Consider the following 226,890-nt stretch of genomic DNA (forward strand, 5'->3'; position numbering starts at 1 on the left):
GGGCAGTACGCCGGTGGCTGGCAGGGCGGCGAGAAGGTGACCGGCTTCCTCGACGAGGAGGGCATGAACCCCGAGTCCACGACCGAGACCTACGCGGCCATCAAGCTGGAGATCGACACGCGACGCTGGGCGGGCGTGCCGTTCTACCTGCGCACCGGCAAGCGCCTCGGCCGTCGCGTGACCGAGATCGCCGTCGTGTTCAACCGGGCACCGCAGCACCTCTTCGGCCGGGGCAACGCCTCCGAGCTCGGACAGAACGCGCTCGTCATCCGCGTGCAGCCCGATGAGGGTGTCACGATCCGGTTCGGCTCGAAGGTCCCCGGCACAGGCTCGAACGTGCGCGACGTCACGATGGACTTCGGCTACGGCCACGCCTTCACGGAGGCGAGCCCGGAGGCGTACGAGCGGCTCATCCTGGACGTGCTGCTCGGAGACCCGCCGCTCTTCCCGCGGCACGAGGAGGTCGAGCTCTCCTGGAAGATCCTCGACCCGGTGGAGAAGTACTGGGCGGCCCAGGGCGGCCCGGTGGAGCAGTACGCTCCGGGATCGTGGGGCCCGGCGTCCGCCGACGACCTGCTGGCCCGCGACGGACGAGTCTGGAGACGCCCGTGATCATCGACCTTCCCGACACGACCGTCAGCCAGGTCGCGAAGCAGCTCGTCAAGGTGCGCGAGGAGGGCGGCGCGGTCGCCCTCGGACGCGTGCTGACGCTCGTCATCTCCGCGCGCAACGGAGTCGCGGAGGCCGCGATCGACGCGGCCAACGACGCCTCGCGTGAGCACCCGATGCGCGTGATCGTGCTCACGACCGGAGACGGCGAGTCCCGCCTGGACGCACAGATCCGTGTGGGCGGAGACGCCGGAGCCAGCGAGGTCGTGGTGCTGCACGCCTACGGCGACGCCGCCAGCAACGAGGAGAGCCTGATCACCGGGCTCCTGCTCCCCGACGCACCCGTCGTGGCGTGGTGGCCGGAGGAGGCTCCGGCGTCGCCGTCGTCCTCCCCGCTCGGCCGCATCGCGCAGCGCCGGATCACCGACGCCGCGACCTCGCCCGATGTGCGCGACCGGCTCGCGCTGCTCGGCCGCACGCACGCGCCCGGCGACACCGACCTCGCGTGGACGCGGCTCACGCACTGGCGCGAGCAGCTGGCCGCCGTGCTGGATCAGCCGCCGTACGAGACCATCACCGCCGTCGAGGTGCGCGGGGCCGCCGCCTCCCCCTCCACGGCTCTGCTCGCCGCGTGGCTGCAGATGGCGCTGGACGTGCCGGTGCGGTGGTCGTACGAGAGCCCGGAGGAGTGGCAGGAGGGCATCAAGTCCGTGCGTCTGACGCGTGAGTCCGGTGACATCCTGCTGGAGCGTCCCTCGCCCGGCATCGCCGTGCTCACGCAGCCGGACCAGCCCAACCACGACCTCCACCTGCCGCGGCGCACGCTGCGCGAGTGCCTCGCCGAGGAGCTGCGCAGATTGGATCCAGATCTCCTGTACGGTCGAGTCATCACGGATGGCTGGGAGAAGCTCGGTCCGCCCGAGACGGGAGAGTGACACCGATGTCGGAATCGTCCGCAGAGAAGCGGGTCGTGGTCGAGGCCACCCCGACAGCCCTCGCCCTCCGGGTCGCCGATCGTTTCCTCACCCGCGTCAAGGCGCGCACCAGGAACGGTCGCGTCGCCCACATCGCCCTCACCGGCGGTTCCATGGGCGGGGCCGTGCTCCGTGCGGTCGCCGACAACCCGCGCGCGGCGGACATCGACTGGTCGCTCGTGCACTTCTGGTGGGGCGATGAGCGCTTCGTTCCCCGCGACGACTCGGACCGCAACGCGCTCCAGTCCCGCAACGCCCTGCTCGACCACATCCCGGTGCCCGAGGAGAACATCCACGAGGCCGCGGCGTCCGACAGCGGTCTGAACCTCGACGAGGCCGCTGCCGCGTACGCGGCGGAACTCGCCCGGTTCGGCACGGACGACCACCCCTGGCCGTCCTTCGCGGTGTGCTTCCTGGGTGTCGGTCCCGACGGCCACATCGCCTCGCTGTTCCCGGATCGCGAGGAAGTGACGGTCACGGACGCCGCCGCGCTGCCGGTGCGCGATTCCCCCAAACCCCCGCCGGAGCGGATCACGCTCACGCGTCCGGTCCTGAACTCGTCCAAGCGGGTCTGGCTCGTGCTGACGGGAGCGGACAAGGCCTCCGCGCTGGGCCTCGCACTGGCGGGCGCGAGCTACACGAGCGTGCCGGCGGCCGGTGCCAAGGGGCGCAAGCGCACGGTGTACTTCGTCGACGAGGCCGCAGCGTCCGAGGTGTCGCCCGACCTCATCGATCAGACCTACTGAGCCGGTCCTCCGGCCGCGGTCGCGCGCCCGCTCGTCCTCGGGGACGGGCGGGCGTCTGCGTGCGTCGCGTCGAACCGAGGACGAGGCTACGGGGCGTCGGGGCGCGTGCGCGCCTCGGGGTCGTCGCCAGAGCGCGGCGCTTCAGCGGCGGACGTCTCCTCGACGGCAGACGCCGCGTCGCGCATCGGTGACGGCGGTGCGGCGGCTGCGGCATCGTCCGCGTGCGTCGGAGCCGAGCTGCCCCGGGTGATGCCGAGCTCCTGGCTGTCGCTGAGCACCTGCGGGTGGTAGCGCGCGAGGCCCACGACACCCCACACGGCGATGCCCCCGGCGATCGCGAAGATGATGAGCACCCACCACGGCGCGGCGGCCGCCTCGCCCAGCACGACCATGCCGATGAGCACCGCCACGAGCGGGTCGACGACCGTGAGTCCGGCGATCACGAGGTCGGGGGGTCCCGAGCTGTAGGCGGTCTGCACGAAGTACGCGCCCACGGCCGCGGCCGACACCAGGGCAAGCACGCAGACGGCGGTGATCCATTCGAACTGGCCCGCCTCGATGCGCTTGATGACGACCTTCGCGAGCGTCGCCACGAAGCCGTACAGGATGCCGGCTCCGATCACGTAGAACAGCGCGCGCATGCGGTGACGCAGGATCAGCCAGCACGCACCGAGCACGATGATGACGACGAGCAGGAGGGCGAGGATCACGAACAGTTCGCGGTCGGTGACGTCCTGCTCCGTCGCGAAGATCGCCGCGAAGAACACGAACAGGAAGATGCCGCCGACGCACGCCACGATCGCCGTGAGCGACTGCCTGGTCGGGGAATGCCCGGAGATCCGCGCGTTGAGGAGCGTCGTGATGACCAGGGCGATCGCGCCGAGCGGCTGCACGACGATCAGTGGCGCCTGCACGAGGGCTGCGAGCTGGCAGACGATCGCGAGGCCGAGCATCAGCGTGCCGATGATCCAGGACGGGCGCGTGAGCAGACCCTTGATTTGGGCGAACGTGAGCCCGGAGGTGCCGGTGGAGCCGCTCAGCCGCTCGACCTTCTCCACCCCGCGGTGCTGGTACTGCGCGCCGAGCGACATGAAGACGGCACCGGCCAGGGCGAGAGGGATGCCGAGAAGGATCCCCGGGTTCTGGAAGGCACCGACGAGCTGGTCGCCGACGTCTTCGGCCATCCCCATCCACACCCCTGCGCTCACACTACGACCCTACCCGGAGAGTCTCGCGGACTAGGGTTGTGACGTGGCCGTACTTCCGATTCGCATCATGGGCGATCCCGTCCTCCACTCCCCCGCATCCCCCGTCGAGCAGATCACCGAGGAGGTGCGCACGCTCGTCTCCGACATGTTCGAGACGATGGACGCCGCTCCCGGCGTCGGGCTGGCCGCCCCGCAGGTCGGGGTGCCGTTGCGTATCTACACGTACAACTACGTCGACGACGAGGACCGCCCCTGGCGAGGCGTGCTGATCAATCCCGTGCTATGGATGACGCCCCCCGAGCCGGGCGCACCCGACCCCGATCTCGAGGCGGAGGGATGCCTGTCGTTCCCCGGCGAGCGGTTCCCGCTCCGCCGGTCCGATCGCGTGCGCGTGACGGCGATCGACCTCGACGGCGCGCCGGTGACACTCGAAGTGGATGGGTGGCGTGCTCGCATCATGCAGCACGAGTTCGACCACCTCGACGGAGTGCTCTACATCGATCGACTGTCGGACGCCGACTGGAAGACCACGCAGAAGATCGCCCGCAAGCGCGGATGGGGTCGCCCCGGTGTGAGCTGGCTGCCCGGGGTGGACGACCTCGAGGGCTGAACGCTTTCAGCCCACGCACAGCATCCGTCGAGTTGCGTCACAGACTTCGGGCACTATAGCGTGTTCGCGGCGGGGATATATCAGCATGCCCCGCACCACGCTTTGGAGGGGAAACATGATGAAGATGCGCACTCGTCGCGCGCTCGTGCTCGCAGGATCGATCGCGGCGGCCTCGCTCGCCCTGAGCGGCTGCAGCGCGATCAACAGCATCCTGGGCAGCGGCTCCGGTGACGCGAACCGCGACGAGGAGACCGGCCAGGTGACGGAGAGCGCCAACATCGACGTCTTCTCCGTGAAGCTCGGCGACTGCATGCTCGAGACCGGCTCGGGGATGCTCACCGACGCGAACGTCGTGCCGTGCACCGAGCCGCACGACGAAGAGGTCTTTCACGAGATCACGATGGACGACGGCGACTACTCGGAAGACGCCATCGGCGCCGCGTCCGAGGGGTGCATCGGCGACGCGTTCACCTCGTTCGTCGGTATCGGCTACCAGGAGTCGGCCCTCGACGTGACCACGCTCACGCCGAGCCAGGACTCGTGGGAGCAGGCGAACGACCGCGTGATCCAGTGCCTGATCGTCGACCCGGCCGGGCAGGTCGAGGGCTCCCTGGCCGGCGCCGCGCGCTGACGGTCAGTCCACCACCGCATCGGCGGCCGGGAGCGATCCGCTCCCGGCCGCCTTCTGCGTCGAGCCGCCTCCGGCGCGGTGACGGAGCATGCCGACAACACTGACGAGCACCGCGATCGCGAGCGAGATCGTGATCTGCCAGAGGGTGTCCGGCTGGAGGAACATCGCCAGGCACAGAGCGACGATCACCGCCACGACGACGTAGCTGAGCACCGGAAAGCCCCACATGCGCAGGGGCACCTGCACACCTCGGCGCATCGCCGCCCGCCGCAGCCGGATCTGCGACACGGCGATCACGAGCCAGACGACGAGGGCGATCGCCCCCGACGAGTTCAGCAGGAACAGGAAGACCGTGTCGGGATACAGGTAGTTCAGCCCGACCGTGATGAACCCCACGACCGTCGCGGCCAGCACGGCGTACCGGGGCGAGCCGTTCCGCGCCGTGCGGCCGAGCAGCGCGGGGGCGTCGCCCCGCCGAGCCAGCGAGTAGAGCATGCGGCTCGCCGTGTAGAGGCCCGAGTTCAGGCACGAGAGCACCGCCACCAGCACCACGACGTCCATGATCACCGCCGCCACCGGGATGCCGATCGCGTCGAGAACCGCGACGAACGGGCTCTTCGCGATCGAGGCGTCGTTCCAGGGCAGCAACAGCACGATCAGGGAGATCGACCCGACGTAGAAGACGATGATCCGCCACACCACGGAATTGACCGCCTTGCGGACGGCCACGGTGGGGTTGGTCGATTCCCCGGCGGCGATCGTCGCGATCTCCGAGCCGAAGTACGAGAACACCACGACGAGGATGCTCGAGAACGCGGCGAGCACGCCGTTCGGGAAGAACCCGCCGTGGGCCACGAGATTGTCGAGCCCCGGTGGGGGGAACCCGGGGAACGCGCCGAGCGCCGCCAGCACCCCGATCACGAGGAACGCGGCGATCGCGACGACCTTGACCCCGGCGAACCAGAACTCGAACTCGCCGTACGACGCGACGGACGCCAGGTTCGTGAGGGTGAGCACCACCATGAGCGCCAGAGCGAATCCCCACTGCGGGACTCCGGGCATCCACCGGTGGAGGATCAACGCGCCGGCGGTCGCCTCGACGCCGAGGACCACGATCCAGAACCACGCGTAGAGCCAGCCGATGCTGAAGCCCGCCCATCGACCGATCGCGCGGTCCGCGTACGTGGAGAAGGAGCCGCTGTCGGGGTTCATCACCGACATCTCCCCCAGCATGCGCATCACCAGCACGACGATCACCCCGGCGGTCGCATAGGCGATGATCGCGGCGGGTCCTGCGGCGTGGATCACCGCCCCCGAACCCACGAACAGCCCGGCGCCGATGACGCCCGCGATCGCGATCATGGACATGTGGCGCGACTTGAGCCCTGAGCGCAGTTCGCGGGGGTCGGATGTCGTCATCGATCTCTCCTTCGACCGCGAACGAGGTCAGCGGTGCGACGAGAGTAACATTTTACTGTGAACAGACCGATACTCTGCAGAGTGGTCTCGTCCGCAAGGACACGCGTCTCGGGAGACGAGAAGAGCCCCCTCCGCGGAGGGGGCTCTTCTCGTTGGCTCCCCGGCTTGGACTCGAACCAAGAACCTGCCGGTTAACAGCCGGCTGCTCTGCCAATTGAGCTACCGAGGAATGTGCTCCGCTGTGCGGGCAACTCGACAAGCTTAGCAAACTCCGAAGGCCGTTCGTGACACCGACGGCCCTTCGGCGGACGCCGGGCGTGTCGCCATCAGCCGCGGGAATCGGTCTCCGCGTTGGGCACCCAGAGCAGGTCCTTCCCCACCCCTCTCGCCACCACGTGGCCGCCGCGCAGCATGAGCGTCTCGGCGTTGAGCTCGCGGATGAAATCGGCGTCGTTCGTCACCAGCAGCGCCGCCATGCCCTCCTCGGTGCGTCGCCGCGTGATCGCGTCGAACACCACCGGGCGCACCTCGAGGTCGAGGTTGGCCAGCACCTCGTCCGCGATCAGGACCCGGGGCTCGAGCACGAACGACCGGGCGATCGCGACGCGCTGCCGCATGCCCGCGCTCAACTCGTACGGGAACTTCGACGCCGTCCCCAGGGGCAGGTGCAGCTCGTCCAACAGCGTCGCGACACGGATCGACAGCGCCTTGGTGTTGACGCGGCGCTCGCGGATCAGGATCGGCTCGGCGATGACCTCGTTCACCGTGAGCCGCGGCGGCAGATCCGCGCCCGCACCCTGCGGCACGAATCCCGTGCGGTACGTGAGGATGCGGTGCTTGCGACCGGGACGGCGGATGTCGATGCCGCAGACCTGGGCGCTGCCGCCCACCACGCGCACGGAGGGGTCGGTGGACCCGGCGAGAGCGGCGACGAGCGTCGACTTCCCCGACCCCGTGGGTCCGGCGACGCAGATGAGCCCGCCGGGCGCCAGGGTGAACGTGACCCCGTCCACCGCGCGGTTCGGTGTGCCGTGACCGATGCGGTCGATCACCAGATCGGAGCACTCGATCGCGGACGTGGAGACGGGCCTGCGGGACATGTCTTCCATCCTGCCCGCTGCACCGCGCCCCGCCCCGTTACGACTCGGCCGAGAAGCGCTGACGCTCCACATCGATGTCACGGAGACGGACCCGCAGAGCCCGCCCGCCGTCGGAGTCCGCCGGGACGCGCTGCACCGCACCCAGGAGCTCCTGCTTCTCCCGCTCGAGCTGCCGCACCACCAGCCGCCGCGCGAGATCCGTCGCGGAGGCGACCGCCCCCGCCTCGTCGCGCGCCGGGAACGGCGTCATCAGCAGCTCGCCGCCGAGCGACCGGTACGGCTCCCGCACCGCATTGACCGCATCGGTCACCCACCCCGGCCTGCTGCGGTCGGGGGCCGCCGCGATCGCCTCGCGCACCGCGTCGAGCCCCGGCGTGCGGAACGGCTGCGACAGGGCACGGTCGAGCAGCACCGCGTCGATCTGGTGCCCGTACTGCAGCGCACCCATGAGGGCGTCGCGCTCCACGGCCACATCGGCGGTGCGGGGCAGGCTCGCCAGCGTGACCGCGGCCACCGCGGGAGCACCCGAGGTGGCGTCGGGGGTCGAGGTCTCGCGCCTCGGCGCACCGGTCGCCGCGCCCCGAGCCGCCCGCTCGACCTCGCCGTGCACCTCGGTCGGGTCCATGCCCAGACGGCGTGCCAGTACACGCTCGTACCCCGGGCGCAGCAGGCGATCCCGGATCTCCGCCACGATCGGCGCCGCGGCCCGGAGCGCGCCCACGCGGCCCTCCACGGTCGAGAGGTCGAAGCCGGCGAGCTTGCGGTCGATCGCGAACTCGAACATCGGCTGCTTGGCGTCCATGAGCCCGCGCACGGCCGCATCGCCGCGCTGCAGGCGGAGGTCGCACGGGTCGAGCCCGTCCGGAGCCACGGCCACGAAGGTCTGCGCGTTGAAGCGGTCGTCCTCCGTGAACGCCCGCAGCGCGGCCTTCTGACCCGCCTCGTCGCCGTCGAACGTGAACACGACCTCGCCGGAGGCGTTGTCGTCGCCCATGACACGGCGCAGGACCTTGATGTGCTCGGTGCCGAATGCGGTTCCACACGTCGCGATCGCGGTCGTGAGACCGGCGAGGTGGCACGCCATCACGTCGGTGTAGCCCTCGACGACAACGACGCGCCGGGGGTCGCCGCGGGCGATGTCGCGCTTGGCGAGGTCGAGCCCGTACAGCACCTGCGCCTTCTTGTAGATCGGGGTCTCGGGGGTGTTCAGGTACTTGGGGCCCTGGTCGTCGTCGAAGAGCTTGCGCGCGCCGAACCCGATCGTCTGTCCCGACACGTCGCGGATCGGCCACACCAGTCGCCCGCGGAACCGGTCGTACACACCGCGCTGCCCGGTCGACACGAGTCCCGCGGCGCTGAGCTCGTCGCGCGTGAAGCCCTGCGCCGACAGCGCTTTGAGCATCCCGTCCCACCCGCGCGGCGCGAAGCCCACCCCGAAGTGCGCGGCCGCTCCGGCGTCGAAGCCCCGCTCGCCGAGGAACCGACGCGCGGCTTCGGCGTCGGGGGTCAGCAGCTGGGCGCGGAAGAACTCCGCCGCCGCGGTGTTCGCCGCGTACAGGCGGCTGCGGCCGCTGGTCTCCGGGGCCGCTCCCCCGTCTTCGTAGTGCAGCGTGTAGCCGATGCGGCCCGCGAGCCGCTCGACCGCCTCCGTGAAGCTCACGTGGTCCATCGCCCGGAGGAACGAGTACACGTCGCCCGACTCCCCGCAGCCGAAGCAGTGGTAGTAGCCGACCTGCTGGCGGACGTGGAAGCTCGGGCTCTTCTCGTCGTGGAACGGGCACAGCCCCTTGAGGGATCCGACCCCCGCCGACTTCAGCGCCACGCGCTCGCCCACGATGTCGGCGATGTTCGTGCGGGCCTTCACCTCGTCGACGTCGGCCTGCCGGATCCGCGGCATCAGTGCGCCCCTTCGGCGACGGGACGCCGCGTGACGGGGGTGCGCGTGCCGGGTCGCGCGTGACGCGGGGTCCAGATGCCGACCTCCGCCGGGTCGATCTCCCCGACGAGCCGGTTGTGCCAGTCCACCGCGCTCTGGTCGGTCAGGCTCGCGATCTGATCCACCACGACCCTCGCCCGCTCCGCGTCGCTCTCGGCGGCGACGAAGTCGGCGGCGAACGCGGGCTCCAGCACGTCGGCACCGGCCGACCACAGCGCATCGGTCGACCACAGCGCGTCGGCGAGGCGCTTGAGCACCCGCCGCTGCTCCTTGTACACGCCCTTTCGTGCGTCGATCGTCACGATGGCCTGACCCATGATGCCCTTGAGCACGGCGATCTCGACCTCGATCACGCGCGGCACGATGACGTGCGCGTTGTAGCGGACCAGCGGTGCCGTGCCGTAGGCCTCGCGCGTCGCGGACACGGCCGCACGGGCGAAGCGCCCGATCAGGTCGCTGGTGAGGTTCTTCAGCCGTGCGAGCGACTGCCGCGAGCGGTCGAACGACGCGAGCCACATCGGCTGCGATGCCAGACGGTAGAGGGCGTCGGCGAGCTCGTCGCGCGTGAAGTCATAGCCCACCCACTGCTGGATGCGGCTGAGCAGTGCCTCATGGGCCGCGGGGTCGGCGAGCTGCGCCACGTCGACGTAGCCGTTGACGATCGCATCCTCGAAGTCGTGCACCGAGTAGGCGATGTCGTCGGAGAGATCCATGATCTCGGCTTCGATGCACCGCAGGCGGCCGGGCGCCCCCTCGCGCATCCAGCGGAACACCGCCTCGTCCTCCGGGTACACACCGAACTTGAGCCGGCCGCCCGGGTCGGGCACGGGGCTGTCCACCGTCCAGGGGTACTTACAGGTCGCGTCGAGGCTGGCCCTGGTCAGGTTCAAGCCGACCGAGTGCTCGTCCGCGTCGAGCACCTTGGCCTCGAGGCGCGTGAGGATGCGCAGCGACTGCGCATTGCCCTCGAAGCCGCCGATCGGCTCCGCCCACTCGTTCAGCGCCCGCTCGCCGTTGTGACCGAACGGCGGGTGGCCGAGGTCGTGGCTCAGGCAGGCGGTGTCGACCACGTCGGCGGAGACGCCGAGCGCCGCGGCGAGCTCGCGACCCACCTGCGCCACCTCGAGCGAATGCGTCAGGCGGTTGCGCGCGAAGTCGGCCGTGCTCGCCGGGCTGAGCACCTGCGTCTTGGCGGCGAGACGGCGCAGCGCGGCCGAGTGGAGCACGCGGGCCCTGTCGCGCGCGAAGTCGTCGCGCTCGGAGCGGTGCGTCTCGGCGAAGAAGCGCTCGGCGTCGCGCGGGTGGTAGCCGTCGGCGCGACCGCCGACCGAGGGGTCATCCGCCACTGTTCTCGATCTCCGCTCCACGCATCATCTCCGAGGCGCTGGAGGCCAGCTCGCGCGACTCCAGCCACTTCTCCGGCAGCGCCGTCTTCTTCGGGTGACCGGCGCGCCCGCGCTGCCCCTCGGCGTCGGCTCCAGGGTACGGTGCCGACCGGTCGAGGCGACCCAGCAGCTCGTCGATCTCGGCGAGGCTCGACGCCGTCGCCAGGCCCGTGCGGATGTCGCCGCCGACGGGGTAGCCCTTGAAGTACCACGACACGTGCTTGCGCACGTCGCGGCACCCGCGGTCCTCGTCCTCGAAGAACTCCACCAGCAGTTCGGCGTGACGGCGGAACGCATCCGACACGAAGCCGAGAGTGGCATCGACCGTCTTGCCCTCGCCGCCGAACGCGTTGGCCAGCTCGCCGAACAGCCACGGCCGCCCGAGGCAGCCGCGACCGACCACCACACCGTCGCAGTCGGTCTCGGCCATCATGCGCACGGCATCGTCGGCCGACCAGATGTCACCGTTGCCGAGCACCGGGATGCTCGTGACGGCCTGCTTGAGCTCGCCGATCGCGTTCCAGTCCGCGTGGCCGGAGTAGAACTCGCTCGCGGTGCGGGCGTGCAGCGCCACCGCGGCCGCCCCGGCGTCCTCCGCCGCGCGCCCGGCGTCGAGGAACGTGAGGTGATCGCGGTCGATGCCCTTGCGCATCTTGACCGTGAGCGGGATGCCGCCGGCGGCCTTCACGGCCTGATCCACGATGTCGGCGAACAGCTTCGACTTCCAGGGCAGAGCCGCCCCGCCGCCCTTGCGCGTGACCTTGGGCACCGGGCAGCCGAAGTTCAGGTCGATGTGGTCGGCGTGGTCCTCCGCCACGATGATGCGCACGGCTTCCGCGATCGTCTTCGGATCGACGCCGTAGAGCTGGATGGACCGCGGCGTCTCGGACTCGTGATGACGGATCAGCCGCATCGTGGTCTCGTTGCGCTCGACCAGCGCGCGCGACGTGATCATCTCGCTCACGTACAGCCCCGCGCCGTACTCCCGGCACAGTCGCCGGAAGGCCGTGTTGGTGATGCCCGCCATGGGTGCGAGCACGACCGGCACGTCGAGGTCGATCGGGCCGATGCGGAGGGGGCGGGCGGGGGCGGTGGCGACAGTCATGGCACGTCCATTCTCCCAGACCCGGAGCCCCTGCGGATGCGGCGACCTAAGCTGTGCATATGACCGATTCCGCGCTCCGTTCGATCCCGTTCACCGACGCTCAGGGTCAGGAGAAGACCCTCGACGATCTCGGTGCCGACGTGGTGATGGTGGTGAACGTGGCGTCCAAGTGCGGGCTCACCCCGCAGTACGAACAGCTGGAGGAGCTGCAGCGCCGTTTCGGCGACCGCGGCTTCACGGTCGTCGGCTTCCCGTGCAACCAGTTCTTCGGTCAGGAGCCGGGCTCGGTCGACGAGATCCTCGAGTTCTGCTCCACCACGTACGGCGTGACCTTCCCGGTCAACGACAAGGTCAAGGTCAACGGCCGGAACGCGTCCGAGCTGTACAAGGCGCTCAAGGAGACCCCTGACGCGGGCGGCAAGGCCGGACGGGTGGAGTGGAACTTCGAGAAGTTCCTGGTGCTGCCCGACGGAGAGGTGCTGCGCTTCCGCCCGAAGCAGAAGCCGGACTCCCCCGAGATCGTCGAGGCGATCGAGGCCGCACTCCCCCGCTGACCCGGGGCCGCGCTCGTTCATCCCCGCGTCACCCGGAACGGGCTGCTCGCGGCCCTCGAACGGCCGCGGTGCTCACGCGCTCGTCAGACCCTCGCCATCCGGCGCCCCTAGTCTCCCCTGCGGCCACACCCGCCGCAGATGAAGGAGACACCGCATGCCCGACCGACTGCCGATCAGCCGGCGAACCGTCCTCACCGCCGGAGCGCTCGGCGCCCTCGGCTCCGCCCTGCCCCTCGGCACCACCGCCGCCGCCGCCGCCGCCGACACGACCGTGGCCGCCTCGACAGCGAAGGCCGCGCGTGGACTGCGGTTCCGCGCCGACGGGACCTTCACGGTCGTGCAGTTCAACGACACGCAGGACGACGAGCAGACCGACCGCCGCACCGTCGAGCTGATCGAGAAGGTGCTCGACCAGGAGCAGCCGGACCTCGTGGTGATCAACGGCGACGTGATCACGGGCGGATGCGAGACCCGTCTCGCCGTGAAGCAGGCGATCAACAACGTCGTGTGGCCGATGGAGTCCCGCGGCATCCCGTGGGCGGTGACCTACGGCAACCACGACGAGGACTCGCTCCCGCAGTCGGGCGTGGACGAGGCGGGGATGCTGAAGATCTACCGCTCGTACGAGTACAACGTGAACGCGGAGAACACGCGCGGCGTGACCGGCACCAGCAACACGCTGCTGACCATCGGCTCGTCGGCGAAGAAGAGCCGGGAGGCGTTCGCGCTCTGGCTGCTGGACTCCGGCCGCTACGCCCCGGACGCCCTCGCCGGACAGGACTTCGCCGGCTACCCGACCTGGGACTGGGTGCGCATGGACCAGGTCGCCTGGTATCGCGAGCAGTCGCAGCGGCTCGAGCAGCGCGCCGGCCGCAAGGTCCCCGCCCTCATGTTCCTCCACATCGCGCTCTGGGAGCACCGGTTCATGTGGTGGGGCGGCGTGGACACCCGCACGGAGGCCGACGCCGCCCGCGGCCGCGCGCGCCACGGCATCGTCGGAGAGCGCAACGAGGACGAGTGCCCCGGGCCCTTCAACTCGGGCATGTTCAACGCGATCGTCGAGCGCGGCGACGTGAAGGGCGTGTTCGTCGGCCACGACCACGTCAACGACTACATGGGCGACTACTACGGCGTGCTGCTCGGCTACGCGCCGGGAACCGGCTTCGGTGCGTACGGCCTCGACGGAGCGGAGCGCAACCGCCTCCGCGGCGGGCGTGTGTTCGAGCTGACCGAGAGCGGCGATCAGGTGAGCATCGCCTCGCGGGTCGTCTATGCGAAGGACCTCGGCATCGATCTCACCGCCGACGACCAGCCCATGGAACCCCTGCCGCTGGCACCTCGCCAGCAGCGCGTCTGACGCGAACGAGAGAACGGCGGGGGCCCGCGATCGGGTCCCCGCCGTTCTGATGCTCTCGGCCGGCGGCGGTCAGGCCTCGACGGCCTCGCCGCGCTGCGCCCACAGGTCGCGGAGCACGTTCTCGAACGCTGCCGGCGGCTGCGCACCGCTGATGCCGTACTGGCCGTCGACCACGAAGAACGGCACGCCCTGGATGCCGTACGCCCGGGCCTGCGCCTGATCCTGACGCACGTCGGGCAGATACTGCTCGCTCTCGAGCGCGGCGCGGGCCTTGTCGGCGTCGAGGCCGACCTCGGCCGCCAGCGCCACCAGGTCGTCGATGCGACCCACGTGCTTGCCCTCGGTGAAGTACGCGGACATCAGCCGCTCCTCCATCTCGTGCTGCAGCCCCTCGGCCTTCGCGAAGTGCAGCAGCTCGTGCGCCTTCACGGTGTTGGTGTGCTGCAGTAGGTCGAAGCGGTACTCGAGCCCCGCGTCCGCGGCCACACCGGTGACGTGCGACAGCATCTGCTCGACCTGCTCGCGCGGCATGCCCTTGTGCCCGGCGAGGAAGTCGACCTCGTCGCCGTGGAAGTCGACGGGCGTGTCGGGCGAGAGCTCGAACGAGTGGAACGTGACGGTGACCCGGGGGGCGTCCTCGTCGGCGGAGACCGCCTCCAGACCCTTCTCGAGATTGCGCTTGCCGATGTAGCACCACGGGCAGGCGATGTCGGACCAGATGTCGATGGAGATGGGTTCAGTCACACCTTCATCCAACCGCATGCACTCCCGGGGTATTCCGTGCTCGGTAGGATGCTCGGATGCTCTCCGCCGACGACCCGCTCCCTCATCGGCCGGAGCGCGTGCTCGTGGCGGGCGTCACGGGCTCGGGCAAGACCACCCTCGCGCGTCGCCTCGGCGAGCTGTGGGGGCTCCGCCACGTCGAGATCGACGCGCTGTTCCACGGGCCGGGCTGGACTCCGCGCCCGGAGTTCCTCGACGACGTGCGCGCCTACGCCGCGGAGGAGCGCTGGGTGACCGAGTGGCAGTACACGAGCAAGGGCACGGACGAGTTCCTGACGCCGCGCGCCCAGCTCGCACTGTGGCTCGACTACCCGTACCCGGTGGTGCGGGGACGGCTGCTGCGGCGGACGCTGGCCCGCGGCATTCTGCGGAAGGAACTCTGGAACGGAAACCGCGAGAAGGGGCCGTGGAACCTGCTCAACCGCGACCCCGAGCAGAACATCCTCGCGTGGCAGACGAAGACGCTGCACACCTGGAGCGAGCGGATGCCGGGCTACGTCGAGCGCTTCCCGCACCTCATCGTCGTGCGGCTGACGCACCCGCGCGAGACGGAGCGCTGGCTGCGTGCTCAGGCCGAGGCGTCGGGGGTGTCGATCGCGCCGCCGAAGCGCCGGTCGCGCGACAGGTAGACGCCGATCGCGCGCCACAGCTCCTCGCGCGAGAAGTCGGGCCACAGCGTGTCGAGGAACACCATCTCGGCGTAGGCCGACTCCCACAGCAGGAAGTTCGACGTGCGCTGCTCGCCCGAGCTGCGCAGGAACAGGTCGACATCGGGCATGTCGGGCACGTAGAGGTGACGCCGGACGGTCTTCTCGGTGATCGCGTTCGGCTTGAGGCGCCCGGCCGCGACATCGGCGGCCATCGCCCGCATCGCGTCGACCAGCTCCACGCGGCCGCCGTAGTTCACGCACATCGTGAGCGTGAGCACGTCGTTGCCGCGGGTGAGCTGCTCGGCGTACTGCAGCTCCTTGATGACGCTGCCCCACAGGCGCGGCTTGCGCCCGGCCCACCGCACCCGCACGCCCCACTCGTTGAGCTGGTCGCGGCGGCGGTGCAGCACGTCGCGGTTGTAGCCCATCAGGAAGCGCACCTCCTCGGGCGACCGGGCCCAGTTCTCGGTGGAGAAGGCGTAGACCGAGAGGTGTTTCACCCCGGCCTGGATCGCGCCGGCGACCACGTCGAGCAGCACCTCCTCCCCCGCCTTGTGCCCCTCGATGCGGCTGAGGCCACGGCGGTTCGCCCAGCGGCCGTTGCCGTCCATCACGATCGCGACGTGTTCGGGCACCGCGGAGAACGGCGGCGGATACACCCCGGTCCAGTCGAGCGGCCGGTAGGCGACGGCGTCCTTGTGCGTGTAGGGCTTCGGGCTCACCGTGCTCCTTCTCCCGGGGTGGTGGTGACGTGCGCGAGAGAGCGGATGCCGCGCTCCAGGTGCCACTGGGCATAGGCCGCCACCAGGCCGGAGGCGGCAGCGGTGTCGGCGTGCGGGGCGGCGTCGATGAGCTCCCAGTCGCCGCGGATGAGCGCGCGCAGCAGTGCCAGGGTCTTCTCGGCGATGCGCGGACTGCCCGCGGGGGCGTCGGCGTGGCACACGAGCCCGCCCAGCTGTGCGACGAACACGGTGTGCGGACCCGGGGCACCACAGCGGGCGCAGTGGTCGAGCGACGGCGCCCACCCCGACAGCGACATCACGCGCAGGAGGTAGGAGTCGAGGATGCTGCGCGGCACGTGCTCTCCGCGCGAGAGCGCACGCAGTCCGCCGACCAGCAGCAGGTACTGCTCCGGTGTGGCCTCCGCGTCGCTCAGCCGGTCGGCAGTCTCGACCATCGCGTTGGCCGCGGTGAAGCGGTCGTAGTGCGCCGCGATGTCGGTGCCGTACGCGCCGAGCGACTCCGCCTGCTGCACGATGTCGAGCGAGCGCCCCTCGTACAGCTGCACGTCGGCGACCATGAACGGTTCGAGCCGCGAGCCGAACTTCGACGACGTGCGCCGCACGCCCTTCGCGACCGCCCGCACCTTGCCGTGCCGGCGCGACAGCATCGTGACGATGCGATCCGCCTCGCCCAGCTTGTGGGTGCGCAGGATCACCGCTTCGTCTCGGTAGGTGGGCACCTTCCGATTATCCTCCGTGCGGGACAATGGACGGGTGACCGAACCGCTCTTCACCATTCCGCTGTGGGCGGACCTCCTCGGCGTCGGGCTCGGCGGGGTGCAGGGTGCCATGTTCGCCGCCGGATTCCAGGGGCAGCGGCGGCTCGACTGGCTCGGCGTCGCGATCATCGGGATCATGATCGGCATGGGCGGCGGTCTCATCCGCGACATCCTGCTCGGGCAGACGCCCGCGACCCTGCAGAACCAGTGGTACCTGGTGACCGCTGCCGGTGCCGCGCTCCTCGGCATGCTGCTCGCGGGACTGTTCACCCGCCTCAACACCGCGATCGTGGTGCTCGACGCCGTGGTGATCGGCATGTTCGGTGCCTTCGGCACGAGCAAGGCCCTCGCGTTCGGCATCCCCGAGGTGCCCGCCGTGTTCATCGGCGTCTGCGCCGCGGTCGGCGGGAGCGTGCTGCGCGACATGCTGATGGGCCTGCCGACGGCGATCATGCACGTCGGCTCGCTGTACGCGGTCGCGGCTGCGGCCGGATGCACGTTCATCGTGATCGCGAACGCGGTCGGCATGCCGATCACGCTGGCCGCGATCGTCGGCATCGTCGTGACGGCGGTCATCCGGATCCTGGCGGTCACGTTCGACGTGTCCCTGCCGGAGCAGCGCCGCCTCTACCGCCGCAAGGTCGCCGCGGAGACCGGGGCCATCGCGATCGTCAAGCCGAAGGACTGATCAGGGCGCCGCGTCTCGGGTCTCGATCAGACCGGCGAGCCCGTCGATGACGCGCGCGAGCCCGAATTCCCAGGCCGCGTCCGCATCGGATGGGCCGCCCATGGCCTCGCCAGCGGCCCGGCCCACGGCCTGCGCCAGGGGGTAGTCGTCGCCGAGGTAGCCCGCGAGCCGCGGAGCGGCGTCCGCCCAGATCGGCGCGAAGTCCTCCGCTTCCGCGGCGTCACGCAGGCGCGCGGCGGCGGACCGCGTGAACTCCCGCACGAACGTGAGGGCCGCGTCGCGCTCCACGTCGTCGAGGCCGAGCCCGTCGAAGGCGCGGAGCTCGCGATCGTACGTCGCGATGGTCCCGGGGCCGAGAGCGGCGCGCGGGTCGTGCACGTCGAGCAGCCAGGGGTGCGCGCGGTAGAGGGCGAGGTTGTGCGCGGCGACGAGGCGGACGCGGGCTCGCCACCCGTCGGCGTCGCCCGACGGTGCGCGCTGTCCGTGGACCGCGTCGGCCATCAGCACGAGCAGATCCGCCCGGCTGTTGACGTGCGTGTAGATCGACATCGGGGTGAGGCCCAATGCCTGGGCCAGAGCGCGGATGGTGACCGCGGCGAGGCCGTCGGCATCGGCCAGGTCGATCGCGCGCGTCACGACGTCGTCGGTGGAGTGGCGGGCTCGCGGTCCACGGCGCGACGAGGTCTCAGCGGCACTGTCACGCCACAGCAGATCGACCAGATTCTTCGCCATCGGGAATAGCCTAGCCGTCGGCGCACTTACCCCTGTACGTTGTACGTTGTTTAGAACAGGAGACCCATGAACATCACCCAGACCGCCCTCTCGCTCAACGTGCCCGACATCCCCGCCTCCGCAGCCTTCGCCACCACCCACTTCGGATTCACGGAGGCCATGTCCGCCGAGGGCTTCGTGTCGCTCGAGCACCCCGGTTCCCCGCCGAACCTGATCTTCCTGCAGACCGGGCTCCCCACGTTCCGCCCGGAGGAGATCGCCGGATCGGCAGGCCAGGGCACGCTGCTGGTGTTCGTCGTGGACGACCTCGACGCCGCCTTCGCCCGCATCGCCGCCGCCGGCGCCCGCGTCGTCACACCGCCGGAGACCGAGCCGTGGGGCGAGCGCTACTGCCAGTTCGCCGACCCCAACGGCCTCATCTGGCAGCTGGTGCAGTGGGTCTGACCACCCGCCGGAGCACGCGGAAGCGGCCGGGCCCTCGGGACCCGCCCGCTTCCGTGGTGCGACCTCAGACCGCCGCGAGCTCCTGCTGGCGCGTGCGGATCGACCGGTTCACACCCGACACGATCGCCTTGAGCGACGCGGTCGAGATGTCGCCGTCGATGCCGACACCCCACAGACGCTGGTCCCCCACCTGCAGCTCGACGTAGGCCGCAGCCTGCGCGTCGCCGCCCGCACTGAGAGCGTGCTCGACGTAGTCGTACACCGTAATGTCGAAGCCCTGTCCGCGCAGCACCTCGACGAACGCGGCCACCGGACCGTTGCCGTTGCCGGAGACCGCGACCTCCTGGTCGTCGTCGCGCAGCACCACGTCGAGCACCACGTCACCCGACATGTCGCTGCGGGTCTGCGTGGCCAGCAGCTCGAAGCGGCCCCACTTCGCCTCGGTGTCGGTCGCCGGCAGGTACTCGTCGGTGAAGATCGACCAGATCTGCTCGCTCGTCACCTCGCCGCCCTCGGCATCGGTCTTGGCCTGCACGACGCCGGAGAACTCGATCTGGAGCTTGCGGGGCAGATCGATCGCGTGGTCGGACTTCAGCAGGTAGGCGACGCCACCCTTGCCCGACTGGGAGTTCACGCGGATGACGGCCTCGTACGAGCGGCCCAGGTCCTTCGGGTCGACCGGCAGGTAGGGCACGGCCCATTCGATCTCGTCGACCGTGACGCCCTGCGCCTCGGCCTTCGCCGCCATCGCCTCGAAGCCCTTCTTGATCGCGTCCTGGTGCGAGCCGCTGAACGCCGTGAACACGAGGTCGCCGGCCCACGGGCTGCGCTCCGGCACGGGCAGCTGGTTGCAGTACTCGACCGTGCGCTTGACCTGGTCGATGTCGCTGAAGTCGATCTGCGGGTCGATGCCCTGCGTGAACATGTTGATGCCCAGTGCCACCAGGTCGACGTTGCCCGTGCGCTCGCCGTTGCCGAACAGGCAGCCCTCGATGCGGTCGGCGCCGGCCATGTAGCCCAGCTCGGCGGCGGCGATCGCGGTGCCCCGGTCGTTGTGCGGGTGCAGCGACAGAATCACGTTCTCGCGGTGGGCCAGGTGGCGGCTCATCCACTCGATCGAGTCGGCGTAGATGTTCGGCGTGGCCATCTCGACCGTGGCAGGCAGGTTGATGATCACCTTGCGGTCGGGCGTCGGCTCGAAGATCTCGATGACCTGGTTGCACACGTCGACCGCGAACTCGAGCTCGGTCCCCGTGTAGCTCTCCGGCGAGTACTCGTAGTAGACCTGCGTGTCGGGGATCGTCTTCTCGAACTTCCGGCACAGGCGGGCGCCCTCGAGGGCGATGTCGATGATGCCCTGCTTGTCGGTGCGGAAGACCACCTCGCGCTGCAGAACGCTCGTGGAGTTGTAGAGGTGGACGATGGCCTGCTTCGCGCCGGCGATGGCCTCGTAGGTGCGGGCGATCAGGTGCTCGCGCGCCTGGGTCAGCACCTGGATCGTGACGTCGTCGGGGATCAGGTTCTCTTCGATGAGCTGGCGCACGAAGTCGAAGTCGGTCTGGCTGGCCGAGGGGAAGCCGACCTCGATCTCCTTGTACCCCATGCTCACGAGCAGCTCGAACATGACGCGCTTGCGCTCGGGGGACATCGGATCGATGAGGGCCTGGTTGCCGTCGCGGAGGTCGACCGCGCACCAGCGCGGGGCTTCGGTGATGCGGGCGTCGGGCCACGTGCGGTCGGGCAGGTGGACGGTGATCTGCTCGTGGAAGGGCCGGTACTTGTGGATCGGCATCGCGGACGGGCGCTGAGTGTTCTGCATGATGGGCTACTTCTCTTCGTCGGAATGGACGGGCCAACACAAGCGCCGCGACGAGGAAGGCCCTAGTGTCAGGACTCGTCGCGGCAGCTAAGAAGAAGCAGACCGCCGAAAGGCATGGCGCCATGCTAGCAGGGTCGGTGCGGCCGTTTCGACCGCGCTGAGACGATGAGCCGACGCGGGACACTGATGGACATGAGCCCTTCCTCGCGTCGCCTGCTCCTCGTCGCCGCCACCGTGACCGCAGCGGTCACCCTGAGCGGGTGCGCGGTCGGACCCCGTGCGACCCTCCCGCCGACCAGCACCACCGTGCCCTCCGACCAGCGGCTGGAAGACGCGCACCCCACGCCCCCGGAAGGCCGCGTGCTCGGAACGGGCACCGTGATCGACGGAACGGACGGCCCCACGCTCTGCCTCGGCGCGGTCATGGATTCGTCCCCTCCGCAGTGCGCCGGCGTGCCGCTCGACGACTGGACGTGGGACGGCGTCGACGGCAGTGTGAGCGCGCGTGACACGCGGTGGGGGTCGTACGCGGTGTACGGCACCTTCGACGGTGAGCGTCTGACCGTCTCGGATCCGCCGATCCTCCTCGCCCTGTTCGACCCGGTGGCGCCGGAGGATCCGACGGGCGGGAAGACGGGCATCACCCCGGAGGGCGAGCTGACCAGGGTGCAGGAGGACATCGCGGCGCGGCTCGGACCCGGGGCGGTCTTCGTCGTCACCGACCGTGGGTACGTGTGGCTGCAGGTTTCATGGGACGACGGCACGCTCCAGCGCGCGGCCGACGCCGAGTACGGAGACGGCGTGGTGATCGTCGAGTCGCTGCTGCGCGAGGTCGACTAGTCCTCGGGGATCAGCGGTCCTCGGGGATCAGCGCGAGCTTGCCGCCGGGGTGACCGGTGGAGAGCAGCCGGTGCGCGGCCGGTGCCTCGGCGAGCGGGAACGTGCGGGCGACCGGGACCACGAGGTCGCGGTTCTGCGCGAGCGCGAGGAGTTCGCTGCGCACCTCATCGCGGAAGCGGGCGCTGTCGGGCATCGACCCTGCGATCGCCAGAAGCCCGTCGGCGGAGGCCCGCGCGAAGTTCGCGATCGTGACGATGCGGCGGTGATCGGCCACCAGGGCGCGGGACACGTCGATCGCCTCGTCGGTGCCCACGGCGTCGAGCGCCGCAGCGATCGGTCCGTCCGCCAGCTCGGTCACCCGGTCGGCGAGACCCGGGCCGTACGCGACCGGGATCCCCCCGAAGCGTCGTACCTCATCGAAGCGGTCCGGCGCGGCGGTGCCGATCACTCGCACCTCGCGCAGCGCGGCCTGCTGCAGCACGCTGACCCCCACCGCTCCCGACGCCCCGTGCAGCAGGACCGTCTCGCCCGGTGCCGCCCCGGTGACCGCGAGCATCTCGGCCGCGGTCGTGCCGACCAGCAGGAGGTTCGCGGCCTCGGGGTGCGTGAGCGTCGTCGGCTTCGCGAAGACCTTCGCGGCGGGCACGGTCACCTCGGTCGCGTAGCCGCCCTGCACGCGGAAGGCCACGACCTCGTCGCCGACCGCGGCCTCACCGGAACCGATACGGGTCGCGGGGCCGATGGCCGTGAGCTCGCCCGACACCTCGTACCCGATCGGCACCGGGAACTCGACCCCCGGACGAGCTGCCGCGACATGCTTCGCATCGGCCGGATTCACCCCGGCCGCGCGGACGCGGATCGTGACCTCGCCCTCGCGCGGCGCCGCGGGCTCGTACTCCTCGAACTCCCACGACTGCGGAGACCCCGCCGCCGTCGCCACCCAGTGCTTCGCCATGGCCCCGCCCTTCGTCGTTGCCTCCATCATGCTCCCGCCGGGACGGTCAGGCGCTGAGACGACGCGTTCCGATTCACGGCCTACTCGTGAGAGCTCGGCATGCCGCACGGATCGGTCGACACGGTCCCGTTCGCCCAGATCCACCCGTTCTCCGGCCAAGAATCGAGATCGGACGCACCCTCGCTCTCGAAGTCTGCACCGAAGCTCCCTTCGACCAGCTCCCCCTCGGCGTCCCGCGCCTCGTAGTCCACCGTCACGCCGATCTCCGAAAGCTCCGCCCCGGCGTACTCGTGACGCTCCACGACCCACTCCTCGGGGAGCCCGTCAGGTGTTACTTCCGCCCCAGGAGCAACAGGGAGGCGCCCCCTCGCATCGATCACCACCTCCGCGTCGTCGGCAGACACCGTCCCGTAGTACACACGCACGCGGACGACCTCGGCGCTGGGCGCACACCAGCTCAAGATCGGAGTTCCGCCACGCACCGCAAGCGAGAGTGGTTGGTCCTCTGGCACCCCGGGAAGAAACGCGCAGTCCGAGAGGACAAGCGAACTCGCGAGCACCACGGCCCCTACCGCCAGGGGTCAACAGAGGAATCGCTTCAGCATGAGTGGTTCTCCCTTCGCCCCGGCCGCGCGGACGCGGATCGTGACCTCGCCCTCGCGCGGCGCCGCGGGCTCGTACTCCTCGAACTCCCACGACTCCGGAGGCCCCGCCGCCGTCGCCATCCAGTGCTTCGCCATGACTCCGCCCTTCGTCGACGCCTCCGTAATGTCGTGCCCTCGCTCCGCCGTCACGGCGACTCCTTCGCGACGTCTCGGGCCAGGACGATGACGAGGAAGTCCACCGCGAAGAGGCCGGCGAGGAGAAGCAGCGTCAGACCCGGATAGGGCGGGAGCGGCCGCCAGAACAACAGAAGTGAATACAGAAGGGCCTGGATCACGGTGAAGATCGCAGAAACAGTCACGGCCGTTCTCGCCCCACTTCGCGTGCGAGCGATGAAGACCATCGGAATGCAGGTTGCAGAAGACAGCACGATGATCACCGCCAGTCCGAATCCGATGCGGTTCAGGATGTCCTCCGGAGAGGACAGCAACGGCCCGCCGCCGAACCACCCCAGCCACGTCACGAAGATCGACGCCATCTGGACCGCGGTCGTCCCTGCAATGGCGAGCAGAAACGGCATGGCACGTCTCATGCTCATTCCTCCTCTCCCCGCAGAACCGACTGATGGTCGGCGCGGGCGGACATCAAGCCTGACCTCCTGAACACGATCTTGCGGTCAGCGACCAAGAGCACGAAGAACCCGAGCGAGGCGATCACTCCCGCAGCTATCGGGAAACCGTTGGCCTGCGCCAGCGAGAACCAACTGCCCAGAGCCATCAGGAACCCCGAGATCACGGCGGCGAGAACTCTTCCCCACCATCGCGCACTCGTCCTGCGCGCAATGACTGTCGGTAGAGCTGCGATGAGAAGCACCACGAAGAACGCGATGCTCGATCTGAGCGCATCCGCCATTGCCTCAGCCCCTCCTCGCTCACGAAGCAATGGCGCGAGAAAGACGAGCCGGTAGAGGAACCCCAGGAAGAGCGCTAGACCCGCGCAGACGAGCACCACCGCGACCGGGTACCGAAGACGCCGGACGCCACACTCGTCCTTCACTTTGCAACGTCCTCCCCCGATCACCGGCTCGAACCTCCCACGGTTCCCCGCTCCAGACTCAGAATCCGCGCATTCCGACATCAACGGTCTCCCTCTTTTCTCTGCACACCATGCACAAGCGTGACCGCCACGATGCTGAGCGCACTTCCGGCTATCGATGCCTCAGCGACGAAGGCAAGGACGACCGGGAAGGACCAGACGAACACGAAGCTGAGGAGGGAAAAGGCCGTTGGTCCCACGGCGACCGATACCGGCCACAGGGGGGAGCGAGCACGTCGCGGAATCATCGCGAGCAGGCTCAACGCTGTCGGAAAGATGAGTCCGAAAATCGCGCTCACGATGATCGAGTTCAGAACGTGTCCCGCGTTCCCATCAGCATGGATGGAACCCCCGGTGAAGGGGAACGAGTACAGGCCGTACATCAACCCCAAGACCGCTCCCACGATCGTGTTCGACGTCCCGACCGCAACGGCGCATGCGCGCCATCGCACCGAGTAGCTGGTGCCCAACGTGGTCGTCACGCCCTTCCTCCTCGCCTCCCCCATGCTCCCGAAGTCTTCATTCGCGAGCACTCGCCTTGCCGCACGGATCCTCCGAAACGGTCCCGTCCGAGGTAGGGCTCGACGCCATGCCCCAGACGCCCTGAGACTTCGGTGGCGTCGCGAAGACGGACATCACCCTGACCTCTTGAACACCGTTTCGGGGTCGGGATTCGAGTCGCGGTCAACGCCCGGCGCGAAGTACCACAGCTCGACCGAGCCCTGTGCGTCCTCGAAAGCGAACAGGGCAGGCATCGCGTTGCAGGGCGGATTCAGGCTGAACGCGATAGCGCTGGCGCCGTATCCCGCGGACCATTGGCCGGTCAGGGAAGGGAACGATGGACCGGTGTCTGGCGCGGCGTCACACCACATCGATGCCGGCCAGTCCTCCGCGCTCACCCCTCCGCCCTCATGCAGCTCGAACTCCGCCGTTCCGGACGTCGCCGTCCACACGCCGATCAGGTCGTCCTCGGACACCTCCACATCGGGCACGGCCCCACCTGAGCATCCGGCACACGCGACGACGGCGAGCCCCAGTACCGCAGCCGCGTGAAGCGGCCTCACCGCACGAGCTGAGCGCCACGAACGAGGCAGACGAAGGTTGAGCGGGGAGGCCACAGCGGCACGCTAGGGGCAGTCAAGCCGGTGGGTCTACATCCCCGGAGTGGAAATACTCGGCTGTAAGGTATTGCCGCCTCGTGCAATGCAGGAGTCCGACCGGCCTGTCTTCGCGTCGAGACACCGCCGCTCACTCGGCGCCCATGCCGCAGGGCTCGTCGCGCACCTCCCCGGAGTGATACACGTACGCACCCTCCACAAGTGAATCGATCGCGACGTTCTTGAACGACATCTCCGCGCGGTGGTCCGGCCCGGAAAGGATGACGTACACAGTGACAGGTCCGTCCAGACTCGACACCGGATACTCGCGGCTGCTGGTCACAGAGAAGTCAGGGAAGGTGTCGGGAAGGATCGGCTCACCGGAGGGCACAGCGACGGCCCGCCCCTCGTCGGCGGTCGCGGAGAAGAGCACCACCTCGTCCTCTGATCCCCACTCTTCGCGCACGGCCGTGGAGATGTAATCGATGGCCCACGCCTCATCGAGGCACTGCACCCACGCGAACCGGTCGTCGACGACTGTGAGGGCGACCGGCTCCAGGAAGACGGGTCGCGACGGCACGCATCCCGACAGGGCCGCGGCACCCATCAACCCCAGTGCGACCGCGGCGACCCGGATCACCGCCCTCTTCAGCATGACGAGTACCGTGCTTCGCGGGCGAGCCCGAGCGGGGGGGGAAGTCACAGCGGCACGCTAGGGGCAGTGAAGCCGGTGGGTCTACACCCCCGGAGCGGAAATACTCGGCCGTAAGGTATTGCCGGCTCGTGCAATGGACAGGGCCTCGACCCGCGGAGCACTCGCGATCGGCGACAGGCCGAGCTCGCTCTGCAGCTTCCGTCGCGCCCGGCTGAGGGTCGTCCAGACGGTTCCCTGGCTGCACCGCAGAAGCTCAGCGATCTCGCCGGCGGCCAACCGGTCCCAGTACGCGAGAATCACGATCCGACGCTCTCGCGGCGTCAGCACCGTGTCGATCGCTCGACGCACCGCGAGCGCGTCGAGCAGGTCGCCCTGCGGCGCCCGGTGCCCGGTGCGGACGGCGTCGATCGCTCTCGCATGGGCTCGCTCACTCCGGTCGCGATCCTTGAGCTTGTTGTCGCATGCCCGCAGCAACCACACCAATCCGAGCGGGCACGCCGGATCCAGCTTGCGCCAGGCGAGGAGGAACACGTCGGCGACCACCTCGGCCACCTCCGCGTCATCGTCGAGCGTGCACTCCACATGTCGTTGCACGGCGGCCCAGTGCTGGGCGTAGATCGCGGTGAACACGCGCTCGCGCTCGGCGGCACGCTCCTCCGCGCGACGACTCACGGGGCACCCCCGCCGGCACCGGACACCGGGCGCTCGACGCCCTCCTCCCCCGACACCAGCGCTCAGAGGTAGCAGCGGATGTTGTTCGCCGAGCCGTAGACGTTGGCGGAGCCGTTCGCGTACGCCGTCGCGAGCACGGTGCTGCCGTTGCGGGCCTGGGCGTAGCCGGAGGTGCGCGCGTTGGCGATCGACCGGGTCACGAAGGTCGAGGGGATCGCGATGCTGCCGCAGCTCCCCCAGCTGAGGATGCTGCCGGAGAGGTTGTACGCGGTGTACGCGCAGATGCGACCTGTGGAGCAGCTGCCCACGGACCGGGCGCTCAGCCCGGACGAGCCGGAAGCCGCCACGAACTCCATGTCGAGTTCCGGCCAGACGACGTGACCCGGCGCGACCAGCTCGCCGCCCGGAACCTCCTCGAGCAGCTGCGCCGCCTGCGGATCGACCGCATCCGGGTTCGCCGCCGCTGATGCCGCGGTGGGCACCCCGGTCAGCACCAGCACCAGGCCCACCAGGGCTGCCATCGTCGCGCGCGTACGCCTCATTCGATCATCTCCTCGTCGAGATCCCACATGCGGTAGTCCGTGATCGAGCCAGGGGCCACGATCCCGTCGTCCACGAGCACCGTGCGCTCCACGCCCACGATGCGCCCGCTGTCGAGCGACACCAGCACGTCGTCGCTGACGGCACCGTCCGCGGCGATCACCCGGATGCCGGCGACCGGACGACCGAGCCGGTCCGTCGTCGCGCCCAGCGCCTGCGCACCGCCCGAGTCCTCGATGAGCGCGAGCAGCTCGGCGTGCTGCGCGTTGGTCAGCGTCCACTGCCCGAAGACGGAGGTGACCGCCGTGACCACGTCGAACGCACTCGGCTCCTTCGGAAGCCCGAACGCCTCCAGCAGCGCCCGCACGTCGGCGGGCGTCTCTCCCGGCACAGCGACGACGGGGGTCACGAACTCGCCGGGTGCGTACGTGACGCGCGACGCCACCTCACCCGTGCTCACGACCTCGGCCTCCTGGTTGGCGACCGCGTCGCCCGGGTCGTAGGCGACACCATTGATCGCGATCGCCTCTCCCGAGAGGTCGTCGCTCCACTGGAACGTCGACAGCTGCGGCACGATCTCGGCCCGCCCGGCGTCGACGTCGACGGAGAACGACCACGATGCGGCGCGCACGGAGCGCTCAGGCGTCTCCGGCTCGTGGAACACGCCGAGGTCGGTGTCGGCGGTCGCCACGGTCTCGGCGAGTGAGGCGGATCCGTCGAACGCGAGCGGGGTGGGTGTGCCCGCAACGGCCGCGCCCTGCGGCAGCAGCACCCCGAACGCGAGAGCAGCCGACGCCGCGACGGCGGTGAGTCCCGCCGCCCACCCGACCCGGCGCGCCCGGCGACGCTGCGGCTCCCGGGAGCTGCGCAGGATGCGGTCGCGCGTCGCGATCGCCCGCGCGTCCGGTTCCGCGTCGCGCGGAGTCCGCGCCGGATCCGCAGCGGTGAGCGCTCGCTCGAGCAGGGCGTTGTCAGGCATCACGCGTATCCGTCCCCTCCAGGCCCAGCGCCGCGCGAAGCCGATCCTCCGCCAGACGCAACGTCTTCCGTACCCGTGACTCCGATGCGCGCACCAGCTCCGCGATCTCCCCCACCGTGAGTCCATCCCAATACGTGAGCATGATGATACGCCGTTGGGCCGGGCTGAGGGTACCCACCGCGTGCAGCACCTCGCTGCGGCCGACGAGCCCCAGCGGCTCGGGGTCGCCGGACAGTCCGTTGTGCAGCGCGTCGAGCGCCCTGAGCCGGGTCGTCCCCCGCCGACCGCGGGTGCGCAGACGACGGTCGGCCTCGCGCAGCAGCCACACCCGACCGGGCGGACGACTCGGTCGCAGACGCGACCACGCGGCCAGGAACACCTCTGACACGATCTCGGTGACCTCGTCGTCGTCACCGACCACGCCCTCGATGTGATGGCGCACCGCCGCCCAGTGCTCATCGAACACTCGTGTGAAGACCTCGTGCCGCAGCGTGTTCGGGTCCTTGCTGCGGCCGCTCATGACCGCGGGGTCGGCGGTCTGCCCGCCGCCTTCGACGTCGTGCCCCGTCTCATCTCAGAACCCGAGTCGGCCGAGCTGCTTGGGGTCGCGCTGCCACTCCTTCGCGACCTTGACGTGCAGTCCGAGGAACACCCGCGTGCCCAGCAGCTCCTCGATGCCCGTCCTTGCGCGAGCGCCCACGTCGCGCAACCGCGAGCCCTTATGGCCGATGATGATCGCCTTCTGACTGTCGCGCTCCACCACGATCGACGCGTGCACGTCCGTCAGGTCGCTGTCCTCGCGGGGGGCGATGTCGTCCACGACCACGGCGATCGAGTGCGGGAGCTCGTCGCGCACGCCGTCGAGCGCCGCCTCGCGGATGATCTCGGCGATGCGGTCCTCGTTCGACTCGTCCGTCGTGATCCCGGCCGGATACAGCGCGGGTCCCTCCGGCATGAGCTGCAGGATCTCGTCGGCGAGCACATCGAGCTGATCGCGCGTCAGTGCCGAGAGCGGGATGACGGCCGCCCAGTCCTCACGCAGCGAGTCGACCTCCATGAGGCGCTCCGTGATCTCGTCGCGCCCCGCCGCATCCGTTTTCGTGACGATCGCGATCTTCTGCGCACGCGGGTAGCCGTCGAGCGAGGCGGCGATGCGACGATCGCCCGGTCCGACCTTCTCCGTCGCCGGCACGCAGAACCCGATCACGTCGACGTCGCCCAGGACCTGCTCGACCAAGTCGTTCAAACGCTCGCCCAGGAGGGTGCGCGGCTTGTGGATGCCGGGAGTGTCCACGATCACGAGCTGCCCGTCCGGGCGGTTCAGGATGCCGCGGATCGCGCGCCGCGTCGTCTGCGGCTTCTCGCTCGTGATCGCGATCTTGTCGCCCACCAGCGCGTTCGTCAGGGTGGACTTGCCGACGTTCGGTCGACCGACGAAGGTCACGAATCCGCTCCGGGTGTCCTCAGTCATCGCGTCGCTCTCCTTCTTCCTGCACCTCGTCCGCCACCGCGGCCCTCTCGACGAACACCGTCGCGATCCCGCGGCCGCGCCCCCGAGAGGCCCCGCCGGTGAGGACCAGACCGTCCACGACCGCCGTCGCCCCGGGCTGCGGCACCTGTCCGAGCGCCTTGCCGAGCAGACCGCCGATCGAGTCGACGTCCTCATCCTCGAGCTCGAGGCCGAACAGGTCGCCGACGTCTTCCAGCGACAGCCGGGAGCTGACGCGGTAGCGTCCGGCACCGAGATCCACGAACTCCGCGGATACCTGATCGTACTCGTCGGAGATCTCGCCGACGAGCTCCTCGATCAGGTCCTCCAGCGTCACGAGGCCGGAGATCCCGCCGTGCTCGTCGATCACCAGGCACACGTGCACCGCGTCGCGCTTCATCTGCTGCAGCAGCGTCTCGGCGCGCATAGACTCCGGCACGAACGTCGCGGGGCGGGCGATCGGGCGGATCGACGCCGCGCGCCAGGCCAGGTCGTCGCGGTAGGCGAACTGCACCAGATCCTTCAGATACAGCACCCCGACCACGTCGTCGGCCTCGTCGTCCACGACCGGCATGCGCGACACCCCGCGCTGCAGGAACAGCGACATGGCCTCGTCGGTGGTGGCCTCCGCGTCCACGGTGACCATTTCGGTGCGCGGCACCATCACCGCCCGCACGAACTGGTCGGTGAAGTCGAACACCGAGTGGATGAGATCGCGGTCGTCTTCCTCGATGAGGTCGTTCGACGCGGCCTCGTCGACCATGCTCAGCAGCTGATCCTCGCTCGAGAACGAGCTGCGACCCGTGCCGGGCGTGACCCGGTTGCCGAGCACGACCAGCCCCTGGGCGAGCGGGCCGAGGATGATGCGCAGACCGCGCACGATGCCCGCGCTCCCGCGGATCATGGCCTCGGCGTGCTGGTGGCCGAACGTGCGCGGACTGGCGCCGACGAGCACGAACGTGATGCCCGTCATCAGGATGGCCGCGGCGAGCATCGCCCACCAGATGCTCTCGAACATGATCGTGAACGCCACCGTGACGAGCACGGCCGCGGTGACCTCCGCGAGCACCCGGATGAACGCAACCGCGTTGACGTGCGCGTCGAGGTCGGCGGCGATCCGCTCGAGCGCCTTCGCCCGTCGCCCCTCGGTCGCCAGATCCGCGAGGCCGGCCCGGGACGTGACGCCGTAGGCGGCGTCGATCGCAGCCATGAGGCCGCCGAAGGCCACCAGCAGCACGGCGGCGATCAGCAGCAGGATCTCCGTCATCGGCGGCGGCGCTCGGACACGGCGAAGCCCTGGATCAGCTGCTTCTGGAGTCCGAACATCTCCCGCTCCTCCTCCGGCTCCGCGTGATCGAAGCCGAGCAGGTGCAGCAGACCGTGCGTGGTGAGCAGGATCAGCTCGTCCATCAGGGTGTGGCCGGCCGCCTGCGCCTGGGTCTCCGCCACCTGCGGGCACAGCACGATATCGCCCAGCAGGCCGGGAGGCGTCGGGCGGTCCTCGGTGCCGGGGCGCAGCTCGTCCATCGGGAAGCTGAGCACGTCGGTCGGGCCCGGCTCGTCCATCCACTGCACATGCAGCGCCTCCATGGCGCCCTCGTCGACGAGCACGATCGCCACCTCGGCGTCCGGGCTGACGTGCAGCTGCTCCAGGTTGAAGTCGGTGAGCCGCTGCAGCACCGTCTCGTCGACGTCGATCGCCGACTCGTTGTTGATCTCGATCATGAGAGCCCCCGTTTCGGCATCCGGTCGCGTGGTCCTGGTCGCTGCGCCCCGCGGCGCTCGGCCCTGTTGGCGAACTCCGCGGCCTGCTCGCGCTCGAACCGCTGCGCCGTGCGCTTCTCGTCGTACTCGCTGTACGCGTCGACGATGCGCCCCACGAGCGAGTGCCGCACCACGTCGTCGCTGGTCAGCCGGCTGAAGTGGATGTCGTCGATCCCGTCGAGCACCCGTGTCACGAGCCGCAGTCCCGAAGACCCCTGCGGCAGGTCGACCTGGGTGATGTCGCCCGTGACGACCATCTTCGTGCCGAAGCCCAGCCGCGTCAGGAACATCTTCATCTGCTCCGGCGTCGTGTTCTGCGCCTCGTCGAGCACCACGAACGAGTCGTTGAGCGTACGACCGCGCATGTACGCGAGCGGCGCCACCTCGATCGTCCCCGTGGCCATCAGGCGCGGCACGATCTCCGGGTCCATCATCTCGTTCAGCGCGTCGTACAGCGGGCGCAGGTACGGGTCGATCTTGTCGGTGAGCGTGCCGGGCAGGAACCCCAGCCGCTCCCCCGCCTCCACCGCCGGACGGGTGAGGATGATGCGCGTGACCTCCTTGCGCTGCAGCGCCTGCACGGCCTTCGCCATCGCCAGGTAGGTCTTTCCGGTACCGGCCGGGCCGATGCCGAACACGATCGTGTTCTCCTCGATCGCGTCGACGTACTCCTTCTGTCCGAGCGTCTTCGGGCGGATCACCTTGCCGCGGGTCGACAGGATCGCCTCGCCGAGCACCTCGCTCGGGCGCGGACCGCCCTCGGTGCGGAGCATGCGCGCCGAGCTGGACACGTCGCTGGGCGCCAGGTCGTGCCCGGCCTTCGTCATCGCCAGCAGCTCGTCGACGAGGTTCTTCGCCTTCGCGACGGCGTCGCGCTCGCCCGTCAGGGTGATCTCGTTGCCGCGGACGAGCACCTGCACATCGCGGTGCTCGCGTTCCAGCATCCGCAGCAGGCGGTCCTGCGGACCGAGCAGCTGCACCATCGCGACACCGTCCGCGTAGATGCGTTCGGTGACGGTTTCCTGATCGTCAGAAGCCAACGAGCTTGCTCTCCTCGAGATTGCCGAGCACATGGGCGTGCACGTGGAAGACGGACTGGGCGGCGCTCGCGCCGTTGTTGAAGATGAGGCGGTACTCGCCGTTGGCGTGCTCGTCGGCGATGCGCTTCGCTGCCGCGACCATCTCGGCCAGCAGACCCGGGTCACCCGCCGCGAGCTCCGTCACGTCGCGGTACTCCTCGGTCTTCGGGATCACGAGCGCGTGCAGCGGAGCCTGCGGGTTGATGTCGCGGATCACGAACACCCGACCCGCATCGAGCAGGATCTCGCCGGGGATGTCCCCGTTCAGGATGCGCGTGAAGATCGAGGGTTCGCTCATGCGTTCAGCTTACCGGGGCCCCTGCACGCGGCGGCGGTCACCAGCGGCCGAGAGCGACCGACAGCACCGCGATCGCCGCCGGTCCGGCCGTGGACGTGCGCAGCACCGTGTCGCCGAGGAGCACGCGCTCCGCGCCCGCCGCCGTGAGCCGCTCCAGCTCCTCGGTGGAGATGCCGCCCTCGGGCCCCACCACCAGCACGAGGTCGCGGCCGTCGGGCTCCAGGTCGGACAGCCGCCCTGGCGCGGTCGGGTCGAGCAGCAGCACCCGCTGCTGCGCCGCGCGCGCCGCCAGCTGCGCGGTCGACTCGACCGGCGCGACCTCCGGCACCCATGCGCGATGGGCCTGCTTGGCCGCCTCGCGCACGATCGTCGCCCAGCGCTCGCGACCCTTCGCGGCCTTTGGCCCCTCCCAGCGCGAGATGCTGCGACCCGCCTGCCACGGCACGATCTCGTCCACGCCGAGCTCGCACGCCGCCTGCACCGCGAGCTCGTCACGGTCGCCCTTCGCGAGCGCCTGCACCAGCACGACCCTCGGCGACGGCGCCGGCGACTCCGCGCGCTCTTGCACCCGCACCTCGACGCGCGACGGCGAGACCTCCTCCGCGACGCCGGTCAGCCACGCGCCACGGCCGTCCCCCACCGTCACGGCCTCGCCGACCCGCAGCCGACGCACCACGGCCGCGTGCTTCGCCTCGGCGCCGGTCAGCGTGACCACGTCGCCGACGGCCGCGCCTCCCGCCGTCTCGACAAGGAAGTGGAGCGCCACGATCAGTGTCCGCGGAACCGGTCGCGCAGCTTCGAGAACAGCCCCTGCTGGAACTGGGCGAGCTGCGGGGCCGGAGCCTTCGCCTTCTTCGCGAAGTCCTCGATGAGCTTGCGCTGCGACGCGTCGAGCTTCGTGGGTGTCACGACCTGCACGCCCACGCGCAGGTCGCCGCGCTGGGTGCCGCGCAGCGGCGTGATGCCGCGGCCCTTGATCGTCAGCACGTCGCCGGACTGCACACCGGGGCGGATCTCCAGGTCGACCTCGCCGTCCAGGCCCTCGATCGACGTGTCGGTGCCGAGGATCGCATCGGTCATCGACACCTCGAGCGTCGCGAGGAGGTCGTCGCCCTCCCGGCTGAACGCGGGGTGCGGGGTGACCGTGACCTCCACGTACAGGTCACCGTTGGGACCACCGGCGCGACCGACCTCACCGGAGCCGGGCAGCTGAAGCCGCAGTCCGGTCTCCACGCCGGCGGGGATGTCGAGCGACACGGTGCGCCGCGACCGCACGCGCCCCTGTCCGCCGCACGTGCCGCACGGATACGGGATGGTGGTGCCGTAGCCCTCGCACGTGCCGCACGGCTGCGAGGTGACGACGTTGCCGAGCAGGCTGCGCACCTGACGCTGCACGTGGCCGGTGCCGCCGCAGATGTCGCACGTGACGGGCGACGTGCCCTCCTGGCAGCACGAGCCCTGACACGTCTCGCACAGCACCGCGGTGTCGACCTCGATGTCGCGGTGTGCGCCGAACACGACGTCGCCCAGCTCGAGCGTCACGCGCACCAGGGCGTCTTGACCGCGCTCGCGCCGCGACCGGGGTCGGGCTCCGCGGCCACCGCCCTGCGCGGCGCCGAAGAACGTCTCGAAGATGTCGCCGAACCCGCCGAAGCCGCCGAAGTTGCCCGCGGCGCCGTCCCCGCCGCCCATGTCGTAGCGGCGTCGCGACTCCTCGTCGCTGAGCACGTCGTAGGCGTGGGTGACGAGCTTGAACCGCTCGGCCGCGTCCTCGCCCGGATTCACGTCCGGGTGGAGCTGCCGCGCCAGTCGGCGGTACGCCTTCTTGATCTCATCCGTGGAAGCGTCCCGGGACACCCCGAGAACCTCATAGTGGTCCGCCACAATCGCCCTTCTGCGTGTTCCGTGGGGCCGCGTCAGCGGCCGGCCTCGTCGTCGTCGAGCATCCGCGACAGGTAGCGGGCCACCGCCCGCGCCGCCGCCAGGTTGCTCGGATAGTCCATGCGCGTCGGCCCCATCACGCCGACGCGCGCCGTTCCGGTCGGTGCCGCGTAGTCGCTCGCGACGATCGACGCCTCGCCGAGACCGAACGGCGCGTTCTCGGTGCCGATGCTGGCCGCCAGGCCGTGCTCGTCGGCCACCATCTCGCTCATCAGCCGCAGCAGCGTCACCTGCTCCTCGATCGCCTCGAGGAGCGGGTGGATGCTGCCGCGGAAGTCGTGCTCGCGGCGGGCGAGGGTCGCCGCGCCCGCCATCACCAGTCGCTCCTGACGGAACCCGCCCAGCTCGTCGACGAGGACGCCGGCGAGAGTGCGCAGCACGCGGTCGCGCGGCGTCTCCTCCGCGGCCAGCAGGGTCTGCAGCCGCTCGGACGCCTCCGCGATCGCCTGCCCCGTGATGAGCGCGGAAAGCCGGGCGCGGAGCACACCGAGATCGGCCTCGTCGATCGCATCCGGCAGCACGGTCATCCGCTGCGAGACGCCGCCGGCATCGGTCACCAGCACGGTCAGGAGACGGTTGGGGGCCAGCGCGACGAGCTCCACGTGCGTGACCCGCGCGCGGGCGAACGACGGATACTGCGCCAGCGCGACCTGGCCCGTGAGCTGCGTCAGTACCCGCACCGTGCGCGCCATGAGGTCGTCGAGGTCGGCGGGGTCGGCGAGGAACGACTCGATCGCCGAGCGCTGCGCCGAGGAGAGGGGACGGAGCTGGGCGAGGTGGTTGACGAACACGCGGTAGCCCTTGTCGGTGGGCACGCGACCGGACGACGTGTGGGGGGCGGTGATGAGCTCCTCGTCTTCGAGCTGCGCCATGTCGTTGCGGATCGTCGCCGCGGACACCCCGAACGAGTGACGGTCGACGATCGATCGGCTGCCCACCGGCTCGTGCGTCTCGACGTAGTCCTGCACGATCGCGCGGAGAACCTGGAGTCCTCGCTCTGTGACCATGGCCCACCCCTTCCCGCTGACGACCGGACGCTGGCACTCTGACACCCTGAGTGCCAATCCTACCGCGTACGACCGGGAGTTCTCCGAACCCGCGCGCCGATCACTCAGTCGGTGAGCTCGCGCACCACCGCGTCGGCGAGGAGGCGTCCGCGCAGGGTGAGCTGCACGCGCCCGCGGATCGCCGCCGCCGCGTCGATCAGGCCGTCCGCGATGAGCCCGGCCACGCGGGGGCGGTTCGCCGCGGGCAGGTCGTCCACCGCGATGCCCTCGCGGATGCGGCTGAGCAGCAGGATGCGCTCGAGCGTCTGGGCCTCCACGTCGGGGCGCTCCCGTCCCGCCGCCGGAGACGCGGACGCCGCGAGCCGCTGCGCGTAGGCGGCCGGATGCTTCACGTTCCACCAGCGCAGTCCCGCCACGTGGCTGTGCGCGCCGGGACCGAAGCCCCACCAGTCGCTCCCCCGCCAGTACGCCAGGTTGTGCCGCGACCGCTGCTCCGGCGTGCGCGCCCAGTTGCTGACCTCGTACCACTCGAAGCCCGCCGCGGCCAGCCGCTCGTCGGCCAGCTCGTACATGTCCGCCTGCAGGTCGTCGTCGGGGGCTGGCACCTCGCCGCGACGGATCTGCCGCGCCAGCTTCGTGCCGTCCTCGATGATCAACGCGTACGCGGAGATGTGGTCCGACTCGAGCTGGAGGGCCGCATCGAGCGACGCCTCCCAGTCGGCGAGCGACTCCCCCGGCGCGCCGTAGATGAGATCGACGCTGACGTCCAGTCCCGCACCCTTGGCCGCGGCCACCGCCGTCCGCACGTTCTCCGGCTGATGCGTGCGATCGAGAGCGGCGAGCACGTGCGGCACCGCCGACTGCATGCCGATCGACAACCGCGTGACGCCGGCCTCCGCGAGGGTGCGCGCCACCTCGGGCGTCACCGTGTCGGGGTTCGCCTCCACCGTCACCTCGGCACCCGGCGCCAGCCCGAACGCCGCGGTCGCCGCGCCGAGCATGCGCGCGAGGTCGCCCGGGGGCAGCAGCGTCGGCGTGCCGCCCCCGAAGAACACCGTGTCCATCGGTCGCAGCGCCCCCGCGGCCTCCAGCACGCCGCGAGCGAGGGCGATCTCGCCGATCAGGGTCGACGCATAGTCCTCCTGCTTCGCGCCGCGCAGCTCGCTCGACGTATAGGTGTTGAAGTCGCAGTAGCCGCAGCGCACGCGGCAGAACGGCACGTGCAGGTACGCCGAGAACGGGGTGTCGGCAGAGATCGTCAGGTCGTCGGGCAGGCGGCCGTCGGCGGGAGCCGGATCGCCGAGGGGAAGCGGTCCCGCCATCAGACGGGGGTCGCGTACAGCGGGGAGATCGCGCGCAGGTACCGCGCGAACAGCTCGCGGCGGCGCCGCTTCATGAGTGCCGGGATCAGGCGGTAGACGAGCGCGTTGGGCGCGTCGAACGCGCGCACCGTGAACCACACCTCGTCGTTGTCCTCGCGCCAGTCGACGTCGAACGACTCCTCGCCGCTGACGACCGAGCCCCCGATCGTCCCGAGCACGAAGCCGATGCGCCGTGTCTCCTCGGTGACCGAGATCACGCGCAGCTCGGAGTCGGCGCGCATGCCGCCCACCCGACCGCGCAGGTGCAGCGTCATCCCGGCGCCGACGAACGGCATGCCCTCCGCGTCGTAGCGCGGCTCGACATCGCGCTTGCTCGGCGCGATCGGGTTGCCCTCGGCGTCGAAGCTGACCCCGGCGTACGCGGGGCCCGGGGCAGGACGCACGTCTTCCACCGAGAGTCCCGCTGCGCGCTGCGCCGTCCACGACAGCAGGGCCTCGCCCGCCGTCTGGAACCGCTCCTCGCCGCTGCCGATCCGCCAGGACTCCTCCGCCGGGATGCTGCGCTCCGGCGGGTACTGCATCAGGTCGGGGGCGTGGGTCGCACCCACGGCCGCATAGTCCACCGTGTCGTCTCGGAAAGTCCCGCGCCGCATGAGATCCAGCCTACTTCGGGTTCCCTGGGCGAACACCCCCCGCACCACGGGAGCGCCCAGGATCGCCCGGGTTACTTCTTGTCCTTGCCCTCGACGTCGCCGGAGAGCGCCGCGATGAACGCCTCCTGGGGGACCTCGACGCGGCCGACCATCTTCATGCGCTTCTTGCCCTCCTTCTGCTTCTCGAGGAGCTTGCGCTTGCGGGTGATGTCACCGCCGTAGCACTTGGCGAGCACGTCCTTGCGGATCGCGCGGATGGTCTCGCGGGCGATGATGCGCGCACCGATCGCCGCCTGGATCGGCACCTCGAACTGCTGACGAGGGATGAGCTTGCGCAGGCGCTCGGCCATCATCGTGCCGTACGCGTAGGCCTTGTCGCGGTGCACGATCGAGCTGAAGGCGTCGACCTTCTCGCCCTGGAGGAGGATGTCGACCTTCACCAGGTCGGCCTCCTGCTGACCGGAGGGCTCGTAGTCGAGCGAGGCGTACCCCTGCGTCTTGGACTTGAGCTGGTCGAAGAAGTCGAACACGATCTCGCCGAGCGGCATGTTGTAGCGCAGCTCGACGCGCTCCTCCGAGAAGTACTCCATGCCCAGCAGCGTGCCGCGCCGCGACTGGCACAGCTCCATCACGGTGCCGACGTAGTCCTTGGGCAGCAGGATCGCCGCCTTCACCATCGGCTCCGACACCGAGCCGATGCGCCCATCGGGGTACTCGCTCGGGTTCGTGACCGTGACCGTCTCGCCGGTGTCGCTGGTGACGACCTCGTAGATCACGCTCGGCGCCGTGGTGATGAGGTCGAGGCCGAACTCGCGCGCGAGCCGCTCCGTCACGATCTCCAGGTGCAGCAGGCCGAGGAAGCCGCAGCGGAAGCCGAAGCCGAGCGCGACCGAGGTCTCCGGCTCGTACTGCAGCGACGCGTCGGAGAGCTTGAGCTTGTCGAGGGCCTCGCGCAGTTCCGCGTAGTCGCTGCCGTCGATCGGGTAGATGCCCGAGAACACCATCGGCTTCGGGTCGGTGTAACCGGGGAGCGCCTCAGCGGCGGGCTTGCGCGCGTTCGTGATGGTGTCGCCGACCTTCGACTGGCGCACGTCCTTCACGCCGGTGATGAGGTAGCCCACCTCGCCGACGCCGAGGCCCTTCGTGGGCGTCGGCTCCGGGCTGGAGACGCCGACCTCGAGGGCCTCATGGTTCGCCCCGGTCGACATCATCTGGATGCGCTCGCGCGGAGAGAGGCTGCCGTCGACCATGCGCACGTAGGTGACGACACCGCGGTAGGCGTCGTACACGGAGTCGAAGATCATGGCGCGGGCGGGAGCCTCGGCGTCTCCGACGGGCGCGGGGATCTCCTGCACGAGGCGGTCGAGCAGGTCCTCGACGCCGACGCCGGTCTTGCCCGACACGCGCAGCACGTCTTCCGGCTTGCCGCCGATGAGCGACGCGAGCTCCTTCGCGTACTTCTCCGGGTCGGCCGCCGGGAGGTCGATCTTGTTGAGGACCGGGATGATGTGCAGGTCGTTCTCGAGCGCCAGGTAGAGGTTGGCGAGCGTCTGCGCCTCGATCCCCTGTGCGGCGTCGACCAGGAGGATCGCCCCCTCGCACGCGGCGAGGGAGCGCGAGACCTCGTAGGTGAAGTCCACGTGGCCGGGGGTGTCGATCATGTTGAGCGCGAACGTCTCGCCGTCGATCTCCCAGGGCATGCGCACGGCCTGGCTCTTGATGGTGATGCCGCGCTCGCGCTCGATGTCCATGCGGTCGAGGTACTGCGCCCGCATGTCCCGGTCCGACACCACTCCGGTGATCTGGAGCATGCGGTCGGCGAGCGTCGACTTGCCGTGATCGATGTGGGCGATGATGCAGAAATTGCGGATCTGCGCAGCCGGCGTCGCGGCAGGCTGAAGCGGGGTGAGAGCGCGTGGGGACATGTCCCGTCGATTCTACGGTGAGGGGCAGGGGAATCCCCATTCGGGGACATCGGTGATAGTCTCCCGAAGTTGCCCGGGATCAATCCGTGACACCGGATCCCGTAAGCGATACGACTCCGTCACAGACTCCGTGAGGGCTGTCGCGTCGCGCAGAACGGCGGATGGCGCCCGATTCATCCGCCCGGCTCAGCGTTGCGTCGGCGGATCCCGAGCGCGTCTGGAGAAGAGAAAGACAATCCCCCTTGATCAAGTACCTCGCACGCCGCGCCCTCGGCTGGCTGCTCATGATCGTGGTCGCGACGAACCTCACCTACTTCCTCGCGTGGGGGTTCCTCGATCCGCGCAGCAACTACGTGGGCCGTCGTCCTCCGCTCAGTGAAGAGCAGATCAACAACCTCCTCGTGCCCCGCAACCTCAGCGACACCGTGCCGCTCATCGAGCGCTGGTGGAACTGGTTCACGAGCATCCTCCTCCGCTGGGACTGGGGGGTGAGCCCGACCGGCGGCTCCGTCAACGAGCAGGTCGCGTACCGCATGTGGGTCAGCGCGGAGCTCGTGCTCGGCGCGACGATCATCACCACGATCCTCGGCATCGCGCTCGGCGTGTACACGGCCTCCCGCCAGTACAAGCTCGCCGACCGCATCGGCCAGGCCACCAGCATCATCACGCTGAACATCCCGATCGTGGTCGCTGCCTTCGCGATCGTGCTGCTCGCGATCGGCCTCAACAACGCCACCGGCACGCGCATCTTCTATGTGACAGGGAACGCCAGTCAGGGGGTCGAGGGCTTCTTCCCCACCCTGATAGATGTGCTGCAGCATCTGACGCTGCCGACCATAGCCCTGGTGCTCACGGGCTACGCGAGCATCCACTTCCTGCAGCGCTCGCTGCTGCTGGACAACATCAACGCCGACTACGTGCGCACCGCTCGCGCCAAGGGCCTCACCAAGCAGCAGGCCATCCGCAAGCACGCACTGCGCACCTCGCTGATCCCCGTCGCCACGCAGGTCGCCTTCACGATCCCCGCCATCTTCACCGGCGCGGTCCTGACCGAGACGATCTTCGCGTGGAACGGCATGGGCAAGTACTTCATCGAGACCATCTCGAAGAACGACATCCACGGAACCGTCGCGATCGCGGCCTTCGGCGCGGTCCTCACGGCGATCGGCGCGATCCTCGCCGACATCGCCGTCGTGGTCCTCGACCCGCGTGTGAGAGTGAGCTGACATGAGCACCGACATGCTCGACCCGACCATCCACCCGGACCCCGCGGCCGCCGGCCCCGAGACCACCCGCGTCGCGACGAAGCGCCTGTCGAAGTGGAGCCTGTACTGGCGGCGCTTCTCCCGCAACCGCGGTGCGCTCATCGGCCTGGTGATCTTCGCGCTGCTCGTGCTGTTCGCGATCTTCGGCCCGCTGATCGCGCGCTACGACCACGTGGAGCTCGACTTCCTGAACCTGAGCACCCCTCCGTCCACGGAGCACTGGTTCGGCACCAACAACGCCGGCAACGACCTGTTCGCGCAGGTGGCAGTCGGCCTGCAGCGCTCTCTCATGATCGCGCTCACAGTCTCGATCGGCGTCACGATCGTGTCGGCCCTGGTCGGCACGGCCGCGGCCTACTTCGGCGGCTGGACCGAGCGCATCTCGCTCCTGATCATCCACTTCATGATGGTGATCCCGAGCTTCCTCATCCTCGCGATGATCTCGAACAAGGCCGGCGGAGACTGGCGCGTGATCGCGCTCATCATGATCTTCGTGATCGGGTGGTACTTCCCCGCCCGCGTCATCTGGACCATGGCCCTGTCGCTGCGCGAGCGCGAGTATGTCAGCGCGGCCCGCTACATGGGCGTGGGCGGCATGAAGATCGTGCTGCGCCACCTGCTGCCGAACATCGGCTCGCTCCTCGTGATCAACTTCACCCTCGGCGTCGTCTCGGCCGTCGTGACTGAGACCGGCCTGTCGTTCCTCGGCTTCGGCGTCAAGATCCCCGACGTGTCGCTCGGCGCCCTGATCGGTGCCGGCTCGAGCTCGCTCACCACGGCCCCGTGGCTGTTCTACTTCCCGGCGGCGGCGCTGACCCTGCTCACGGTGTCGATGGCGTTGATCGCCGACGGCCTGCGCGACGCCCTCGACCCGACCTCGGCTGCAGGAGGCCGCGCATGACCAACGTCCTCTCCGTCCGCGATCTCAAGGTCAGCTTCGCCTCCGAGGCCGGCCGCGTCGACGCCGTGCGCGGCGTCTCGTTCGACCTCGAAGCCGGCAAGACCCTCGGCATCGTCGGCGAGTCCGGCTCCGGCAAGTCCGTCACCTCGCTCGCGATCATGGGACTCCTCGACGAGAACGCCAAGGTCACCGGCTCGATCATGTACGACGGCAAAGAGCTGATCGGCATGAGCGACAAGCAGCTGTCGGTGATCCGCGGCAACGGCATGTCGATGGTCTTCCAGGACCCGCTGACCTCGCTCACCCCCGTCTACACCGTGGGCGACCAGCTCATCGAGGCCCTCACGGTGCACCGCAGCCTGTCGAAGAAGGATGCGTGGGACCGCTCGGTCGAGCTGCTGAAGCTCGTCGGCATCACCGAGCCGGAGCGGCGCATGAAGTCGTTCCCGCACGAGTTCTCCGGCGGCATGCGCCAGCGCGTGGTGATCGCCATCGCGATGGCCAACAACCCCAAGCTCATCATCTGCGATGAGCCGACCACGGCCCTCGACGTCACGATCCAGGCGCAGATCCTCGACCTGATCGAGAAGGCGCAGGACGAGACCGGAGCCGCGGTGATCATGATCACGCACGACATGGGCGTGGTGGCCCGCACGGCCGACGACGTGCTGGTGATGTACGCGGGCAAGCCCGTGGAGCAGGCGCCCGTGCACGAGCTGTTCCACAAGACGCGCATGCCGTACTCGATCGGCCTGCTGGGCGCGATCCCGCGCGTGGACAAGGGCGACAAGCAGCCGCTCACCCCGATCAAGGGCAACCCGCCGCTGCTGATCGACCTGCCCGACGCGTGCCCCTTCGCCGACCGCTGCCCCATCGTGATGGACGCGTGCCGCGCGAAGGAGCCGGAGCTGCTCCCCGTGGCCACCGGCTCGGGCGACCTGCACCGCGCCGCCTGCATCCGCTCGCACGAGATCGAGGACGGCGGCCTGCTGGGCGGCCTCCCGGTCTACCCCGTGCGCGCGGTGCCGGAGAGCGACCTCACGCGACTCCCGCGCGAGGAGCGCCCGGTCACGCTCGAGGTCAAGAACCTCACGAAGACCTTCCCGCTGCTCAAGGGCGCGTTCCTCAAGCGCAAGGTCGGCGAGGTGCAGGCGATCAAGGGCATCAGCTTCGACGTCCGTGAGGGCGAGACGATGGCCATCGTCGGCGAGTCCGGCTCCGGCAAGACCACGACCCTGCTGCAGATCATGGACATGGTCAAGCAGAGCGAGGGCGACATCGTGATCGCCGGCACCAGCGTCAACGACATCCACAGCCGCAAGGTGGAGCGGGCGCTGCGACGCGACATCCAGATCGTGTTCCAGGACCCGATGGGCGCCCTCGACCCGCGCATGACGGTCGCCGACATCATCTCCGAGCCGCTGTTCGCGATCGGCACGCCCAAGGAGGAGGCGCACCGTCGCGTGGACGAGCTGATGGACCTCGTCGGCCTGAACCCGGCGCACAGCGACCGCTTCCCCCAGGCGTTCTCCGGCGGTCAGCGGCAGCGCATCGGCATCGCCCGCGCCCTGTCGACGAACCCGAAGATCGTGGTGCTCGATGAGCCGGTCTCGGCGCTCGACGTGTCGATCCAGGCCGGTGTGATCAACCTGCTCGACGAGCTGAAGGTGAAGCTGGGCCTGTCGTACCTGTTCGTCGCGCACGACCTGTCCGTGGTGCGCCACATCGCCGACCGCGTGGCCGTGATGTACCTCGGCGAGTTCGTGGAGCACGGCGACGTGGACGACGTGTTCGACAACCCGCAGCACCCGTACACGCAGGCGCTGCTGTCGGCCATCCCCGTCCCCGACCCGGATGTGGAGCGCACCCGCCAGCGCGTCGTGTTCGACGCGGCGACCATGTCGACCAAGCCCGCGACGGTCTGATCGCCGCGGTCGCGGGGTTGCTGGTCACCGTCCGATAACGGTTAGGCGCGATTCACTCCGGGGCGGTATGCCGGTCGCGACCGCGAACTATTCTTCCCTTTATGAAACGCCGAAAGGCGAAAGGAGCACCATGAAGAACAAGAAGTTGCTGGGGGCGATCGCGATCAGCGGCGCCCTGGCACTCGCCCTCGCGGGTTGCGCGAGCGGGTCCGGAAACACCGGTGGCGGGGACAACGGCGGCGACAAGGTCGAGACCAAGTCCGCCGACTACAACCCCCAGGACCGCAGCAACCTGCAGGAGGGTGGCGAGGTCAACTTCCCGATCAACGAGATCCCCGAGCAGCTGAACGCCTTCAACGGTGACGGCAGCGCGGACACCGTGCGTCTGTGGTCGTGGTACATGCCGCAGATCCTGCTCGTCTCGCCGGAGGGCGAGGTCACGAAGAACGACGCGTACCTCGACGCCTACGACATCGGCGAGAAGGACGGCAACACCACCATCACGTTCACGTTCACGGACGAGGCCCACTTCAACGACGGCACGGACATGGACTGGACGGCCATCGACGCGACGTGGAAGGCCAACCGCTCCTACGACGAGGGCTTCACCCCCAACGCGACCGACGGCTACAAGCAGATCAAGAGCGTCGAGCAGGGCGACTCCGCCAAGACCGCGGTCGTCACCTTCGACGGCATCTACGCCTGGCCGTCCATGGCGTTCCTGACCGGTGGCGTGCTGCACCCGGCCGTCGCCGACCCGACCGTCTTCAACGAGGGCTTCATCGGCAACATGCACCCCGAGTGGGGCGCCGGACCGTACACGGTCGACACGTTCGACCCGAACGGCGGCTTCGTCTCGTTCAAGCCGAACCCCGAGTGGTGGGGCAACGCACCGCTGCTCGACTCGGTGACCTTCACGGCGATGGAGCCGGACGCCGCGATCAACGCCTTCAAGAACGGCGAGATCGACATGGTGGGCGCCAACACCAACGACCGTCTGAAGCAGCTGCAGGACGTCGACGACACCACGGTGCGCCGCGCGCAGCAGACCGCGAAGACGATCATCATGGTCGACGCCGACAAGCCGCAGTTCGAGGACATCGACGTGCGCAAGGCCTTCTTCATGGGCATCAACATCGACCAGCAGAAGCAGATCGCGTGGAACGGCCTCGGTTACGAGGAGCCGGCCGCCGGTTCGCTGAACCTGTACGCGTTCCAGGACGGCTACTCCGACTCGTTCGCGACCGCCGGTCTGAAGAACGACGTCGACGCCGCCAAGAAGCTGCTCGACGACGCCGGCTGGACCGAGGGCGACGACGGCATCCGCGAGAAGGACGGCGAGAAGCTGTCCATCACCTACCCGGTGTTCGGTGAGGACCCCACGCTCGAGGCCCTCGCGAAGTCGCTCCAGGCGCAGCAGAAGGAGATCGGCATCGACGTGCAGATCGACGTCCGCCCCTCGGCCGACTTCTCGAACGACCTGACGTCGAAGAACTGGGACGCGGTGTCGCTCCGCTTCACCGACTCCGACCCGTTCGGTCCGGCTTGGTTCTGCCAGCTCTACTGCTCGGACAGCCAGCTGAACCTGTCGGGCACCGGCACGGCCGAGATCGACAAGCAGATCGCCGACGAGGTCGAGTCGCAGAAGGACGCGGAGTCCTGGACCGCCGCCTCCATGGAGCTCGAGCCGAAGATCATCGAGCAGACGTGGGGCGTCATCCCGCTCTACAACGGCCCGTCGATCTTCGTGGTCAAGAACGGCCTGGCGAACCTCACGCCGGAGCCCTACGTGGGCCTCGACCTGTTCGGCGTCACGCCGGTCGAGAACGTCGGCTGGGAGAAGTAACACCCTCTGACACATCTCGTGTCGACGCGGGGTCGGTGGTTCGCCACCGGCCCCGCTTCCTTATGCTGAAGACGTGAGCGTCCAGACCGTCCTCGTGCACGGCATCCGCACCTCGGCGACCATGTGGCGCTCCCAGGTGGCGTACCTGGAGGAGCACGGGCATCCCGTGACCGCGCTCGATCTTCCCGGGCACGGCTCCCGCATGGCGGAGGACTTCACGCTGCACGAGGCCCTCCACACGATCGATGCCGCCGTGCGCGCCGCCGCCGAGCGCGGACCCGTGCTCCTGGTCGGGCACTCGATGGGCGGACTGCTCTCCCTCGCCTACACCGGGGGCGCCGAGCGTCCTCCGGTCGCCGGGCTCGTCGCGGCCGCCTGCACCTCGCTCCCGCAGGGTGCAGGGCTCCGCGCGTACCGACTGTTCGCGCGGGCCGTCGACTCGCTCCCCGACCGCGGCCTGTGGCTCACGCGGCAGATGCTCGCCGCCACGATCCCCGCCGAGAACCGCGCCGACTTCCAGGCCGGTGGCTACGCGCTCGACATGCAGGACACCGCGCTGCGCAGCCTGGCCGCGCTGGACGTGGCCGCCGCCGTCCCGCGCATCGACGTGCCGCTGTGGTTCGTGAACGGGCAGTATGACCAGCTGCGCCTGAACGAACCGCTGTTCCGCCGGCTCGCACCGCACGCGGAGCTCATCGTGGTCCCCCGCACCACGCACCTGGTCACGGCCATGCGACCCCGGGTGTTCAACGCGGTGCTGGCCCTCGCGATCGCCACCGTCGAGGCGCAGGCCGAGGACTCATGAGCGGGCGGGCTGCCGTGCGAACGCCGTGAGCAGGCCCCCCACGAGCGACAGCACCGCAGCGGCGAGGAAGACGAGCCAGAAGCCGCCGACCAGCGCCACCAGCCCCGCCCCGAGGACCGGGCCGATCAGCTGACCGAGCGCCGCGGTGACGTTCACGATGCCGAGGTCGCGGGCGTGGTCCTGCTCATCCGGCAGCAGGTCGGCCGCGAACGCGAGTCCCACCGTGGAGAAGGCGCCGTAGCCGAGCCCCATGAGCGCCGCGGCGACCATGGTCATCTCGAACGTGGGCACCAGCACGATCGCCACTCCGGACGCCGCCTGCACCACGGTCGCGGCGACCGTGAGCGTGCGGCGCCGCCCCGTCCGGTCGGATACGAGGCCGGTGACCACCGAGGCCAGCACCACGAACACCGTGTAGACGACGATCAGCAGCAGCAGGTTGTCCTGGGCGGTCGTGTTCTCCTGCCCCAGCCCGTGCAGCAGGAAGAACAGGAACAGGGCGGTGCCGAGCGCATTGCCGACGTTGGTCACCAGCCGACCGGACAGCATCCAGGCGAAGTCTCGGTCGCGCAGCGAGGCCAGCCGGGGGCGTCCGGCATCGCGGGGACGCAGCGCCTCGGTCGTCGGCGGGTCGGGCAGCAGGAGCGCGGCCACCGACCCCGCAATCGCGATCACCGCGGCCAGGAGCAGGTAGCCCGACACGATGTCGAGTCCGAGGAGCACGACCAGCCCGACGCCGAGCACGATCCCGACCGCCTGGGCGGAGCCGACGGCGGCGGAGGCGGCACCCCGCTGCGTGGTCGGAAGCTGATCCGCGATCAGGGCGGTGAAGGCGGCCGACGACACCGCGACGCCGATCGAGACACCCACCCACCCGGCACCGACCGCCCAGGGTCCGGTCGCGAAACCGGTCAGCACCAGGCACAGGGCCGTCAGCCAGACACCACCCAGCGCCCACGGGCGTCGGCGGTGCCGTCCGGCGCGCGCGCGATCCGACAGGGCACCGGCGGCCGGACCGGCGACGATGCCCGCCAGTCCGCCCACCCCGAGCACGAGGCCGGAGGACACGACCCCGCGGATCCAGTCGTCCTCCGGGGTATCGAGCTGCAGCGGGAGGAGCAGCTGCACCGGGGTGAGCTGCACGGTCCAGATCGCCAGCCACGCCAGCGTGAACAGCGACATCCACCGCGCGCCGGCCCGGACGCGGTGCGTCGCCGGAGCCGCGGTCATCGCCGCGCCGCCGACGTCGTGGCACCGGTGCGGACGGAGGCGATCAGGTCGCGGTACCAGTCGTACGAGGCCTTCGGGGTGCACTCCCCCGTGACGAAATCGACGTGCACCAGTCCGAAGCGCTGGGTGTAGCCGTCGGCCCACTCCCAGTTGTCCAGCAGCGACCACACCGTGTACTCCTCGACCGGCACTCCGGCGTCGATGGCCTCGGCGACCGCGGCGATGTGCCCCGACAGGTAGGAGATCCGGTCGGCGTCGTCCACGCGGGCCGCCGTGTCGGGCTCGGGGAAGGAGGCACCGTTCTCACCGATAATCACGGGCGGCAGCTGCGGGTGCCGGGCGTGCAGGTCGACCAGCAGGTCGCGCAGGGCGGACGGCATGATCGGCCACTCCGGTCCGAAGCCCGTCACCGGCACACCGGGGGTCGGCACGATGTCGAACGGGATGGGTCCTCCGGCGGTGGACGCCGTCACGGTCGTGGGGTTGTAGAAGTTGACGCCGTAGAAGTCGATCGAGCCGCCGATCGCCGCCAGGTCGCCCTCCTCCACGGGCAGCGGCGGCAGCCCGATCGCCTCCAGGTCGGGGTACGCGCCGTCGAGCAGCGGGGTGCTGAAGATCCGGTTGTGCAGGAGGTCGTAGACGAACGCCGCCTCGTGGTCTTCCGGGGCATCCTGCAGCGGGAGTACCCAGGTGTGGTTGTTGACCAGTCCCACCGCCGTGGCACCCCGCGTGCGCAGCGCCGCCGCAGCCCGCGCGTGAGCCAGCAGCTGGTGATGGGCGGTGGGCAGGGCGTCGAACAGCAGCTGCTTCCCCGGTGCGAGGGCACCCACCGCGTAGCCCTGGAGCGTCGTCATCGCCGGCTCGTTGAGGGTGTACCAGTGCGCGACGCGGTCGCCCAGGCGGTCGGCCACGATCGCCGCATACTCGCCGAATCGCTCGGCGGTGTCGCGCGCGAGCCACCCGCCCGTCTCCTCCACGGTGCTCGGCATCTCCCAGTGGAACAGCGTGGGGAAGGGCGTGACGCCGCGCTCCAGCAGCAGATCGACGAACCGGGAGTAGTGGTCGAGGGCTGCGGTGTTCCCGCGCCCACGTCCGTCGGGCTGCACCCGCGCCCACGGGATCGAGAAGCGGTAGCGGTCGAGGCCGAGGGCGGAGGCGAGGTCGGCGTCACGCTCGGGATGGCGGTAGCTGTCGCAGGCGGGGTCGGCGGTGGAGCCGTCGACGATCGCGCCGGGAGCTTCGAGGTAGTCGTCCCAGATCGAGCGCCCTCCCCCGTCGGCGGAGCGCGAGCCCTCGATCTGGAGCGCCGAGGTCGCCGCAGACCAGCGGAGCCGGCCGAGCGCGGGGGAAGGAACGGAGGCGGGGGTCATGGGGCTCCTTGACGTCGTTGTCGGGTCACGATGATTCTGCACCCGGTACCACTCCGAGCGCGACGCAGTTTCGCGGACGCGGCCTCGTTTCGCGCGATGCATCCCGGACTGGTAGAGTTGGCTCTTGGCTTGCGTGTGGGTTCTTCCCTCACGACCGCCGTGCAGCAGCCCTCTTCTGCTGCCGGCACTCCGAACAACTCCTGTACAGAAAGCGTCCACACGTGGCAAACATCAAGTCGCAGATCAAGCGCAACAAGACCAACGAGAAGGCTCACGAGCGCAACAAGGCCGTGAAGAGCGAGCTGAAGACTCTCGTCCGCCAGACCCGCGAGGCCGTCGCCGCCGGCGACAAGGCCGCCGCCGAGAAGGTCCTGAAGAAGGCCACGGTCAAGCTCGACAAGGCCGTCAGCAAGGGCGTGCTCCACAAGAACCAGGCGGCCAACCGCAAGTCGGCCATCGCCAAGAAGGTCGCCGCTCTCTGAGCATCTGATCATCCGGAAGGCCCGTCTCCTCGCGAGGCGGGCCTTCTGTCGTTCCCGGAACACGTGGGGTCGACACGGGACAAGCGAGGGGCCGGGAACATGCCCTCCATCGCGGAGGCGGCGTGCAGCGGCACACGCTCGCGCCGGGACTGCGTGCCGGCGACGTGCATCTTCACGGGTGGCGGACCGCTGCCAGGCTGCGGGCGCCGCACGCTCAGCCGCCGAAGGGCTCCCGCGTGGCGATGACCGTGACCATGCGCTCGAGCGCGAAGATCGGGTCGCGGGCGGCACCCTTCACCTCGGCGTCGGCGCGGGCGGTGGCCTGGATCGCCATCCCGAGCGACCGCTCGTTCCAGCCCGCGAGGTCGCGGCGGGCGCGGTCGACCTGCCAGTCCTTCATCCCGAGGCGCTGCGCGAGCTGACGGCTCGGCTCCCGATTCCCGGCGACCCGCGCCATCGTGCGCAGCTTCATGGCGAACGCCGCGACCATGGGCACCGGATCCGCTCCGGAGGCCAGGGCGTGCCGCAGCGACACCAGGGCCTCGCCGTAGCGCCCGGCGATCGCCGTGTCGGCAACGACGAACGCCGACACCTCGACGCGGCCGCCGTAGTACTTGGTGACGACCTCTTCCGTGACGTCGCCCTCGACGTCGCCGATCAGCTGCTGGCAGGCGGCGGCGAGCTCGGTGAGGTCATCGGCGAACGCGGAGACCAGGGCTCGCAGGGCCGGGGGCGCGATGCGCTTCTTGGCAGCCGCGAACTCCCCCGCCGCGAAGTCGACCCTGTCGCCGTCTCGCTTGATCGCCGGGCAGGGGATCTCGATGCCCCCGCCCGTGCCGGCACGCAGGGCGTCGAGCAGCTTCTTGCCACGAACGCTCGCGCCCGTGTGACGGAGCACGACCGTGGCGCCCTCCTGCGGTTGCTCGAGATAGGACACGGCCTCCTGCAGGAACGCGTCGGAGCACTTCTCGACGCCGGAGACCCGCACGAGGCGCGGCTCACCGAACAGGGAGGGCGACGTGAGGGCCAGGAGCGTGCCCGGGGCGTAGTCGTCGGCGCGGACGTCGCTGACCTCGAGGGCCGGATCCTCGGCGCGCAGATAGTCGCGGACACCGGCGATCGCACGCTCGGCGCAGACCTCTTCCGGACCGGAGACGAGCACGATCGGGGCGGGACGGGGCTCGCGCCACGACACCTGCGGGATCTTCGCGGGCTTCGCGCCACCGCGGGCGGGAGGACGGGACGCTGCCATGACCCCAGCCTACCGGCGGCGTCCGACACCGCGATCGGACGATCGCTGCCGCTGGTTCGGCGCAGACCTGCACGATGTCCCGCTGCCACGGCGACGACCTCGACGCTCGGGAGTCGTCTCGCTCCACATCGCCAGAGCGCCGTGACGCAGCCCGAGGAGGATGCGTCCGCGCTCGTCGGTCCGATACACCTGGGCCCCCAGCGCGCCCAGCAGGTCGAGCGTCTCACGGCGCGGGTGCCCGTAGTCGTTGTCGGCACCCACGCTGATGAGCGCGACCACGGGTGAGAGCGCCTGGTAGAGCCCGGGGTCCTGGTCGGCGCTGCCGTGGTGGGCGACCTTCACCACCGCGTACGGGCCGAGGCGCTCCGAACGCTGGAGCAGGCGCTGCGCAGGGGCCGACAGATCGGCGAGGAAGAGCGAGCGAGGCACCTCTCCCCCACTGAACTCCATCACGACGCCGAGGTCGTTGCCCGCGGGGAACGCCGTCGTATCGCGAACGGGCCACCGCACGCGCCAGCTCGCCCCGCCCAGGGTTCCCCTGAGCCCCGCGGACGCCTGCTCCACCCGTGCTCCCCCGGCCGCGAGCGAGGCGAGGGTCCGCTCGTCGTCCGCGTCGGCGGTCGGCCCGTGCAGCACCGCGGACACCCGGCCCCGCACGGCCTCGACGCCGCCCGCATGGTCCAGGTCGAAGTGGGTGAGCACGAGCAGGTCGAGTCGATCGATGCCGAGCGAGCGCAGGCAGTCGCGAAGAGGTTCCGGCGCCGGACCGGTGTCGATCAGAGCCACGGCGCCCTCGGATCGGACGAGCAGCGCGTCGCCCTGACCCACGTCGCACGCGGCGATCGACCAGGCGTCCGGGGTCGCGGCCGTCGCGAGGGGCCCGCCGAGCAGGGCCTGCGCCCCGGCGAGGGAGCCGGCGACCACGAGCACCGTGACGGCGCCACCGCGCAGCACGGCGCCGCCGCGCACGCGCCACCGCGGACCACGGCTCCCGCCCTCCAGGCACACGACCGCGACCGCGGCGCCGAGCCCGGCGACCAGTGCCGCGCTGCCGATCCCTGCGGGCAGCAGGATGGTCGCACCGGGCAGGTCCGCGGTCACCTGGGCGGTCGTCGCGATCCAGGTCGCGGGCAGCCACGCGGTGGCGGCCAGGAGGTCGGCGACCGCGGGCACGGGCGCCGCGAGGCAGGCGAGCAGCCCGACCACGGTCGCGACCGGTGCCGCGGGTTCCGCGATCAGGTTCGCCGCCACGCCGATGAGCGACTGCTGTTCCGCGAACAGCGCGATGATGGGCCCGCACGCGAGCTGCGCCGAGAGCGGGACCGCGATCGCCAGTGCGACCGGGCCCGGCATCCACCGTCGCAACCCGCGTGACAACGGCGGTGCGAGCAGGATGAGTGCGCCCGTCGCGGCGGCCGACAGCGCGAAGCCGGGCGTCGCGGCGAGCCACGGATCGGACACCAGGATCATGATCGTCGACAGGGCGAGCACGCCTGCACCGGCGCTCGGTCGTCCTAGGAGCACGGACAGCATCCCCGCGCCCGCCATCACCGCGGCGCGCACCACGCTCGGCTCCGGCGTGACCAGCACCACAAAGCCGGAGAGCGCCGTGGTCGCGAGCACCACCCGCAGCGCCCGGCCGCCACCGCACAGCGCCGTGAGCCCGAAGACCGCCGCCACCACGATCGCGCAGTTCGCCCCGCTGACGGCCGTGAGGTGACTGAGACCGCTCGAACGCATGTCTTCGTCCAGGTCGGAGCCCACCGCCCTGGTGTCCCCCACGGCGAGTCCCGGCAGGAGCGCCCCGCCCGGCTCGGGCAGCCGCAGCGCGCGGTCGACGAAGGCGCGGCGCGCCGTGGCGGCCACGCCGAACACCCCGGACGGAGGCTGCACGACCTCCGTGGTCGTGGCGTAGAGCACCAGCACCGCGCGCTCCCCCGCCTCCGTCGCCGAGGTCTCCCCCACGACGCGGAGCCGAGCGCCGAGGTCGATGCCGTCGGCGGGCACGGTCCCGATCCGCACCGGCACCGCGACCGGGCGCGCCCGACCCGGCGGACCGAGGCTCTGCGTGGTCGCCTCGACCCAGAGCCGCCCATCCTGACCCGTGGACGCGGACGACGTGACCTCGACCACCGCTTCGACCACGCGGCCGCCCTGCCCCGCGGCGGCTTCGCGCGACGGAAGGGCGTACCCCACGGACAGCGCCGTGGCCGCGGCCGCCGCGAGCATCAGGAGGACCAGCCCCGCGCCGTGCCTCCCCCGTGCGAGCAGCACCAGCAGGACGACGCCCGCCGCGACGCCGCACACGAGCGCACAGGCCGCCGCGAGACCGGGCTGGAACACGCAGACGAGCGCCGCCGCCCACACCGCGAGGGCGACCGGCACGAGCCGGAGATCGCGGGACTTCACACCCGTACCCCGTCGCGTAATCCCGCGAGCAGCTTCTCCCCGATGCCCGGCACGCCGAGGAGGTCGTCCACCGACTGGAAGCGTCCGTTCTCCTCCCGCCACGCGATGATGCGGGCGGCCAGGGCGGGGCCGATCCGCGGCAGCGTCTCCAGCGCGGCCTGGTCGGCCGCGTTGAGGTCGATCCGCGCGTCGGTGGGTGCCGCGACGGGAGAGCCGGTGCCCGACCCGCCGACCACGGGCACGAGGATCTGCTCGCCGTCCTCGACCCGGCGGGCGAGGTTGATCGCGGCGAGGTCGGCGTCGACCGTCGTACCACCCGCGGCCGCCACCGCATCGACCAGCCGCGCATCACCGCCGACGACATATAGTCCCGGCCGCTCGACCGCGCCGAGCACGTGCACGTACAGCACGTCGGACGACGGCGCGGCCGTCGCGCGGTCGCCCACCGGGAAGGACTCCGCCGGTGCGCCCTGACCGCGCAGGATGCCCAGTCCGACGGCGGCCGACAGCACGACGAGAGCCAGTGCCACCGCGGCGCCCACACCGAGCCGCAGTCGTCGCTGCCGGGGTACGGGTGTCGGTGCGGGAGGAGTCACCCCGTCACGGTAGGTCTCCGCAGACCCCCCGCGAGCACGGAGAACCGCCGGTCGTGGACAACAGCGGCGCCCGGTCCGCCGTGCAGAGCCGAAGGCGGGGCGATCGGAGCCGAGCTCGCTCCGACGCCGCCAGGCTGGCAGCACGCATGAGCCGGCGCCCGGGCACGCCGCTCTCTCTTCCGATGCGTGCCCGCCGCGTGGCGCAGACTGGACCGGTGACCGACATCGTCGACGACCTGCCCCCGGAGGCCTCTCATCACGACGCTGAGCGCGCTTTCCGCGAGGCGGGCTGGACGCCGAGCGGCGCGGGCGACTGGGCCTTCGCCCTGCGCTCGCCCGACGGCGTCGCCGCGGTGCGCATCAGCCCGTTCGATCCGGTCGGACCGTACACGGCCGCGCTGTATCGCGAAGCCGCGCACACCGGTCAGGTACCGCGATTGTTCGCGCACCGCCGACTCGCGGGCGGCGGGGATCTGCAGGTGATGGAGTGGCTCCACGCGGTCGACGAGAAGGACGCGGTCGCCTTCCACACCGCCATCGCCGAACGCGCACCGCACGTCGCCGAGCTCGTCGACGTCGTGCGCCGCATCCATGCCAGGGCAGCGCGGGCGCTGCCCTGGTGCGGCCCCCTCGATCAGAACCCGTCCAACATCATGCGCGGCAGCGACGGGCGTCTCGTCGCGTGCGATCTGTACTACGCGGACGGTCCGGCTCTGTATGCGATGGCCGGCTCCGATCCGACCCGGTTCGTGACGCTCCTGCCGGAGTCCGAGCGCCGCTACCTGACCGAGATCCCGCTCGCGGAGTCCGGCCCGTGGGACGAGGCGTCTCGCGCGGCGATGCGCCGGGGCATCGCCGTCGCGGACGCCGCGCGCGCCGACCAGGACGCGTGACCGCGGCTCCGGAGGTCGCGACGGATCAGCCCGCGACGACGATGCTGACGATCTTGGGAGCGCGCACGACGACCTTCACGATCTCGCGGTCGCCGATCGACCGGATCACGCGCTCATCCGCGCGGGCGAGCGCTTCCAGCTCGGCCTCGCCGATGCGCGCGGGGACCTCGAGCTGAGCCCGCACCTTGCCGCCCACCTGCACGACGGCCGTGACCGTGTCCTCCACGAGCAGCGCGGGGTCGGCCGAGCGCCACGTGACCAGTCCGACGGACGGTTCGTGCCCGAGCAGCTCCCACATCTCCTCCGCGGTGTGCGGCGCGATCAGGTCGAGCATCACGGCGATCGTCTCGGCGGCCTCGCGCACCGCGGGGTCGCCCGCACCGCCCGCGCCGTCGATGGTCTTGCGGGTGACGTTCACCAGCTCCATCAGCCGGGCGACCAGCACGTTGAACTTGGTCTGCTCGACCAGGGCCGGAGCCTCCGCGAGCAGCTTGTGCGTGGCGCGACGCAGGGCCGCGTCTCCCCCGTCGAACACCACGTCGACCGGGCTGGACACCTCGTGCCCGATGCGCAGCGCACGCGAGAGGAACTTCTGCGCGCCCGTGGTCGACACGTCCGCCCAGTCCTTGTCGTCCTCCACCGGACCGGCGAAGGCGAGGCCCACGCGCAGCGCATCGGCGCCGTGCGCGTCGAGCTCCTCCTGGAACAGCACCAGGTTGCCCTTGCTCTTCGACATCTTCTGCCCGTCGAGCAGCACCATCCCCTGGTTGATCAGGTTCGAGAACGGCTCGGTGAAGTCGATCAGGCCCATGTCGAACAGGACCTTCGTGATGAAGCGTGCGTAGAGCAGGTGCAGGATCGCGTGCTCGACGCCGCCGATGTACGAGTCCACCGGCGCCCAGCGCGACGCCTGGGCGGGGTCGAACGCCACGGTGTCGCTGTTCGGCGAGAGGAAGCGCAGGAAGTACCACGAGCTGTCGACGAACGTGTCCATCGTGTCGGGGTCGCGCAGCATGGGGTCGCCGGTCTCCGGGTCGGTCGTGCGCACCCAGCTCTCCGCCCCGCCCAGCGGCGAGGTGCCCTTGGGCTTGAGGTCGAGTCCCTCGACGCTCGGCAGCTTCACGGGCAGCCGGTCCTCGGGCACCGGCACGATGCGGCCGTCGTCGCCGTGCAGCATCGGGATCGGCGTTCCCCAGAAGCGCTGTCGCGAGATCAGCCAGTCGCGCAGACGGTAGTTCTTCGCCGCACGGCCCGTGCCCGACGCCTCCAGCTGCTCGATCGCGCGGGCGATCGCGTTGCGCTTGGACAGCCCGTTCAGCGGACCCGAGTTGATCATGCGACCGTCGCCCGTGAGCGCGACACCGGTCGATGCGGGGTGCTGCTCGTCGAGCGCGGCGCCCGTGTCGATCGGGACGCCCTCCTCGTCGACCTCGATCACCGGCATGGCCCCCGTGATCGGCGCGGTCGTGTCGACCACGACCTTGACCGGCAGGTCGAAGGCGCGGGCGAAGTCGAGGTCGCGCTGGTCGTGCGCGGGAACCGCCATCACGGCGCCGTGGCCGTAGTCGGCCAGCACGTAGTCGGCGGCCCACACCGGCAGCTTCTCGCCGTTCACGGGGTTGATCGCGTAGCGCTCCAGGAACACGCCCGTCTTGGGGCGATCCGTGGACTGCCGATCGATGTCGGACTCCTTCTGCACCTGCTCCAGATAGTCCTGGAACCGCTGGCGCACCTCGACGGGAGCCTCGGCGGCCAGTTCAGCGGCGAGATCGGAGTCGGGCGCCACCACGAAGAACGTCGCACCGTGCAGGGTGTCAGGGCGCGTGGAGAACACCGTCACCGGCTCGTCACGGCCCTCGATGCGGAAGTCCACGTCGGCGCCGACCGAGCGGCCGATCCAGTTGCGCTGCATCTGCAGCACCTTGTGCGGCCAGAAACCCTCGAGCTGATTCAGGTCGTCGAGCAGCCGATCCGCGTAGTCGGTGATGCGGAAATACCACTGGGTGAGCTTCTTCTTCACGACCTCGTAGCCGCAGCGCTCGCAGCGACCGTCGACGACCTGCTCGTTCGCCAGCACCGTCTGGTCGTTCGGGCACCAGTTGACCGGGCTCTTCTTGCGGTACGCCAGGCCGCGCTCGTACATCTTCAGGAACAGCCACTGGTTCCAGCGGTAGTACTCCGGGTCGGACGTGTGCAGGACGCGGCTCCAGTCGAACGAGACGCCGTACTGCTCGAAGCCGACCTTCTGCTGCGCGATGTTCTGATAGGTCCACTCGCGCGGGTCCGCGCCCTGGCGGATCGCCGCGTTCTCGGCGGGCAGGCCGAACGAGTCCCAGCCGATCGGGTTGAGCACGTTGTGCCCGCGGTGACGCCAGAACCGCGCCACGATGTCGGAATAGAGGTAGTTCTCCGCGTGCCCCATGTGCAGGTCGCCCGAGGGGTACGGGAACATCGCCAGGACGTAGCGCCGCGGGCGGGTGTCGCCGTCGCCGCCGGTAAGGAACGTCTCGTGCTCCGCCCAGTACTTCTGCCACTTGGCCTGGATGGCGTGCGCCGAGGGCATCTCCTCGTCGACGGGAGCGGTGGACAGGTTCTCGGACAACGAACGCACGACCAATCTGAGGGGAATTGCGGGATCAGTTCAGGATATCGGAACCCCACGGCCAGGGCGGCTCCGCGCCCAGCGCCGCGAGCGGAGCCCTCGCCTTGGTCGCGACCTCGGCGACCTCGGCCGCCGGCACCGAGCCCCACGTGATCCCGCCGCCCGCTCCGACCACGGCCTCGTCCCCCGCGATCACGATGCTGCGGATCACCATCGCGAGGTCGACGGCGCCGTCCACGCCCACGTAGCCGAAGCAGCCGGCGTACACGCCCCGGGGGCCGCCCTCCAGCTCGTGCAGCCGCGTCATCGCCGACAGCTTCGGCGCCCCGGTCATGCTGCCGGCGGGGAACGCGGCCGCGAGCAGCGCGCCGAGCGTGACGCCGTCCGCCAGCGTGCCGCTCACCGTGCTCACGAGCTGGTGCACGGCCGGGTAGCTCTCCACGACCCACAGCCCGTCGACACGGATCGTGCCGGGCACGCACACGCGCGACAGATCGTTGCGCATGAGATCGACGATCATCACGTTCTCCGCGCGCTCCTTCGGGTCGCCGGCGAGCTCGGCGGCGAGTGCGGCATCCGTGTCGGGGTCGCTGCTGCGCGGCCGGGTGCCCTTGATCGGCCGGGTGCGCACGACTCCGCCCGCCGCGTGGAGGAACTGCTCCGGACTGGCGCTCAGCAGCGCGCGCCCGCCGATGCGCACGAAGCCCCCGTGGTGCGCGGGGGTCGCCGACCGCAGCCTCCGGTACACCTCGACCGGGTCGTGCGTCCCCGGCACGGTGAAGCGCGTGGTGAGGCAGAGCTGATACGCGACGCCCGCGCGGATCAGGGCGCGGCACCGCTCGATGAGCTCGGCGTACTCCGCGGGGGTGTGCCGGGCCACGGTGGTCCCCGGTACCGGATCCGGCCGCGCGGGAGTGAGGTCGACCGCCGCGACGAGGAGCTCGTCCGCCCAGGGGTCGGCGTCGGGCCCGGCGGGGTCGAGCGCCCACAGGCGATGGCGCGCATGGTCCCAGGCGATCGCGTGGGTCACCCGCATCCAGCCGTCGGGCACCGGGTCGTCCGCGGACACCGGGGCACCGGCGGCCGCGGCACCGCCCTCGTACGTGCACCAGCCGACCCATCCGCCGAGGAACGGGGGGAGCCCGGGCTCGGAGACGCGGCCGTCCAGCCGCACATCGTCGGGTCTCGGCGACAGCACGCCGACCCCCAGCAGACTCCACCCCTCCGCGGCTCCCTCCCCCGCGTCCAGCCAGAACACGTCACCCGCCCTGGCGGCGAGCACGCGGAACAGCCGCTCGGGGTCCGCCCAGGTCGGCAGGGGTCGGGGGCTCAGGTGCGCGCGCACCTTCCCAGCCTAGGTGCGGCGACGCCCGATATTCTCAGGGGGTGGACGACCTCCTGCTCTGGCTCCTCGACACCGTGCAGTCGATCGATCCGGTCACGCGCACGCTGGTCGCCGGACTCGCGGTCATGCTGGAGACGAGCATCCTGATCGGGCTCATCGTCCCCGGCGACACGATCGTGATCATCGCCTCCATGGGGATCGCGACCCCCTGGGAGGGTGTGGCGATGGGCGTGACCGTCGTGGTCGGCGCCCTGATCGGCGAGAGCATCGGCTTCGGGCTCGGCCGGTGGCTCGGTCCCCACATCCGCTCGTCGTGGCTGGGGCGCCGCATCGGCGAGCAGAACTGGGTGCGCGCGGAGAACTACCTGGCCCGCCGCGGCGGCATCGCCATCTTCCTCTCCCGCTTCCTTCCGGTGCTGCACTCCCTGGTGCCGCTGACCGTCGGGATGAGCGAGTACCCGTACCGCCGCTTCCTGGCGTGGACGACGCCCGCCTGCATCATCTGGGCCACGGCCTACGTGAGCGTGACCTCGCTCGCGGCGGGAAGCTTCCGCGACCTCGTCGACCGGGTGCACTACGCGAGCTACATCTTCGTCGGCGCCATCGCACTCTTCCTGCTCCTGGCGTATCTGGGCAAGAAGCTGCTGCAGCGGCTGGAGGCGCGGCATCTGGAGGCGCCGGAGGCGGGCACGGACGCCGACGTGAAAGACTGAGGCAATGGCTTCCCCACCCCCGGCGCCCAGGATCCACTGGTTCGCACGGCTCGAGCACCGCCTCCACGTGTGGCGCGAGGGGCGAGCGCGCCGACGCGGCCGCAGCGCCACGATCCTCCCATTCCCTGGCTACGGCGGTCCCGGGTGGGTGCGCGTGCTGGGGCGGGTGCTCATCGTGCCGCCGCAGCGCAGCAACCGGGACGGCGAGCCGGCGAGCATCCGCGGCTGGCGCAGCTTCGTCGGCATCCCGGTCGGGTTCGCGTCGGTCAGCGTGCACGTGGGCGACAGCACTCACCAGGTCGTCGCCGACCGCGGTGGTGTGATCGACGCCGTGATCCGCGCCGACCTGGAGCCCGGGTGGCAGACCTTCACGGTCACGGTCGAGGGGCAGGAGCCGATCGAGGCGCGGGCGTTCATCGTCGCGGCGGACACCCGGTTCGGGGTCGTGTCCGATGTGGACGACACGGTGATGGTCACGGCGCTCCCGCGCCCGTTCATCGCCTTCTGGAACTCCTTCGTCGTGGATGAGCACGCCCGCATCCCGGTCCCGGGCATGGCGGTGCTGCTCGACCAGCTCCTGCGCCAGCACCCCGGCGCGCCCATGGTGTACCTGTCCACGGGCGCCTGGAACGTCGCACCCACGCTCTCCCGGTTCCTCGGGCGGCACCTGTTCCCCGCAGGGTCGCTGCTGCTGACCGACTGGGGCCCGACGCACGACCGCTGGTTCCGCAGCGGCCGCGAGCACAAGCTCACGAACCTGCGCCGCCTGGCCACCGAATTCCCCGAGGTGAAGTGGCTGCTGATCGGCGACGACGGCCAGCACGACGAGGCCATCTACACGCAGTTCCAGGAAGAGCACCCCGACTCCGTGGCCGGTGTGGCCATCCGGCGCCTCCTTCCCGCCGAGGCCGTGCTCGCCGGTGGGCGCGCCGAGATGGAGTCGCACGAGGCGGACGCCGCCCCGTGGGTCAGCGCCGAAGACGGTGCCGGTCTGCGCGACCAGCTCGGCGACGTGGGCATCCTGCACTGACATGGCCCTGTCGCGCGAGGAGTGGCTCCCGCGGGAGCAGGCGCATCGGGAGCGTGCCGACACGCTGACCGCCGACCACCGTGCCCGCCTGTCCCGCGGCGAGAAGCACCCGGTGTGGGACTTCCTCCACACCTATTACGCCTGCAAGCCCGCGCAGCTGCGGCGCTGGCACCCCGGTGCGGGGGTCGAGCTGCGTGACGCCGCCGAGCGTGCCGGGTGGCGCTGGTACTCCCCCGGCGCGACCCCCGACGCGGTGGTTCCCGATGTCGACCGGTACGCGGCCGAGAAGCCCGAGCTGGCCGCGCTGGTCGAGCGCATGCTGCGCCGCACGGCCTCGCGGCCCGGTCAGTTCGGCTGCTTCGGACTCCACGAGTGGGCGATGGTGTATCGCGCGGACGAGCACCGTCACCCCGTGCCGCTGCGCCTCGGGAAGGACGGCACCGATGCGGTCGTGGAGACGCACGACCTGCGGTGCACCCACTTCGACGCGTTCCGGTTCTTCACCCCGGAGGCCGTGCCACGCAACCGGACGACGCTCAGCAGGGACGGGCAGCCCCAGGTCGAGCAGCCGGGGTGCCTGCACGCCGGCATGGACCTGTACCGCTGGGCCATGAAGCTCGGGCCCCTCGTGCCCGGTGAGCTGCTGCTCGACACCTATGAGCTGGCGAGGGACATCCGCCTGCTGGACATGCAGGCCGCCCCCTACGACCTGGCCGCCTGGGACGTGGAGCCCGTGCGCATCGAGACGCCGGAGGGCAAGGCCGACTACGTGCGACGACAGCGCGGCTTCGCGGAGCGGGGGGCGGTGCTGCGCGCGGCTCTGCTCCGCGCCTGGCTCGGCTCGGACGCACGCGCCGTCGCCTGAGCCGTCGCTTCCGCCTCAGCCGGCCGGGGTGCAGGTGTCGCAGACTCCCCAGGTCGCGGTGGATCCCGCGAGCTGCATCCGCAGGGCCAGAACTCGCGTCGCGGCGTCCGCCAGCCGCTCCGCGGGCAGGGTGCCCGCGTCGACCGCCGCCGCGATGCCCGCGGCCATGCGTCCGGCGGTCTGCGCGTCGGAGCCGGCGACCATGAGCACCAGGTCGTTGCCCGCCGCGACCGCCGCCACCCCGTTCGCCACCGGATCGGCGTAGGCGGGGTCGCCCGACGACAGCAGCATCCCGAGGTCGTCCGTCACCGAGACACCGTCGAAGCCGAGCTCGTCACGGGCGAGCGTGTGCCACGTCGCTGAGAGGGAGGCGGGCAGCGGGTCGACGGCGGTGTAGGCGAGATGCCCGTACATGAGGAGGGAGGCTCCCGCGTCGATGCCCGCGGCGAAGGGCACCGCGTCCGTCGTCTTCCACTCCTCCAGGCTCCGTCCGGTGGTCGGGATCGCGTGGTGCGAGTCGCCCGGAGCCGCACCGTGGCCGGGGAAGTGCTTGAGTGCGGAGGCGACGAACGGCTGCTGCGCCGAGGTGGCCGCCGCGACGCGCTCGGCCGCCCCGGACGGATCGGTGCCGAGGGCCCGCCCGAAGATGAACGAGCCGCTGTCGGCGGTGACGTCTGCGACCGTGCCGAAGTTCACCGTGATGCCCGCACGGGCCACCAGTGCACCGCGGGCGGCGAACGCGGCCGACGTGTCGGCGGCCGGGCGGTCCTTGAGGGTCGTTGAGGCGGGGAACACGTCCCCGTCGAGCCGGGAGACCAGGCCGCCCTCCTGGTCCACCGCGATCAGCGGAGGCAGCGTCGGGTCCACCGCGAGAGCATCCGTGAGCGCGTGCAGCTCGGCGTCGGTGCCGGGGATGTTCACCCCCATCAGGATGAACCCGCCGAACCCGGCCTGCATGTAGGCGGCCAGCGCTGCCGGGTCGGTGCCGCCGATATGTCCCATCACGATGGAGGCCGCCTGCTGCGCCACGGGCAGGTCGGCGACCGCGGCGGCGGCGCGTTCGCGGAGATACGCGGTGTCGGCGGCGTCCACCGTGGCGTCGGCGCTCCCGGCATCGTCGGTGGGCGCGGGAGTCTCCCCCGCGGTGGTCGCGGCAGCGGCAGGCGCGGGAGGGGCGGTCCACGTCGCTGCGGTCGATGTCGCAGCGGGCAGCGGTGGCGCGGCGGCGGGCGGCGCACAGAGGGCGAGCGCCAGCGCGGCGAGCACTCCGACCGTGCGCCGTCGCGCGGGCCTCAGGGGCACGTCGGGGCCTCCGTCACGGTCAGCCCGCGAGGGCCTCGGCGATCGGGAGCGAGGAGTCCGCGTCGCCGTTGCCGAAGCGGATCGTGCGGCCGACTGTCGCCGGATTCTGCAGGACCTCGACGATGACGGCCGCGACGTCGGCGCGCGAGACCTCTCCCCGGCCTTCGGGGTCGATCTGGATGCGTCCGGTCGGCTCGTCGAACGTGAGACCGCCCGGTCCGAGGATCGTCCCGGCGAGGTTCGAGCCGCGGAGGTGCTCGTCGGCGGCCCACTTCGCGTCGGCGTACGCGAAGAACGGGTCGTCCTGCGGGATCCCGTGCTCCGCGGTGGAGCCGATCCAGGACACCAGGACGTAGCGCTCGACGCCGGCACGCTCGGCGGCGTCCATCGACCGCTCCGCCGCGTCGCGATCGACAGCGTAGGTGCGCTTCGGGTCACCGCCGCCCGCGCCGGCCGACCACACCACGGCGTCGTGCCCGCGGATGATCTCGGCGAGGGCGTCGACGTCGAGCTGTTCGATATCGGCCACCAGGGCGGTGGCCCCCGTGGCCTCCACGTCGGCGACGTGGTCGGGGTTGCGGATCACGCTGGTGACCTCGTCGCCGCGGGCGACGAGCAGCGGGGCGAGCAGGAGGGCGATGCGGCCATGGCCGCCGAAGACGAGGACGCGCGACATGCTTCCACCCTACGCGCCGGGTCCGACGTCAGCGCGGGGTCTGCGCGCTGTCGATCACGAACGCCTGCGGGTGGTCGGGCAGGTAGCGCACCACGACCGGGGCGCCGCTCGGCAGGTACGCGTCGCGGTCGGGGTAGACCGCCGGGGTGAAGAAGTTGCTCTCCAGCGTGTACTCCACGCCCTCCGCGGTGGTGAACGTGACCCAGTCCCCGTCGATCGTGGCCGTCGTTGGTCGCCCGTTGTCGTAGATGTACGCGCGCGTGACAGGCACGCCGGTCAGGCTCAGGATGCCGATCACGAGCGACCCGAGCATCACGAAGGCGAGCACCCGGAACACGATCCGCACGATCGTCCCGCCGATCCCGGCCCGCGGACGGGTGTCGAGCGGCAGCAGCCCCTCCCGCTCGCGGATGGCCCGCAGCGACCCACCCGGTGTGGCTCCTCTGGCCGACACGGCGAAGAGCCCGAGGATCGAGAAGCCGGCGATGAACACCATGGCGTAGCCGTGCGACGCGGGGAAGTTGACGAGCCACATGAGGGTGTCGAGCGGGTTCATCGCGTCGCCTCTTTCTCGATCGTGACCGCCACCGTGTGCGGATCCTCCCGCCGGTAGTACGCCCAGATCGGCGCGCCCACCTGCAGCCGCGACACCGCCTGGGGATACACGAACACCGTGGTGTCGGCCTCCCAGGTCGCCGCCCCCTCCGGTGCCACCAGCACCTTGAGCGCGAGCTCGCTCTGCCCCTCCCTGCGGCGTCCGGTCGGGCGCACCTCGAGCACCGACGCGGGCACCGCGGTGCCCGTGGTCCTGGCTCGCACCTGGGCGGGGTCGATGAGCCCGCGGTCGATGCGCCACTGCAGCATCGCCTCTCGCACGGTCGGGTCGCTGAGGTCGGCGAGCTGCACCGTGTCGTGGTCGGTCGTGCTGTACCGCACCGGCACGGGCTGCCCGACCTGGAGTCCCGCGGAGTCGGAGGGGTCGATGAGCATCCGCAGCTGTCCGATGAAGTCGTCGCCCTCAGCGGGGCTCACGCGCAGGAACAGGTCGTACTGCGGCACGTCGTTGATCGTGACGCCCGTGCGGGAGAGCTCGACGATCGTGCCGACGCCGATCCGGGTCTCGCCGCGGAGCTTCGTGCGGCGGCCGAACCCCGTCATCGTGCCGCCGAACGTGAGGAGCAGCCCCCAGGCGACGCCGATCAGGATCGGGCCGCCCAGGGTGTCATCGCCCGCGAACGGGAGGATCGAGTGGCGCTGATCGACGCCGAACAGTCCCTCGCCCACCCAGATCGCCAGCCAGGCCGTGAGCAGGAGCCAGACGACCGTGAGGATGATGCGCAGCATGGTCTTCAGCGTATCGAGAAGCCCGGCCGCACTCCGGCTGACGCGCCCTCAGCCGGTCGAGACGGGAACGGCGGCGGCGGCCAGCGCCCGCTGCACGCCCTTCGCGGCCGAGCGCCCCGCACGGTTCGCGCCGATCGTGCTGGCCGAGGGCCCGTACCCCACGAGCTGCACGCGCGGATCGGCGACCGCGGTCGTACCGCGGCCGTGGCGGTCGAGCTGGATGCCGCCCGCGGCGCTGCGGAGGTGCAGCGGCGCCAGGTGCCCGATCGCCGGCCGGAATCCGGTGGCCCAGAGGATCATGTCGACCCGTTCGAACGACCCGTCGGCCCAGCGCACCCCGTCGGGCTCGATGCGTGCGAACAGCGGCCGAGGGTCCGCATAGGCGCCGAGCCGCTCGGCCTCGCGCTCCTGCGGACGCAGCATCAGCCCGGTCACACTGACGACGCTCCGCGGTGGGAGCCCGGCCGCGACGCGCTGCTCGACGAGCGCGACCGCCGCGGCCCCCGCCTCGGGGGTGAAGTCGTCGCTGCGCCAGACGGGCGGTCGCCGCGTGACCCACAGCGTCTCGGTGATCGGGGCGAGGGCGCCGAGGAACTGCACCGCGGACGCGCCCGCGCCCACGACGAGCACTCGGCGGCCTCGGAAGTGCTCCGGTCCCGGGTAGTCGACCGTGTGCAGCTGCTCGCCGAGGAAGGTCTCCATGCCGGGCACGTGCGGCACGAACGGGTGGGTCCAGGTGCCGGTCGCGTTCACGAGCGTACGGGTCGTCCACTCCCCCTCCGGTGCCTGCACCACGAGCAGCCCGTCGTGGTCGTCCACGCGACGCACGTGCACGGGGCGCAGAACGGGGAGGTCGTGCGCGCGCTCGTAGGCCGCGAAGTATTCCGGCACCGCCTGGTTGGCTCGACGTCGGTCGCGCGCGGGCGGGGTGTCGCCCGGCAGCTCGGCGACGCCGTGCACGTCGCTCATGGTCAGCGCGTCCCAGCGGTGCTGCCAGGCGCCGCCCGGCCGCTCGTCGGCGTCGAGCACCACGTGCGGGATCCCGAGCCTGGTCAGGTGGTACGACGCCGAGAGGCCGGCCTGCCCTGCACCGATCACCAGGCTGTCGAGAATGCTCACGCTGTCAGGAACGCCCGGAGAGCCGCGGTTGTTCCACCCCGGCGACGCGCCCGGGCTGCCCGCCCCGATTGGTGCCGGTGTCGCTTCGTGTAGTACGCTGTTCGAGTTGCTCCGGCAGATGAGGAGCGGCTTCTGGGCCTGTGGCGCAGCTGGTAGCGCACCTGCATGGCATGCAGGGGGTCAGGGGTTCGAGTCCCCTCAGGTCCACCAGAGAATCCCGCGAGAGATCGCGGGATTTCTTCGTTTCCGGTGAGGTTGCACGGGGCTAGCGCCGCAGCGCGCGAGCGTCAACCGTCTCGCGAAGCCCCCCGCGTCGTCGTAGACAGGTCGCATCCGCCGACGAAAGGATGCCCCATGTCCAACCCGACTCCCCCGATCCCGCCCGTCCCGCCGTTCGCCGAGGGGGACGCGGAAGACGTGCCCACGCGCGAGGTCGACGGCGAACGCGTGCTCGACGAGGATGCCGACGACGCACAGATCGACAGCGCCGAGGCCGACCGCGCCGCCACGACGGCGGACGTCGACGGCGACGACGCCTGACCGCCGGACGAGAGAAGGGCACCGCCTCGACCGAGGTGGTGCCCTTCTCTCCGCGCTGCGGCGCTCACGTCGCCAGCAGCGGGGGGCGGTGCGGGATCGCGATCGGGCGCGTGGCCCGGCTCGCCCCCTGCATCCGCTCGACCTCTTCGAGAACCTCGAACGCGGTGCCGTAGCGGATCGCGAGCGGAAGGTCGCGCAGCCACGTCACCTCGACCTCGGTGTCGGCGAGCTCGTAGACGCAGGCGACGACGTGGCGCGGGTCGTTCTGGGGATAGCGCAGGTCGTTGATCACCCACTCGGACGGTGTGATGCGGTGGAGCACGAAACGGGGATCGGGGATGTCGGACATCTGGGGGCCCTCCAGGACTCTCTTATAAGGAGGGTGCGCCCTGCGGGCACGGAAGGGTAGGCCCTTGACACCTGACCGGCGAAGTGCAGGACTAGGTGTCGAGCCCGCCCGCGGAGGCCACCTGCGCCCGCCACCACGGAGTCTCGATGAACCCGCGCTTCATGAACACGAGCTCCATCGCGGCGTTCCATCCGCGCACGCCCTTGAGGTGCGCGATCGTCCCGGTGAGGAAGTCGTGCAGGGTCTCGGTGCTCGGCAGGATGATCTCGCAGTACAGCGAGTTCTCTTCCAGCGCCGCCGCGAGGAACCGCACGGACACGTGCTGCGCGAGCGTCTGTGCCACCGAGGCGATGCGCGACGGCTCGACCCGCAGCATCAGCAGCGTCTCCGCGCTCATGCCCAGCGCCGACGCGGGCACCATCGTCACGGTCGTGAGGCAGCCGGCGCTGCGCATCCGCTCGTACCGGCGCCGCACGCTGCTCTCGTTCATGTCGAGCGCATCGGCGATCGACTGGAACGACGCCCGTCCGTTGTAGCGCAGTTCCGCGACGATCGCGCGGTCGGCGTCGTCGAAGTGCGTCGGGTCGCACGTGTTCGGTGCCGGCATGTACGACTTCGGGTCGCTGGCGGCCTCGGCGTGCGAGTCGTACAGCTGACGCCCCCAGTCGAAGCTCACCTTGTACGTGTGCACGACGAGGTCGCTGCGCCAGCGCTCCACGCCGGGGATGGCCTGCAGATCCGTGAGCACGTGCGCGTAGGTCGCCGAGTCCCCCGGGATGACGACCTCCGCGAACACGTCGAACTTGCCGGTCACCAGGGTCACGAACCGCACGTACGGGGAGCCGATCAGCGCCTGCGCGACGCTCAGCTGCGACCCGGGGGTGCAGTTGATGCGCACGAAGAACGTCTCCACGTGCCCCTCGCTGCCCAGGGTCGGCACGATGCCCACGCTCACCACACCCTCGGCGAGCAGCTGCTGCCCGCGCCGGGTGACCGTCGAGACGGACGCGCCGGCGAACTCGGCGATCGACGTCCAGCTCGCGCGTCCGTCCTGCTGAAGTGCGACGACGATCCTCCGGTCGAGATCGCTCACTTCTCTCGTCAGTGGAACGCTCGTCATCGGGTCGGCGGGTACACCCGGTGCAGGAACGTGCGCACCGCTTCCGTCCACGCCTCTGCCTCCTCGATCTGCGGGGAGTGCCCCGACTTCTCGAACACCACCATCTCGGAGTCCGGGATGAGATCGGCGATCGTCTGGCTACACGATACTGGCGTGATCCAGTCGGTCCGGCCCACGGTGATGAGTGTCGGGACTGCGATCTCGGGCAGCCGCGGCTTCAGGTCGTAGTCCGGCAGGTTCACGGAGAAGGCGTAGTTGTGCGCCCGGTAGCGGTAGGGCGTCGCCTGCACCTTCCGCTCGACCGCCTCGGGGTCGTAGACGAAGTCGTACAGGGGCAGGATCTCCCGCCAGCAGTCCTTGAGGTCCTCGTCGTCGCGCACCTGCCCGAGGTCGATGCGGTCGAACTTCTCCATGTCGATGTCGACCCGGTCGGAGGCGAGGGCGTTCTCGCGCGCCAGGTGCGCGTTGGAGTTGTCCGGGGAGGTGTCGCGCAGCACGAGCGCGGCCACGCGGTCGGGGTAGCGCAGCGCGTACTCCATGGTCATGAAGCCGCCATAGGAGCCGCCGGCCATGACGATCTTCTCCGCGCCGATCCACTCGCGCAGACCGTCGATGTCGGCCGCCCACTGCTCGTGGCTGTAGGTGCCGTTCCCCTCGCTCTGGCCGCTGCCCCTGGCGTCGAACACGACCACCCGGTACTCGTCGGCGAGCCGGCCGAAGCTCGCGCGCGGCTCGGCACGCGACCCCAGCCCCGGGGCGCCGTGATGGGTGATGATGACGGGTGCGTCCTCGGGACCGAGCACCTCGACGGCCAGGTGGTTGCCGTTGATCTCAACCCACTGGTGGTCGCTCGTGGCGGCGGCGAACTCCGGGGAGACGTCGGGGGTGGATGTCATGTCGTCCTCTTTCTTCAACAGGCGTTCAGAGCGCGATGGTGCACTCGTCGAGGCTGCGCGGATAGGTGGTCAGGGGCTCGGCGCCGTCGGCGGTCACGAGCATGCTGTCGCTGATGCGGTACCCGGCGTGACCCGGCACGTAGATGCCCGGCTCGTTGGAGACGACCATGCCCGCCTCCAGGAGCGTGGCGTCGCCGTCCTCCAGCCACGGCGCCTCGTGCATGCCCAGACCGATGCCGTGCCCCTGGCGGTGCCGGATGAACTCGCCCAGCCCGGCGTCGCGGATCACGTCGAGGCACAGCCGGTTCGCCTCGCGGCACTCCAGGCCCGCGCGGATGGTCTCGCGGCCCACGCGCTGGGCGTCGCGGATCGTGTCGTGGTAGCGGCGCTGCTCGGCCGTGGGCTCCCCGAGCACGAACGTGCGCTCGCCCTCGATGAAGCGGCCGCCCACGGCGCAGCCGAGCGAGAGCATGAAGGTGTCCCCCGCCCGGAGCCGGTTGACCGACGGCAGCCCGTGCGGGAACGCGGAGTTCGCCCCGGAGTACACCAGACCGCCCGCGAGCAGCGAGGCCACGACCACGTTGCGGTGCTCGGCATACATGACACGGGTGCCGGCGGAGGTCACGTGCCGCTCCAGCTCGGCCTCGGTGGGCAGCTCTCCGCCCGCCGCGACGGCCTCGCGCACCAGTGCGACCCCGGCCTCCAGCATCAGGTCGGTGATGCGGGCGGCTTCGCGGTGCAGCACCACCTCCTCCGGGAACTTCACGTATCGGGTGCGGGTGAGCAGGTCGGACGGCACGAGCTCGGCGTGCGGCATCGCGGCGCGGGCGGCAGCCAGGCGCTGATACGGCATCGTGGTCGCGAAACCGACCCTGCCGCGCGGCGACACCGCGTCGGCGAGCACCTGGAACGGCGGGACGACCCCCGGGAACTCGAAGAACGCGACCAGCTCGGCGCGCGCGGACTGCGACTGCGCGTACTCGCGTTCCAGCTCGGGCAGCAGCATCACGACGCGCCCTCCCGCCTCGACCCAGATCGCGACCGGCCGCTCGGACGGGTGGTGGAAGAAGCCGGTGAGGTACGCGATGTCCTCGGGGTGGTCGGTCAGGAAGACGTCGAAGCCCTCCTCCCCCATCCGCTCGCGGACACGCTGCTGCACGGTGTCGAAGAACTCCGGCGCGAGGCGCTGATCGAAGACGGTCATGCGGTGCTCCTAGCGGGACAGGTGGCGCGGGTTGCGCGCGTCGTTGTAGGCGATGGACAGGAGGGTGGCCGACAGCACCAGGATCAGGATCGCGATGGAGGGGAACAGCGTCAGCCACCACGCGCTCACCATGGCGCCCGCCTGCTGTGCCTCGTACAGGATGCGGCCCCACGACCACGTGGTCGGGTCGCCCAGTCCGAGGAACGCCAGCCCCGCGGCCGACAGCACCGCCCGCGACGCGGTCACCACGACCGAGACCACGACCACCGGGGTCACCGCGGGCAGCACGTGCCGCGTGATGATCCACAGCGGAGAGGTCGTCATCAGCCGGGACGCGTCGACGTACGGCAGCCCGACGACCGTGAGCGCCTGGGAACGGACGAGTCGGGTGACCTCGGGCCACGAGAACGCCGCGACCACGAAGATGATCGTCGAGGTGCTCGGCCCCACGAGCGCCGCGATCAGGATCATCAGCGGCAGCACGGGCAGCGACAGGGTCATGTCGACGATCACGCTGATGATGCTGTCGAGCTTGCGGAAGTAGGCCCCGATCACCGCGATGATCGTGCCGAAGACGATCGCGATCACCGAGGCGGCCACGGCGACCAGCACGCTCTGCTGCGTGCCCCAGATGACCTCGGAGAACACGTCGCGGCCGAGCGCGTCGGTGCCGAACCAGTGGTCCCCGCTCGGCGGGCGCAGCACGTCGGGCCCGTAGCTCGCCGGGTACGGGGCGATCAGGGGCGCCGCGAGGGCGACGATCACGAGCAGGATCAGCAGGCCGAGCGAGATCATGCCGAGCGGGTCGCGGCGGAAGGCGCGCCAGGTGTGCGCGCTGGCCCGCTCGCTGCCGGCCGCGGTCGGTTCGCTGGGGACGAGGTTCTCGGTGGAGGGCAGCGGAGCGGTCATGCGGTCTTCACTCTCGGGTCCAGGTAGCCGTAGATGATGTCGGTGACCGTGTTGGCCACGACCACGGTGATGGCGAGCATGAGGAATGCGCCCTGCAGCACCGGGAAGTCGAGCTGCGTGACGGCCTCGTAGATGCCGCGGCCGATGCCCGGGTAGGCGAACACGGTCTCGGTGAGCACCGCCCCGCCGACGAGGAACCCGAGCTGGAGCCCGATCAGCGTCGTGGTCGGCAGCAGCGCGTTGCGCAGCGCGTGCTTCCACAGGATGCGGCGGCCGCGGAGGCCGTTCGCCTTCGCGAGCAGGATGTAGTCCTCGCCGAGCGTCTCGATGAGGGTGGAGCGCATGGTCAGCACGTAGGAGCCGACCTGGATGAGCATGAGCGACACCGCCGGGAGCACGAGGTGCTGCGCGACGCTGAGGTACCACTCGAAGCCGTAGGTGTTGTTGGTGTAGGCGCCGCCGATGGGGAACCAGCCGAGGTTGAGCCCGAACACGAACAGCAGCAGGATCGCGACGCTCGGCACGAACAGCGACTGCCCGGTCACGCCGAGCACCTGCACGGCCCTGTCGATGAAGCGACCCCGGTGCGAGGCGGCCGCGACGCCGAGCGGCACCCCGATCAGGATCGTGAGGACGAGCGCGGTGATGGTCAGCAGCAGCGTCCACGGCAGCCGCTGCAGCAGCACGTCGGTCACCGGGATGGACTGCGTGAAGGAGATGCCGAGGTTGCCCTGCAGCAGCTGCCACATGTACAGGCCGTACTGCACGATCAGCGGCTGATCGAGGCCGTACTGCTCGAGGATGGTCGCCCGGATGTCCTCCGTCATGTTCGGACTCGCCAGCGCAAGGGCCGGATCGCCGGGCAGCAGACGCAGGAGCAGGAACGTCACGGTCACGGCGAACCAGATCGTGAGCAGACCTCGACCTGCGCGACGGAGAATGAACGATGCTCGGGACACCCGGGCGACCTTCCTCGAGAGTGGGGGTTTTCTTACTCGACCGGGTGCGCGCTCGCGAGCGAGAGCGGGTTCACGATCGACAGCAGTTCGCTCGGCTTGGAGATGAAGCCGGACCATTCGTCGCTCGCGGCGAAGAACAGGTTCTGCGTGTACATGATGTTGTCGTAGACCTGCTCGTGCACGATCTTGTTCGCCTTGCGCATGATCTCGATCTTGTCGTCCTCGTCGAACGTGACCATGCCCTCCTCGATCAGCGCGTTCAGCTCGGGGTCGTCGACGTGGGTGTAGTTGATCGCGCCGCCGGGCAGGTACGACAGGGCGAAGTTCGTCACCGGGTCGTCCATGATGGCGAAGTTGCCGGCGTAGATGTCGTAGTCGCCCTCGTTGGTCATGGAGAGATAGGTGTTGCGCTCCGTGCCCTGCAGCTCGATCGTGATGCCGGCCTCGGCCGCGCTGTCCTTCACCATCTGCGCCCACTGGCTGGTCACGCTGTCCTGCAGCGAGTAGATCAGGCGGAACGAGACGGGGAACATGCCGTCGGCGTTCGCCGTGTACCCGGCGTCTTCCATGAGCTCGCGCGACTTCTCCGGGTCGAACTCGTACTCGGTGACGGAGTCGTCGTAGTACTTCGCGAGCACCGGCATCAGGGCGCTGGAACCCGTGGAGACGGCCTGCCCCTGCAGGACGACCGTGCGGATGGCCTCGTAGTCCACCGCGTGGGCGAGCGCCTGGCGCACCTCGGTCTTCGCGAGGTCGGGCTTCTCCATGTTGTAGACGAGGTGCGCGTAGCCGAGACCGGCGGCCTCGATCACCTGCAGTCCGTCGGTGCCCTTCAGCTGCTCGACCTGCGCGGGCGGGAGGGCATTGGCGATCACGTCGATCTCGCCGCTCTGCAGCGCCAGGATCTCGGTGTTCACGTCGGGGTACACGCGGTACACGACCTCGGCGGGTCCCGGGACGCCGCCGTCGACCAGCGGGTAGTCCTCCACGCGCTCGAGCGTGTAGTGCTGGCCGACCTGGAAGTCGGTCATGATGAACGGGCCCATGCCCACCCAGCCGCCGTCGCTGCCGTCGTTCGCGAACTCCGCGATCGATCCCTTCGGCTCGAACACGTGCTGCGGCACGACGACACCCCAGAAGCCGATCTCGTCGATGATCGACGAGTCGGGCTGCGTGAGCGTCAGCTCGACCCGGGTGTCGCTCACCGCGGTCGCGGTGTCGAGGTTGCCCAGCTGGCCGTAGAACGTGCCGGGCGCCTGGTCGCGCTTGACCGCGTTCAGCGTCCACGCGACGTCCTCCGCCGTGAGCGGCTCGCCGTCGCTCCAGGTCAGGTCGTCGCGGATCTCGTAGAACCCGGTGGTGTCGTCGACGTAGCCCCACTCGGTGGCGACGTGCGCCTCCTTGGTCCCGTCGTCGCTGATGCTCAGCAGGTGCGGGTACATCAGGTTGGTGACCCACGAGTCCGTGCGGCTGTTGCCGAGCACGGGGTTGAAGTTCACGACGTCGGTCGTCGTACCGATGCTGAGCGTCTCATCGCTCGGCCCGGTCGCGGCGGACGACTCCCCCGGCTCGGGTGCCGTGGGGGCGCACGCGGCGAGGCCGACGGCGAGGACCGCGGCCGCACCGAGTGCGAGGAACGTGTTGTGCTTCATCAGACCCAGACCTCCTCGAGGACGCGCATGGTGTTGCCGCCGACGACCGCGCGGATCTCGTCGTCGGAGTAGTCGTGCTTCACGAGCCAGCCGATGATGTTGTAGAAGGCCTCGGCGGGGTTCTCGATGCCGTCGACGTACGGCTGCTTCTCGTAGTCGACGTTGGCGTGCGCCTGACCCAGCGACAGGTTCGAGGAGAACGCGTCGTGCAGGCCCACGTGGTCGCCGAACAGCGTGTCGGGTCCGAAGCTCACGTGCTCCAGGCCGACCAGGTCGACGCAGTACTGGAAGTGGTCCATGACCGACTCCAGCGAGTGCTTCGGGTGCTGGGGCGAGATGGTGGTGTGCGGTGCGGCCTCGATGCCGATGACCCCGCCGCGCTTGGCGCACTCGATGATCGTCTCGTCCGTCTTCATGCGGTTCGTCGGCCACAGTCCGCGGGCGCCCGCGTGGGTGATGAAGACCGGCTTGGTGGAGTGGGCGATCACGTCGAGGCACGTCTGGTCGCCCGAGTGCGAGATGTCGATCGCGATGCCGAGCTTGTTCATCCGCTCCACGGCGCGCTCGCCGAAGTAGGTGAGTCCGCCGTCGCCGCGCTCCTTGAGGCCGCCGCCGAGCATGTTCGCCTCGGAGTAGGCGATGCCCATCTGGCGGACGCCGAAGCCGTACAGCACATCGAGCCGGTCGACCTCGTTCTCGATCATGGTCGCGGCCTCGAGCGCGAAGATGTGCGCGACGCGGCCGGTCTCCGCGGCGTACCGGATGTCCTTGATCGACTCGGCCTTGATCACGAAGTCCTGGTGCGCGAGGTCGGCCATGCGCACGCCGAGGTCGAACAGCACGTCCTGGTACTTCCACCCGGCGTCGCTGGAGATGCAGCAGGTGCCGTCCATGCCGTTGTCGAACACCGCGGTCAGACCGGAGCGGGCGAGGCCCTGATAGCCGGTGGGTTCGCGGCCCTGGCGGATGTGGTCGCGCAGCTCCCCCATATCTTCGGGGAAGACCTGCACGTGCTCGTGCAGCGAGATCACGGTCTCTTCGCGGAGGAGGCGCTCGGTGCGCTCCTTCTGCGCGTCGCTGAGGCCGAGGTCGTACGCCGGCACGCGGCCGATCTGCTTGGCGTAGCGGAACTCGCGGTAGTCCTTGCCGGCCTCCAGGTAGTCGTACGCGGTGTAGCCGGTGTAGCGGTCTGCTTGTTCGAGCACGGATGCGCTCCTTCGGGTCGATACGGGGGTGGCCTCCCGTTCGTCGAGCGGGAGATTTCCTCGAATCTCGACGATTCCGGCGCGAAAGTCAACTGTTGTGATGATTTTCGGCCGAGATGTTTCCTGTTCGAAACAATTCAGCGCCAGGATGCTGGCATGATGTCATCCATGAAGAACACATCCGTCCCCGAGAACACCGTCGTCCTCGACGTCCGCGGCCTCACCGTGACCCTCGACGGCTCGCGCGGACCCCAGCGCGTGGTCGATGACATCGACCTCACCGTGCACCGCGGCGAGGTGTTCGCGCTGCTCGGCGAGTCCGGCTCCGGCAAGTCGATGACGGCGCGCGCGATCATGGGCCTCATCGACAACGGCACCGTGGAGGCCGCGACCCTCTCCCTCGGCGACACCGACCTGCTCACCGTCACGCCGGAGCAGCATCGGCGCCTGCGCGGCGTCCGGGTGAGCCTCGTGATGCAGGACGCTCTCTCCGCACTCAACCCCGTGCTCAGCATCGGCGACCAGATCATCGACCTGATCCGCGCGCACACGCCCGTCGGTCGTCGCGAAGCCGAGGCGCGCGCCGTCGAACTGCTCACCCTGGTCGGCATCCCCAGCCCGCAGAAGCGTGTCCGGGACTACCCGCACCAGTTCTCCGGCGGACAGCGGCAGCGCATCCTGATCGCGATGGCGATCGCGCTCGACCCCGACCTGATCATCGCCGACGAGCCGACCACCGCCCTCGACGTCACGGTGCAGGCGCAGATCCTCGACCTGCTGCTGTCGCTGCGCGACCGCCTCGGCATGGGCGTCCTCCTGATCACCCACGACCTCGGCGTCGTGATGGAGGTCGCCGACCGGGTCGCCGTGATGCGCACCGGGCGCATCGTGGAGTCCGGTCCGGCGGACGACGTGCTGACCGCACCCCAGCATCCGTACACGCTGCAGCTGCTCGACTCGATGCCGCAGGACGTGAGCGCCGCGGCGGACGACGACGGCTCCGCGCCGATCCTGGAGGGACGAGGACTCGAGCGCACGTTCCGCTCCGGGAGCGGACGACGCGCACACCGCGTCACGGCCGTCGGCGGCGTCGACCTCTCCCTGCGCAGCGGCGAGATCCTCGCGATCGTCGGCGAGTCCGGCAGCGGCAAGTCCACCCTGGCGCGCATGCTCGTCGGCCTCGACTCCCCCGACGCCGGCACACTGCGCTACCGGGACCAGGACGTGACGCGGGGTCGGCTGCGCGACCGCAAGGTCCTGCGCCGCGGCGTGCAGATGGTGTTCCAAGACCCGTACATGTCGCTGAACCCGCGCATGACCGTGCAGCAGATCATCGCCGAGCCGCTCGCCGCCACCCGCACCGGCACCCCGGCGTCACGCCGCGAGCGGGTCTCCGAGCTGCTCGAACTGGTCGGCCTCGACCCCGACATGGCCTCGCGCTTCCCGCACCAGTTCTCCGGCGGACAGCGACAGCGGATCGGCATCGCCCGTGCCCTCGCGCTCGACCCCGATGTCCTGGTGTGCGACGAGCCGGTGTCGGCGCTCGACGTCTCCATCCGCGCGCAGATCATCGACCTGCTGTGCGAGCTGCGCGAGCGTCTGGGCATGTCGATCGTGTTCATCGCGCACGACCTGTCCCTCGTGCGGCACATCGCCGACCGCGTCGCCGTGATGTACCTCGGCGACATGGTCGAGGTCGGCGACACGGAGGAGGTCTACCGGCACCCCGCGCACCCGTACACGCAGGCGCTGCTGTCGGCCATCCCGCCGCAGACGCGCGCCGAGCGGGGCATGCTCCAGCGACGCACGCGGCTGTCGGCCTGAGCGCCGCGGCTCAGCCGGCGGGACGGACGGTCAGGTCGGTGAGGTGGGCGTCACGCGGAAGGTCGAGCGCCGTGAGGATCGTGGTCGCCACCGCGTCCGGGGTGATGAAGCGCGACGCGTCGTACTCCGCCCCTTCCTGTCGGTGCACCCGCTCCTGCATCGGCGTGGCCGTGCGGCCGGGGTAGATCGAGGTCACGCGCACGCCGTGCTCCGCCTCCTCCGCACGCAGCGCGTCGGCGAGGGCCCGCAGGCCGTGCTTCGATGCCGCATAGGCGGACCACTCCGGGTTCGCCCGGAGCCCGGCCCCGGAGTTGACGAACACCACGTGCCCGCGCGACACCCGCAGCACCGGCAGCAGCAGGCGCGTCAGCTCCGCGGGCGCGACCAGGTTGACGGCGAGCTGCTGCTCCCACAGGGCGGGTGTGAGCTCGCCCACGGCACCGAGGTCCACGACACCGGCGGCGTGCACGAGACCGTCGAGGCGGTCGGGCAGGCTCTGCTTCGACAGCGCCCACGAGAGCCGCCCCGGCTGCGCGAGGTCGCCCACGATCGCCGTGGCACCGGGGAGCTCGTCGGAGATCTGCCGCGCCCTCCCCGCGTCGCGCGCCAGCACGACCACGTGGTCGCCGCGCTCGAGGAGGCGTCGGGCGAGGACGGCGCCGATACCGGAACCAGCGCCGGTCACCAGATGGGTGGCCACCTCAGCCCGCGTCTGCAGCGGTCTCGACGACGTCGAGCGGGATCACGGGGCAGTCCTTCCACAGGCGCTCGAGCCCGTAGTAGACGCGCTCCTCCTGATGGAAGACGTGCACGATCAGGTCGCCGAAGTCGAGCAGCACCCACCGCGCCTCCGCGCGGCCCTCGCGGCGCACGCGCTTGTGGCCGGACTCGACCAGGCGGTCCTCGATCTCGTCGGCGATCGCGGCGACGTTGCGCTCGCTGTTGCCTGTGACGAGCAGGAAGATGTCGACGAGCGGAAGAGGCTCGGAGACGTTGAGCGCCACCAGGTCTTCCCCGCCCTTCGCGACGGCGGCTTCGGCGGCGATGCGCAGCATCTCTTCGGCGGTTTCAGGTGATTGCATCAGAACACATTCGTGGTGAAGGCGACGACCAGTGCCACACCCAGCGCGAGAGCGAGGCCACCGGCGACGATCGCCAGGATCAGCATCAGCCGATTGCCCTTCTCGGGCGCGGGCGGACGGATGACCTCGCCGGCGGGCTTGATGGTGCTGACAGCCGAGCTGGCAGCGATGGGGGTGGGCGAGGACGCCGGAGGCAGCTCCCCGTCGATGAGGACGGCGTCGACATCCTTGCCGTCGGCGGTGCCGTGTGCGTGGCCCTGCGAGCCGATGCCCTTCGGCAGCTCGTAGGAACCCGTGATGAGGATCTCCCCCGTCGACGCGACGGGCCCGGACAGCGACCCCTCCCCGGGCGACGGCGTGAAGATCAGCGCGTTGGGCGAGCGGTGCGAGCCGCCCGAGTCGTTGGACGTGAGCAGCTCGTCGAAAGACGGCCGGAACGACGCGGGCTTCGCCGGCTCCTCGGCGGCCAGCACGCCCTCGCCGAACGCGGGGCTCACGGTGGGACGCTCGCCGTCGGCGACCTCGCCGCGGTCGTCGTCCTGATCGGCGAGCAGGTCGTCGCGCTCGTCCGTCGACCCGGTCTCGACCTCGTCGGCCTCCGCGGTTCCGGGGACGCCGAGCAGCTCGGCCACGTCGACCGGTTCCGGTTCCGCCGGCTCGGCGAGCGGCACGCTCCCGGCGGACTCGACGGCGTCGGCGGCGCTCACCGGCTCGATCGACACCTCGTCGTCGACGTCGTCGTCGTCGTCGACCTCGTCGACCACCGGGGCCGATGGCGAGGAGAAGTCGGGGATGCCCGAGACGATCGACGAGTCGTCGTCCGACTCCTCTGCGCGGGGGGCGGTGTCGCGGTCGTCCTCGGCGGCGTCGGCTCCCACGACCGGCACGGATGCGGTCTTGATCTTCTCCTGCTCACGCGCCTGGCGACGGGTGAGCGGTGCGGCACCGAGGTCGACCGCGGAGTCGGCCACCGGGGCCGGCGCCACGGGGGCGGGCTCGGCCGCGCGCGGAAGCGGGGCCGCCGGCGGAGTCGCGTTCGCCGCCTCCGCAGCGGCCTCGGCCTGCTCCTCCGTGATGACCGGGGTGGATCCAGTCAACCGGATCTCCCGCAGCTGCTTCCGCGTGAGCGGACCTCGCTGATCCGATGTGCTCATTCCTTGCTCCGATACAGATGGTGCTTCGCGATGTACTGGACGACGCCGTCGGGGACGAGGTACCAGACCGGTTGATCGTCGCGGACTCGCTCTCGGCAGTCCGTCGACGAGATCGACAGCGCCGGCACCTCCAGCTGGCTGACGTCGTCGCTCGGGAGGCCGTCGATGCTCAGAACGTGTCCTGGGCGGGAGACCGCGACGAAGTGGGCCAGTTCCCACAGTTCATCATGGTCTCTCCAACTGAGAATTTGCGCCACGGCGTCGGCGCCGCTGATGAAGAACAGCTCCGCGTCGGGCCGCTGAGCCTTGAGATCGCGGAGCGTGTCGATCGTGTAGGTGGGGCCGGCGCGATCGATGTCGACCCGGCTCACCGTGAACCGGGGGTTCGACGCGGTCGCGATGACGGTCATGAGATAGCGGTGCTCACTGGGCGTGACCTCCGCCTTCTGCCACGGCCGTCCGGTGGGAACGAAGACCACCTCGTCGAGATCGAAGGAGTGCGCGACCTCGCTGGCGGCGACCAGGTGGCCGTGATGGATCGGGTCGAAGGTGCCGCCCATCACGCCGATGCGCGGTGCGCGCGTGGTCGCAGTGCTCATGAAAGGCCTAGTGGCCGTGTCCCGCCTCGTGGCCGTCCTTGCCGTGCTTCGCCGCCCAGGCCTCCGCCTTCGCCGAGTGACGGTTCGCCACGTTCTTGTACGACAGCGTGACGAACCCGAGAGCGGCGAACACGATCGCGGCGATGACTCCGAAGATCAGGGTGTCGAGCGCGACGTTGCCGTGGTGCTCGGTCTCTGCGGCGGCCATCGCGATCTGTGCGACGAGGTTCATCCTTGCTCCGTTTCGTGGCGTGCTGTCTCGGGTGTCGGGGATGCAGCGTCCCCCAGTCTAGCCCTCAGCCGCGCGTCTGACCCGCCCCACGCGCGAGCCACTTCGTGCTGGTCAGCTCGGACAGTCCCATCGGCCCGCGGGCGTGCAGCTTCTGCGTCGAGATGCCGACCTCGGCGCCGAATCCGAACTCCCCGCCGTCGGTGAAGCGCGTCGACGCGTTCACCATGACCACCGCGGAGTCCACCTCGGCCAGGAACCGCTCGGCGTTGCGGGTGTCGGTCGTGATGATCGACTCGGTGTGACCCGTGCTGTAGCGGCGGATGTGGTCGAGCGCGTCGTCGAGCGAGTCGACCACCTTCATCGCGATGTCCAGGCTCAGGTACTCGGTCGCCCAGTCCTCCTCGGTCGCCGGGATCACGGTGGCGACCAGCCCCGCGACGATGTCGTCGCCGTGGATCGCCACGCCCTCGCTCATGAGCGCGCTCGCGACGAGGGGGATCAGCCGCGGCGCGGCCTGCCGGTGCACGAGCACGGTCTCCACCGCGTTGCACACGCTCGGACGCTGCACCTTGGCGTTCACCACGATGTCGCGCGCCCAGTCGTCTGGCGCGCTCTCATCGAGCACGATGTGCACGTTGCCGGCGCCGGTCTCGATCACCGGCACGGTCGACTCCGTCACGACCGTCTCGATCAGGCCGGCACTGCCGCGGGGAACGAGCACGTCGATCAGACCGCGACCGTGCATGAGGGCCTTCGCGCCCTCGCGACCGAAGTCGTCGACCGTCTGGATCGCCTCCGGGGTGACCCCGGCCCCCTCCAGAGCGCCACGCATGACCTCCACCAGCACGGTGTTCGAGTCGCGCGCGGCACTGCCCCCGCGCAGCACCACGGCGTTGCCGGACCGCAGGGCGAGGGCGGCGATGTCGACCGTCACGTTCGGCCGGGCCTCGTAGATCGCACCGACCACGCCGAACGGCACCCGCACCTGCTCCAGCGCGACACCGTTGGGCATGCGGTGACCGCCGACCACGCGACCGACCGGGTCGGGCAGCGCCGCCACCTCGCGCACCGCCGCGGCCAGCGCGGAGACCCGGCGCTCGTCGAGCCGCAGGCGATCGATCAGCGAGTCGCCGATGCCGTCCTCGCGGCCGCGGGCGATGTCGCGCCCATTCGCCTCGATGATCCGCGGCGCGTTCTCCTCCAGAGCCAGGGCGATCGCCTCGAGAGCGCGCGCCTTGTCGTCGCTGGTGAGGCCGGCCGTGGCGCGGGAGGCCTCCTTCGCGCGCTCCAGGCGCGCCTGGGGGGTCGGGTCGGTCATCCGCCCAGTCTAGGAGGTCGCCGGTTCGAACCAGGTCCCGATGTCGTCGCCCGTGAGGGCCCGGTCGACCAGGTCGGCGCTGGTCACCAGCACGCCGATCCCCGAGGCTGCAGCGAGACGTGCCGCCGAGACCTTGGTGGCGGCTCCCCCGGTACCGACGCTGTTCACGACCGTCGATCCGAACTCCAGTCCGGACAGGTCGGCGTCGGGGGCCACGACGTCGATCGGCTCGGCACCCGGGTCGGTCGGCGGCTTGGTGTAGAGCGACTCGATGTCGCTCAGCAGGATCAGCGCGTCGGCCTCGATCAGCTGTGCCACGAGCGCGCCGAGGCGGTCGTTGTCGCCGAAGCGGATCTCCTGCGTCGCCACGGTGTCGTTCTCGTTCACGATCGGCAGGGTGCGCAGACCCAGCAGCCGCTCCATGGCCCGACGGGCATTCGACCGCGACGTCGGGTTCTCCAGGTCACCCGTGGTGAGCAGCACCTGCCCGGCGACGATGTCGAACGGGCGCAGGGCCTCCTGGTAGCGGTACACGAGGATGTTCTGGCCCACCGCCGCGGCGGCCTGCTGCGTCGCCAGATCGGTCGGGCGGGCGTCGAGCCGGAGGAACGGGATGCCGGAGGCGATCGCGCCGGACGACACCAGGACCACCTCGGCTCCCCTGGCGTGCGCGGCGGCCAGGGCCTCCACGATCACCGGGATGCGCCAGGACGACTCGCCGCTGATGGACGACGAACCGACCTTCACGACGATGCGCGACGCCGACGCGAGGTCGGCGCGCGTGCGTGCGGTCACTCGTCGCCCTCGCGGGCGGTGGCGAGGCGCTCGGCCTCCAGCTCCGCGCGCGCCTGCGCCTTGGCGTCCATCCGCTCGTAGTACTGCTCGCGGCGCTCGGACGTGGTGCGGCGGGAGTTCGGCGCCAGGCGCGGGTCGGTGCCACGCGGCGCGGTCATGAGCTCCGCGGCCGAGCTCATGGTGGGCTCCCAGTCGAACACGATGCTGTCGCCCTCGCCGATCACGACCGTCGAGCCCTGCACGGCACCGAGGCGGAACAGCTCGTCTTCGACACCCAGCTTCTCGAGGCGGTCGGCCAGGTAGCCCACGGCCTCCTCGTTCTGGAAGTCGGTCTGCTGCACCCAGCGCACCGGCTTCTCGCCGAGGATGCGGTACACGTTGCCGTAGGTGCCGCCCTCGACGCGGATCGAGAAGTCCTTCTTCGAGCCCCGCGGCCGGATGACCACGCGCTCACGCGGCTTCTCCGCCGCGATGTTCTCGGCGCGGTGCTTCTCCACCAGCTCGCCCAACGCGAACGTGAGCGGGCGAAGACCCTCGTGCGACACCGTCGAGATCTCGAACACGCGGAAGCCGCGCGCCTCCAGATCGGGGCGCACGAGCTCGGCGAGGTCGCGCGCCTCCGGCACGTCCACCTTGTTGAGCGCGACGAGCTGCGGGCGCTCCAGCAGCGGCGTCTGGCCTTCCGGCACCTCGTAGGCGGCCAGCTCGGCGAGGATGACGTCGAGGTCGGAGATCGGGTCGCGGCCCGGCTCGAGCGTGGCGCAGTCGAGCACGTGCAGCAGGGCCGAGCAGCGCTCGACGTGACGCAGGAACTCCAGGCCGAGGCCCTTGCCCTCGCTCGCGCCCTCGATCAGTCCCGGCACGTCGGCGACCGTGAACCGGAAGTCCTCCACCTGCACGACGCCCAGGTTCGGGTGGAGCGTGGTGAAGGGGTAGTCCGCGATCTTCGGGCGTGCGGCCGAGATGGCGCCGATCAGGCTCGACTTGCCGGCGGACGGGTAGCCCACCAGCGCGACGTCGGCGACGGTCTTCAGCTCGAGCACGACGTCGCCCTCATAGCCGGGCGTGCCGAGCAGGGCGAAACCGGGGGCCTTGCGCTTGGGCGTCGCGAGGGCGGCGTTGCCCAGGCCGCCCTGGCCGCCGGCGGCCACGACGAAACGCTCCCCCGGCTCGATCAGATCGATGAGCACCTCGCCGGACGGCGACTTGACCACCGTGCCGACCGGGACCGGAAGCTCCAGGGACTCGCCGTCGAAGCCCGACCGGTGGTCGCCCATGCCCGGCCCGCCGTTGCCCGAGGAGCGGTGCGGCGAGTGGTGGTACGACAGCAGCGTGCCCGTCTGCGGATCGGCGACCAGGACGATGTCGCCACCGTCGCCGCCGTTGCCGCCGTCGGGGCCGCCGAGGGGCTTGAACTTCTCCCGGTGCACCGAGACGCAGCCGTTGCCGCCCTTACCCGCACGGAGGTGCAGCGTGACGGTGTCGACGAACGTGACCATGTGTGCGTGTCCTTCGGGTAGCGGGGGAAGACGGACGGCAGATACGCGGACGGGGCGAGCCGAAGCCCGCCCCGAACCGGATGTCTAGCGTGGTGCTGTGATCACTCAGCAGCAGCGACGATGTTGACGACCTTGCGGCCGCCCTTCGCGCCGAACTCGACCGCACCGGCGGCCAGAGCGAACAGCGTGTCGTCGCCACCACGGCCGACGTTCACGCCGGGGTGGAAGTGCGTGCCGCGCTGGCGGACGATGATCTCGCCGGCGAGGACCTGCTGACCGCCGAAGCGCTTCACACCGAGTCGCTGAGCGTTGGAGTCACGACCGTTGCGGGTGGAGCTTGCGCCCTTTTTGTGTGCCATGTCCTGTGTCTCCTCGGTCTTACTTGATGCCGGTGATCTTGACGCGCGTGAGCTCCTGGCGGTGGCCCTGACGCTTCTTGTAGCCGGTCTTGTTCTTGTACTTCTGGATGACGATCTTCGGGCCGCGGAGGTTGCCCACGACCTCGGCCGTGACCTTGACCTTCGCCAGCGCGTCGGCGTCGGTGGTCACCGTGGCGCCGTCGACGAGCAGCACAGCGGGCAGCTCGATCTTCTCGCCCTGGGCCGCCTGAACACGGTCGAGCTGAACGATGGTGCCGACCTCGACCTTCTCCTGCCGGCCACCGGCGCGCACTACTGCGTAAACCACTTCATACCTGTTTCGTTGGGGAGCACGCGGCTCCGAGAATCTCACGGGAAGACTGTTGCTTGCATGCGTCGCTGGTACGACGGGCGCGAATGCAAGACTCTCCGCATCGGCCGTCGAGGACGACGCGGCATGCGCACCAAGGGACTACTTTACCGGATGCCGGAGCCCCTCGCAAAGTGAGACCGGTCGCGCCTCCGGTCGTAGGCTGGCGAGGTGACCGTACTCGTCGACGACCCCCTCTGGCCGGCCCATGGACGCCTGTGGGCGCACCTGGTCAGCGACACCGACCTCGACGAGCTGCACGACTTCGCCCGCGCGCACGGCATCCCGGCGCGCGCGTTCGACCTGGACCACTACGACGTCCCGGAGGACGCGGTGGCGCGGCTGATCGCCGGCGGCGCCCAGCACGTTCCGGGGAAGGAACTGGTGCGCCGCCTGATCGCGTCAGGCCTCCGGGTCCGCGGCCGCGACCGGCTGCGCTGAGCTCTCCGCCGCCACCGACACCGGCGTGCCGGAGAGCGCGGCCGTGGTCACCCGGCGGCGACCACGCCCCTGCCCCGGTGCCTTCGGCTCGGGAAGCGCGTCCAGCACCGAGTCGAGGAGCTCCTCGGCCGGTGACTTCGGGCCCTTGCGGTCGGCCCCGCGCTTCTTGCGGGCCTTCTTCGGACGCTCGGCGGCGGGCGCGGCGGCCTGCTCGGCCGGTGCGCTCTCGGCGGGGGCGTCGCCCGAGGGGGCGATGGTCGACGCGGCGATCTGGGCGAGCGCCGACTTCGCGCCCTCCGTGATGCTGTGCGTCACCGCGGCCACGACCGGAGCGGTGTTGCCGTTCCCGTTGCCGTTGCCGTTGCCGTTCCCGTTGCCGCGCTGGCGGCGACCGCCGTTTCCTCCGCCTCCGCCGTTGCCGCCGTTGGCGCGGTGCTTGACCACCGGGTCGTGGTGCACGATGACGCCGCGACCCGCGCAGACCTCGCACGCCTCGCTGAAGGTCTCCAGCAGCCCGAGGCCCAGCTTCTTGCGGGTCATCTGCACGAGGCCCAGCGACGTGACCTCGGCCACCTGGTGCTTCGTGCGGTCGCGGCTCAGGCACTCGATCAGACGCCGCAGCACGAGGTCGCGGTTGGACTCCAGCACCATGTCGATGAAGTCGACCACGATGATGCCGCCGATGTCGCGCAGCCGCAGCTGACGGACGATCTCCTCCGCCGCCTCGAGGTTGTTCTTGGTGACGGTCTCCTCGAGGTTGCCGCCCGAGCCGACGAACTTGCCGGTGTTGACGTCGACGACCGTCATCGCCTCGGTGCGGTCGATCACGAGCGAGCCACCGGACGGCAGCCACACCTTGCGGTCGAGCGCCTTCTCGATCTGCTCGGTGATCCGGAACGCGTCGAAGGGGTCGACCTCGTCCTCGTAGGACTCGACGCGCTCGAGCAGGTCGGGCGCGACGCTCTCCAGGTAGGCGCGGATCGTGCGCTGCGCGTCCTCACCCTGGATGAGCATCTTCGTGAAGTCCTCGTTGAAGACATCGCGGACGATCTTGACCAGCAGATCCGGCTCGGCGTGCAGCAGCGCGGGTGCCTGCTGGCTCTCCACCTGCTTCTGGATGTGCTCCCACTGCGACGTGAGCCGCTGGACGTCGCGCGTCAGCTGCTCCTCGGTCGCACCCTCCGCGGCCGTGCGGACGATCACGCCGGAGGACTCGGGCAGCACCTCCTTGAGGATGCGCTTGAGTCGGGCGCGCTCGTTGTCGGGCAGCTTGCGGCTGATGCCGTTCATCGACCCGCCGGGCACGTACACCAGGTAGCGGCCGGGCAGCGAGATCTGGCTCGTGAGGCGGGCGCCCTTGTGGCCGACCGGGTCCTTCGTGACCTGGACGAGCACGCGGTCGCCGGGCTTGAGGGCCAGCTCGATGCGGCGCGGCTGGTTGCCGGTCTCGACGCCGTCCCAGTCCACCTCGCCGGAGTACAGCACGGCGTTGCGACCACGGCCGATGTCGACGAACGCGGCCTCCATGCTGGGGAGCACGTTCTGCACACGGCCGAGGTAGACGTTGCCGATGAGCGACGCGTCCTGGTTGCGGGCGACGTAGTGCTCCACGAGCACGCCGTCCTCCAGCACGCCGATCTGCGTGCGACCGTTCTTGGAGCGCACGACCATCTTGCGGTCGACCGACTCGCGGCGCGCGAGGAACTCCGCCTCGGTGACGACCGGACGACGGCGACCCGCGTCGCGCCCGTCACGGCGGCGCTGCTTCTTGGCCTCCAGGCGCGTCGAGCCCTTGATGGCCTTCGGCTCGGTGATGTACTCCACGACGCGCTGGCGCTGACGCGGCTCGTCGCGCTGCTCGTCGCCGTCGGAACCTCCGCGGCGGCGGCGGCCACGGCGGCCGGAGGACGACTCCTCCTGGTCGCGCTCGGCAGGACGCTCGTCGCGACCGGGGCGTGCCGGCAGCGGGACGACCTCGGGCGCGTAGAAGTGCAGCTGGGTCGACACCTGCGACACGAACACCTCGGGCAGCAGGCCCAGGGAGACGGCGGTCAGGGGCGCCGGGGCCTCGGGCTCCGTCTTCTCGGCGGCGGGAGCGGCCTCGGCGGGAGCGGCCTCGGACGGCGCCTCGGCGGCGGGAGCATCGTCGGACGACGCCTCGGCGGCGGGCTCGCCCTCGGCGGGAGCATCGTCGGACGGCGCATCCGTGACGGGAGCGTCCTCGGCGGGCACATCGGCGGCGGGCGCGGCCTCGGCGGGAGCGTCTCCGGCAGCCTCCCGGCTCGCCGGCGCGTCAGCAGCGGCGCCCGCGTCGACAGGAGCCTCGGCCGCGCTCTCCTCGTCGGCCGGAACGCCGGACGCCGAGGCGGCGTCGGCCCGGTCGGAGACCGCGTCGGCGGCGTCCTGAGCGGCGGCGGCGTCTTCCACCGCGGCAGCGGCGGCATCGTCGGCGGCGGCGGCCGCGTCTTCCGCGGCGGCGTTGTCGGCGGCGAGCTCGTCTGCGGCGACGTCGGCGGCGATGTCCGCCGTGTCGTCCTCGGCGAGCGGCGCGACGAGCGAGTCGTCGGTCGCGGGAGCCGTGGGCTCCGTCACCGGATCCGCGGCACCAGCCGGGAGATCGAGAGCGGAGGGGTTGTGGTCATTGTTCTCATCGGCCATCTCTGGCGTACTCCCTGCACGGGCACCGGGTGCTCCGTGAAATCTCATGCGGTACCCGCGGGTTCCGCGAACTCAATCGGCGTGCGACCGGCTCTGGGCTCTGGTCGCGTGGGGCATGGGCCCCGAAGTCTGCGTCGATGCGTGTCGCGGCGGCGCCGTTCATCGCATCACAGGTCATTATCGCACCACATGGCCCCGTTCGCGGCATCGGTGATGATGGCGCGTTTTCCCCGGGGCCGTTCTCGCCCCATCCATAGCACTCGCTGAGATAATCCTGAACATGAGCGAGCAGCGCACCCGCCCCGTCGTCTACGCCGTCTGGTTGATCGTCGCGGCCGTCATCGGGTGGTTCGCCGCCTTCCAGCTCACGATGGACAAGTTCATCCAGCTCGCCAACCCCGACGCCGACCTCAGCTGCAACGTGAGCGTCATGATCCAGTGCGGGAAGAACCTCGGCTCGTGGCAGGGCGAGGTGTTCGGCTTCCCGAACCCGATCATCGGCATCGCCGGCTGGATGGCGCCGCTGTTCATGGGCGTCGCCCTGCTCGCCGGCGCCCGCTTCCCCCGCTGGTTCTGGCTCACGTTCGGCGCCGGAATCACCTTCGCCTTCGGGCTCGTCTGCTGGCTGATCTGGCAGAGCCTGTACGCCCCCAACCTCGGCGTGCTCTGCCCCTGGTGCATGCTCACCTGGTCTGTCACGATCCCCACGTTCTTCGCGACCATGCTCCACCTCACCCGCAACGGGAGCCTCACGAGCAACGAGAAGACCCAGGCCCGCGCGAACCGCCTCATGGCGTGGGTGCCGCTCGCGACCGTCCTGGCCTACGCCGTGGTGATCCTGCTCGCGCAGCTGCGCGGGCTCGACCTGCTGGGCGAGGTCATCGGCATGGTCTTCTGAACCGGCCGCACGCACGACGAAGCCCGTCCGCCTTCTCGGCGGACGGGCTTCGTCGTGTGGTCGTCAGTCGAACCAGATGCCCAGCTCCCGGGCGGCCGACTCCGGGCTGTCCGAACCGTGCACCAGATTCTGCTGCACCTTCAGGCCCCAGTCGCGCCCGAAGTCGCCGCGGATCGTGCCGGGCGCGGCGGTCGTCGGGTCGGTGGTGCCGGCGAGCGAGCGGAACCCCTCGATGACCCTGTTGCCCGCGAGCCGGATCGCGACGGAGGGGCCCGACATCATGAACTCCAGCAGCGGCTCGTAGAACGGCTTGCCCTCGTGCTCGGCGTAGTGCTGCGCGAGCAGGTCGCGGTCGGGCTCGACCAGGCGGATGTCGACGAGCGCGTAGCCCTTCGCCTCGATGCGGGCGAGGATCGCGCCGGTGAGGCCGCGGGCGACGCCGTCGGGCTTGACGAGGACGAGGGTTTCTTCGGTGGCCATGTCATTCACTCTCTGTCTGAGTCTCGGTCGAGGGCTGAGCGGGACGTCGTGCGTCGAGCCGAGCCCCCATGATGGTCGCATACGCCCACATGCCGCCGAAAATCAGCACGACGAGCAGCACCGCCGGCACGGCGATCGCCGCCAGGGCCACGATGATCTGCACGATCCAGCCGGCGGCGATCGCCCCCGGCTTCGTGATGAGTCCCGCGATCACGATGCACGCGAGGGCCAGCACGGCACCGCCGACGATGCCCCACCACTGCTCGATGCCCGCCGGCAGCGCCTTGAGGCCGAACAGCGTCAGACCCACGAGGAACACCACGATCGCCTCGAAGCCGAGCACGATCGGGGCGAGCTTCTGCACCAGTGTGCGCGGCGGACGGGGCCGGCGCGCGGGGCGGGAGGACGCGGCGCCGGCACTCATGCGCGCCACCCCGCCTTCCAGTCCTCGTCCTCCGAGAGCGCGATGGCCTCCCCCGCGAGCACGACCGATCCGGCGATGATCACCGCGCGGCGGTCGGAGGCGGCCGCCCACTCGCGCGCCGCATCGGCGGCGTCGGCCAGAGACGGGTGGACGGTCGCCCGGCGGCCCGACTGCTCGACGAGGTCGGCGATCATGTCGGCGTCGCTCGCACGATCCGACTCGGGCGCGGTCGCGAACACGTGCGCCGCGGCCGGCGCGAGAGTCGCCACGATGCCCGCCGCGTCCTTGTCGGCCAGGATCCCCAGCACCAGACCCCACTCGTCGAAGTCGAAGCTGTCGTCGAGGGCCTGAGCGAGCGCGGCGGCGCCGTGCGGGTTGTGCGCGCCGTCGACGATCACCGTCGGCGCGATGCCGAGCAGCTGCAGCCGCCCCGGCGAGGTGCTCCCCTGCAGGCCGTCCGAGATGATGCCGCCCGCGATGGCCTGCGAGGCACCGCCGATCAACGACTCCACCGCCGCGACCGCGAGGGCGGCGTTGTGTCCCTGGTGCGCACCGTACAGCGGCAGGTACTCCTCGGCGTACTGCCCGACCAGGCCGCGGATCGTGAGCAGCTGCCCGCCGACCGCGAGCTTCTGCTCTGCGAGACCGAAGTCCTCGCCCTCGAAGGCGATGGTCGCGTGCCGTTCGGCGGCCATGCGACGCAGCACCTCGGCGGCCTCCGCGGGCTGCTGCGCCGAGACGACCGCTGCGCCCTCCTTGATGATGCCGGCCTTGACCTCCGCGATCTTCGCGATCGTGTCGCCCAGGCGGTCGGCGTGGTCGATGTCGATCGGCGCGAACACCGCCACGTCGCCGTCCGCCGTGTTCGTGGAATCCCACTCGCCGCCCATGCCCACCTCGAGCACCAGCACGTCGACCGGGGCGTCGGCGACCGCGACGAAGGCCAGCACCGTCAGCAGCTCGAAGAACGTGAGGGGTTCCTCGCCCTCGGCCTCCAGCTCGGCGTCGACGATCGCGACGAACGGCTCGATCTCGTCCCAGGCGTCGGCCACGGCCTCATCGGCGATCGGCTCGCCGTCGATCATGATGCGCTCCGTGAAGCGCTCCAGGTGCGGGCTCGTGAACAGGCCCGTGCGCAGGTCGTGCGCGCGCAGCAGGCTCTCGATCATCCGTGCGGTCGAGGTCTTGCCGTTCGTCCCGGTGATGTGGATCACGCGGTACGTGCGCTGCGGGTCGTCCAGGTACTGGAGCACGCGGGCCGTGCGCTCCTTGCGCGGCTGCACCCACCGCTCCCCCGCACGGCTCAGCAGGGTCTCGTAGACGGCGTCCGCCCTGTCCCTCGCGCTCATGCGCCCACCCTCTCCAGGTTCGTGTCGATCGTGACGATCAGGGGCGCCTTGCCCGCCCCGAGGGCCTTCGCCCCACTGCGGTGCACGCCGTCGCCGGGGCTCGTGACCTCGTCGACGAGACGGTCGAGCTCGTCCGTGGACTGCACCGCGAACGCGACGGCGAGGGTCTCCGCGGCGATCAGCTCGGCGTGCGCCTCCAGCGCCGGAGCCTCCGCGGGCGCCGCATTCAGCGCCAGCACGATGCGGTCGCTCACGTCGAGCCCTGCGTTCTTGCGCGCCTCCTGCACCACGCGGATCGCGTCGCGCGCGAGCCCCTCGGCCTCCAGCTCCGGCGTGGTGCGGGTGTCGAGCAGCACGAAGCCGCCCGACGGCACGATCGCCAGGGCCTCGCCCTCGGGCCGGCCCGTCGTCTCCAGCACGAGCTCGTACTCCGCCGGCTCCAGCGCGATGCCGCCGGCGGTGACGACGCCGTCGCTCTCCGACCAGTCGCCCGAGCGCGCGGCCTGGATCGCCTTCTGCACGTCCTTGCCCAGTCGCGGACCGGCCGCCCGCGCGTTCACGCTCAGCCGGTGGCTGATGCCGTACTCCGCCGCGGCGTCCTCCGTGAGGGACACGAGCTCGACGGACTTCACGTTCAGCTCCTCGCGGAGGATGTCCTCGAACTGCCCGAGGTCGCCCGCCAGCGGCGACACGACGGTGAGGCGCGCGAGCGGCAGCCGCACGCGCAGCTTCTCCTTCTTGCGCAGCGCGTTGCCCACGCTCGACAGCTCGCGCACGGCGTCCATCGCGTCGCGGATCTCGTCGGCCGCCGGGAACTGCCCGGCGTCCGGCCAGTCCTGCAGGTGCACGCTGCGGCCGCCGGTGAGGCCCTGCCACACGCGCTCGCTGACCAGCGGCACGAGCGGGGCGGCCACGCGGCACAGCGTCTCCAGCACGGTGTAGAGCGTGTCGAACGCCTCGCGGCTCTGCGGGTCGTCGGTGACGCCCACCCAGAACCGGTCGCGCGACCGGCGGATGTACCAGTTGGTCAGGACCTCGGCGAAGTCGCGCAGCCGGGCCGACGCGGTGGTCGAGTCGAGGCCCTCCAGGTCGGCCCGCACCTCGCGCACCAGATCGCCCAGGCGCGCCAGGATGTAGCGGTCGAGCACGTCGGTGGAGGAGGTGGACCACGACGCCTCGTACCCGCCGTCGCCCGAGGCGTTGGCGTAGGTGGCGAAGAAGTACCACGAGTTCCACAGCGGCAGCAGGAACTCCCGCACGCCGGAGCGGATGCCCTCCTCGGTGACGATCAGGTTGCCGCCGCGCAGCACGGCGCTCGACATGAGGAACCAGCGCATGGCGTCGGAGCCGTCGCGGTCGAGCACCTCGGACACGTCGGGGTAGTTGCGCAGCGACTTCGACATCTTGTAGCCGTCGCTCCCGAGCACGATGCCGTGGCAGCTGACGCCCGTGAACGCCGGGCGGTCGAACAGCGCGGTCGACAGCACGTGCATGACGTAGAACCAGCCACGGGTCTGGCCGATGTACTCCACGATGAAGTCCGCCGGGGAGTGCGAGTCGAACCACTCCTGGTTCTCGAACGGGTAGTGCACCTGCGCGTACGGCATCGAGCCGGAGTCGAACCACACGTCGAACACGTCCTCGATGCGGCGCATCGTGCTCTTGCCCGTCGGGTCGTCGGGGTTCGGGCGCGTCAGGTGGTCGATGTACGGCCGGTGCAGGTCGACCTCGCCCTCCGGGTTGCGCGGCAGCGTGCCGAAGTCGCGCTCCAGCTCCTCCAGCGACCCGTACGCGTCGACGCGCGGGTACTCGGGGTCGTCGCTCTTCCAGATCGGGATCGGCGAGCCCCAGTAGCGGTTGCGGCTGATGGACCAGTCGCGCGCGCCCTCGAGCCACTTGCCGAACTGTCCGTGCTTGACGTTCTCCGGCACCCAGGTGATCTGCTCGTTGTTCGCGAGCATGTCGTCCTTGATGTCGGTGACGCGGACGAACCAGCTCGACACGGCCTTGTAGATCAGGGGGTTCCGGCACCGCCAGCAGTGCGGGTACGAGTGCTCGTAGCTCTGCAGGCGCACCAGACGCCCGTTGTCGCGGATGATCCGCACGAGAGGGCTGTTGGCGTCCATCCACAGCTCGCCCGCGACATCGGTCACGTTCGGCAGGAAGCGGCCGCCGTCGTCGAGCGACAGGATCGTCGGGATGCCCGCGGCCCCCGCCACGCGCTGGTCGTCCTCACCGTAGGCGGGCGCCTGGTGGACGATGCCGGTGCCGTCGGTCGTGGTGACGTAGTCGTCGACGAGGATGCGCCAGGCGTGCTGGGTGCCGTAGGTCTCCTCGTCGGCGTAGTAGTCGAACAGCCGGTCGTACGTGATGTCGGCCAGCTCCGCACCGCGCAGCGTCGCGTCGACCGCGGCCGCCGCCTCCTCCGCGCTCTCGTACCCGAGGTCCTTGGCATAGCCGCCCAGCAGGTCCTTCGCGAGCAGGTAGCGGTGCGCCGACGACTCGACGGCGACCAGGTCGGCCGAGGGCGCGCCGCGCCCCTGGTGCACGTCGGCCGCGCCCGCAGGCCCCGCGGGGAGCACGACGTATTCGATGTCGGGCCCCACGGCGAGCGCGAGGTTGGTCGGCAGCGTCCACGGAGTGGTCGTCCAGGCGAGCGCGCGCACGCCGGTGAGCCCGAGCGCCTCGGCCTTGGCGCCGGTGAGCGGGAAGGTCACGGTCACCGACGGGTCCTGGCGCATCTGGTACACGTCGTCGTCCATGCGCAGCTCGTGCGCGGAGAGCGGGGTCTCGTCGCGCCAGCAGTACGGCAGCACGCGATAGCCCTCGTAGGCGAGTCCCTTGTCGTACAGGGTCTTGAAGGCCCACAGCACGCTCTCCATGTAGCCGAGGTCGAGCGTCTTGTAGCCGCGCTCGAAGTCGACCCAGCGCGCCTGGCGGGTGACGTAGTCCTGCCACTCGTGCGTGTACTTCAGGACGGACGAGCGCGCCTTCTCGTTGAAGACGTCGATGCCCATCTCCTCGATCTCGCGCTTCTCCGTGATACCGAGCTGCTTCATCGCCTCGAGCTCGGCGGGAAGACCGTGCGTGTCCCATCCGAAGACGCGGTCGACCTTCTTGCCGATCATGGTCTGGAAGCGCGGGAACACGTCCTTCGCGTAGCCGGTCAGGAGGTGGCCGTAGTGGGGCAGCCCGTTGGCGAAGGGAGGGCCGTCGTAGAACACCCACTCGGGGGCGCCCTCGCGCTGCGCGATGGAGGTGCGGAAGGTGTCGTCGGTCTTCCAGAAGTCGAGCACCTCCTCCTCGATCTGCGGGAAGCGGGGGCTCGGCGCCACAGTGGCGGCCTGGTCGGCGGCGGGTCCGAAGGAGGAGCGCGGGTAGGTCATCGTGTCTCGCAGTGGTCGTCGTGGCGGATGCTGCTGCGAGGACGACCCTCGCGGACCGCGGTACCACCTCGCGTGCCGCGCCGTGCGACGCGACCACTCTCACTGCGGCTGTGACGGGCCTGCCCCGCTCGGTTCTACTGAGCCACGGCGCGGGGCCGGGACCGTTCTTCCGAGAGCTCCCCGGTGATGGCCGGATCGATGCTCGTGCTCCCAGTGTACGCGGATGCGGCACCCCGGGACCACGGCATCGGGTCAGGGGTGCGCGGTACCGGCCGCGGCCAGGAGCTCGCGCGTGAACGGGTGTCGCGGCGCGGCGAACACCTCGGCCGTCGTGCCCTGCTCGACGATGCGCCCGTCCTGCATGACCAGCACCTCGTCGGCGACCGCGCCCACCACGTCGAGGTCGTGCGAGACCAGGACCATCGTCAGCCGTCGCTCCCGCTGCAGCCGCGCCAGCAGCCGCAGCACGCGCTCGCGCACCGAGGGGTCGAGCGCGGACACCGGCTCGTCGAGCACCAGCACCTCGGGGTCGGCGGCGAGCGCCCGGGCGATGGCCGCGCGCTGGCGCTGTCCGCCGGAGAGGGCAAGCGGGCGCCGGGCGGCCAGCTCCGGGGCGAGGCCGACCTCGGCGAGCAGCCCCGCGACCCGTGCACGGCGCTCGGACCGGGGCACCCCGCCGGCCTCCAGGGCCTCGCGCAGCGACCGCCCGATCGTCCACCTCGGGTCGAACGCGCCGAGCGGGTTCTGGTGCACGAGCTGCACCCGCGGCGATCCCTGCCAGGCGAGCGACCCGGTGTCCGCCTTCTCGACGCCGACCAGGAGCCGCGCGAGCGTGGTCTTGCCCGACCCGGACTCCCCCACGATCCCGAGCGTGCGCCCCTCCGGCACCGTGAACGACGCGCCGACCACGGCGGCCGTGGCGCCGAACGACTTCGCCACGCCCTCGGCCACGAGGATCGGGGCCGCCTCGCCGGCGGGAGCGTCGCGCGGCTCGTGCAGGGTCGCGGCGATGAGCTCCCGGGTGTACTCGTGCTGCGGACGCTCCAGCACCTCCGCGACCGGACCCGACTCCACCACGACGCCGTCCTTCATCACCAGCACCCGGTCGGCCAGCCGGCGCACGGCCGCGACGTCGTGGCTGATGAACAGCACCGCTGTCCCGCTGTCGGCGATCTCCCGCAGCAGGTCGAGGATGCGCGCCTGCACCGTCGCGTCCAGCGCCGTCGTCGGCTCATCCGCGACCAGCACCGCCGGGGACGCCGCGAGCGCCGAGGCGATCAGCGCGCGCTGGCGGAGTCCCCCGGAGAGCTCGTGCGGGTACTGACGGGTGCGGCGCTCCGGCTCGGGCAGCCACACGCGCCGCAGCAGCTCCTGCACCCGCTGCGACACGGCGCCCCGGCCGCGCGCGAGGCGGTGCAGACGCAGGGGCTCGGCGACCTCCGCCCCGATGCGGCGCAGGGGGTCGAGCGAGACCAGCGCGTCCTGCGACACCAGGCCGATCCGCGCGCCGCGGAGCCGCCGCCAGGCGCGCTCGCCGAGGGCGGCGGCATCCGTCCCGTCGATCACGAGCCCCTCCGCGGTCACGGTCGCCGCACGCGGCGTGAGCCCGAGCAGAGCGCGGGCGGTGAGGGTCTTGCCCGCACCGGACTCCCCCACGATCGCGACGCACTCGCCGCGCTCGACCGACAGGGAGACGCCGTCCACGACCGCCGTGCCGTCGAACGCGATCCGCAGACCCCGCAGCTCGAGCGCCCTCATGCCGTCCTCCCGTCCGCCCTGGCCCGCAGGATCCGTCCGACGACCGTCGCGCACACGACCGAGAGCGTGATCGCGATGCCGGGGAAGACCGAGATCCACCACGCCTGTCCGAGCACGTTCCGGCCTCCGGCGAGCATAAGCCCCCACTCCGGGGTCGGCTCGGACGGCCCGAGGCCGAGGAAGCTGAGCCCGGCGGCGGCGAGGATGCTGGATCCGATGCCGATCGTCGCGAGCACGCTGAGCGAGCCCAGCACCCCGGGGGCGACGTGCCGGGTGAAGGCCCGCAGCGGCGGCACCCCGAGGATGCGCGCGGCCTCCACGTGCTCGGCCACGCGCAGCGTCCTGGTCTGCACCCGGGCCAGGCGCACGTACACCGGCACCGCAGCCAGGGTCACCGCCATCGCGATGTTCACCGGTCCCGGGCCCAGCACCGCGACCACCACGAGCGCCACCAGGAACTCGGGGAACGCCATCAGCACGTCGTTGACCCGCATCACGGTGAGGTCCACGCCCCGCGGCGCCATCCCCGCCACCGCGCCGACGAGCAGCCCGACGACGACCGCGATCCCGGTCGCGAGGAGCCCGATGCCCAGCGACCGCCCGGCCCCGTGCACCACGCGCGCGTACACGTCGCGTCCGCTCTGGTCGGTGCCGAACAGGTGCTCGGGGCTGGGCGGCAGCAGGGCCGAACGCACGTCGGTCTGCAGCGGGTCCTGCGGGGCGAGGAGGTCGGGCCACACCGCCGCGACCGCGATCACCGCGAGCACCGCGACCGCCGACCACAGCGCCGCCCGCTGACCGCGGCTCATCGGGCGCCTCCGGCCGCTGCGGCCCGCACCCGGGGGTCGATCAGCGGATGCACGAGCTCGACCACGAGGTTCACCGCCACGAACACGACGGCGCTCAGCAGGATGATGCCGGTGATGACGGGGAGGTCGCGGTCGCTGATCGCCGCGAGGGTCACGCGCCCCAGCCCCGGCCGCGCGAACACCGTCTCCACCAGCACCGCGCCGCCCAGCACCGAGCCCGTGAGGTAGGCGGCCAGCGTGATGCCCGAGGCCGCACCGTGACGGAGTCCGTGCCGCAGCGTGAACCACGACGGGCTCGCCCCCCGCGCGCGGACCGTCTCGGCGAACGGCATCCGCTCGGCCTGCACGAGCGCGTCGCGCAGCACCTGGCTCAGCAGGGCCGCCACCGGCAGCGCGAGCGTGACCGCGGGGAGCACGAGGGTCGCAGGGTTGCGGGCGCCCGACACCGGGAACCACCCCAGACCGAACGCGAAGACGCTCAGCAGCACGAGCCCGATCCAGAACACCGGCGAGGACAGCACGACCAGCTCGACCGCCGCGGCCACCGCGCGCGCCGTCCGTCCGCGCACCAGCACGGTCACGGCGAGTGCGAGCACCACGGCGATCGCCAGGGCCAGCGCGGACAGCTGCAGGGTCGCCCCGAGCTGACGGCCGATCACCTCGGTCACCGGCAGCCGCAGCTGATACGACTCGCCCAGGTCGCCCCGGGCGAGCTGCCCGATGAACGACGCGTACTGCTCCAGGACGGGCCGGTCGAGCCCGAGCTCGGCGCGGATGCCGTCCTTCACCTCATCGCTCACCTGCGCCTGCGGGCCGAGCATCACCGAGACCGGGTCGCCGGGGATGAGCCGGAAGGCGAGGAACGCGAGGGTGGCGGCGCCCCACAGCACCACCACCACGGTCGCGAGGAGGCCGGCGATCCGCGGCAGGGCAGCCTTCACCGTTGCGTCCTGCTTCCCTCGTCCCGGCGGCTGAGCGGACTCAGCCGAGGGTCACATCGTAGAACAGCGGCCGGCCGTACAGGTCGTACTGCAGGCCGTTCACGCGCTCGCCGACCGCCGTGATCGCGGACGGGCTGTAGAGCGGCACGATCGCGGTGTACGTGGCGTTCCACTCCTGCAGCTGCGCGTACAGGGCGTTGCGGGTGTCCTGGTCGCTCGAGGAGACCGCCTGCTCCAGCAGCGCGTCGATCTGGGGGTCGGTGACCTGCGAGGCGTTCTGGAAGCCCTCGCTGTGCAGGTGGTTGCGCAGGAAGTCGGCGTCCACGCCCGAGAAGCCCCAGTCCGTGAGGTCGAACGTCTTCGGCTCGTACTGCGCGTTGTAGGCGCCCGGCTCCAGCACCTCGCGCTGCACCTCGAAGCCGATCGCCTTGAGGTCGGACTGGATGGCGTTCGCGAGCGCGGCCTGGTCGTCGGGCACCGGGGTCCACGCGATCCAGCGCACCGAGAGGCGCGCGCCGTCCTTCATGCGGATGCCGTCGGCGTCGCGCTCGGTCCACCCGGCCTCGTCGAGGAGCGCGTTCGCGGCGTCCTGGTCGTACGGCCACGTGCCCTCCAGCGCCGCGTCGTACCCGGGCGTCGTCGAGCCGAGGATGCTCCACGCCCGCGGGAACTGGCCGAAGTAGATCTCCTCCACGGCGGCGTCGATGTCGATGCCCCGCGCGAACGCCTGGCGCACCTTCTCGTCGGCGAACACGCCGTACTTCTCGTTCAGGTACAGCGAGTAGGGCAGGCCGGGGTACTCGACCGAGTCGACCGTGACACCGTCGCCGAGCTCCTCGACCAGGTTCGGCGGGATGTCGCTGGCGAGGTCGGCCTCGCTGCTGCGCACGACGCCGCTGCGCACGGCGGCCTCGGGCTGGATCTCCACGCGCAGCGTCTGGAACGACGGCGCCTTCTCCCCGTGCGGCCCCCAGGCGTAGTCGTCGTTGCGCGTGTACACGAGCTCCTGATCGGGCGTGTACTCGGTGAGCTCGAAGGGACCGGTGCCCACGGTGACGCCCGGGCCCCCGGCCTTCAGCTTCGCCGCGGACTCCTTCAGCACCGCGGGCGAGTAGAAGCCGAGCTGCGGCGTGCTGGCGGCCTGCAGGAACGGGGCGTACGGCTGCGTGAACGTGACCTTCACGGTGTGCTCGTCGACGACCTCCGTGCCCTCGTAGAAGTCGGCGCCCATCATGCTGGCCGCCTGCGCGGACTTGGTCTTCGGGTCGACGATGCGGTCGAAGTTCGCCTTCACGGCCTCGGCGTCGAACGGCTCGCCGTCGGTGAAGGTCACGTCGTCGCGAAGCGTGAAGGTGTACTCGGTGCTGTCGTCCGACACCTCCCACTCCGTCGCCAGCCACGGGCTGAAGCTGCCGTCCTCCTCCTGGAACACGAGCGAGTCGAGCACGGCGCGCTGCACCATGCCGGAGACGTCGAGCTGGCTGACCTGCGGATCCATGTGCCCTGCGGAGAGGTTCGCGCCCTCGATCGACCAGACGAGCTCATCGCCCACCTCCCCGTCGGCATCGGTGGAGGGACCGGCGCACGCGGCGAGCACCAGGGCGGTGACGGCGGCGAGCGCGGCGGCGGGCAGGAGACGACGCACGGGGGTGGCGGGCATGACGGTCCTCAGAACGATCGGGTGGGATGGATCCATCCTAGAACCGATTTTTGGACGGGGTCGATGTGTGACCGCGGCCCTCGTGCGCCGGAGGTCAGAGCGCGGGGAGCACGAGGCGGTGGCGGTCGGCCGGGCCCGGCTGCTCCCCCTCGGCGCGCGACTCGCCCGTCGGCACGACCACGACCGACAGCCCCTGTATCCGCGGCTCGGGCAGCCCGATCATCCGCACCTCGACGCGCAGATCGGCCCGCACTCCCGCGATCCGCCAGCGCAGCTCGGCCTCGCTCCCGGCGGCGACCACACGCTCCGCGAACGGCGCCTGCTCCGGCACGAGTCCGCCGATCTCCTCGAGCTGGGCGCCCAGCCGCGCATCCCGCACATCCGCGGGCACGTCGGCCAGCACGTGATCCGCGAGGACGGGATACGCGGAGGCGGACCGGCCCTCACGGATCGCCGCATCGATGGCCTGCGCCGCCGCCACGGTCTCCCGCCACGGTCGCACCACGGCCGACGGCGCCCCCGTGCCCGCGAGGAGCTCGTCCAGTGCGACGCCGGCCACGCGCCGCGCCGCGAAGTCATCCGAGTTGCCGAAGGCGACCACGCCGAGCCCGGTCGCGGCGTGCCACCGCATGTGCGACGAGAACCCGGGCAGCCCGCCCGAATGCTGCACGATCCGCCCGAACCGTCGATCCTCCTCGACGACCAGCCCGTAGCCGTAGCCGGCGGCGGCGAGCTCGTGTCCGGGGAACGCCCCTGGCGGCCCGGGGATGGGCGTGCGCGGCTGCTGCAGCTCCCTGCGTGACGCGGGTGAGAGCACCTCCGGCGCCACGGGCTCATCCGTGAACGCCGAGCCGAGGAACCACATCCACGTCGCGATGTCGTCCACCGTGCTGACCATGCTGCCGATGCACCCGAGCGCCCCCGCCCCCACGAACGGCTCGGGGCGGAAGGTCTCCCCGCCGTCGAACGTGCGGAAACCGTGCGCCCGCTCGTCGTCGGGGAACGCGTCGGGGGTGTGCGCGGTGCGGTGCAGCCCGAGCGGCTCCAGGAGCACCTCGCGCACCACGTCCTCCACCGCTCTCCCGGTCACGGCCTCGACCGCCCGCCCGAGCAGCGACTGCCCGAGGTTGGAGTACTGATACACGGTGCCGGGGACCGCGGCGAGCGGCAGCCCCGACGCGAACAGCGCCGCGAGCTCCTCCCGGCCGGCGCCGAGGTGACGGTCGACCCAGGCGTTGTCCTCTCCCAGCCCCGAGCGGTTCGACAGCAGCTGCTCCCCCGTCACCGTGCACTCCCGGCCGTCGTGGAGCAGTCGCACGCCCGGTACCGACGTGGTGATCGGCGCGTGCAGGTCGAGCAGTCCGCGGTCGCGCAGCACCAGGACCGTCGCGGCGAGGAAGCTCTTCGACATCGAGGCGATGCGGAACACGGTGTCGCGTGTGGTCGGGCGCCCGTCGCCGTGCGGGTGTCCGTGCACCGCGACCGCCCGCACCGTGCCCCGGTCGCACACCGCCGCGACGGCCGCGGGGGCCCCGCGCCGCGCGCCGTCGTCCAGCCCGAGCCGGAGGACGCCCTCGTCCGTCGCCTCCGCCGGCCCGCGGGGCCCAGGGGACGTCATGCCGAGACCCCGGCGAGCACCTCGTCGGCGAAGGCCTCGATGAGCGCGCGGCTCGCGGCGGTGTTGTGGTCGTGCACGCGTTCGGCCTCCGCGATCAGGGCCGGCAGCGACCGTCCCTCGCCACGCAGCGCCGCGTCGTCCCAGCGCTCCAGGTCGGCGGCGGACGCCTCGGGGTGGAACTGCACGCCGCGCACGTGCGCGCCCAGCCGGAAGGCCTGGTTCTCCACCGCCGCGCTGGAGGCCATCAGCACGGCCGCGGGCGGGAGAGCCGCGATCATGTCCTGATGGTTCTCGATCATGGGGGCCTCGTCACCGAGGGCGGCGAACACCGCGTCCTCGCGCCCCGCGTCCGTGGGCTGGATGGGCGTGGCCCCGCGTTCGACCGGCCCGGTCTTGGCCCGCACCTCGCCCCCCGCCACGTGCGCGAGCAGCTGACCGCCGAGGCAGATGCCGAGTGTCGGGAGGTCGCGGGCGATCGCCTCGGCGGCGAGCGCGCGCTCGGCCCCCAGCCACGGCGCGCGGTCGTCGTCGTCGGGCATGAGTCCCCCGCCGAGGAGCACGAGCCCCCCGTAGCCGTCGAGCGAGGTCGGCAGCGGCTCCTGCGCTCCCACGACCGGGTGGACGTCGAGGCCGCGCTCCGTGAGCCACGCACCCAGACGTCGCGGGCCCGAGCTGGCGGAGTTCACGACCACGAGCACACGGGCGCTCATTCCGCCCCCTCTCGCGCGGTGGTGTCGACCGCGGGCACCAGCGCCGCGGGGGCCGGAGACCCCGCGCGGCCGGCGAGGAACGCCTCGTGGTCGGGGTCGGAGGCGGCGAGCACGCGCAGCACGTTCTCGTGGGCGGCCGCGGCCAGGTCCTCCTCCGACCAGCCGCGTCGCCGGAGCTCGGCGAACAGAGCCGGGTAGCACGAGACGTCGCCGAGACCGTCGGGCATCGCATCGGAACCGTCGTAGTCGGCGCCGATACCGACCGCGTGCGCACCCGCGACGCGCCGGACGTGGTCGAGGTGATCGGCCGCGTCGCTCACCCCGACCGCCGGGGCCTCGCCCGCACCGCCCGCCTCCCACCAGTCGCGTCTGGCCTGCGACAGGAACGTCGGCACAAACGGCACCATCACCACGCCGCCCTGCGCACCGATGGCCGCGAGCACGTCGTCCGGCACGTTGCGCGGGTGGTCGCACAGCGCGAGCGCTCCGGAGTGGCTCACGATCACGGGCCGCGTGGTGATCGCGAGCGCGTCGCGCATCGTGCTCGGCGCCACGTGGGACAGGTCGACCAGCACGCCGATGCGGTTCAGCTCGCGCACGACCTCCCGCCCGAACTCCGTCAGTCCACCGTGACGCGCCTCGTCGGTCGCGGAATCCGCCCAGGCGATCGTGCGCGACCACGTCAGAGTCAGGTAGCGCGCACCGAGCCGCGCGCACTGTCGCAGCACCGCGAGCGAGCCGCCGAGCTGGTCGCCGCCCTCGATGCCGATCAGCGAGGCGATGCGCCCGTCGGCCATCGCCGCCCTGACGTCCGCCGCGGTCCGGGCGAAGGCGAGCCGATCGGGGTGGGCGTCCACCAGCCGGTGCACGAAGTCGATCTGCTCCAGCGTCGCCACCACCTGCTCCGCACCCTCCAGCACCGGGTCGACCCACACCGACCAGAACTGGGCCGCCACGCCCCCGGCATCCAGCCGCGGAAGGTCGGTCTGAGTGGCCGCGACCGGCCCGGCCAGCTCGTCCACCCGGTACCCGAGCAGCGTCCTGCTCGCCCAGGCCAGGTCGTTGTGCCCGTCGAACACCCCGTCCGGAGTCCGTCCGTCGCCGGTCATGTCAGTCCTCCCGTGCATCCAGCACCGCGTTCATCCGCGCGGTGAGCTCATGGTCGATCGCCAGGGCCGCGCCGTCGAGGGCGCGCACCGGCACTGCACCGCGCGTGCTGGAGCACAGCCACAGGGCATCCGCCCGCCGCAGATCCTCCCGCGTCACGGGCACGATCGCGGTGCGGCGGTCGGCGAGCCCCGCGAACACATCCCCCTGGGTGGTGCCCGGCAGCACGCCGAACTCCGGCGGCGGGGTGACCAGGGTGTCGTCGATGCGGGCGATCAGCGTCGACCGCGGCCCCTCCAGCACGAACCCGTCTGCGCTGACGAACACCACGTCGTCCGCACCGCGGCGTGCCGCCTCCCGCAGCGCCGCCTGGTTGACCGCGTAGGCGAGCGACTTCGCGCCCTGCAGCAGCCAGGGCGCCGTGTGCATCACGTCGTGCCGGTACCCGCGGTCGAGCACCACCGCGGTGACCCCCGCGGCGCGCACGGTCGAGGGGTCGGCGCCCGCGAAGCCGAGCACCCAGCCGGTGGGTCCCGCGTGGTCGAGCTCGTCCCCGCGGGTCATGGCGAACTTGATCGAGGCGATCTCGCCGTCGCGCAGCACCCCGGGTCGCGACACCGCGGCGGCCGCCCTGCGCACGGCCGTGCGCCAGCGGTCGAGCGGCGGCGCCGGCAGCTCGAGCAGCGCAGCCGACCGTTCCAGCCGGTGCAGGTGCGCCTCCAGCGCCTGGGGCACGCCGTGGCGCACGACCGCGGTCTCGAACACGCCGTCCCCGCGGGTCACCCCCAGGTCGGTGGCGCGGATGATCGGGGTCGCGGGGTCCACCTCGACGACGGCGTCCGCGGGGTCGGTGTCCGGGGACAGCTCCAGCCGGTACAGCAGCAGTGCGCGCATGGGTCCACTCCTCGCAGCGGTCCGGGGCCGTCAGCCGAGCGTGAGGGCGGTGTCGCGCACGTCGGACGCCGCGGAGTCGTACACCCGCGCGGCGTCGCGCTCGATGCGCGCCACCTGCACCTCATGGCCGAGGCCGGGCCCGGTCGGCACCCGCACACGCCCCGCCTGAGCGGTGACGGGCGGCTCGATGATGTCGCTCTCGTAGTACTTGTCCGATCCGGACACGTCGGAGGGCAGCAGGAAGCCGGGCAACGACGACACCGCGACGTTCGCGGCCCTGCCGACGCCGAACTCGTGCATGCCGCCGCACCACACGGGGAGGCCGGCGTCGAGCGCGATGTCGTGCGCGGCGCGTGCCACCCCGAGCCCGCCCATCCGCGAGACCTTGATGTTGAGGATGCGCCCGGCGCCCAGACGGATCATGGCGCGCAGGTCGCCGAGCGCCACGACCGACTCGTCCAGGCACACGTCCGTGTCGAGGCGCGCCTGCAGCTCCGCGTGGGCCACCAGTTCGCGGGGGCCGAACGGCTGCTCGATCATGGTGAGCCCCTCGCGGTCGAGGCGCGCGAACACCGCGGCCGCCTCGTCGTCGTCCGGGTAGGCGCCGTTGGCGTCGACGTGGAGGTCGAGGTCGGGGTGGGCGGCGCGCACGGCCCGCACGGGCTCCACGTCCCACCCCGGCGCGATCTTGAGCTTGACCCGCGGGTAGCCGGCCGCGCGCTGCAGCTCGACCTGCGCGAGGAGCTCGTCGATCGACGGTTCGATGCCGAGCGAGACCCCCGCGACCACCTCGTCCCTGGTGCCGCCGAGCGCCGCGGCGAGCGCCATGCCGTGCGTGCGGGCGTACAGGTCCCACACCGCGCCGGAGAATCCCGCCTTCGCGAACTCGTGTCCGCGCACGCGCGACCACGTCGACTCCAGGTCGGCCGGGTCGTCGCCGGTCGCTCCGAGCAGGGCGGGGACCAGGTACCGCGTGGCGATCTCCCACGCGGTCACCGTGGTCTCCGCGCCGAAGTAGGGGTCGCTCGGGGACGCGATCTCCCCCCAGCCGGTGCGCCCGTCCGCGTCGGTGACCTCGACGAGGATGTGCTCGATGCCGGACTTGCGGTGCGAGCTGGTCTCGAAGCTGTGCCGCAGCGGCTGGCGCAGCGTGAACAGGCGGATGCGGTCGATCTTCACGCGCCGCCCTCCTCGCTGCGCGGCCGCGGCTGCTCCGGGCCGTAGAGGCCGAGGCGGGCCACGAGCCGGTCGCGCTCGGCCAGGCGGCGACGCGCACCCTTCGCGCTCGCCGTGGTCAGGGCGCTGAGCAGGTGGCAGACCGCCGCGACCGGGGTCGGTGAGTCGGCGTACGACGCCGACCCGGTGCGCACGCGGATGAGCGACGTGGCGATCGGTGCCAGCGGCGCGTCCTCGCTGTCGGTGATCACGACGAGCTGTCCGCCCGCCTCGTGGAACAGCCGTCCGAGCCGCACGGTCTCCTCGCGGTAGCGCCGCAGGGAGAACGCGATCAGCACGTCGGAGGCGCGCACATCGGTCAGCACGGTGAGCGGCTGCAGTGCGTGCCCGTCCACGAGGAACACGTTGGACAGCGTGGCGGAGAGATCGGCGGTGAGCAGCTGCGCGTACGCGGCGGCCTTGCCCTCGCCCGCGACGTAGCGACGGCGGGCGCCGAGCAGGAGCGCGGCCGCCTGCGGCACCTGCGCCGAGCGGCTGAGCTCCTCGAACGTCTGCGCGAGGGTGCGCTGCTCGGTCTCGATGATGCGCGCCTGGATGCTCTCGGCCGACTGGTTGGTGCGGATGCGCTCGCCGAAGCGGTCGCGCGGTGAGACGAGGTCGCGGTCCTCGTGGTGGTGGTCGCTCATGCCGGGCCCTCCCCTGGTGTCGCGCGGTAGACCGCCGTCTGATCGTCGAGGCGCGTCGCCGCCACCAGGACCTCCCCGCGGTGGAACACCCCGGTCATGCTGCGCTCGAGGTCGCGGCGCAGCGCCTCGCGCTCGGCCGGGCTCAGGCGGCCGGGCTGCACGGGGATCGCGATCCAGGTGCCGTCCGGTGCGGCGACCGCGCGACCCCAGTCGTCCGGCCCGAGCGCCGGGGCGGACGGCGGCGTGGCACGCGGAGACGGGGTGGCGGTGAGGTCCCACGAGACCACGAGCCGGTCGGTGTCGGGGCGCGCGTAGTAGTCGCGCTCGAACGCGATGCCGACGGCGCCGAGCGAGCTGAGGTTGAAGTGCGCGTTGCGCGACAGCAGCGGGTCGAAGGTCCAGCGCATGGTGCGCTGCCCCCACCGGAGGGCGACTGCGCGCTGCGCGAGCTTGAGGGCCTGACCGACGCCGCGGCCCTGCTGGGCGGCCTCGACGGCGGCCGCCTGCGAGTAGTGGAACAGCGTGCCGTCGGTGTCGCACCCGGCGAAGCCGTAGGCGAATCCGATGAGCGCGCCGTCGTCGGCGAAGGCCCCGATCGCCGAACCGCCGTTGCGGGCGAGCGCGGTGAGCAGGTTGGCGTTCAGCGCGTACTCGCTCTCGGTGTAGGCGAACACCCTGGCGTACAGCGCCGCGGCCTCTCGGAACTCGGTGTACTGGGTCAGCTCCCGACAGCCGTAGCCGATGCCCGCGTCAGCGGCCACGGAGAAATGAGGCACGATACGTTTCCTAAGATTGAAGAGTCCTGCTGCTCTGAGCGATGTTATCGGCGGCTTGCACGGGGATCAAGAGGCAGATACGGTTCGTAACTGTGACCACTTCTCCGGCGGCGCAGCACGCGGACCACTCTTCTGACGACATCATCGCACTCGTGCGCGAGCTCGTGTCGATCGAGTCGCCGAGCCGCGACACCGCCGCCAGCGCCCGCATCGCCGATGTCCTGAGCGCCCGCTTCGAGGCCATCGGCGGCACTGTCCGCCGCGAGCCCACGAGCGCCGGGACCGACCTGGTGATCGACGTGCCGGGCACGGGCGATCCGCTCCTGTTCATCGGGCACACCGACACCGTGTGGCCCGTCGGCGCCCTCGACGGCGAGGTGCCCTGGGTGGAGGACGGCGACGTCGTCCGCGGACCGGGCGCCTACGACATGAAGGCCGGGATCGCGGTGATGCTCGAGGCTCTGCGCACCCTCCAGCCGCTCGCGGTCGAGCGGCGCCGGGCCGTGCGGGTGGTGCTCGTGTGCGACGAGGAGATCGGCTCCCCCGTGTCCGGGCCGCTGCTGGCGGCACGCGCGCGCGGGGCCGCGGCGGCGATCGGCTTCGAGTCGCCGCACCCCGACGGCGCCCTCAAGGTCGGCCGTCGCGGCAGCGCGCGGGTGCGCCTCTCGGTCACCGGGCGCGCCGCCCACGCCGCCCTCGATCCGGAGCACGGGATCTCGGCCGTGGACGAACTCGTCGACCAGCTGCTCGCGGTGCGACGCATCGTCGCGGATCCCGCCCTGCCCGGTCCGGTGCTGTGCAACGTCGGCACGATCGCCGGAGGAGCCCGCACGAACGTGGTGCCGGCGGAGGCGGCGGCCGAGATCGGCCTGCGCTTCACGGATCCCGACACCGAACGCCGGGTGCTCGACGCCCTGGCCGCGCTGCACCCGGTGCGCGAGGGCGCGACCGTGACGGCGGAGGTGCTCAGCGCGCGGCCGGCCTGGCGGGCCTCCGCGCAGGACGCCGTCCTGCTGGAGCAGATCTCCGAAGCGGCGGCCGGTGTCGGTCAGCGCATCGAGGGTCGTCCGGCCGCGGGCGCCGGGGACACCAACCTGCTGGGCGGGCTCGGGCTGCCGACCGTCGACGGCTTCGGGCCACGGGGCGGGGGCGCGCACGCGGTGGACGAGCATTTCCTGCGCTCCTCCCTGCACGACCGGGTCGCGCTCCTGCGTGCCGTGCTCACGATCGCCGCGGACTGACGATACGATTCCCGTTCGCGTGCCCCGGGACCCCTGGCGAGGATACGTTCCGGATCTCCACGGTGACGATGCGACGCCGTCTCGGCGGTTCCCGCACGTGCGCATCCTGGCAGCCCCGTGTTTCCGCCGTGTTACACCCGAACGGCGCCGGGGGGTCTTCTCCACGACCGCAGTTTTTCTTCCGCGATACGCATCGAATCTCTTGACCCCGGGCCCGACTTCCGCTTGCATGGTCTCCACCGACCCGGCTTCATCGTGGATCCGGGCGGCGCCCGAAGGGACTTCTTCCATGCGTCTTGCCCCCCGCTCGAAATCAGTGCGAAGTCTGACCGCCGCCGCGATCGCGACCGCGCTTCTCGTCGCCGCGCCGGTCGGTGCCGCCCAGGCGCAGACCGCGAGCGCCGCCACCGAATCCCCCGCATCGGACACCACGCTGCGCATCGCGACGTCCGGGTTCGTCGACACGTTCAACCCGTTCATCTCGATCTACCTCACGCCGACCAACATCATCCGGTACGTGTACGAGTCGCTCGTGCAGAACGACGCTGAGGACGGCTCCCCGACCAAGGGTCTGGCGGACTCGTGGGAGGCCACCGACGGGGGCCAGACCTGGACCTTCACGCTGCAGGACGACCTGGTGTGGTCCGACGGCGAGCCGATCACCTCCGCCGACGTGAAGTACACGTACGACCAGATGCTCACGGTGCCCGCGCTGGGCACCGCCAACGGCAACCTGGTGTCGAACTTCGACACGGTCGAGACGCCCGACGACAAGACCGTCGTCATCACCCTGAAGACCCCGCAGGCCCCGAACCCCGGCTCCGAGATCCCGATCGTGCCGAAGCACATCTGGGAGAAGGTCGACGACCCGACCACGTTCGCCAACGACTCCGAGGTCGTCGGCTCCGGCCCGTTCGTGCTGGACAGCTACTCCGCCAACCAGTCCATCACCCTGAAGGCGAACGAGAACTTCTGGCGCGGCGCCCCCAAGATCGACGCGATCCAGTACGTGTACTACACGAACTCCGACGCGCAGGTGCAGGCCCTCAAGGCGGGCGACGTCGACCTCGTCACCGGTCTCACCCCCACCCAGTTCGAGGCGCTCGACGGCGTCGACGGCGTCACCACCCACTCCGGTGAGGGCCGCCGCTACCACTCGATCAGCATCAACGTGGGCCAGCAGACCCGCGACAACGTCCCCTACGGCACCGGCAACGCCGCGCTCAAGGAGCTCGAGGTGCGCCAGGCCATCCGCCTCGGCACCGACACCGCGACCCTGCTCGACAAGGTGCTCGACGGCGAGGGCACGCTGGCGACGAGCTTCATCCCCGCGTCCTTCCCGAAGTGGCACCTGTCGGAGGACGACGACGTGATCGTCGGCTTCGACCCCGAGGCCGCGCAGGCGAAGCTCGACGAGGCCGGCTGGACGCCCGGGGCCGACGGCATCCGCGAGAAGGACGGGCAGCGTCTCGCGCTGCGCCTGCTGATTGACGCCGACGACGCGAACGAGCAGTCCATCTCCGACTTCTTCGTGCCGTGGATGAAGGACATCGGCATCGAGATCACGGTCGAGTCCACCGACTCCGACACCATCAGCGCGAAGGCCACGTCCGGCGACTACGACCTGTACTTCAGCGGCTGGTCGGTCAACCCCGACCCCGACTACCAGCTCGGCATCAACACCTGCATGAACCTGCCGACCGCGACCGACGGCACCGGCGGCACCACGCAGGACGGCTACTGCAACCCCGAGTTCGACGAGATGTACGCCCAGCAGCGCTCCGAGATCGACGAGGAGAAGCGGCAGGAGATCGTGCACGACATGCTCGCGCTGAACTACACCGACACCGCGCAGGTGGCCACCTGGTACGCCAACTCGCTCGAGGCGTACCGCTCCGACCGCTTCACCGGGTTCACCCTGCAGCCCAAGGACGGCGGCATCATCGCCAACCAGGCCGGCTACTGGGGCTACCTGACCGTGGAGCCGGTCGAGGGCGCGACGGCCGGCGGCACGGGCACCAACACGGGCCTCATCATCGGCGGAGTCGTCGTGGGAGTGATCGTCGTGGGCGCCCTGGTCTTCTTCCTGATCCGACGCCGCAACATCGCCGACGTCGAATGAGCCCCGCGAGACGTCGCGGGCGGCGGCAGCCCGCCCCCGCGACGTCTCCGGCTCCGCAGCAAGGAGACCCCCATGTCCAACGCGGTACCCCCCTCCACCTCGGCCATCGCCACGAGCGCGGCCGCCGAAGAGCAGCCGACCGGCGTCGGCGCCCTCCGGTACATCCTCGGCAAGCTCGGCGGCGCGGCCATCAGCCTCGCGATGGTGATCCTCCTCGGATTCTTCGCCTTCAAGATCCTGCCCGGCGACCCGGTCGCCTCGATCGCCCGCGAACGCGGCATGAGCGCCGAGCAGGCCGACCAGCTGCGTGAGCAGCTCGGCCTGAACAAGCCGCTGTGGCAGCAGTTCTTCGACTACCTCGGCAACGTCTTCACCCTCAACTTCGGCACGAGCTACGTGTACCGCACGTCGGTGTCCGAGCTGATCGGCCAGTACTTCTGGAACACGATCCTGCTCACCGGGACCGCGGCGGTGATCGCGATCGCGCTCGGCCTGTGGCTCGGCCAGAAGGCGGCGTGGAAGCACGGCTCCACCTTCGACCGCATCGTCTCCGGCACCTCGCTCGTGTTCTGGTCGGTGCCGACGTTCTGGCTGGCCCTGCTGCTGCTGATGATCTTCGGCGGCACGCTGCACTGGTTCCCCACCGGCGGCATGGTGTCTCCCAACCCGCCGACCGACCCGGTGGGCATCGTGCTCGACGTGATCTCGCACATGGTGCTGCCGGTGATCACGATGGTCGCCGTGGTGTACGCGCAATACCTCATGGTGATGCGCAGCTCGCTCCTGGAGGAGATGGGCGCCGACTACCTCACCACCGCACGCGCCAAGGGCCTCCGCGAAGACCTCGTGCGCCGCCGCCACGCCGTGCCGAACGCGCTGCTTCCCACCGTCACCCTCGTGTTCATGCACATCGGCGGCCTGATCGCGGGAGCCGTGACCGTGGAGACGGTGTTCTCCTGGCCCGGCCTCGGCAAGCTCACGTTCGAGGCGATCTCCGGCCCCGACCTTCCGCTCCTGCAGGGCACCTTCGTGGTGTTCTCCACGATCATCATCGTGATGAACCTCATCGCGGACCTCATCTACCGTCAGCTCGACCCGAGGGTGAGGCGCGCATGACCACGGCATCCCCGACCATCCGTTCGCCCCGCGCCCTGGCCTGGCACCGCCGCGGCGTCGCCTTCACCGGCTTCTGCCGGGAGTTCGCGCACCACCGCGCCGGCATGGTGGGGCTCGTCTTCCTCATCATCGTGGCGCTCGTCGCGATCTTCGCGCCCGTCATCGCCCCCGCGAGCATGCTCGACGTGACGAAGCTCGTCGACGTGCAGCGGTTCGCCCCGCCCTCGTGGGAGCACCCGCTGGGCACCGACCACCAGGGCCGCGAGATCTGGGTGCGCATGGTGTGGGGCGCCAGGGTGTCGCTGCTCGTCGGGCTCGCCGCCACCGCGATGTCGATGATCATCGGCACGCTCGTCGGCATCGCCGCCGGGCACTTCACCGGGTTCTTCGGCGGCCTCATGATGCGCATCATCGACTTCTTCCTGGTGCTGCCGTCGCTGATCCTCGCGATCGTGCTGTCGTCGGTGCTGAGCCGCGGGGTGTGGACGATCATCATCGCCATCGGCCTCACCTCCTGGGCGGGCACGGCCCGCGTGGTGCGCGCGCAGACGCTGTCGGTCGAGTCGCGCGACTACATCGAGCGCTCCCGGGCGCTCGGCGCCGGCCACTGGCACATCATCCTCAAGCACCTGCTGCCCGGGGTGCTGCCGCTCGTGCTCGCGAACACGACCCTCACGGTCGGCTCCGCGATCATCTCCGAGTCGACGCTGGCGTTCCTCGGCCTCGGCGACACGACCCTGCAGTCCTGGGGCTCGATCCTGAAGAACGCGATGGACGTCTCCGCCGCGACCAGCGGCTACTGGTGGTACGTGCTCGTGCCCGGTATCGCGATCGTGCTCGTGGTGCTGGCCTTCACCGTAATGGGCCGCGCGGTCGAGAACATCACCAACCCGACGCTGAGGAGCCGCTGAGATGCCCGACCTGATCTTCGACGACGTCTCCATCACCTACCGCACCTCCGGCCGCTCCGGCCGCGACGAGGTCGCCGCGGTGCGCAACGTCTCCCTCACCCTCCCCGCCGGGCAGACCCTCGGCATCGCCGGCGAGTCGGGGTCGGGCAAGAGCACCCTCGCGATGAGCGTGCTGCGCCTGCTCCCCCGCAACGCCCGGCTCAGCGGACGCGTGCTGCTGGGCAACCAGGACGTGGCGACGCTGTCGTTCGGACAGCTGCGCGCCGTGCGGTGGGCGCAGACCTCCATCGTGTTCCAGGGCGCGATGCACTCGCTGAACCCGGTGCGCACGGTCGCATGGCAGCTGAACGAGGCGCTGGAGCTGCACGCCTCCGATCGCTGGAAGACCGAGAAGGCGCGGAAGGAACGGGTGCGCGAGCTGCTCGACGTCGTCGACCTTCCGCCGCAGAAGGGCGAGGCGTATCCGCACGAGCTCTCCGGCGGGCAGCGGCAGCGCGTCATGATCGCGATGGCTCTCGCGTGCGACCCCGAGGTGATCATCGCGGACGAGCCCACCACCGCGCTCGACGTGATCGTGCAGAAGCAGATCCTCGACATGATCTCCCGGCTGGTCGCCGAGCGCGGCATCTCGATGCTGATGATCAGCCACGACCTGTCGGTGCTCGCGACCGCGTGCGACCGCATCGCGATCATGCGCAACGGCGAGCTGGTCGAGGTCGGCGAGAGCTACGCGGTGTGCACGACGCCCGAGCAGGCGTACACGCGCCAGCTCGCCGACGCGTTCCCCACCATCGGCGACCCCGCCTCCCGCATGGCGCCGGTGACCCGGCACGGACGCGACGCGGACGACGTGCCGGAGATCGTCCACGGCGACGAGGTGCTGCTGGAGGCGAAGGGCCTCAACGTCACCTACCGCTCGGGCGGCCGCCCCGTGCACGCGGTGCGCGACGTCGACCTCGCGGTGCGGCGCGGCGAGATCGTGGCGCTGGTCGGCCAGTCCGGCTCGGGCAAGTCGACCCTCGCCCGCGCCCTCATGGGACTGCAGCCCGCCGACCCGGGGTCGCAGATCCTGTTCGAGGGCTCTCCGATCGCGGCGAAGGGCCGGGCGCTCGCGCAGTTCCGTTCGCAGGTGCAGCTGGTGCTGCAGGACCCGTGGGCGGCGCTCAACCCCAAGCACAGCGTGTACGAGTCGGTCGCCGAGGGCCTGCGCGTGCAGCGCTACCCCGGAGACGAGCGCGAGCGCGTGGCGCAGAGCCTCGCCGACGCCGAGCTGACGCCGCCCGAGCAGTACTTCGGCGCGATCCCGCAGGAGCTCAGCGGCGGTCAGCGGCAGCGCGTCGTGATCGCCGGGGCCCTGGCCGTGCAGCCGCAGATGCTGATCGCCGACGAACCCGTCGCCTCGCTCGACGCCTCGGTGCGCGGCGAGATCCTGGGACTGCTGCTCGACCTGCGCCGCCGCCTCGGGCTCTCAGCGCTCGTCATCACGCACGACCTCGGGCTCGCATGGAACATCGCCCACACGGTCGCCGTCATGTACCACGGGCAGATCGTGGAGCACGGCCCCACGGAGGAGGTGCTGCTGAACCCGCAGCACGAGTACACGCGGCACCTGCTCTCTGCGGCACCGCGCATCGAGGAGAGGACCGCATGACCGACACGATGGAGGGCACCGCGATCGGCACGGACTCGCCCTACCTGGACTCCCCGCCGCTGCGACCGGGCGACACCGTGGCGATCGTGTCGCCCTCGGGCCCCGGCAACGAGGAGAACACGCAGCGCGCCGTCGACTACTACGAGTCGTGGGGCCTGAACGTGAGGGTGGGAGAGCACGTGCTCACGCCGCACCCGCGCGCCTCCTACCTCGCCGGCCCCGACGACCTGCGCCGCGCCGACCTCGTGGCCGCCTGGCTGGACCCCGAGGTCGACGCGGTCGTCACGGCCCGCGGCGGCTACGGCGCCCTGCGGCTGCTCGACGGCATCGACTGGGCGGCCATGCGGCGCGGAGCCCTCCGGCGCGACGGACGGCCGAAGCTGCTCACCGGCTCGTCCGACGTGACCGCGCTGCACGAGACCTGGCGCGCGCACCTCGGCGTCGCCACGCTGTTCTGTCCGATGGCGGGCAACAACGTGTTCCGCGACTCGCCGACCGTGCGCGACGACGTGCAGCGCTGGCTGTTCGAGCCCTGGCGCGGACGCGAGCTCATCGGCCCGAAGACCGAGATCATGACGCGGGGCCGGGCGGAGGGACGCTTCACCGGCGGCAACCTCAGCCTCCTGGCGGCGGGACTGGGGGCGCCGGAGGCCGCCGTCGCCGCCCCGGGCATCCTGTTCCTCGAGGACATCACGGAGGAGCCGTACCGGCTGGACGGCTTCGTGACGCAGCTGCGCCGGGCCGGGCGGCTCGCCCAGGCCTCGGGCATCGTGCTGGGCTCCTGGCACGAGTGCGGCGACCTCGAGCTCGTGCACGCCCTGATGCGCGACGAGTTCCAAGACCGCGGGGTGCCGGTGCTGTGGGAGCAGGGCTTCGGCCACGACCCGCACGCGCTCACGATCCCGCTCGGCGTGGACGGGGTGCTCGACGCGACCGGGGACGAGCCGCGCCTCACGGTCGGGCTGCCGGCATGATCGCCCTCCCCCCGCTCGACCCCCGGGCGACCTGGTCCGTCCGGCTGCTCGACGCGGACACCGGGGCGACCCTGGCCGAGCACGACCCGGACGTGCAGTGCGAGACCGCGAGCATCGGCAAGATCTTCCTGCTCATCGAGGTCGCCCGGCGGCTGGAGGACGGGACGCTCGCGGCGGACGCGCGCATCGACATCCCCGACGAGCACCGTGTCGAGGACTCGGGGCTGCTGTACCGGATGCACGACCAGCGCGTCACCGTGCACGACGCGGCACTCCTCGTCGGCGCCGTGAGCGACAACCTCGCCACGAACGCGCTCCTCCACCTCTGCGGACTCGACGCCGTCCGCGCGGTCGCCCCGGAGCTCGGCTACCGCGACACCGCGCTGCACGACTACATCCGCAACGAGCGCACGCCCGACCTGCCGTGGACGCCGTCGTTCGGCACCGCGGCCGAGCTGTCCGACGTGATGCGGCGGCTCGGCGCCGGCGAGGTCTTCTCCCCCGCCGTGAGTGCGCGCGTGCTGGACTGGCTGGCCGCCGACACCGACACGTCGATGACCGCCGACGCGTTCCTGCTCGACCCCCTCGCGCACGTCGAGGCCGAGTACCAGGGCCTGGTGCTGCGTCACAAGACCGGCAGCGTGGGCTTCGCGCGGGTGGACGTCGGACTGCTGCGCGGCCCGGAGGGCGCGGTCGCCTACGCCGTCGCGGCGAACTGGAAGACCGCGGGCACCGATCTGCGAGCGCCCGTGCTCGACGGCATGCGCGCGGTCGGCGAGCTCATCCGGGCGCACGTGACCGGACGCCCGCGCGACGACGGAGGGGACGCATGAGCGCGATCGACGTGGAGCTGCCGAGCGGGAACGGCACCGTGTGGTCGGTGCTCGTGCAGGACGTCGACACCGGCGAGGTGCTGCTGCGCCACGACCCCGAGGCCGTGCAGGACACCGCGAGCGTGGGCAAGATCTTCCTGCTGCACCGGCTGCTCGCCGAGGTCGACGCGGGCACCCGCACGCTGGAGGAGCGCGTGACCCGGCGCCCCGTGGAGGCCATCGAGGACTCGGGGCTGTGGTACCTGCTGCAGGCCGACGAGCTGTCGCTGTACGACGTGGCGGCGCTGATCGGCGCGGTGAGCGACAACGCCGCCACCAACACCCTGGGCCGCGTGATCGGCATCCCCGTGGTGCAGGAGCACACCCGGGCGCTCGGCTACACCGCCTCCGCGCTCGACGACATCGTGCGGTGGCCGATCCCGCCCGGCGCTCCCCGGACGCTGTCGCACGCGAACGCCGCGGAGCTCGTGCGCTTCATGTCGCGGCTCGCCGACGGCGCCGATCTCTCTCCCGCGTCGGCCGACACGCTGCGGCGGTGGCTCGGTGCCGGCATGGACCTGTCGATGGTCGCCTCGGCGTTCGAGCTCGACCCGCTCGCGCACTGGGGTTTCGACCGCGGCGTGTGGCTGCTGAACAAGACCGGCACAATCTCGCGGGTCCGCGCCGACACGGGCCTCGTCATGTCGCCCACCCGGCGCATCGCCTACGCCGTGCTGGCCACCTGGAACAGCGGTGCGGACGGCCGCGGCCCGGTGCTCGCGGCCATGCGCCGGATCGGCGAGGGCATCCACGCCGCGCTCGCCGACTGAGCACCGCTCGCACCGCACGACATCCGGGCGCGGTTGCCGTGACACGTCGCGCATCCGTCCTCCACGGCGACGTTTCCCCCCGGGTCGTGAACGCCGGTCAGACGACCCCGGCGCGCGCCAGGCGCTCGCGCACCCGATCGATCGGCACCGCGTGCGCCGTCCGCCCCTCGGGGCCCACGGTGGTCTCTGCGGACAGCACGGAGTTGATCAGCGCCTCCTCGACCGCGTCCATCGTCGCGGCGAACAGCGGCGAGAGCTCGTCGTCCGCCGCGAGCCCGCTCGTCGCTGGGTCGTGCACGGAGAACGCGATGGCGTAGTCGCCGCTGCCCTGCGCGTAGTCGGCACCGACGCCCCGCATCGCGAACACGGCGCGGTTGGCCACGCGCCCGAGCTGGCGGCCGTCGACCGGCGCATCGGTGGCGACGACGATCATGCAGGAGTTCCCGACCGGCTCCGCAGGGTCGTCCGTGAGCAGCTCCTCCGCGGGCAGGGGCACCCCGGCGATGCGCAGCGTGCCACTGAAGTTCGTCTGCACGACCGCGCCGACCGTGCACGGGGTTCCGGCCACGTCGACCACCCGCGACGCCGTGCCGATGCCGCCCTTGTAGCCGAGGGCGACCGTCCCGGCACCCGCACCGACACAGCCCTCCGCGACGGGACCGGACGCCGCCGCCTCCAGTGCCGCGACCACCTGCTCCTCGCCCACGGCCCGCCGACGGATGTCCGAGAGGAACCCGTCGTTCGTCTCCCCCACCACCGGGTTCAGCGTCGTCGTGTGCGCGTGCGCGGGTGTCGCCAGCAGGTGCCCGAGCAGCGCGTCGGCCACGCGGAACACCGACAGGGTTGACGTGAGGAGGATCGGCGTCTCCAGCGCGCCGAGCTCGCGCAGCTGCGTGGCACCGACGAGCTTGCCGTAGCCGTTGCCCACGGAGAGGTTCGCGGGAAGGCTGCGGCGCCGCGCGGTGAGCGCGTCCGGCACGATCGCCGTGACCCCCGTGTGCAGACCGTCGCCGTGCAGCGTGGCGTGGCCGACCCGCACCCCGGGCACGTCGGTGATCGCGTTCTCCGCACCGCGCGCGAAGGCTCCGGGCGCGACGCCGAGGTCGGCGAGCCGGGGACGGGTGGACGAGGACGACGGCGATGTCATGCTCCGATCCTCCCAGTCGCGGCGGGTGCGGGTCCGCGCCGCGCCGAGTGCCCGCCGCGGTCGAGCGACCCGCCCGCACGCTCGGTAGACTGGGCGGCACCACCCACACTCAGGCACGCTCACACAGTGCCGCATACATCGCTCGAGGAGACCTCCATGTCCGCCATCCCTGACAAGCCCGCACTCGAAGGTCTCGAAGCGAAGTGGGACGCCGCCTGGGCGGAGCAGGGCACCTACCTGTTCGACCGTCTGCGCGCCGCGGAACTCGGCCGTGAGGGCGTGTACTCGATCGACACCCCGCCGCCCACCGCCTCGGGCAGCCTGCACATCGGGCACGTGTTCTCGTACACCCACACCGACGTCAAGGCGCGGTACGAGCGGATGCGCGGCAAGACCGTGTTCTACCCGATGGGCTGGGACGACAACGGCCTGCCCACCGAGCGCCGCGTGCAGAACTACTACGGCGTGCGCTGCGACCCCTCGCTCCCCTACGACCCCGACTTCACCCCGCCGTTCGAGGGCGGAGACAACAAGTCCAGCCGTGCGGCCGACCAGCAGCCCATCAGCCGGCGCAACTTCATCGAGCTGTGCGAGCGCCTCACGATCGAGGACGAGAAGCAGTTCGAGGCACTGTTCCGGCAGCTCGGCCTGAGCGTGGACTGGACGCAGACCTACCGCACGATCTCCGACGACACGATCCGCCAGAGCCAGCTCGCGTTCCTGCGCAACATCGACCGGGGCGAGGCCTACCAGGCCCTCGCGCCGACGCTGTGGGACATCGACTTCCGCTCCGCCATCGCGCAGGCCGAGCTGGAGGACCGCGACCAGCAGGCCGCGTATCACACGATCGAGTTCCCCTTCGCGGACGGCTCCGGCTCGATCGCGATCGACACCACGCGTCCGGAGCTCCTCCCCGCGTGCATCGCCATCGTGACCCACCCCGAGGGCCCGCACAAGCACCTGATCGGCACGAAGGTGCGCACCCCGTTCTTCGGTGCCGAGATCGAGATCCACGGTCACCACCTCGCCCAGCCCGACAAGGGCACCGGTGCCGCCATGGTGTGCACCTTCGGCGACGTGACCGACATCGTCTGGTGGCGCGAGCTGCGCACGACCGATGGTCGCGACCTGCCGAACATGACCACGATCGGCCTCGACGGCCGGTTCCTCCCGGAGGCTCCGTCCCTCGTGGCCGACGCCGACGCCCGCGCCTGGTACGCGGCCGAGGTCGCCGGCAAGACCGTGTTCAGCGCCCGCAAGGCGATCGTCGAGAAGCTGCAGGAGACGGGCGACCTGACCGCGGTCGGCAAGCCCTTCCAGCACGCCGTGAAGTTCTTCGAGAAGGGCGACCGTCCGCTCGAGATCGTGTCCACGCGCCAGTGGTACATCCGCAACGGCGCCCGCGACGGCGAGCTGCGCGACCAGCTGCTCACGCACGGGCAGGAGCTCGCGTGGCACCCCGACTTCATGCGCGTGCGGTACGAGAACTGGGTCGGCGGTCTCACCGGCGACTGGCTCGTGTCCCGGCAGCGCTTCTTCGGCGTGCCGATCCCCCTCTGGTACGCGCTGGATGAGAACGGCGACCGCGACTACGACCGCGTGCTCGTCCCCGACACCGCGAGCCTGCCGATCGACCCGACCACCGACGTGCCGGCCGGGTACACGGAAGACCAGCGCGGCGTGCCGGGCGGGTTCGACGCCGAGGCCGACATCCTCGACACGTGGGCCACGTCGTCGCTCACGCCGCAGCTCGCCGGCGGCTGGCAGCGCGACGAGGAGCTGTGGCAGCTCACGGCCCCGTTCGACCTGCGTCCGCAGGGGCAGGACATCATCCGCACCTGGCTGTTCTCCACCATGCTGCGTTCCACGCTGGAGGACGGCAGGGCCCCGTGGAAGAACGCCGCGATCTCCGGCTTCATCGTCGACCCGGACCGCAAGAAGATGTCGAAGTCGAAGGGCAACGTGGTCACCCCGGCCGACGTGCTCGACGCGCACGGCTCCGACGCGGTGCGGTACTGGGCGGCCTCCAGCCGACTGGGCATGGACGCCGCGTTCGACCCGCAGAATCCGACCCAGGTGAAGATCGGGCGGCGCCTGGCCATCAAGGTGCTCAACGCCGCGAAGTTCGTGCTGTCGTTCCCGGTGCCGGAGGGGGCGCAGGTCACCCACGCGCTGGACGCCTCGATGCTCACGGCCCTCGACGCCGTGGTGGCGGAGGCGACCGCGGCGTTCGACCGCTACGACGCCGCGCGCGCGCTCGAGCTCACCGAGGCGTTCTTCTGGACGTTCTGCGACGACTACCTGGAGCTGGTGAAGGAGCGGGCGTACAACCAGAACGACGTGGGACAGGCGTCGGCGGCACTGGCGCTGCGCCTGGCGCTGTCCACGCTCCTGCGTCTGCTCGCGCCCGTGCTGTCGTTCGCGACCGAGGAGGCGTGGTCGTGGTTCGAGCAGGGTTCCGTGCACACCGCCGCGTGGCCGGAGCCGCTGGGCATCGAGGGCGACGCCGCGGTGCTGGCCGCCGCGAGCGAGGCCCTGATCGGCATCCGTCGTGCGAAGACCGAGGCGAAGGCGTCGCAGAAGACCCCGGTGTCGCGCGCGGCGATCGCCGCCCCTGCCGCGAAGCTCGACGCGCTGCGCGCCGCCGCCGACGACCTCCGCGCGGTCGGCCGCATCGCCGAGCTCGAGTTCACCGAGGCCGAGGAGTTCGCGGTGACCGCGATCGAGCTCGCCCCGGTCGAGGCGTCGTGATGCAGCTCGGCACCCGCTGGGCCACCGGCACGCAGCCGCCCGCGTCGGTCCCGGAGGCGCTGCGCCCCGCGATCGCCGAGGTCGAGGCCCGCGGGCTCACCGGACACTGGACGCTCACCTGGCTGGAGGGCCGGGCGCTCGCCGAGCTCGACGCGGGCTGGGAGGTCGTGCAGACGGCGTCCGGCGAGGTGGTGGCGCGTCCGTTCGAGGACTGAGCGGCCCCCGTGCGACGAGAGCCCCGGATCCTCTGCGGATCCGGGGCTCTCGCGTCCGTGGCAGGGGCCGTCAGCGGCGCGGCGCCCCGAGCTGGGCGAGCAGGTGGTCCACGGCGCGCGGGTCGTGGCGGCGAGCCTGCTGCTCCGCCAGCAGGTCGAGCGCGAGCTGGCGGCGCCGCGCGCGCTCGGCCACGCGATGCTCGACGAGTCCGGTGAGGCGGTCGGCGAGGCGCAGCAGCCCCCGCTCCGTGCGCGTGGGGGCGGAGAGGTGCAGCGTGGCGGCGGTCATGATGCGGACTCCGGCTCGGCCGCACCCGCCGCGGACGGCGGCGTCGGCAGGTCGAACAGCTCGGCGCGCACCGACACCCGCCGCACGTCCGGCCCGGTCTGGCCGCGGTACCGCTCGATCGCCGACTCGATGACGGCCTCCAGCTCCGAGCGCAGGGCGAGTGCCTGGGCGGGGGTCACGTCGAGGTGCGTGGTGAGCGTGATGCCCACGTCACCCCACCCGTCGGGAACCTCGGACGCCGGTCGGTTCAGGTACGACATCAGCGTCTCGTGCCGCAGCCGGAAGAACTCGGAGGTCACGATCTGCGCGGCGGCGCGGTTCGCGGGCGAGGTCATGTCGTCCGGGCCCGGCACGTCGATGCGCCCCTTCGGCCGCTCCCACCAGCGCTCCCTGGCGGTGCCGCGGCCCTCGACCTCGCGGATGAGGTCGTGCGCGGCGAGGGCGCGCAGGTGATAGCTCGTGGAACCCGAGGTCTCCCCCACGAGCGCGGCGAGGGAGCTCGCGGTCTGGGGGCCGCGCGAGGCGAGCAGGTCGAAGATCTTCACGCGAAGCGGGTGGGCGAGGGCCTTCAGCGCTCCGGCGTCGAGCGTTCGCACCTGGGTCTGTTCGGTCATGAGTGCAAAGATACCCTTGCAAACGACTCTTTGCAAGAGTTTCTTTGCATCCGGATCCGCTCCCGTCAGCCCACCGCGTCACGCGCCGCCACGAACGCGGCGACGCACTCCTCCACCTGCTCCGGCGTGTGCGCGGCAGACAGCTGCACGCGGATGCGCGCGAGCCCGCGCGGGACGACGGGGAAGCTGAACGCGGTCACGTAGATGCCCCGCTCCTGCATGGCCTGGGCGATCCGCGCCGTCTTCGCCGCATCGCCGAACATCACCGGGACGATCGGGTGCTCCCCCGGCAGCAGCTCGAACCCCTCCTCGGTCATCCGGCGCCGGAACAGCGCCGCGTTCTCGCGCAGTCGCGCCCGCAGCTCGGCGGATCCCTCGACGAGGTCGAGCGCCGTCAGGGTTCCCGCCACGATCGCGGGGGCCAGCGTGTTCGAGAACAGGTAGGGGCGCGACCGCTGTCGCAGCAGCGCCACGATGTCGGCGTGGGAGGCCACGTACCCGCCCGAGGCGCCGCCGAGCGCCTTGCCGAACGTGCCGGTGTAGATGTCGACCCGGTCCGACACCCCGCACAGCTCCGGAGTGCCGCGGCCGTGCTCGCCCACGAACCCGACGGCGTGGGAATCGTCCACGAACACCAGCGCGTCGTAGCGCTCGGCCAGGTCGCAGATCTCGGCCAGCGGCGCGATGTAGCCGTCCATCGAGAACACGCCGTCGGTCACGACCACCCGGAACCGGGCATCGGCCGCCGCCCGCAGCTGCTCCTCCAGGTCGGCCATGTCGCGGTTGCGGTAGCGCAGGCGACGCGCCTTGGAGAGCCGGATCCCGTCGATGATCGACGCGTGGTTGAGCTCGTCCGAGATGATCGCGTCCTCCGCCGAGAAGAGCGTCTCGAACACCCCGCCGTTCGCGTCGAAGCACGACGAGTAGAGGATCGCGTCGTCCGTCCCGAGGAAGTCCGCCAGGCGCCGCTCCAGCTCCAGATGCTGCTCCTGGGTGCCGCAGATGAAGCGGACGCTCGCGAGCCCGTACCCCCACTCCTGCAGCGCGGCGGTGGCCGACGCGAGGATCCGGGGATCGTCCGCGAGGCCGAGGTAGTTGTTGGCGCAGAAGTTCAGCACGGGCGTCCCGTCGGCCGTGATCTCCGCGCTCTGCGGTCCGCGGATGCCGCGCTCCCGCTTGGTGAGCCCGGCCTCCTCGATCCCGGCGAGCTCCGCCGCCACATGGGTCTTGAAGTCTCCGTACATCACAGCTCCGTCCAGTCGAGGATGATCTTGCCCGTTCCCGCCGATTCCGCGGCCGCGAAGCCGCGCTCCCACTCGCGCGCCGGCACGACGTCGGCGATCACGCGGCCGATCGCCTCGCGCAGCGCGGCGCTGGTCTGCAGCATCGCGCCCATGGCGTTCCACGTCTCGAACATCTCGCGGCCGTAGATGCCCTTGATCGTGAGCATGTGCGTGACGAGCTTGCCCCAGTCGATCTCGAAGCCGGCGCTCGGCAGCCCGAGCATCGCGATCCGTCCGCCGTGGTTCATGTTGTCGATCATGGCCGGGAGGGCCGACGCCGCGCCGCTCATCTCGAAGCCGATGTCGAAGCCCTCGCGCATGCCGAGCACGCGCTGGGCGTCGCGCACGTCGCGCTGCGACACGTCGACCACCTCGTCCGCGCCCATGCGCCGCGCCATCTCCAACCGCGGTGCGCTCACATCGGTCGCGGCGATGAAACGCGCACCGGCGTGCCGCGCCACCGCGATCGCCATGAGGCCGATCGGGCCGCACCCGGTCACCAGCACGTCCTCACCGACCAGCGGATACGTCAGGGCCGTGTGCACGGCGTTGCCGAGGGGGTCGAAGACGGCCCCGAGTTCCGGGGTCACGTCGGCGTGGTGCACCCAGACGTTCGCGGCAGGCAGCGACAGGTACTCCGCGAACGCCCCGTCGCGCTGCAGCCCGAGACCGATCGTGCGGATGCACATCTGCCGGCGCCCCGCGCGACAGTTCCGGCAGGTGCCGCACACGATGTGCCCCTCGCCGGAGACGCGGTCCCCGACGACGATGTCGTGCACCAGGGGCCCGACCTCCACGACCTCCCCGTAGAACTCGTGTCCGGGGATGAGCGGGGTCGAGATGGCGGAGGCCGCCCAGTCGTCCCAGCGGTGGATGTGCAGGTCGGTGCCGCAGATGCCCGTCCGCAGCACGCGGATGACCACGTCCCCCGGTCCGGCCGTCGGTTCGGGGCGGTCGACGAGGGTGAGTCCGGCGCCCGGCTCCTCCTTGAACAAAGCCTTCATGTCTTCGATCTCAGCGCATCCATCGCTGTAGAACAATCGGCAAATCCTGCATCGTCTCTGTAGTCCTGGCTAAACTATCGCGATGGAGCTCCACCAGTTGCAGATCCTCCGCGAGCTCGGCGCCCTCGGGAGTGTGACCGCGGTCGCCGAGGCCCTGCGCGTCACGCCGTCCGCGGTGTCGCAGCAGCTCGCCGCCCTCCAGCGGGCGTTCCCCACACCGCTCACCCGTCGCGAGGGACGCTCGCTCGTGCTCACTGCGGCCGGAGAGGTCCTGGCCGCGGCGGGCACCGACGCGATCGACGCGATGGCCGCCGCGAGGCACGCCCTCGACGACTTCGAGGAGGCGGCGACGGGCGTGGTGAGCCTCAGCGGCTTCCACAGCGTCGGGCAGGCGCTGTTCGGGCCGCTGCTGCGTGAGCTGTCCGCGCTGGATGCCGCGCCCACCGTGCAGCTCACCGACGAAGACGTCGCCCAGAGCGAGTTCCCCGCCCTCACCTCCCGGTACGACCTGGTGCTCGCGCATCGCATGGAGCACTCCGATCCGTGGCCAACGGCGGGTGTGCGCAGTGTCACGCTCGTGCGCGAGCCGCTCGACGTGGCGGTCGCCGCCGATCATCCCCTCGCCACGCGGTCGAGCCTGAAGCCCGCCGACGTGGCGGCAGAGCGCTGGGTGACCAGCCGCACCGGCTACTCCCCCGACGACGTGCTGCGCGCCGTGTCGGCCGTCGCGGGGCGCCCGGTCGACGTCCTCCACCGCATCAACGACTACGGCGCCGTGTCCGCCGTCGTCGCCGCGGGCGGGGTGCTCGGCATGCTGCCGCGCTTCACGTCGCGCAGCGTCGACGACCGTGACATCGTGCGCATCCCGCTGCGTGGCGTGAGCACGCACCGCATGATCGACGTCCTGGCGCGGCCGGAGAACCTGCGCCGGCGGTCCGTCCGCGTGGTCGTCGACGCGCTGCGCGCCGTGATGGTCGGGCTGCGCACCGAGGCCGACGATGCGCTCGGCACGGGTCGTTAGGCTCGGGGAATGACCGACGCCACGAACCCGCTCCTCCAGCCGTCGTCCCTTCCCTTCGGACTGCCGGACTACCGGGCGATCCGCGCCGAGCACTACCTCCCGGCGTTCCAGGCCGGGTTCGCGGCGCAGCTCGCCGAGGTCGCGAACATCACGCGGGTGCGATCGATGCCCACGTTCGAGAACACGATCGAGGCGCTCGAGCGGTCCGGGGAGCTGCTCGACCGCGTGGCGCACACGTTCTACACGGTCAGCTCGGCCGACGCGACACCGGAGATCCAGGAGATCGACGAGCAGCTCGCGCCGCTCATGGCCGCCCACCAGGACACGATCACCCTCGACGCGGCGCTCTTCTGGCGCGTCGAACGCGTGCACGAGCAGCGCCATGCTCTGCCCCTCGACCCCGAGCAGCGCTACCTCGTGGAGCGGTACCACCGCGAGATGACGCACGCGGGCGCGGGCCTCGACGACGCGGCCAAAGCCGAGCTCACGGCCCTCAACCAGCGGCTCTCCGTGCTCACCAACACCTTCGAGCGCAACCTGCTGGGCGACACGAACGACCTCGCCGTGGTGTTCGACTCCGCGGCCGAGCTCGACGGCCTCAGCCAGGGCGAGCTCTCCGCGGCCGCCCGCGCCGCCGCCGACCGCGGGCTCGACGGCCGGTACCTCCTCACCCTGCCGCTGTTCACCGGCCATCCCGCCCTGGCCCGCCTCCGCGTCCGGGAGTCCCGGCGGCGCGTCCTGGCCGCGTCGCGCGCCCGGGGCTCGCGCGACAACGCGAACGACAACCGTCCGGTCCTGCGCGAGATCGTGCGCCTGCGGGCCGAGCGCGCCGCACTTCTCGGGCACCCCTCGCACGCCGCATACGTCACAGCCGACGAGACGGCGGGCTCTCCCGAGGCGGTCGAACGGATGCTGCGCCGGCTGGCTGCTCCGTCGGCCCGCAACGCGCGCGCCGAGCGCGCGGCGCTCCAGGCGCTGGTCGACGAGTCGGAGCCCGCTCCCTTCCCGGTCGAGGCGCACGACTGGGCGTTCTACACCGAGAAGGTGCGTACGGCCCGCTACGACATCGACACGGCTGCGCTGCGCCCCTGGTTCGAGGCGGAGCGCGTGCTGCAGGACGGCGTGTTCTTCGCGGCGACCCGGCTGTACGGAGTCACCTTCCGCGAGCGCGACGACCTGGTCGCCTACCACCCCGGGGCCCGGGTGTTCGAGGTGCGTAACGCCGACGGTTCCCCGCTCGGCCTCTACGTGCTCGACCTCTACACCCGCGACTCCAAGCGCGGCGGCGCCTGGATGAACGCGATCGTCAGCCAGTCACGACTCCGCGGCAGCGCGCCCGTCGTGGTCAACAACCTCAACGTCCCCCAGCCCGGAGAGGGAGAGCCCACGCTGTTGACGCTCGATGAGGTGACGACGCTGTTCCACGAGTTCGGGCACGCCCTGCACGGTCTGTTCGCGACGGTGACGTACCCCCATTTCGCCGGCACCAACGTGTTCCGCGACGTCGTCGAGTTCCCGAGTCAGGTCAACGAGATGTGGATCCTCTGGCCCGAGGTCCTGGACAACTACGCCCGCCACCACGAGACGGGAGAGCCGCTCGACCCCGCGATCGTCGACCGCCTCCGGGCGACCGAGACCTTCGATCAGGGACACGCGACGAGCGAGTATCTGGCCGCCGCCTGGCTCGACCAGGCCTGGCATCGGCTCTCCGTCGACGACGACGTGGACGACGTCGCGGCGTTCGAGGCCGCGGCACTGGCAGACATCGGGCTCGACGACCCCGCCGTGCCGACGCGGTATTCGTCGACGTACTTCGCGCACGTGTTCTCCGGCGGTTACAGCGCGGGGTACTACTCGTACATCTGGAGCGAGGTGCTCGACGCCGACACGGTCGAGTGGTTCCGGGAGAACGGGGGCCTCACCCGCGAGAACGGCGACCGCTTCCGGGAGCGTCTGCTCGGGGTCGGCGGGTCGAAGGACCCCCTGGAGGCGTATCGCGACTTCCGCGGCCGCGACGCCGAGATCGCGCCCCTCCTGAAGCGCCGTGGACTCGACGGCTGACCCGTGGCACCCTGAGCACATGAACGCCTTCTCCGACGCCCCGTTCGGCCCTGCCGACCGGCTCGACCTCGACCCCGTCCCGCTCGCGGTCATCCGCCACGAGGCGCTCCGTCTCGCCGATCTCCGTGACGCCTTCGACTCCGGGTATCGTGCCATCGGCGACGCGTTCGCCGCCGGCACGCTGCTTCCCGCCGGTCCGGCACTGGCGATCTACCACGGCGACCCGATGGGCGTGTTCGATCTCGAGCTCGGGTTCCCCGTGCAGGCCTCGCCGTCCGACCCCCTCGCCACCGGTGACGGCACCGCCATCGTCGCATCCACGCTTCCGTCCGGATCCGCGGTGGCGACCACCGTCCTCGGCTCCTACGACGGTCTCGGGGCCGGATGGGCGGCTCTGGTCGCACGGGCGGCGGAGGCGGGCCTCCATCCGCGCGGCGTCTGGATCGAGGTGTACGTCTCCGACCCGGACACGGCGCCGGAGGACCTGCGCACCGACCTCATCATGCCGGTCGGTTGACCGCCCCGCCGGCGTCGGTCGGGGTCAGGCGCTCTTGCGCTTGCGCTCCATCACCACGGTGGGCGGGGCGCCCTCGTCGACCGCGGCGCGCGTGATGATGACCTTCGCGACGTCGTCGGCGGACGGGATCTCGAACATGACGGGGCCGAGCACGTCCTCGAGGATCGCGCGGAGCCCGCGGGCACCGGTCTTGCGCTCCACCGCGAGGTCGGCGATCGAGCGCAGCGCCTCCTCCTCGAACTCCAGCTGCACGCCGTCGAGCTCGAACATGCGCTGATACTGCTTCACGAGCGCGTTGCGCGGGCCGGTGAGGATGTCGATCAGCGCGGCCTGGTCGAGCGGCGACACGTTGGTCACGACCGGCAGACGCCCGATGAACTCGGGGATGAGCCCGAACTTGTGGAGGTCTTCCGGCAGCACCTCGCTGAACAGGTCGAGGTCCTTGCCCTTGTCGTGGAGCGGGGCGCCGAAGCCGACGCCGTGCTTGCCGACGCGCGCCGACACGATGTCCTCCAGCCCGGCGAAGGCGCCGGCCACGATGAACAGCACGTTCGACGTGTCGATCTGCAGGAACTCCTGGTGGGGGTGCTTGCGGCCGCCCTGCGGCGGGACCGACGCGACCGTTCCCTCGATGATCTTCAGGAGTGCCTGCTGCACGCCCTCGCCCGACACGTCGCGGGTGATCGAGGGGTTCTCGGCCTTGCGGGCGATCTTGTCGACCTCGTCGATGTAGATGATGCCCTGCTCGGCGCGCTTCACGTCGTAGTCGGCGGCCTGGATGAGCTTGAGGAGGATGTTCTCCACGTCTTCACCCACATAGCCCGCCTCGGTGAGCGCGGTGGCGTCGGCGACGGCGAACGGCACGTTGAGGCGCTTGGCGAGCGTCTGTGCCAGGTAGGTCTTGCCGCAGCCGGTCGGCCCGATGAGCAGGATGTTGCTCTTGGCGATCTCGACCTCTTCGGCCTTCTGCTCCGCGGGCTGCAGAGTGCCGTGCGCACGGACCCTCTTGTAGTGGTTGTAGACGGCGACGGCGAGGGCGCGCTTCGCGGGCTCCTGGCCGACCACGTACTCCTCGAGGAACGAGAAGATCTCCCGCGGCTTGGGCAGTTCGAACTCGGCGACGCCCTCGGCGGACGACTCCGCCATGCGCTCCTCGATGATCTCGTTGCACAGCTCGACACACTCGTCGCAGATGTACACGCCGGGACCCGCGATGAGCTGCTGCACCTGCTTCTGGCTCTTTCCGCAGAAAGAACACTTGAACAGGTCAGCGCTTTCACCGATGCGGGCCATGCGCGTCCTCCTATGGGGGATCAGAGATCGTCCTTCGAGCCTAACCGCTGCATGCGACACCGGGCCGCATTGGCGCGGACTCGCTTCCGCGCGGCCCCGGCATCGAGAAGGGCCCCGCCCGCGGGATGCGCGACGGGGCCCCTCCTGCGGTCCGAGCTCAGACCATGCTCTTGGTGTGCCAGACGGTCTTCACCTCGGTGAACGCGGCGATCCGCTCGGGCGAGGCGACGACCTCGCCCGGAGCGACCACGCGCTTCAAGGTCTCCGCGGCGGCGATCTGCAGGTCGACCCAGTCGAGCGCTCCCGCGCCGGACAGGTCGAGCGCGTTGACGTCCTGGTGCGCGGCGAGCCACGGCGCCATCTCCGCGGGCGACCCCGTCAGCACGTTCACGACACCGCCGGGGAGGTCGCTCGTGGCCAGCACCTCCGCGAGGCTGATCGCCGACAGCGGGTGCTGCTCGCTCGCGATCACGACGACCGTGTTGCCCGCGACCAGCGCGGGCGCCACGACCGAGACGAGCCCGAGCAGCGCCGAGTCCTGCGGCGCGACGATCGCGACCACGCCGGTCGGCTCCGGCACGGAGATGTTGAAGTAGGGACCGGACACGGGGTTCGCGTTGCCCGCCACCTGGGCGTACTTGTCGCACCAGCCCGCGTACCAGACCCAGAGGTCGATCGCCTCGTCCACCTGCGCGGTGGCCGCCGAGGACGACACGCCCTCCTGCGCCACGATCTCGTCGATGAACTGCGCGCGGCGCCCCTCCAGCACCTCCGCGACGCGGTATAGCACCTGGCCGCGGTTGTACGCGGTCGCCCCCGACCATCCCTTCACGGCCGCGCGCGCCGCGGTGACCGCGTCGCGGGCGTCCTTGCGCGAGGCCTTGGCGGCGTTCGCGAGGAAGCCGCCCTTGCGGGACACCACCTCGTACGTGCGACCCGACTCGCTGCGGGGGAAGGCCCCGCCGATCGCGAGCTTGTAGGTCTTCGGAACGCTCAGTCGCTTGCTCATGCTGCGGCTCCCTTGAGGTACGCGGTGAGCCCCTGACGGCCGCCCTCGCGGCCGTATCCGGACTCCTTGTAGCCGCCGAACGGGCTCGACGGGTCGAAACGGTTGAACGTGTTGGCCCACACCACACCGGCGCGCAGCCGGTCGGCGACGGCGAGGATGCGCGAGCCCTTGTCGGACCAGATCCCCGCGGAGAGGCCGTACGGGGTGTTGTTCGCCTTCGCGATCGCCTCGGCGGGCGTCCGGAAGGTCAGCACGGACAGCACGGGCCCGAACACCTCGTCGCGCGCGATGCGGTGCGCGGCCTCGACACCGGTGAAGATCGTCGGCGCGAACCAGAAGCCCTGGTCGGGGATGGCGCAGTCGGCGGTCCAGCGCTCGGCACCCTCCGCCTCGCCGATGTCGCTCAGCTCGCGGATCCGCGCCAGCTGGGCGGCGGAGTTGATCGCGCCGATGTCGGTGTTCTTGTCGAGCGGGTCGCCGAGGCGCAGCGTCGACAGCCGGGCCTTGAGCCGGTCGACGACCTCGTCGTGGATGGACTCCTGCACCAGCAGGCGGCTGCCGGCGCAGCACACGTGGCCCTGGTTGAAGAAGATGCCGTTGACGATGCCCTCGACGGCCTGGTCGATCGGGGCGTCGTCGAACACGATGTTCGCCGCCTTGCCGCCCAGCTCCAGCGTCAGCTTCTTGTTCGTCCCGGCGACCGCGCGAGCGATGTCGCGACCCACGCCGGTGGAACCCGTGAAGGCGACCTTGTCCACATCGGGGTGACGCACGAGCGCGGCCCCGGTCTGCCCGGCACCCGTGACGATGTTCACGACGCCCGCGGGCAGGTCGGCCTGCTGCAGGATCTCCGCGAACAGCAGGGCCGTGAGCGGCGTGGTCTCGGCCGGCTTCAGCACGACCGTGTTGCCGGCGGCGAGAGCGGGCGCGAGCTTCCACGCGAGCATGAGCAGCGGGAAGTTCCAGGGGATGACCTGTCCGGCGACGCCGAGCGACCGCGGGTTCGCGCCGAGCCCGGCGTAGTCGAGCTTGTCCGCCCAGCCCGCGTAGTAGAAGAACCAGGAGGCGACGAGGGGAACGTCCACGTCGCGGCTCTCCTTGATGGGCTTGCCGTTGTCGAGGCTCTCGGCGACCGCGAGCTCGCGCGCGCGCTCCTGCACCAGGCGCGCGATGCGGAACAGGTACTTGCCGCGGTCGCGGCCGCTCATCCTCGACCACGTCTTGTCGTAGGCGCGGCGGGCGGCGGCGACCGCACGGTCGATGTCCTCGTCGCTCGCGGACGCGATCTCAGCGATGCGCTTCTCGCTCGACGGGGAGATGGTCGTGAAGGGGGCGCCCGAGCCGTCGACGAACTCGCCGTCGATGAACAGGCCGTAGCTGTCCCGGAGGTTCAGGATCGCGGTGGACTCCGGTGCCGGAGCGTATTCCAGAAATGACATGGTGGTCTTCCCGTCAGTCGATGGTGACGTAGTCGGGGCCCGAGTAGTGGCCGGAGCGGAGCTTCTGTCGCTGCAGGAGCACGTCGTTGAGGAGGCTGGAGGCGCCGAAGCGGAACAGGTGCGGCTGCAGCCACTCCTCCCCCACGGTCTCCGCCACGGTGACGAGGTACTTGACCGCGTCCTTCGAAGAGCGGATGCCACCGGCCGGCTTCACGCCGATCCGCTCGCCCGTGCCGCGGTACCAGTCGCGCACGGTCTCCAGCATGAGCAGCGTGGTGGGCAGCGTGGCCGCGGGCTGCACCTTGCCGGTCGACGTCTTGATGAAGTCGCCGCCCGCCAGGATCCCGAGCCACGACGCGCGCTTGATGTTGTCGTACGTGTTCAGCTCACCGGTCTCCAGGATCACCTTGAGCGAGGCGTAGGAGCCGTCCTCGCGGCGGCAGGCCTCCTTGACCTGGGCGATCTGGTCGAACACCAGGCCGTACCGGCCGGAGAGGAAGGCACCGCGGTCGATCACCATGTCGATCTCGTCGGCGCCCGCCGCGACCGCCTCGGCGGTGTCGGCCAGCTTGATCGCGAGCGACGACCGGCCGCTGGGGAACGCCGTGGCGACCGCGGCGACCGAGATGAGGCCGTCGTCCGGGTCGCCGTGCAGGGAGCCCAGCGCCTCGACCGCGCCGCCGACCATGTCGCCGTAGACGCACACCGCGGCCACGCGCGGCGTGGAGGGGTCGGCGGCGTCGGGGGTCTTCGCCTTGGCGACGAGCGAGCGCACCTTGCCGGGGGTGTCGGCACCTTCGAGCGTCGTGAGGTCGATCAGACGGATGATGGTGTCGAGCGCCCAGGCCTTCGAGGTCGTCTTGATCGAGCGGGTGCCGAGACCGGCCGCCCGCTGCTCCAGCCCGACCGCGTCGACGCCCGGGAGTCCGTGCAGGAAGCGGCGCAGCGTGGCGTCGTCCGGCTCTCCGCCGAGGACGTCCACCGCCGCCCTGCGGCTGAGTTCTGTGGTGGTCACTGTTCCTCCAACAATGCTCGTGCTGTGGTCTCGTCGGTGACCAGCACGCTGCACAGGCCGCTGGTCACCACCGTTCGTGCGATGTCGTGCTTCGCGGGTCCCGCGGTCACGAAGACCGCGCGGTCGGCGCCGCGCAGCCGGTCGAGCGAGACGCCCACGGTGCGGGCGTCGAGCTGCGGGTCGACGATGTTCCCCTCCGCGTCGACGTAGCGGCCGAGCACGTCGCCGACGGCTCCGCGGCGTGCGAGCTCCTCCACGTCGTCCGCGCGGAGGTAGCCGTTCTCGACGTGCGCCGACGACGCGTCGCAGGGACCGGCGGTGAACAGGAACGCCTGCGCCTCCGCGGCCTCCTCGAGCACGGCCGCGACGGTGCGGTCGCCCTCGATGGCCCGCTTGGTCTCGACGTGCTCCAAAATCGCGGGACTCGGCAGCAGTGAGACCTGGCCGGACGCGCGCTGCGCGATCGTCACGGCCAGTCCTGCCGCGCCTCCGGAGCGGCGGTTGAGGCTGACCCCGCCGTTGAGCTGCACGACGGTCACGCCGCTGGCCCAGCCGTCGGGGAGTGCCTCGGCGACGGCGCGGAGGGTCTTGCCCCAGCTCACGCCGAGCGTGCGGGGCACCGGACGCATCGCGGTCAGGAAGTCGGCGGCCGCCTGGGCCACCCGCTCGAGCGTGCCGTCGTCGCCCTCCGGAGCGGGCACGACCACCGCGTCCTTGAGCCCGAAGCGCTCGACGAGCTCTCTCTCGAGCCCGAGGCGACGTGCGCGGGGATGCACGATCTCGATGCGCACGATCCCTCTCTCCCGGGCCTGGGTGAGCAGCCGCCCGACCTTCCAGCGGGAGATCTTGAGGAGGCCGCCGATCTCGTCCTGCGTCTTGTCCTCGTCGTAGTACAGCTCGGCCACGCGCACCATGAGCAGGTCTTCTTCCACGGCATCCTCCTTCCCTGTCCAGGGTAGGCCCGATTCAGCGTTCGCGCACGCTTCTGCTCATATGCGCACCCGACCCCCGTCCCGACGCACATCCGACGGGCACGCGAAAGGGCGCCCGTCTCTCGACGGACGCCCTCTCGAACAGCGGGGCTTACGCGCGCTTGCGCGACGTGAGCACCTGGTCGACGATGCCGTACTCCAGCGCCTCGTTGGCGGAGAGGATCTTGTCGCGATCGATGTCGCGGTTCACCTGCTCCACGGGCTTGCCGGTGTGACGCGCCATGGTCTCCTCGAGCCAGGTGCGCATCCGGAGGATCTCGGCGGCCTGGATCTCGATGTCCGACGCCTGACCGTGACCGGCCTCGCCCATCGCCGGCTGGTGCATGAGCACGCGGGCGTTCGGCAGGGCCAGACGCTTGCCCGGCGCACCCGCGGCGAGCAGCACCGACGCGGCCGACGCCGCCTGGCCCAGCACCACGGTCTGGATCTGCGGCGCGACGTACTGCATCGTGTCGTAGATCGCGGTCATGGCCGTGAACGAGCCACCGGGCGAGTTGATGTACATCGTGATGTCGCGCTCGGAGTCCTGGCTCTCCAGAACGAGCAGCTGCGCCATCACGTCGTCGGCGGACGCGTCGTCGACCTGCACGCCGAGGAAGATCACGCGATCCTCGAACAGCTTGTTGTACGGGTCCTGGCGCTTGAAGCCGTAGGCCGTGCGCTCCTCGAACTGCGGGAGCACGTAGCGGCTGGACGGCAGGTTTCCGGCGGACTGGAACGTGGGTGTGTACATGGTGTCCTCTCGCATCCTCACTCGGCGCCCGTGCCGCCGCCGCCGGTGACATCACTGGCGTGCTCGCGGATGTGGTCGACGAAGCCGTACTCGAGGGCCTCCTCCGCCGTGAACCAGCGGTCGCGGTCTCCGTCGGCGTTGATCTGCTCGACCGGCTTGCCGGTCTGGCCCGCCGTGATCTCCGCGAGACGCTTCTTCATCGACAGGATGAGCTGCGCCTGGGTCTGGATGTCGCTCGCCGTGCCGCCGAAGCCGCCGTGCGGCTGGTGCAGCAGCACACGCGCGTTGGGCGTGATGTAGCGCTTGCCCTTGGTGCCGCTGGTCAGCAGCAGCTGACCCATCGAAGCGGCCATGCCGATGCCGACCGTGACGATGTCGTTCGGCACGAACTGCATCGTGTCGTAGATCGCCATGCCTGCGGTGATCGAGCCGCCGGGCGAGTTGATGTAGAGGTAGATGTCCTTCTCGGAGTCTTCGGCGGCGAGAAGGAGGATCTTCGCGCAGATCTCGTTGGCGTTCTCGTCTCGCACCTCCGAGCCGAGCCAGATGATGCGGTCCTTCAGCAACCTGTCGAAGACGCTTGTCGCGACGAGGGGTTCAGCCATGTCAGCTCCTGCTTCCGTGTTTCAGTGATTCGAATCTACCGGCGTCAACGCAGCACTCAGGTCGTGTTCGCCGTCGGCATATCAGGTGTCGCGCTCGGCCATCTCCTGCGCGTACGCGGTCATCGAACGGTGATAGCGCGGCAGGTGCGGAACCAGCGCCAGCAGCGCCACCGAGAGCCCCTGATGCGGGCGTCCGGCACTCGCGAGGATCAGCGCATGCACCACGGCGACCGCGTCGCGGTACGGGCCGTCGGCGGAGGCCTCCTCCTCGGCGCGGATCACCGCCAGCGCCTCGTCGTACTCCCCCAGGTTGCGCAGCGAGCTCGCCAGCTGGATCACGCACTGCGGGCGATGCTCCTCATCGAGCCCGAGAGCCAGCGCCCGGCGATACAGCTCGACCGCCTCGGCCGGGCGCCCTGCGGAGTCCCTGGCGCCCGCCCGCTCGAACTCCGCCCGCGCGTCGTCCGGGCCGCGCTCGGCGGCCAGGGCGTCGATCCGTGCGATCGTATCGTCGCCGACCTCGTCACCGGTCGCCTCGGCCCACACCTGCTCGACCCGGTCGTCCCACGCGCTCATGCATCCTCCTCGTCGATGCGAAAGAAGAGGGCGGATGCCGCAGCATCCGCCCTCTTCACCGTTCGTGCGATCACTCGCCCTTGTCGGCAGCCTTCTTGGCCGGAGCCTTCTTGGCGGCCGGCTTCTTGGCGGCGGGCTTCTCCTCCGCGTCGGCGTCCTTCTGGGCCGGAGCCTTCTTGGCCGGAGCCTTCTTGGCCGGAGCCTTCTTGGCGGGAGCCTTCTTGGCGGCGGGCTTCTCCTCCGCGGGCGTCTCCTCGGCGGTCTCGTCCTGAGCGGCCTCGTCGTCGGTCACCACGAAGTCGGACAGATCGACGGGCTTGCCGTTGGTGTCGACGACCTTGACCTTGCCCAGCGCGATCGCGAGCGCCTTGTTGCGGGCGACCTCACCGACGAGGGCGGGCAGCTGGTTGGACGACTGCAGCGCCTCGACGAACTCCTGCGGAGCCATGCCGTACTGCGCGGCGGACTGGATGAGGTACTGCGAGAGCTCCTCCTGCGAGACCTGCACGTCGGCCTGCTCGGCGATCGTGTCGAGCAGCACCTGCGTGCGGAACTGCTTCTCGCTCGCCTCGGTGACCTCGGCGCGGTGCACGTCGTCTTCCAGGCGACCCTCGCCCTCGAGGTGGTTGTGCACCTCGTCCTCGATGAGCTGCGGCGGAACCGGGATGTCGATCTGCTCGAGCAGCGTCTCGACGAGCTTGTCGCGGGCGGCGGAACCCTGCGTGAACACGCCCTGCTGCGCGACGCGCTCGGCCAGGCTCGCGCGGAGCTCGGCGATCGTGTCGAACTCGCTGGCGATCTGCGCGAACTCGTCGTCGGCCTCGGGCAGCTCGCGCTCCTTGACGGCCTTGACGGTGACGGAGACCTCCGCCTCCTTGCCGGCGTGGTCTCCGCCGACCAGGGCGGAGCGGAACGTGGTGTCCTCGCCGGCGGTGAGCGACTCCACCGCGTCGTCGATGCCCTCCAGCAGCTCACCGGAGCCGATCTCGTACGAGACGCCCTCGGCGCGGTCGATCTCGGCGCCGCCGATCGTCGCGACCAGGTCGAGCTCGACGAAGTCGCCCTTCGCGGCCGGACGGTCCACGGGGATCAGCGTGCCGAAGCGCGCGCGCATGTTGTCGAGCTCGGCGTCGAGCGCGGCCTCGTCGGCCTCGACGGCGTCGACGGTCAGCGTGACACCCGCGTAGTCGGGGAGCTCGATCTCGGGACGGACATCGACCTCGATGTCGACGAGCAGGTCGCCCGAGAAGTCCTTCTCGTTCGGCCACTGCGTGATCTCGGCGGCCGGGCGGCCGACGATGCGCAGCTTGTGCTCGGTCGTCGCCTCGCGGAAGAACTTGTCGAGGCCCTCGTTGACGGCGTGCTCGATGACCGCGCCGCGGCCGATGCGCTGGTCGATGATCGGCGCGGGGACCTTGCCCTTGCGGAAGCCGGGGATCTGCACGTCCTGGGCGATGTGCTCGTAGGCGTGAGCGATGCTGGGCTTGAGGTCTTCCGGGGTGACCGTGATGCTGAGCTTGACCCGGGTCGGGGTCAGCTTCTCGACGGTGCTGTTCGCCATGCTGGTGTGTTCTCCTTGTGGTTTCCGCGCGGACGCGGCTGAAAAGTCGAGGATCTGAGTCGGGGCGACAGGAGTTGAACCTGCGACCTCCCGCTCCCAAAGCGGGCGCTCTACCAAGCTGAGCTACGCCCCGGGGAATCCGCACGCAGATTCAGCCCCACCGAGTCTAACGGACCGGAGCATGCCCGACCGTCCGCTATGATCGTGGGAGTCCGGACTCCGGTTCCGGGGGTGTAGCTCAATGGTAGAGTCTCAGTCTTCCAAACTGATTGCGCGGGTTCGATTCCCGTCACCCCCTCTCCCACGGCAGAGCGTCAGCGCTCAGAGCCGTTTCCGCATCTGCTGCGTCACGACCGCGTAACCCGCCGCGTCGTACATGCGGATCGCCGCCGCGTTGCCGCCGAACACGTTGAGCTCCAGCGCCTCGGCACCGGCATCGCGCGCCGCGCTCTCCACCGCGGCGAGCAACGCTCTGCCCAGGCCCTCTCCTCGGCGATCCCGCACGACCTCGATGTCATAGAGGAACGCGACGCCGGGCGCCCCTCGCGGGTGGTCGAGCCCCACCCAGGCGCGACCGATCGGACGTCCGTCCTCGTCGAGCCCTCGCAGCACGAGCATGCGCGACGTCGCTGGTCCCTTCGGAAGCATCCGCGCATTCTCCGCCCGCGCGCGATCGACGGCGCCATCCCGCTCCCACCGGCCGGCAGCGACCTGCTCCGCCGCATACTCGCGGGCGATCGCCCCCATCCATTCCTCGAACTCGTCGGTCGTCATCCGTCGGACGCTCACCTGTGCCATCGACTCATCCTGTCACCGGCCGGTCGCGGGACGCAGCGCCGGTCCAATACGCTGACAGCAGATCTCCGCAGCCCGACCGGAAGGCATCAGCGAATGGGCACGTCGTGACGGACCCCGGCGCCCCGAGCGCCGCACCCGCCGGCCCCCCGGGAGGAGCGGGCCATCGGCTTCCGCCGCGGTTCGCGAGCGCGCCCTCCGCTCCCCTGCTCACCCCGCTCACCCGCCGCCGCCGACGCCGGCCACGGGGCCCCGTCGTCGCCGGCGTGATCGGCGCGGTCGCCGTGGTCGCGGCCCTCGCGATCACCCAGGTGTCGGCAGCGCTCGGTTTCGATGACGCGTCGGCGCGCGTCGAAACAGCCGCGCGCGCCGTGGACGCTCAGCGTTCGGAGGTCGATCACCGGTACGCCGCTCTGCTGGAGTCCACGGACGCCGGTCACGTGATCCTCGACACCGGCAGTCCGACTCTCCCGGTGCCGGAGGAATCCTGGTCGGCCCTCACCGCCGCGGTCGCGGACGGCGAGGGGATCGGAGCGGCCGTGGAGGACGCCGTGGCGGCCGATCGACCGCCCGCACGCGACAAACCGGCCTGGTTCTGGGAGCTCTTCGGCACCACCGCCCAGTTGGAGGACGACGAGCGGGCGCTCGATGAGCTCGACGCGAACCTCGAGCGGGCGTCGGCGGACGCCTCGCGCGGACGGGACGCCGTGGCCGAGAGCGGACTGGCCGTGCTCGCGACGGCAGGGCAGGCGGCGACCGCGTTCGAGGCGGCGCACGTGTCGGCTCGCAACGATGCCGTGATCGCCCTGCGCGACGCCGCGGCCGACGTCACCGCCGTGACGACCATCGACGACACCGCGGTCGCGGCCTACGTCGCGCTGCAGGATGCGGCGGCCCAGGTCGTCGCCACCGAGGCGGCGGAGTTGAGCGAGAAGGACGGCCCCCTCCGCGGCGCACGCCTCGAGATCGAGGCGTTCGCCCGGTCGCTGGCCCCCGGAGTGCTCCTGGAGTTCGACTGGGCCGCGACCGTCAACGGCGCGGGCGCCAACGGCAGCATGGGCGGCTACACCACGTGGTGGTGGGACGAGCCGGGTCGCGCCGTCATCCAGCTGTCGGACTCGGTCGCCCAGCAGTGGCCCGCCGATCGGAGCAAGGCGCTCGTCGCGCACGAGGTGGGACACGCCATCAGCGTCAAGTGCCAGGGCATGTACGACTCCTCCACCCAGGACAGCATCGAGAAGTGGGCGACGGCCTGGGCGATCAGCATGGGCTTCACCGACGACGCGAACGGCGTCTGGGCCTACGGCTACCCGCCGCAGAACTACATCGACGCGGCCGCCGGCTGCCGCTGACGGAAACAGAGAACCGCCACGGATGATCCGTGGCGGTTCTCAGTTCGACTCGGCGTCTGTCCGACTCAGCGGGAGGTCACTGCCCCCGGCGCTCACGCAGCTGCGTCAGCGCGTCTTCGAGGAGCTGTACGGCCTCCTCGTCGGTGCGACGCTCCTTCACATACGCGAGGTGCGTCTTGTAGGGCTCCGTCTTGGCGACGGCGGGAGGGTTCTCCTTGTCGCGCCCCGCGGGAAGGCCCGACTGCGGGTGGTCGATGATCTCGGGGATCTCCTCCTCGGGCAGACCGGCCGCGAAGTAGCGGACCGTCTCATTGCCGAGGCCGTCCCAGTACGTGACGGCGATGCGGTCGGCGTGGTAGCCGTGGTCCTGCTCGCCCATTGGGCCGGAGCCCACCCGGGTACCGCGGATCGCGTTTCCACCGGTAGCCATCAGATCACCTCGAACTTCGTGATGAGGCCCAGCGCGACGATGGCGACGAACCACGTGAGCGCCAGGACGACGGTGAAGCGGTTGAGGTTCCGCTCCGCGAGACCGGAGGAACCCACCGCGGTGGTCATGCCTCCGCCGAACATGTCGGACAGGCCGCCACCGCGACCCTTGTGCAGGAGGATGAGGAGAGTCAGCAGCACGCTGGTGATACCCAGCACGACCTGCAGGACGAACTCGAGAATTGCCACGAGAAAGAGCCTTTCGCTGGGGCCGGAGCGCCCCCGTAACGGTCAAGTATACGGTGCAGCGGGGCCGCAGCCCCGCCGCACTCACACGCCGACGTGCTTCTCGAAACGGATGATCGCGGCGAACTCGTCGACGACGAGGCTCGCCCCGCCGACCAGGGCGCCGTCCACATCGGGCTCCCGCATGAAGCTGGCGATGTTCGCCGCCTTCACCGATCCGCCGTAGAGGATGCGCGTACGCGCCGCCGCCTCGTCGCCCAGGACCTTCGCGATCACCCCGCGAAGCGCGGCGCACACGTCCTGCGCCTGCTGCGGGGTCGCGGCCTGACCGGAACCGATCGCCCACACGGGCTCGTATGCGACGACGATGTCCGCCGACGGCGAGACGCCCTGCAGCGCCGCCTCCAGCTGACCGGCCGGAACCGCGCTCGCCCCGAACTTCTCCAGGTCCTCCGCGGTCTCGCCCACGCAGATCACCGGCACCAGGCCGTGCTTCAGCGAGGCCTTCACCTTGGCGGCGACGACCTCGTCGGTCTCGTCGTGGTACTCGCGACGCTCGGAGTGACCGATGATGACGTAGGTCGCGTCGAGCTTTGACAGGAACGCGCCGGAGATCTCGCCGGTGTACGCGCCCGAGTCGTGCGCCGACACATCCTGCGCACCGAAGGCGAACGGGATCTTGTCGGCGTCGATCAGCGTCTGCACGCTGCGGATGTCGGTGAAGGGCGGGAACACCGCGACCTCCACCGAGCCGTCCTCGTGCTTCGCATCCTTCAACGTCCAGTGCAGCTTCTGCACGAACGCGACCGCCTGCAGGTGGTCGAGGTTCATCTTCCAGTTGCCCGCGATCAGCGGGGTACGGGAGCTCACGCCCATCCGAGGACCTCCAGCCCAGGTAGTTTCTTGCCCTCGAGGAACTCGAGGCTCGCTCCGCCTCCGGTCGAGATGTGACCGAAGCGGTCGTCGGCGAAGCCGAGCTGGCGCACGGCAGCCGCCGAGTCGCCGCCGCCGACCACGCTGAGGCCGTCGACCTCGGTCAACGCCTGCGCCACGGCCTTGGTGCCCGCCGCGAACGCCGGGAACTCGAACACGCCCATCGGCCCGTTCCAGAACACCGTCTTGGATCCGCGGATCACCTCGGCGAAACGGGCCGCCGTCTCCGGACCGATGTCCAGGCCGATGCCCGACGCTCCGAACGCGGTCTCCTCGATCGCGTCCGCGGCCGCCACCTCGTGCGCCGCGTCCGCCGAGAAGGACGCCGCCACGACCACATCGGTCGGGAGCACCAGTTCGACGCCGCGCTCCTGCGCCTCCGCGATGTAGCCGCGCACCGTGTCGAGCTGATCCTCCTCGAGAAGGCTCGACGCCACCGGGTGGCCCTGCGCCTTGAGGAAAGTGAACAGCATGCCGCCGCCGACCAGGATGCGGTCGACACGCGGCAGCAGGTGCGAGATCACGCCGAGCTTGTCGCTCACCTTGGAGCCCCCGAGCACGACCGCGTACGGCCGCTCCGGGTTCTCGGTGAGGCGGTCGAGCACGTCGAGCTCGGCCGCGATCAGCAGGCCCGCCGCCGAGGGCAGACGCTTCGCGAGCTCGTACACGCTCGCCTGCTTGCGGTGCACCACGCCGAAGCCGTCCGAGACCAGCACGTCTCCCAGCTCGGCGAGCTGACCGGCGAACGCCTCGCGCTCCGCCTCGTCCTTCGACGTCTCCCCCGGGTTGAACCGGAGGTTCTCGATCACCACGACCCCGCCGTCCTCCAGGGAGGCGACCGCGTCCTTCGCGGATTCCCCGACGGTGTCGCGCGCGAACGCGACGGGAGCGCCGAGGAGCTCGGACAGACGCTGAGCCACGGGCTCCAGGCTGTACTGCGGGTCGGGGGCACCGTCGGGGCGGCCGAGGTGCGAGCAGACGATCACGCGGGCGCCCGCGTTGATCAGCGTGTTCAGGGTCGGCAACGAGGCCCGAACGCGGCCATCGTCCGTGATGACCCCGTCCCGCAGGGGGACATTGAGATCACAACGGACGATGACGCGCTTGCCCTCGAGCGACCCCAGGGAGTCCAGGGTGCGCAGAGTCATGTGTCTGAGCTTAGAGGCGCTCGGCCACGTACTCGGTCAGGTCGACCAGACGGTTGGAGTAGCCCCACTCGTTGTCGTACCAGCTCGAGACCTTGATCAGGTTGCCGCTGACGTTGGTGAGCGTGGCGTCGAAGATCGACGAGTGCGGGTTGTGCACGATGTCGCTCGACACGATCTGGTCCTCGTTGTACTGCAGGTAGCCCGCGAGACGACCGTCGGCGGCAGCCTTCTTGTAGGCCTCGTTGACCTCCTCGACCGTGAGGTTCTCGCGGTCGGTGATCAGCGTGAGGTCGACGATCGAGCCCGTGGGGACCGGAACGCGGTACGACGAGCCGCTGAGCTTGCCGTTCAGCTCGGGCAGCACGAGACCGATCGCCTTGGCCGCACCGGTCGACGCCGGGGTGATGTTGATCGCGGCGGCGCGTGCACGACGCAGGTCCTTGTGCGGGCCGTCCTGCAGGTTCTGGTCGGCCGTGTAGGCGTGCGCGGTCATCATGAAGCCGCGGTCGATGCCGAAGGCGTCGTTGAAGACCTTCGCCAGCGGCGCGAGGCAGTTCGTGGTGCACGAGGCGTTGGAGATGATGTGGTCCGTCTCCGGGTTGTACGTCTCCTCGTTGACGCCCATCACGATGGTGCGGTCGTCGCCCGTGGCGGGAGCCGAGATGAGGACCTTCTTCGCGCCGGCCTCGATGTGCTTGCGTGCCGCGTCGGCGTTGGTGAAGAAACCGGTCGACTCGATGACGATGTCGACGCCCAGCTCGCCCCACGGAAGGTTGGCGGGGTCGCGCTCAGCGAACGCCTTGATCTCCTTGCCGTCGACGGTGATGCTGTCCTCGTCGTAGCTGATCTGCGCGTCGAGGACGCCGCCGACCGAGTCGTACTTCAGGAGGTGCGCCAGGGTCTTGTTGTCGGTGAGGTCGTTGACCGCGACGATCTCAAGGTCTGCTCCCTGCGCGAGCGCCGCGCGGAAGTAGTTGCGTCCGATGCGGCCGAAGCCGTTGATACCGATCTTGACAGACACTCAGGTCTCCCTGTTTCTCATGCGCCGGAGACCGCTGTCGAAGCGGGCGCCATGCGCGGGTTTTTTGGCTGAGATGGCGCCCCGACGAGCCGTGGGCCCGCCGGGACGCGACCCGGTTACGACAGTACCAGCAGGCCGTTCGTCTGCTTGCGGGCGACCTCGAGGCGCTGGGCGACGTTCTCCCAGTTCGCGATGTTCCATGCGGCCTTGACGTAGTCGGCCTTCACGTTCAGGTAGTCGAGGTAGAACGCGTGCTCCCACATGTCGAGCTGGAACAGCGGGATCGTGCCCTGCGCCGTGTTCGACTGCTGGTCGAACAGCTGCTGGATGATCAGGCGCGAACCGATCGAGTCCCAGCTGAGGACGGCCCAGCCGGACCCCTGGATGCCGGTCGCGGCAGCCGTGAAGTGCGCCTGGAACTTCTCGAACGAGCCGAAGTACTCGTCGATGGCGGCCTTCAGCTCGCCCTCCGGCTGACCGCCGCCGTTGGGCGACAGGTTGGTCCAGAAGATCGAGTGGTTGACGTGACCGCCGAGGTTGAACGCGAGGTCCTTCTCGAGCTTGTTCACGTTCGCCAGGTTGCCGCTCTCGCGGGCCTCGGCCAGCTGCTCGAGCGCGGTGTTCGCGCCGGCGACGTAGGTCGCGTGGTGCTTGTCGTGATGCAGCTCCATGATCTTGCCGCTGATGTGCGGCTCGAGGGCTGCGAAGTCGTACGGGAGGTCGGGGAGGGTGTAGGTCGCCATATCGCTTTCATCCAATCCGCGCCGCGCCCGCGGCGCTTGCCGATCCTCCGCGCCACCGATGTGCGGCGTGGAGCGGACGTCTCTCATCCTAGTGAGGACAACACCGGGTCGGACCGGATCCTTCCTCCCGTTGACGACGGCCCGCCACCCCGGGTAGGGGCGACGGGCCGTCGGAGAAGAGGCGGGTGGATCAGACGTCGAGCCCGGCGGGGACAGCGGCCTCCGTGCCGGGGATGCCCTCCTGCTGGGCGCGCTTGTCTGCCATGGCGAGAAGACGACGGATGCGACCGGCGACCGCGTCCTTGGTGAGGGGCGGGTCGGCGTGGTGGCCGAGCTCGTCGAGGCTGGCGTCCCGGTGCGCGAGGCGCAGCTCGCCGGCGACCCGCAGGTGATCGGGAACCTCGTCGGCGAGGATCTCCAGCGCGCGCTCCACACGGGCGCACGCGGCCACCGCCGCCTGCGCGGAACGCCGCAGGTTCGCGTCGTCGAAGTTGACCAGGCGGTTCACGCCCGCGCGCACCTCGCGACGCTGACGCAGCTCCTCCCACGCCAGCGCGGTACGGTGAGCGCCCATCTCGCTGAGGATCGTACGGATCGCCTCGCCCTCGCGCACCACGACGCGGGGCATGCCGCGGACCTCGCGCGCCTTCGCGGCGACGCCCAGACGGTGTGCGGCGCCCACGAGCGCCATCGCCGCCTCGGACGACGGGCAGGCGACCTCGAGCATCGCCGAGCGGCCGGGCTCACTGAGCGATCCGGCGGCCAGGAAGGCCCCACGCCACAGACCGGCGATCTCGGCGCGCGAACCCGTGGTGAGACGGTTCGGCAGGCCGCGGACCGGACGGCGACGCGGGTCGAGCAGGCCGGTCTGGCGGGCGAGGGTCTCCCCCTGCGCGATCACGCGCACGGCCCAGCGGGCGCCGTCGTTCGCGGTGCTCGACTGCACCTGCGCGATCTCCGGGCGCACGCCGTAGATCTCGGCGAGATCCCTGGCGACGCGGCGGGCGAGGGTCTCTGCGTCGACCTCGGCCTCCACGGCCACACGGCCCGCGATGGAGTGCAGTCCACCGGCGAATCGGAGGATGGCTGTCACCTCCGCCACGCGCACCGTCGGGGGTGCATTGCGGATGCTGACGAGCTCAGCCTTGACGTCGGTGGTTAGTGCCACGACACTCCTTCACGTTCACGCGCCGGATCGCGACGCAAACCTCCAGCTTACTCGCCCGGGGGGCTATTCCCTGCCGAGGTCGCGGTGCCGCACGTTCACGGCGACCCCCGGAATCGCGGCGATCCTGCGGGCCAGCTCCTCGGACATCGCGACCGAGCGGTGCTTGCCGCCCGTGCATCCGATCGCGATCGTCGAGTGGCTCTTGTTCTCCCGCTGATACCCCTCGAGCACCGGCACGAGCGCCTTCGCATAGGAATCGAGGAAGTCGGTCGCACCCTCGCGGGACAGCACGTACTCACGAACCGTCTCATCCTGCCCGGTGAGGCCGCGCAGCTCCTCGTTCCAGTACGGATTCGGGAGGAAGCGCATGTCGGCGACCAGGTCGACGTCGGTGGGCAGCCCGTACTTGAAGCCGAAGCTGAGCAGCGTCACCCGATGCCGCGCCTCCCCCTCCTCCGAGAAGATGTCGGAGACCTGCGTCGCGAGCTGGTGGATGTTCAGCGCCGAGGTGTCGATCACCAGGTCGGCGGCCTCGCGGATGGGGGCCAGACGCGTCCGCTCCGTGCGGATGCCGTCGAGCAGAGTGCCATCGCCCTGCAGGGGGTGCGGGCGGCGCACCGACTCGAAGCGACGCACCAGGACGTCGTCGGAGGCGTCGAGGAACAGCACTCGGATCTCGCCGCGCGTGCGCAGCAGTCGGGCGACACCCGGGAAATCGTCGAAGAGGTTGCGGCCGCGCACGTCGACCACGGCGGCGACCTTGGGCAGCGAATCGCCACCCATGCCGGTCAGGTCGAGCAGCGGCCGGAGGATCTGCGGAGGCAGGTTGTCGACGACATACCAGCCGAGATCCTCCAGTGCGTTCGCCGCCGTCGTCCGGCCTGCGCCGGACATCCCAGTGACGATGAGGAACTCGCCCTTCTCCCCGTCAGTCATCGCTCCCTGCTCCTTCTCCCCCTCGGTCTCCCAGCCTAGCGAGTGGACAGGTGCGAATGGATGGTCTGAGCGAGCACCGGACCGATCCCCTGTACCTCCTGGATCTGCGACGGGTCGGCGGCGCGGAGGGCCGTGACCGAGCCGAAGTGCTTGAGCAGCACCTTGATGCGAGAGGCGCCGAGCCCCGGAACCTCGGCGAGCACGCTGCCGATGTCTTTCTTGCGCCTCTTGCGCTGGTGGGTGATCGCGAAGCGGTGGGCTTCGTCTCGCAGTCGCTGGAGAAGGTAGAGGGCCTCGCTGGTGCGGGGCAGGATCACGGGGAAGTCGTCTCCCGGCAGCCACACCTCTTCGAGACGCTTGGCGATGCCGCACACGGCGATCTCGGTGTGCCCCGCGTCGTGGAGGGCGCGCGCGGCGGCCTCCACCTGCGGCTTCCCTCCGTCGACGAGGAGCAGCTGCGGTGGATACGCGAACCGCGGCTTGCGCCGTGCGGTCGCCTCGCCCAGGTCCTCCCCCACGACCTCGTCGGTGGTCGGGTCGAGGACCTCCTGCTCCTCCTCCGGCCGATCCAGGTGTGCGAGCCTGCGGCGCAGAACCTGGTACATCGAGTCGGTGTCGTCGGTCGTCTCGGCGATGTTGAACGACCGGTACTGGTCCTTGCGCGGAAGGCCGTCCTCGAACACGACCATCGAGGCGACCACGTTGGTGCCGCCGAGGTGCGAGATGTCGAAGCACTCGATGCGCAGCGGCGCCTCCTCCATGCCCAGCGCCTCCTGGAGATCGGTCAGCGCCTGGGTGCGCGCCACGTAGTCGCTCGTCCGGCGGGTCTTGTGCCGGATCAGCGCCTGCTGCGCGTTCAGCGTCGCGGTGCGCATCAGGTCGGCACGCTGACCCCGATGTGCGACCGCGATCTCGACCTTCTTGCCACGGCGTTCGCGCAGCCACTGCTCCAGCTCGGTCGCGTCGTCGGGGAGCGTCGGGACGAGGATCCGTCGCGGAACGTCCTGCGCGTCGCCGTACGCCTGCTGGAGCACCTGGTCGACGAGCTCGGCGCCCGTGATGTCGATCTCCTTCTCGATCGTGAGAGCACGGACACCGCGCACGCGGCCGCCGCGGATCACGAAGTGCTGCACGGCGGCGGCGAGCTCGTCTTCCGCGATGCCGAACAGGTCGGCGTCCTCATCGGCCGGCAGCACCAGGGCGCTCTTGCCGAGCACGGCCTCGATCGCGGACAGCTTGTCCCGGTACTTCGCGGCGGCTTCGTAGTCCATCGCGGCGGACGCGGCGAGCATGCGCTTCGTGAGCTCGCGGGTGAAGCGCTCGTCTCCGCCCGCCATGAACGCGATGAAGTCGTCGACCATCGCCCGGTGCTCCTCGATGGACACCGTCATCGAGCACGGCCCGCCGCACTTGCCGATCTGCCCGGGGAAGCACGGGCGCCCGGTCTGCATCGCCCTCTTGTAGCTCGCATCGCTGCAGGTGCGGATCGGGAAGGCCCTGATCATCAGGTCGATGGTCTCGTGCACCGCCCACACCTTGGGATACGGACCGAAGTACCGCGCCCCGGGGATCTTCCTGTTCCGGGTGACGATCACGCGGGGCGCCTCATCGGCGAGGGTGACCGCCATGAAGGGGTACGACTTGTCGTCGCGGTAGCGCACGTTGAACGGCGGATCGAACTCCTTGATCCACATGTACTCGAGCTGCAGCGAGTCGACGTCGGTGGGAACGACCGTCCACTCCACCGACGCAGCGGTCGTGACCATGCGACGGGTGCGCTCGTGCAGCGTGCGCAGCGGGGCGAAGTAGTTCGACAGCCGCTGGCGCAGGTTCTTCGCCTTGCCGACGTAGAGCACCCGTCCGTTGGCGTCGCGGAACCGGTACACGCCGGGGTCGGTCGGGATCTCCCCCGTCCGCGGCTTGTACGGGAGCACGTCGGCCATCAGCTGGCCTTCCGCGCGGCGCGCCCCTCACCCAGGATCTCGGCGAGGAACTGCCCGGTGTGGCTCTCCTCGACGCGGGCGATCTGCTCCGGCGTACCGGTCGCGATGATCTGCCCGCCACCCGAACCGCCCTCCGGTCCGAGGTCGATCACCCAGTCCGCCGACTTGATCACGTCGAGGTTGTGCTCGATCACGATCACGGTGTTGCCCTTGTCGACGAGGCCGTTGAGCACCTCGAGGAGCTTGCGGACGTCTTCGAAGTGCAGACCCGTGGTCGGCTCGTCGAGCACGTAGATGCTGCGGCCGTTGCTGCGACGCTGGAGCTCCGTGGCGAGCTTGACGCGCTGCGCCTCGCCGCCCGAGAGCGTCGTGGCCGACTGCCCCAGCCGCACGTAGCCGAGCCCGACGTCGACGAGCGTCTTCATGTAGCGGTGGATCGCCTGGATCGGCTCGAAGAACTCCGCGGCCTCCTCGATCGGCATCTCCAGCACCTCGGCGATGTTCTTGCCCTTGTAGTGCACCGCGAGCGTGTCGCGGTTGTACCGCTTGCCGTGGCAGACCTCGCAGTCGACGTAGACGTCGGGCAGGAAGTTCATCTCGATCTTGATAGTGCCGTCGCCCGAGCACGCCTCGCAGCGGCCGCCCTTGACGTTGAAGCTGAAGCGACCGGGCTGATAGCCCCGCACCTTCGCCTCCGGCGTCTCGCTGAACAGGGTGCGGATGCGGTCGAACACGCCGGTGTACGTGGCCGGGTTCGAGCGCGGGGTGCGGCCGATCGGCGCCTGGTCGACGTGCACGACCTTGTCGAGGTTGTCGAGGCCGGTCACCCTGGTGTGCTTGCCCGGAACGGTCCGCGCACCGTTCAGTCGCGAAGCGAGCACCTGGTACAGGATGTCGTTCACGAGGGACGACTTGCCCGAGCCGCTGACGCCGGTGACGGCCGTGAGCACGCCCAGCGGGAAGTCCGCCGTGACGTTGCGCAGGTTGTTCGCCCGCGCGCCGACCACGCTCAGCATGCGCTTCTTGTCGATCTTGCGACGCTTCGACGGCATCGGGATCGCCCGGCGCCCGGACAGGTAGTCGCCGGTCATCGAATCGCTGTCGCCGAGGAGCGCGCTGTACGGCCCCGAGTGCACAACGGTGCCGCCGTTCACTCCGGCGCCGGGACCGATGTCGACCACCCAGTCCGCCGCCTCGATGGTCTCTTCGTCGTGCTCCACCACGATGAGCGTGTTGCCCAGGTCGCGCAGCGTGAGCAGGGTCTCGATCAGCCGGCGGTTGTCGCGCTGGTGCAGGCCGATCGACGGCTCGTCGAGCACGTAGAGCACGCCCGTCAGGCCGGAGCCGATCTGCGTGGCGAGCCGGATGCGCTGCGCCTCGCCGCCGGACAGCGACCCCGCCGAGCGGCTGAGGTTGAGGTACGACAGCCCCACCTGGAGGAGGAAGTCGAGGCGCAGGCGGATCTCGCGCAGCACCTGGGCGGCGATCTTCGCCTCCCGCTCAGTGAGGTGCAGCTTCTCCATGAAGCCCCGCGCGTCGGCGAGGCTCAGGTGCGACACCTCGGCGATCGAGTGGCCGTGCACCTGCACCGCGAGCACCTCGGGCTTGAGGCGGTCGCCGTTGCACACGGGGCACGGCACCTCGCGGAGGTACTCGCCCCAGCGGTTGCGCTGCGTGTCGGACTCGGCCTGGAGGTACTGCCGCTCGATGTAGGGCACGACGCCCTCGAACCCGGACGCATACCGCATCTCCCGGCCGTAGCGGTTCTTCCACTTGACCGTGACCTTGTAGTTCTCGCCGCGGAGCACGGCCTCCTTGACGTCGGAGTGCAGCTCGCGCCACGGCGTGTCGAGCGAGAAGTCGAGGTCGCGCGCCAGCCCCTCGAGCAGGCGCTCGTAGTACTGGAAGAGACCCTTGCCCTGCGTGGTCCAGGGGATGATGACGCCCTCGCGGATCGAGAGGTCTTCGTCGCCGAGCATCAGCTCGACGTCCACCGACATGCGCGTGCCCAGCCCGGAGCACGCGGGGCAGGCGCCGAACGGTGCGTTGAAGGAGAACGTGCGCGGCTCGATCTCGGTGAGGGTGAGGGCGTGGCCGTTCGGGCAGGCGAGCTTCTCGGAGAAGGTCTGCCAGGCGTCGTCGCCCTCGCCGTCGACGTAGTTGATCTGCACGACGCCACCCGCAAGTCCCAGGGCCGTCTCCACCGAGTCGGTGACCCGGCCCAGGATGTCGGGCGACGCCACCAGGCGGTCGACGACCACCGCGATGTCGTGCTTGTAGCTCTTCTTCAGCGTGGGCGGCTCGGCCAGCTGGATGAGGTCGCCGTCGACGATCGCGCGGGAGTAGCCCTTGGCGCCGAGCTCGCGGAAGAGGTCGACGAACTCGCCCTTCTTCTGCGACACGATGGGGGCGACGACCTGGTACCGGGTGCGCTCGGGCAGCTCCATGAGCTGGTCGGCGATCTGCTGCACCGTCTGACGCTGGATCTTCTCGCCGCACTCGGGACAGTGCGGCACGCCGATACGCGCCCACAGCAGGCGCATGTAGTCGTAGATCTCGGTGATGGTGCCCACGGTCGACCGCGGGTTGCGGTTGGTCGACTTCTGGTCGATCGACACCGCGGGGCTCAGGCCCTCGATGAAATCGACGTCCGGCCGATCCACCTGGCCGAGGAACTGCCGCGCATAGGCGCTCAGCGATTCGACGTAGCGGCGCTGCCCCTCGGCGAAGATCGTGTCGAACGCCAGACTCGACTTCCCCGACCCGGACAGGCCGGTGAACACGACGAGGGAGTCGCGCGGGATGTCGATGTCGACGTTCTGGAGGTTGTGGACGCGGGCACCGCGGACACTGAGTTTTCCGGGGGAGGCAACGGGGACGATGGGCACCGAACAAGTCTACGAGGGGCCACGGACATCGGCTCCGCTAGGGGCGATCCCCTCCCGTCGACGGGGCCGCGACGGCCCGCGGGACGGGGCCGTTCTCCCGCCGCAGGACCAGCCATGCGACGACCACGACGACCAGGAGGAGTGACGCCGCCGCCGGGGCGAGCCAGGCCGCACCGCGCTCGACCTGCTCGGGCGACAACGCCCAGACGCCGAGCGCCAGCGACTGGGCCACCAGCTGGATCACGACGAACCGCACCGCCGTCGGCCGGAGCGACCTCAGCGTGAGGCGAGCGGCCGCGGGCACCGTGAGGCTGAGCGCGGCGAGGATGTGGATCGCATGGACGAGCACGAGGGCGACCGCCGTCCGTTCCGGCGCCGGCTCGGACAGCAGCAGCCCGAACGGCAGGCAGGCCGCCCCCACCCATGTTGCGAGCGACCGCGGCAGCACGGCCCCCACGAGAGCCGCGACCACCGCCACACCCCGCCAGAACGGCGTGGGGTGAAGCACCAGCACGCCGAGCAGCACCAGAGCCACGGTCAGGACGCGCAGCGTCACCCCGGGCACCCAGGCGCCCACGTCGAACCCTCGCGTGCGAGCGGTCACCGCGCCACCCTCCGGCTCCGCTGCTGGCGCACCGCCGCCACCCGCAACGCCACATCGACGCCGTCGTCTGCCCAGGCCACCACCTCGACCCCCGCGCGCCGGAGCTCGGCGAGGATGTCGGCGCGTTCGGCCAGCAGCGTGCGCAGGGCGATGCGCTGCTCCCTGGTGAGCCGTGCGCCGTCGAGCTGCGGCAGCACATCGATCGCGACGACGGCGTGACCGGCGGCCCGCCACTGCGTCGCGAGTCGCGCAGCCACCCCGTCGGCGAAGGTCGAGAGCACGAACACGATCGAGCCCGTCGGTACGACAGGCGAGCGCCGGTAGGACGAGTCGGCACTCGGACCCGTGGCGGCGACGGCGGCGCGCAGCCGCGCGAGGTGCCGGGCTCCCCCGCCGATCGGCACGCTGCGTCCGCCCGGCGAGAGCGCGTGGAACGCGACCCGATCCCCGGCTCCGACCGCGGCGGTCGCCACGGAAAGAGCCGCCTCGCGCGCGAGGTCGAGCGAGGTGACACCCGTGCGGTCCGGGTCGTCGGTCCCCCACGCGGCCACCACCGATCCGAGGTCCTCCGCCGTGTCCATCGCGATCACCACCGAGGAGTCGCTCAGCGCGTTCACCCGCCGCACCAGCAGGTCGCCGGGGCGTCGGGCGGCACGAGCCGTCGCGCGCCAATCCACCCTCCGCACCTCATCCCCGGGGACGAACGGGTGGATGTCGTGGAAGTCGCCGCCCTGACCCGCGCGACGCCCCTCGTGCGAGCCGTTCAGCCCCGCGAGGCGCGGAGCCACCGGCAGCCGATCGATCCTCCTCGTCTTCGGTGCGGCGTTCCACCCGATCGCCGTGCGCGGTCCGCGGTCGGAGACCCAGGCGCCGTCGATCGCGGTGCCCCGGGCGATCAGCCCCATCAGCTCGACCGGCCCCGAGTGCGACAGCCTCGTCCGAGCGGACAGCACGGCCGTGCCCGGCCGCACCTCCGCGAGCGCGGTGCGACGCCCCCGCCCCTCGACCGCGAGCTGCACGTGCTCGGCGTCGAGGACGACGTCGGCGGTGACGCGCACCACGGCGTCCTCCCCCGCGTCGGGCGCAGCGTGCAGGGCGACCCGCAGCTCCCCGTCGCGCGGACGGCGCAGCAGCGCCCACACCGCCGCGAGGGCGAGCGGCAGAGCCACCGCGATCACGTCGGGGCGCGACAGCACCAGTCCGAGACCCGCGAGCACGGCCGCCCCGGCGAGGCCGAGCGCGATCACGGGCGTCCGATGCCACGTCACCCTCGCGGATGCCGTCGTCGCGGTCTCGTCGGTCATCGCACGGCCGCGACGGTCGGCGGCACCGGGGTGCGTTCGACCGCCGCCGCCACGACTCCACCCGGATCCACCCCCTGCGCCCAGGCCTGCGGAGTGAGTGTCAGCCGATGCGCCAGCACAGGGACGGCGACGCGTTTGACGTCGTCGGGCCGCACGTACGACCGCCCCTCGAGTGCCGCGACGCCCCTGGCGAGCAGCACGAGCGCCTGGGATCCGCGAGGCGAGGCACCCACCGACACGTTCACCGCCTCGCGGGTCGCCCTCGTCAGGTCCACGGCGTAGCGCACCACGTCCTGATCGACGTTGATGCGCTCGACCGCCGCCTGGAGCGCGAGAAGCCCCTCCGTGTCGACCACGGCGGGCACGCGGACGTCGGGCGTCTGCCGCCGCACCCTGTCGACGATGATGCGCGTCTCGTCGTCCGGGGCGGGGTAGCCCACGGTGAGGCGCACCATGAACCGGTCGAGCTGCGCCTCCGGCAGGGCGTAGGTCCCTTCGTACTCGATGGGGTTGGAGGTCGCGATCACGTGGAAGGGCTGCGGCAGTGGGAAACGGTTCCCCTCCACCGTGACCTGCCGCTCGGCCATCGCCTCGAGCATCGCGGACTGCGTCTTGGGCGTGGTGCGGTTCACCTCGTCGGCGAGGAGCAGACCCGTGAAGATCGGCCCGGGCCGGAAGACGAAGTCCCCCTCGGTCGGGGCGTACACGTACGAGCCCGTCACGTCGCCGGGCAGCATGTCCGGCGTGCACTGCAGCCGTCGGAACTCGAGTCCCAGCGCCTGGGCCAGGCTCCGCGCGGCCAGCGTCTTGCCGAGCCCCGGCACGTCCTCGAACAGCACGTGACCCCCGGCCAGGATCGCCGCGAGGGCGAGTGTGAGCGTCTCGTCCATACCGACGACGACGCTGCGCACCCCCTCCAGCACACGGCGACCCGTGGTCGCGATCTCGGTGGTCTCGTCCGTGGTCATGCTGTCTCCTCCGTGTCGGTGGGTATGCGTTCGAGCGCGTCCAACGCTCTCTCGATGTCGTCGCGCCGCACCTCGCGGCGGGACAGTCCCGCGCGGATGCCCTGGCCGAGCAGCGCGTCGATGGCCGCGTGGTCGGCGGGATCGTCGAGGTCGAGGCCGCGGTGTGCGAGCCGCCGGCGGAGCACGTTCTGCACGCGGCGCACGAGGATGGTCCCCGCAACGCCCGAACGTGTGTTGATCGCCCATGCCAGCCGGGACACCTCGGAGCCCCTGGCCTCGCGCGGCGGACGCTCGGGCGGCCAGAGGACGGGATCGTCGACCAGGACCCCGCGCAGAGCGAGGGACACCGCCGCGGCGACCGTCGTCCACGACACCGCGAACGCCAGCGGGACACCTGCGGCGCGCAGCCCCAGCACGAGGGCGACCGCGAGCAGCACACAGCCCGCGGCGATCGCGACGGTCCGCGCCCTCATCGCCACCCCTCCCTGATGCCGCGCAGACTCGCGGCCGCGGCAGCGCGATCCGCCTCGTCGGCGACGCGGCCGCCGAAGCGCACCTGCTCGTAGAGACCGAGCAGCGTGATCACGTCGTCGCGGATGCCCGCCCGGCGCCCGACGATACGCACCGTGAACTCCGACGGCGTCTCCGTCGCCGAGCGGCCGGCCCCGGCATCCGCCGCCGACTCCTCCAGTCCGACCCAGGCGGAGACGATGGCGTCGGCGGCCCGCGGACGTTCCGCGATCGTTCGGAGCGCTGCGTCGACTCCCCGGCGGATGACCGCATCGTCGGGGGCCGCCTCGACCACAGGCCCGCCGGACGCGGCGTCCGGGACGACCGCGTCCGTGCGCCGCAGGGGACGATCGCGCCACAGATCACGGAGGCGGCGGACGGCCCACCGTGCCACGACCACGAGCACCAGCACCGCGACGGCGGCGAGCAGCGCTCCGAACACGACGCCGAGGATGTTCTGCAGCACCGAGTCCTCCGGCGGCTCCAGCTCCGGGAGGGGCGAGCTCGTCGTCTCGGGGACGACGACCGCGTCCGGCTGCTGTTCCGGCGGGGGCGGCGACGACGGCGCGAACTGCGGCTGCCCCTGAAGCGCCGCGGCGAGCATCAGCAGAGCGAAGAGACCGACCACCCCGCCGAGGAGCAGGATCCGGCGGAGTGTTCCGCGACCGCTCGCGCGCAGGGCTCCGCGAGTGGGGGCCTCGGTGCGCGACATGAGTCCACCCTAGGGTCGGGCGCGGCGCGGGCGTGGTCAGGCGGACGGCGCTGCCGTGGAGCCGCTGTCGAGCCGGCGCCCGGCGAAAGCGCCGAGTCCGTCGCGGAGCGCACCGACCTCCTGGATGCTCATGCCGACGGCGCGCATGACCTGCACGGGCACGTCGACAGCGCGAGCACGCAGCGCCACGCCCGCCTCCGTGAGCGTGATCTCGAGCCGACGCTCGTCCTCGGCGCTGCGCTGTCGTGCCACGAGGCCGTCCGTCTCCAGGCGCTTGACGAGGGGCGAGGCCGTCGCCGGCTCCAGCGCGAGGTCTGCGGCAAGGTCGTTGAGGGTGCGCGGCGCCCTTTCCCACAGCGCGAGCATGACCAGGTACTGCGGATGCGTCAGTCCCAGCGGCTCCAGGATCGGGCGGTAGATCGCCACGATGTTGCGAGCGGCCGTGACGATCGCGAAGCACAGCTGGTTCTCGAGGCGGAGCAGGTCGTCGGTGGCGGTCACGGATCGACTATACATCTGCACGAATCATTAGTACACTAATGAACATGTCGAACGACTCCACTCGGCCCCCGCTTCGCACCCGCATCCGCGAGGCCGGGGGCCTCTACACCTGGGTCAACACCAACCTGGTCCGTCTCGCCGGTCCCGCGTCCGTCGGACCGTACGAGAAGACGCCGCCTCCCAGCGCTGCCGAGCGCGCCGAGCGGGCCTGCCCGCTGTGCGGGGCGCCGATGACACAGCACGAGATCGACCGATCGGGTCCGAAGACCCTCGTGCACTGCCCCTAGCTCTCGTCGGAAGCCACCTCGACCGCGGCACCTGTCGACTCGCGCGCGACATCGAGCCAGAGCATCAGCGCGGCATCGTCCTCGATCGCCGACGGCGCGACATCGAGCCACCCGGAACTCATGGTGCGCGAGCCCATCACCGCGCGGGACACGCCCGGTTCCGTGAGCATCGCCGCCCCGTTCTCGTCGTCCACGCGGACGAGGAGCACACCGCCCGTGCGTGCGCCGACCAGGATGCGCCCGCCGTCCAGGAACGCCTTGGTTCCGAACATCCGGCGCTCCTCGATCGCGTCGTCCGCGCTCAGCAGCGCCCGGATCCGATCGGCGAGGTCGTTCCCTGCGTCATCCATCGCCACTCCACTCAGGCGTGCCCGGCCCGCTCCATCGAGCGGAGCTCCTTCTTGAGGTCTTGCACCTCGTCGCGCAGGCGACCCGCGAGCTCGAACTTCAGCTCGGCGGCCGCCGCGAGCATCTGATCGGTCAGGTCCTGGATCGTCGCTTCGAGTTGCTGCGCTCCCTCGGCCGCGATGCCCGTGCGCCGGAGGTTCGGCGTCGGCGACTTGCCCTTGCCCGAGGCCCGGCCGCGGCCCGACATCAGGTCGGCGGTGTCGGCCCCCTCGCGGGCGAGCACCTCGGTGATATCGGCGATCCGCTTGCGCAGGGGCTGCGGGTCGATGCCGTTCTCCTTGTTGTACGCGATCTGCTTCTCGCGACGCCGATCGGTCTCCTCGATGGCCTTCGCCATGGAGTCGGTCATGTTGTCGGCGTACATGTGCACCTCACCCGAGACGTTTCGCGCCGCGCGGCCGATCGTCTGGATGAGCGAGGTGCCGGAGCGGAGGAAGCCCTCCTTGTCGGCGTCGAGGATCGCCACCAGCGACACCTCGGGCAGGTCGAGGCCCTCACGCAGCAGGTTGATGCCCACGAGCACGTCGTACACGCCGGCGCGCAGCTCACTGAGCAGTTCCACTCGGCGGAGCGTGTCGACGTCGGAGTGCAGGTAGCGGACCCGCACGCCGTGTTCGCCGAGGAAGTCGGTGAGCTCCTCGGCCATCTTCTTCGTCAGCGTCGTGACGAGTACGCGCTCATCGCGCTCGACCCGCAGCCGGATCTCTTCGAGCAGGTCGTCGATCTGCCCCTTCGACGGCTTCACGATGATCTCCGGGTCGACCAGACCCGTCGGGCGGATGATCTGCTCCACCACGCCGTCGGCGATGCCCATCTCGTACTTGCCCGGCGTCGCCGACAGGTACACGGTCTGCCCGATGCGGTTCTTGAACTCGTCCCACCGCAGCGGGCGGTTGTCCATCGCGCTGGGCAGCCGGAAGCCGTGGTCAACCAGCGTGCGCTTGCGGGAGGCGTCGCCCTCGTACATCGCGCCGATCTGCGGCACCGTGACGTGCGACTCGTCGATCACCAGCAGGAAATCGTCGGGGAAGAAGTCGAGCAGCGTGTGCGGGGGCTCGCCCGGCATGCGGCCGTCCATGTGCCGCGAGTAGTTCTCGATCCCCGAGCAGAAGCCGAGCTGCTGCAGCATCTCCAGGTCGAACGTGGTGCGCATGCGGAGACGCTGCGCCTCCAGCAGCTTGCCCTGGCGCTCGAACTCCTTCAGCCGCTCCTCCAGCTCGTGCTCGATCGTGCCGATGGAGCGCTGGATCACGTCGGTTCCGGCGACGTAGTGCGACGCGGGGAAGATCGGCACGGCGTCGAGCTTCTCGATCACCTCGCCGGTGAGCGGGTGCAGCGAGTACAGCGCCTCGATCTCGTCGCCGAACAGCTCGATGCGGATCGCGTGCTCCTCGTAGACGGGGATGATCTCGATCGTGTCGCCGCGCACCCGGAAGTTGCCCCGCGAGAAGTCGACGTCGTTGCGGTTGTACTGCATCGCGATGAACTGCCGGATGAGCGCGTCGCGGTCGTACCGCTCCCCCACCTGCAGCGCCACCATGGCTCGCAGGTACTCCTCCGGCGCGCCGAGGCCGTAGATGCACGACACCGTCGACACCACGACCACGTCGCGCCGGCTCAGCAGCGAGTTGGTGGTGGAGTGTCGGAGCCGCTCGACCTCGGCGTTGATCGACGAGTCCTTCTCGATGAAGGTGTCCGTCTGCGGCACATACGCCTCTGGCTGGTAGTAGTCGTAGTACGAGACGAAGTACTCCACCGCGTTGTTCGGCATGAGCTCGCGGAACTCGTTGGCGAGCTGGGCGGCGAGGGTCTTGTTGTGCGCGAGCACCAGCGTGGGACGCTGCACCTGCTCGATCAGCCACGCCGTCGTCGCGGACTTGCCGGTACCCGTGGCGCCGAGGAGGACGATGTCGGTCTCGCCCGCGTTGATGCGCGAGGCGAGGTCGGCGATGGCCTGCGGCTGATCACCGGCCGGGGCGTACTCGCTGATGACCTCGAAGGGACGGACACTGCGCGTGGGCTGCATGCTTCCAGCGTAGGCCGCCCCTCCGACATCGGGGCCGGGTCAGGCGACCAGGACCGCCGTCTCCGCCGAGGGCTCGGTGGTCGCGGTCGCACTCCCGCCGTTGAGGAGCGTCATGGTCGCGGTCGAGCGCAGTTCGCCGGGCGCCGAGCCGATCACGTTGAAGCTCAGCGCGTCGCCGAAGCTCGACGGCGTCCTGATGAAGGTGAAGCTCGTGGCGGTGGAGCCGCCGACGGGCTGCGGCACCCAGGCCCCGAACGACGACGCGGGGTCGAGCGTGACGGGAGAGGAGAACGTGACGACCACGACGAGCGAGCCACCGGCGGGCGGACTCATCCAGGGGTTCGCCCGATAGCTGATCTGGGTGCTGAAGGTGGCGCGCAGGCCACCGCTCGCCGCGACCAGGCTGGTGAACGCGCCCTGCGCCTCCGCGTCCCAGTAGTAGTTCGCCGTGCTGTTCGGGACGACGGTCGCGCTGGCTGCCGCCAGCGGCGCAGCGACGGCCACCGCGATGACGGGGGCCGACCAGGCCGCTCCCTTGATCAGAGTCCGACGCGAGATGCCATGGCTCGACTGAGTCACTTCTTCCACTCCCCAGCGCGCGGAAAAAAGCTCTCCCCCAGCAGACCATCCCCTGGTGCGTCCCCACGCCCTTCCAGAATATCGGCGACGTTCTGCGCACCTGGAGAAATGCTGAACGTCCGGTCGGTCAGCCGGTGCGGAGGCGCTCCCACAGCGCGTCGGCCTGCGCGACCGTCTCGGCGAGAGCGCCGCCGGTCTCGATCACCACGTCGGCGATCGCCAGACGCTTCTCGTCGGACACCTGCGCGCCGATGCGCTCGCGGGCGGCAGCCTCGTCCATGCCCCGCAGCTCGACCAGCCGACGCAGACGCTCCTCCGCCGGGGCATGCGCGACCACGATCAGGTCCCACGGGTCGTCGACCCTCGCCTCCACCAGCAACGGCACGTCGTACACCACCACCGCGTGCGGATCGGCGGCGAGCGCGTCCGTGAAGCGGCGCTGCGACTCGTCGCGCACGGCGGGGTGCACGATCGCGTTCAGCTGCGCCAGCTGCTCCGGGTCGCCGAACACCCGCGCGCCCAGCGCCGGCCGATCCAGGGAGCCGTCCTCCGCGATGACCTCCGGGCCGAACACCTCGGCGATCCGCTCCAGCACCGGCGACCCGGGCGCCTGCACGTCGCGCACGATCGCGTCCGCATCCACGATGATCGCTCCGTGCTCCGCGAGACGACGGGCGATGGTCGACTTCCCGGAGGCGATGCCACCGGTGAGGGCGATGAGGGGCATGACGTCAGTCTAGGTTCCCCACCACGGGCCTCAGCGCGCGAGCAACTGCCGTCGCGAGCTGATCACGCCGGTGTCGAATCCCGCGAGATGCAGTCCGCCGTGGAAGCGTGCGTGCTCGATCTTGATGCACCGGTCCATCACCACCGCGAGCCCCGCGGCCTCGGCGATCGTGGCGGCCTCCTCGTTCCACGACCCGAGCTGGAGCCACAGGGTCGAGGCCCCCGCGTCGATCGCCTCCTGCGCCACGCCCGGCAGGTCGTCGTGGCGACGGAACACGTCCACGATGTCCGGCCGCACGGGAAGGTCCGCGAGGGAGGCGTAGACGGGCTGTCCGAGGATCTCGGTCTCCCGCGGGTTCACGAGGTACACGTGGTGGGCCGTGCTGGACAGCAGGTAGGTCGCGACGAAGAACGACGCCCGTGCCGGGTTGTTCGACGCTCCGACGATCGCGATGGTTCTCGCCCTGCGGAGCAGCGCGAATCGCTCCTGCTGCGTGGGCCCCGTCCACGTGCGACCAGGGGCGGGCGCGGCCGTGGGAAGGGCGCAGCTCTGCCCGTCCGCGGGCGCCGCCGGAAGAGCGCAGGCGTCGCCGGTCGAGGTCGTGGCGCTCATCGGGTGACTCCCGTCGCGATGGTGAGGGCCTGATCCAGGTCCCAGAGGATGTCGTCCGCGTCTTCCAGCCCGACCGAGATGCGGATCAGATCGGGACGCACCCCGGCGTCCACGAGCTGCTCCTCGGTGAGCTGGCGGTGCGTGGTCGAGGCCGGGTGGATCACCAGGGTCCTGGCGTCGCCGATGTTCGCCAGGTGCGACGCGAGCTGCAGGTTCTCGATCAGCTTCTCCCCCGCGGCACGCCCGTCGTCCGCGGCCACCCCGAACGCGAACACGGAGCCGGGACCGAGCGGGAGGTACTTCGCCGCACGCTCGTGATGCGGATGATCCTCCAGACCCGCCCACGTGACGTAGGCGACCCGCGGGTCGGATGCCAGCCAGTCCGCGACGACCCGGGCGTTGGCCAGATGCGCATCGATGCGCTGCGGCAGCGTCTCGATGCCCTGCAGCAGGGTGAACGCCGACTGCGGGCTCAGCGCCGGCCCGATGTCGCGCAGCTGCTCGGAGCGGAGCTTGGTGAGGAAGCCGTACTCGCCGAAGTTGTCCCACCACCGGATGCCGCCGTACGACGCGACGGGCTCCGTCATCTGCGGGAACTTCCCGTTGCCCCAGTCGAAGGTGCCCTTCTCGATCACGACACCGCCGAGGGTGGTCCCGTGGCCGCCGAGGAACTTGGTGACCGAGTGGATCACGATGTCCGCACCGTGCTCGAGCGGACGCGCCAGGTAGGGCGTGGCGAGCGTCGCGTCCACGACGAGCGGGACGCCCGCCGCATGGGCGACCGCGGCGAGACCCTCGATATCGGCGATCTCGCCGGAGGGGTTGCCGATCATCTCGACGTACACGACCTTCGTCTCCGGACGGATCGCCGCGGCGAAGTCGACAGGGTCGGTCGAGGCGACGAACGTGGTCTCGACGCCGAAGCGGCGCAGGGTCACGTCGAGCTGCGTCACCGTGCCGCCGTAGAGCTGTGCCGCGGCGACGACGTGGTCCCCGGCCCCGACGAGGGCCGCGAAGGTGAGGAACTCCGCGCTCATGCCCGAGGCGGTCGCGACGGCCCCGATGCCGCCCTCCAGCGAGGCCAGGCGCTCCTCGAGCGCGGCGACCGTGGGGTTGCCGATGCGCGAGTAGATGTTGCCGTACTTCTGCAGAGCGAACAGGTTTCCGGCGTCCGCCGCGTCGTCGAACACGAACGACGTGGTCTGGTAGATCGGAACCGCCCGTGCGCCCGTCGACGCGTCCGGCGTGCCGCCGGCGTGCAGGGCCCTGGTGCGGAACCCGAAGCGATGTTCTTCCGTCATGATGTCCTCAGTTCGGCGGCGGAGAGCACGTCGGCGATGTCGTCGACGGCCCACGGGTTCTGCAGCGAGGTGGTGTCCCCGAGGGGGCGGGGCACTCGACCGGCTCGGCGGTCGTGCTCGGCCTCCCACAACTCTGCCAGCAGTCGGCGCATGATCTTGCCGGAGCGGGTCTTCGGCAGATCAGGCACGACGACGATGTGTCGGGGCTTCGCGACCGGGCCGATCGCCCGTGCGACCTGCTCGCGCAGCGCGGCCGGTTCGACCTCTGCCCGGCCGGACGGGGTCACGTACGCCACGACGGCCTGTCCGGTGACGGCGTCCGGCACTCCGGCCGAGCCCGCCTCGCCGACGGTGTCGTGGGCCACGAGGGCCGATTCGATCTCGATCGTGGAGAGCCGGTGACCCGACACGTTCACGACGTCGTCGAGCCGGCCGAGGATCCAGATGTACCCGTCCGCATCCCTCGTGGCTCCGTCACCCGCGACGTAGTAGCCGCCGTGCTCGCCCCGGCCGGCGTACGCCGACCAGTACGCGTCGCGATAGCGCTGTGGGTTGCCCCACACCGTCCGCGCCATGCCTGGCCACGGCCGCCGGACCACGAGCGTGCCCGACTGACCGGCGGCGACCTCGTCGCCGTGCTCGTCCACCACGGCGACGTCGATGCCGGGCAGCGGGACCGAGGCGGAGCCGGGCTTGAGCGCCGTCACCCCCGGCAGCGCCGCGATCATCGCGGCCCCCGTCTCCGACTGCCACCACGTGTCGATCACGGGCAGCTCATCGCGGCCGAAGGTGCGGCGGAACCACACCCAGGCCTCCGGGTTGATCGCCTCGCCGACCGTGCCCAGCAGACGCAGCGAGGACAGGTCGTGACCCGCGGGGAGGTCCGCGCCGAACCAGGTCATGAACGTGCGGATGAGCGTCGGGGCCGTGTAGTACACCGTGACGCCGTACCGTTCGATGATCTCGAGGTGCCGCTCGCGATGCGGGGCGTCCGGCGTGCCCTCGTAGATCACCTGCGTCAGACCGTTCGACAGCGGTCCGTAGATCTCGTACGTGTGCGCGGTGACCCAGGCCAGGTCGGCTGTGCACCAGTGCACGTCGTCCGGCTTCGCGTCGAAATGCGCCCAGTGCGCCCAGCTCGCGTGCGTCAGGTAGCCGCCGGACGTGTGCACCAGCCCCTTGGGCTTCCCGGTCGTGCCGGAGGTGTAGATCACGAAGAGCGGATGCTCCGCGTCGAACGCCTCCGCGTCGTGGACAGGCGAGGCCGTGTCGACCACCTCGTGCCACCACACGTCTCTGCCCTCGGTCCACGGCACGTCCTGGCCCGTGCGGCGCAGCACGAGGACGTGCTCCAGGGTGTCAAGGCCCGCTGCCGCGCGGTCGGCGGTGGATTTGACCTCAGTCGCGGCACCGCGCCGGAACTGCCCGTCGCTGGTGACGAGGAGTTTCGCACCGGTGTCCTCGAGCCGGAAGCGCACGGCCTCCGCCGAGAACCCGCCGAACACGAGCGAGTGGACGGCACCGATGCGCGCACACGCCAGGGTGACCACCACCGTCTCCACGAGCACCGGCAGGTAGATCACGACCCGGTCGCCCGCGCCGATGCCGAGCGCCGTGAGGGCGTTCGCGGCGCGGGACACCCGGAGCAGCAGCTCGGCGTACGTCACCGACTCCCGGTCGCCCGGCTCGCCCTCGAAGTGCAGCGCGACCCGGTCTCCGCGGCCCGCGGCGACGTGGCGGTCGAGGCAGTTCACGGCCACGTTGAGCCGTCCGCCGACGAACCACCGCGCGGCCGGAACGCGCCCGTCGATCGGGGGCTCCCACTCGTGCGCGGTGTGCCACGGTGCAGACCACTCCAGCCGCCGCGCCGCTTCCTCCCAGAACGCGGTGGGGTCGGCGGCCGCCCTGGCGTAGGCCTCGGCGGTCACGTTGGCGTCCGGGAACAGCGGTGACGGCGGGTAGACGCGCGTCTCGTGCAGCCGGGCCTCGGTCGCGGTCACGTCCATCGTCGCAGCAGGTACTTCTCGACCAGCGCGAGCACCCCGTTGGTGAGGGTGCCGAGCAGGGCCAGCAGCACGATCGACAGCAGGATCCGATCCACGCGTCCGCTGTTCTGGGAGTCGGTCAGCAGGAAGCCGAGCCCCATCGACGACGCGATGAGCTCCGCGGCGACGAGGAACAGCCACGCCTGAGCCAGGGCGAGCCGCAGCCCGGACACGACGGAGGGGATCACGGCGGGCAGCTGCACCACTCGGAACAGCGACCATCCGCGAAGGCTGAACGAGCGGCCGGCCTCGACCAGCTGGGGGTCGACGTGTCGCAGGGCCGAGGCGACGGTGGTGTACACGGGGAAGAAGGCACCGATCGCGATCAGGGTGACCTTCGACTCCTCGCCGATCTGCATCCACAGGATGAGCAGCGGCACCCAGGCGAGCGAGGGCACGGCCCGCAGCGCGGCGAGCGTGGGACTCAGCAGCGCGTCGCCGAGGCGCGAGAGACCGACGATCCCGGCGACCGCGAGACCGATCACCGAGCCGATCGCGAAGCCGAGCAGCACGCGCTGCACGGAGATCGCGATGTGCGTCCACAGTTCTCCGCGCTGTGCGAGTTCGACACCGGCCGTCACGACCGAGGCGGGTGCGGGCAGCCGGTAGGGCGGCACGATCCCGGTCGCGGTCACGTACTGCCAGGCGCCGAGGATCAGCAGCGGGAGCACGAGCCCGGCGACGACCCGCACGGCGGGGCGGTTCCACCCGTGCCCCGCGCCGGCCGGACGCCGGTGCTCGCCCTTCGCGACGTCGAGCGCGTCCCGCGAGTCCGCCGGGACGATGGCCCGCTGGTCGAGATCGGTCACTCGTCCCCGACCGCCTTCTTCGCGAACGTGTCGTTCACGATCGACGAGAGCGCCTTGTCGACCGACGCCTGGCCTCCCTGCACGTCGCCGGACTCGGCGAGCACGGGCGCGATCTTCTCGAGCACCGCGAGCTGGTCGTCTCCGGGGATGCCGCTCACGTCGAGGTTCGAGCGCTCCTGGATCACGGTGGTGGCGACCTCGACGTCGATGCCCGCGACCTTCGCGAGCAGCGCCGCCGTCTCCTCGGGGTTCTGCAGAGCCCACTCGCGCGCCTGCTCGTAGGCGTCGACGACGGCCTGGGCGAGGTCGGGGTGCTCGGTGAGGAAGTCCTCCGTGGCGTTGAGGAAGCCGTAGGTGTTGAAGTCGACGTTGCGGTAGACGAGCGTGTCCCCCGACTCGACCTCGGCGGCTGCCATGATCGGGTCGAGCCCGGCCCACGCGTCCACCGAGCCGCCGTCGAGCGCGGCGCGACCGTCGGCGTGCTGCAGGTTCTGCACCTCGACGTCGGACAGGGAGAGGCCCGCCTCGTCCAGCGCCTGCAGCAGGAAGAAGTAGGGATCGGTGCCCTTGGTGGCCGCGACCGAGGCGCCCTTCAGGTCTTCGACCGAGGTGATGTCGCTGTCGGGTCCGACGACGATCGCCGACCACTCCGGCTGCGAGAAGATGTCGATCACCTGGATGGGCGAGCCGTTGGCGCGGGCGAGCAGCGCCGCGGATCCCGCGGTCGAGCCGACATCGACCGAGCCGGAGCGGAGCAGCTCGTTCGCCTTGTTGGAGCCGGCGGACTGCACCCACTCGACCGTCACGTCGTCGCCCAGGATGTCCTCCAGGATCCCCTGGTCGCGCACGACGAGGCTGAGCGGGTTGTAGGTGGCGAAGTCGATGGAGAGGGTATCGGACGACCACTCGGCGTCGGCCGCCGGTGCGGCGTCCGTGTCGGTGTCGGCGGTCGCATTCTCGCCCGCGACGCAGCCGGTCGCGACGAGCATCATCGTCCCGGCGATCGCGATCGCGGGGATGATTCGGCGGGTGATGGTGCTCATCGGGTCTCCTCGGTGCTGCGGTGGTGGGTGTCGACGCCGAGTCCCTCGAGGAGGTCGGCGCGCAGGTCGGCGAGGCCGCGGTCGGCGCGGTCGCGGGGTCGGGCTCCCGGCACCTCGATCGCGCGGGCGACGGAGGCGTGGTCGTGGTCGTGGTCGCCGAGGGTGCGCAGCAGCAGCACGCGGTCGGCGAGGTAGAGGGCCTCTTCCACGTCGTGCGTCACGAGGAGCACGGTGGTGGGCTCGGCTGCGTGGATCTTCAGCAGCAGGTCGTGCATGCGCAGGCGCGTGAGGGCGTCGAGCGCGCCGAAGGGCTCGTCGAGCAGCAGCACGGAGGGGTTGCGGGCGAGGGCTCGCGCGAGGGATGCCCGCTGCGCCATGCCCCCGGAAACCTCACGCGGGCGCTGATCGGCGGCATGGTCGAGTCCCACCAGGTGCAGCAGCTCCTGCACGCGCGCGCGTCCCGCTCGACGCCCGGTGCCTCGCGGCAGGCCGAGCTCGACGTTCTGTGCGATCGTCCGCCAGGGCAGCAGCCGCGGCTCCTGGAAGGCGACCGCGGTGCGCTCGTCCACGTCGGCGACCGCGGTGCCCCCGATGCGGATGCTGCCGCGGCTCGGGGCATCGAGTCCGCCCACGAGACGCAGGAGAGTCGACTTGCCGCACCCGGAGGGGCCGACGACGGCGACGATCTCCCCCGCGCGGATGTCCAGGTCGATGCCGCGCAGCACCCGGCGGGTGCCTCGTGCGATCGGGAAGGACCGTTCGACGGCGTCGAGTCGCACGTCCTGCGCCGTCGCTGCGGTCGTCGTGACGTCGGCGGTGCGCGACGCGGGCAGCAGGGCGGTCATAGGCCCATGCTGGCGGAGCGGCTCCTGTGTTACGAATGCGGTCGTAATGTTCCGTCACGCAGCGGATCGCCACCGAATCCGGTACGCGAAAAGGGCCGCCACACCCACCCGGAGGCGGGGTGACGGCCCTTCTCGGAATGTTACTTAGGAGTTACCGCCCGAGAGCTTCTCGCGCAGAGCGGCGAGAGCCTCGTCATCGGCGAGCGTGCCGGCACCGGCCGACTCGCTCGAGAAGGACTGGCCACCGAAGTCGTCGCCGGCCGCAGCCTCGGCCTCGGCCGCCTTGGCGACCTGAGCCTTGTGCGCCTCCCAGCGAGCCTGGGCCGCAGCGTACTCCTGCTCCCATGCCTCGCGCTGGGCGTCGAAGCCTTCCTTCCACGCACCGGTCTCGGCGTCGAAGCCCTCCGGGTACTTGTACTCGCCGTTCTCGTCGTACTCGGCGAGCATGCCGTACAGGGCCGGGTCGAACTCGGTGCCGTTGGGGTCGACCGACTCGTTGGCCTGCTTCAGCGACAGCGAGATGCGGCGACGCTCGAGGTCGATGTCGATGACCTTGACGAAGACCTCTTCGCCGACCGACACGACCTGCTCGGCCAGCTCGACGTGCTTGCTGGAGAGCTCGGAGATGTGGACGAGGCCCTCGATGCCGTCTGCGACGCGCACGAACGCACCGAACGGGACGAGCTTGGTGACCTTACCCGGCGTGACCTGACCGATCGCGTGGGTGCGGGCGAAGACCTGCCACGGGTCCTCCTGCGTCGCCTTCAGCGACAGGGAGACGCGCTCGCGGTCGAGGTCGACCTCGAGGATCTCGACGGTGACCTCCTGGCCCACCTCGACGACCTCGGAGGCGTGCTCGATGTGCTTCCAGGACAGCTCGGAGACGTGCACGAGACCGTCCACGCCGCCCAGGTCGACGAACGCACCGAAGTTGACGATCGACGAGACGACACCCTTGCGGACCTGACCCTTGTGCAGGTTGTTCAGGAACGTGGTGCGCGACTCCGACTGCGTCTGCTCGAGCAGCGCGCGGCGGCTGAGGACGACGTTGTTGCGGTTCTTGTCGAGCTCGAGGATCTTCGCCTCGATCTCCTGGCCGAGGTACGGCGTGAGGTCGCGCACGCGGCGCAGCTCGATGAGCGACGCCGGGAGGAAGCCACGGAGGCCGATGTCGACGATGAGTCCACCCTTGACGACCTCGATGACCGTACCGGTGACGACGCCGTCGTTCTCCTTGATCTTCTCGACGTCTCCCCAGGCGCGCTCGTACTGGGCGCGCTTCTTGGAGAGGATCAGGCGGCCTTCCTTGTCCTCCTTCTGGAGAACGAGGGCCTCGACCTGGTCGCCGACGGCGACGACCTCGTTGGGGTCGACGTCGTGCTTGATCGAGAGCTCGCGCGAGGGGATGACGCCCTCGGTCTTGTAGCCGACATCGAGGAGGACCTCATCGCGGTCGATCTTGACGATCGTGCCCTCGATGATGTCGCCGTCGTTGAAGAACTTCAGGGTCTTCTCGACCGCGGCCAGGAAGTCCTCAGCAGATCCGATGTCGTTGATGGCGACCTGCTTGGTGGCCGGGGCGGTCGTTGCGGTAGTCATGTAGTGGGTTGTCCTTGTTGAATGGATACTCGGGCTGGAAGCGCGGCCGCGCACGGCCGACAGCATGCTTCACAGCGGTTGGATTGTGATTGTTCGGCACCTGGGCATGCGCATGCACGCCACGAGTGACGATTCAGGCTATCAGAAGAAGCGATCCGCCCGCGAGCGGAGAGTTCGCCGCTCCCCTGTGGACAACCGCGACGCCCGACCCCGCATTCCCCGTACCGTGACCGGGTGATCCCGTCATCCACCATCCGGCTCCGAGCGACGCTCACCGCCGCACTCGTCGCCACGCTCCTCAGCCTCGCCGCCTGCGCACAAACCCCGCACACGACCCCGAGCCCCACCGCCACCCCGCTGTTCGCGAACAAGGAAGATGCCTTCGCCGCCGCCGAAGCAACGTATCGCGCGTATACCGATGCATCCAACTCGACGATCCTCACCGACGCCACCACTTTCGACGCGGTGTTCGCCTGGCTGCGAGCGGACGCTCTCGACTCCGCCCGCAAGAACTTCAGCGACTACTACGCCAGCGGTGTTACGCGGACCGGAGCATCGTCATTCGATCACTTCACCCCCAGCAGCTACGATGCCGAGACTCGGACAGTCGTCGTCCATCTCTGCATTGATGTTTCCAGTGTTGATGTTCTGGATGCGGAGGGTCACTCTGTCGTGCCCGCGGACAGGCCCCCTCGGCGGGCCGTAGAAGTGAAGATGATTTCAGCCGATACAGCGACACGGTTGGCAATCTCCTCCGCGATTCCAACGGACATGTTGACGTGCTAGCGAGATCGCGCGGCCTGTCGCTTGCCATCGTGCTCATGATGGCCACGAACACACCCCCGCCACAGATCGGTTCGGAAGCGTCGTGGTCGTCGAGTCTCGATGACTCAGAGGTCACCGTGTCGGCGTCACAGACTCGTCCCGGCGCATCCCCCGTCGAAGCCACCCCCGACGCACGCCACACGGGCACGCCCCGTCGCTACCCCCGCCCGGACCAGAACCGTCAGTCCGACGTGTGCGCGGGCATAGCCGATGAACGATGCCGCGCCACGGCGCCTCAGACTCCTCCCGCACCCCGGCCTGCTGCCCCGGGTCCCGCGCTCACGATCACCGATGTCGCCCAGTTCGCGCCGGACCCGGCCGCCACCAGCGCCGAGCCGTCCAACATCGGCGTCGCCGGACTCCCCACGAACTTCCTCACCCCCACCGCCCCTCCGGCCCGCACCGGCACTCTCCTGGGCACGCCCATCACCGTGCGCTTCACGCCGGTCCGCTACGACTTCGTTTACGGCGACGGCACGACCACATCCACCACAACGCCGGGACTCCCGTGGGCCGCGCTCCGTCAATCCCAGCTCACCCCCACCCCCACCAGCCACGTGTACCGCGCCCGCGGCACCTACACCGCCACCACCGCCGTCCACTACACCGCCGAGCTCGACACCGGCAGCGGCTGGGTGCCCCTCCCCGGCGAGCTCACCATCCCCGGGCCCGGCCAGGCCATCCGCATCTATGAGGCCACCACAGCGCTCGTCCGTCACACGTGCACCGAGCAACCCACCGCCCCCGGCTGCTGACCCGTGCGCACGCACGCTCTACCCTGAAGCCATGCCCCGCGCCGAACGCCTCATGCTGCTCGACACCGCCAGTCTGTACTTCCGCGCCTTCTACGGCGTGCCCGACAAGGTGACCGCCCCGGACGGCTCCCCCATCAACGCCGCGCGAGGACTGCTCGACATCGTCGCGAAGCTCATCACCCTGTATCAGCCGACGCACGTGGTCGCCTGCTGGGACGACGACTGGCGGCCGCAGTGGCGCGTCGACCTGATCCCGAGCTACAAGACGCACCGCGTGGTGGAGGTCGTGGCCGGTGCGCCGGACGTCGAGGAGGTGCCCGATCCCCTCGAGGCGCAGATCCCGCTCATCCGCGAGACCCTCGCCGCCATCGGGATCCCGATCGTCGGTGTGGCCGAGCACGAGGCCGACGACGTGATCGGCACCCTGGCGACGCACGCATCCATGCCGGTCGACATCGTGACGGGCGATCGCGACCTCTTCCAGCTCGTCGACGACGCCGCCGACGTCCGGGTCATCTATACGGCGCGCGGCATGAGCAACCTCGAGGTGGTCACCGACGCCACCGTCGTCGCCAAGTACGGGGTGCTCCCGTCGCAGTATGCCGACTTCGCCACGATGCGAGGAGATGCGTCCGACGGCCTCCCCGGCGTCGCCGGGGTGGGCGAGAAGACGGCGGCCACGCTGCTGGGGGTGCACGGCGACCTGGTGGGGATCCGGGAGGCGGCGGAGGCGGGTGAGGGCATGAGCGCAGGGGTGCGCGCCAAGATCCTCGCAGCGACGGCCTACCTCGATGTCGCACCGACCGTCGTGGCCGTGGCGACGGATCTCCCGATCGCCACACCGGACGTCCCCCTCCGTGCCCTGTCGGAGAGCGAGGTCACGACGGCGACGGCACTGGCGGAGAGGTGGAACCTCGGCGGCTCGATGACGCGGGCGGTCACCGCGGTGACGGAGGCCGGACGCGCAGCGACCGAGGAGTGAGCGTCACTCCGCCCAGGCGAGCAGGCGGGACAGACCCCAGGTGGTGACGATGCGCGACGCGGGCACTCCCGCACGCTCGGCGCGTTCGGCACCGTAGTCCAGCAGCGAGAGCTGTCCCGGCGCGTGGGCGTCGGAGTCGATCGAGAAGAGACACCCGGCTTCCAAAGCGATCGCGATCAACTCGTCGGGTGGATCCTGTCGCTCCGGTCGCGAGTTGATCTCCACGGCCACGCCGTTCTCGGCACAGGCGGCGAAAACCGCCGCAGCGTCAAAGGCCGACGGCGGGCGCGTCCCCCGGTCGCCCTGCACGAGCCGGCCTGTGCAGTGACCGAGCACATTGACGCGTGGATGCGAGACGGCGGCGATCATGCGCGCGGTCATGGGCCTGGCGTCCATGCGCAGCTTCGAGTGCACGGAGGCGACCACGATGTCGAGTTCCCGGAGGAGATCGTCGTCCTGGTCGAGAGACCCGTCTTCGAGGATGTCCACCTCGATGCCCGCGAGCAGCGTGAAACCGTCGCCAGACTGCGCCCGCACGAGCGGCATCTGCTCCCGCAGCCGTTCGGCGGAGAGGCCACGCGCCACCCGCAGACGCGGCGAGTGATCGGTGATCGCCTGATACTCGTGCCCCTGGGCCCGAGCGGCGGCGGCCATCACCTCGATGGATGTGGTGCCGTCCGACCAGTCGGTGTGGGCATGCAGGTCGCCGCGCAGTCGGCCCCGCAGCTCCGAGACCCGCTCGGGTTCGACCTCGCCGCGCAGCTCTACGAGGTACTCGGGGATGCGGCCCTCCTGGGCCTGGCGGATTACGGCGAACGTCGACTCCCCGATCCCCCGTGCGGCGCGAAGCCGGGTGGGGTCGTTCCGCACGTCCTCGGGGAGATCCTCGAACGTGGCGGCTGCCTGCCGGAACGCCTTCGCCCGATACCGCGATGCCCGCTCGCGCTCGAGCAGCGAGGCGATCTCGAGGAGGGCGTCGACGGGCTCCATGGTCACTCCTCGACGGCGGCCAGTTCGCGGCTCGCACCGATCCACGCATCGAGCTTCGCGAGGGCCCGCCCGTCGTCCACCGCCGCGGACGCGCGAGCGTATCCCTCACGCAGACGCTCCAGGATCGGCCGCTGCACCTGCGTGGCGTCCTGCGAGAGCTCGAACGCGACGATGCCGGCCGCGGCGTTGAGCAGCACGATGTCACGCACGGGCCCGGTCTCACCCGCGAGCGTGCGTCGCAGCACCTCCGCGTTGTGCTCGGGCGAGCCGCCGATCAGGTCGGCGAGGTCGGCGAGCGGGATGCCGAGGTCGCGCGGATCCAGGTCGTGCTCGTGGATGTCGCCTCTGGTCACCTCCCAGATGCGACTGTGACCGGTCGTGGTGAGCTCGTCCAGCCCGTCGTCTCCGCGGAACACGAGGGCGGTGGCGCCGCGGGTGCGGAAGACGCCGGTGATGAGCGGGACCCGCTCCATCTGCGCCACCCCCACCGCGTTCGCTTCGGCTCGTGCGGGGTTGCAGAGCGGGCCGAGCATGTTGAACACGGTCGGAACGCCGAGCTGCGCGCGCACAGCTCCCGCGTGCTTGAAACCGGGATGGAACGCCCCGGCCCACGCGAAGGTGATCCCGGTCCGGTCGAGGATCGAGGCCACGGCAGCGGGGTCCAGCGAGAGCTCCAGGCCGAGCGCGCCGAGCACGTCGGAGGAGCCGGATGCCGAGCTCGCAGCGCGATTGCCGTGCTTAACGACAGGGACTCCGGTGGCGCCGATGATGATGGCCGCGGTCGTGGACACGTTGACGGTCCCGACGCGGTCGCCGCCCGTTCCGACGATGTCGAGAACGTCCGGCGAGACCGGGAGAGGAACGGCCGCCTCGAGGATCGCGTCCCGGAAGCCGACGATCTCGTCGATGGTCTCCCCCTTGGCCCTGAGTGCGATGAGGAACCCCGCGAGCTGCGCCTCGGTGACCGAGCCCGACATGATCTGGCGCATCGCCCAGGTGGATTCCCAGACGCTGAGGTCCCGACGCTCGAGGAGGGTGGTGAGCACATCGGACCAGGTCAGGGATTCAGCCATGTGTGCGATCCTATCGGCGCGGAGAAAACGTGCAGATCGATCCGCGCTTCCGCGCAGACGGGTGTCGACCGCCGTTTCCCGCGGATTCACCGATGATTCGCAGTGATCTCTTAGGGTCCCCTAAGTCCCTGACGAGGGATTCGACGGCCGTGGGTGCAAGAATCACGTCCGCGGATCGGCCATAATGGAGGGGTGACGACCTCAGCGACGTATGCCCCGGCGGCGAGAACGATCAAGCGGCCCAACCCGGTAGCTGTCGGCACCATTGTGTGGCTCGGCAGCGAGGTGATGTTCTTCGCGGGACTCTTCGCGATCTACTTCACGCTCCGCAGCACTTCACCCGAACTCTGGGCCGACCGTACCGAGCTTCTGAACGTGCCGTTCGCGGCCGTCAACACGGCGATCCTCGTGCTCTCGTCGTTCACGTGCCAGATGGGCGTGTTCGCGGCCGAGGACCTCCAGCCCTACCGCATCGCGAAGGGCCAGAAGAACGGCGCCGGTCGCCGTCGCCTGTTCGGCTGGGGCATGGTCGAGTGGTTCTTCCTCACCTTCGCCCTCGGCGCGATCTTCGTCTCCGGCCAGGTCTGGGAGTACGCGCAGCTGGTCGCGGAGGGCATGCCCATCCAGGCCGACTCGTACGCCTCGGCCTTCTACCTGACGACCGGTTTCCACGCCCTGCACGTCACCGGCGGTCTCGTCGCGTTCCTCCTCGTCATCGGCCGCGCGTACGCCGTCAAGAACTTCCGGCACAAGGAGGCGACGTCCTCGATCGTGGTGTCTTACTACTGGCACTTCGTCGACGTCGTCTGGATCGTGCTGTTCTTCGTTATCTACTTCCTGAAATAAGAGCGGAGCTGATCCCCGAGATGGCACGAGAGAAGAAGCGCCGTTCGAGCGGTCGTCGCAGCCCACTGGCGGCGGCCGCGCTCATCGGAGCTGGACTGATGATCACGGGCGCCGTGTACGCAGGAGCGTCCGCCGCCTTCGCGGCCAACGACGCCCCCAGCGCGGCGACGCAATTGACGGTGGAGGACGGCGAGAAGCTGTTCCAGGCGAACTGCGCCACCTGTCACGGCCTCGACCTGCAGGGCACCCCCAACGGACCGAGCCTCTACGGCGTCGGCGAGCTGGCTGTGGAGTTCCAGGTGTCGACCGGCCGCATGCCGCTGCAGATGCAGGGCCCGCAGGCACCGCAGAAGGAGCCGCAGTTCACCGAGGAGCAGATCCTCGCGATGTCGGCCTACGTGCAGTCCGAGGCCCCCGGTCCGACGTTCCCGTCCGACCGCATCCTGGACGGCGAGGGAGACGTCGCGCACGGTGCCGAGCTCTTCCGCGTCAACTGCGCGATGTGCCACAACGTCGCGGCCGCCGGTGGTGCTCTGACCGAGGGCAAGTACGCCCCCGCGATCACCGAGACCAGCGCGCTGCACATCTATGCCGCCATGGTCACCGGCCCGCAGAACATGCCGGTCTTCGGCGACATGAACCTGTCCGACGAGGACAAGCGCGACATCATCTCGGCCCTGCTCTTCCAGCAGCAGTCGGTGCAGATCGGTGGCTTCTCGCTGGGGTCGCTCGGCCCGGTTTCCGAGGGCCTGTTCGTGTGGATCTTCGGTATCGGCGCTCTGGTCGCCATCACCGTGTGGATCACGGCGAAGTCCAACTGACGCATATTCATCGAAGAGGAACGTACGAGGAGCACCATGGCACACGACGACGACTCGCAGGCTCTTGACAGGGCCTACCAGCCCTCTCCGGGGCTGGGTGTCGCAGTCAGCGATCCCGTGCAGAACCCCGGGCTGCCGCCGCACCGCGAGCGGATGACCGATAAGGACCCGCGCGCTGAGAAGGCTGCGGTCCGTACCGTCTACACGCTGTTCTACCTGTCGCTCGCCGGCAGCATCTGGGCGGTCGCCGCCTACATGCTGTTCCCGATCGAGAGCGGCGCGCTCATCGACATCCGGCAGAACAACCTCTTCATCGGTCTGGGCATCGCTCTCGCGCTGCTCGCCCTCGGCATCGGCGCGATCCACTGGTCGAAGGCGCTCATGTCCGACAAGGAGCACGTCGAGCTGCGCCACCCCACGCGGGGCAAGGACTCGACGCGCGAGGCCGCCATCAAAGCGTTCGCCGACGCCAACGAGGAGTCCGGATTCGGCCGCCGCACCATGATCCGTAACTCGCTGTTCGCGGCGATCGTGGCGTCGATCATCCCCGGAGTCACGCTGTTCCGCGGTCTCGCACCGCATTCCACGCCGGACGACCCGACCAAGGGCGACCCGGTGGCGCTGCTGAAGCACACGATGTGGGACAAGGGGATGCGCCTGGTGCGCGACCCCGACGGTACGCCGATCCGCGCCGCCGACGTCACGCTCGGCTCTGCCTTCCACGTCATCCCCGAGGACCTCGCCGAACTCGGCCACGACGAGGGCTACCTCGAGGAGAAGGCCAAGGCCATCGTGCTGATGATGCGCCTGCGGCCCGAGCAGCTGATCGAGGCCGAGGATCGCAAGGACTGGTCGTACGACGGCATCGTGGCCTACTCCAAGGTCTGCACCCACGTCGGCTGCCCGGTGGCTCTGTACGAGCAGCAGACGCACCACCTACTGTGCCCGTGCCACCAGTCGCAGTTCGACGTCACCGACCACGCGAAGGTCATCTTTGGACCGGCCGCCCGTCCGCTTCCGCAGCTGCCCATCACCGTGGATGACGAGGGCTACCTCATCGCACGCAGCGACTTCACCGAACCCGTCGGCCCGAGCTTCTGGGAGCGCCATTGAGCACCGCAACGCTGTCCAAGGACGAGAAGGACACCAAGGCGCCTCTCGGCGGCCGCTTCGTCGGCGCCGCATCGAACTACATCGATGAGCGCACCAGCCTCTCCGGCTTCGTCAAGGAGCTCGGTCGCAAGATCTTCCCCGACCACTGGTCGTTCATGCTCGGTGAGATCGCCCTGTGGAGCTTCGTCGTCGTGTTCCTCTCCGGAACCTTCCTGACGTTCTTCTTCCAGGCCTCGATGGTCGAGACGCACTACACGGGCGCATACGCCCCCATGCGCGGAATCGCGATGTCCTCGGCTCTCGAGTCGACGCTGCACATCTCGTTCGACCTGCGCGGTGGGCTCCTGGTCCGCCAGATCCACCACTGGGCCGCGCTGGTCTTCATCGCGGGTATCGGCGTGCACATGCTGCGGGTGTTCTTCACCGGCGCGTTCCGCAAGCCGCGCGAGCTGAACTGGGTGATCGGCTTCCTGCTGTTCATCCTGGCGATGGCCGAGGGCTTCACCGGCTACTCGCTCCCCGACGACCTGCTCTCGGGCAACGGTCTGCGCATCATCGACGGCATGATCAAGGGCCTGCCCCTGATCGGCACCTGGACGTCGTTCCTCCTCTTCGGCGGCGAGTTCCCCGGCACCGACATCGTCGGCCGTCTCTACACGCTGCACATCCTGCTGCTCCCGATGCTGGTGATCGCCTTCATCGTCCTGCACCTGATGCTCATGGTCATCAACAAGCACACGCAGTTCGCCGGCCCCGGCCGCTCGAACGACAACGTCGTGGGCTACCCGATGATGCCGGTGTACATGTCCAAGATGGGCGGCTACCTGTTCATCGTCTTCGGCACCATCGTGCTGATCGCGACGTTCTTCCAGATCAACCCGATCTGGAACTACGGCCCGTACGACCCGTCCCCCGTCTCGGCGGGTACGCAGCCCGACTGGTACATCGGGTTCGCGGACGGCGCGCTGCGCCTCGCCCCGTCGAACTGGGACATCGTGTTCCTGAACCACACGTGGTCGTTCGGCATCCTGGCTCCGGTCGCAGTGCTCGGCCTGTTCATCGTGATCGTGGCGATCTACCCGTTCATCGAGGCGTGGGTCACGGGCGACAAGCGCGAGCACCACATCGCCCAGCGTCCCCGCAACGCGGCCACGCGCACGGCGATCGGTGTCGCGGGCGTCATCTTCTACGCCGTGCTGTGGGCGGCGGCATCGTCCGACCTCATCGCGACGCACTTCATGCTCACGATGGAGGGCGTGATCCACACGCTCCAGGTGCTGCTGTTCCTCGGCCCGATCATCGGCTACTTCGTCACCAAGCGCATCTGCATCGCGCTGCAGAAGAAGGACCGCGAGATCGTGCTGCACGGCTTCGAGTCGGGCCGCATCGTCCGCCTCCCCGGTGGCGAGTACATCGAGGTGCACCAGCCGGTCGACAAGTACGACCGCTGGAAGCTCATCGACATCGACGGCTACGAGCCCCTCGTGGTGCGCCCGAACGCCAAGGGCCGCATCCCGTGGACGGAGAACCTTCGTTCGGCGATGTCGCGCTGGTTCTTCGAGGACCGTCTGGCTCCGCTCACGCAGGCCGAGGTGGACGCCGCCGATGCACACCAGCACCACGTCACGGCGGACAACGAGGCGGCCGAGGCCGCGGAGATCCAGGGCGCTCACGAGCGCGCCGGCTTCCCCGACGCCCCGCTCACCGTCGACGAGACTCACGTCGACGAGACGCCGAACACGCCCAGCACAGTGATCTCGACCGAGCCCGTGAAGCGTCCGCGCAAGAAGAAGTCGGAGGACGACGAGTAGTCGCCACTCCCCCGCTGAAGGCCCCGTCTCGTCGGACGGGGCCTTCGTCGTCTCACCGATGAGAGGATCACTTCATGTCATCCAGTGCTCGGTCAGCTCGCTCGCGCGCGCTTTCGCCCCGACGCGCGCTCCATCTCGCCGCTGAGTCTGCCGCCGGTCCCCACGTCGCTGCTGGCCCCCTCGCCGGTCCCCACGGCGCTGCTGGATCCCTATTCCTCGACGATCTCAACGACGCCGGAGGACCCGTCACCGCCGCCTCTACAGCCGCAGCTCCCACCGGCAGCACTCACGTCGTCGCTCCTGGACCCCTCGCCGGTCCCCCCGCCGCCGCCGGGCCCCTTGCCCCCGCCGCTCCCCCTGACGGCACTCACGCCGGCGCTGCTGAGCCCATCGCCGAAGCCCGTACCGACATCCACATCGTTGGACATGGAGCCCGTGACGTGCACCCCTGGTTCGCGTCTGTCACGCGGTCCATGCCGAACCCATCGACCCCTGCATCGGCCACGACCGACCCGTTCCCGATCACGCTCGACATGGGGCACGCGGCCCAGGATGAAACGACACGGAGCACCCCCGCGGTCATCGGCTCGGCGGCGTCGCTATGACACGCGTGCGTATCCGGCCGGCGGAGCCGCAGGACATCGCTGCTCTGGAGGAGATCGAGCTCGCGGCCGATCGTCTCCTGGTCGAACGCTTCCGCGCGCAGGACTGGCCGCCCCCGGCAACGGCAGCCGAGCGCGCCGCCCATGATGGCTACGTCCTGGTCGCCGAGGCGGCCGATTCGCGCCGTGCCGCGCATCCCGCCCGATCTGCGCTCACCGTCGTCGGCTTCGCCCACGTCCTGCAGATCGACGGAGATGGGCATCTCGAGCAACTGTCGGTGCACCCTGCTCATGGTCGCCGGGGTATCGGTCGGCAGCTGGTGCATGCCGCGCTGGACGAGAGCGTTCGACGGGGGAATCAGCGCATCACTCTGCGCACCTACGCCGAGGTTCCCTGGAACGCCCCGTTCTACGCCACGTGCGGGTTCGCCGTGAGCACTCCCGATACGCCGTTCCTCGAGTCCCTCGTGAGCATCGAGCACGCCCTCGGGCTGGACGCATACGGAACGCGCGTGCAGATGACGCGGCGCCACTGACAGCGGGGGCCAACGGCAGAATCCGCACGACCGACGTCCGTCTCACTGCGCCACGCGGCCACAGCGGGAACTAGCGTGGAGACATGATCTCGCGCTCCGACTACTTCGCCGCCAAGCTCGCCTATGAAACGGATCCCGCCGACGTGCACGCCGCGCGCACCGCGGGCGAACAGCTCGTCGTGGTCGATGTCCGGTCCTCGGAGGCGTGGACCCAGGGGCGCGTGACGGGCGCGGTTCACATGCACCACAGTGAGATCGCCGCCCGGGCGCCCCAGGAGATCTCCCCCGACGCCGAGGTCGTCGTGTACTGCTGGAGCCCCGGCTGCAACGGCGGTACGCGGGGCGCGGCCGAGTTCGCCCGCCTCGGGTATCGGGTCCGCGAGATGATCGGCGGATTCGAGTACTGGGTGCGAGAGGGCTACCCGGTCGAAGATGCCGATGGCGTGCACCACCGCCCCGTCGATCCCCTCACCGGGATTCCACGGATCCGCACGCGCGCCTGAACGCCGCGCTCACACACACGGGAAAGGCCCCCCGGAACGATCCGGGGGGCCTTTCGCAGGTACAGCGCTCAGCGGGCGAAGTTCCCGCGGTAGTACTCGTAGACCCAGCCGACGATCGCGACCACGAAGATCGCGAGACCGATCGGCAGGAGGAAGTGCCCCACCGCGAGCCCGACAACGAACACGCCTGCCGAAGCGGCGAGCACGAGCGGCCACCACGACCACGGGCTGAACTCTCCGAGCTCGGGGTCACCGTCGTCGATGTCGGAGGTCAGGATGTCTTCCGGCAGCTCACCGTTCTGCGCCTTGTGGGTGCGGTCGAGGTAGAACGCGACCATCGCTCCCATGAAGGCGGAGAAGAACAGCGCCACGGTGCCGACCCACTCGATCTGATTCACGAGCGGCAGGCCGGGGTGGGCGAGGATGTTCCAGCCCGTGTAGACGACGCCCACAAGGGCGAAGAACGCGGTCAGGACCCACCAGATGATGACGTTATCGCGCATGACTCAGTGGCCCTCTCGCTCGCCCGGTGCGGTGGTCGCGAACTCGGCCGCCTCCGGGTGGTTCAGGTCGAACGCGGGACGCTCGCTGCGGATACGCGGGATCGACGTGAAGTTGTGCCGCGGCGGCGGGCACGAGGTCGCCCACTCGAGCGAGGCGCCGTAACCCCACGGGTCGTTCACCGTCACCTTGGGCGCCTTGCGCGCGGTGATCCAGACGTTCAGGAAGAACGGCAGCATCGAGGCGCCGAGGATGATGGCGCCGATCGTGGAGACCTGGTTCTGCCAGGTCCAGCCATCGGCCGCCGAGTAGTCCGCGTAGCGACGCACCATGCCGTCCACACCCAGCCAGTGCTGGATCAGGAAGGTCATGTGGAAGCCGACGAACAGCATCCAGAAGTGCACGTAGCCCAGACGCTCGTTGAGCATGCGTCCCGTCCACTTGGGCCACCAGAAGTAGAAGCCCGCGAACATCGCGAACACGACCGTGCCGAACACCACGTAGTGGAAGTGCGCCACCACGAAGTACGAGTCGCTGAGGTGGAAGTCCAGCGGCGGGGCCGCGAGGATGACACCGGTCAGACCACCGAAGACGAACGACACCAGGAAGCCGAGCGCGAAGACCATCGGCGTCTCGAACGTGACCGACCCTCGCCAGAGCGTGCCGATCCAGTTGAAGATCTTCACACCGGTCGGGACGGCGATGAGCATCGTCATCAGCGCGAAGAACGGCAGCAGCACCGAACCGGTGACGTACATGTGGTGCGCCCACACGGCGACCGACAGCGCGGCGATCGCGATCGTCGCGTACACCAGCGTCTTGTAGCCGAAGATCGGCTTCCGGCTGAAGACCGGGAAGATCTCCGAGACGATGCCGAAGAACGGCAGCGCGATGATGTACACCTCGGGGTGGCCGAAGAACCAGAACAGGTGCTGCCACAGGAGCACACCGCCGTTGGCCGGGTCGTAGACGTGAGCGCCGAGGACGCGGTCGGCGGCGGCGGCGAAGATCGCGGCCGCGAGCACCGGGAACGCCATCAGGATGAGCAGGCTGGTGATCAGCGTGTTCCACGAGAAGATCGGCATGCGCCACATGGTCATACCCGGGGCACGCATCGTGATGATCGTGGTGATGAAGTTCACCGCACCGAGAATCGTTCCGAAGCCGGAGATGCCCAGACCGAGCATCCAGAGGTTTCCACCGGCACCCGGCGAGAACGAGGCGTTGGCCAGCGGCTGATAGGCGAACCAGCCGAAGGAGGCGGCACCCTGCGGGGTGAGGAAGCCGGCGACGGCGATCGTCGACCCGAAGAGGAACAGCCAGAACGCGAAGGCGTTGAGACGCGGGAAGGCGACGTCGGGCGCACCGATCTGCAGCGGCAGGATCGCGTTGGCGAAACCGGCGAACAGCGGCGTCGCGAACATCAGCAGCATGATCGTGCCGTGCATCGTGAACAGCTGGTTGTACTGCTCCTTCGTCGGGATGATCTGCATTCCCGGCGCGAAGAGCTCGGCGCGGATGACCAGGGCCATCACGCCGCCGAGGAGGAAGAACAGCACAGACGCGATCAGGTACATGTACCCGATGGTCTTGTGGTCGGTGGAGGTGATCCACTTGACGACGATGTTGCCCTTCTGCTCCACACGCGAGGAGCTCATGAGAGCCGCCTGACGTGCGGGCAGAGTGGTGGGACGGGAGCGGGGTGCCTCGTCGGTGCGAGGAGCTTCAGTGGTCGACATGACTTACTCCTCTCCTTCCTCGGTGTCGGTCTTCCCGGAGGTGCCGGGGAGGTTCGAGAGACGGTCGTACGCGTCGGTGATGTCGCCCGTGTTGCCCTTCTCCTCGAGCGACTCGAGGTAGGCGTCGTACTCCTCCTGGGAGACGACCTTCACGTTGAACAGCATCATCGAGTGGTACTCACCGCAGAGCTCGGCGCACTTGCCGGCGTACTCGCCCTCGCGCGTCGGGATGAAGGACCAGGAGTTGTCCTTGCCGATGAACATGTCCTTCTTGTACAGGAAGTCGATGATCCAGAAGGAGTGGATCACATCGCGCGACTGAAGGTTGATCGTGACCTTCTTGTCGACGGGGAGCACCAGCGTCGGGAGCTCGGCCTTGTCGATGTTGCCCTCGGCATCGGGCTGGGCCTGGATGCCCATCGTCCAGACCGTGTCGTCTTCGGTGTCGCCGTTGTACTGGAAGTCCCACGCCCACTGCTTGGCGATCGCGGTGATCTCGACGTCGGGGTTGTCCCACTTGGTCTCGATCTCGGTCTGGTCGCGCGCCGTGAAGAAGAACATGCCCAGCACGAGGATGAGCGGCACGATCGTGTAGAAGATCTCGATCGGCATGTTGTAGCGCATCTGCACCGGGAGACCGGTCTGCCCCTTGCGCCGGCGGTACGCGATCGCGGCCCACGCCATGAGGCTCCAGGTGATGACGCCGACGGCGAGAAGAACGATCCAGGAGTTCACCCAGAGCGACGACACGCGCTCCGTCTGGTTGGTCGCTGCCGGGCCACCCTCCACGAAGCCCGGAAGAAAGCCGTTCAGCTCGGTGGGAGTACATCCCGCCAGAGCCACAGCTGCCACGACTCCCACAGGGAGTGCGGCCCAACGAAGGCGGCGTTTCGAGGGCACGATGCACCTTTCAGATTGCGGACAGGGCACGTTCAAGTCTAGAGCAACCTCACACCCGATTCATGCCATCCACGCAGGTTCCGCACGCGAAACGGCCGCCGTCACGCGAGGTGACGACGGCCGTGGTCCGGAAATCCGCAGATCAGTGGAAGCTGTCTCCACAGGCGCAGCTTCCCGCGGCGTTCGGGTTGTCGATCGTGAAGCCCTGCTCGGAGATCGTGTCCTTGAAGTCGATCGACGCGCCGTCGAGGTACGGGACGCTCATGTTGTCGACGATGACCTCGACGCCGTCGAAGTCGACCGTCTCGTCGCCCTCGAGGAAGCGCTCGTCGAAGTAGAGCTGGTAGATCAGGCCGGAGCAGCCTCCGGGCTGGACGGCCACGCGCAGACGCAGATCGTCGCGGCCCTCCTGCTCGAGAAGGTTCTTGACCTTGGTGGCCGCGGCGTCCGTCAGGCTGACGCCGTGTGCGCGGGTGGTCTCTGCGGACAGGGTGGTGTCGGTCATGTCACTCCTTGGGACGGGCCGCGATACACGGCTTCTGTGACGATTCTACCGCCGCTTCCCGCGACGGGCTCAGAGCTCGACGGCGTTCATCCGTGCCAGCAGCAGCGCCTCGGTCGCGACCGCATGACGGAAGGTGTCCAGGTGCAGCGACTCGTTCGGGCTGTGCGCGCGGGAATGCGGGTCTTCCACTCCCGTCACGAGGATCTGCGCGTCGGGGAACTCGCGGACGAGGTCGGCGATGAACGGGATGGACCCGCCGACTCCCAGGTCGACCGGCGCCACGCCGTAGCCGTCGCGCATCGCGTCGCGGGTGAGCGAGACCGCCCAGCCGCTGGTGTCGACGAGGAACGGGTTGCCCAGGTCGACGTCGGAGAACGACAGTTCGGCGCCGAACGGGGCGTGGGCACGCAGATGCCGCTCCAGCGCGTCATACGCCTCCTGCCCCGTCTGCCCGGGTGCCACCCGCGCGCTGATCACGACGGTGACCTCCGGCAGTAGCGTGTTCGACGCGGCCGAAACGCTCGTCGCGTCGATGCCGATGACGGTCACCGACGGCTTGTTCCAGATGCGGCTCAGAATCGTCCCGTCGCCGATCGGCATCGTGCCGGGAAGGAGACCCGCTTCGTCGCGCAGGGTCGCCTCCGCGTACTCCGGCGTCTCCGCCTCGCGGCTCGTCATACCCTCGACGGCGACCGATCCGTCGGCGTTCCAAAGCGTCGAGAGCAGCCGGACGGTGGCCATCATCGCGTCGGGCACCGCGCCACCGAACATCCCGGAGTGGGACGCGTGGTCGAGCGTGCGGACCTTCATCGTGAACCGGGCGTTCCCCCGGAGCGACACGGTAAGCCCGGGCGTCACCGAATCCCAGTTGCCGGAGTCCGCCACGACGATGGCGTCGGCGCGGAGGGCGTCTTTGTTGTCGGCGAGGAACTGGGCGAACGAGCGGGAGCCGTACTCCTCCTCCCCCTCGATGAACATCGCGATCCCGAGGTCGAGGTCGGCACCGAGAACCGACGACACCGCGCGGATCGCACCGATGTGGGCCATGATCCCCGCCTTGTCATCGGCGGCCCCGCGTCCGTAGAGGCGGCCGTCGCGCACCGTCGGCTCGAACGGCGGGGTCTCCCAGAGGGCGTCGTCGCCGGGGGGCTGCACATCGTGGTGGGCGTAGAGGAGGATCGTCGGCTTGCCGTTGCGAGCAGCGCGGGTCGCGAGCACCGCGGGCTGTCCGTGCTCATCGGTGCCCGGGATCGCGGCACGCAGCACACGCACCTCGTCGAACACCCCCGTGTCCCTGGCCAGCGTCGCGACGGCGTCCGCACTGCGCTCCAGCTGCGTCTGATCGAACGCGGGCCAGGCCATGCCGGGGATGCGGACCAGGTGCCCCAGATCGGACAGCGCGGACGGGATGCCGGTGGCCACGGCCTCGAGGACGGCGGCGTCGGACTCGCTGGGAAGTGCAGGTGAGGTCATGCGAGTAATCTTAAGGTGACCATCTTCAGCGAACCGAGGAAACCCGTGGCCACTACCCCCGTCTCCCCTTCGACGAACGACGACGCCCCGCAGACGCCCGCCGTCGGCAAGGGGCGCGCCACGCCGACCCGCGCCGAGCAGGAGGCCGCGCGACGTCGGCCGCTGGTGGCCAACACCAAGGAGGCGAAGGCGGCCGCCCGGGCCGAGCTGAACGAGCGGCGCGCACGCGCCCAGGCGGGGATGGCCGCCGGGGAGGAGAAGTACCTCCCGGTGCGCGACAAGGGCCCGCAGCGGCGCTGGGTGCGCGACTACGTCGACGCGGGCTGGCACCCGGCGGAGTTCGTCATGGGCGTCATGGTGCTGGTGATCCTGGCGTCACTCCTGCCGACGAACCTCATGATCTCGTTCTACGCGTACCTGTTCATGATGGCGTACCTCGTCATCGCGATCGGCGGCATGATCCTGCTCGGCCTTCGGGTCAAGCGCAAGGCGGCCGCGAAGTTCGGCGCCGACCGCGTCGAGAAGGGCCTCGGATGGTACGCCGGCATGCGCGCACTGCAGATGCGGTTCATGCGCCTGCCGAAGCCGCAGGTCAAGCGCGGGCAGTACCCCGACTGACCAACCCGCGGTTGATCTCGCGACCCCAGAACGGGCCGCGGTAGAGGAACGCCGTATACCCCTGCACCAGGGTCGCTCCAGCGTCCAGACGCTCCTGCACGTCGGCGGCCGTCTCCACTCCGCCGACCGCGATCACGCAGAAGTCCTCGGGCACCGCGGAACGGACGACCCTCAACACCTCGAGAGAGCGCCGCTTGAGCGGAGCACCGGAGAGCCCGCCGGCACCCGCAGCCTCGACCGTCGCGGCATCGGTGACGAGCCCGTCCCTGCTGATCGTGGTGTTGTGGGCGATGATCCCCGCGAGTCCCTCCGACACGGCGAGCTGCGCGATCGCGGTGATCTCATCATCGGCGAGGTCGGGCGCGATCTTGACCAGCAGCGGGGTCGAGCCCGAAGCGTCGCGGACGGCGCGCAGCAGTGGCGCCAGCGTCTCCACCGCCTGAAGCCCGCGAAGGCCCGGAGTGTTCGGAGAGGAGACGTTCACCGCGAGGTAGTCGGCGAGAGGCGCGAGCCGGGTGGCTGACGCGACGTAGTCGGCGGTCGCGTCCTCGACATCGACCACGCGGCTCTTGCCGATGTTGACCCCGATGACCGTGTCCGGCGCGCCCCGCCGGAGCCGGGCCAGACGACGGGCCGCGGCGTCCGCTCCCCTGTTGTTGAAGCCCATCCGGTTGATCACGGCACGGTCGGCGATCAGGCGGAAGAGCCGGGGCTTCGGATTCCCGTCCTGCGGGATCGCCGTGATCGTGCCCACCTCGACGTGTCCGAAGCCGAGCGCGGCGAGACCTCGTACGCCGACCGCGTTCTTGTCGAAGCCCGCGGCGATACCGAACGGCGACGGGAACGTGAGGCCCAGCGCCTCCACACGCAGTGACGGATCCGGCCTGGTCATCGCGCGGGTCGCCCAGGACAGCGGCGGGACACCGACGGCACGGATGACGGCCATGCCGGCGTGGTGGGCGAACTCGGGATCGAAGCGCGACAGGACGGCGCGGAAGAGGAGGGGATACATCCCTGCCAGATTACCGGTCGCCCGCCTCCGCCTTCGCGTGGTCGGCGCGGAGATCGCCGATGGCCGCCTCGAAGTCCTCCAGAGAGTCGAACGCCTGATAGACGCTCGCGAATCGAAGGAACGCGACCTCATCGAGCTCACGCAGCGGACCCAGGATCGCCAGGCCGATCTCGTTGGTATCGAGCTGGGACACCCCGGTCTGACGCACCGCCTCTTCCACGCGCTGCGCGAGGATCGCCAGGTCGGCCTCCGTCACCGGACGCCCCTGACAGGCCTTTCGCACGCCGGAGATCACTTTCTCCCGGCTGAACGGCTCCATCACGCCCGAGCGCTTGATCACGTTGAGGCTGGCCGTCTCCGTCGTCGAGAACCGTCCTCCGCACTCCGGACACTGTCGGCGACGGCGGATCGAGAGTCCGTCGTCGCTGGTGCGGGAATCGATGACCCTGGAGTCGGGGTGACGGCAGAAGGGGCAGTGCATCTGACCGATCCTACGCGGTGAACCGCGCCTCGATCGCCTCGCCGTGCGCGGGCAGCGCTTCGCTGTTCGCCAGGGCGACGACCCCCTCGCGAACCGCGGCCAGGGCGGCGCGATCGTAGGAGACGACCTGCTGCGGACGGAGGAAGGTATAGGCGCCGAGGCCCGGTGCATAGCGCGCCTGGCCGCCGGTCGGCAGCACGTGGTTGCTCCCCGCCATGTAGTCGCCGAGGCTCACCGGGGTGTGGTCGCCCACGAACACCGCGCCGGCACTGGTGAACGCCGCCGCTGCCTGCTCGGCGTCGGACAGGTGCAGTTCCAGGTGCTCCGGCGCGTACGCGTTGCTGAACGCCACCGCCATCGCGCGGTCGTCGACCAGGACGACCGCGGACTGCGGACCAGCCAATGCGGCAGCGACACGTGCGCTGTGGCGCGTCGCCGCGGTGAGCCGCTCGACCTCGGCGACGACCCGGTCCGCGAGTCCCTCCGCATCGGTGACGAGCACGGCCGACGCCTGCTCGTCGTGCTCGGCCTGGCTGACCAGGTCGGCGGCGACGAGACGCGGATCGGCGGTGGAATCCGCGACCACGAGGATCTCGGTCGCTCCAGCCTCGGAGTCCGTTCCGACGACGCCCGCTACGGCCCGCTTGGCCGAGGCGACGTAGTTGTTGCCGGGGCCCGACACCACATCGACGGGATCGAGGCCGAGACCGGGGACACCGTGCGCGAAGGCACCGATCGCTCCCGCACCTCCCATGGCGTACACCTCGGTCACTCCGAGCAGAGCCGCGGCCGCCAGGATCGTCGGGTGGACACGACCATCCTGATCCGCCTGCGGCGGCGAGGCCAGGGCGATCTGCTGCACCCCGGCGACCTGCGCGGGGACGACATTCATGACGACGCTCGACGGGTAGACGGCCTTTCCGCCGGGGATGTAGACACCGACCCTGTGCACGGGCTGCCACCGCTGAGTGATCGTGGCACCCGCGCCGATGGTCGTGACCTGCGAGGCCGGGACCTGAGCGGCTGAGGCCAGGCGCACGCGCTGGATCGCCTCGTCGAGCGCCGCCCGCACTGCCGGATCGAGCGAGTCGAGGGCCTGCGTCATGTGCGCCTCAGGCACGCGAACCTCGTGCCCGACGACCCGGTCGAACCGCTCCGCCTGCTCTCGCAGCGCACCCTCACCACGCTCCCGCACCTCCTCGACGAGGCGTGCCGCGGTGTCGAGCGCCTCCGCGCGCGCCTGCGTGGCGCGGGGGACGGCCGCGAGCATGTCCGCGGGCGAGAGCTCGCGCCCCCGCAGATCGATCGTGCGCATGTCAGCCCTTCGTGATGTCGGTGATGTCGTGGAGGTATCCGATGCGGCCGTCGTCATGGCGAACGACGTAGGCCCCTCCGCGATCCTCGATCACCAGCGCCCACGCGGTCGGCCCCACCCGGAAGATCGGCTCGCCGCGCTCGTCGTGCACATCGCGCTCGGTGGGCGCCAGGATCCAGAACGGTTGCGCCGCCTCCGTGTACTGGCGGGGGATCGTGGCCTCGACGTCGTCGTCCTGCTCGTCCGCGACGATCGGATGGACGGCCGTGGCATCGTCGGGGACATCGACCGCTCCTGTCTCCTCCCGAGCGGTCGTGCCGAGGAGCGACTCGATGCTCCCGGTGTCGGAGACGATCTCGGGCTGCTCGGCCCGGGAACGCCGGGAGTAGCTCGGCGTGTACTCCTCCTCGTCGGCCACGGGTATCGTCCCCGTGCCTCCGCCCGACGCGTGCGCAGTGAGCGGGATCCGGTCCGAGTAGTCGGCCGGGTACGAGTCGGTGTCGTCGTGACGCCGATCGCCATCGCCCGCATCGGGTACTACGTCGGTGACGGCGTCGGTTGCGGTGTCCGGGCTGGTGGGGGGTCCGGTGTCGATGACCGCGTCCGTGTCGGACTCCTCCGGCGACCCCACCGCCGCCTCGTCCTGAGTCTCCCCGGACGTCGACTCCGGGCGCGGACGGGCGATCACCGGCCGGACCGGATTCGCGTTCCGGTGCGCGAGAGTCACCAGCCGACCCTGGAAGTCTTCACGCAGCCCCGGGATCAGCGGTGCGAAAACGGTCAGGACGACCAGCGCCACCGACGTGATGACCTGCACGAGCGCGTTCCACGGCAGACCCCACTGACCCGTGGCGATCGCGGCGGTCACCGCCAGCCAGAGGTTGCCCGCCCACACGCACGCGGATACGGCGAAGGCAACGGAGGCGAACTGATCGATGCCCAACGAGCCCACGCGGCGGATGCCGTCGGGAGAGAACCGGCGCAGCACCAGCAGGAACACGGCCACCGTCGGGACGCCGATCGGCAGGATCCACTGGATGCCGATGCCCCACAGCGAGACGCCGCCGCTGAGGGGGAAGAAGGAGACGAGGAACGACACCAGCCAGACGCCGACGATCAACAGCTCACGCAGCGTGAAGCCGAGGATGCCGTACTCCGGGGTCACTTCGTCGTCATAGAGGACGCCGTCCTCGTCGCTGAACACCGCGTCGGCGGCATCCGGCTCGGGAAGTTCCGTGCTCATAGTGGTCCTTTCATCACCGGCGCACTCTGGCCGTGGCGGTGCTGTCGACGGCTCCCGATCCTACCCGTTCACCCCAGACAGGTCGGGCCGAGCAGTGACTTGAGGTCGCCGAAGAGGTCGGCCGACACCTTCACCGGCATCGGGACCTCGAACACCTTCGCCGTCCCGCCGCGGTGCACCCGAAGCAGCACCTCGGTCTCGCCGTTGTGCCGTCGCAGCACCTCGGCGAGCTCGTGCATCACGCGCTCGGTGGCGCGCTGCTCCGCGAGCACGAGCGACAGCGGGCCTGCGGCGTCGAACGAGCCCACATCGGGTGCGAAGGCCGACTGGGCATGCAGGTTGAGGCCGTCGTCGCGGCGCGACACCCTCCCCCGCACGGCCAGGATCGCGTCCTGCTGGAGGGTGTGCTGGAACTCCGTGTACGTCTTGCCCATGAACATCACGGTGACCTCGCCGTTGAAGTCCTCGACCGTGATCATGCCGTACGGGTTTCCGCTGGCCTTCGCCACCCGGTGCTGCACGCTCGTGACCAGGCCCGCGACCGTCACCTGGTCGCCGTCCTGCAGGTCCTCCGAGTTGTTGAGGTCATGGATCGAGATCGACGCGTGCTTCGCCAAAGGCACCTCGAGGCCCGCGAGCGGATGGTCGGACACGTACAGCCCGAGCATCTCCCGCTCGAACGCCAGCTTGTCCTTCTTGATCCACTCGGGTCGAGCGGGGACCTTGGCCGGCGCGACCTCCTCCAGCCCGTCGTACAGGCTGTCGAAGTCGAACCCGATCGCGCCCTGAGCCTCGTTGCGCTTCCGGTCGACCGCGGCCTCCACGGCGTCCTCGTGCACCTCCAGCAGCGCACGCCTCGTGTCGCCCATCGAGTCGAACGCGCCCGCCTTGATGAGTGACTCCACGGTGCGCTTGTTGGCGACATGCAGCGGGACCTTGTCGAGGAAGTGGTGGAACGACGTGAAGCGCTCATCCTTCCTGGCCTGCACGATCCCGTCGACGACGTTGGTGCCCACGTTGCGCACCGCTCCCAGACCGAAGCGGATATCGTCGCCGACGGCGGCGAAGAAGTTGATCGACTCCGAGACGTCGGGCGGCAGCACCCGGATACCCATGCGGCGGCACTCGTTCAGGTACAGCGCCATCTTGTCCTTCGAGTCGCCGACGCTCGTCAGCAGCGCCGCCATGTACTCGGCCGGGTAGTGCGCCTTCAGGTACGCGGTCCAGTAGGACACGAGACCGTACGCGGCGGAGTGCGCTTTGTTGAACGCGTAGTCGGAGAAGGGCAGGAGGATGTCCCACAGCGCCTTGATCGCGCCCTCGCCGAAGCCGCGCTCTTTCATACCGCCGGCGAAGCCCTCGTACTGCTTGTCCAGCTCGGACTTCTTCTTCTTTCCCATCGCGCGACGGAGGATGTCGGCCTGACCGAGGCTGAACCCGGCGACCTTCTGCGCGATGGCCATCACCTGCTCCTGGTAGATGATGAGGCCGTACGACTCCTCCAGGATCTCGGCCAGGGGTTCCTCGAGCTCCGGGTGGATCGGCGTGATCTGCTGCTGGCCGTTCTTGCGCAGCGCGTAGTTCGTGTGCGAGTTCGCGCCCATCGGGCCCGGGCGGTACAGCGCGATGAGGGCCGAGATGTCACCGAAGTTGTCCGGCTTCATCAGGCGCATGAGCGACCGCAGCGGAGGGCTGTCGAGCTGGAACACGCCCAGGGTGTCGCCGCGCGCGAGGAGCTCGTACACCGCGGGGTCGTCGAGTCCGAGGTGCTCGAGGTCGAGCTCCTCGCCTCGGTTCATGCGGATGTTGTCGAGCGCGTCCGAGATGATCGTGAGGTTGCGCAACCCCAGGAAGTCCATCTTGATCAGGCCGAGCGTCTCGCACGACGGGTAGTCGAACTGCGTGACGATTTGCCCGTCCTGCTCGCGGCGCATGATGGGGATGATGTCGAGCAGCGGCTCCGACGACATGATCACACCGGCAGCGTGCACGCCCCACTGGCGCTTGAGGCCCTCGAGCCCGAGCGCGCGATCGAACACCGTCTTCGCCTCGGGGTCGGTCTCGATCAGCGCCCGGAACTCGCTCGCCTCCTTGTAGCGCGGGTGCGCGGAGTCGAACATGCCGTCGAGGGGCATGTCCTTGCCCATGACGGCGGGGGGCATGGCCTTGGTCAGACGCTCCCCCATGCTGAACGGGAACCCGAGCACGCGGCCGGCATCCTTGAGCGCCTGCTTGGACTTGATCGTGCCGTAGGTCACGATCTGCGCCACGCGCTCGGAGCCGTACTTCTCCGTCACGTACTCGATGACCTCGCCACGGCGGCGGTCGTCGAAGTCGACGTCGAAGTCGGGCATCGAGACGCGGTCCGGGTTGAGGAAGCGCTCGAAGATGAGACCGTGCTCCAGGGGGTCGAGGTCGGTGATCCGCATCGCGTACGCCACCATCGACCCGGCACCGGAGCCTCGGCCGGGACCGACGCGGATGCCGTTGTCCTTGGCCCAGTTGATGAAGTCGGCGACGACGAGGAAGTAGCCAGGGAACCCCATCTGCAGGATGATGCCGGTCTCGTACTCCGCCTGCTTGCGCACCCGGTCGGGGATACCGCTCGGGTAGCGGTAGTGGAGGCCCTTCTCGACCTCCTTGATGAGCCAGCTGTCTTCGGTCTCGCCGTCCGGCACGGGGAAGCGGGGCATGTAGTTGGCGGAGGTGTTGAACTCCACCTCGCAGCGCTCGGCGATCAGCAGCGTGTTGTCGCACGCCTCCGGGTGATCGCGGAACAGCTGCCGCATCTCGGCCGCGGTCTTGATGTAGTACCCGTCGCCGTCGAACTTGAAGCGGTTCGGGTCGTCGAGCGTTGACCCCGACTGCACGCACAACAGCGCCTCGTGCGCGTCGGCCTCGTGCTGGTGCGTGTAGTGCGAGTCGTTCGTGGCCACCAGCGGGATGCCCAGGTCTTTGGCCAGCCGCAGCAAGTCGGTCATCACCCGGCGCTCGATCGACAGGCCGTGGTCCATGATCTCGGCGAAGTAGTTCTCCTTGCCGAAGATGTCCTGGAACTCCGCCGCCGCCGCCCGCGCCGCGTCGTACTGCCCGAGACGAAGACGCGTCTGCACCTCGCCCGAGGGGCACCCGGTCGTCGCGATGAGGCCCTTGCCGTAGGTCTGCAGCAGCTCGCGGTCCATGCGGGGCTTGAAGTAGTAGCCCTCCATGCTCGACAGCGAGCTAAGCCGGAAGAGGTTGTGCATCCCCTCGGTGCTCTGACTCCACATGGTCATGTGGGTGTACGCGCCGGACCCCGAGACGTCGTCGCTCTTCTGATCGGGCGAGCCCCACTGCACGCGGGTCTTGTCGCTGCGGTGCGTGCCGGGGGTGACGTACGCCTCCAGCCCGACGATCGGCTTGATGCCCGCGGCCTGCGCCGCCCGGTAGAACTCGAACGCCGCGAACGTGTTGCCGTGGTCGGTCACGGCGATCGCCGGCATGCCGTAATCGGCCGCCGCCTGCGTCATGGCATTGATCTTCGCCGCGCCGTCCAGCATCGAGTATTCGCTGTGCACATGCAGGTGGACGAAGGAATCGGATGCCATGTTCCGAGTCTACGGCGGGGCCCCGACACCGAGATCGGTGCCGGGGCCCGTGTCCGGGTCGCCGTGGCTGTCAGGGGATCGCGTCGACGATCGACACGTCGTAGGTGGTTCGTTCGTCCGGCACACCCGACGGCACGAGATCCTGCCCGGACTGCTTCACGTACCAGATCGCGGACTCGACGACCCATCCCGTGGTGGTGTCGATCGTGATCGTCTCGGTCCGCGCGTCGATATCGGTGAACTCGACGCGATACGTCACCTCCGAACCCGCCGTCGAGTCGACCGTGGCACGTCCCGTGAGCTGCAGAGCGGACAGATACGCCGACCGCACGTCCGGGGGCGCGATGTTCTGCTTCAGCTGGCTGAGGATCTCCATGAGCACCGAGTCATCGCGCGCACCGCCGGCCTCGGCGAAGAAACTCGACCAGTAGTCGAGCAGCCCCTGCGGATCCCGGGGCGCGGCGTCGTAGTAGCCGGGGCCACCGACCGGAGGCAGGTCACCGTACTGCCGCCCGCCGACCGACTGCAGCTCAGAAACTTCTGGCCGGTACGGCGCGAGGCTGTCCCACGTCCATCGCATCACCTCGGTATCGGTGCCGAACAGCTCGACGCGCTCCATCGAGGGCCCATAGCGGCTGACCCACGTGCCGGCGCGGTCGGCCGGCACGTAGTCCACTGCGTGCGAGCGCATCACGGCGGCCGAGATGGTCTGCGGGTCGCCGCTCCGCGGCCAGCGGAACACGCCCCCCACACCATCCCGGAAGTAGAGCGCGTCGCTGGTGTAGCGGATCTGCAGATACTGCCCCGCCTGCGGGGTCGTACCGGGGAACGGCTCGGTCGCACCCGTCCCCGACGTCGCCGACGGACGCGGCAGCGGGTCGCCGTGCGGGCGCGGATCGAGCGTCTGCACCGGCACGGCTTCCACGCGCGGCTCCGGTGCCGTCAGCTGGCTCAGCACCACGACCCCGGCCGTGGCGGCCGCGACCCCCGCGACCGCCCCGGCGACGAGGAACAGCGGCCGGTGCACCCTCCGTGACCGCTCGGCCGCCACCCCCGCGTCGATCCCCGTGAGAAGCCGCGCCCTGGCCGACGTCAGGTGCTCCTCGCTGAGGCCGGCCCCCCGGTTGACCTCACGCACGCGCTCGAAAACGTCCATCGACTTCTCCCTTCTTCTCCGTGACCATCGTGTTCCGACCGCGGGCGCGCGCCGGATCCAACCGTGTCCGCACCCGGTTCATGCGGGACCTCACCGTTCCCACGGGAACGCCGAGGGCGAGCGCGATCTCCTCGTAGCTCAGGTCGCCCCAGGCGTAGAGCAGAAGAGTCTCGCGGTCTTTCGCCGACAGCGCGGCGATCAGCGGGGCGAGCTGACGGGTCGAGAGCTCGGCGTCGAGCCGGGCGATCGTCCCGTCGAGATCGCCGTGAGCGATGTGCTCCTCACGCGCCGCCGACTGCGCCGCCGACCGCAGGTGCTTCGCCTCGCGCGCCCTGTGCTTCTTGATCAGCCGCGACGCGATGCCGTACAACCACGGGAGTGCGGAGTCCCAGGACGTGTCGAACAACGACCGCCGCGCGAAGGCGACGAGGAACGTCTCGCTGAGGACGTCCTCTCCGGCATCCATCCCGAGGCGGCGGGCGGCATAGCCACCCACCGCGCCGGCGTGTCTGTCGAACAGTTCGGCGAACGCCCGGGGGTGCCCGAGCGACCGCTGAATGATCTCGCTGTCTGTGCTCACACTATGTATTGCCTCAGAAGCACGATCCGGTTCGAAACTCGTCGCGGCGCCCCGTCGACGACCGATCCGCCGCGCGTTCCCCGGTCCTCACTCACCCGGTCGGTCACTCCACGACGGCCCGTCACCGCAGGTCGAGACGCATGAGCACCCGGGGGAACCCGTCGAGCACGGACCCGGTGTCGGCGGCCTTCGTGAAGCCGGCACCCTCGAACAGGGACCGGGTCCCCACGTACGCCATCGTGAGGTTCACCTTCTCCCCCGCGTTGTCGACCGGATATCCCTCGATCGCTGGAGCCCCGCGTTCCCTGGTGTACGCGACCGCGCCGTCGATCAGCGCGTGCGAGACACCCTGCTTGCGGAATCCCGGGCGCACGCGGAAACACCACAGCGACCAGACGTCCAGATCGTCGACGTGCGGGATGAGGCGATTGCGCGCGAAGCTGGTGTCACGCCGGGGATGCAGAGCCGCCCACCCCACGGGCTCATCGTCGAGATACGCGATGACGCCCGGCGGCGGGTCCTGGTGGCACAGCTCGCGCACGCGATCCGCACGAGCCTGCCCGCGCAGGGACACGTTCTCCTTGTTGCCGATCCGATAGCTGAGGCAGAAGCAGACGTTCGACGTCGGCTTCTTCGGACCCACCAGTGTCGCGACGTCGTCGAAGACGGTCGCGGGGCGCACCACGATGCTCATGCGGTCAGTGTGGCGCACACCACCGACACCGCGCGCGCGGCACCCCGGGACAGCCGCTACTCCCCGCGCAGCACGTCCAGCGCGTGCCGGAAGTCGGCCGGATACGGCGACTCGAACTGCACCCACTCGCCGGTGGTCGGGTGCGCGAACGCGAGCTGGTGGGCGTGCAGCCACTGTCGCGTCAACCCGAGCCGTGCGGACAGCGTGGGGTCGGCGCCGTACAGCGGGTCCCCGACGCAGGGGTGACGATGCGCGGCCATGTGCACGCGGATCTGATGCGTGCGCCCGGTCTCCAGGTGGATCTCCAGCAGCGAGGCTCCGGGAAACGCCTCGAGCGTCTCGTAGTGCGTGACCGATGGCTTGCCGTCCGGCACGACCGCGAACTTCCACGAGTGATTCGGGTGGCGCCCGATGGGCGCGTCGATCGTGCCGACGAGCGGGTCGGGGTGTCCCTGGACGACCGCGTGATAGATCTTCTCGACCGTCCGCTCCTTGAACGCGCGCTTGAGCGCGGTGTACGCGCTCTCGCTCTTGGCGACGACCATGAGCCCGCTCGTGCCCACATCGAGCCGATGCACCACTCCCTGCCGTTCCGGAGCCCCGCTCGTGGCGATCCGGAAACCCGCGGCGGCCAGAGCCCCGACGACCGTGGGCCCTTCCCAGCCCAGCGAGGGATGGGCGGCGACCCCGGTGGGCTTGTCGACCACCACGATGTCGTCGTCGTCATACACGATGCCCAGCTCGGGCACCGCGATCGGCTCGATCCTCGGCGCCTCCTTGGGCTGCCACTCCACCTCGAGCCAGGCCCCGCCGTGCAGACGGTCCGACTTGTCGAGCGTCGCGCCGTCCTGCCGCACACCGCCGCTCGCCGCGACCTCCGCCGCGAACGTCCGCGAGAAGCCGAGCAGCTTCGCGAGGGCCGCGTCGACGCGCGTGCCGTCGAGCCCGTCCGGGACGGGGAGAGAGCGCGACTCCACGCTCAGCGCTCCTCGGGAGACGACGACCCTGCCTCGGCCGACGCGCGTCCGTCGACGACGCGGTCGCTCTCGCTCAGCGCAGCCTCGTGCTCGGCCGCGACGGCCTCCGCGTCCTCATCGGTCTCCACCGGCGCGTGGTCGCGCTCGCGGGTGCCGTCGAAGCGCAGGCCGAACACCACCAGCAGTGCCACCGAGATCATGCCGGTGACGATGAAGATGTCGGCGACGTTGAAGATCGCGGGCATCATCCACGGCATGGAGATCATGTCGACCACGTGGCCGACCGGGAACCCGGGCTCGCGGAACAGCCGGTCGCTGAGGTTGCCGAGCACACCGCCGAGCAGGCAGCCGAGGACGACGGCCCACAACCGGGACCTCAGGCCGAAGGCCTTCCAGACGATCACTCCCGCGACGACCGCGAGGGCGATCGTGAAGATCCACGTGACCTCGGACCCGAGCGAGAACGCCGCTCCGGGGTTGCGGATGTAATACAGCTGCAGGAACTCCCCGAGCACGGGGACGACCTCGTGCAGCGGAAGGTGCTCGATGGTGAGGTACTTCACAAACTGATCGGCGGCCAGCACGACCGCTGCGAGAATCGCAACGAGCGCGCCGGCCGCCGACCGACGAAGGGGACGACGTCCTGTCAACGCGACGCCTTACAGGCCGATCGCGGAGACGGGCGTGGAGTCCGTGGAAGCCGACTTCTCGTCGAGGTCGCGGAGCTGACCCTCGATGTAGCCGCGCAGCTGAGCACGGTAGTCGCGCTCGAAGTTGCGGAGCTCGGTAATGCGGGCCTCGAGCGTGTTGCGCTCGCGCTCCAGACGCGCCGACTCCTCCCGCTGCTTGGCCTCGGCCTCGGTGCGGATGCGAGCGACCTCGGTCTCCGCCTCCGCGATGAGCGCGTTGCGCTTGGCCTCACCCTCGGCGACGTGCTCGTCGTGCAGACGCTGGGCGAGCTCGATGATCCCGGCGGTCGCCGTGGCAGAACCGGTCGGAGCGGGCTCGGCGGGCGTGGCCTCGGCGGCGGGCGCGGCCACCGGCTTCGGGGCGGGGGTCTCGGCGGCGGCGGGCGCGGCACCGGACTCGTACGCGGCCAGCTTGGCCTTCAGCTCGGCATTCTCCTCGAGGGCCTTGCGCCACTCGATGACGATCTCGTCGAGGAAGTCGTCGACCTCGTCCGGGTCGAAGCCGTCCTTGAAGCGGACGTGCTGGAACTGCTTGGTGACGACGTCATCCGGGGTAAGTGCCATGGGTGGCTCCTCTTTCGATGAGTTCGATTGCCAGTACCGATGTATGGCGTGTTCGTGATGTGGCGCGAACCCGGGGCGCGCACCTGGGTGCCAGCATAGCCCCCGAGCCTTGGCCTCGCGACGCCGCGACACCCAGGCTCGGCGAACTCACCGGCGCCCTGAGGCGCGACACGCCACGGCGTCAGCGGATGAAGAGCCGGACGATGTTCATCAGGATCAGCACCACCAGCAGGGTGAGCGCGAACCCGAAATCGAGCGACAGCTGCCCGATGCGCAGCGGCGGGATGATCCGCCGGAAGAACCGGATCGGCGGATCGGTGACCGTGTAGACGGCCTCCGCGGCGACGAGGCCGAATCCCTTCGGACGCCACTCCCGGTTGAACAGGGGGATGTAGTCCAGGATAAGCCGCGCGAAGAGCACGAAGATGTACAGCAGCAGCACCAGGTGGACGATGCTGGCGAGGACCGAGACCAGCTGCACGGGTTAGGAGTGGTCGAAGCCCGCGGACTCGGCGTCCGCGTGCGCGATTCCCCCGTGCCCGGACACCGCGATGTTCTCCGGCGAGAGCAGGAACACCTTGGAGGTGACGCGCTCGATGCGGCCGTACAGGCCGAGGGAGAGACCGCTCGCGAAGTCGATGAGGCGCCGCGCGTCGGCGTCGCTCATCTGGGAGAGGTTGATGATGACCGGGACGCCCTCGCGGAAGTTCTCCGCGATGAGCTGCGCGTCGCGGTACTGCTTCGGGTGGACGGTGAGGATCTCGTTCACGGCTCCTGCTGCGGGCTGACGGACGGCGACGGGACGACGGAGGGGCGTGACGGGGGCCGGGGTCGGCTCCTCACGCTCGCGCTCGCGCTCACGGTGGGCGCGGGCGGGTGCCTGCGTCTCCTCCTCGTAGACCTCTTCCTCGTCGGCGAGGCCGAGATACACCATGGTCTTCTTCAGCGGGTTACCCATCGTGTCCTCCGGTTCGAACGTCTCGGGCTGGTCTTGTCACAGGTTAACCCCGGTCGGGGCGCGGTCCCGTGATTGCGGAACCGATGCGCAGGTGTGTCGCGCCGGCGGCGATGGCTTCGACGAAGTCGCCGGTCATACCGGCCGAGATCCACGTGGCCGTCGGCTCGATCGTGCGGATGCCGTCGGCGATGCCCCGGAGCCGCGCGAACGCGGAGGCGGGCTCCTCGTCCAGCGGCGCGACGGCCATGACGCCGCGCAGCCGCAGCGACGGCAGCGACAGCACGTGCTCGGCCAGAGCGGTCGCCGCGTCGGGTGCGACACCGCCGCGACCCGGGTCGTCGGTCAGATTGATCTGCACGAGCACGTCGAGCACATCGTCGCCGTCGGTCGCTCGATGCAGCGCGTCGGCGAAGCGGTCGCGGTCGACGGAGTGCACCACGTCGGCGCTGCGCCGGATGGCCCCCGCCTTGTTGGTCTGCCCCTGGCCGATGAAGTGCCACTGCAGGTCGAGGTCGGCGAGCTCCGTGGCCTTCGCGGTCAGCTCCTGCTGGCGGTTCTCCCCCACCGCCGAGACGCCGAGGGCGTGCAGCTCGCGCACGAGAGCCGCCGGGTGGAACTTCGTCACGACGATCCGGGTGATCTCCTCCGGTGCGCGACCGGCCGCGCGCGCGGCGTCGGCGATCCGTTCGTCGATCGCCGACAGCCGCGCCGCGAGCTCCGATGGCGCCGGAGCACCCATCGGAGCCGTCACTTCAGGAATTCGGGGATGTCGATGTCGTCGTCGGCGAATGCCGGCTCGATGCTGGTGGCCGGCGTGCGCTGCGGTGCCGGGGCCGACTCGGTGGCGGGCGTCTCCGCGGGCTTCTCGGCCTCGTCCGAGAGGGCGACCTCCGGCAGCGATGCGGTGGACGGCCGGGAGACGACCATCGGGTCCAGGCGCAGCGACGGCTCCCCGCCGTCGAAGCCCGCGGCGATGACCGTGACGCGCACCTCGTCGCCGAGCGTGTCGTCGATGACGGTACCGAAGATGATGTTCGCCTCCGGGTGCGCGGCCTCCTTCACCAGGTCCGCGGCGTCGTGGATCTCGAAGATGCCCAGGTTCGAGCCACCCTGGATCGAGAGGAGCACGCCGTGCGCGCCCTCGATCGAGGCTTCCAGCAGCGGAGACTCGACCGCGAGTTCGGCGGCCTTGATGGCCCGGTCGGCGCCGCGCGCCGACCCGATACCCATGAGCGCGGATCCCGCACCCTGCATGACCGACTTGACGTCGGCGAAGTCGAGGTTGATCAGACCGGGGGTGGTGATGAGGTCCGTGATGCCCTGGACACCGGCGAGGAGCACCTGGTCGGCGGTCGCGAAGGCCTCGATCATCGAGATGCCGCGGTCGCTGATCTCCAGGAGGCGGTCGTTGGGCACCACGATGAGGGTGTCGACCTCTTCCTTGAGCTTGGCGACGCCGGCCTCCGCCTGGCTCTGGCGGCGGCGACCCTCGAACGAGAACGGCTTGGTCACGACACCGATCGTCAGGGCGCCGATCGACTTGGCGATGCGGGCGACGACGGGCGCGCCACCGGTTCCGGTGCCACCGCCCTCACCGGCGGTGACGAACACCATGTCGGCGCCGGTCAGCGCCTGCTCGATCTCCTCCGCGTGGTCTTCCGCAGCACGGCGACCGACCTCCGGGTCGGCACCCGCCCCGAGACCGCGCGTGAGCTCGCGGCCGACGTCGAGCTTGACGTCGGCGTCGCTCATGAGCAGCGCCTGCGCATCGGTGTTCACGGCGATGAACTCGACTCCGCGGAGCCCGAGCTCGATCATGCGGTTGACGGCGTTGACGCCGCCACCGCCGACGCCGACGACCTTGATCACGGCGAGGTAGTTCTGGTTCTGGCTCATGGCCGGCCTCCGATTAGTCGAGCCTTGGATGGGAACCTTAAACCTCAACTAGAGGTGTAAAGTATTTCCCGGTATTGCGTTCTCTCAGATCGAAGGTAAGCGCCGCCCGGCCGCGCGCGCGCAGCGACACGGGCGTGTCGCCCCATTCCCGCCGAAAGCCGTCAGCCGACGACCGCGACGTCCGGCGAGGTCACATCGATCGACGACGCCTCGGGGTTCGCGGTGAGCGCCGCCGACAGCGCGAGCGCCTTCAGACCCGACTCCTCCGAACTCCCCCACACGACCGTGAGGCCGGTGCTGAGGGTGAGCGTCACATCGTCCGCGGTCGACGCCCTCACCTCCGTCAGCGCCGAGCGGATCCCCTCCGGCAGTGCACGCACCACCAGGCCGGCGCTGCGGAACGCGGCCGAATCCACCCCGCCCTCGGTCTCCACGAGCGGCTGACCCGCGGGCTGCTCCGCCGTCGTCGACAGCGCCACACCCGCCGCATCCACCAGCGTGTAGCCCGCCGACGACGAGATCACCCCGATGGGCGTCCGCTCGACGATGCGCACGGTCAGGTCGTGCGGAGGGCGCGCCTCCAGGGAGTACGTCTCGATCAGCGGGAACGCCAGGAGAGCGGCCTTCACCTCACTCGTGTCCACGAGCGCGAGGGGGGTGCCGACCTGGTCGCTCAGCGCCGCCTCGATCACGGCAGGATCGATCGTCGTCGCCCCCGCGACCGTGATCCGCTCGACCGCGAACAGCGGGCTGTATGCCGCCGCGACGCTCCCGCCCACCAGCAGCACGAGGGCACCCAGGCTGCTGAGCCAGACGATCCGGCGCCGACGTGACCGCTGCGTGAAGCGGCGGATCTCCGCGCGCAGCGCCTTGCGACGAGCGCGAGCCGCCCGCCACACCTCCCGCGTCGACGTGGGACGCTCCGCGTCGTCATCCTGCACGGCCTCGCCCGCAGGCTCATCGACGAGCGGGATCGGCGGCTCCGGATCACGGCGACGCGCACGCGCAGTCCGTTCCGGCGCGGCGGGCGCCTGCTCCGGGGCATCCGGAGCGCTCGGAAGCGGTGCGGGCCGGCGCATGCGCTACGCCCCGTCGGTCCGACGCAGCGACTCCAGCACCTGCGGGATGATCTGGTACACGTTGCCGCAGCCGAGCGTGACGACCACGTCGCCCGCGCGCGCGACCGAGGCCGTGTAGTCGGCGGCCTGCTGCCAGTCCGCCACGAAGTGCACGCGCGAGGGGTCGTGGAACGCACCGCTCACGAGTTCACCGGTGACACCGGGAACCGGATCCTCCCTGGCGCCGTAGACGTCGAGCATCACGGTGTGGTCGGCCAGCTGCTCGAGCACATCGGCGAACTCCTGATACATGTGCTGCGTGCGGGAGTACGTGTGCGGCTGCTGGATCGCGATCAGTCGGCCGTCGCCGGCGAGAGTGCGCATCGCCTCCAGCGCCGCCCTGACCTCGGTCGGGTGATGCGAGTAGTCGTCGTACACCGTGACGCCGCGCTCTTCCCCGTGGCGTTCGAGCCGACGCACGGTCCCCGCGAAGCCCTCCATCGCGTGCACCGCGTCGGCGAACGGAAAGCCGAGCGCGACGAGCACCGCGACGGCACCGGTCGCATTGATCGCGTTGTGGGCCCCAGGGACGGCGAGCTGCATGCGCACCTGCTCCCCCGCGTACACCAGAGTCGCCGCGACCGGTCCGTCCGTGACGATGTCGGTCAGGCGCACATCCGCGTCCTCCGCCTCACCGAACGTGAGCACGTGGGGGTGCGACAGCCCCGCCCCGACCCGCAGCGCACCGGGGTCGTCGCTGGAGATCACGACGGCTTCCGAGGCCGCGTCGGCGAACCGCACGAACGCGTCGTGGAACGCCTCGTCCGACCCGTAGTGGTCCAGGTGATCGGGGTCGACGTTCGTGATGAGCGCGACCGCGGTGTCGTACAGCAGGAACGTGCCGTCCGACTCGTCGGCCTCGATCACGAACAGGTCACCGCTCCCGGTGGCGCTGGACACTCCGAGCTGCTCGATCACGCCGCCGTTGACGAAGTGCGGTTCCGCCCCGAGCTCGCGCAGCGCGGTCACGATCATCCCGGTCGAGGTGGTCTTGCCGTGGGCCCCCGCGACCGACACCAGACGTCGCGATCCGATCAGCCAGTGCAGCGCCTGCGAGCGGTGGATGACGTGGAGACCGCGCTCCTTCGCCGTCACGAACTCCGGGTTCTCCGGCCAGATGGCACCGGTGTGCACCACGGTGTCGGCGTCGCCCAGGTGCGCGGCGTCGTGACCGACGTGCACGGTCGCGCCCGCGGCGGCGAGGGCACGCAGGTTGTCGCTGTCGGCGCGGTCGCTTCCGGACACCCGGATGCCGGCGTCGAGGAACATCTTGGCGAGCCCGCTCATGCCGGAGCCGCCGATGCCGATGAAGTGCGCGGAGGTGATCGTCTCGGGAAGGGGGAGGGAGAGGTCGGGTCTGATCATGTCCGCTTCAGTCTACTTTTCGTTCCGGTCGGGACGCCGGAGTCACGCCGCACCGAGGGCACGGTCGATCAGCTGGATCACGTTCTCCGTACCGTTCCTGGTACCGACGTTCTCCGCGGCCGCCGCCATGCGCGCGATGCGCTCGGGATCGCCGAGCAGGGGCACGACGAGCCGCCGCACCGCGTCGCCGTCGAAGGTGGCGTCGTCGAGCAGCTCGGCTGCTCCCGCTGCCACCGCCGAGCCGGCGTTGAGCCGCTGCTCGCCGTTGCCCACCGAGTACGGGACGTAGAGCGCGGGAATGCCCAGAGCACTGACCTCGCTCACGGTGGCCGAACCCGACCGCGACACGATCAGATCGGCCAGCGCGAACGCGAGGTCCATGCGGTCCACGTAGCGGCGCATCGTATAGCCAGGCACGCGGGGATCCTCGAGGTCGCTGCGCTCCCCCGTCACGTGCAGCAGCTGCCACCCGGCGTCGAGGATGTCGCGCCAGGAATCGGCGATCGCGTCGTTCAGCCGCTGGGCTCCGAGGGAACCGCCGAACACGAGCAGGACGGGTCGTGCGGGGTCGAGGCCGAAGTGCTCCGCCGCCTCGGCACGCGTCGCGGCACGGTCGAGCGCGATCACCTCACGTCGCAGCGGCATGCCGACGACCTCGCCACGGCGAAGCGGTGTGCCCTCGAACGCGACGCCCACCCCTGCGGCAGCCCGGGCGCCGAGCACATTCGCGAGACCCGGCTTGGCGTTCGCCTCGTGCACCACGAACGGCACCCGTTCGCGGCGCGCCGCCACGTACGCGGGAGCCGAGGCGTACCCGCCGAAGCCGACCACCACGTCGATGCGGTGACGGCGGATGTGCTGACGCACCTGAGCGATCGCACGACGGAAGCGACCGGGAAACGCCGCTGCCTGCGCGTTCGGACGCCGCGGGAACGGCACCTTGTCGACGATCAGCAGCTCGTACCCGCGCTCCGGCACCAGCCGCGACTCCAGGCCTTCGGCCGTCCCGAGCACCAGGACCGTGGCCTCCGGGTCACGCTCGCGCAACGCATCGGCGACCGCGAGCAGCGGGTTGACATGGCCGGCGGTGCCACCGCCGGCGAGAAGATACGAGGTCACCGAGCGACCCTACCCCGCGCACCTGACTGCTTCTCCGAGACGGGGATCGTCCGGGCGAAGGCGAGCAGCACACCACAGGCCACGAGCACCGCGAACAGCGCCGTCCCGCCCTGCGACATGAACGGCAGCGGCACGCCCATCACGGGGAAGACACCGATCACCACACCGATGTTCAGCACCGCCTGGCCCACGATCCACACCGTGATGCCGCCCGCGGCGACCCGGATGAAGGGGTCCGGCGTCTTGCGGATGATGTGGAACGCGCCGACCGTGAAGAACGTGAACAGCGCCAGCACCACGATGCAGCCGATCAGGCCGAGCTCCTCGCCGACGATCGCGAAGATGAAGTCGTTGCCCGCGGCGGGCAGCCAGCCGTACTTCTCCTGCGAGTTGCCCAGGCCGAGCCCGAAGATGCCGCCAGAGGCCATGCCCCAGATGCCATGGATCGACTGGTAGCAGTCGGTGTAGTAGAGCGCCATGTCGTCGCACGTCGCGGTGATGCGCCGCATCCGATCCTCGCTGGACAGTGCGTACGCGAGCACCGCGACCACGCCGAGGATCATCGGGATGATGAAGAGCCGGAGCTTGACGCCCGAGAAGAACAGACAGCCGAGCAGGATCAGGACCATCACCATCGCGGTGCCCAGGTCCTTGCCCGCCAGCACGGTCCCGATCGCGAGAGCGCCCACCGGCACGACCGGGATGAACACGTGGTGCCAGGTGCCCAGCATGGTCTGCTTGCGCAGCAGCACCGCGGCGATCCACAGGGCCAGCGCGAGCTTGAGGAACTCGGACGGCTGCATCTGGAACCCGGCGATCTGGATCCAGTTCCGGTTGCCGCCGTCCGCGATGCCCAGAGGCGTGAACACCAGCAGCTGCAGGGCGACCGCCCCGAACAGCGCGGGCCAGGCCATGCGCTTCAGGAAGGCGATCGGCAGACGGCTGATGAGGAACATCAGCGGGATGCCCAGCAGGGCGAAGACGCCCTGGCGCAGCACGCCGTCCATCGGGTTCTGGTCGTTCGCGACGGCGGTCGCGCTGGTGGCCGACAGCACCATCACCAGGCCGAAGATCGTGAGGAGCAGCGCGGTCGACGCGATCAGGAGGAACTCAGTCGACACCGGCGTGAACCGGCGCCCCAGAGACACCCGGGCCGCGAGGCCGCCCGACTCAGAGCGCGGAGGGCGAGCCACCTGCGTCATCGGCGCTCCCCCGCTCGATCCACTCACGTACCGCCTCGGCGAAGCGGCGGCCACGTTCCGCATAGCCGGAGAACTGGTCGAAGGACGCCGCGGCCGGGGCCAACAGCACGGTGCCCCCGTCTTCGACGATCCCCGCGGCGATCTCCACCACGCGGTTCATGACCTGTCCAGTGTCGCCAGCGTCGACCTCGAACACCGGCACCGCCGGCGCGTGTCGCCCGAATGCCGCCACGACATCGCCGCGCTCCACACCGATCACGACCGCCGCGCGGGCGGACGCCCCGGCATCGGCCACGAGCTCGGAGATGTCCACACCCTTCAGATCACCGCCAACGACCCACACCGCTCCGGGGTACGCCCGCAGCGAGGAGGCTGCCGCGTGCGGGTTCGTCGCCTTGGAGTCGTCGACCCAGGTGATGCCGGCGTGGCGCGCGACCACCTGGATGCGGTGAGCGTCGAGGTGGAAGCCCTGCAGGGCCGAGTGGATCGCCTCCGGCTCGACGCCGAGCGACCGGGCGAGTGCGCTTGCGGCGAGGATGTTCTGCACGATGTGCGGCGCCGAGAGTCCAGCGGACTCGAGCTCGGCGACGGTGGTGAGCTCGAGGGCGCTGCGGGCGCGGTCGTCGAGGAACGCCCGGTCGACGAGCAGCCCCTCCACCACGCCGAGGTCGCTCGGGCCGGGGATGCCCAGGTCGAAGCCGATCGCGCGGGCGCCGTCGACGACCTCGGCCTCCTCGACCATGCGGCGCGTGGCCACGTCGGCCTTGTTGTAGACGCAGGCCACGCGCGTGTTGCGATACACCAGGGCCTTCGCGTTGCGGTAGGCCTCCGCGCTGCCGTGCCACACGAGGTGATCGTCGGCGAGGTTCAGACACACGGCGGAGTACGGGAACAGCTCCCCCTCCGGCTGCGACAACCCGAGGTACCAGAGCTGATGACTCGACAGCTCCACCACGAGCACGTCGAAGCCGGCCGGGTCGCGCACCGCGTCGAGCACGGGCACCCCGATGTTGCCGCACGGGGCCGCACGCAGGCCGCCCTCGACCAGCAGCGTCGCGGTGAGCTGCGTGGTCGTGGTCTTGCCGTTGGTGCCGGTGATGAGCACCCAGTCGGCCGGGGTCCCGTCGGCGCGGAGCACCTTGTCCCGCACCCGCCACGCGAGCTCGACGTCCCCCCAGAGCGCGATGCCGGCGTCCTGCGCCCAGCGGATCACGGGGTGCGACGGCGAGAAGCCCGGCGACGCGATCACCACCTCCGGCTCGAACGCGCGCAGGGCCTCCGGCACCTCGGCGAGCGACCCCAGCTCGAGGGTCGCGCCGATCACGGGCAGCAGGCGCGCGTACTCCTCGTCCGCCGACTCGCTGAGCACGAGCACGTCGGCGCCCAGCTCCGCCAGGGTGTCCGCGACCGAGAAGCCGGTCATCGACAGTCCGAGCACGGCGACACGCAGCCCCGACCAGTCCGCGTTCCAGCTGGTCAGTCCGGCCAGACGCTCAGCCGACACGGGTCAGCCACTCCACGTAGAACAGTCCGATCGCCGAGACCGCGAGCAGGCCGGCGATGATCCACATGCGCACGACGATCGTGACCTCCGACCAGCCGCGCATCTCGAGGTGGTGGTGGAACGGGCTCATGAGGAACAGCCGCTTGCCGCGCGTGACCTTGAAGTACGCCCGCTGCAGGATGACCGAGCCGGACGAGAGGACGAAGACGCCCGCGATCACGAGGAGCAGCAGCTCGGTGCGCGTCAGGATCGCCATCGCGGTCACGACGCCGCCGATCGCCATCGAGCCCACGTCGCCCATGAACACCTTCGCCTTCGGGGCGTTCCACCACAGGAAGCCGATGAGGCTCGCGGCGAACGAGGCCGAGATGATCGCCAGGTTGAAGGGGTCGCGCACCTCGTAGCATCCGCCGAGCGCGCCGGGGTCGCCGCCGATGCAGGGCTGCTTGAACTGCCAGAACGCGATCACGCTGTAGGCGCCGACGACGAGCACGCCGGCACCGGCCGCGAGCCCGTCGAGGCCGTCGGTGAGGTTGACGCTGTTGGACGTGGCCACGCCGATGATCGCGATCCACGCCAGGTACAGGATCCAGCCGAGGACCACACCGAAGGCGAAGAGGTTGAGCCAGGTGATGTCGCGGAACAGCGAGATCGAGGCGCTCGCGGGCGTCTGACCCCAGCGGTTCGGGAAGTTCAACGCCACGATGCCGAACGGGATGACGACCAGGAGCTGGCCGATCACCTTCCGCCACCCGGAGAGGCCGAGGCTGCGCTGGCTGCGCACCTTCATGTAGTCGTCGATGAAGCCCACCGCGCCGAAGCCCACCATGAGCCAGATCACCAGGATCGCCGACAGCGCTGGCGTCTCCCCGCTCACCAGGACGCCCGTGAAGTAGCCGACGATGGAGCCGAGGATGAAGATCACGCCGCCCATGGTCGGGGTCCCGCGCTTGGCCTCGTGGCTGGGGTTGTGCACGGACTCGGGGGTGCGGATGACCTGCCCCCAGCCCCACTTCCGGAAGAGCCGGAGGAAGACGGGGGTCAGGAACAGGGTGAAGGCGAGCGAGATCGCCGCCGCCATGATGAGTGACCTCACGAGAACAATTCTCCCAGACGATCGCCGAGATGCCGCAGGCCCACGGAGTTGGATGACTTCACCAGCACGCGGTCGCCGTCGCGCAGCTCGGTGCGCAGGTACTCGAACGCCGCATCCTGGTCGGGCAGATGCACGGCCTCGCTGTCCCAGGAGCCTTCGCCGACCGCGGCCAGGTAGAGGCGGCGCGCCTCAGGGCCCACCACCACGATGCGGCGGATGTTGAGACGCACCGCGAGCAGGCCGATGCGGTCGTGCTCCTCGCCCGCGCTGTCGCCCAGCTCGCTCATGGCCCCCAGGACGGCGACCGTGCGCTCGTCCGGGCCGGTGATCTGCGCGAGCGTGCGCAGAGCGGCGGCCATCGAGTCGGGGCTCGCGTTGTAGGCGTCGTTGATGATGCGCACGCGATCGTTGCCCATCGGCTGCATGCGCCATCGCTCGGCGATCTCGACGGTCTCCAGGCGGGCGATCGCGTCGGCCGGAGCCACGCCGAGCTGCACGGCCGCGGTGAGGGCGGCCAGCGCGTTGGTCACGTGGTGAGCGCCGAGCACGCGGAGCCGCAGCGGGCGGCGCTCCCCCGCGACCTCGATCGTGCAGGTCGTCCCGGAGGCGGACACGACGATGTCGTGGGCGCGAACCTCGGCCGCGTCGGACTGACCGAAGCCGACGACGCGGAGGCCGCGGTGCTCGGCGAGCTCGCGCATCGCCCACACCCGGGGGTCGTCCGCGTTGAGCACGGCGGTGCCCGGAACCCGCGCCGCCGACACGAGCTCGGACTTCGCCTTGGCCGTGGCCTCGATGCCGCCGAAGCCGCCCGCGTGCGCGAGCCCCACCATGAGCACGACGACGAGGTCGGGTTCGACGAGTCCGGCGAGGCGGGCGATGCTCCCTGGGCCGGCCGCCCCGAACTCGCTCACGAGGTACCGGGTGTCGTGGGTCACGCGGAGCATCGTGACGGGGGCACCGACCTCGTTGTTGAAGGAGTTGATCGGGGCGACGGTCTCCCCCTCGTCGGCGAGGATGCGTGCGAGGAAGTTCTTGGTCGTGGTCTTGCCGTTGGACCCGGTGATGCCGACGATACGCAGCCCACCGCCCGCGCGCACGCGGCCCACGACCTCGCGCGCCAGCTCGCCGAGGGCGACCACGGCGTCGGAGACGACGATCTGGCTGACGGGCACGTCGACCGGATGCTCCACGATCGCGAGCACGGCACCGGCCTCGACCGCCGCACCGACGAAACGGTGTCCATCGGTCTCCGCGCCGGGCTTCGCCACGAAGATCGATCCCGGCCGCATGGTGCGCGAGTCGGTGTCGACCAGGCCGTCGACGACGGTCTCGGGGGTGTGCTCTCCGGCCACGCGCAGATCACCGCCGACAGCGGCGGTGATCTCAGCGAGCGTCAGGGCGATCATGTCATCTCCATGCGCGGCTCTCGCCGACTATCCGAACTTGGGGAGGAGCGCGTCCATCGGGACAGAGGACGGCATCACGCGATAGGTCTTCATCACCTGCGTCATCGCCTTCTGGAAGGCGGATGCGGTGGCCGCGGACGATACAACCTTAGTCGGCTCGTCGAGAGTGACCACGACGACGTACTGCGGATCGTCGACCGGAGCGAAGCCCACCATGCTCGTGTAGTACACGCCGGCCTTGTATCCGCCGTTGCCGTCGGAGACCTGTGCGGTACCCGTCTTGCTCGTCACGCGGTAGCCGGGAACCTGGATGCGATCGGCGTTGCCGCCCTGGACCGCGACGTTCTCGAGCATGCGGGTGAGGTCGGCTGCGGTCTGCGGTGCGACGATCTGCTCGTGCTCGGGCTTCTTCACCTCGGAGACCGTGCCGTCCGCACCGGTGCAGGACTCGACCAGCGACAGGTCGATCTTCTCGCCGCCGTTCGCGATCGCCTGGTATGCGCCGGCGAGCTGCGGCGCGGTTACCGTGAAGAACTGGCCGAACGTGGTCGTGTACAGCGACTGGCTGTCCCAGTCGGAGACGGGGTGCAGCAGGCCGGACACCTCGGACGGGAAGTCGAGCGTCTTCTGGCCGACGCCGAACCGCTGCAGGTAGTCGTAGCGCACTTCGGGCGACACCATGGTGCCGAACTTGGACAGTGCGACGTTCGACGAGTCGATCAGGCCGCCCGCGAGCGTGTAGTTGTAGGCCGGGTGCGAGAAGGCGTCGTTGATGACGGCACCGTTCGGGAACGTCTCGCGCGACGAGGCGGTCACCGTGCTCAGGGGCGTGAGACCCGCGCCCTCGATCGCGGCCGCGGCGGTGATCGCCTTGAACGTGGATCCCGGCTCGAAGTCTCGGTGGAAGATCTGGCTGTAGCGCGTCTCGGGCGTGGAGGAGTCGAGGTCGTTGGGGTCCATCGCCGGCCACTCGGCCGCAGCGCGGATCTTGCCCGTCGCCACCTCGACGACCGTCACGGTGCCGCCCTTGGCGCCCTGCTTCTGCGCCTCCTCGCCGATCATCTGCTGGAGGTACCACTGCAGGTCGCTGTTGATCGTGAGCTGCACGGTGCCGCCGTCCACGGCGTCGACGACCTTCTCGCTGCCCGGGATGACGACGCCGTCCTTGCCCTTGCGGTACGTCTCCTCACCGTCGACCGGCGCGAGGCACGTCTCCTCGAGCTGCTCGACGCCGGCCTTCGCCTCCCCCGTGTTGTCGAGGAAGCCGAGGATGTTCCCGGCGACCGCACCGTTCGGGTAGACCCGCGTCTCCCGCGGCTTGAGCGACAGGTAGGAGCCGATGCCGAGGTCGCGCAGGGCGATGTACTGCTCGGTGTTCAGGCCCTTCTTGAGCGGCGCGTACTGGCTGTTCGGGTTCTCGGCGAGGGCGTTGGAGACCAGCGCCCGCACCTCCTCGCCGGTCTGACCGGTGATCGCGGCGATCTTGTCCGAGGCCTCGGCCCACGGCAGCTTCGGGTTCTTCTCCTCGACGAGCATGATCACCTGCGGGCTCAGCTGGGCGTCGTAGACCATGACGCTCGATGCGAGCACGGTGCCCCCGGAATCGACGATCGAGCCGCGCTGGCCGGGGATGGCGGAACCCGCCCCGATGTGCTCGAGCGACTGCGAGACGTGCTCGTCGGCGCTCACGACCTGGATGTCGACGAGGCGGACGACGAACGCCACCAGGACCGAGAGGATGACCGCCAGAGCGACGACAGTGCGTCGCCGCGGTCCGCGCGTGGCTCGTGTCGTCATGGGATCTCTCCGTGGTCGTTGCGATCAGTGGGTGGTGGGGCTGGGGAGGCCGTCGGTGATGGCCGGCGGAAGATCCTGCGCGGGCGGCGCGACGCCGTCCTCGCCCTGCGCGGTCTGCTCCGCGGGCGGCGCGTTCTCGGTGATCAGCACGTTCCCGACGGCCGCCGCGCCGTTCGGGTCGACGGTCGAGGTCCAGTCGGCTCCCGACCCCGTGCCGAAGACCGCGCCGTCGCTGAGCCGGAGGTACGAGGGGGAACCGGCGACGACCATCCCGAGCGCGGCCGCGCTGCTGGCGAGCACCTGCGGCGAGCTCAGGCCGGTGAGCTCCTCTTGCAGGGCGTGCGTGTGCAGATCCAGCTCCCGCTGCTGGGACGACAGGCCCGCGAGGGTGAACGAGTCCTGCGTGATCGCGAGGGACAGCCCGACCTGCGCCGCGCCGATGGCGAGGGCGCCGGCGAGGGCCACGAGCGCATAGGCCAGCTTCGGCTTGCGGCGGACCGCGGGGGTGGTGACCGGCTGCAGTCGCCGCTTCGGTGCGCGCTGCGGCGCCTCGGAGGGCAGCGGACGGGCCGCCGTGCGTACTGCGTTCATGCTCATGCGCTCTCCCGCACCTTCTCAGCGGCGCGCAGGCGCACCGGGATCGCCCGCGGGTTGCGGGCGCGCTCTTCGTCGTCGGCGAGCTCCGCGCCCTTGGTCAGGATGCGGAAGCGGGGGGCGTGCTCCGGGAGCTCGACCGGCAGCCCCGCCGGGGCCGTGGACGCGGACGCGGCCGCGAACGCCTGCTTGACCAGGCGGTCTTCCAGCGACTGGTACGACATCACGACGATGCGGCCGCCGACCGCGAGGGCGTCCATCGCGGCCGGGATCGCGTCGGCGAGCACGTTCAGCTCCGCATTGACCTCGATCCGGAGCGCCTGGAAGACCCGCTTGGCGGGGTGTCCAGCGCGCTGGGCGGCCGCGGGCGTGGCAGCGACGAGGATGTCGACGAGTTCGCCCGACCGCAGGATCGGCTGCTTCTGCCGTGCCTCGATGATGAATCGGGCGTAACGGCCAGCGAGCTTCTCCTCGCCGTAGCGCTCGAAGATGCGCCGCAGGTTGCCCTCGCTGTAGGTGGCGATGACGTCGGCGGCGGTGATGCCCTTCGTCTGGTCCATCCGCATGTCCAGAGGAGCATCCTTGGCGTACGCGAAACCGCGCTCGGCCTCGTCGAGCTGCAGCGAGGAGACCCCGAGGTCGAACAGGATGCCCGCGGCCCCCTGAGCATGCAGGCCGATCTCGTCGTAGACGGCGTGCACCAGGGTGAGGCGATCGCGGAACCGGGCGAGCCGCTCCCCCGCGATCCGCAGCGCGTCGGTGTCGCGGTCGAGCCCGATCAGGCGGATGCCGGGGAACCGCTCCAGCAGCGCCTCGGAGTGGCCGCCCATTCCGAGGGTCGCGTCGACCAGGACGGCGCCGTCCTCCTGCAGGGCGGGCGCGAGCAGCTCGACGCAGCGGTCGAGCAGGACGGGGGTGTGGATGTCGCGGAGGCTCATGATCTCTCTCGGGTCCGACCTTCGGCTCTGATCCCCCTCCGCTTCGCGACCCGGCACCGGGGAAGTGTGTCGGGGCGGGAGCGGCGGGGCATCACAGCCGTGGTCAGAACAGTCCCGGAATCACCTCCTGCTCCAGTTCGGCGTAGGACTCCTCACCAGCGGCGAGGTAGGCGTTCCAGCTCTCGGCGTCCCAGATCTCGGCGTGAGCACCGACTCCGGTCACGATGAGCTCCTTCTGAAGACCGGCGTACTGACGCAGGTGGACGGGGATGGTGATGCGGTTCTGGCTGTCGGGCATCTCCGCGCTTGCTCCGGAGAGGAACAGGCGCATGAAGTCACGTGCCTGCTTGTTCGCGAGCGGCGCCTGACGGATCCGCTCGTGCATCGCCTCGAACTCGGCCGTGCTGAAGACGTAGAGGCAGCGCTCCTGACCGCGGGTGACGACGATGCCGCCACCCAGGTCCTCGCGGAACTTCGCGGGAAGGATGACCCGTCCCTTGTCGTCCAGCTTCGGTGAGTGCGTGCCCAGCAGCATCGGCCTTCACCCCCTCTCCGTCCGGCCAACTCGAGGTGCGCCCCACTTTACTCCACTTTGCTCCACTTTCCTATGAGGAATGCCCGTAGATTCTGCTCGAAGGGCTCCGGGCGCGCCAGAGAACCGCGTGATTATGCGGTGGAGCGGGGTGGAGCGTCAGTGGAGGGCCGTGGAGGCCCAGTGGAGGAAAGAGTCCACACACGGAAAAAGCCCGGATGCAGAGCATCCGGGCTTCTCAGAGAAGGTGAGGCGGGTCACCGTCCGTCTTGGCGGCGATCCCAGCGATCGTTCATGCGATCCATGAAGGAGGAGGAGTCCTGTCGCTTCGCGGTCGAGCGCTGACGCGGCTCGGCCGGCGCCGAGCGACGCACGGGGGTGACCGCGAGCATGACGCCGGCAAGCATGGCCGCGAACCCGATGACCCCGACCACCACACCCCAGACATCGCCGAGGATGACACCGACGACGAGACCGCCGACGCCCGCGAGCAGCAGGAGCGCCCCGTAGACGAGGTTGCGATAGCTGAGTGCGCGGTCACCGGACGGCGCGCTCACCACATCGGCGTCATTGTGAAGGAGATGGCGTTCCATCTCGTCGAGCAGACGTTGCTCCTGTTCGGAGAGTGGCATCTCGTCCCCCTCGGGTATGGTGCACTCCAGTCTACGCTCGACGGGCGTCCGGGGCCAGCGTCAGGCCCCTCCCTTCCTTTACGTATGCTGGGAGTCGTGCCGTCAGCCTCTCCCGTCCCCGACGCCGTCGCCGCCCGACTGGACGGCTTCCTCGCACGCATGCGGGAGGAGTCATCGGCCTACGGGCCGGATGCGGGCGCGTTCCTCGACATGGCGGCGAGCACGCTAGCGGGTGGCAAGCGACTGCGCGCGCGCTTCTGTCATGCCGGGTGGCGTGCCGTCGCCCGTTTCCACGAGCGCACGGCCACCGAGGACGACCGCCTGTGGGATCTGTGCGCGGCCCTCGAGATCTTCCAATCCGCCGCCCTCGTGCACGACGACCTGATCGACAATTCCGACACCAGGCGCGGTCGCCCCGCGGCCCATCGCGCCCTCGAGGCGTCGCACCGCGGCGCCCGCTGGAGCGGAGACGCGGAGGCTTTCGGTCGCGCGGGGGCCGTTCTGCTCGGCGACCTCCTGGTGGCGTGGAGCGACGACCTGCTCGAAGCCGCCCTCGACGGCCATCCGCACGCGAGCGCCGTGCGCGGGGAGTACGCCCGCATGCGACGCGATGTGACCACGGGCCAGTTCCTGGACATCGCAGAGGAGTCCGCCTGGAGCGTCAATCCGGCGGAGGAGCACGCGGAACGCGCGTTGCGCATCGCCTCGCTCAAGTCGGCCAGGTACAGCATCGAGCAGCCGCTCGTCCTCGGTGCCGCCTTCGCCGGCGCAGACCACGAGCAGCTCGCCGCGCTGCGGCGCTTCGGTCACCCGGTCGGGATGGCGTTCCAACTCCGAGACGACGTGCTGGGCGTCTTCGGCGACAGCAGCGTGACGGGCAAGCCGGCCGGCGACGATCTGCGAGAGGGCAAGCGGACGGTTCTGGTCGCGCTGACCCGCGAGGCGCTCGACGCGCCCGCACGCACCATCCTCGATGAGCTGCTCGGCGACCCGGCCCTGAGTGCGCAGCAGGTGGCCGCTCTGCAGTCGACCATCGCGGACTCCGGCGCGCTCGCACGGGTGGAAGACATGATCTCCGCCTACGCCCGCGAGGCGGACAGGGCGCTGACCGGAGCTCCGCTCGACAACGCCGCCGTGGGCGAGCTCCGCGACCTCGGGCGAGCCGCGACAGTGCGCTCGGCCTGAAGCCCGCTCAGGCCAGGGTGCGCGCGAGTCGGCGGACCTCGCTCTTGTGGCCGGCGAGCAGCGACGCGATGGGCGAACGGCCGAGGCTCTCCTCCTCCGCCAGAAGCCAGTCGATGAGCTCGTCATCGCTGAAGCCCGCATCCTGCAGCACGATGACCGTGCCGCGCAGCGAACTCAGCGGGTGCCCGTCGACGATGAACACGGACGGCACGGCGAAGACACCGGTACGACGCGATCCGACCAGGTGATGGTCGTCGATCAGTCGACGCACCCGTCCCAGCGGCTCACCGAGGACCTCGACGAGGTCGGGCAGCGTCAACCACTCGACGGGGGCGGCTTCGGGTGAGGCGGCAACGTTCTCAGACACGATGCCCACTATCTCACCTCGGCGTCCCTGACGCATTTCAGCACTCGCGTCACACTGTTCACATGTGTCACTTCTGTTGACATCTCTATACATCCGTGTCAGCGTGAAGTGCTCGAAAAGGGGGCCCGTCGTGAACCTTCAGACCGCTGCTCGCCGCGCTCGAACCCTGCAGCTGGGGCTGCCCGCCGCGATCGCCGGCGCTCTCGCCGCAACGCTGACAGCCGCGCCGGCCGTCGCCGTGACCGACGCCTCGGTCGCGCCGCTCGAACGGCAGCGCACCGCTCCCCCGCGCGGCGTGCCCGCCCAGGTGGCGCCGGCGACCTATGTCGTCCAGCCGGGCGACACCGTGGCGGCCATCGCCGGTCGCTTCGGGCTGCGCACGGCCGATGTCCTGACCTGGAACAGCCTGTCCTGGCGCTCCGTGATCTACCCGGGGCAGACGCTCGTGCTCCATCCTGCCGCCGCTCCGGCGCCTGCTCCGGCACCGGCGCCCGCACCGGCCGCCACCACCGTGCACGCCGTCGTCGCGGGAGACACGGTCTACGCCATCGCGCAGCGCTACGGCACGAGCGTCGATGCGGTCCTGTCCGCGAACGGGCTCACCCGCGCCTCGATCATCTACCCGGGGCAGAGCCTCGCCATCGGCGCGCCCGCGGCTGCGCCCGCCGCGGCACCCGCTCCCGCTCCGGCTCCGGCACCGGCGCCCGCTCCCGCGGCGACGACGCACACGGTCGCGGCCGGTGACACGCTGTACGGGATCGCCCAGTCCTACGGCACCACGACGCAGGCTCTCTTCGCACTGAACGGTCTCGGGCCGTCGTCGATCATCTACCCCGGGCAGAAGATCGCCGTGCAGGCGGCCGCCGCTCCTGCGCCGGCCACAGCCCCGGCGGCCGCTCCCGCACCGGGAGGTCAGCTCAGCGCCGCTCTCACCGCAGAGCAGGCCGGCACCGCCGCCCTCATCATCCGCATCGGTCGCGAGCTCGGCGTGTCCGATCGCGCCATCGCGACGGCGCTCGCGACCGGCATGGTCGAGTCCGGGCTGCGCAACCTGGACTGGGGCGATCGGGATTCGCTCGGCATCTTCCAGCAGCGCCCGAGCACCGGGTGGGGCACGCCGGAGCAGATCATGGACGCCGACCGCAGCACCCGCGTGTTCTATGGCGGCCCGAGCGATCCGAACGGCACGGTCACCCGAGGCCTGCTCGACATCCCCGGGTGGGAGAGCCTGTCGTTCACCGCGGCAGCGCAGGCCGTGCAGATCTCCGCCTACCCCGACAAGTACGGGCAGTGGGAGACTCAGGCCTACGCCTGGCTCGCGCTGTACGGCTGAGATGTCCGGGGAATACGGGGTCCAGGGGTGAGGCGCTCCCGGGGCTTTCAGGCAATCCTCCCTAGAATTCTGACGTGACGACCAATCAGCAGGCCGACCCCCTCATCGGGCGGCTCGTCGACGGTCGGTACCGAGTCCGAGCTCGAATCGCGCGCGGCGGGATGGCCACGGTATACGTCGCCACGGACCTCCGCCTCGAACGCCGCATCGCCCTCAAGGTCATGCACGCGCACCTCAGCGACGACTCCGCGTTCCAGAGCCGCTTCATCCAGGAGGCGCGCGCCGCGGCACGACTGGCCGATCCGCACGTCGTGAACGTCTTCGACCAGGGCCAGGACGGCGAGCTCGCCTACCTGGTGATGGAGTACCTGCCCGGCATCACCCTGCGCGAACTCCTCCGGGAGCAGAAACGCCTCACGGTCGCGCAGACCATCACGATCATGGATGCCGTGCTCGCCGGGCTCTCCGCGGCGCACCGTGCCGGGATCGTGCACCGCGACGTGAAGCCCGAGAACGTGCTGCTCGCCGAGGACGGCCGCATCAAGATCGGCGACTTCGGACTGGCCCGCGCGACGACCGCGAACACCGCGACCGGACAGCAGCTCCTCGGCACCATCGCCTACCTCGCGCCGGAGCTCGTCACCCGCGGAACGGCCGACGCGCGCAGCGACATCTATGCGCTCGGCATCATGCTGTACGAGATGCTCGTGGGCGAGCAGCCCTACAAGGGCGAGCAGCCGATGCAGATCGCGTTCCAGCACGCCACGGAGTCGGTGCCGCGCCCCAGCGTGCGCAACCCCGCCGTTCCCGAGCAGCTGGACGAGCTCGTGCTGTGGGCGACCGAGAAGTCGCCGGACGAGCGGCCGGACGATGCACAGCAGATGCTCGAGCGCCTTCGCGACATCGAGCGCGAGCTCGGCATCTCCCCCGCGGTGACCAGAGCGACCGTTCCCCCGCAGAGCGCCGCCGACTCGGGCGACCTGACCAAGGTGATGCCGGGCACGATGGTGATCCCCGACGCTGTCGCGCCCACCGCCGGCACGGTCGACAACGCCACGATCCTGCGGCGCCGTGCGTCCAAGCGCCGCGCCCGCGGAGCCTTCCTCCTGTCCCTCGTGCTGCTGCTGGCCGTGCTCGCCGGCGGCGTCGGCTGGTGGTTCGGCTCCGGCCCCGGCTCGCTCATCGCCGTACCCGCCGTCGCGGGTCAGACGTACGACCAGGCCGCCGCCGAGCTCACCGATGCCGGATTCGTGCCGACGCAGCGCGACGAGTTCTCGGTCGATGTCGACAAGGGCACCGTGATCGAGACCGATCCGGGCGAGGGCTCACGCCTCGACAAGGGGGCGACGGTCGCGGTCGTCGTCTCCGCCGGACCCGCGTCGCACGACATCGCCGCCGTGGCCGGGGTGCCTGCCGACGAGGTGCGCGCGGCCCTGGAGGGGGCGAACCTGGAGATCACCGACGACGAGGAGTACTTCACCGACGTCGCCGACGGCTCGGTCATCAACGTGCGCATCACCCCCCGCGCGGGTGGCGACGCCTACGGCTGCGACGAGGGCTGCACGGTCTTCGAGAAGGACACCGCCACCATCCAGATCTCGCGCGGCCCCGTGCCGGATGTGAGCGATATGACCGTGAGCCAGGCGACCGACGCCCTCACCAGCAAGGGCCTCAAGGTCAACGCCGAGAGCCAGTACCAGCCCAGCGACACGATCGGGAAGGACCGCGTCATCGGTATCGCTGAGCGTGGCGAGGAGGGGTCCTGGCGTCCGGGCGAGACCGTGCAGCTCATCGTCTCCCAGGGTCCGCCGCTGTTCGACGTCCCCGACGTGTCAGGGCTGTCCCGCGACGAGGCGACCAAGGCACTACGTGACGCCGGCTTCAAGTGGGCGTACACGAGCGGCACCGGTCTCCCGGACTCGGTGTGGGATCTGCTGGCCAATCAGAACACGCGCGTCGAGTCGTACAGTCCGACGGACCCGCAGCGGAAGGGCGCGACGATCACGCTCACGATGGGCTTCGCCGGCTGAGTCGGCGCATGACGAAGGGGCCGGAACGATGTTCCGGCCCCTTCGTCATGCAGTGTCCGCGGCGTCAGCGCTTCTCGAGCTCCTCGGCCACGAGGAACGCCAGCTCCAGGGACTGCATGTGGTTCAGGCGCGGGTCGCACAGGCTCTCATAGCGCGTCGCGAGGGCGGCCTCGTCGATCTGCTCCGAGCCGCCGAGGCACTCGGTCACGTCGTCGCCCGTGAGCTCGACGTGGATGCCGCCCGGGAACGTGCCCACGGAGCGGTGCGCCTCGAAGAACCCGCGCACCTCGTCGACCACGTCATCGAAGCGCCGCGTCTTGTATCCCGTGGGCGTCGTGATGCCGTTGCCGTGCATGGGGTCGGTGACCCACAGCGGCTGCGCGCCCGACTCGCGGACCGCCTCGAGCAGCGGAGGCAGCGCATCGCGGATCTTGCCGGCACCCATGCGCGTGATGAAGGTCAGTCGTCCGGGCTCGCGCTCGGGGTCGAGCTTGTCGATCAGCGCGAGAGCCGTCTCCGGCGTCGTCGTCGGACCGAGCTTGACGCCGATCGGGTTGCGGATCTTCGAGAAGTAGTCGACGTGCGCGCCGTCGAGCTCGCGCGTGCGCTCCCCGATCCACAGGAAGTGGGCGGACGTGTTGTACGGGGTGTCCGTGCGTGAGTCGATGCGCGTCATCGGCCGCTCGTAATCCATCAGGAGGCCTTCGTGGCCGGTGAAGAACTCGACACGCTTCAGCTCGTCGAAGTCGGCGCCCGCAGCCTCCATGAACTTGATGGCCCGGTCGATCTCGGCGGCCATGCGCTCGTAGCGCTGGTTGGCCGGGTTCTGCGCGAACCCCTTGTTCCACGAGTGCACCTCGCGCAGATCGGCGAAACCACCCTGCGTGAACGCGCGGATCAGGTTCAGCGTCGACGCGGCCGTGTGGTAGCCCTGCAGCAGACGACCGGGGTCGGCCTGGCGCGAGCCCTCCGTGAAGTCGTAGCCGTTGACGATGTCGCCACGGTACGCCGGCAGGGTGACCTCGCCACGGGTCTCGGTGTCGCTCGAGCGCGGCTTGGCGAACTGCCCGGCCATGCGCCCCATCTTCACGATCGGCATCGACGCCCCGTAGGTGAGCACCACCGCCATCTGCAGCACCGTCTTGATGCGGTTGCGGATCTGCTCCGCGGTCGCGCCCGCGAAGGTCTCGGCGCAGTCGCCGCCCTGGAGCAGGAAAGCCTGGCCGGAGGCGGCACGCGCGAGGCGGTCGCGAAGATTGTCGACCTCGCCCGCGAAGACCAGCGGCGGGAGAGCGGCGATCTGCCGGGAGACGTCGGCGACGCGGTCGGCGTCCGGCCACTGCGGCTGCTGCTTGATGGGAAGCGAGCGCCAGGCATCAAGGGCATCGATGTGGTGCGGGAGCATGCGTCAAGCCTACTGGTCGGCGACGGTGCCGAGATGCGCTGCGGAGCCTATGTGACGCGGGTGGGCAGGCGGTCCTTCACGGTCGAGGCGTAGACGTCTTCGTACTCCTGCTGACCCAGTCGCTGCAGCGCCACCATGATCTCGTCGGTGACGGAGCGCAGGATGTAGCGGTCGTTCTCCATGCCCGCGTAGCGAGAGAAGTCGAGGGGCTCGCCGATCACGATCCCGACCCGCATGATGCGGGGAATGCGTCGACCGATCGGCATCGCGGTGTCGGTGTCGACCATGATCACGGGCACCACGGGGACCTTCGCCTCGAGCGCCATCCGCGCGATGCCGGTGCGTCCGCGGTAGAGCTTGCCGTCGGGGCTGCGCGTCCCCTCCGGATAGATGCCGAGCAGCTCGCCGCCGCCGAGCACCTGCAGTCCCGTGTTGAGCGAAGCCTCAGAGGCCTTGCCGCCCGAGCGGTCGATGGGCAGCTGTCCTGTCGCCTTCATGAAGAACTTCGTCGACCAGCCCTTGAGGCCGCGACCGGTGAAGTAGTCGCTCTTGGCGAGGAACGACATCGGCCGATCGATCACGAGGGGAAGGAAGATGGAGTCGGCGAACGAGAGGTGGTTGCTGGCGAGGATCGCCGCACCGCTCGCGGGCACGTTCTTCCGGCCCACGATCCAGGGGCGGAACACCGCCTTGACCACGGGGCCGATCACGACGTACTTCATCAGCCAGTAGAACATCGAGGTGAAGTCTAGCGCCGCTCCGGTGTCCGCCCCAGCCCCGCTCGCACGGGCCGTGCGCGACTCAGTTTCACCCTGAGCGCGACCGGGTGCCATGCCCTAGACTCGGACCAACGCCCGTGCCCGACCGGTACCGAAGGAGCTGCCGTGGTCCAGTTTGAAGTCCCCGCGATCGTCCCCGCCGATCCCGACGCGAACGTCGCCGACCTTCTCGCGGAGCGCGTGCGCGCCACGCCCGACCGCCCCCTCTTCTCCGTCCCCCAGGGCGACGGGTGGCGCGACATCTCCGCCGCCGACTTCCAGACCGCGGTCATCGCCCTGGCGAAGGGCTTCGCGGCCGCCGGCATCCAGCCCGGCGAGAAGGTCGGCTTCCTCGCCAGGACGACCTACGAGTGGACGCTGGTCGACTTCGCCCTGTTCTACGCGGGCGCGGTGATGGTCCCCATCTACGAGACCAGCTCCCCCTCCCAGATCCAGTGGATCCTGGAGGACTCCGGTGCGATCGCGCTCATCGTCGAGTCTCCCGAGCACTTCGCGCGCGTGGACGAGGTGCGCAGCGACCTCCCCCTGCTGCGCGAGGTCTGGCAGCTGCACCTCGGCGCGATCGACACCCTCACCGCGCAGGGAGCGTCCGTCTCCGACGAGGAGATCGACCGCCGCCGCAACCTCGCCGTCGCCTCGGACATCGCCACCCTCATCTACACCTCCGGCTCGACCGGGCGCCCCAAGGGGTGTGTGCTCACGCACAGCAACTTCGTCGAGCTGTCCCGCAACGCCGCGAAGGCGCTCGACGAGGTCGTGCAGACGCCCGGCTCCTCCACGCTGCTGTTTATCACCACCGCGCACGTGTTCGCACGCTTCATCTCGATCCTCAACATCCACGCCGGCGTGCGCACCGGTCATCAGCCGGACACGCGCCAGCTGCTGCCGGCACTCGGCTCGTTCAAGCCCACGTTCCTCCTCGCCGTCCCGCGCGTGTTCGAGAAGGTCTACAACTCGGCGGAGCAGAAGGCCGAAGCGGGCGGCAAGGGCAAGATCTTCCGCGCAGCCGCCGACGTCGCGATCGAGCACTCGCGCCTCCTCGAAGAGGGCAAGAAGATCCCGTTCGGCATGAAGCTCAAGTTCGCGCTCTTCAACAAGCTGGTCTACAGCAAGCTGCGCGAGGCCATGGGCGGCAACGTGGTCTACGCGGTGTCGGGCTCGGCTCCCCTCGGCGCCCGCCTCGGCCACTTCTTCCACAGCCTCGGCGTCGTCATCCTCGAGGGCTACGGCCTCACCGAGACCACGGCACCGGCCACCGTGAACCTCGCGGACAAGTCCAAGATCGGCACCGTCGGCCCCGCCCTTCCCGGCGTTGGCATCCGGCTCGCGGACGACGGCGAGATCGAGGTCCGCGGCATCAACGTCTTCAAGGAGTACTGGAACAACCCCGAGGCCACCGCCGAAGCCTTCAGCGAGGGCGGCTGGTTCCACACCGGCGACATCGGCAGCTTCGACTCCGAGGGCTTCCTCGCCATCACCGGCCGGAAGAAGGAGATCATCGTCACCGCCGGCGGCAAGAACGTCGCACCCGCCGCACTCGAGGATCCCATCCGCGCGAACCCGATCGTCGGCCAGGTGGTCGTCGTCGGCGATCAGCGCCCGTTCATCTCCGCGCTCGTGACCCTCGACCCCGAGATGCTGCCCACCTGGCTCGCCAACAACGGACTGGACGAGAAGATGTCGCTCGCCGACGCCTCCACCAACCCGGCGGTGCGCGCCGAGGTGCAGCGCGCGGTGGACGCGGCCAACCAGCGGGTCTCGCGGGCCGAGTCGATCCGCAAGTTCACGATCCTCGACTCGGAGTGGACGGAGGCTTCCGGCCACCTCACCCCGAAGCTCTCCATCAAGCGCAACGTCATCATGAACGACTTCGCCGACGAGATCTCCGCGATCTACGACGAGCCGGTCGCCACCACCAACGTCGCCATCGGCGGCTGAGCGGCACCTCAGACGAAGAAGGGCCCCGCCGCGGCGGGGCCCTTCTTCATGCGGCTAGAACCAGGAGCTCTCGCGCACCTGCCGCATCGCGACCTTGCGCGTCTCCGGGTCGAGCCGGGTGAGGAAGAGCTTGCCGTCGAGGTGGTCCGTCTCGTGCTGGAGCGCTTGGGCCAACAGCCCTTCGCCCTCGAGCACCACAGGCTGCCCGTCGAGATCGATGCCCTCGACCCTGGCCCACGGATGGCGCTGCGCGTCGTGCCACAAGCCCGGCACGGACAGGCACCCCTCCCCCGTGGGCTGGGGTTCCCCGCGGACCTCGGTCAGCACGGGATTGAGGACGTAGCCGATGTCGCCGTCGATGTTGTAGCTGAACGCCCGGACGGCGACGCCGATCTGGTTCGCGGCCACACCGGCCCGTCCGGGGAGCGCGACCGTGTCGACGAGGTCGGCCACCAGGGCGCGGACGCCGTCGTCGATCTCATCGATCGGAGCGCACGCCGTTCGCAGGACCGGGTCGCCGAAGATGCGGATCTCGCGGACGGCCATCAGGCGGCCTTCGCCCGCAGGCCCTCGACGAGCAGGGCGGCGAGCTCCCGCGCAGCCGTGCGGGTCTCCGGCTGCAGGTTCGCGAACACGATGCTCCCTCCGCCTGCGATCTGCGGGTCGTACGGGACCCGCACCACGCTGCGCACCCGGGTGGCGAAGTGGGCCTGCAGCTCGTTGAGGCGCACGAGCGGGCTGCCCGGCGTGGACTGGTTGAGCACCACGATCGCGTTGCGCGCCTGCTCGGTGTAGCCGTTGGTCTCCAGCCACGTGAGCGTCTCGGACGCGAGGCGTGCCTCGTCGACGCTGAGACCCGACACGATCACGAGCTGATCGGCGAGATCGAGCGTGGCCGACATCACCGAGTGCACGATGCCGGTGCCGGTGTCGGTGAGGACGAGCGAGTAGTAGTGCGCGGCGACCGCGGCGACATCGCGGTAGTCGGTGTCGCTGAAGGCCTCGGCCACGTGGGGGTCGGCGTCGGACGCGAGCACGTCGAGCCTGGTCGCGTCACGAGCCACGATCGCGGAGATGTCGTGGTAGCCGCGCACCTCGTCACGGATACGGACGAGATCGCGCACGGACTTGCCGTGCTGCGGACGGACGACCCGGTCGGCGAGGGTGCCGCGATCCGGGTTCGCGTCCACGGCGATCACGCGGTCCTCGCGGGCATCGGCGAGAGCCATACCGAGAAGCGCGGTGATGGTGGTCTTGCCCACGCCGCCCTTGCGGGACAGCACGGGGATGAAGCGCGCACCGCCCGTCAGCGGCGCGCCGATGCGCGCCGTGAGCGCCTTGCGTTCGCGGGCCCGTCGGCTGTCACCGATGTTGATCCGTCGACCGGACACCGTATAGAGGAAGTGGCTCCAGCCGCCCTCCGGCTCGGGCTTGGTGACGTGGTGCGGGTCGAGCAGACGGTCGGCCGTCAGCAGATCGGCGGACTCACGCGCGGACTCGCTGAGCTCCCCGAGGCGCTTCGAGGCGAGGGTGACCTCGGCGGCGGGTGCGGGCTGCACCGGCGACGGGGTGACGGATCGGCTGTCGGACGTGGACATCCGTGGCTCCTTCCGGGGCGATGGACCTGGCGAGACGGAGGACGGGGAGGCAGCAGCCCCCGCATCCGCACCAGCCTTCGCGAGGAAGCGGGCGGCGGCCGCCTCCTCCTCGGCGTGCGGGGAGGAGACGTCGTCCGAGCCGGGCTCGTCGCCCGCGGACGAGTCGTCGAGCACGATCGCCTCCCGCACCGCATCGGTCTCGGACCCGGCGGGTCGCTGAGCCCCCTCGTCGATCGCGGCTTTCACGATCGGCTTCTCCGGCGCCGGGGCGGGCGGCGGCGTATCGGACGACGCCGGCGACGCCGTCGTCGCCTCTTCCACCGGCGGGGTCACGGGCGTCGAGCTGATCGTGATCGCCGCAGCGGCGATCGGGACAGGGGCGCCCTCGACCGCGACGTCGTCGATGATGAGGTCCCCCACCACCTCGCCGTCCACGACACCGTCATCGACGAGGTCGTCGTCCTCCTCGATCGGCAGCGTCACCCGCACCTGGGCGGTCCCGCCGAGGATGCCGATGCCCGCCGTGTCGATCGACCCGGTGTCGTCCAGCACCCCCAGCGGATTCTCGTCGGGGTCGCCTGTCTTCTTCGTGGTCACGTGTCACTCCAAGCCTGTGCGGGGCCTCGGGTGCGCAACGCAGTGCGCGGCCTCGCCCGCACAAGATTAGTGCGACGGACGGATGACGACCAAAAGATCACCCGCGTCGACCTGCTGGGTCTCGGCGATGGCAAGCCGCTCGATCACGCCGTCGACGGGGGCGGTGATGGCCGCCTCCATCTTCATCGCCTCGATCGATGCCACCGGTTCCCCGGCCCTGACGGCCGCACCGACCTCGACCTTGAGCGTGACCACTCCGGAGAACGGTGCCGCGACCTGACCGGGGACGGACGTGTCGGCCTTCTCCACCTCGTGCGCGTCGACCGCCACGGAGCGGTCGCGGACGAACACCGGACGGAGCTGACCGTTCAGCGTCGTCATCACGGTGCGCATGCCTCTGTCGTCGGCGTCGCCGATCGCCTCGAGCCCGACGTACAGCTGCACACCGCGGTCGATCTCGATCAGGTGCTCCTGCCCGGGAACGAGCCCGTACAGGTAGTCGCTCGTGTCGAGCACGGACAGATCGCCGAACAGCTCGCGGCGCTCACGGAATTCGGCGGTCGGCGCCGGGAACAGCAGCGTGTTCAGTCGCGAACGGCGCTGCTCGCTCGATCCGGCGAGATCCGCCTCGTCCTCGGCGGTGAGGGCCGTCAGCCCCGCACGCACCGATCGCCCGGCGAGCACCTTGGAACGGAACGGCTCGGGCCACCCGCCCGGCAGGTCACCGAGCTCGCCTGCCATGAAGCCGACGACGGATTCCGGCACGTCGTACTTCTCCGGGTTCGCTTCGAAGTCGGCGGGATCGGCCTTCACCGCGGCGAGATGCAGAGCGAGATCTCCGACGACCTTCGAGGAGGGTGTCACCTTCGGCACGCGTCCGAGGATCCGGTCGGCGGCGGCGTACATGTCCTCGATGAGCTCGAAGTCGTCCGCCAGCCCCAGAGCCTTCGCCTGCTGTCGCAGGTTCGACAGCTGACCGCCCGGGATCTCGTGGTGGTAGACCCGCCCCGTGGGTCCCGGCAGCCCGGACTCGAACGGCGCATACTGCCGCCGCACGGCCTCCCAGTACGGCTCGAGGTCGGACACCGCCGCGAGCGACAGCCCGCTGTCGCGCTCGGTGTGCGCGAGCGCGGCCACCAGCGACGACAGCGACGGCTGGCTCGTGGTTCCCGACAGCGGTGCGGAAGCCGCATCGACCGCATCGACGCCCGCCGCGCTGGCCGCGAGGAGCGTCGCCAGCTGCCCGCCCGGGGTGTCGTGGGTGTGCAGGTGCACGGGGAGGTCGAACCGATCGCGCAGCGCCGTCACGAGCTTCGCCGCGGCCGCCGGTCGCAGCAGGCCCGCCATGTCCTTGATCGCGAGGATGTGGGCACCCGCGGCGACGATCTGATCCGCCAGGCCGAGGTAGTAGTCGAGGGTGTAGAGCTCCTCCGCCGGGTCGAGCAGGTCGCCGGTGTAGCACAGCGCGACCTCCGCGACGGCCGTGCCCGTGCTGCGTACCGCCTCGATCGCCGGACGCATCTGCTCGACGTCGTTCAGGGCGTCGAAGATGCGGAAGATGTCGACGCCGCTCGCCGCCGCCTCCGCCACGAACGCCTGTGTCACCGCGGTCGGGTACGGGGTGTAGCCGACCGTGTTGCGTCCTCGCAACAGCATCTGGATCGCCACGTTGGGCAGGGCGGCACGCAGCTTGTCGAGGCGCTCCCACGGGTCTTCGCCGAGGAACCGCAGCGCGACGTCGTAGGTCGCACCGCCCCAGGCCTCGACCGACAGCAGCTCGGGCGTGAGCCGGGCGAGGTAGGGCGCCGCGGCGACCAGGTCCTTCGTGCGCACCCGGGTGGCCAGCAGCGACTGGTGCGCGTCACGGAAGGTGGTGTCGGTGATCGCGAGCGCCGTCTGTGCACGGAGGCTGCGGGCGAACCCCTCGGGGCCGAGGTCGAGCAGACGCTGTCTCGACCCGGACGGCGGCGTCGCGGCGAGGTCGATCACGGGGAGCTTCGTCACCGGGTCGACGACCCCGGGATGCGCGCCGTGCGGCTTGTTGACCGTGACGTCGACGAGCCAGTTGAGGATCTTGGTGCCACGGTCCTTCGACACGCGTCCGCGCAGGAGCTCGGGGCGCTCGTCGATGAAGGAGGTACTGACGTCACCACGCACGAACGCGGCGTCGTCGAGCAGCGCCTGCAGGAACGGGATGTTGGTCGACACCCCGCGGATGCGGAACTCCGCGAGCGCGCGACGGGCACGGGCCACCGCCGCGGGGAAGTCGCGGCCGCGGCAGGTGAGCTTCGCCAGCATCGAGTCGAAGTGCGGGCTGATCTGCGCGCCCTGGTGCACGGTTCCCCCGTCGAGCCGGATCCCCGCGCCACCGGGCGAACGGTAGGTGGTGATCTTCCCGGTGTCGGGACGGAAGCCCTGCGTCGGGTCCTCCGTCGTGATGCGGCACTGGAGCGCCGCACCGCGCAGGTGCAGGTTCTCCTGCTGCAGACCGAGCTCGGCCAGGGTCTGGCCGGCGGCGATGCGCAGCTGGCTCTGCACGAGGTCGACGTCGGTGACCTCCTCCGTCACGGTGTGCTCGACCTGGATGCGCGGGTTCATCTCGATGAACACGACCTCCCCGGCCCGCTCCCCCGCGGTCTCCAGAAGGAACTCGACGGTGCCGGCGTTCTCATAACCGATCGAGCGCGCGAAGGCCACGGCGTACCCGTGCAGAGCGTGGCGGACGTCGTCGTCGAGGTTCGGCGCGGGGGCGATCTCGACGACCTTCTGATGGCGTCGCTGCACCGAGCAGTCGCGCTCGAACAGATGCACGGTCTCGCCCGTCTTGTCGGCCAGGATCTGCACCTCGATGTGGCGCGGGCGCACGACGGCCTGCTCCAGGAACATTCGTGGGTCACCGAAGGCACTGCCGGCCTCGCGCATCGCCTCCGCCAGTGCCGGAGCGAGGTCGCCGAGGGTCTCGACGCGCCGCATGCCACGACCGCCGCCGCCAGCCACCGCCTTGGCGAACAGCGGGAACCCGATGTCCTCCGCCTGCGCGACCAGGGCGTCGACGTCGTCGGAGGCCTCCGTCGATCGGAGCACCGGCACCCCGGCCTCGATCGCATGGCGCTTGGCCTCGACCTTGTTGCCGGCCATCTCCAGGACCTTCGCGGGCGGTCCGATGAAGACGATGCCGTTCGCGGCGGCCTTCTCCGCGAGTTCCGGGTTCTCGGACAGGAAGCCATAACCCGGGTAGATCGCGTCGGCGCCCGACTCACGGGCGACGCGGATGATCTCGTCGACGTCCAGGTAGGCGCGGACGGGGTGGCCGCGTTCACCGATCTCGTACGCCTCGTCGGCCTTCAGCCGGTGCACCGAACCGCGGTCTTCATGGGGGAAGACCGCGACAGTGCGGGCCCCGACCTCCACTGCCGCTCGGAATGCCCGGATCGCGATCTCGCCGCGATTCGCCACAAGGATCTTCTGGAACATGCACACCTCTGAGAGCTCGATGCGCGGCGTCGACGCACGCGCATGGGCGGGGCTGAGTGTTCCCCCAGCCTAGGGGAAGGTAACGTGGTGTCCGTGCACGTACTCAGCGTCAGCTCTCTCAAGGGGGGCGTCGGCAAGACGACCGTGACACTCGGGCTGGCCTCCGCGGCTTTCGCTCGGGGCGTCCGGACGCTCGTCGTCGACCTCGATCCGCAGTCCGACGTCTCCACCGGGATGGACATCCAGGTCGCCGGGCGACTCAACGTCGCCGACGTCCTGGCCAACCCGAAGGAGAAGACCGTCCGTCAGGCGATCACCTCCAGCGGCTGGGCCAAGGTCCACCCCGGGACCATCGACGTGCTGATCGGCAGCCCGTCCGCCATCAACTTCGACGGACCGCACCCGAGCGTCCGCGACGTCTGGAAGCTCGAGGAGGCGCTGGCGGCCGTGGAGGCCGACTACGACCTCGTGCTCATCGACTGCGCCCCGTCGCTGAACGCGCTGACCCGCACCGCGTGGGCGGCGAGCGACCGCGTGATGGTGGTGACCGAGCCCGGGCTCTTCTCCGTGGCGGCGGCCGACCGCGCGCTGCGCGCCATCGAAGAGATCCGTCGCGGCCTGTCGCCTCGCCTCCAGCCGCTCGGCATCGTGGTGAACCGCGTGCGCCCGCAGTCCATCGAGCACCAGTTCCGCATCAAGGAGCTGCGCGACATGTTCGGTCCCCTCGTGCTCTCCCCCCAGCTGCCCGAGCGCACGTCGCTGCAGCAGGCGCAGGGCGCGGCGAAGCCGCTGCATATCTGGCCGGGCGACTCCGCACAGGAGCTTGCGGCCGACTTCGATCAGCTGCTCGACCGCATCATCCGCACCGGACGGATCCCCGTCCCGGAGAGCGGTCCGCAGAGCTGACGCACGCACGAACGACGAAACGGCCATCCTCTTCGAGGGTGGCCGTTCTTCGTTGGCGTGCGGGGGCGCCGCTCAGGCGGTGCGCTTCGCCCGGCGTGCCGACAGTTCGTCGACGGGGTCCGGTGCGGTCGGGTCGAATGCGACCAGTGTCGACTCCACCTCGCGGAGCACCTTGCCGACGGCGATGCCGAACACGCCCTGCCCGCGACTGACCAGGTCGATGACCTCGTCGTTGGACGTGCAGAGGTAGACCGAGGCGCCGTCGCTCATGAGCGTGGTTCCCGCGAGGTCGCGGATACCGGCCCGGCGCAACTCCTCCACCGCGGTGCGGATCTGCTGCAGGGAGATGCCGGTGTCGAGCAGGCTCTTGACGAGCTTGAGGACGAGGATGTCACGGAAGCCGTACAGACGCTGCGATCCGGAGCCACTGGCGCCACGGACGGTGGGCACGACGAGCTCGGTGCGGGCCCAGTAGTCGAGCTGGCGATACGTGATGCCGGCGGCGCGAGCGGCCACGGCGCCGCGGTAGCCGACCTCGTCGTCCATGGCCGGGAGACCGTCGGTGAAGAGGAGTTCGGTCACGAACCGCGGGTCGCCTGCGAGCTCATCCGCATTCATCTGAAATCCTCCCTGGAACGGTTATCTCCACGGTAGAGCAGTGCCCCGGCACCGGCAACGACATCCGCGCGGGGCCGAAGGTGTGTCGCAATCAGTTCGTTACGAAAGGATGCGCGACAGCGCGTCCTTCACGAACAGCGCCCGCACGTCGTCGATCCGTGACGCGAGCTCCGGAGCCAGTTCGCTCGCTCGCGCGCGCGACGGCGCGTCCGTGCGTCGGAGCAGTGTCGACAGTGCCGACTCGATCAGCGACACCTCCCGCTCCGCCCCTTGGCGCAGCGAACGCAGGTGACGCGGCTCGATGCCGTGCCGGTCGAGCGCCACGAGTCCCCGCAGGAGCGCCACCGTGTTCTCCGGATAGGTCTCCTGCGCG

At 70.2% G+C, this 226,890-nt stretch carries 219 protein-coding genes and 4 tRNA genes (2 of these 223 running past the window's edge); 58 read left to right on the top strand and 165 right to left on the bottom strand.

Annotated elements, in window-relative coordinates:
- The 3 genes in view from zwf to pgl are tightly spaced (at most 5 nt apart) and all read left to right on the top strand, a layout consistent with a single transcriptional unit that may run on beyond the window.
- A protein-coding gene (zwf, locus tag ACFV3I_RS11490; RefSeq protein WP_136030150.1) for a glucose-6-phosphate dehydrogenase crosses the window boundary here: on the top strand, nt 1-612 show its final stretch. Its footprint begins 939 nt before the window's first position; the window shows 612 of its 1,551 coding nt (coding positions 940-1,551); its start codon lies beyond the left edge, outside the window; the stop codon is at nt 610-612.
- On the top strand, nt 609-1,544 hold the full coding sequence (locus ACFV3I_RS11495; RefSeq protein ID WP_136030148.1) for a glucose-6-phosphate dehydrogenase assembly protein OpcA: 936 nt from the start codon (nt 609-611) through the stop codon (nt 1,542-1,544). Before zwf ends, ACFV3I_RS11495 begins: the two co-directional genes overlap by 4 nt.
- Before the next feature lie 5 nt (nt 1,545-1,549).
- Nucleotides 1,550-2,329, top strand: coding sequence for a 6-phosphogluconolactonase (pgl, locus tag ACFV3I_RS11500; RefSeq protein ID WP_168387194.1), 780 nt, complete (start codon nt 1,550-1,552; stop codon nt 2,327-2,329).
- Nucleotides 2,330-2,415: 86 nt separating this feature from the next.
- Here the strand turns inward: pgl and ACFV3I_RS11505 are convergent, their stop codons facing one another.
- Nucleotides 2,416-3,519, bottom strand: a complete 1,104-nt coding sequence (locus ACFV3I_RS11505) for a DMT family transporter (protein ID WP_308194377.1) — start codon at nt 3,517-3,519, stop codon at nt 2,416-2,418.
- A gap of 61 nt (nt 3,520-3,580) precedes the next feature.
- On the opposite strand from ACFV3I_RS11505, the gene def reads away from it, so the two are divergent.
- Nucleotides 3,581-4,147 (top strand): peptide deformylase, encoded by a 567-nt coding sequence (gene def, locus ACFV3I_RS11510; RefSeq protein WP_136036925.1) that lies wholly within the window; start codon nt 3,581-3,583, stop codon nt 4,145-4,147.
- A 115-nt stretch (nt 4,148-4,262) separates the two neighbouring features.
- Nucleotides 4,263-4,778, top strand: a complete 516-nt coding sequence (locus ACFV3I_RS11515; RefSeq protein WP_136030142.1) for a septum formation family protein — start codon at nt 4,263-4,265, stop codon at nt 4,776-4,778.
- Nucleotides 4,779-4,781: 3 nt separating this feature from the next.
- Here ACFV3I_RS11515 and ACFV3I_RS11520 read toward each other — a convergent pair whose 3' ends face one another.
- From ACFV3I_RS11520 to dusB, 6 genes are all read right to left on the bottom strand, one after another.
- A complete protein-coding gene (locus tag ACFV3I_RS11520) occupies nt 4,782-6,197 on the bottom strand; it encodes an amino acid permease (RefSeq protein WP_378803748.1) in 1,416 nt (471 codons plus the stop codon).
- A gap of 153 nt (nt 6,198-6,350) precedes the next feature.
- Nucleotides 6,351-6,426: transfer RNA gene (locus ACFV3I_RS11525), tRNA-Asn, on the bottom strand.
- 97 nt (nt 6,427-6,523) lie between these two features.
- The gene (locus ACFV3I_RS11530) at nt 6,524-7,297 is read right to left on the bottom strand and encodes an ATP-binding cassette domain-containing protein (protein WP_136030137.1); all 774 of its coding nucleotides are present in this window, start codon (nt 7,295-7,297) and stop codon (nt 6,524-6,526) included.
- Between the two features lie 37 nt (nt 7,298-7,334).
- Nucleotides 7,335-9,194, bottom strand: coding sequence for a DNA primase (gene dnaG, locus ACFV3I_RS11535; RefSeq protein ID WP_136036922.1), 1,860 nt, complete (start codon nt 9,192-9,194; stop codon nt 7,335-7,337).
- Nucleotides 9,194-10,579, bottom strand: a complete 1,386-nt coding sequence (locus tag ACFV3I_RS11540) for a deoxyguanosinetriphosphate triphosphohydrolase (RefSeq protein WP_136030133.1) — start codon at nt 10,577-10,579, stop codon at nt 9,194-9,196. Before ACFV3I_RS11540 ends, dnaG begins: the two co-directional genes overlap by 1 nt.
- Nucleotides 10,569-11,723, bottom strand: a complete 1,155-nt coding sequence (gene dusB / locus ACFV3I_RS11545) for a tRNA dihydrouridine synthase DusB (RefSeq protein WP_378822851.1) — start codon at nt 11,721-11,723, stop codon at nt 10,569-10,571. Before dusB ends, ACFV3I_RS11540 begins: the two co-directional genes overlap by 11 nt.
- Nucleotides 11,724-11,782: 59 nt before the next feature.
- Here dusB and ACFV3I_RS11550 point away from each other — a divergent pair, with 59 nt between their 5' ends.
- Both ACFV3I_RS11550 and ACFV3I_RS11555 read left to right on the top strand, forming a co-directional pair.
- Nucleotides 11,783-12,277, top strand: coding sequence for a glutathione peroxidase (locus ACFV3I_RS11550; protein WP_136036920.1), 495 nt, complete (start codon nt 11,783-11,785; stop codon nt 12,275-12,277).
- Nucleotides 12,278-12,431: 154 nt separating this feature from the next.
- On the top strand, nt 12,432-13,634 hold the full coding sequence (locus tag ACFV3I_RS11555) for a metallophosphoesterase family protein (protein ID WP_378822854.1): 1,203 nt from the start codon (nt 12,432-12,434) through the stop codon (nt 13,632-13,634).
- A 69-nt stretch (nt 13,635-13,703) separates the two neighbouring features.
- Here ACFV3I_RS11555 and ACFV3I_RS11560 read toward each other — a convergent pair whose 3' ends face one another.
- On the bottom strand, nt 13,704-14,378 hold the full coding sequence (locus tag ACFV3I_RS11560) for a DsbA family protein (RefSeq protein WP_136036919.1): 675 nt from the start codon (nt 14,376-14,378) through the stop codon (nt 13,704-13,706).
- Nucleotides 14,379-14,434: 56 nt separating this feature from the next.
- On the opposite strand from ACFV3I_RS11560, the gene ACFV3I_RS11565 reads away from it, so the two are divergent.
- The gene (locus ACFV3I_RS11565) at nt 14,435-15,046 is read left to right on the top strand and encodes an AAA family ATPase (protein WP_378822856.1); all 612 of its coding nucleotides are present in this window, start codon (nt 14,435-14,437) and stop codon (nt 15,044-15,046) included.
- Here the strand turns inward: ACFV3I_RS11565 and ACFV3I_RS11570 are convergent.
- Both ACFV3I_RS11570 and recO read right to left on the bottom strand, forming a co-directional pair.
- Nucleotides 14,986-15,789 (bottom strand): isoprenyl transferase, encoded by an 804-nt coding sequence (locus ACFV3I_RS11570; protein ID WP_378822858.1) that lies wholly within the window; start codon nt 15,787-15,789, stop codon nt 14,986-14,988. The two genes, ACFV3I_RS11565 and ACFV3I_RS11570, sit on opposite strands and share 61 nt — an antisense overlap.
- Nucleotides 15,786-16,529, bottom strand: a complete 744-nt coding sequence (gene recO, locus ACFV3I_RS11575) for a DNA repair protein RecO (protein WP_378822859.1) — start codon at nt 16,527-16,529, stop codon at nt 15,786-15,788. The genes ACFV3I_RS11570 and recO overlap by 4 nt, the downstream gene beginning before the upstream one ends.
- 34 nt (nt 16,530-16,563) lie before the next feature.
- Between recO and ACFV3I_RS11580 the strand changes: the two genes are divergently transcribed.
- A complete protein-coding gene (locus ACFV3I_RS11580; RefSeq protein ID WP_136030119.1) occupies nt 16,564-17,256 on the top strand; it encodes a trimeric intracellular cation channel family protein in 693 nt (230 codons plus the stop codon).
- Here ACFV3I_RS11580 and ACFV3I_RS11585 read toward each other — a convergent pair whose 3' ends face one another.
- Complete coding sequence (locus ACFV3I_RS11585; RefSeq protein ID WP_378803755.1) at nt 17,257-17,988, bottom strand: TetR/AcrR family transcriptional regulator; 732 nt, start codon at nt 17,986-17,988, stop codon at nt 17,257-17,259.
- Between the two features lie 66 nt (nt 17,989-18,054).
- Between ACFV3I_RS11585 and ACFV3I_RS11590 the strand changes: the two genes are divergently transcribed.
- Nucleotides 18,055-18,432: a VOC family protein gene (locus tag ACFV3I_RS11590; RefSeq protein ID WP_378822861.1), complete on the top strand. Its 378-nt coding sequence runs from the start codon at nt 18,055-18,057 to the stop codon at nt 18,430-18,432.
- 64 nt (nt 18,433-18,496) lie between these two features.
- Here ACFV3I_RS11590 and leuA read toward each other — a convergent pair whose 3' ends face one another.
- Nucleotides 18,497-20,251, bottom strand: coding sequence for a 2-isopropylmalate synthase (gene leuA / locus ACFV3I_RS11595; protein ID WP_136036915.1), 1,755 nt, complete (start codon nt 20,249-20,251; stop codon nt 18,497-18,499).
- A 192-nt stretch (nt 20,252-20,443) separates the two neighbouring features.
- Here leuA and ACFV3I_RS11600 point away from each other — a divergent pair, with 192 nt between their 5' ends.
- Entirely contained in the window at nt 20,444-21,091 is a 648-nt protein-coding gene (locus ACFV3I_RS11600) for a hypothetical protein (protein WP_240744527.1), read from the top strand.
- 10 nt (nt 21,092-21,101) lie between these two features.
- Here ACFV3I_RS11600 and ACFV3I_RS11605 read toward each other — a convergent pair whose 3' ends face one another.
- The 5 genes from ACFV3I_RS11605 to ACFV3I_RS11625 form a co-directional block, all read right to left on the bottom strand.
- Complete coding sequence (locus tag ACFV3I_RS11605) at nt 21,102-22,046, bottom strand: zinc-binding alcohol dehydrogenase family protein (RefSeq protein ID WP_378822863.1); 945 nt, start codon at nt 22,044-22,046, stop codon at nt 21,102-21,104.
- Between the two features lie 80 nt (nt 22,047-22,126).
- A complete protein-coding gene (locus ACFV3I_RS11610) occupies nt 22,127-22,609 on the bottom strand; it encodes a hypothetical protein (RefSeq protein WP_378822864.1) in 483 nt (160 codons plus the stop codon).
- Nucleotides 22,610-22,627: 18 nt separating this feature from the next.
- Nucleotides 22,628-22,840 carry a hypothetical protein gene (locus ACFV3I_RS11615; protein ID WP_378822865.1) on the bottom strand — a complete coding sequence of 71 codons (213 nt, stop codon included), beginning with the start codon at nt 22,838-22,840 and terminating at the stop codon, nt 22,628-22,630.
- On the bottom strand, nt 22,837-23,241 hold the full coding sequence (locus ACFV3I_RS11620; protein ID WP_378822867.1) for a hypothetical protein: 405 nt from the start codon (nt 23,239-23,241) through the stop codon (nt 22,837-22,839). The genes ACFV3I_RS11615 and ACFV3I_RS11620 overlap by 4 nt, the downstream gene beginning before the upstream one ends.
- A gap of 2 nt (nt 23,242-23,243) precedes the next feature.
- Nucleotides 23,244-23,705, bottom strand: a complete 462-nt coding sequence (locus ACFV3I_RS11625) for a hypothetical protein (protein WP_378822869.1) — start codon at nt 23,703-23,705, stop codon at nt 23,244-23,246.
- Nucleotides 23,706-23,825: 120 nt separating this feature from the next.
- Between ACFV3I_RS11625 and ACFV3I_RS11630 the strand changes: the two genes are divergently transcribed.
- Nucleotides 23,826-24,203: a hypothetical protein gene (locus tag ACFV3I_RS11630; protein ID WP_378822871.1), complete on the top strand. Its 378-nt coding sequence runs from the start codon at nt 23,826-23,828 to the stop codon at nt 24,201-24,203.
- 176 nt (nt 24,204-24,379) lie between these two features.
- On the opposite strand, the gene ACFV3I_RS11635 is transcribed toward ACFV3I_RS11630, so the two are convergent.
- From ACFV3I_RS11635 to lepA, 17 genes are all read right to left on the bottom strand, one after another.
- Complete coding sequence (locus ACFV3I_RS11635; RefSeq protein ID WP_136030572.1) at nt 24,380-24,736, bottom strand: hypothetical protein; 357 nt, start codon at nt 24,734-24,736, stop codon at nt 24,380-24,382.
- 256 nt (nt 24,737-24,992) lie between these two features.
- Nucleotides 24,993-25,481 (bottom strand): hypothetical protein, encoded by a 489-nt coding sequence (locus ACFV3I_RS11640; protein ID WP_378803762.1) that lies wholly within the window; start codon nt 25,479-25,481, stop codon nt 24,993-24,995.
- 96 nt (nt 25,482-25,577) lie between these two features.
- On the bottom strand, nt 25,578-26,168 hold the full coding sequence (locus ACFV3I_RS11645; protein ID WP_136044294.1) for an RNA polymerase sigma factor: 591 nt from the start codon (nt 26,166-26,168) through the stop codon (nt 25,578-25,580).
- 62 nt (nt 26,169-26,230) lie between these two features.
- Nucleotides 26,231-26,710: a hypothetical protein gene (locus ACFV3I_RS11650; RefSeq protein ID WP_240744535.1), complete on the bottom strand. Its 480-nt coding sequence runs from the start codon at nt 26,708-26,710 to the stop codon at nt 26,231-26,233.
- Nucleotides 26,707-27,687, bottom strand: a complete 981-nt coding sequence (locus ACFV3I_RS11655; RefSeq protein WP_136030565.1) for a hypothetical protein — start codon at nt 27,685-27,687, stop codon at nt 26,707-26,709. Before ACFV3I_RS11655 ends, ACFV3I_RS11650 begins: the two co-directional genes overlap by 4 nt.
- The gene (locus ACFV3I_RS11660) at nt 27,680-28,207 is read right to left on the bottom strand and encodes an RNA polymerase sigma factor (RefSeq protein ID WP_378803763.1); all 528 of its coding nucleotides are present in this window, start codon (nt 28,205-28,207) and stop codon (nt 27,680-27,682) included. Before ACFV3I_RS11660 ends, ACFV3I_RS11655 begins: the two co-directional genes overlap by 8 nt.
- Before the next feature lie 54 nt (nt 28,208-28,261).
- A complete protein-coding gene (era, locus tag ACFV3I_RS11665; RefSeq protein ID WP_136030561.1) occupies nt 28,262-29,158 on the bottom strand; it encodes a GTPase Era in 897 nt (298 codons plus the stop codon).
- The gene (locus ACFV3I_RS11670; RefSeq protein ID WP_136030559.1) at nt 29,151-30,443 is read right to left on the bottom strand and encodes a hemolysin family protein; all 1,293 of its coding nucleotides are present in this window, start codon (nt 30,441-30,443) and stop codon (nt 29,151-29,153) included. The genes era and ACFV3I_RS11670 overlap by 8 nt, the downstream gene beginning before the upstream one ends.
- Nucleotides 30,440-30,901 (bottom strand): rRNA maturation RNase YbeY, encoded by a 462-nt coding sequence (gene ybeY / locus ACFV3I_RS11675; protein ID WP_136030557.1) that lies wholly within the window; start codon nt 30,899-30,901, stop codon nt 30,440-30,442. The genes ACFV3I_RS11670 and ybeY overlap by 4 nt, the downstream gene beginning before the upstream one ends.
- Nucleotides 30,898-31,923, bottom strand: a complete 1,026-nt coding sequence (locus tag ACFV3I_RS11680) for a PhoH family protein (RefSeq protein ID WP_240753260.1) — start codon at nt 31,921-31,923, stop codon at nt 30,898-30,900. Before ACFV3I_RS11680 ends, ybeY begins: the two co-directional genes overlap by 4 nt.
- 46 nt (nt 31,924-31,969) lie before the next feature.
- Nucleotides 31,970-32,317, bottom strand: a complete 348-nt coding sequence (locus ACFV3I_RS11685; RefSeq protein WP_378822874.1) for an HIT domain-containing protein — start codon at nt 32,315-32,317, stop codon at nt 31,970-31,972.
- Nucleotides 32,318-32,354: 37 nt separating this feature from the next.
- Nucleotides 32,355-33,083, bottom strand: a complete 729-nt coding sequence (locus ACFV3I_RS11690; RefSeq protein ID WP_378803764.1) for a 16S rRNA (uracil(1498)-N(3))-methyltransferase — start codon at nt 33,081-33,083, stop codon at nt 32,355-32,357.
- 2 nt (nt 33,084-33,085) lie between these two features.
- Nucleotides 33,086-34,201, bottom strand: a complete 1,116-nt coding sequence (dnaJ, locus tag ACFV3I_RS11695; RefSeq protein ID WP_136030548.1) for a molecular chaperone DnaJ — start codon at nt 34,199-34,201, stop codon at nt 33,086-33,088.
- A 32-nt stretch (nt 34,202-34,233) separates the two neighbouring features.
- Nucleotides 34,234-35,265, bottom strand: coding sequence for a heat-inducible transcriptional repressor HrcA (gene hrcA / locus ACFV3I_RS11700; RefSeq protein WP_136036372.1), 1,032 nt, complete (start codon nt 35,263-35,265; stop codon nt 34,234-34,236).
- A 104-nt stretch (nt 35,266-35,369) separates the two neighbouring features.
- On the bottom strand, nt 35,370-36,587 hold the full coding sequence (gene hemW, locus ACFV3I_RS11705) for a radical SAM family heme chaperone HemW (protein WP_136030544.1): 1,218 nt from the start codon (nt 36,585-36,587) through the stop codon (nt 35,370-35,372).
- Nucleotides 36,587-37,240: a DUF1990 family protein gene (locus ACFV3I_RS11710; RefSeq protein ID WP_136030542.1), complete on the bottom strand. Its 654-nt coding sequence runs from the start codon at nt 37,238-37,240 to the stop codon at nt 36,587-36,589. The genes hemW and ACFV3I_RS11710 overlap by 1 nt, the downstream gene beginning before the upstream one ends.
- 71 nt (nt 37,241-37,311) lie before the next feature.
- A complete protein-coding gene (lepA, locus tag ACFV3I_RS11715) occupies nt 37,312-39,165 on the bottom strand; it encodes a translation elongation factor 4 (RefSeq protein ID WP_378803765.1) in 1,854 nt (617 codons plus the stop codon).
- A gap of 242 nt (nt 39,166-39,407) precedes the next feature.
- On the opposite strand from lepA, the gene ACFV3I_RS11720 reads away from it, so the two are divergent.
- The 5 genes from ACFV3I_RS11720 (at nt 39,408) to ACFV3I_RS11740 (ending at nt 45,907) form a co-directional block, all read left to right on the top strand.
- Nucleotides 39,408-40,391, top strand: coding sequence for an ABC transporter permease (locus ACFV3I_RS11720; RefSeq protein ID WP_136030537.1), 984 nt, complete (start codon nt 39,408-39,410; stop codon nt 40,389-40,391).
- Between the two features lies 1 nt (nt 40,392).
- Nucleotides 40,393-41,331 (top strand): ABC transporter permease, encoded by a 939-nt coding sequence (locus ACFV3I_RS11725; RefSeq protein ID WP_136030535.1) that lies wholly within the window; start codon nt 40,393-40,395, stop codon nt 41,329-41,331.
- Nucleotides 41,328-43,256 carry an ABC transporter ATP-binding protein gene (locus ACFV3I_RS11730; RefSeq protein ID WP_136030533.1) on the top strand — a complete coding sequence of 643 codons (1,929 nt, stop codon included), beginning with the start codon at nt 41,328-41,330 and terminating at the stop codon, nt 43,254-43,256. Before ACFV3I_RS11725 ends, ACFV3I_RS11730 begins: the two co-directional genes overlap by 4 nt.
- 130 nt (nt 43,257-43,386) lie before the next feature.
- Nucleotides 43,387-45,102 carry an ABC transporter family substrate-binding protein gene (locus ACFV3I_RS11735; RefSeq protein ID WP_136030531.1) on the top strand — a complete coding sequence of 572 codons (1,716 nt, stop codon included), beginning with the start codon at nt 43,387-43,389 and terminating at the stop codon, nt 45,100-45,102.
- Between the two features lie 73 nt (nt 45,103-45,175).
- Nucleotides 45,176-45,907, top strand: a complete 732-nt coding sequence (locus ACFV3I_RS11740; protein ID WP_136030529.1) for an alpha/beta fold hydrolase — start codon at nt 45,176-45,178, stop codon at nt 45,905-45,907.
- On the opposite strand, the gene ACFV3I_RS11745 is transcribed toward ACFV3I_RS11740, so the two are convergent.
- Nucleotides 45,902-47,137 (bottom strand): MFS transporter, encoded by a 1,236-nt coding sequence (locus ACFV3I_RS11745; protein WP_378803767.1) that lies wholly within the window; start codon nt 47,135-47,137, stop codon nt 45,902-45,904. The two genes, ACFV3I_RS11740 and ACFV3I_RS11745, sit on opposite strands and share 6 nt — an antisense overlap.
- Nucleotides 47,134-48,507, bottom strand: coding sequence for a glycoside hydrolase family 1 protein (locus ACFV3I_RS11750; protein ID WP_378803768.1), 1,374 nt, complete (start codon nt 48,505-48,507; stop codon nt 47,134-47,136). The genes ACFV3I_RS11745 and ACFV3I_RS11750 overlap by 4 nt, the downstream gene beginning before the upstream one ends.
- A 221-nt stretch (nt 48,508-48,728) precedes the next feature.
- Between ACFV3I_RS11750 and rpsT the strand changes: the two genes are divergently transcribed.
- Nucleotides 48,729-48,989, top strand: a complete 261-nt coding sequence (gene rpsT, locus ACFV3I_RS11755) for a 30S ribosomal protein S20 (RefSeq protein ID WP_136030523.1) — start codon at nt 48,729-48,731, stop codon at nt 48,987-48,989.
- 214 nt (nt 48,990-49,203) lie between these two features.
- Here rpsT and holA read toward each other — a convergent pair whose 3' ends face one another.
- The 3 genes from holA to ACFV3I_RS11770 are packed head-to-tail and all read right to left on the bottom strand — an operon-like array spanning nt 49,204 to nt 53,246.
- Complete coding sequence (gene holA / locus ACFV3I_RS11760) at nt 49,204-50,241, bottom strand: DNA polymerase III subunit delta (protein ID WP_136030521.1); 1,038 nt, start codon at nt 50,239-50,241, stop codon at nt 49,204-49,206.
- A 9-nt stretch (nt 50,242-50,250) separates the two neighbouring features.
- Nucleotides 50,251-52,650 (bottom strand): ComEC/Rec2 family competence protein, encoded by a 2,400-nt coding sequence (locus tag ACFV3I_RS11765; protein WP_378822877.1) that lies wholly within the window; start codon nt 52,648-52,650, stop codon nt 50,251-50,253.
- Nucleotides 52,647-53,246, bottom strand: a complete 600-nt coding sequence (locus tag ACFV3I_RS11770; protein WP_136037318.1) for a ComEA family DNA-binding protein — start codon at nt 53,244-53,246, stop codon at nt 52,647-52,649. Before ACFV3I_RS11770 ends, ACFV3I_RS11765 begins: the two co-directional genes overlap by 4 nt.
- A gap of 215 nt (nt 53,247-53,461) precedes the next feature.
- On the opposite strand from ACFV3I_RS11770, the gene ACFV3I_RS11775 reads away from it, so the two are divergent.
- Nucleotides 53,462-54,139, top strand: a complete 678-nt coding sequence (locus ACFV3I_RS11775; RefSeq protein ID WP_378803771.1) for a hypothetical protein — start codon at nt 53,462-53,464, stop codon at nt 54,137-54,139.
- Between the two features lie 25 nt (nt 54,140-54,164).
- Here ACFV3I_RS11775 and leuS read toward each other — a convergent pair whose 3' ends face one another.
- Together leuS and ACFV3I_RS11785 are read right to left on the bottom strand one after the other, a co-directional pair.
- Complete coding sequence (gene leuS, locus ACFV3I_RS11780) at nt 54,165-56,702, bottom strand: leucine--tRNA ligase (protein ID WP_136037320.1); 2,538 nt, start codon at nt 56,700-56,702, stop codon at nt 54,165-54,167.
- Between the two features lie 73 nt (nt 56,703-56,775).
- Nucleotides 56,776-58,086, bottom strand: coding sequence for an anthranilate synthase component I family protein (locus ACFV3I_RS11785; RefSeq protein WP_378803772.1), 1,311 nt, complete (start codon nt 58,084-58,086; stop codon nt 56,776-56,778).
- A 41-nt stretch (nt 58,087-58,127) separates the two neighbouring features.
- On the opposite strand from ACFV3I_RS11785, the gene ACFV3I_RS11790 reads away from it, so the two are divergent.
- Genes ACFV3I_RS11790 through ACFV3I_RS11800 form a run of 3 tightly spaced genes read left to right on the top strand, consistent with a single transcriptional unit; the run spans nt 58,128 to nt 60,694 of the window.
- Nucleotides 58,128-58,799 carry a DedA family protein gene (locus ACFV3I_RS11790; protein WP_136033589.1) on the top strand — a complete coding sequence of 224 codons (672 nt, stop codon included), beginning with the start codon at nt 58,128-58,130 and terminating at the stop codon, nt 58,797-58,799.
- Between the two features lie 4 nt (nt 58,800-58,803).
- Nucleotides 58,804-59,829 (top strand): App1 family protein, encoded by a 1,026-nt coding sequence (locus ACFV3I_RS11795; protein WP_136033591.1) that lies wholly within the window; start codon nt 58,804-58,806, stop codon nt 59,827-59,829.
- Nucleotide 59,830: 1 nt separating this feature from the next.
- Entirely contained in the window at nt 59,831-60,694 is an 864-nt protein-coding gene (locus tag ACFV3I_RS11800; protein ID WP_378803773.1) for a 3-methyladenine DNA glycosylase, read from the top strand.
- Between the two features lie 15 nt (nt 60,695-60,709).
- On the opposite strand, the gene ACFV3I_RS11805 is transcribed toward ACFV3I_RS11800, so the two are convergent.
- Genes ACFV3I_RS11805 through ACFV3I_RS11825 form a run of 5 tightly spaced genes read right to left on the bottom strand, consistent with a single transcriptional unit; the run spans nt 60,710 to nt 65,135 of the window.
- The gene (locus tag ACFV3I_RS11805; RefSeq protein WP_378803774.1) at nt 60,710-61,996 is read right to left on the bottom strand and encodes a glycoside hydrolase family 3 N-terminal domain-containing protein; all 1,287 of its coding nucleotides are present in this window, start codon (nt 61,994-61,996) and stop codon (nt 60,710-60,712) included.
- Between the two features lie 19 nt (nt 61,997-62,015).
- Nucleotides 62,016-62,672: an SDR family oxidoreductase gene (locus ACFV3I_RS11810; RefSeq protein WP_136030705.1), complete on the bottom strand. Its 657-nt coding sequence runs from the start codon at nt 62,670-62,672 to the stop codon at nt 62,016-62,018.
- Between the two features lie 28 nt (nt 62,673-62,700).
- Nucleotides 62,701-63,228 carry a DUF3592 domain-containing protein gene (locus tag ACFV3I_RS11815; RefSeq protein ID WP_136030703.1) on the bottom strand — a complete coding sequence of 176 codons (528 nt, stop codon included), beginning with the start codon at nt 63,226-63,228 and terminating at the stop codon, nt 62,701-62,703.
- Nucleotides 63,225-64,016: a hypothetical protein gene (locus tag ACFV3I_RS11820; RefSeq protein ID WP_136030700.1), complete on the bottom strand. Its 792-nt coding sequence runs from the start codon at nt 64,014-64,016 to the stop codon at nt 63,225-63,227. The genes ACFV3I_RS11815 and ACFV3I_RS11820 overlap by 4 nt, the downstream gene beginning before the upstream one ends.
- 48 nt (nt 64,017-64,064) lie before the next feature.
- Nucleotides 64,065-65,135, bottom strand: coding sequence for an NAD(P)-binding domain-containing protein (locus ACFV3I_RS11825; protein WP_136035914.1), 1,071 nt, complete (start codon nt 65,133-65,135; stop codon nt 64,065-64,067).
- A 134-nt stretch (nt 65,136-65,269) separates the two neighbouring features.
- On the opposite strand from ACFV3I_RS11825, the gene ACFV3I_RS11830 reads away from it, so the two are divergent.
- Nucleotides 65,270-65,345 (top strand) — tRNA-Ala (locus tag ACFV3I_RS11830).
- Between the two features lie 144 nt (nt 65,346-65,489).
- A complete protein-coding gene (locus ACFV3I_RS11835; RefSeq protein ID WP_136030696.1) occupies nt 65,490-65,675 on the top strand; it encodes a hypothetical protein in 186 nt (61 codons plus the stop codon).
- Nucleotides 65,676-65,739: 64 nt separating this feature from the next.
- On the opposite strand, the gene ACFV3I_RS11840 is transcribed toward ACFV3I_RS11835, so the two are convergent.
- The 8 genes from ACFV3I_RS11840 to ACFV3I_RS11875 form a co-directional block, all read right to left on the bottom strand.
- A complete protein-coding gene (locus ACFV3I_RS11840) occupies nt 65,740-66,024 on the bottom strand; it encodes a hypothetical protein (protein ID WP_136030694.1) in 285 nt (94 codons plus the stop codon).
- A 91-nt stretch (nt 66,025-66,115) separates the two neighbouring features.
- Nucleotides 66,116-67,117: an Lrp/AsnC family transcriptional regulator gene (locus ACFV3I_RS11845; RefSeq protein WP_240744543.1), complete on the bottom strand. Its 1,002-nt coding sequence runs from the start codon at nt 67,115-67,117 to the stop codon at nt 66,116-66,118.
- A gap of 23 nt (nt 67,118-67,140) precedes the next feature.
- Entirely contained in the window at nt 67,141-68,040 is a 900-nt protein-coding gene (locus ACFV3I_RS11850) for an alpha/beta fold hydrolase (protein WP_136045770.1), read from the bottom strand.
- A gap of 25 nt (nt 68,041-68,065) precedes the next feature.
- The gene (locus ACFV3I_RS11855) at nt 68,066-69,244 is read right to left on the bottom strand and encodes a M24 family metallopeptidase (RefSeq protein ID WP_378822882.1); all 1,179 of its coding nucleotides are present in this window, start codon (nt 69,242-69,244) and stop codon (nt 68,066-68,068) included.
- 9 nt (nt 69,245-69,253) lie between these two features.
- Complete coding sequence (locus tag ACFV3I_RS11860; RefSeq protein ID WP_136030686.1) at nt 69,254-70,153, bottom strand: ABC transporter permease; 900 nt, start codon at nt 70,151-70,153, stop codon at nt 69,254-69,256.
- Nucleotides 70,150-71,112 (bottom strand): ABC transporter permease, encoded by a 963-nt coding sequence (locus ACFV3I_RS11865; protein ID WP_136035917.1) that lies wholly within the window; start codon nt 71,110-71,112, stop codon nt 70,150-70,152. The genes ACFV3I_RS11860 and ACFV3I_RS11865 overlap by 4 nt, the downstream gene beginning before the upstream one ends.
- A gap of 32 nt (nt 71,113-71,144) precedes the next feature.
- Entirely contained in the window at nt 71,145-72,764 is a 1,620-nt protein-coding gene (locus tag ACFV3I_RS11870; protein ID WP_136045768.1) for an ABC transporter substrate-binding protein, read from the bottom strand.
- Nucleotides 72,764-73,969, bottom strand: coding sequence for a dipeptidase (locus tag ACFV3I_RS11875; protein WP_136030679.1), 1,206 nt, complete (start codon nt 73,967-73,969; stop codon nt 72,764-72,766). Before ACFV3I_RS11875 ends, ACFV3I_RS11870 begins: the two co-directional genes overlap by 1 nt.
- Nucleotides 73,970-74,137: 168 nt before the next feature.
- On the opposite strand from ACFV3I_RS11875, the gene ACFV3I_RS11880 reads away from it, so the two are divergent.
- Nucleotides 74,138-75,793: a dipeptide ABC transporter ATP-binding protein gene (locus tag ACFV3I_RS11880; protein ID WP_378822885.1), complete on the top strand. Its 1,656-nt coding sequence runs from the start codon at nt 74,138-74,140 to the stop codon at nt 75,791-75,793.
- Between the two features lie 10 nt (nt 75,794-75,803).
- Here the strand turns inward: ACFV3I_RS11880 and ACFV3I_RS11885 are convergent, their stop codons facing one another.
- The 10 genes from ACFV3I_RS11885 to rplU form a co-directional block, all read right to left on the bottom strand.
- Nucleotides 75,804-76,493: an SDR family oxidoreductase gene (locus tag ACFV3I_RS11885; RefSeq protein WP_136030677.1), complete on the bottom strand. Its 690-nt coding sequence runs from the start codon at nt 76,491-76,493 to the stop codon at nt 75,804-75,806.
- 1 nt (nt 76,494) lies between these two features.
- Nucleotides 76,495-76,875: a ribosome silencing factor gene (rsfS, locus tag ACFV3I_RS11890; RefSeq protein WP_136030675.1), complete on the bottom strand. Its 381-nt coding sequence runs from the start codon at nt 76,873-76,875 to the stop codon at nt 76,495-76,497.
- Nucleotides 76,875-78,029, bottom strand: coding sequence for a hypothetical protein (locus ACFV3I_RS11895; RefSeq protein WP_378822886.1), 1,155 nt, complete (start codon nt 78,027-78,029; stop codon nt 76,875-76,877). The genes rsfS and ACFV3I_RS11895 overlap by 1 nt, the downstream gene beginning before the upstream one ends.
- Nucleotides 78,026-78,628, bottom strand: coding sequence for a nicotinate-nucleotide adenylyltransferase (nadD, locus tag ACFV3I_RS11900; protein WP_136035386.1), 603 nt, complete (start codon nt 78,626-78,628; stop codon nt 78,026-78,028). Before nadD ends, ACFV3I_RS11895 begins: the two co-directional genes overlap by 4 nt.
- 7 nt (nt 78,629-78,635) lie before the next feature.
- The gene (locus ACFV3I_RS11905) at nt 78,636-78,860 is read right to left on the bottom strand and encodes a hypothetical protein (RefSeq protein WP_136030670.1); all 225 of its coding nucleotides are present in this window, start codon (nt 78,858-78,860) and stop codon (nt 78,636-78,638) included.
- 64 nt (nt 78,861-78,924) lie between these two features.
- Entirely contained in the window at nt 78,925-80,178 is a 1,254-nt protein-coding gene (locus ACFV3I_RS11910; protein WP_136035385.1) for a glutamate-5-semialdehyde dehydrogenase, read from the bottom strand.
- Between the two features lie 9 nt (nt 80,179-80,187).
- On the bottom strand, nt 80,188-80,973 hold the full coding sequence (gene proB / locus ACFV3I_RS11915) for a glutamate 5-kinase (protein WP_136030666.1): 786 nt from the start codon (nt 80,971-80,973) through the stop codon (nt 80,188-80,190).
- The gene (obgE, locus tag ACFV3I_RS11920; protein ID WP_136030664.1) at nt 80,970-82,472 is read right to left on the bottom strand and encodes a GTPase ObgE; all 1,503 of its coding nucleotides are present in this window, start codon (nt 82,470-82,472) and stop codon (nt 80,970-80,972) included. Before obgE ends, proB begins: the two co-directional genes overlap by 4 nt.
- 101 nt (nt 82,473-82,573) lie before the next feature.
- On the bottom strand, nt 82,574-82,831 hold the full coding sequence (gene rpmA, locus ACFV3I_RS11925) for a 50S ribosomal protein L27 (RefSeq protein ID WP_017202370.1): 258 nt from the start codon (nt 82,829-82,831) through the stop codon (nt 82,574-82,576).
- 19 nt (nt 82,832-82,850) lie between these two features.
- A complete protein-coding gene (rplU, locus tag ACFV3I_RS11930) occupies nt 82,851-83,159 on the bottom strand; it encodes a 50S ribosomal protein L21 (protein WP_168387232.1) in 309 nt (102 codons plus the stop codon).
- A gap of 213 nt (nt 83,160-83,372) precedes the next feature.
- On the opposite strand from rplU, the gene ACFV3I_RS11935 reads away from it, so the two are divergent.
- A complete protein-coding gene (locus ACFV3I_RS11935; RefSeq protein WP_136030663.1) occupies nt 83,373-83,642 on the top strand; it encodes a DUF4031 domain-containing protein in 270 nt (89 codons plus the stop codon).
- On the opposite strand, the gene ACFV3I_RS11940 is transcribed toward ACFV3I_RS11935, so the two are convergent.
- Nucleotides 83,604-86,300 carry an Rne/Rng family ribonuclease gene (locus tag ACFV3I_RS11940; RefSeq protein ID WP_378822888.1) on the bottom strand — a complete coding sequence of 899 codons (2,697 nt, stop codon included), beginning with the start codon at nt 86,298-86,300 and terminating at the stop codon, nt 83,604-83,606. The genes ACFV3I_RS11935 and ACFV3I_RS11940 overlap by 39 nt on opposite strands.
- 280 nt (nt 86,301-86,580) lie before the next feature.
- On the opposite strand from ACFV3I_RS11940, the gene ACFV3I_RS11945 reads away from it, so the two are divergent.
- Nucleotides 86,581-87,198, top strand: a complete 618-nt coding sequence (locus ACFV3I_RS11945; protein ID WP_378822891.1) for a vitamin K epoxide reductase family protein — start codon at nt 86,581-86,583, stop codon at nt 87,196-87,198.
- Between the two features lie 63 nt (nt 87,199-87,261).
- Here ACFV3I_RS11945 and ndk read toward each other — a convergent pair whose 3' ends face one another.
- The 15 genes from ndk to ACFV3I_RS12020 all read right to left on the bottom strand — a co-directional run bounded on the left by ndk (nt 87,262) and on the right by ACFV3I_RS12020 (nt 104,972).
- Nucleotides 87,262-87,678 (bottom strand): nucleoside-diphosphate kinase, encoded by a 417-nt coding sequence (ndk, locus tag ACFV3I_RS11950; RefSeq protein ID WP_136034032.1) that lies wholly within the window; start codon nt 87,676-87,678, stop codon nt 87,262-87,264.
- A 1-nt stretch (nt 87,679) separates the two neighbouring features.
- Nucleotides 87,680-88,102, bottom strand: coding sequence for a DUF4233 domain-containing protein (locus ACFV3I_RS11955; protein ID WP_240744651.1), 423 nt, complete (start codon nt 88,100-88,102; stop codon nt 87,680-87,682).
- On the bottom strand, nt 88,099-89,451 hold the full coding sequence (locus tag ACFV3I_RS11960) for a bifunctional folylpolyglutamate synthase/dihydrofolate synthase (RefSeq protein ID WP_378822893.1): 1,353 nt from the start codon (nt 89,449-89,451) through the stop codon (nt 88,099-88,101). Before ACFV3I_RS11960 ends, ACFV3I_RS11955 begins: the two co-directional genes overlap by 4 nt.
- Nucleotides 89,448-92,837 carry an isoleucine--tRNA ligase gene (gene ileS, locus ACFV3I_RS11965; protein ID WP_136034039.1) on the bottom strand — a complete coding sequence of 1,130 codons (3,390 nt, stop codon included), beginning with the start codon at nt 92,835-92,837 and terminating at the stop codon, nt 89,448-89,450. The genes ACFV3I_RS11960 and ileS overlap by 4 nt, the downstream gene beginning before the upstream one ends.
- Before the next feature lie 252 nt (nt 92,838-93,089).
- A complete protein-coding gene (locus tag ACFV3I_RS11970; protein ID WP_378822895.1) occupies nt 93,090-94,595 on the bottom strand; it encodes a dipeptide ABC transporter ATP-binding protein in 1,506 nt (501 codons plus the stop codon).
- The gene (locus ACFV3I_RS11975) at nt 94,592-95,404 is read right to left on the bottom strand and encodes an ABC transporter permease (RefSeq protein ID WP_378822897.1); all 813 of its coding nucleotides are present in this window, start codon (nt 95,402-95,404) and stop codon (nt 94,592-94,594) included. The genes ACFV3I_RS11970 and ACFV3I_RS11975 overlap by 4 nt, the downstream gene beginning before the upstream one ends.
- Nucleotides 95,401-96,345 (bottom strand): ABC transporter permease, encoded by a 945-nt coding sequence (locus ACFV3I_RS11980; RefSeq protein WP_136030942.1) that lies wholly within the window; start codon nt 96,343-96,345, stop codon nt 95,401-95,403. Before ACFV3I_RS11980 ends, ACFV3I_RS11975 begins: the two co-directional genes overlap by 4 nt.
- 40 nt (nt 96,346-96,385) lie before the next feature.
- Nucleotides 96,386-98,005, bottom strand: coding sequence for an ABC transporter substrate-binding protein (locus tag ACFV3I_RS11985; RefSeq protein WP_136036477.1), 1,620 nt, complete (start codon nt 98,003-98,005; stop codon nt 96,386-96,388).
- Nucleotides 98,006-98,099: 94 nt separating this feature from the next.
- A complete protein-coding gene (locus ACFV3I_RS11990) occupies nt 98,100-99,623 on the bottom strand; it encodes a serine hydrolase domain-containing protein (RefSeq protein ID WP_378822899.1) in 1,524 nt (507 codons plus the stop codon).
- Nucleotides 99,620-100,333 (bottom strand): type 1 glutamine amidotransferase, encoded by a 714-nt coding sequence (locus ACFV3I_RS11995; protein WP_378822901.1) that lies wholly within the window; start codon nt 100,331-100,333, stop codon nt 99,620-99,622. The genes ACFV3I_RS11990 and ACFV3I_RS11995 overlap by 4 nt, the downstream gene beginning before the upstream one ends.
- Nucleotides 100,330-101,442: a dipeptidase gene (locus tag ACFV3I_RS12000; RefSeq protein WP_378822903.1), complete on the bottom strand. Its 1,113-nt coding sequence runs from the start codon at nt 101,440-101,442 to the stop codon at nt 100,330-100,332. The genes ACFV3I_RS11995 and ACFV3I_RS12000 overlap by 4 nt, the downstream gene beginning before the upstream one ends.
- 1 nt (nt 101,443) lies before the next feature.
- Nucleotides 101,444-102,334, bottom strand: a complete 891-nt coding sequence (locus tag ACFV3I_RS12005) for an aminotransferase class IV (RefSeq protein WP_378822905.1) — start codon at nt 102,332-102,334, stop codon at nt 101,444-101,446.
- Between the two features lie 30 nt (nt 102,335-102,364).
- Complete coding sequence (menC, locus tag ACFV3I_RS12010) at nt 102,365-103,513, bottom strand: o-succinylbenzoate synthase (protein WP_378822907.1); 1,149 nt, start codon at nt 103,511-103,513, stop codon at nt 102,365-102,367.
- Nucleotides 103,510-104,196 carry a MurR/RpiR family transcriptional regulator gene (locus ACFV3I_RS12015; RefSeq protein ID WP_136030929.1) on the bottom strand — a complete coding sequence of 229 codons (687 nt, stop codon included), beginning with the start codon at nt 104,194-104,196 and terminating at the stop codon, nt 103,510-103,512. Before ACFV3I_RS12015 ends, menC begins: the two co-directional genes overlap by 4 nt.
- Complete coding sequence (locus ACFV3I_RS12020) at nt 104,193-104,972, bottom strand: hypothetical protein (protein ID WP_378822909.1); 780 nt, start codon at nt 104,970-104,972, stop codon at nt 104,193-104,195. The genes ACFV3I_RS12015 and ACFV3I_RS12020 overlap by 4 nt, the downstream gene beginning before the upstream one ends.
- Before the next feature lie 92 nt (nt 104,973-105,064).
- Between ACFV3I_RS12020 and ACFV3I_RS12025 the strand changes: the two genes are divergently transcribed.
- The 8 genes from ACFV3I_RS12025 to ACFV3I_RS12060 all read left to right on the top strand — a co-directional run bounded on the left by ACFV3I_RS12025 (nt 105,065) and on the right by ACFV3I_RS12060 (nt 114,629).
- A complete protein-coding gene (locus tag ACFV3I_RS12025) occupies nt 105,065-106,213 on the top strand; it encodes a M20/M25/M40 family metallo-hydrolase (protein ID WP_247981824.1) in 1,149 nt (382 codons plus the stop codon).
- Nucleotides 106,214-106,529: 316 nt separating this feature from the next.
- On the top strand, nt 106,530-108,335 hold the full coding sequence (locus ACFV3I_RS12030; RefSeq protein ID WP_240745286.1) for an ABC transporter substrate-binding protein: 1,806 nt from the start codon (nt 106,530-106,532) through the stop codon (nt 108,333-108,335).
- A gap of 72 nt (nt 108,336-108,407) precedes the next feature.
- A complete protein-coding gene (locus ACFV3I_RS12035; RefSeq protein ID WP_136035442.1) occupies nt 108,408-109,451 on the top strand; it encodes an ABC transporter permease in 1,044 nt (347 codons plus the stop codon).
- A complete protein-coding gene (locus ACFV3I_RS12040) occupies nt 109,448-110,362 on the top strand; it encodes an ABC transporter permease (RefSeq protein ID WP_136030919.1) in 915 nt (304 codons plus the stop codon). Before ACFV3I_RS12035 ends, ACFV3I_RS12040 begins: the two co-directional genes overlap by 4 nt.
- Nucleotide 110,363: 1 nt before the next feature.
- Nucleotides 110,364-112,013, top strand: a complete 1,650-nt coding sequence (locus tag ACFV3I_RS12045) for an ATP-binding cassette domain-containing protein (protein ID WP_378822911.1) — start codon at nt 110,364-110,366, stop codon at nt 112,011-112,013.
- Entirely contained in the window at nt 112,010-112,987 is a 978-nt protein-coding gene (locus ACFV3I_RS12050; RefSeq protein ID WP_378822913.1) for an LD-carboxypeptidase, read from the top strand. The genes ACFV3I_RS12045 and ACFV3I_RS12050 overlap by 4 nt, the downstream gene beginning before the upstream one ends.
- On the top strand, nt 112,984-113,820 hold the full coding sequence (locus tag ACFV3I_RS12055) for a serine hydrolase (RefSeq protein ID WP_136035492.1): 837 nt from the start codon (nt 112,984-112,986) through the stop codon (nt 113,818-113,820). Before ACFV3I_RS12050 ends, ACFV3I_RS12055 begins: the two co-directional genes overlap by 4 nt.
- Nucleotides 113,817-114,629, top strand: coding sequence for a serine hydrolase (locus ACFV3I_RS12060; RefSeq protein ID WP_136035491.1), 813 nt, complete (start codon nt 113,817-113,819; stop codon nt 114,627-114,629). Before ACFV3I_RS12055 ends, ACFV3I_RS12060 begins: the two co-directional genes overlap by 4 nt.
- Before the next feature lie 97 nt (nt 114,630-114,726).
- Here ACFV3I_RS12060 and ACFV3I_RS12065 read toward each other — a convergent pair whose 3' ends face one another.
- Nucleotides 114,727-115,776 (bottom strand): P1 family peptidase, encoded by a 1,050-nt coding sequence (locus ACFV3I_RS12065; RefSeq protein ID WP_378822916.1) that lies wholly within the window; start codon nt 115,774-115,776, stop codon nt 114,727-114,729.
- 156 nt (nt 115,777-115,932) lie between these two features.
- Between ACFV3I_RS12065 and valS the strand changes: the two genes are divergently transcribed.
- Both valS and ACFV3I_RS12075 read left to right on the top strand, forming a co-directional pair.
- A complete protein-coding gene (gene valS / locus ACFV3I_RS12070) occupies nt 115,933-118,527 on the top strand; it encodes a valine--tRNA ligase (protein WP_378822918.1) in 2,595 nt (864 codons plus the stop codon).
- A complete protein-coding gene (locus ACFV3I_RS12075; RefSeq protein WP_136030907.1) occupies nt 118,527-118,742 on the top strand; it encodes a hypothetical protein in 216 nt (71 codons plus the stop codon). The genes valS and ACFV3I_RS12075 overlap by 1 nt, the downstream gene beginning before the upstream one ends.
- 70 nt (nt 118,743-118,812) lie before the next feature.
- Here ACFV3I_RS12075 and ACFV3I_RS12080 read toward each other — a convergent pair whose 3' ends face one another.
- From ACFV3I_RS12080 to tdh, 4 genes are all read right to left on the bottom strand, one after another.
- Nucleotides 118,813-119,031 carry a hypothetical protein gene (locus ACFV3I_RS12080; protein ID WP_247638939.1) on the bottom strand — a complete coding sequence of 73 codons (219 nt, stop codon included), beginning with the start codon at nt 119,029-119,031 and terminating at the stop codon, nt 118,813-118,815.
- Nucleotides 119,028-119,645 (bottom strand): transcriptional regulator, encoded by a 618-nt coding sequence (locus tag ACFV3I_RS12085; protein WP_136035432.1) that lies wholly within the window; start codon nt 119,643-119,645, stop codon nt 119,028-119,030. The genes ACFV3I_RS12080 and ACFV3I_RS12085 overlap by 4 nt, the downstream gene beginning before the upstream one ends.
- 65 nt (nt 119,646-119,710) lie before the next feature.
- Nucleotides 119,711-120,889 carry a glycine C-acetyltransferase gene (locus ACFV3I_RS12090; RefSeq protein ID WP_136035433.1) on the bottom strand — a complete coding sequence of 393 codons (1,179 nt, stop codon included), beginning with the start codon at nt 120,887-120,889 and terminating at the stop codon, nt 119,711-119,713.
- On the bottom strand, nt 120,889-121,932 hold the full coding sequence (gene tdh, locus ACFV3I_RS12095; protein ID WP_136030898.1) for an L-threonine 3-dehydrogenase: 1,044 nt from the start codon (nt 121,930-121,932) through the stop codon (nt 120,889-120,891). Before tdh ends, ACFV3I_RS12090 begins: the two co-directional genes overlap by 1 nt.
- Before the next feature lie 82 nt (nt 121,933-122,014).
- On the opposite strand from tdh, the gene ACFV3I_RS12100 reads away from it, so the two are divergent.
- From ACFV3I_RS12100 to ACFV3I_RS12110, 3 genes are read left to right on the top strand one after another with little or no spacing between them, the layout of a single operon-like run.
- The gene (locus tag ACFV3I_RS12100) at nt 122,015-122,953 is read left to right on the top strand and encodes a LysR family transcriptional regulator (RefSeq protein ID WP_378822921.1); all 939 of its coding nucleotides are present in this window, start codon (nt 122,015-122,017) and stop codon (nt 122,951-122,953) included.
- Nucleotides 122,954-122,962: 9 nt separating this feature from the next.
- Nucleotides 122,963-125,014 carry a M3 family metallopeptidase gene (locus ACFV3I_RS12105; RefSeq protein WP_378822923.1) on the top strand — a complete coding sequence of 684 codons (2,052 nt, stop codon included), beginning with the start codon at nt 122,963-122,965 and terminating at the stop codon, nt 125,012-125,014.
- Between the two features lie 19 nt (nt 125,015-125,033).
- On the top strand, nt 125,034-125,531 hold the full coding sequence (locus tag ACFV3I_RS12110) for a GyrI-like domain-containing protein (protein ID WP_247638936.1): 498 nt from the start codon (nt 125,034-125,036) through the stop codon (nt 125,529-125,531).
- A gap of 24 nt (nt 125,532-125,555) precedes the next feature.
- Here ACFV3I_RS12110 and clpX read toward each other — a convergent pair whose 3' ends face one another.
- The 10 genes from clpX to ACFV3I_RS12160 form a co-directional block, all read right to left on the bottom strand.
- Entirely contained in the window at nt 125,556-126,824 is a 1,269-nt protein-coding gene (gene clpX / locus ACFV3I_RS12115; RefSeq protein ID WP_136030889.1) for an ATP-dependent Clp protease ATP-binding subunit ClpX, read from the bottom strand.
- A gap of 157 nt (nt 126,825-126,981) precedes the next feature.
- The gene (locus ACFV3I_RS12120) at nt 126,982-127,833 is read right to left on the bottom strand and encodes an aldehyde dehydrogenase (RefSeq protein WP_136030887.1); all 852 of its coding nucleotides are present in this window, start codon (nt 127,831-127,833) and stop codon (nt 126,982-126,984) included.
- The gene (locus ACFV3I_RS12125; RefSeq protein WP_378822924.1) at nt 127,830-129,272 is read right to left on the bottom strand and encodes an aldehyde dehydrogenase family protein; all 1,443 of its coding nucleotides are present in this window, start codon (nt 129,270-129,272) and stop codon (nt 127,830-127,832) included. Before ACFV3I_RS12125 ends, ACFV3I_RS12120 begins: the two co-directional genes overlap by 4 nt.
- Before the next feature lie 13 nt (nt 129,273-129,285).
- Nucleotides 129,286-130,254 carry a deoxyribose-phosphate aldolase gene (gene deoC / locus ACFV3I_RS12130; protein ID WP_378823225.1) on the bottom strand — a complete coding sequence of 323 codons (969 nt, stop codon included), beginning with the start codon at nt 130,252-130,254 and terminating at the stop codon, nt 129,286-129,288.
- A gap of 29 nt (nt 130,255-130,283) precedes the next feature.
- A complete protein-coding gene (locus ACFV3I_RS12135) occupies nt 130,284-131,219 on the bottom strand; it encodes a sugar-binding transcriptional regulator (RefSeq protein ID WP_378822926.1) in 936 nt (311 codons plus the stop codon).
- 151 nt (nt 131,220-131,370) lie between these two features.
- Nucleotides 131,371-132,012 carry an ATP-dependent Clp protease proteolytic subunit gene (locus tag ACFV3I_RS12140; RefSeq protein ID WP_025105017.1) on the bottom strand — a complete coding sequence of 214 codons (642 nt, stop codon included), beginning with the start codon at nt 132,010-132,012 and terminating at the stop codon, nt 131,371-131,373.
- 17 nt (nt 132,013-132,029) lie between these two features.
- On the bottom strand, nt 132,030-132,617 hold the full coding sequence (locus ACFV3I_RS12145) for an ATP-dependent Clp protease proteolytic subunit (protein WP_136030882.1): 588 nt from the start codon (nt 132,615-132,617) through the stop codon (nt 132,030-132,032).
- 81 nt (nt 132,618-132,698) lie between these two features.
- On the bottom strand, nt 132,699-133,193 hold the full coding sequence (locus ACFV3I_RS12150; protein WP_247638934.1) for a tetratricopeptide repeat protein: 495 nt from the start codon (nt 133,191-133,193) through the stop codon (nt 132,699-132,701).
- A 70-nt stretch (nt 133,194-133,263) separates the two neighbouring features.
- The gene (gene tig, locus ACFV3I_RS12155) at nt 133,264-134,754 is read right to left on the bottom strand and encodes a trigger factor (protein WP_378822928.1); all 1,491 of its coding nucleotides are present in this window, start codon (nt 134,752-134,754) and stop codon (nt 133,264-133,266) included.
- A gap of 59 nt (nt 134,755-134,813) precedes the next feature.
- A tRNA-Pro gene (locus ACFV3I_RS12160) sits at nt 134,814-134,887 on the bottom strand.
- A gap of 94 nt (nt 134,888-134,981) precedes the next feature.
- Between ACFV3I_RS12160 and ACFV3I_RS12165 the strand changes: the two genes are divergently transcribed.
- Nucleotides 134,982-135,052: transfer RNA gene (locus ACFV3I_RS12165), tRNA-Gly, on the top strand.
- Nucleotides 135,053-135,075: 23 nt separating this feature from the next.
- Here ACFV3I_RS12165 and ACFV3I_RS12170 read toward each other — a convergent pair.
- Nucleotides 135,076-135,552, bottom strand: coding sequence for a GNAT family N-acetyltransferase (locus ACFV3I_RS12170; RefSeq protein WP_136030876.1), 477 nt, complete (start codon nt 135,550-135,552; stop codon nt 135,076-135,078).
- Between the two features lie 104 nt (nt 135,553-135,656).
- Between ACFV3I_RS12170 and ACFV3I_RS12175 the strand changes: the two genes are divergently transcribed.
- Nucleotides 135,657-136,901 (top strand): hypothetical protein, encoded by a 1,245-nt coding sequence (locus ACFV3I_RS12175; protein ID WP_378822930.1) that lies wholly within the window; start codon nt 135,657-135,659, stop codon nt 136,899-136,901.
- Nucleotides 136,902-136,977: 76 nt separating this feature from the next.
- On the opposite strand, the gene ACFV3I_RS12180 is transcribed toward ACFV3I_RS12175, so the two are convergent.
- The 16 genes from ACFV3I_RS12180 to ACFV3I_RS12255 form a co-directional block, all read right to left on the bottom strand.
- Nucleotides 136,978-137,331, bottom strand: a complete 354-nt coding sequence (locus ACFV3I_RS12180; RefSeq protein WP_136028839.1) for an RNA polymerase-binding protein RbpA — start codon at nt 137,329-137,331, stop codon at nt 136,978-136,980.
- On the bottom strand, nt 137,331-137,579 hold the full coding sequence (gene secG / locus ACFV3I_RS12185) for a preprotein translocase subunit SecG (protein WP_101845144.1): 249 nt from the start codon (nt 137,577-137,579) through the stop codon (nt 137,331-137,333). The genes ACFV3I_RS12180 and secG overlap by 1 nt, the downstream gene beginning before the upstream one ends.
- A gap of 81 nt (nt 137,580-137,660) precedes the next feature.
- Entirely contained in the window at nt 137,661-138,452 is a 792-nt protein-coding gene (gene tpiA / locus ACFV3I_RS12190) for a triose-phosphate isomerase (RefSeq protein ID WP_136028837.1), read from the bottom strand.
- A complete protein-coding gene (locus ACFV3I_RS12195) occupies nt 138,443-139,657 on the bottom strand; it encodes a phosphoglycerate kinase (RefSeq protein WP_136028835.1) in 1,215 nt (404 codons plus the stop codon). Before ACFV3I_RS12195 ends, tpiA begins: the two co-directional genes overlap by 10 nt.
- Nucleotides 139,658-139,667: 10 nt before the next feature.
- Nucleotides 139,668-140,678, bottom strand: coding sequence for a type I glyceraldehyde-3-phosphate dehydrogenase (gap, locus tag ACFV3I_RS12200; RefSeq protein WP_136028833.1), 1,011 nt, complete (start codon nt 140,676-140,678; stop codon nt 139,668-139,670).
- Between the two features lie 116 nt (nt 140,679-140,794).
- Nucleotides 140,795-141,421, bottom strand: coding sequence for a superoxide dismutase (locus ACFV3I_RS12205; RefSeq protein ID WP_017202787.1), 627 nt, complete (start codon nt 141,419-141,421; stop codon nt 140,795-140,797).
- 190 nt (nt 141,422-141,611) lie between these two features.
- On the bottom strand, nt 141,612-142,589 hold the full coding sequence (gene whiA, locus ACFV3I_RS12210; RefSeq protein ID WP_136028831.1) for a DNA-binding protein WhiA: 978 nt from the start codon (nt 142,587-142,589) through the stop codon (nt 141,612-141,614).
- Between the two features lie 63 nt (nt 142,590-142,652).
- Nucleotides 142,653-143,525 (bottom strand): RNase adapter RapZ, encoded by an 873-nt coding sequence (gene rapZ, locus ACFV3I_RS12215; protein WP_136028829.1) that lies wholly within the window; start codon nt 143,523-143,525, stop codon nt 142,653-142,655.
- Between the two features lie 35 nt (nt 143,526-143,560).
- Nucleotides 143,561-145,468, bottom strand: a complete 1,908-nt coding sequence (gene uvrC / locus ACFV3I_RS12220; protein WP_136036528.1) for an excinuclease ABC subunit UvrC — start codon at nt 145,466-145,468, stop codon at nt 143,561-143,563.
- Nucleotides 145,468-148,356: an excinuclease ABC subunit UvrA gene (uvrA, locus tag ACFV3I_RS12225; protein ID WP_136028825.1), complete on the bottom strand. Its 2,889-nt coding sequence runs from the start codon at nt 148,354-148,356 to the stop codon at nt 145,468-145,470. The genes uvrC and uvrA overlap by 1 nt, the downstream gene beginning before the upstream one ends.
- Nucleotides 148,357-148,393: 37 nt before the next feature.
- Nucleotides 148,394-148,960 (bottom strand): hypothetical protein, encoded by a 567-nt coding sequence (locus ACFV3I_RS12230; protein WP_136036529.1) that lies wholly within the window; start codon nt 148,958-148,960, stop codon nt 148,394-148,396.
- Nucleotides 148,957-150,264 (bottom strand): DUF58 domain-containing protein, encoded by a 1,308-nt coding sequence (locus ACFV3I_RS12235; RefSeq protein WP_378822933.1) that lies wholly within the window; start codon nt 150,262-150,264, stop codon nt 148,957-148,959. Before ACFV3I_RS12235 ends, ACFV3I_RS12230 begins: the two co-directional genes overlap by 4 nt.
- Nucleotides 150,261-151,232 carry a MoxR family ATPase gene (locus tag ACFV3I_RS12240; RefSeq protein WP_247981842.1) on the bottom strand — a complete coding sequence of 324 codons (972 nt, stop codon included), beginning with the start codon at nt 151,230-151,232 and terminating at the stop codon, nt 150,261-150,263. Before ACFV3I_RS12240 ends, ACFV3I_RS12235 begins: the two co-directional genes overlap by 4 nt.
- A complete protein-coding gene (locus ACFV3I_RS12245; RefSeq protein WP_240745375.1) occupies nt 151,229-151,705 on the bottom strand; it encodes a hypothetical protein in 477 nt (158 codons plus the stop codon). The genes ACFV3I_RS12240 and ACFV3I_RS12245 overlap by 4 nt, the downstream gene beginning before the upstream one ends.
- A complete protein-coding gene (locus tag ACFV3I_RS12250; protein WP_136028815.1) occupies nt 151,702-152,454 on the bottom strand; it encodes a DUF4129 domain-containing protein in 753 nt (250 codons plus the stop codon). Before ACFV3I_RS12250 ends, ACFV3I_RS12245 begins: the two co-directional genes overlap by 4 nt.
- Before the next feature lie 36 nt (nt 152,455-152,490).
- Nucleotides 152,491-152,955: a MarR family winged helix-turn-helix transcriptional regulator gene (locus ACFV3I_RS12255; RefSeq protein WP_378822936.1), complete on the bottom strand. Its 465-nt coding sequence runs from the start codon at nt 152,953-152,955 to the stop codon at nt 152,491-152,493.
- Nucleotides 152,956-152,999: 44 nt separating this feature from the next.
- On the opposite strand from ACFV3I_RS12255, the gene ACFV3I_RS12260 reads away from it, so the two are divergent.
- Nucleotides 153,000-153,242, top strand: coding sequence for a hypothetical protein (locus tag ACFV3I_RS12260; RefSeq protein WP_205812731.1), 243 nt, complete (start codon nt 153,000-153,002; stop codon nt 153,240-153,242).
- On the opposite strand, the gene ACFV3I_RS12265 is transcribed toward ACFV3I_RS12260, so the two are convergent.
- The 11 genes from ACFV3I_RS12265 to rpsA form a co-directional block, all read right to left on the bottom strand.
- Complete coding sequence (locus ACFV3I_RS12265; RefSeq protein ID WP_378822938.1) at nt 153,239-153,592, bottom strand: TfoX/Sxy family protein; 354 nt, start codon at nt 153,590-153,592, stop codon at nt 153,239-153,241. The genes ACFV3I_RS12260 and ACFV3I_RS12265 overlap by 4 nt on opposite strands.
- 11 nt (nt 153,593-153,603) lie before the next feature.
- Nucleotides 153,604-155,676 carry an excinuclease ABC subunit UvrB gene (gene uvrB, locus ACFV3I_RS12270; RefSeq protein WP_136028809.1) on the bottom strand — a complete coding sequence of 691 codons (2,073 nt, stop codon included), beginning with the start codon at nt 155,674-155,676 and terminating at the stop codon, nt 153,604-153,606.
- Between the two features lie 39 nt (nt 155,677-155,715).
- Nucleotides 155,716-156,255: a hypothetical protein gene (locus tag ACFV3I_RS12275; protein WP_168442771.1), complete on the bottom strand. Its 540-nt coding sequence runs from the start codon at nt 156,253-156,255 to the stop codon at nt 155,716-155,718.
- 127 nt (nt 156,256-156,382) lie between these two features.
- The gene (coaE, locus tag ACFV3I_RS12280; protein ID WP_136028805.1) at nt 156,383-156,982 is read right to left on the bottom strand and encodes a dephospho-CoA kinase; all 600 of its coding nucleotides are present in this window, start codon (nt 156,980-156,982) and stop codon (nt 156,383-156,385) included.
- A 30-nt stretch (nt 156,983-157,012) separates the two neighbouring features.
- The gene (locus ACFV3I_RS12285) at nt 157,013-157,594 is read right to left on the bottom strand and encodes a CoA-binding protein (RefSeq protein ID WP_378822941.1); all 582 of its coding nucleotides are present in this window, start codon (nt 157,592-157,594) and stop codon (nt 157,013-157,015) included.
- Nucleotides 157,591-158,895 (bottom strand): O-acetylhomoserine aminocarboxypropyltransferase/cysteine synthase family protein, encoded by a 1,305-nt coding sequence (locus ACFV3I_RS12290; RefSeq protein ID WP_136028801.1) that lies wholly within the window; start codon nt 158,893-158,895, stop codon nt 157,591-157,593. The genes ACFV3I_RS12285 and ACFV3I_RS12290 overlap by 4 nt, the downstream gene beginning before the upstream one ends.
- Nucleotides 158,892-160,901, bottom strand: a complete 2,010-nt coding sequence (acs, locus tag ACFV3I_RS12295; protein WP_378822943.1) for an acetate--CoA ligase — start codon at nt 160,899-160,901, stop codon at nt 158,892-158,894. The genes ACFV3I_RS12290 and acs overlap by 4 nt, the downstream gene beginning before the upstream one ends.
- A complete protein-coding gene (locus tag ACFV3I_RS12300; RefSeq protein ID WP_378803798.1) occupies nt 160,892-161,749 on the bottom strand; it encodes an ABC transporter permease in 858 nt (285 codons plus the stop codon). The genes acs and ACFV3I_RS12300 overlap by 10 nt, the downstream gene beginning before the upstream one ends.
- On the bottom strand, nt 161,746-162,792 hold the full coding sequence (locus ACFV3I_RS12305) for an aliphatic sulfonate ABC transporter substrate-binding protein (protein WP_378822945.1): 1,047 nt from the start codon (nt 162,790-162,792) through the stop codon (nt 161,746-161,748). Before ACFV3I_RS12305 ends, ACFV3I_RS12300 begins: the two co-directional genes overlap by 4 nt.
- Nucleotides 162,789-163,637: an ABC transporter ATP-binding protein gene (locus tag ACFV3I_RS12310; RefSeq protein ID WP_378822947.1), complete on the bottom strand. Its 849-nt coding sequence runs from the start codon at nt 163,635-163,637 to the stop codon at nt 162,789-162,791. Before ACFV3I_RS12310 ends, ACFV3I_RS12305 begins: the two co-directional genes overlap by 4 nt.
- A gap of 144 nt (nt 163,638-163,781) precedes the next feature.
- Nucleotides 163,782-165,236 (bottom strand): 30S ribosomal protein S1, encoded by a 1,455-nt coding sequence (gene rpsA, locus ACFV3I_RS12315; RefSeq protein ID WP_136028795.1) that lies wholly within the window; start codon nt 165,234-165,236, stop codon nt 163,782-163,784.
- Between the two features lie 234 nt (nt 165,237-165,470).
- On the opposite strand from rpsA, the gene ACFV3I_RS12320 reads away from it, so the two are divergent.
- From ACFV3I_RS12320 to ACFV3I_RS12330, 3 genes are all read left to right on the top strand, one after another.
- Nucleotides 165,471-166,022 (top strand): hypothetical protein, encoded by a 552-nt coding sequence (locus ACFV3I_RS12320; protein ID WP_378822948.1) that lies wholly within the window; start codon nt 165,471-165,473, stop codon nt 166,020-166,022.
- Nucleotides 166,023-166,138: 116 nt separating this feature from the next.
- A complete protein-coding gene (locus ACFV3I_RS12325) occupies nt 166,139-166,816 on the top strand; it encodes a hypothetical protein (protein WP_378822950.1) in 678 nt (225 codons plus the stop codon).
- A gap of 31 nt (nt 166,817-166,847) precedes the next feature.
- A complete protein-coding gene (locus ACFV3I_RS12330) occupies nt 166,848-167,798 on the top strand; it encodes a 5'-3' exonuclease (RefSeq protein ID WP_136028792.1) in 951 nt (316 codons plus the stop codon).
- A gap of 3 nt (nt 167,799-167,801) precedes the next feature.
- On the opposite strand, the gene ACFV3I_RS12335 is transcribed toward ACFV3I_RS12330, so the two are convergent.
- Together ACFV3I_RS12335 and trpD are read right to left on the bottom strand one after the other, a co-directional pair.
- Nucleotides 167,802-168,788 (bottom strand): PHP domain-containing protein, encoded by a 987-nt coding sequence (locus ACFV3I_RS12335; RefSeq protein WP_205814370.1) that lies wholly within the window; start codon nt 168,786-168,788, stop codon nt 167,802-167,804.
- A gap of 2 nt (nt 168,789-168,790) precedes the next feature.
- A complete protein-coding gene (gene trpD / locus ACFV3I_RS12340) occupies nt 168,791-169,861 on the bottom strand; it encodes an anthranilate phosphoribosyltransferase (protein WP_378822953.1) in 1,071 nt (356 codons plus the stop codon).
- Nucleotides 169,862-170,053: 192 nt separating this feature from the next.
- On the opposite strand from trpD, the gene ACFV3I_RS12345 reads away from it, so the two are divergent.
- The 6 genes from ACFV3I_RS12345 to ACFV3I_RS12370 all read left to right on the top strand — a co-directional run bounded on the left by ACFV3I_RS12345 (nt 170,054) and on the right by ACFV3I_RS12370 (nt 176,093).
- The gene (locus tag ACFV3I_RS12345) at nt 170,054-170,707 is read left to right on the top strand and encodes a heme-copper oxidase subunit III (protein ID WP_136028789.1); all 654 of its coding nucleotides are present in this window, start codon (nt 170,054-170,056) and stop codon (nt 170,705-170,707) included.
- A 20-nt stretch (nt 170,708-170,727) separates the two neighbouring features.
- On the top strand, nt 170,728-171,528 hold the full coding sequence (locus ACFV3I_RS12350) for a c-type cytochrome (protein ID WP_136028788.1): 801 nt from the start codon (nt 170,728-170,730) through the stop codon (nt 171,526-171,528).
- Between the two features lie 36 nt (nt 171,529-171,564).
- The gene (locus tag ACFV3I_RS12355; protein WP_136028787.1) at nt 171,565-172,641 is read left to right on the top strand and encodes a ubiquinol-cytochrome c reductase iron-sulfur subunit; all 1,077 of its coding nucleotides are present in this window, start codon (nt 171,565-171,567) and stop codon (nt 172,639-172,641) included.
- Nucleotides 172,638-174,452 (top strand): cytochrome bc complex cytochrome b subunit, encoded by a 1,815-nt coding sequence (locus ACFV3I_RS12360; protein ID WP_136045370.1) that lies wholly within the window; start codon nt 172,638-172,640, stop codon nt 174,450-174,452. Before ACFV3I_RS12355 ends, ACFV3I_RS12360 begins: the two co-directional genes overlap by 4 nt.
- Nucleotides 174,453-175,053: 601 nt before the next feature.
- The gene (locus ACFV3I_RS12365; protein WP_378822955.1) at nt 175,054-175,590 is read left to right on the top strand and encodes a GNAT family N-acetyltransferase; all 537 of its coding nucleotides are present in this window, start codon (nt 175,054-175,056) and stop codon (nt 175,588-175,590) included.
- An 83-nt stretch (nt 175,591-175,673) separates the two neighbouring features.
- Nucleotides 175,674-176,093 (top strand): rhodanese-like domain-containing protein, encoded by a 420-nt coding sequence (locus tag ACFV3I_RS12370; protein ID WP_378822956.1) that lies wholly within the window; start codon nt 175,674-175,676, stop codon nt 176,091-176,093.
- 68 nt (nt 176,094-176,161) lie between these two features.
- Here the strand turns inward: ACFV3I_RS12370 and ACFV3I_RS12375 are convergent, their stop codons facing one another.
- The 5 genes from ACFV3I_RS12375 to ACFV3I_RS12395 form a co-directional block, all read right to left on the bottom strand.
- Nucleotides 176,162-176,596 (bottom strand): cytochrome c oxidase subunit 4, encoded by a 435-nt coding sequence (locus ACFV3I_RS12375; RefSeq protein WP_025105064.1) that lies wholly within the window; start codon nt 176,594-176,596, stop codon nt 176,162-176,164.
- 3 nt (nt 176,597-176,599) lie between these two features.
- Nucleotides 176,600-178,333 carry a cytochrome c oxidase subunit I gene (ctaD, locus tag ACFV3I_RS12380; protein ID WP_205812734.1) on the bottom strand — a complete coding sequence of 578 codons (1,734 nt, stop codon included), beginning with the start codon at nt 178,331-178,333 and terminating at the stop codon, nt 176,600-176,602.
- A gap of 3 nt (nt 178,334-178,336) precedes the next feature.
- Complete coding sequence (coxB, locus tag ACFV3I_RS12385) at nt 178,337-179,233, bottom strand: cytochrome c oxidase subunit II (protein ID WP_136031360.1); 897 nt, start codon at nt 179,231-179,233, stop codon at nt 178,337-178,339.
- A gap of 142 nt (nt 179,234-179,375) precedes the next feature.
- Nucleotides 179,376-179,738 (bottom strand): iron-sulfur cluster insertion protein ErpA, encoded by a 363-nt coding sequence (gene erpA / locus ACFV3I_RS12390; RefSeq protein ID WP_136031358.1) that lies wholly within the window; start codon nt 179,736-179,738, stop codon nt 179,376-179,378.
- Between the two features lie 69 nt (nt 179,739-179,807).
- Nucleotides 179,808-181,211, bottom strand: coding sequence for a dipeptidase (locus tag ACFV3I_RS12395; RefSeq protein WP_136031356.1), 1,404 nt, complete (start codon nt 181,209-181,211; stop codon nt 179,808-179,810).
- A 45-nt stretch (nt 181,212-181,256) separates the two neighbouring features.
- On the opposite strand from ACFV3I_RS12395, the gene ACFV3I_RS12400 reads away from it, so the two are divergent.
- Entirely contained in the window at nt 181,257-181,829 is a 573-nt protein-coding gene (locus ACFV3I_RS12400; RefSeq protein ID WP_136031354.1) for a DUF3043 domain-containing protein, read from the top strand.
- Here the strand turns inward: ACFV3I_RS12400 and ACFV3I_RS12405 are convergent.
- The 27 genes from ACFV3I_RS12405 to ACFV3I_RS12535 all read right to left on the bottom strand — a co-directional run bounded on the left by ACFV3I_RS12405 (nt 181,804) and on the right by ACFV3I_RS12535 (nt 210,287).
- Nucleotides 181,804-182,841 carry a quinone-dependent dihydroorotate dehydrogenase gene (locus ACFV3I_RS12405; RefSeq protein ID WP_247981854.1) on the bottom strand — a complete coding sequence of 346 codons (1,038 nt, stop codon included), beginning with the start codon at nt 182,839-182,841 and terminating at the stop codon, nt 181,804-181,806. The genes ACFV3I_RS12400 and ACFV3I_RS12405 overlap by 26 nt on opposite strands.
- A gap of 10 nt (nt 182,842-182,851) precedes the next feature.
- Entirely contained in the window at nt 182,852-183,322 is a 471-nt protein-coding gene (gene nrdR / locus ACFV3I_RS12410) for a transcriptional regulator NrdR (RefSeq protein ID WP_136037296.1), read from the bottom strand.
- 10 nt (nt 183,323-183,332) lie between these two features.
- Nucleotides 183,333-184,637 carry a histidinol dehydrogenase gene (gene hisD, locus ACFV3I_RS12415; RefSeq protein WP_136031349.1) on the bottom strand — a complete coding sequence of 435 codons (1,305 nt, stop codon included), beginning with the start codon at nt 184,635-184,637 and terminating at the stop codon, nt 183,333-183,335.
- Between the two features lies 1 nt (nt 184,638).
- Nucleotides 184,639-185,880: a hypothetical protein gene (locus ACFV3I_RS12420; RefSeq protein ID WP_378822962.1), complete on the bottom strand. Its 1,242-nt coding sequence runs from the start codon at nt 185,878-185,880 to the stop codon at nt 184,639-184,641.
- A gap of 68 nt (nt 185,881-185,948) precedes the next feature.
- Nucleotides 185,949-189,467 (bottom strand): DNA polymerase III subunit alpha, encoded by a 3,519-nt coding sequence (dnaE, locus tag ACFV3I_RS12425; protein ID WP_136031345.1) that lies wholly within the window; start codon nt 189,465-189,467, stop codon nt 185,949-185,951.
- 70 nt (nt 189,468-189,537) lie between these two features.
- Nucleotides 189,538-190,623 (bottom strand): hypothetical protein, encoded by a 1,086-nt coding sequence (locus ACFV3I_RS12430; RefSeq protein ID WP_247638917.1) that lies wholly within the window; start codon nt 190,621-190,623, stop codon nt 189,538-189,540.
- Complete coding sequence (locus tag ACFV3I_RS12435) at nt 190,598-191,203, bottom strand: RNA polymerase sigma factor (protein WP_378822964.1); 606 nt, start codon at nt 191,201-191,203, stop codon at nt 190,598-190,600. Before ACFV3I_RS12435 ends, ACFV3I_RS12430 begins: the two co-directional genes overlap by 26 nt.
- A gap of 121 nt (nt 191,204-191,324) precedes the next feature.
- Entirely contained in the window at nt 191,325-191,897 is a 573-nt protein-coding gene (locus ACFV3I_RS12440) for a GNAT family N-acetyltransferase (protein WP_241115776.1), read from the bottom strand.
- 56 nt (nt 191,898-191,953) lie between these two features.
- Nucleotides 191,954-192,874 (bottom strand): RluA family pseudouridine synthase, encoded by a 921-nt coding sequence (locus ACFV3I_RS12445; RefSeq protein ID WP_247638915.1) that lies wholly within the window; start codon nt 192,872-192,874, stop codon nt 191,954-191,956.
- A 2-nt stretch (nt 192,875-192,876) separates the two neighbouring features.
- Nucleotides 192,877-193,437: a signal peptidase II gene (gene lspA, locus ACFV3I_RS12450; protein WP_247638914.1), complete on the bottom strand. Its 561-nt coding sequence runs from the start codon at nt 193,435-193,437 to the stop codon at nt 192,877-192,879.
- A gap of 96 nt (nt 193,438-193,533) precedes the next feature.
- Entirely contained in the window at nt 193,534-194,127 is a 594-nt protein-coding gene (locus tag ACFV3I_RS12455; protein ID WP_136031335.1) for a DivIVA domain-containing protein, read from the bottom strand.
- 181 nt (nt 194,128-194,308) lie between these two features.
- Nucleotides 194,309-194,608, bottom strand: coding sequence for a YggT family protein (locus ACFV3I_RS12460; protein WP_136031333.1), 300 nt, complete (start codon nt 194,606-194,608; stop codon nt 194,309-194,311).
- Nucleotides 194,609-194,611: 3 nt separating this feature from the next.
- Nucleotides 194,612-195,085: a cell division protein SepF gene (locus ACFV3I_RS12465; protein ID WP_136031331.1), complete on the bottom strand. Its 474-nt coding sequence runs from the start codon at nt 195,083-195,085 to the stop codon at nt 194,612-194,614.
- A 43-nt stretch (nt 195,086-195,128) separates the two neighbouring features.
- Complete coding sequence (locus ACFV3I_RS12470; protein WP_247639003.1) at nt 195,129-195,824, bottom strand: YggS family pyridoxal phosphate-dependent enzyme; 696 nt, start codon at nt 195,822-195,824, stop codon at nt 195,129-195,131.
- 8 nt (nt 195,825-195,832) lie between these two features.
- Entirely contained in the window at nt 195,833-196,981 is a 1,149-nt protein-coding gene (ftsZ, locus tag ACFV3I_RS12475) for a cell division protein FtsZ (protein WP_136031329.1), read from the bottom strand.
- 161 nt (nt 196,982-197,142) lie between these two features.
- On the bottom strand, nt 197,143-198,060 hold the full coding sequence (locus tag ACFV3I_RS12480; RefSeq protein WP_247638913.1) for an FtsQ-type POTRA domain-containing protein: 918 nt from the start codon (nt 198,058-198,060) through the stop codon (nt 197,143-197,145).
- Nucleotides 198,061-198,063: 3 nt separating this feature from the next.
- Nucleotides 198,064-199,464: a UDP-N-acetylmuramate--L-alanine ligase gene (murC, locus tag ACFV3I_RS12485; RefSeq protein WP_136037291.1), complete on the bottom strand. Its 1,401-nt coding sequence runs from the start codon at nt 199,462-199,464 to the stop codon at nt 198,064-198,066.
- 42 nt (nt 199,465-199,506) lie between these two features.
- Entirely contained in the window at nt 199,507-200,583 is a 1,077-nt protein-coding gene (locus ACFV3I_RS12490; protein WP_136037290.1) for a glycosyltransferase, read from the bottom strand.
- Nucleotides 200,580-201,785: a putative lipid II flippase FtsW gene (gene ftsW / locus ACFV3I_RS12495; RefSeq protein WP_136031320.1), complete on the bottom strand. Its 1,206-nt coding sequence runs from the start codon at nt 201,783-201,785 to the stop codon at nt 200,580-200,582. The genes ACFV3I_RS12490 and ftsW overlap by 4 nt, the downstream gene beginning before the upstream one ends.
- Nucleotides 201,754-203,289 (bottom strand): UDP-N-acetylmuramoyl-L-alanine--D-glutamate ligase, encoded by a 1,536-nt coding sequence (murD, locus tag ACFV3I_RS12500; RefSeq protein WP_378822966.1) that lies wholly within the window; start codon nt 203,287-203,289, stop codon nt 201,754-201,756. Before murD ends, ftsW begins: the two co-directional genes overlap by 32 nt.
- Nucleotides 203,279-204,385, bottom strand: a complete 1,107-nt coding sequence (mraY, locus tag ACFV3I_RS12505; protein ID WP_136031316.1) for a phospho-N-acetylmuramoyl-pentapeptide-transferase — start codon at nt 204,383-204,385, stop codon at nt 203,279-203,281. The genes murD and mraY overlap by 11 nt, the downstream gene beginning before the upstream one ends.
- Nucleotides 204,382-205,794 carry a UDP-N-acetylmuramoyl-tripeptide--D-alanyl-D-alanine ligase gene (gene murF, locus ACFV3I_RS12510; protein WP_136037288.1) on the bottom strand — a complete coding sequence of 471 codons (1,413 nt, stop codon included), beginning with the start codon at nt 205,792-205,794 and terminating at the stop codon, nt 204,382-204,384. Before murF ends, mraY begins: the two co-directional genes overlap by 4 nt.
- Nucleotides 205,795-205,821: 27 nt before the next feature.
- The gene (locus ACFV3I_RS12515; protein ID WP_378822968.1) at nt 205,822-207,591 is read right to left on the bottom strand and encodes a peptidoglycan D,D-transpeptidase FtsI family protein; all 1,770 of its coding nucleotides are present in this window, start codon (nt 207,589-207,591) and stop codon (nt 205,822-205,824) included.
- A 24-nt stretch (nt 207,592-207,615) separates the two neighbouring features.
- Nucleotides 207,616-208,188: a hypothetical protein gene (locus tag ACFV3I_RS12520; RefSeq protein WP_136031310.1), complete on the bottom strand. Its 573-nt coding sequence runs from the start codon at nt 208,186-208,188 to the stop codon at nt 207,616-207,618.
- Nucleotides 208,185-209,123 (bottom strand): 16S rRNA (cytosine(1402)-N(4))-methyltransferase RsmH, encoded by a 939-nt coding sequence (gene rsmH / locus ACFV3I_RS12525; protein WP_136037285.1) that lies wholly within the window; start codon nt 209,121-209,123, stop codon nt 208,185-208,187. Before rsmH ends, ACFV3I_RS12520 begins: the two co-directional genes overlap by 4 nt.
- A 103-nt stretch (nt 209,124-209,226) precedes the next feature.
- Nucleotides 209,227-209,658, bottom strand: coding sequence for a division/cell wall cluster transcriptional repressor MraZ (mraZ, locus tag ACFV3I_RS12530; protein WP_378803807.1), 432 nt, complete (start codon nt 209,656-209,658; stop codon nt 209,227-209,229).
- Nucleotides 209,659-209,912: 254 nt separating this feature from the next.
- A complete protein-coding gene (locus ACFV3I_RS12535; protein WP_136031304.1) occupies nt 209,913-210,287 on the bottom strand; it encodes a DUF3040 domain-containing protein in 375 nt (124 codons plus the stop codon).
- Between the two features lie 96 nt (nt 210,288-210,383).
- On the opposite strand from ACFV3I_RS12535, the gene ACFV3I_RS12540 reads away from it, so the two are divergent.
- Entirely contained in the window at nt 210,384-211,472 is a 1,089-nt protein-coding gene (locus ACFV3I_RS12540) for a polyprenyl synthetase family protein (RefSeq protein ID WP_240753216.1), read from the top strand.
- A gap of 7 nt (nt 211,473-211,479) precedes the next feature.
- Here ACFV3I_RS12540 and ACFV3I_RS12545 read toward each other — a convergent pair whose 3' ends face one another.
- Nucleotides 211,480-211,848, bottom strand: coding sequence for an Rv2175c family DNA-binding protein (locus ACFV3I_RS12545; RefSeq protein ID WP_205812765.1), 369 nt, complete (start codon nt 211,846-211,848; stop codon nt 211,480-211,482).
- Between the two features lie 121 nt (nt 211,849-211,969).
- On the opposite strand from ACFV3I_RS12545, the gene ACFV3I_RS12550 reads away from it, so the two are divergent.
- Together ACFV3I_RS12550 and pknB are read left to right on the top strand one after the other, a co-directional pair.
- Complete coding sequence (locus ACFV3I_RS12550) at nt 211,970-213,172, top strand: LysM peptidoglycan-binding domain-containing protein (protein ID WP_378803808.1); 1,203 nt, start codon at nt 211,970-211,972, stop codon at nt 213,170-213,172.
- A 74-nt stretch (nt 213,173-213,246) separates the two neighbouring features.
- Nucleotides 213,247-215,202, top strand: a complete 1,956-nt coding sequence (gene pknB / locus ACFV3I_RS12555) for a Stk1 family PASTA domain-containing Ser/Thr kinase (RefSeq protein ID WP_136037281.1) — start codon at nt 213,247-213,249, stop codon at nt 215,200-215,202.
- A 64-nt stretch (nt 215,203-215,266) separates the two neighbouring features.
- Here the strand turns inward: pknB and ACFV3I_RS12560 are convergent, their stop codons facing one another.
- Both ACFV3I_RS12560 and ACFV3I_RS12565 read right to left on the bottom strand, forming a co-directional pair.
- Nucleotides 215,267-216,607 carry a class II 3-deoxy-7-phosphoheptulonate synthase gene (locus ACFV3I_RS12560; protein ID WP_136031294.1) on the bottom strand — a complete coding sequence of 447 codons (1,341 nt, stop codon included), beginning with the start codon at nt 216,605-216,607 and terminating at the stop codon, nt 215,267-215,269.
- A gap of 47 nt (nt 216,608-216,654) precedes the next feature.
- Nucleotides 216,655-217,344: a 1-acyl-sn-glycerol-3-phosphate acyltransferase gene (locus ACFV3I_RS12565; RefSeq protein WP_136037280.1), complete on the bottom strand. Its 690-nt coding sequence runs from the start codon at nt 217,342-217,344 to the stop codon at nt 216,655-216,657.
- Between the two features lie 147 nt (nt 217,345-217,491).
- On the opposite strand from ACFV3I_RS12565, the gene ACFV3I_RS12570 reads away from it, so the two are divergent.
- Entirely contained in the window at nt 217,492-219,324 is a 1,833-nt protein-coding gene (locus ACFV3I_RS12570; RefSeq protein WP_378822971.1) for an AMP-dependent synthetase/ligase, read from the top strand.
- Nucleotides 219,325-219,378: 54 nt separating this feature from the next.
- On the opposite strand, the gene ACFV3I_RS12575 is transcribed toward ACFV3I_RS12570, so the two are convergent.
- The 3 genes from ACFV3I_RS12575 to ACFV3I_RS12585 all read right to left on the bottom strand — a co-directional run bounded on the left by ACFV3I_RS12575 (nt 219,379) and on the right by ACFV3I_RS12585 (nt 224,993).
- A complete protein-coding gene (locus tag ACFV3I_RS12575; protein WP_136037278.1) occupies nt 219,379-219,870 on the bottom strand; it encodes a peptide deformylase in 492 nt (163 codons plus the stop codon).
- The gene (locus tag ACFV3I_RS12580) at nt 219,870-221,519 is read right to left on the bottom strand and encodes a MinD/ParA family protein (RefSeq protein WP_247638909.1); all 1,650 of its coding nucleotides are present in this window, start codon (nt 221,517-221,519) and stop codon (nt 219,870-219,872) included. Before ACFV3I_RS12580 ends, ACFV3I_RS12575 begins: the two co-directional genes overlap by 1 nt.
- A 66-nt stretch (nt 221,520-221,585) precedes the next feature.
- Nucleotides 221,586-224,993 (bottom strand): pyruvate carboxylase, encoded by a 3,408-nt coding sequence (locus tag ACFV3I_RS12585; protein ID WP_378822973.1) that lies wholly within the window; start codon nt 224,991-224,993, stop codon nt 221,586-221,588.
- Between the two features lie 93 nt (nt 224,994-225,086).
- Between ACFV3I_RS12585 and ACFV3I_RS12590 the strand changes: the two genes are divergently transcribed.
- Nucleotides 225,087-225,899 carry a ParA family protein gene (locus tag ACFV3I_RS12590; protein WP_136031283.1) on the top strand — a complete coding sequence of 271 codons (813 nt, stop codon included), beginning with the start codon at nt 225,087-225,089 and terminating at the stop codon, nt 225,897-225,899.
- A gap of 72 nt (nt 225,900-225,971) precedes the next feature.
- Here ACFV3I_RS12590 and ACFV3I_RS12595 read toward each other — a convergent pair whose 3' ends face one another.
- Both ACFV3I_RS12595 and ACFV3I_RS12600 read right to left on the bottom strand, forming a co-directional pair.
- Nucleotides 225,972-226,517, bottom strand: a complete 546-nt coding sequence (locus ACFV3I_RS12595) for a MerR family transcriptional regulator (protein WP_136031281.1) — start codon at nt 226,515-226,517, stop codon at nt 225,972-225,974.
- Between the two features lie 99 nt (nt 226,518-226,616).
- Nucleotides 226,617-226,890, bottom strand: the end of a protein-coding gene (locus tag ACFV3I_RS12600) for a MerR family transcriptional regulator (protein WP_136031278.1). It continues 413 nt past the right edge of the window; the window shows 274 of its 687 coding nt (coding positions 414-687); its start codon lies off the right edge, out of view — the gene reads right to left on this strand; it ends in the stop codon at nt 226,617-226,619.

Origin of the sequence: Microbacterium sp. NPDC059771 (assembly GCF_042732495.1) — a bacterium.
Classification (GTDB): domain Bacteria; phylum Actinomycetota; class Actinomycetes; order Actinomycetales; family Microbacteriaceae; genus Microbacterium; species Microbacterium sufflavum.

Coding starts and splice junctions, on each gene's coding strand:
- ACFV3I_RS12180 (WP_136028839.1), bottom strand. CDS start 137,331: ATGGCTACCGGTGGAAACGCGATCCGCGGTACCCGGGTGGGCTCCGGC.
- ftsZ (WP_136031329.1), bottom strand. CDS start 196,981: ATGAGCCAGAACCAGAACTACCTCGCCGTGATCAAGGTCGTCGGCGTC.
- ACFV3I_RS11655 (WP_136030565.1), bottom strand. CDS start 27,687: ATGCCTGACAACGCCCTGCTCGAGCGAGCGCTCACCGCTGCGGATCCG.
- rsfS (WP_136030675.1), bottom strand. CDS start 76,875: ATGCAATCACCTGAAACCGCCGAAGAGATGCTGCGCATCGCCGCCGAA.
- ACFV3I_RS12480 (WP_247638913.1), bottom strand. CDS start 198,060: ATGCGCCGGCCCGCACCGCTTCCGAGCGCTCCGGATGCCCCGGAGCAG.
- ACFV3I_RS11565 (WP_378822856.1), top strand. CDS start 14,435: ATGCTCTCCGCCGACGACCCGCTCCCTCATCGGCCGGAGCGCGTGCTC.
- ACFV3I_RS12080 (WP_247638939.1), bottom strand. CDS start 119,031: ATGACCGCCGCCACGCTGCACCTCTCCGCCCCCACGCGCACGGAGCGG.
- ACFV3I_RS12110 (WP_247638936.1), top strand. CDS start 125,034: ATGAACGCCTTCTCCGACGCCCCGTTCGGCCCTGCCGACCGGCTCGAC.
- ACFV3I_RS12375 (WP_025105064.1), bottom strand. CDS start 176,596: ATGCGCGATAACGTCATCATCTGGTGGGTCCTGACCGCGTTCTTCGCC.
- ACFV3I_RS11895 (WP_378822886.1), bottom strand. CDS start 78,029: ATGAGCACATCGGATCAGCGAGGTCCGCTCACGCGGAAGCAGCTGCGG.
- rpmA (WP_017202370.1), bottom strand. CDS start 82,831: ATGGCACACAAAAAGGGCGCAAGCTCCACCCGCAACGGTCGTGACTCC.
- ACFV3I_RS12560 (WP_136031294.1), bottom strand. CDS start 216,607: ATGCTCCCGCACCACATCGATGCCCTTGATGCCTGGCGCTCGCTTCCC.
- nadD (WP_136035386.1), bottom strand. CDS start 78,628: ATGAGCACTGCGACCACGCGCGCACCGCGCATCGGCGTGATGGGCGGC.
- ACFV3I_RS12140 (WP_025105017.1), bottom strand. CDS start 132,012: ATGTACACACCCACGTTCCAGTCCGCCGGAAACCTGCCGTCCAGCCGC.
- ACFV3I_RS11995 (WP_378822901.1), bottom strand. CDS start 100,333: ATGAGCGCCCGTGTGCTCGTGGTCGTGAACTCCGCCAGCTCGGGCCCG.
- ACFV3I_RS12290 (WP_136028801.1), bottom strand. CDS start 158,895: ATGACGGAAGAACATCGCTTCGGGTTCCGCACCAGGGCCCTGCACGCC.
- ACFV3I_RS11505 (WP_308194377.1), bottom strand. CDS start 3,519: ATGGGGATGGCCGAAGACGTCGGCGACCAGCTCGTCGGTGCCTTCCAG.
- ACFV3I_RS11945 (WP_378822891.1), top strand. CDS start 86,581: ATGAGCGAGCAGCGCACCCGCCCCGTCGTCTACGCCGTCTGGTTGATC.
- ACFV3I_RS12535 (WP_136031304.1), bottom strand. CDS start 210,287: ATGCCACTCTCCGAACAGGAGCAACGTCTGCTCGACGAGATGGAACGC.
- ACFV3I_RS11590 (WP_378822861.1), top strand. CDS start 18,055: ATGAACATCACCCAGACCGCCCTCTCGCTCAACGTGCCCGACATCCCC.
- holA (WP_136030521.1), bottom strand. CDS start 50,241: ATGGCAGCGTCCCGTCCTCCCGCCCGCGGTGGCGCGAAGCCCGCGAAG.
- lepA (WP_378803765.1), bottom strand. CDS start 39,165: ATGTCCCCACGCGCTCTCACCCCGCTTCAGCCTGCCGCGACGCCGGCT.
- ACFV3I_RS11870 (WP_136045768.1), bottom strand. CDS start 72,764: ATGAAGCACAACACGTTCCTCGCACTCGGTGCGGCCGCGGTCCTCGCC.
- acs (WP_378822943.1), bottom strand. CDS start 160,901: ATGGACGTGACCGCGACCGAGGCCCGGCTGCACGAGACGCGCGTCTAC.
- ACFV3I_RS12585 (WP_378822973.1), bottom strand. CDS start 224,993: ATGTTCCAGAAGATCCTTGTGGCGAATCGCGGCGAGATCGCGATCCGG.
- ACFV3I_RS11620 (WP_378822867.1), bottom strand. CDS start 23,241: ATGAGACGTGCCATGCCGTTTCTGCTCGCCATTGCAGGGACGACCGCG.
- murC (WP_136037291.1), bottom strand. CDS start 199,464: ATGATCAGACCCGACCTCTCCCTCCCCCTTCCCGAGACGATCACCTCC.
- ACFV3I_RS12515 (WP_378822968.1), bottom strand. CDS start 207,591: ATGACGACACGAGCCACGCGCGGACCGCGGCGACGCACTGTCGTCGCT.
- ACFV3I_RS11910 (WP_136035385.1), bottom strand. CDS start 80,178: ATGACCGACCCGACCCCCCAGGCGCGCCTGGAGCGCGCGAAGGAGGCC.
- ctaD (WP_205812734.1), bottom strand. CDS start 178,333: ATGTCGACCACTGAAGCTCCTCGCACCGACGAGGCACCCCGCTCCCGT.
- ACFV3I_RS12565 (WP_136037280.1), bottom strand. CDS start 217,344: ATGTTCTACTGGCTGATGAAGTACGTCGTGATCGGCCCCGTGGTCAAG.
- ACFV3I_RS11745 (WP_378803767.1), bottom strand. CDS start 47,137: ATGACCGCGGCTCCGGCGACGCACCGCGTCCGGGCCGGCGCGCGGTGG.
- ACFV3I_RS12145 (WP_136030882.1), bottom strand. CDS start 132,617: ATGGCTGAACCCCTCGTCGCGACAAGCGTCTTCGACAGGTTGCTGAAG.
- ACFV3I_RS11725 (WP_136030535.1), top strand. CDS start 40,393: ATGAGCACCGACATGCTCGACCCGACCATCCACCCGGACCCCGCGGCC.
- ACFV3I_RS11650 (WP_240744535.1), bottom strand. CDS start 26,710: ATGAGGCGTACGCGCGCGACGATGGCAGCCCTGGTGGGCCTGGTGCTG.
- ACFV3I_RS12355 (WP_136028787.1), top strand. CDS start 171,565: ATGGCACACGACGACGACTCGCAGGCTCTTGACAGGGCCTACCAGCCC.
- ACFV3I_RS12305 (WP_378822945.1), bottom strand. CDS start 162,792: ATGAGCACCATCACCCGCCGAATCATCCCCGCGATCGCGATCGCCGGG.
- ACFV3I_RS12035 (WP_136035442.1), top strand. CDS start 108,408: ATGTCCAACGCGGTACCCCCCTCCACCTCGGCCATCGCCACGAGCGCG.
- ACFV3I_RS11735 (WP_136030531.1), top strand. CDS start 43,387: ATGAAGAACAAGAAGTTGCTGGGGGCGATCGCGATCAGCGGCGCCCTG.
- dnaE (WP_136031345.1), bottom strand. CDS start 189,467: ATGGCATCCGATTCCTTCGTCCACCTGCATGTGCACAGCGAATACTCG.
- uvrB (WP_136028809.1), bottom strand. CDS start 155,676: ATGCAGCCCACGCGCAGTGTCCGTCCCTTCGAGGTCATCAGCGAGTAC.
- ACFV3I_RS12240 (WP_247981842.1), bottom strand. CDS start 151,232: ATGACCACGGACGAGACCACCGAGATCGCGACCACGGGTCGCCGTGTG.
- ACFV3I_RS12520 (WP_136031310.1), bottom strand. CDS start 208,188: ATGAGCATGAACGCAGTACGCACGGCGGCCCGTCCGCTGCCCTCCGAG.
- tdh (WP_136030898.1), bottom strand. CDS start 121,932: ATGAAGGCTTTGTTCAAGGAGGAGCCGGGCGCCGGACTCACCCTCGTC.
- valS (WP_378822918.1), top strand. CDS start 115,933: ATGTCCGCCATCCCTGACAAGCCCGCACTCGAAGGTCTCGAAGCGAAG.
- ACFV3I_RS12085 (WP_136035432.1), bottom strand. CDS start 119,645: ATGACCGAACAGACCCAGGTGCGAACGCTCGACGCCGGAGCGCTGAAG.
- ACFV3I_RS12455 (WP_136031335.1), bottom strand. CDS start 194,127: ATGGCACTTACCCCGGATGACGTCGTCACCAAGCAGTTCCAGCACGTC.
- ACFV3I_RS12575 (WP_136037278.1), bottom strand. CDS start 219,870: ATGGCCGTCCGCGAGATCCGCATCTTCGGCGACCCGGTCCTGCGAACG.
- ACFV3I_RS12260 (WP_205812731.1), top strand. CDS start 153,000: ATGTCGAACGACTCCACTCGGCCCCCGCTTCGCACCCGCATCCGCGAG.
- ACFV3I_RS12420 (WP_378822962.1), bottom strand. CDS start 185,880: ATGAGCACGGAACTTCCCGAGCCGGATGCCGCCGACGCGGTGTTCAGC.
- ACFV3I_RS12595 (WP_136031281.1), bottom strand. CDS start 226,517: ATGAATGCGGATGAGCTCGCAGGCGACCCGCGGTTCGTGACCGAACTC.
- ACFV3I_RS11660 (WP_378803763.1), bottom strand. CDS start 28,207: ATGAGCGGCCGCAGCAAGGACCCGAACACGCTGCGGCACGAGGTCTTC.
- erpA (WP_136031358.1), bottom strand. CDS start 179,738: ATGACCGACACCACCCTGTCCGCAGAGACCACCCGCGCACACGGCGTC.
- clpX (WP_136030889.1), bottom strand. CDS start 126,824: ATGGCCCGCATCGGTGAAAGCGCTGACCTGTTCAAGTGTTCTTTCTGC.
- ACFV3I_RS12005 (WP_378822905.1), bottom strand. CDS start 102,334: ATGCGCGCACTGCTGCTGTACCGGCTGGAGCTGTCCCCGGACACCGAC.
- ACFV3I_RS12285 (WP_378822941.1), bottom strand. CDS start 157,594: ATGAGCGCCACGACCTCGACCGGCGACGCCTGCGCTCTTCCGGCGGCG.
- ACFV3I_RS11810 (WP_136030705.1), bottom strand. CDS start 62,672: ATGTCGCGCGTCCTCGTCTTCGGCGGCCATGGCCGCATCGCCCTCCTG.
- ACFV3I_RS12055 (WP_136035492.1), top strand. CDS start 112,984: ATGATCGCCCTCCCCCCGCTCGACCCCCGGGCGACCTGGTCCGTCCGG.
- era (WP_136030561.1), bottom strand. CDS start 29,158: ATGACTGAGGACACCCGGAGCGGATTCGTGACCTTCGTCGGTCGACCG.
- ACFV3I_RS12120 (WP_136030887.1), bottom strand. CDS start 127,833: ATGAGCAAGCGACTGAGCGTTCCGAAGACCTACAAGCTCGCGATCGGC.
- pgl (WP_168387194.1), top strand. CDS start 1,550: ATGTCGGAATCGTCCGCAGAGAAGCGGGTCGTGGTCGAGGCCACCCCG.
- murF (WP_136037288.1), bottom strand. CDS start 205,794: ATGATCGCCCTGACGCTCGCTGAGATCACCGCCGCTGTCGGCGGTGAT.
- ACFV3I_RS11960 (WP_378822893.1), bottom strand. CDS start 89,451: ATGAGCGCGAGGGACAGGGCGGACGCCGTCTACGAGACCCTGCTGAGC.
- ACFV3I_RS11710 (WP_136030542.1), bottom strand. CDS start 37,240: ATGCGGCGCGGGACTTTCCGAGACGACACGGTGGACTATGCGGCCGTG.
- ACFV3I_RS12310 (WP_378822947.1), bottom strand. CDS start 163,637: ATGACCGCCCTGCTGCCCGCGTCGCGCACCGCCGACGTCACGACGACC.
- ACFV3I_RS12075 (WP_136030907.1), top strand. CDS start 118,527: ATGCAGCTCGGCACCCGCTGGGCCACCGGCACGCAGCCGCCCGCGTCG.
- mraZ (WP_378803807.1), bottom strand. CDS start 209,658: ATGCTGCTGGGCACGCACTCACCGAAGCTGGACGACAAGGGACGGGTC.
- ACFV3I_RS11680 (WP_240753260.1), bottom strand. CDS start 31,923: ATGGTGCAGCTGCTCGGTCCGCAGGACCGCCTGCTGCGGATGCTGGAA.
- coaE (WP_136028805.1), bottom strand. CDS start 156,982: ATGCCCCTCATCGCCCTCACCGGTGGCATCGCCTCCGGGAAGTCGACC.
- ftsW (WP_136031320.1), bottom strand. CDS start 201,785: ATGACGCAGGTGGCTCGCCCTCCGCGCTCTGAGTCGGGCGGCCTCGCG.
- ACFV3I_RS12465 (WP_136031331.1), bottom strand. CDS start 195,085: ATGGGTAACCCGCTGAAGAAGACCATGGTGTATCTCGGCCTCGCCGAC.
- dnaG (WP_136036922.1), bottom strand. CDS start 9,194: ATGCCGCGGATCCGGCAGGCCGACGTCGACGAGGTGAAGGCCCGCACG.
- ACFV3I_RS12170 (WP_136030876.1), bottom strand. CDS start 135,552: ATGGCACAGGTGAGCGTCCGACGGATGACGACCGACGAGTTCGAGGAA.
- ACFV3I_RS11990 (WP_378822899.1), bottom strand. CDS start 99,623: ATGACGTCCCCTGGGCCCCGCGGGCCGGCGGAGGCGACGGACGAGGGC.
- ACFV3I_RS11860 (WP_136030686.1), bottom strand. CDS start 70,153: ATGACCGCTCCGCTGCCCTCCACCGAGAACCTCGTCCCCAGCGAACCG.
- ACFV3I_RS11880 (WP_378822885.1), top strand. CDS start 74,138: ATGAAGAACACATCCGTCCCCGAGAACACCGTCGTCCTCGACGTCCGC.
- ACFV3I_RS12430 (WP_247638917.1), bottom strand. CDS start 190,623: ATGGACGTTTTCGAGCGCGTGCGTGAGGTCAACCGGGGGGCCGGCCTC.
- ileS (WP_136034039.1), bottom strand. CDS start 92,837: ATGACCTACCCGCGCTCCTCCTTCGGACCCGCCGCCGACCAGGCCGCC.
- ACFV3I_RS12195 (WP_136028835.1), bottom strand. CDS start 139,657: ATGACTCTGCGCACCCTGGACTCCCTGGGGTCGCTCGAGGGCAAGCGC.
- ACFV3I_RS11550 (WP_136036920.1), top strand. CDS start 11,783: ATGACCGATTCCGCGCTCCGTTCGATCCCGTTCACCGACGCTCAGGGT.
- ACFV3I_RS11835 (WP_136030696.1), top strand. CDS start 65,490: ATGTCCAACCCGACTCCCCCGATCCCGCCCGTCCCGCCGTTCGCCGAG.
- ACFV3I_RS11605 (WP_378822863.1), bottom strand. CDS start 22,046: ATGGCGAAGCACTGGGTGGCGACGGCGGCGGGGTCTCCGCAGTCGTGG.
- ACFV3I_RS11730 (WP_136030533.1), top strand. CDS start 41,328: ATGACCAACGTCCTCTCCGTCCGCGATCTCAAGGTCAGCTTCGCCTCC.
- ACFV3I_RS12045 (WP_378822911.1), top strand. CDS start 110,364: ATGCCCGACCTGATCTTCGACGACGTCTCCATCACCTACCGCACCTCC.
- ACFV3I_RS11670 (WP_136030559.1), bottom strand. CDS start 30,443: ATGACGGAGATCCTGCTGCTGATCGCCGCCGTGCTGCTGGTGGCCTTC.
- ACFV3I_RS12105 (WP_378822923.1), top strand. CDS start 122,963: ATGACCGACGCCACGAACCCGCTCCTCCAGCCGTCGTCCCTTCCCTTC.
- ACFV3I_RS12060 (WP_136035491.1), top strand. CDS start 113,817: ATGAGCGCGATCGACGTGGAGCTGCCGAGCGGGAACGGCACCGTGTGG.
- ACFV3I_RS11940 (WP_378822888.1), bottom strand. CDS start 86,300: ATGGCCGATGAGAACAATGACCACAACCCCTCCGCTCTCGATCTCCCG.
- ACFV3I_RS11815 (WP_136030703.1), bottom strand. CDS start 63,228: ATGAACCCGCTCGACACCCTCATGTGGCTCGTCAACTTCCCCGCGTCG.
- ACFV3I_RS12330 (WP_136028792.1), top strand. CDS start 166,848: ATGCCCCGCGCCGAACGCCTCATGCTGCTCGACACCGCCAGTCTGTAC.
- ACFV3I_RS11955 (WP_240744651.1), bottom strand. CDS start 88,102: ATGAGTGCCGGCGCCGCGTCCTCCCGCCCCGCGCGCCGGCCCCGTCCG.
- ACFV3I_RS12335 (WP_205814370.1), bottom strand. CDS start 168,788: ATGGAGCCCGTCGACGCCCTCCTCGAGATCGCCTCGCTGCTCGAGCGC.
- hisD (WP_136031349.1), bottom strand. CDS start 184,637: ATGCGCACGATCGATCTGCGGGGGCGCGAGCTCTCGCCCGCGGACATG.
- ACFV3I_RS11530 (WP_136030137.1), bottom strand. CDS start 7,297: ATGTCCCGCAGGCCCGTCTCCACGTCCGCGATCGAGTGCTCCGATCTG.
- ndk (WP_136034032.1), bottom strand. CDS start 87,678: ATGGCCACCGAAGAAACCCTCGTCCTCGTCAAGCCCGACGGCGTCGCC.
- uvrC (WP_136036528.1), bottom strand. CDS start 145,468: ATGGCCGACGTGCTCCCGTACAAGCCGCGGACGGGGGAGATCCCGACC.
- ACFV3I_RS11585 (WP_378803755.1), bottom strand. CDS start 17,988: ATGGCGAAGAATCTGGTCGATCTGCTGTGGCGTGACAGTGCCGCTGAG.
- tpiA (WP_136028837.1), bottom strand. CDS start 138,452: ATGGGCGTGAGCTCCCGTACCCCGCTGATCGCGGGCAACTGGAAGATG.
- ybeY (WP_136030557.1), bottom strand. CDS start 30,901: ATGATCGAGATCAACAACGAGTCGGCGATCGACGTCGACGAGACGGTG.
- ACFV3I_RS11820 (WP_136030700.1), bottom strand. CDS start 64,016: ATGCTGCGCATCATCCTCACGGTCGTCTGGCTCCTGCTCACGGCCTGG.
- rpsA (WP_136028795.1), bottom strand. CDS start 165,236: ATGACTACCGCAACGACCGCCCCGGCCACCAAGCAGGTCGCCATCAAC.
- ACFV3I_RS11975 (WP_378822897.1), bottom strand. CDS start 95,404: ATGAGCCGCGGTCAGCGGGCGGCGCTGTGGTCGGCGGTCGCGGTGCTC.
- ACFV3I_RS12365 (WP_378822955.1), top strand. CDS start 175,054: ATGACACGCGTGCGTATCCGGCCGGCGGAGCCGCAGGACATCGCTGCT.
- ACFV3I_RS12470 (WP_247639003.1), bottom strand. CDS start 195,824: ATGGGTGCTCCGGCGCCATCGGAGCTCGCGGCGCGGCTGTCGGCGATC.
- hemW (WP_136030544.1), bottom strand. CDS start 36,587: ATGGCGGGACCGCTTCCCCTCGGCGATCCGGCTCCCGCCGACGGCCGC.
- ACFV3I_RS12205 (WP_017202787.1), bottom strand. CDS start 141,421: ATGGCGACCTACACCCTCCCCGACCTCCCGTACGACTTCGCAGCCCTC.
- ACFV3I_RS11800 (WP_378803773.1), top strand. CDS start 59,831: ATGGCCCTGTCGCGCGAGGAGTGGCTCCCGCGGGAGCAGGCGCATCGG.
- ACFV3I_RS11555 (WP_378822854.1), top strand. CDS start 12,432: ATGCCCGACCGACTGCCGATCAGCCGGCGAACCGTCCTCACCGCCGGA.
- trpD (WP_378822953.1), bottom strand. CDS start 169,861: ATGGCTGAATCCCTGACCTGGTCCGATGTGCTCACCACCCTCCTCGAG.
- ACFV3I_RS12395 (WP_136031356.1), bottom strand. CDS start 181,211: ATGACCTCACCTGCACTTCCCAGCGAGTCCGACGCCGCCGTCCTCGAG.
- ACFV3I_RS11985 (WP_136036477.1), bottom strand. CDS start 98,005: ATGCCCGCCACCCCCGTGCGTCGTCTCCTGCCCGCCGCCGCGCTCGCC.
- ACFV3I_RS12040 (WP_136030919.1), top strand. CDS start 109,448: ATGACCACGGCATCCCCGACCATCCGTTCGCCCCGCGCCCTGGCCTGG.
- ACFV3I_RS12050 (WP_378822913.1), top strand. CDS start 112,010: ATGACCGACACGATGGAGGGCACCGCGATCGGCACGGACTCGCCCTAC.
- ACFV3I_RS11520 (WP_378803748.1), bottom strand. CDS start 6,197: ATGACGACATCCGACCCCCGCGAACTGCGCTCAGGGCTCAAGTCGCGC.
- ACFV3I_RS11795 (WP_136033591.1), top strand. CDS start 58,804: ATGGCTTCCCCACCCCCGGCGCCCAGGATCCACTGGTTCGCACGGCTC.
- ACFV3I_RS11855 (WP_378822882.1), bottom strand. CDS start 69,244: ATGACCGTCTTCGATCAGCGCCTCGCGCCGGAGTTCTTCGACACCGTG.
- ACFV3I_RS12250 (WP_136028815.1), bottom strand. CDS start 152,454: ATGTCGCGCACCGAGGCCCCCACTCGCGGAGCCCTGCGCGCGAGCGGT.
- nrdR (WP_136037296.1), bottom strand. CDS start 183,322: ATGCACTGCCCCTTCTGCCGTCACCCCGACTCCAGGGTCATCGATTCC.
- ACFV3I_RS12440 (WP_241115776.1), bottom strand. CDS start 191,897: ATGAGCATCGTGGTGCGCCCCGCGACCGTCTTCGACGACGTCGCGACA.
- leuS (WP_136037320.1), bottom strand. CDS start 56,702: ATGCCCTCGGCGCACGCCATCCAGGCCAAGTGGCAGAAGTACTGGGCG.
- ACFV3I_RS12000 (WP_378822903.1), bottom strand. CDS start 101,442: ATGACCGGCGACGGACGGACTCCGGACGGGGTGTTCGACGGGCACAAC.
- ACFV3I_RS11905 (WP_136030670.1), bottom strand. CDS start 78,860: ATGAACCTCGTCGCACAGATCGCGATGGCCGCCGCAGAGACCGAGCAC.
- ACFV3I_RS11685 (WP_378822874.1), bottom strand. CDS start 32,317: ATGAGCGAACCCTCGATCTTCACGCGCATCCTGAACGGGGACATCCCC.
- ACFV3I_RS12405 (WP_247981854.1), bottom strand. CDS start 182,841: ATGTATCCCCTCCTCTTCCGCGCCGTCCTGTCGCGCTTCGATCCCGAG.
- ACFV3I_RS12350 (WP_136028788.1), top strand. CDS start 170,728: ATGGCACGAGAGAAGAAGCGCCGTTCGAGCGGTCGTCGCAGCCCACTG.
- ACFV3I_RS11515 (WP_136030142.1), top strand. CDS start 4,263: ATGATGAAGATGCGCACTCGTCGCGCGCTCGTGCTCGCAGGATCGATC.
- ACFV3I_RS12125 (WP_378822924.1), bottom strand. CDS start 129,272: ATGTCATTTCTGGAATACGCTCCGGCACCGGAGTCCACCGCGATCCTG.
- ACFV3I_RS12265 (WP_378822938.1), bottom strand. CDS start 153,592: ATGGATGACGCAGGGAACGACCTCGCCGATCGGATCCGGGCGCTGCTG.
- dusB (WP_378822851.1), bottom strand. CDS start 11,723: ATGACTGTCGCCACCGCCCCCGCCCGCCCCCTCCGCATCGGCCCGATC.
- obgE (WP_136030664.1), bottom strand. CDS start 82,472: ATGGTCACGTTCGTCGACACCGTCACGCTGCACCTCCGTGCGGGTAAG.
- ACFV3I_RS12100 (WP_378822921.1), top strand. CDS start 122,015: ATGGAGCTCCACCAGTTGCAGATCCTCCGCGAGCTCGGCGCCCTCGGG.
- tig (WP_378822928.1), bottom strand. CDS start 134,754: ATGGCGAACAGCACCGTCGAGAAGCTGACCCCGACCCGGGTCAAGCTC.
- ACFV3I_RS12150 (WP_247638934.1), bottom strand. CDS start 133,193: ATGAGCGCGTGGGACGACCGGGTCGAGCAGGTGTGGGCCGAGGCGACC.
- rsmH (WP_136037285.1), bottom strand. CDS start 209,123: ATGAGCCTCCGCGACATCCACACCCCCGTCCTGCTCGACCGCTGCGTC.
- ACFV3I_RS12235 (WP_378822933.1), bottom strand. CDS start 150,264: ATGACCGACGAGACCGCGACGACGGCATCCGCGAGGGTGACGTGGCAT.
- ACFV3I_RS11850 (WP_136045770.1), bottom strand. CDS start 68,040: ATGACATCCACCCCCGACGTCTCCCCGGAGTTCGCCGCCGCCACGAGC.
- rapZ (WP_136028829.1), bottom strand. CDS start 143,525: ATGACTGACGGGGAGAAGGGCGAGTTCCTCATCGTCACTGGGATGTCC.
- hrcA (WP_136036372.1), bottom strand. CDS start 35,265: ATGGTCACAGAGCGAGGACTCCAGGTTCTCCGCGCGATCGTGCAGGAC.
- leuA (WP_136036915.1), bottom strand. CDS start 20,251: ATGCAGAACACTCAGCGCCCGTCCGCGATGCCGATCCACAAGTACCGG.
- ACFV3I_RS11840 (WP_136030694.1), bottom strand. CDS start 66,024: ATGTCCGACATCCCCGATCCCCGTTTCGTGCTCCACCGCATCACACCG.
- ACFV3I_RS11750 (WP_378803768.1), bottom strand. CDS start 48,507: ATGACCCCCGCCTCCGTTCCTTCCCCCGCGCTCGGCCGGCTCCGCTGG.
- ACFV3I_RS12015 (WP_136030929.1), bottom strand. CDS start 104,196: ATGAGCGACCACCACCACGAGGACCGCGACCTCGTCTCACCGCGCGAC.
- ACFV3I_RS12370 (WP_378822956.1), top strand. CDS start 175,674: ATGATCTCGCGCTCCGACTACTTCGCCGCCAAGCTCGCCTATGAAACG.
- ACFV3I_RS11970 (WP_378822895.1), bottom strand. CDS start 94,595: ATGAGGGCGCTCGAGCTGCGGGGTCTGCGGATCGCGTTCGACGGCACG.
- ACFV3I_RS12245 (WP_240745375.1), bottom strand. CDS start 151,705: ATGAGGGCGCGGACCGTCGCGATCGCCGCGGGCTGTGTGCTGCTCGCG.
- ACFV3I_RS12090 (WP_136035433.1), bottom strand. CDS start 120,889: ATGTACGGAGACTTCAAGACCCATGTGGCGGCGGAGCTCGCCGGGATC.
- ACFV3I_RS11600 (WP_240744527.1), top strand. CDS start 20,444: ATGAGCCCTTCCTCGCGTCGCCTGCTCCTCGTCGCCGCCACCGTGACC.
- ACFV3I_RS12065 (WP_378822916.1), bottom strand. CDS start 115,776: ATGACATCGCCGTCGTCCTCGTCCACCCGTCCCCGGCTCGCCGACCTC.